Raw genomic sequence first — 222,699 nt, 5'->3', positions numbered from 1 at the left:
GGCCTCGGTGAGCACGCGGTCCGTTTCTTCGAGAGAGGCGCCGCGCGGCAGATCGACGACGACGGCGACCTCGGATTTATTGTCGAACGGCAGCAATTTCACGCGCACGGTCTTGGTGGCGAAAAGCGCCATGCTGAGCAACGTTGCGACGCCCACCGCCGTCAAGAAACGCTGCGAGCGGCTGCGGCCCTGCAGCAAGGGCTTTGCGACGCGGGCATAAAAGTCCCCCATCGCGCCGCGCTCATGAGCGTGATCGTGACCCGAGCCGCCTTCCTGCGCGAAGCGTTTGCCGGCGATCTTGAGGAGAAGCCAGGGGGTGATGGTCATGGCGACGAAGAAGGAGAACACCATGGCCAGCGAGGCGTTGGCCGGTATGGGGCTCATATAGGGCCCCATCAGCCCCGAGACGAACATCATCGGCAGGAGCGCCGCAATGATCGTCATGGTGGCGACGATGGTCGGGTTGCCGACTTCCGCCACGGCCTCGACCGCCGTGTCGATCAGGCCGCGATCGCCGCGCATCTGCCAATGGCGCACGATGTTCTCGACGACGACGATGGCGTCGTCGACGAGAATGCCGATCGAGAAAATAAGCGCGAACAGGCTGACCCGGTTGATCGTGTAGCCCATCAGCCAGGAGGCGAAGAGCGTGAGCAGGATCGTCGTCGGGATGATCACGAAGACGACGACGCCCTCGCGCCAGCCAACCATCACGACAATGAGGAGTACGATGGAAACGGTCGCGAGCGCCAGATGGAAGAGCAGCTCATTGGCTTTCTCGGTAGCCGTCTCCCCGTAATTGCGCGTAACCGTGATCTCGAGGTCTTCCGGCACAATGCGGCCACGCACCGATTCAAGCCGCTTCAGAACCTCCTCGGCGACGATCACCGCATTGGCGCCCTTGCGCTTGGCGATGGCGATGTTGACGGCGGGACGCTTCGCGAGCGCCCCGTCCTTCTCTTTGGTCATCGTCCAGCTGCGCTTGTCGGGTTCGGCCGCGCCGACGACGACGTCGGCGACGTCCTTTACATAGACCGGGCGGCCGTCACGCGTCGTCAGCAGCAACAGGCCGATGTCCGGGACGCCCTGCAAGGTCTGGCCGGCGACGACCGGCACCGAGCGATTGCCCTCGCGAAAGGCCCCGACCTGAAACGAACGGTTGGCGTTCGTCAACTTGTCGATGAGCTGATTGAGGGTCACGCCATATTGAGACAGGCGCTCCGGGTCGGGCTCGACGCGGATCTGGTTGGGGCTGCCGCCGACAATATAGCTCGTGCCGACGTTCTCGACCTTGGTGAGATCGTGCTGGAGCTCCTCGGCGACCTGATAGAGTCCATTGTCGGTCCAACCCTTCGCCTTGTCCGGCTTGGCGGAGAGCGTGAGGACGACGATCGCTACATCGTCGATGCCGCGCCCGACAATCAAGGGCTCGGGAATCCCCTTGGGCAGGCCGCCGATATTGGCGCGGATCTTGTCGTGCACGCGCAGCACGGCGTTGTCCTGCGGCGTGCCGACGAAGAAGCGCGCCGTCACCATCACGCTGTCGTCGCGCGTCTGCGAATAGACATGCTCGACGCCATTGACGCCCTTGATGATGTCTTCGAGCGGCCGCGTGATGAGCTCGATCGCGTCTTCGGCTTTATAGCCGTTGGCCTGAACGATGATGTCGACCATCGGCACGGAGATTTGCGGCTCCTCTTCGCGCGGCAGCGCCTGAAGCGCGATGAGCCCGACGAGAATGGAGGCGAGCAGAAGAAGCGGCGTCAGCGGCGAATTGATGAAGGTTCGCGTGAGCGTTCCGGATATGCCCGGATGAAACTCGGTCTTTTCGGCGCTCATGGCGTCTGCACCGCATCGCCGTCGTGCAGGCCCGACAGAATCTCGATTGCCTCGCCATGGACGTCCCCGGTCTGGACGACCACCTCGGCGTCATTGGCGAGCTTCACAAAATCGACGCCGGCGCGCCGATAGACGGCGGATTTCGGGGCCAATATCGCGTTGCGCTTGCCCGTCGTCACATAGACGCGCGCCCGTTCGCCGACGAAATAATTATCGAGCCCCTTCACGTCGACGTCGGCGATCACGCGGCCGCCCTGAATCTCGGGATAGACGATGCGCACGCGCCCTTCCTTGCGGGCGCCCGCGCCCGTATTGACGCCGCGTTCCCCGATCTCGACGCGGTCGCCCGCGCGCATGAAGCGCGCATGGCGCTCGGGGAGCTGGAGCCGCAGGATGTAATTATCCTCGGCGAGCGTCGCGATCGTCTCGCCGGGCATCACCACGCGCCCGACGGAGACGGGAATGGTCAGAATGCGGCCCGGCCCCGGCGACTTCACGGATCCTTCCGCCGCCTGCTGCTCGATGACGCTCTTGTCGGACTGCAGCGCCGAGAGATTGCGCTCGGCGACGTCGAGCGCGGTCTTCGCCTGGTCGAACATCACCTTGGTCGAGACGCCGCGGCGCAGCAGTTCCTGCGCGCGCTCGAAGTCGGTTTTCGCCTTGTCGCGTTGCGCCTGCTGGGCGCGAATGCGCTGGTCGAGCGATTGCATTTGCAAAAAGAGCTTCTGGTCGGCGACGACGGCGACCTCGGCGCCCGCGGCGACCGTGTCGCCCTCCTTGATTTTGAGCGACGTGACCGTGCCGCCGATGCGCGCGCGCGCCACGAGTTGATGAGCGGGCTCGACCGAGGCGACCACCGCCTTCATGTCGTCGAGGGGCGCGACATGCACGGTCGTTTCGCCCGCGGTCGCGCGGGAAGCGCCCGCCAGGGCGGCGAGGATCAAGAGCAGACGGAAGTCCATAAAAACTCCAGGGCCGGGCAGCTTCGCCTTACTTGCGATGGTCGTCGTCGTCGTCGAGTTCGAGCCACATGGCGTTCAAAATGCCGAAGGCGCAGGCGAGGCCGAGGCCGAGAATCCAGGAAAAATACCACATGAGGCGTCGCCCCCCTTTTGGTCAGTAATAGTGGTCGTCGCCCTTTTCGATCGCCGCCTCCGTCACCGGGCCGCGCAACACGTAATAGACCCAGGAGGTGTAGGCGAGGACGATGGGCAGGAAGACGATCACGGCGACGAGCATGAGGCCGAGGGTTCTCTCGCTCGAGGAGGCGTCCCAGACCGTCAGGCTCTGCCCCGGATGCGAGGAAGAGGGCAACAGGAAGGGAAACATGCTGAATCCCGCCGTCGTCACCACGCCCGCCGTCGCGACGCTGGACGCCAAAAGCGCGCCGCGGTTCACGCCCGCGGCGAGCAGCACTGCGGCGACGAGCGCGCCGATCAATCCGGCCGCGGGCGCGAGCGCGGTGAGCGGAAAGCGGGCGTAGTTCAGGAGCCAGTCGCCCGTTCCGCGCATCACCTCCTTGCCGAACGGATTGGAGGGGCCGGCGGGGTCGACTGGCGACTCGATGCGGTAGCCCTCGACGCCCACCGCGATCCACAGGCCCGCCGCGAGAAACATCGCCACGAGGGCCAGCGCCGAGAGCGCGCCGATCCGTCGCGCGCGCGCGGCGAGCGCGCCTTGGCTTTTTCCGGCGAGCCAGGCCGCGCCCTGCATCGCGATCATCACGACGCTGATCACGCCGCACAGCAGCGGGAAGGGACGCAGAAGGCCCAGGAGCGAGCCTTCAAAGATGAAGCGCAAGGACGCGTCGAAATGGAACGGCGCGCCGAGGAGAAGATTGCCGAAGGCGACGCCGAAGAGAAGCGACGGCAGAAAGCCGGAGACGAAGAACAGCCAGTCCCAGACCTTCCGCCAGAGGAGGCCGTCGCGCTTGCCGCGAAACACGATGGCGACCGGCCGCAGGATGAAGCCGAGGAGCACCAGCAGCATCGCGAGATAAAAGCCCGAGAAGGAGGCGGCGTAGAGCGGCGGCCAGGCGGCGAAGGCGGCGCCGCCGCCGAGGATGAACCAGACCTGATTGCCTTCCCACACCGGCCCGATGGCGTTGATCGAGACGCGCCGCTCGACATCCGTCTTCGCCACGAAGGGATGCAGCATGGCGACGCCGAGATCGAAGCCGTCCATGACCGCGAAGCCGACGAGCAGCAGTCCCAGGATCCCCCACCAGATCAGGCGCAGCGTCATATAATCGAACATCGCCGCTCTCCTTTTAGCGTGAGGCGTCGTAGGCAGGCTGCGCCTCGGGCAGCGCGCCGGCCTCGAGCTCGGGCTCATGCGGCCCTTGCGGCCCCTTGCGCACATATTTGATCAGCAGCCCGACGTCGACGACGGCGAGCGCCGTATAGAAGACGACGAAGGCCAGGAGGCTCGCCGCGACATTGGCCGCCGGCACGCTGGAGACGCCGAGAAAGGTCGGCATCACGCCGTCGATGATCCACGGCTGGCGGCCATATTCGGCGACGATCCAGCCGAGCTCCGCCGCGATCCAGGGCAGCGGCAGGCTCAACATGCAGAGGCGCAGGAACCACGGCCGGCCGCAGCGGCGCCGGCTCGACAGGTAAAAGGCGACGGCGAAGAGCGCGATGAAATAGAAGCCGAGCGCCACCATGATGCGGAAGCTCCAGAACAGCACCGGCACGTCGGGAATGGTGGAAAGCGCGGCCTCATGGATTTCCTGGGGCGTCGCATTCTCGATGTCGGGACGGATGCGCTTCAGGAGCAGCGCATAGCCGGCGTCGCGCATCGAGCCTTCCAATTCGTCCGGCAGGCGGGCGTTCGGGCGGCCGCCCTGCTCGGTCAGCCAGTGATAAGCCGGCAGGCCATTGCGGATGCGCGCTTCGTTGCGCAGCACGAGCGGCTTGATGCCCTCGACCGGCTTGTCGAAGGAGCGCGTGGCGATGAGGCCGAGGACGTAAGGGATCGTGACCTCATATTTGGTCGTCTCGCTCTTGAGATCGGGAAGCCCGAAGAGCGTGAAGGAAGCCGGCGCGGGCTCGGTCTCCCACATCGCTTCGATGGCGGCGATCTTCATCTTCTGGCTTTCGCCGGCCGTATAGCCGCTCTCATCGCCGAGCACGACGACAGAGAGCGCAGAGGCGAGGCCAAAGCTTGCCGCCACGGTGAGCGAGCGCCGGGCGATCTGCACGTGTCGTTGGCGAAGAATGTAATAGGCGCCAATCGACATCATGAAGACGGCCCCCGTCACATAGCCGGCGCTGACCGTGTGAACGAATTTGGACTGGGCGACGGGATTGAACATCACCTCCGTGAAGGAGGAGAGCTCCATGCGCATGGTCTGCGGATTGAATTTCGCCCCGACGGGATTGCTCATCCAGGCGTTGGCGATGAGAATCCACAGCGCCGAGAAATTGGAGCCGAGCGCCACGCACCAGGTGACGATCAGATGCTGCACCTTGGTGAGGCGGTTCCAGCCGAAGAAGAACAAGCCGACGAAGGTCGCCTCGAGGAAGAAGGCCATGAGGCCTTCGATCGCGAGCGGCGCGCCGAAGATGTCGCCGACATAATGGGAATAATAGGCCCAGTTGGTGCCAAACTGGAATTCCATCGTCACGCCGGTGGCGACGCCCATCACGAAATTGATGCCGAACAGCGTGCCCCAGAACTTCACCGCGTCGCGCCAGACCTCGCGGCCGGTCATCACATAGACGCTCTCCATAATGGCGATGAGCAGCGAGAGCCCGAGCGTCAACGGCACGAAGAGAAAGTGATAGAGCGCCGTCAGCGCGAATTGCAGGCGGGAGAGCGTGACGACGTCGAGATGTTCGAGCATTTTATGTCGCTTTCAAGCGTTAGCGCGGCGGCGGCCCCCCGGCGAGGGCCGCCGCCATATCCGCCGGCGTGACGTGGACGCGCTGCGCCGGGCTGAAGAACCAGAACCACAGCAAGAAGATTGCCGCGACCTTGAAGACGATCGCCAGAGTGAGTTCCCGCCTCAGCGTTCTTCGCGCCATGCCTCGACCGTCCCCGCCCGCTCGCCCCTAGAGCGCGTTTCGCAGCCGCTCGATGCCGAGAAGCTTCATGATGTAGCGCTCATAAACAGGCTCGCTCTGGCCCTTGCGCACCTTGCGCAGGAAGTATTTCTCGTAAGCGATTTTTGCGAGATGCACCCAGCGTCCCTCGCTCGACCAGTTGACGTTGCGCGGCGGGATCTGCGGCTGCGCGACGAAGGCGACGCCGCGATCGCCGAAATCGGCGAGGCAAACCGCGTTCCAGGTGCCCTCCTCCTTGGCCTCCTTGCCGTTGAGGAGCGCCGCAATGTTGTGGGCGGTCGCCGTCACCATGGATTCGATCATGTAGCCCGTCTTCGGCATGCCGGTCGCGACCGGGGTGGGCTCGGCCGGCGGGATCGCGACGCAGACGCCGACGCCGAACACATTCGGGAAGGTCGGGTTGCGCTGATTCTTGTCGATGATGACGAAGCCGCGGGGATTGACCAGGCCCTCGACTCCCATCAGCGCGTCGATGCCCGTGAAGGCCGGCATCATCATCGCGAATTTGAAGGGCAGCTCATGCGCCTTCTTCACGGAGCCGTCGTCGTTGAGCTCGTCGCATTTCAACAGGCCGGGCTCGACCGACGTGGTCTTGGCGTTGGTGATCCATTTGATGTCGCGGTCGCGGAAGGCCGATTCGAGCATGCCTTTGGTGTCGCCAACGCCGCCGAGGCCGAGATGGCCGATATAGGGCTCGGCGGTGACGAAGGTCATCGGCACCTTGTGGCGTATGCCGCGGCGGCGCAGGTCCGTCGAGACGATCATGGCGTATTCATACGCCGGGCCGAAGCAGGACACCGCCGGCGCGGCCCCGATGACGATCGGGCCGGGGTCCTTGCAGAAGTCGTCCCAGGCCTTAGAGGCGATTTCGGCGTGCTGCAACGTGCAGATCGAATGGGTGTGGCCGCCATGGGGCCCGAGCCCCGGGATCTCGCCAAAAGCCAGCTTCGGCCCCGTCGCGATGACGAGATAGTCGTAAGCGAGGCTTTCCCCATTGTTGAGTTCAATGCGGTTTTCGGTCGGGTGCACGCGCTTCGCGCCGACGTCGGTAAAGCCGATGTTCTTCTTGCGGAAGACCGGCGCCAGCGCAACCTTCAGTTCATCGGGCTTGCGCCAGTTGACGGCAAGCCAGGGATTGGACGGCGTGAACTGGAAGTTCGGCAGATCGGAGACGACGGTCACGCGATGTTCTTTTTTCACGCCGTCGCGCACCTCGATCGCCGCCGCGACGCCGCCGATCCCGGCGCCGAGAATCACAATATGAGCCATGCAGATTTCCTCCCGGAAACGCGCGGGCCGGCCGCGGCGCTTCTTATATATTCGAATTATCTAAATTAGAAGATTCTAACAGCGACTTAGTCACGCTCGGCGTCGCATAGCGCGCGTAAAGCCTTGGGATCAGTGATTTCTGCGCCGCCCCGCGACAATTTGACCCATCCCGAGCGCTCGAAGATCTTGAGCGTGCGTCCCACCACCTCGCGCGCGGTGCCGAGGTCGGCGGCGAGCGCCTGCTGGGTGACGTTGATGCGGTTGTCGGCGCCTTTGAGCGCAAGCAGGCGCTCGGCCAGCCGCACGTTGATTCGCGTGCAGACGATTTCCTCGATGCGCGACATCAGCGTGGCGATGCGCTTGGAGTAGCCGTCGAAGACGAGCGCGCGAAACGACGCTGAAGCGTTCATCAGCGCGGCGAAGCGCTCGGCAGGCAAGATGTAGGCGAGGACGTCGGTCTCGGCGACGCCTTCGGCCGAATAGGCGTCGTCGGAAAGCAGAGACGCCGTGGTGAGAATGCAGGTCTCGTTGTTGGCGACGCGATAGAGCACGATTTCACGACCCGACTCGGTCACGCGCTGCACGCGCACCGTGCCGGCGACGATCAAAGGGAAGTGCGCGCAAGGGTCGCCGGGGCGAAACAGCACGGCGCCGCGGGGGATCTGCTTGCGGACGGCGCCGTCGCGCAATTGTCCGCGCGTCGACTCGTCGAGCCCGCGCAGCAGCGGAACGTCTGCGGTCCAGTCCGACGCCATGGAGCCCCGTCAGAACGCTGCGCCCGGCCGGACGCCGAAGCGCTTGAGGATCATGGCCAAGGGACAAAACCCTGTAAAGGCCGCCTGAAACAGATTCAGGCCGACGAAGCCCGTGAGCAGCAGCCACCAGGGCGAAACGAAATGCGCCAGCGTCACGCTGACGAGCACGACTGCGCCCGCGAAAGCCATGACAATTCGGTCAATGCTCATGCCGCCACCCCATTCTTAGGCTTTGCCCCCGTCGCGCGCGTCTTCTTTGCGGGCGGCGGCTCGCCGCATTCGCCCGCGCAGAAGAGCTCGTAGAGCAGGCCGATGACCCGAGACACATTCTCATTGGCGAGAGAATAATAGATCGTCTGCGATTCGCGGCGGGTCTTGACGAGCCTGTCTTCGCGCAGCCGCGCAAGATGCTGGGAGAGCGAGGACTGGCTCAGTCCAACCGCCTCCTGCAACCGCGTCACCGAATATTCGCCCTTGTGCAACTCGCACAGCACCATGAGGCGGTGCCGGTTGGCGAGCGCCTTGAGGAAGCTCTCCGCCTCGGCGGCCTTCGGCGCGAGTTCGGCCAGACGTATATTCATAGCGACTAAATTATGTTTTGCGAATATAGAAGTCAAGCAGCTCCCCGAGCGCGCCTTGGGCCCTTTTGTCGCATTCTTGGTCAGGCGCGGCCGCCTTACATTAGAAACATCGAATGTAAAGCGCCGGCGCGGGCCGGCGGGGAAAGGAGCGGCTCATGGGCGTAAATCAACGCAGGCGCCAGTTCTTGACGCTCGTCGCCGCCACGGGGATTCTTTCGGGCCTGCAGGCCTTTTTCGCGCCGGCGCGGGCAAAGACCAGCCAGTCCGCCGCCGCCTATCGCAATTCTCCCAACGGGCGCCAGCGCTGCGCCAATTGCTCCTGGTTCGAGGCGCCCTCCGGCTGTGGCGTCGTCAAGGGGGCGGTGAGCGCGCGCGGCTGGTGCGCGCTCTGGGGGTGACAAAGTCATTGAGCCCGCGCGGCGGCGGGCGCATCTAAGCGCAAGGGCCACACGGTAAAGGAGGATTTTAATGGAACCCAATGTTGGAAAAACCGACCGGATGATCCGCATCGCCGTGGGCCTTCTTCTCTTGAGCCTGATTTTCATCGGCCCGCAGAGCTGGTGGGGCCTTGTCGGCCTCGTGCCGCTGGCGACAGCCTTCATTAATTTCTGCCCGGCGTATAAGCTCCTGGGCGTGGATACGCTCGGCAAATAAACCCTCGACCGAAGCGGCGGCGGCGAGATCGTGAACGGCGAGACAATCACGTTTCGCGCCCGTGGCATGCATTGCCATGGGTGCGAACATGTCATCGAGGCGCGCTTGCGCAAGCTTGCGGGCGTGCGCCAGGTAACGGCGTCCTATCCGACAGAGCAGGTTGTCGTCGATTACGATCCTGCGCGCGTCGAGTTTGCCGCGTTGCGCGCGACCGTCGAGGAACTCGGCTATCGCGTCGAGGAAGGGGAGCGCGCGCAAAGGCCGCTCGCCCGGCGTCTCTTGCTCGCCGCCGGCGCGCTTTTGGGGCTTGCGGCGCTCATTCTCGTCGACACGCGCTGGATCAGCGCCGGCGGCGCGCCGGACATCGCCCAGCATATGAGCCTATGGCTCATCTTCGTGCTCGGCCTCGTCACCGGTTTCCATTGCATCGGCATGTGCGGCGCTTTCGTCGTCAGCTATACGGCCGCCGACGCGGGGGCCGGCCGATCTTCGGCGCTGTCGCACCTCGCCTTCGCGACGGGCAAGACGCTCTCCTACACGGCGATCGGGGCGCTGTTCGGCGCGCTCGGGGCGTTCATCGCCTTCACGCCGCTGTTGCGCGGCGCGGCCGGGGTCGCGGCCGGCGTCTTTCTCATCGTCTTCGGCCTCAACATGCTGGGGCTGTTCGCCCCGCTGCGGCGCTTCCGGCTCGGTCTGCCGGCGCCGCTTCAACGCTGGGTCTATCGCGAAGCTGGGGGACGCCACCGACCCTTCGTCATCGGCCTCCTCAACGGCTTGATGATCGCCTGCGGGCCGCTGCAGGCGATGTATGTCATGGCGGCCGGCACAGGTAGCGCCGTCGAGGGCGCGAAAATGCTGTTCGCCTTCGGGCTCGGCACGCTGCCGGTCATGCTCGCCTTCGGCGCGGTCGCCTCCCTACTGTCGAGCGCGGCGACGCACCGGCTGCTGCGCGCGTCGGGCGTCATCGTCGTGGCGCTCGGCGCGGTGATGATCAATCGCGGCCTCATCCTGACCGGCTGGGGCGTGGACCTCGCCTCGATCGTCGCCCGCATGCGGCAGACCGACGCGCCGATCGCAAGCTTAGCGCCGGCGCCTGCCGTGCAGATCATCGAAATGGAGGCGAACGGTCTCGGCTATCAGCCCTCGCGCTTCACGCTCACCAAGGGCGTTCCCGTCAAATGGGTCATCAACGCCACGAAGATCACGAGCTGCAACAATCGCATCGTGGTTCCGGCCTTCGGCCTGGAATTCGATTTGAAGCCCGGGCTGCAGACGATCGAGTTCACGCCGACCCAGAGCGGCGTCGTCCCGTGGAGCTGCTGGATGGGCATGATCCGCGGCGAATTCGTGGTGACGGAGCCGGGCGCCGCGCCGCCCCCCGCCGCGCCGGAGACCGCGCAGGAAGCGCCTTCCCCGCCGCAGGAGACGGCGCAGCCGGCCCCGGCCGAGGCGCCCCGCCGTTACGTCGTGCGGCGCGGCGATACGCTAAAGGCGATCGCGCGCCGCCTCTACGGCGACGCCGGGCGCTGGCGCGACATCGCGCGCGCCAATCCCGGCCTGGGCAAGGGCCGGCTCAAGCCGGGGCAGGTTCTGACGCTGCCGTCGCCGTGACGATTCGCCGTGGCGCAATCCGAAGCGCCGCGCATTAGTCTTCGTTTGTGGGGAAAGGAGTTGGGGATGAGAAAGATCATGTACGCCGCCGCAGCTTTGGCGCTCGCGGCCGCCGGGACCGCCGTCGCGGAGGACCATCACGACCACATGGAAATGATGTCGAAGATGGTTAAGGACGCGCGCATCGAGGTCGACGTTCCAGGCCCGATGAAGGCGAAAATGCTCGCCAATATGCGGGGCCATCAGGAGGCCGTCGCCGAGATTCTCGCGGCGCTCGGAAAGGGCGACGGCGCGGCGGCGGCGAAAATCGCCGACGCCCGGCTCGGCGCGAATTCGCCGGGCGCCGCCGCCTGCCGGCCGGACGCCAAATCCGGCGCGCAGGGCGACATGCCCATGATGATGGCGAGCCATATGCCGGACGAGATGCGCGCGCTTGGCATGACCATGCATATGCAGGCGACGAAATTCGCCGAGGAAGCCGCGAAAGTGAAACAGGGCGGCGATCTTCGGCCCGCGCTTGCCGAGCTCGGCCAAGTCGTGCAAGCCTGCAACGCCTGTCACGCCGCCTATCGGCTCGACTGATCAACGGGGCGCAAGACCCCGTCGTCCGCCGGGAGCTCCTTTTGCGCATCGCCACCTGGAACGTGAATTCCGTGCGGCAGCGGCTCACGCCGCTGCTCGCCTTTCTGAAAGAAGATGCGCCCGACATACTCTGCCTTCAGGAGCTTAAATGCGAGACGGAGGCCTTCCCGCGCCTCGAGGTCGAGGACGCCGGCTATAATGTTGTCCTGCACGGGCAGAAGACCTTCAACGGCGTCGCCATTCTCTCGAAGCGGCCGATCGAAGAGTCGTATGTCGGCCTTCCCGGCTTCGACCATGAAGGCCAGTCGCGCTACATCGAAGCGGTGCTCTCGGACGGCGTGGGGGGCGCTGTGCGCGTCGCCTCGATCTATGCGCCCAACGGCAATCCGCCCGACACGCCCAAATACCGCTACAAGCTCGCCTTCATGGAGGCGCTGACGCAGCACGCGGCGGCGCTGCTGCAGCTCGAGGAAAAGACCGTTCTCGCCGGCGATTACAATATCATTCCCGAGAACCGCGACGTGCACGACCCCGCCGCCTGGGCGGGGGACGCGCTGTTTCTGCCCGAAAGCCGCGCCGCCTACCGGCGGCTCGTCAACCTCGGCTACGTCGACGCGCTGCGCGCCGTCACCGACGACGGCGGGCTCTACACCTTTTGGGACTATCAGGCGGGCGCCTGGCAGAAAAACAAGGGCATCCGCATCGACCATCTGCTGCTCTCGCCGCAGGCGGCCGACAGGCTGCAAGGCGTCGAGATCGCGAAGACGTTGCGCGCGGGCGAGAAGCCTTCCGATCACGTGCCGATCGCCGCGCAGCTCGGCTGATCAGTCGAGCGCGGCGACCGCCCGGAAAATCACATAGAGCGCCACGGCGACCACGATCGCCGCGAAGACCATGGCGAGCGCCCCGCGCTCGGCGGCGAGGCGGCGCGCCGTCGCCGCCCCAATCAGACCGCCGACGACGCCGCCCCCGAGCAGGGTGGCGGCGAGCGTCCAGTCGACAAGGCCGGAAAGCGCGTAATTCGCGGCCGTCGTCACCCCGAAGGCGGTGACGGACACGAGCGAAGAGCCGATGGCGTTGATGATGGGGAGATCCGCCGCAAACATCAGCCCCGGCACGATCAGAAAGCCCCCGCCGATGCCGAAGAAGCCCGACAGCGCGCCGGTCGTCGCCCCCAAGGCCGCGAGGCGCGGAAAGTTCTCGCGATTGAGCCGGACCTGCGGATAGCCCTCGCCGCTGCGGCTTCTGAACATCAGCGCACCGACGACCAGCATCAGCACGCCAAAGAGGGCCAGCAGCTTTTCGCCGTTCATGAGCTTGCCCATCGTCGACCCGCCAAAGGCGCCGATGACCCCGAAGAGCGCGAAGACCGAGGCGCAGCGCCATTTGATCGTGCCGGCGCGCGCATGGTGCCAAAGGCTGACCAGGGCGTTGGCGGCGACCGCCACGGCGCTGGAGCCGATGGCGACATGCGGCTCCGGCACGCCGACGAAATAGACGAGAAGCGGCACGGCGAGGACCGAGCCGCCGCCGCCGACAAGACCCAGCGAAAAGCCGACGAGAACGCCGGAGAACGCGCCGGCGGCGAGTTTCAGGAGGAAAGGCGTGAGCATGGGAGTGGGGTCGCCTACATTAGAACTTGCTTATTTAGATAACCCGCATATATGAGGACAGCAAGCAGGAAGCGGCGAACTGAAAGGGCAAGACATGTCGCAGGCGGATATTCGCGGCTTTTTCGACGAGCCGACCTTCACCATCACCTATCTCGTGTCCGATCCGGCGACGAAGAAGGCGGCGATCATCGACCCCGTCCTGGATTATGAACCGGGCGGCGGCGTCGCCGACTCCCGTTCGATCGACGCCATTCTGGAGGTCGCCCGCGCCGAAGGACTGACGATCGAATGGGCGCTCGAGACCCACGCCCATGCCGATCACCTGTCCGCCGCCCCGGTGGTGAAGGCGCGCACGGGCGCCCGGACCGGCATCGGCGAACACATTACAAAGGTTCAGGACCTCTTCCGGCCGGTGTTCCTGGCCGACGACATTGCGCCGGAGGGCCGTGATTTCGATCGCCTGTTCAAGGACGGCGAGCGCTTCCCGCTGGGGGAGCTGTCGATCGAGGCGCTTTACACGCCGGGCCATACGCCGGCCTGCGTCTCCTATAAGATCGGCGACGCGGTCTTTGTCGGCGACACGCTGTTCATGCCGGATTACGGCACGGCCCGCGCCGATTTCCCCGGCGGCGACGCGCGCGCGCTCTATCGCTCGATCCGCCGCCTGCTGGCCCTGCCGCCGGAAACGCGGCTCTTCATGTGCCACGATTACAAGGCGCCCGGCCGCCCCTTCTATGCCTGGGAGACGACGGTCGCGGAGCAACGCGCCAAGAATGTGCAGATCGCCGACGGCGTCGGCGAGGAGGAATTCGTCGCCTTGCGCCAGAGCCGCGACAAGGCCCTCGCCGCGCCGCGCCTGCTGCTGCCGTCGATTCAGGTGAACATTCGCGCCGGCCGTTTTCCGGCCCCCGGTCCGGATGGCGTGCGGCGGCTGCTGATCCCGGTGAAATTCAGGGGCGCCGCCGCGCCGGAGGCCTAATTGCGCGCGCGCAGATAGTCTTCGAGCAGAGCCACGGCCGCCTTGCGATCGGCCTCGCTCGCCGAGGCCAGCGCCTTGGCCTGGGCGTCGATGATCCATTGCTCATTGGCGCCGCCGGCGACGGCGTCGCGCGCCAGAGTGAGATACATGAGACCGCGCGCCTTTTGCGCCGCGCCGCCGCCCGCCTCGCCGCTATACATCAGGCGGCCGAGCACGGCCTGGGCTTGCGGATGCCCCTTGCGCGCGGCGAGCTCGAGCCAGCTCATGCTCTGGCGCAAATCCTTCTTCACCCCAACGCCGTCGAGATACATGCGGCCAAGGTAATATTGCGCGTCGGCGTTGCGAAAATACGTCGCCGCGTAGCGGAACAGTTCGAAGGCGCGGTCGAGGTCGGGCTCGATCTTCGCCGCCGAAAGGCCGTCCCGCAGATAGAGGCCGACGGCGACGAAGGCGTTTGCCGCCATGGAGCGCTCGCGCGGGTCCGGGTCCGCCTCGGCGAAATGTTCGACGATGCGCGAAAAATACTCGTAGGCCTTGACGTCGTCGCGCGCGACGCCGTCGCCGTCGGCGTACATGCGGCCGAGCTTCCATTGCGCGAGCGGCTCGCCCCCCTCGGCGGCGTAGCGCAGCGCGGCGACTGAGGTGGCCGCGTCGCCGTTATGGTAGGTCTCGAGCCCGGCGCGCAGAGCCGCGCGCGGATTCTTGAACATCGGCAGGGGCGTCGTCTCGGGCGCGCGCGCAGCGGGCGCGTCGAGCGCCGGGGCCGGATCGACGAAGGCCATGACGAACATGGCGAAGCTCGCCGCGAACAGGCTCGCGGGCAGCGCCGCGCGCCGCAGCTTTTGCGTTGCGGCGGAGATCGCGTCCTTCTGCGCATATCCAACCATCATGCGACCCGACATCCTGGTCCCCCGACGCCTCAAAACTTGGCGTCCCTCAAGCAAAATAAAACCCCGTCGGCCGTCATCCAGAGCGCTTTCGGGAAACAGACGCCCGTCCCCTGCGGCGAGCGGCCGCCGGGCTGTCTTCCCGCACTCTGGATGAGCAAGTGACACAAGGACCTTATCGCAGCTTTTATGGCTGAAAAGGGGCTTCTGGCCTCGTGCGAAGGCGCTCGCTGCTTATGTTTTGAACTGTTGCAACAAGGGCACAACCACTGTTGCAAAATTACACTAGTCCGCTTCGACGTTGTTTTTTGCAGCCGCGAAGAGCGGGCCTGTAAAGTCCGGGGCAAGGGGTTTATGCGAGACGCGCCGGGCCGCCCGGGGAGCGTTCCGCCGGCCCCTGACTTGTGCTTTGATCGCGCCCCGCCCCGGAACGGCGAATCGCGCGGCCCACGCGCGCCAAAAAGGATAAATGGAATGGCCCTTCGCTCTCGCGCCCCGCTTCTTCTCAGCCTCGCCGGCGCCGCGGCGCTCGCCGCCGTCCCTGCCAGCGCCGGCGACGCGCAAAAGGGCGCGGTGATCGCCAAGCGCTGGTGCGCGACCTGCCATGTGGTGTCGAAGGATCAGACCTCGGCCAACGCCGACGCGCCCTCCTTCTTCGACATCGCCCAGCGCCGCACCGACAAGAAACAGCTCGGCAATTTCCTCGTCGACCCGCATCCGCCGATGCCGGACATGCACCTTACGCGCAGGGAAATCGACGACATCACGACCTATATCCGGAGCCTCGACCCGCGTCCGCAGCCCAAGGGCGAGCCGGACGGCAAGGATGCGGATCTGCCCAAGAACGGGTGAGCCTTCAGGCTTCCGCTGGACCTGAGGCCTCCGAAGCGATAGAGCGGCCGCGCGGGATGGATCGCGGCGGGCCCCGGAGCCATGGCCTATTCAGTCAAGGAAGCCTTCAAGACATTGCAGGGGGAGGGGCGCCAGGCCGGCCGCGCCGCCGTCTTCTGCCGTTTCGCCGGCTGCAATTTGTGGAGCGGGCGCGAGGAAGACCGCGCCAGCGCTCAATGCCTGTTCTGCGATACGGATTTCGTCGGGACCGACGGCGAGGGCGGCGGCAAATTCGCCGACGCCCAGGGGCTCGCGGCGCATCTGGCGGCGCTCTGGGGCGAGGGGAGGGACGACCGCTTCACGGTGCTGACCGGGGGCGAACCCATGCTTCAGATCGACGCGCCCTTGATCGACGCCCTGCACGCGCAGGGTTTCGAGATCGCCGTCGAGACCAATGGCGCGATCGCCGCCGCGCCCGGCCTCGACTGGATCTGCGTTTCGCCCAAGGCCGGAACGCCGCTCAGACAGACGCGCGGCGACGAGCTGAAGCTCGTCTTTCCCCAGCCAGGGGCGGAGCCGTCGCTTTATGAGGGGCTCGAGTTCCGCCATTTCCTGCTTCAGCCCATGGACGGCCCGGAGATTCTGCGCAATACGAGGGCCGCGGTCGACTACTGCCTCGCGCATCCGCGCTGGCGCCTGTCGCTGCAAACCCACAAGATGATCGGGGTCAAGTGAAGGTGGCGACGTTCGAAGTCTACCGCGAGTTTTATTTCGAGGCGGCGCACGCCCTTTACGATCCGGAGGCGAAGGACGGCGGCAAATACCGCAATCTGCACGGCCATTCCTTCCGCGTGCGCGTGAGCCTGCGCGGCGAGCGCCACCCCGAGGAACAGTGGGTGATGGATCTTGGAAAGCTTGGCCGTCGCCTCGCCGAACTGCGCGAGAAGCTCGACCATTCCTTCCTCAATGATCTGGAAGGGCTCGGCAAGCCGACGCTCGAAAACCTTTGTCTTTACGTCTGGCGGGAGCTTCGCCCCGACGCGCCGGGCCTCTGCGAAGTCGGCATATTCCGCGACAGCTGCTTCGAGGGCTGCGTCTATCGCGGCGACTAGCCTTCCTGCGGCATCGTCGCTATTGCGATTTGCAGACGCGGTCTCTAGGCTCTGAGCCTGTCATTTGAGCAGAAGAACCGCCTGGCGGCCGCGCGAAGAGGCGCCCGCGCAATCCAAGAGCGGACTCGAGGGGAACCCTGAAGGACATGGCGAACAACAAGGTCATCAGCGCCGACGAGGCGATTGCGCTCATCCGCGACAACGACGTCGTCACCACCACGGGCTTCGTCCAGAGCTGCATTCCCGAGGCGCTGCACGCCGCCCTGGAAAAGCGCTTCGTCGAGACGCAGCATCCGCGCGACCTCACTCTCATCATGACCGCGGGCGCCGGCGACTCCAAGGGCCTCGGCACCGGCCGCTTTCACCATGAAGGTCTGTTGAAGCGCGTCATCGCCGCCAATTTCGGGCGCATGCCGAAGGTCGCCCAGGCCGCCCAGGAAAACAAGATTCTGGGCTACAACCTGCCCCAGGGCGTCATCTCGCAGCTTTATCGCGCCTGCGCCGCCGGCCAGCCCGGACTCTTCTCCAAGGTGGGCCTCTACACTTACGTCGATCCCCGCTTTGGCGGCGGCAAGGTCAACGAGGTAACGACCGAGGACATCGTCAAATATCACAATATACAGGGCGAGGAGTGGCTCTTCTATATCGCCACCAAGATCGACGTCGCCTTCATCCGCGGCACCTCGGCCGATCCTTCCGGCAATATCAGCATGGAGAAGGAGGCGCTCGTCCTCGACAATCTGGCGCAGGCCATGGCCGCCCACAATAATGGCGGCCTCGTCATTGCGCAGGTCGAGCGCATCGTCGAACAGGGGTCGATCAAACCCAAGGACGTGCATGTGCCGGGCATTTTGGTGTCCGCCGTCGTCGTCGCCGATCAGCCGGAAATGCACCGGATGAATTACGGCGTGATGTATAATGCGGCGCTCGCCGGCGAAGTTCGCGTGCCGGTCGAGAAGCTCGCCAAAATGCCGCTCGACGAGCGCAAGGTGATCGCCCGCCGCGCCGCCTTCGAACTGCCGCCGAACGGCGTCGTAAACCTCGGCGTCGGCGCGCCGGAAGGCATCGCCGCCGTCGCCAATGAAGAAAAGCTCACGCCCTATATCACGCTGACGACGGAAGCCGGCGCGATCGGCGGCGTGCTCGCCTCGGGATCGAGCTTCGGCGCCGCCACCAACGCCGACAGCATCATCCAGCAGAACCAGCAGTTCGACTTCTATGACGGCGGCGGTCTCGACATGACCTGCCTCGGCATGGCCGAATGCGACCTGCAAGGCAACGTCAACACGTCGAAATTCGGCGGCCGCCTCAACGGCTGCGGCGGCTTCATCAACATCAGCCAGAATGCGCGGCTCGTCGTCTTCGCCGGCACCTTCACCAATGGCGGGCTGCGGGTCGAGATCGCCGACGGCAAGGTGAACATCGCCCAGGAGGGCCGCAACAAGAAGTTTCTGAACTCCGTCGAGCAGATCACCTTCTCGGGCAAGTTCGCGCAGAAGCGCAAACAGCCGGTCTATTATGTGACCGAACGCTGCGTCTTCCAGCTCAAGGACAAGGGCCTGGAGCTCGTCGAGATCGCGCCCGGCATCGACATCGACAAGCACATTCTGCCGTTCATGTCCTTCAAGCCGATCATCAACGAGCCGGAATTGATGGACAAGCGCATCTTCATCGACGAGCCGATGGACCTCATCAACGATCTGCTGAACCTCAACCTCGATCAGCGCATCAGCTACGATCCGGCGCGCAATATTCTGTTCCTCAATCTCGAGGGCTGGCATGCGCGCACCAAGAAAGACATCGACGAGATGCGCAAGGCGCTGGTCACCGCCTGCGAGAAGGTCGGCAAGCGCGTCAATTCCGTGGTCAACCACGACGGCGCGCGGATCAACGAGGCGCTCTACGACGATTACGCCGAGATGATCGAATATTTGAGCCAGCACTACTATCTGACCACGACGCGCTATGCGACGAGCGCCTTCGCCCGCATGAAGATGAAGGAGGCCATGGCCAAGCGCGGCCTGCAGCCCCACGTCTTCGAACGCCGCGAAGCCGCCGAGACCTTCCTCCAGGTCGTCGCCAGCGAAGAAGAAAAGGCCCCGGCGTAAGGGTCGGGCGGCCGTAGCGCCGCACGTAAGAGCCCTCCTGCTCCCGGGCAGGAGGGCTTTTCTTTGCCTTCATCCGTCTCACCCTCGGCGAGCCGCCTTCTCCCCGGCGGGAAACGGGCGCAACGCGAATGGCGCGCCTGAGGCGCGTTCCTTTCGCCCCTTGCGGGGGAAGGCGGCAACGTGAAGCGCGGCTGGATGGGGGAAGGCGCCAAACGACGAAAGGCCCCGTCGCCTGATCGCGCACGGGGCCGAAGCTTCCTTGGAAGCGGTCTGGATTGTCCAGTCTTTGAAGAGGGCCGCCCGCTGCTTGGCCTTCGCGGCGGGCTAACCCTGGTATGTTGCAGCTCTAGGGAGGTTTCGGGAGCTCAGGCAGCGCTAGCCTGACTTCCCGAGTGACCGGAACGGAACGCCGGTCACGCAATCTGACCCGGTGGCGTCATGCTCCTCTCGCAACCTTGTTGCAACGGCTTCGCCGACGACAGGGGAGTTCGCCGACGCATCCTGATCGCTGCCGTCTCGAGGTCCCGCCCGAGCGGTCCCGCCTCGCAATGTGTTGGAGACGGGTGCGATGTAGGTCAAGGATGCCCCCGCTTGCGATTCCCGTCAAGCGGCAAGTTGCCGCTGTTTCAAGAACGAGGTTTCCGGGCGCCGCGGCGCTTGCCTCCCGCGCAATCAACGCATATAGATATCTTTATATCTTAACCGAGAAGCCTGTTTGACCGAGAAGCCGATGACCGAACCGCACATTCTCAGGCTCGAGCCGGCGCTCGCGGCGCTCAACGCCGCCGCCGAAGAGACGCGGTTACGCCTCCTTGCGCTTCTGTCGCAATCCGAACTCACGGTCAGCGAGGTGGTGGCCATTCTCGGCCAGTCGCAGCCGCGCGTCTCGCGCCATCTCAAGCTTCTGGTTGAAGCAGGCCTCGTCGAGCGGCGCCGCGAGGGCGCCTGGGCCTTCTTCCGCCTCGCGCCCGGCGGCGCGGCGGGGGCGCTCGCCCGCGACTTGTCAGCCTGGCTCGATCCACGCGATCCAGTCCTCGGCGAAGATCGGGCGCGGCTCGCCGACGTGCGCCAAGCCCGCGCCGAAAACGCCGCCCGCTATTTCGCCGCCCATGCCGCCGAATGGGACGATATCCGCTCGCTGCACGCGCCCGAGGCGCTCGTCGAAGCGGCGATGCGCGACGCCGTCGGCGACGCGCCGCTGCGCTGCGTCCTCGATCTCGGCGCCGGCGCGGGGCGCATGCTCGAGCTCTTTGCGCCGCTGGCCGAACGCGCCATCGGCGTCGATCTCTCCACCGCCATGCTCGCCGTCGCGCGCGGCCGGATGGAGGAGACCGGACTGCGCAATATCGAACTGCGCCAGGGTGACATTTATGCGCTGCCGGTCGAGCGCAATTCGGTCGATCTCGCGATCATGCATCAGGTGCTGCATTATCTCGACGATCCCGCCCGCGCCCTGCGCGAGGCGGCGCGCGTGCTGGCGCCGGGCGGGCGCCTTCTCGTCGTGGATTTCGCTCCGCACCAGGAAGAGGCGCTACGCGACAAGCACGCCCATCGCCGGCTCGGCTTTTCAAAAGACGAGATCGCCGGGCTCATCGCCCAGGCGGGGCTCGACACGGTCCTGCACCGTGAGCTCGCGCCGGACGCCAGGGAAGGAGCCAAGCTCACCGTTTCCTTGTGGCTCGCGCGGGACCCGCGCGTCATCGCCGATAAGATACCCGCTTCTTCTTATGAGATCGTCTGATGTTCAACGCGCTTCATCCTACCGCCGCCGGCAAGCAGTTTAAAATCTCCTATGAATTCTTTCCGCCCAAAACGGCGGAAATGGAGAAGCAGCTTTGGGAGTCGGTCAAACGGCTCGAGGCGCTCGATCCCCATTTCGTTTCCGTCACCTATGGCGCCGGCGGCTCGACGCGCGAACGCACCCACGCCATCGTGGCGCGCATCGCCCGCGAGACCCGGATGAACCCCGCCGCGCATTTGACCTGCGTCTCGTCGTCGGCCGCGGAAATCGATGAGATCTTGCATGGCTATTGGGAGGCGGGCGTCCGCCATATCGTCGCGCTGCGCGGCGATCCGCCCACCGGCGTCGGCGCGAAGTTCGAGCCCAACCCCAAAGGCTACGCCAGTTCCTGCGAACTCGTGCGGGGCATCCGCCGCCTGCACGATTTCGAAATTTCGGTTTCCACTTATCCCGAGGGCCACCCCGAAAGTTCGTCGGTCGAACAGGACCTCGACGCGTTGCAAGTGAAGATCGACGCGGGCGCGACGCGCGCCATCACGCAGTTCTTCTTCGACAACGACATCTACTTCCGCTTCCTCGACAAGGCGCGCGCCAGGGGCGTCAAAATCCCGATCGTGCCGGGCATCATGCCGATCCGCAATTTCCGCCAGGTCGCAAGTTTCGCGCAGAAGGCGGGCGCGAGCGTGCCGCGCTGGGTCGCCGAACGTTTCGAGGGTCTCGACGACGACCCCGAGACGCGCGCCCTCGTCGCCGCCACGACCGCCGTCGAACAGGTGATGGGCCTCGCCCGCGCCGGGGTCGACGAATTCCATTTCTACACCAACAATCGCGCCGACATGGTCTTCGCCATTTGCCATTTGCTCGGCGTCCGTCCCGTTCGCGAGAAAGCACCCGCATGACCATTGATAAAGCTTACGGCCAGAACATCCTGAAGGCGCTGGAGGAAGCGGCGCAAAAGCGCATCCTCATTCTCGACGGCGCCATGGGCACGATGATCCAGCGTCACAACTTCGAGGAAGCGGATTTTCGCGGCGAAAGGTTCAAGGATCACCCGAAGGATCTGCGCGGCAATAACGACCTGCTGATCCTCACCCAGCCCGAAGCGATCAAGGCGATCCATACCGCCTACCTCGACGCGGGCGCGGACATCATCGAGACGAACACCTTCTCGTCGACGACGATCGCCCAGGCCGATTACGGACTGGAGTCGCTCGCTTATGAACTCAATTACGAAGGCGCGAAGCTCGCGCGCGCCGCCGCTGACGCCGTTGCGGCGAAGACGGGCGTGCGCCGCTTCGTCGCCGGCTCCATCGGCCCGACGAACCGCACCGCCTCAATCTCGCCCGACGTGTCGAACCCGGGCTTTCGCGCCGTGAGTTTCGACGAGCTGCGCGCCGCCTATAAGGAAGCGGCGCTCGGCCTCATCGCCGGCGGCGCCGACGTCATGCTGGTCGAAACCATCTTCGATACGCTCAACGCCAAGGCGGCGATCTATGCGCTCGAAGACGCGTTCGACGAAGTGGGAACGCGCTTGCCGATTATGATCTCGGGCACGATCACCGATCTTTCGGGCCGCACGCTCTCGGGCCAGACCGCGATCGCCTTCTGGAATTCGCTTGCCCACGCCAGGCCGTTCTCGATCGGCTTCAACTGTGCGCTCGGCGCGCGCGAGATGCGCCAGCATATCGCCGAGATCGGCCGCGTCGCCGACACGCGCGTCTGCGCCTTCCCCAACGCGGGCTTGCCCAATGAATTCGGACTCTACGACGAAAGCCCCGAATATATGGCGGAGCTCGTCGGCGAGTTTGCGCAGGCTGGCCTCGTCAATATTCTCGGCGGCTGCTGCGGCACGACGCCCGATCACATTCGCGCCATCGCCGACAAAGTAAAAGGCCTCGCGCCGCGCACCGTGCCGAAGATCGAGCCCCTGCTGCGGCTTGCCGGGCTCGAACCCTTCGCGCTGACGAAAGACATTCCCTTCGTCAATGTCGGCGAACGCACCAATGTCACGGGCTCGGCGAAGTTCCGCAAGCTCATCACCAATGGCGATTACACCGCGGCGCTCGACGTCGCGCGCGATCAGGTCGCCAATGGCGCGCAGGTGATCGACGTCAACATGGACGAGGGCCTGCTCGATTCTGAGCGCGCCATGGTCGACTTCCTCAATCTGCTCGCCGCCGAGCCGGACATCGCCCGCGTGCCGGTGATGGTCGACTCTTCGAAGTTCGAGGTGATCGAAGCCGGCCTGAAGTGCCTGCAGGGCAAGGGCGTCGTGAACTCCATTTCGCTGAAGGAAGGCGAAGAGAAATTCATCGCCGAGGCGAAGAAGGTGCGCCGCTACGGCGCCGCGGTCGTCGTCATGGCTTTCGATGAAAAAGGCCAGGCCGACACGCTGCAGCGCAAGGTCGAAATCTGCAAGCGCGCTTATCAGATCCTGACTCAAGAGGTGGGCTTCCCGCCGCAAGACATTATCTTCGATCCCAATATTTTCGCGGTCGCGACGGGCATCGAAGAGCATGAGAATTACGGCGTCGACTTCATCGAGGCGGCGCGAAGCATCAAGCGCGATTTGCCTTACGCTCATGTCTCGGGCGGCGTCTCAAATCTCTCCTTCTCGTTCCGCGGCAACGAGCCGGTGCGCGAGGCGATGCATTCCGTCTTCCTCTTCCACGCCATCCAGGCGGGGATGGATATGGGCATCGTCAACGCCGGCCAGCTCGCGGTTTACGCCGAGATCGACCCCGAGCTGCGCGAGCTTTGCGAAGACGTCGTGCTCAACCGCCGCAAGGAAGCGACCGAACGGCTCGTCGAAGCGGCGGAGAAGTTCAAGGGCGCGGGCGCCAAATCCGCGGAAAAGGACGCCGCCTGGCGCGAGCACAGCGTCGAAAAGCGTCTCGAATATGCGCTCGTCAACGGCATTACCGAATATATCGAGAGCGACGTCGAGGAAGCCCGCGCAAAATCGGCGCGTCCGCTCGACGTCATCGAAGGTCCGCTGATGGCCGGCATGAATGTCGTCGGCGATCTTTTCGGCGCCGGAAAAATGTTCCTGCCGCAGGTGGTGAAGTCGGCGCGCGTGATGAAACAGGCCGTCGCCTATCTCATGCCGTTCATGGAAAAGGAGAAGGACGCGCGCTCCTCAGCCGGCAAGATCCTGCTCGCGACGGTGAAGGGCGACGTTCACGACATCGGCAAGAACATCGTCGGCGTGGTGCTCGGCTGCAATAATTTCGAGGTAATCGACCTCGGCGTCATGACGCCGGCGGCGAAGATTCTCGAAACCGCGAAGAAAGAGAAAGTCGATCTCATCGGCCTTTCGGGACTCATCACGCCGTCGCTCGACGAAATGTGCTTCGTCGCTTCTGAACTCGAGCGCGAAGGGCTCGACACGCCGCTGCTCATCGGCGGCGCGACCACGAGCCGCGTGCATACGGCGGTGAAGATCAGCCCCAATTATCGACGCGGCCAGGCCGTCTACGTCACGGACGCGAGCCGCGCGGTCGGCGTCGCGCAAGCGCTGGTCTCGCAGAAGACGCGCGACGACTATATGGCCGAGACGCGCGCCGAATATGAACGGGTCGCCGAAGCCCATGCCCGTGCGCAGGCCGACAAGCAGCGCGTCTCGCTCGCGCAGGCGCGGGCCAACGCCTATAAGATCGACTGGGCGGCCTATGCGCCTGTCAAGCCGAGCTTCCTTGGCGCCCGCGCCTTTGCGAGCTACGACGTCGCGGAGCTCATTCCCTATATCGACTGGACGCCCTTCTTCCAGACCTGGGAATTCAAGGGCCGTTATCCGGCGCTGCTCGACGATCCGGAGCGCGGCCCGGCGGCGCGCCGTCTCTTCGAGGATGCGCAGGAAATGCTGAAGCGCATCGTTGCGGAGCGCTGGTTTACGCCGAAGGCCGTCATCGGCTTCTGGCCGGCGAACAGCGTTGCGGACGACATCGCGCTCTATACGGGCGAGTCGCGCAACGAGACGCTCGCGACCTTCTTCACTTTGCGCCAGCAGCTCGGCAAACGCGACGGCAGGGCGAATATTGCGCTCGCCGATTTCGTCGCGCCGAGAGAGAGCGGCAAGGCCGATTACGTCGGCGCCTTCGTCGTCACCGCCGGCGCGGAGGAGGCGAAGATCGCCGCGCGCTTCGCCCGCGCCAATGACGACTATGGCTCCATCATGGTGAAGGCGCTGGCCGACCGCATCGCCGAAGCCTTCGCCGAGCGCATGCATGAGCGCGTGCGCCGCGAATTCTGGGGCCATGCGAAGGACGAGTCGTTTTCGCCGCAGGAGCTCATCAACGAGCCTTACGCCGGCATTCGCCCGGCGCCCGGCTATCCGGCGCAGCCCGATCATACCGAAAAGGCGACCCTCTTCCGTCTGCTCGAGGTCGAAAAACGCACGGGCGTGAAGCTCACCGAAAGCTTCGCCATGACCCCGGCCTCGTCCGTCAGCGGTCTCTACATCGGGCATCCGCAGGCGCATTATTTCGGCGTCGCCAAGGTCGAACGCGACCAGGTCGAGGATTACGCGCGCCGCAAGGGCATGGCGGTTTCGGAGGTCGAGCGCTGGCTGGCGCCGATCCTCAATTACGAACCGGCGGCGCTCGCCGCGGAGTAAACCCTCTACGCCGGCCGCTTACCGTCATGCCCGGCCTTGCGCCGGGCATCCACAAGCCCGGCCCCGACGAGCGAAGAAAGCCGCCAGGCGCAAGTCGAAGGCTGTTCTAGACGCTTTCGGCCATCATCGATATTTTCCGGCTGAGTCTCTTGATATCCCTCGCCCCTCACCCTGCCTCCCCGCGAGCGGGGGGAGGGGGGTGAACCCGCGGGGCGCGCGCGACATGTCTCGGATCGTTGGCAAGCATCCTCTCTCTTTCGCGTCCTGGGCGCTGGTTTTCCTGTTGGCGCTCTATGCGCTCTATACGCTCGCGACGGCCCGCGGCGAACCGGTCAACGCCATGTGGCTCGTCACCGCGGCGATCGGCGTCTACGCCATCGGCTACCGCTTCTATTCGCGCTTCATCGCGGACACGGTTCTGCGGCTCGACGCGACGCGACGCACGCCAGCGCATCGGCGCAATGACGGTCTCGACTATGTGCCAACGGATAAATGGGTGCTCTTTGGCCATCATTTCGCGGCCATCGCCGGCGCCGGCCCCTTGGTCGGCCCCGTGCTCGCGGCGCAGATGGGCTATCTGCCCGGGACGCTGTGGCTGCTCACGGGCGTGATTTTCGCGGGCGCGGTGCAGGATTTTCTCGTCCTCTTCATCTCGACGCGCCGCGACGGACGTTCGCTCGGCGATCTCATCAAGACCGAGATGGGCGATGCGCCCGGCGTCATCGCCATGGTCGGCATACTCTCGATCATGATCATCCTGCTCGCCGTGCTGGCGCTCGTCGTCGTCAAGGCGCTGGCCGACAGCCCCTGGGGGGCCTTTACGGTTTTCGCGACCTTGCCGATCGCCGTCTTCATGGGCGTCTATGGCCGCTACCTGCGGCCCGGCCGAATCGGCGAAATGTCGGCGATCGGCTTTGCGCTGCTCATCCTGAGCATCGCCTTCGGCCGCACGGTCGCCGAGAACGCGACGCTCGCGACGCTCTTTACCTATAAGGGCGAGACGCTCGCCTTCATGCTCATCGCCTATGGCTTCGTCGCCTCGGTGCTGCCCGTGTGGCTCCTGCTCGCGCCGCGCGACTATCTCTCGACCTTCCTGAAAATCGGCACGATCCTGTCGCTGGCGCTCGGCATCTTCATCGTCTGGCCCGATCTGCAATTGCCGGCCGTGAGCCGCTTCATCGACGGCACGGGCCCGGTCTTCGCCGGCAGCGTGTTTCCGTTCCTGTTCATCACCATCGCCTGCGGCGCGGTCTCCGGCTTCCACGCGCTGGTCGCGTCGGGCACGACGCCGAAGATGATCGCCGACGAAACGCAGACGCGCATCATCGGCTATGGCGCCATGCTGATGGAGAGCTTCGTCGCCATCATGGCGTTGATCGCCGCGAGCGTATTGGAGCCCGGCGTCTATTTCGCGATGAACAGCGCGCCGGCGGTCATCGGCGCGACGCCGGACGCCGCCGCGGCGGCGATCTCCTCATGGGGATTCGCAGTGACGCCGGAGACGCTCGCCGGCGTGGCGCAGGAAGTGGGCGAGAAAAGCATTTTGTCGCGCACCGGCGGCGCGCCGACGCTCGCCGTCGGCATGGCGAAAATTCTTTCCTCCGTCATCGGCGGCTCGACCGCCATGTCTTTCTGGTACCATTTCGCCATCCTCTTTGAAGCGCTGTTCATCCTCACGACCATCGACGCCGGCACGCGCGTCGCGCGCTTCATGATCCAGGACCTGATCGGCGCTTTCGTTCCGGCCTTCCGGCAGACCCAGGCCTGGGGCCCCAATCTCGTCGCGACCGGCATTGCGGTCACTGGCTGGGGTTATTTCCTCTATCAGGGCGTCATCGACCCGCTCGGCGGCATCAATACGCTGTGGCCGCTCTTCGGCATCGCCAATCAGATGCTCGCGGCGATGGCGCTGACGCTCTGCGTCGTCGTGCTCTATCGCATGAAGCGCGAACGTTACGCCTTCGTCGCCATCATCCCGACCGCCTGGCTCTACATCTGCACCATGACGGCGGGCTTGGAAAAAATCTTCCACGACGATCCGCGCATCGGCTTTCTGGCGCACGCCCGGAAATTTTCGGCGGCGCTCGACAAGGGCCAATTGCTCGCGCCGGCGAAAACGCTCGACGAGATGCGTCGCGTGATCTTCAACGACTATGTCGACGCCAGCCTTTGCGCGATCTACATCGTGCTGGTTCTGTCCCTTCTCGGCTTCGCGCTCCGCGCCATCCGCGCGGCGCGCGCTGCAACGACCGTCACGACGCGGGAGAGCGAAGATGAGCTGCTGCAGCCTGCCGGGGCTTGATCTCGCCAAGATCGCCGCGAAACTGCGGGACGGCGCGCGGCTGATGGTCGGGCAGGGCGATTACGACGCTTATGTCGCCCATGCCCGCGCCGCGCATCGGGGTCGACCGGTCATGACCCGCGAGGAGTTCTTCCGCGCGCGGGAAAACGCCCGTTTCGGCGTGGGCGGCGAACGGGCGTTCCGCTGCTGTTAGGCGTCAGCGGGCCACATGCGGCAAAAAACGCCCGGATGCATGTTTCGCAGGCGATCCGCGCTGCCGCTTAAGAAATATTCTCAATGTGACGGCCAAGCACTTGCTTTTTGCGGCAGGCGGCGCACAAGCTGCGCCGCGCGGCCCGCGCGCAAGTCGAAAGCGTAATTACAGGCAAACCTTTAGTACGGAGCGAGATGCAGATGAAAAAATTGGCGGCGCCGATTGGCCTGGGTTTGATCCTCTCCGCCTGCGCGAGCATCGGGGCGCAGGACACTGAAAACATGCTCGCCGCGGCGCAATTCAACATGAAGATCGCCGATACGCCGGCGAAGCTCGCCAATCTCAAGGCGATGCCGCAGAACAGGCTCGTTCCCCATGTGAAGAACGGCAAGAACTTCTATGTTTACGCCGACGCCGCGGGATGCCAGTGCGTCTATGTCGGCAACGAAGCCGCCTATCAGAATTACCAGCAGATGCGCATTGCGAAGAACATCGCCAGCGACCAGCTGATGGCGGCGGAAATGAACCAGCAGGCGATGATGGATTGGGGCGCCTGGGGTCCGTGGGGGCCTGGCTTCTATTGATATTGACGGGCGGAGGCGTCCTCATCCCGACAGCGGGCGGGGCGTCGACGCCTGTTCGTCAACAGTCCGGGCGCTCGGTCGAACCGAGCGCCCTTCTTCTTGTTTACTCCGGCAGCGCAAACACGCTGAGCACGCCGCCGAGCGCGGTGTAATTGGCGAGCGAGGCGTAATTGCCGACCGCGCCGAGGCCCTCGTTGGACTTGGAGAGACCGGCCGCCAGGCCGATGCCCGCCCAGCCGCCGACGCCCGACAGCACCGCCACATACTGCTTGCCGCCCGCCTCATAGGTGATGACGTTGCCGATGATGCCCGACGGCGTCTTGTACTTGTAGAGCTCCTTGCCGGTCTTGGTGTCGACCGCCTTCAGATAGCCTTCGAGCGTCCCGTAGAAGGTCACGCCGCCGTCCGTCGACGTCGCCCCGCCCCAAACCGAGAACTGCTCCTTGTTCGACCACACGATCTTGCCGACCTTCGCGTCCCAGGCGATGAAATTGCCGGTGTGGTTCGTCCCGTCGCCGAGAACCCGCCCCGCCGGGAACATCTCCAGCGTCGCGCCGACGTAAGGCTGACCCGCCGTATAGCTCACGCGGAACGGCTCATAGTCCATGCAGACGTGGTTCGTCGGCACCAGGAACAGACCCGTCGCCGCGTCGTAGGACGCCGGCTGCTGGTCCTTCGACCCCAACGCCGCCGGGCAGACGTTCTGCGTGTTGGTGTCTTCGCCATTGTGCTGCGTCGAATATTTGTCGACGACCAGCGGACGCCCATAGGTCGGCGACGCCTTATCCATGTCGACCTTCGTCGCCCAGTTCACCGCCGGATCGTATTTCTCGGCGACCAGCAGATCGCCGTTGGTGCGGTCGAGCGTATAGCCGAAGCCGTTGCGGTCGAAGTGAACCAGCGTCTTGACCGTCTTGCCGCCGATCGGCTGGTCGGCCAGCACCATCTCGTTGATGCCGTCATAGTCCCACTCGTCGTGGGGCGTCATCTGGTAGAGCCACTTCACCTTGCCGGTGTCGAGGTCGCGCGCCCAGATCGTCATCGACCAGCGATTGTCGCCCGGGCGCTGCACCGGGTTCCACGTCGAGGGGTTGCCCGAGCCGTAATAAACGAGGTTCAGCTCAGGATCGTAGGAATACCAGCCCCAGGTGGTGCCGCCGCCCGTCTGCCACTGGTCGCCCTGCCAGGTCGAAATGCCCGAATCCTTGCCCACGACCTTGCCGAGATGGGTGGTCTTGTCGGGGTCGATCAGCGTGTCGGCGTCCGGGCCCATGGAGTAGCCGCGCCACGCCTGCTTGCCGTCCTTCACCGAATAGGCGGTGATATGGCCGCGCACGCCGAACTCGCCGCCGGCGATGCCGACGAAGACCTTGTCCTTGAACACATGCGGAGCGGCGGTCGAGGTCTGGCCCTTGGACGGATCGCCGTTCTTCACCGACCAGACGAGCTTGCCGGTCTTGGCGTCGAGCGCGACGAGCGTCGTGTCGGCCTGGGCGAGGAAGATCTTGCCGTCGCCATAGGCGAGGCCGCGGTTAACCGTGTCGCAGCACATCACCGGCACGACCGACGGATCCTGCTTGGGCTCATATTTCCAGAGGATCTTGTGGTCGGGATCCTTCAAATCGAGCGCATAAACGATGTTGGGGAACGGCGTATGCAGATACATCACGTCGCCCACGACCAGCGGCGCGCCCTCGTGGCCGCGCAGAACGCCCGTCGAAAACTGCCAGGCGAGCTGCAGCTTCGCCACATTGTCGGCGGTGATCTGCTTCAACGCCGAGTGGCGGACGTTGGCGTAGTCGCCCGTCGGCGACACCCACTGCTTGGGGTCCTTCTGCAAAGCGAGAAGCTCGTCGGAAGAGTCAGCCGGAGCGGCGGGCGCGGCCGGCGCAGCCGTCTGCGGCGCAGGGGCGGCGGAGGCGACAGGTTCGGCTGCGGGCGCGGACCCGGCTGACGCGTTCTGCGACGCGGGCGCGTGAGGCTCTGAGACGCTCGCGGTTTCATGCGCCGGGGACGCTTTCTCGCTCTGCTGGGAATTGCCGAGGTAATAGGCGCCGGCGCCCACGAGCCAGATGAGCGCCGTGGTGGCCAGAAGGTTCCTTGTGTCGGTTTTCATTTTCTTCTCCTTGGTCTCCCTTTCGATGTGGCCGCGCTTCGCCTGCGCCGCCACGAGCCAGCGGTCGAAAGCGTCTTTCCCTTCAGGGGTCTGCGTCAAAAGCCGCACGCTCGTGCGCTTGACGTCCGAGGCCTCGAGCTCCGCCTCGAAGGCGTCGAGCGAGAGCTCGGAAGGGACCATCCCATATTCCTCGCGCTTCCGGACGGCGCCGAGGTCGCGTTCGACAATGGTTTCGAGCACCCAGTAACCGCTTTCGACGCGCGGCTCTATGGTTAAGGTTGCGGTCGACGTCACGAGGTCGACGTTCGTCTTGTCCGTAACGCCATAGGCGGCGGCGTCGAACTCTTCCTGGATGAGATATTCCTTTTGCCCGCCAATGTTGAGTTCGGGCGCGCCCCAGGCCGCTTGTATTTCGGTCCGCAAGAGTTTCACGACCTCGGCAGGGGTCAAATTCAGAACAAAAACGCTCATTCGGCACTCTCTCGTTTGCACCGCCTCGGCTCAAAGAATATGGAATGGAGAGGAATGCAAGCGGGCGCTTTTGTCCCAGCGGGGCAATGGCTCGAACTCGGCTATTTTTTACCCCCTCCATGGCCCGAATGGACGACGCCGCGCCTTTCTCGATTCCACGCTTCCGCGAGCGCGCGCCCTGGCTCGGGCCCGATCTGCAGACGATCCGGAACATGCTGGCGCCGAGGCCGGCCAATCCCCCGGGCGCGGAGCGCCTGTTATTGCCCGTCTCGGAGGGCGACCGTCTGGCGGCGCGTCTCGACCGACCGGCGGGCGCGCAGGAACGGCCGCTCATCGTTCTCGTGCATGGCCTGACCGGCTCCGAGGCGAGCGTCAATGTGATTGCGACGGCGCGGCGGCTCGTCGACGACGGCTGGCCTGTGCTTCGGCTCAATCTGCGCGGATCGGGGCCGTCGCGCCCGACGTCGACGGGCCGCTACCATGCCGGACGCACGGAAGACCTCGCCGCCGCGCTGCGCGCGCTTCCGGCCGATCTGCTGCGGCGGGGCGTGATCCTGCTCGGCCATTCGCTCGGCGGCAATCTCATTCTCAAATTCATGGGCGAGGGCGTCGGCGATTTGCCCATCCTGGGCGCCGCCGTCGTATCGACCCCGCTCGATCTGGCGGCGACCTGCGCGCGCATGATGGCGCCGCGCAACATCGTCTACCACCGCTACCTGCTCACGGCGATGAAGCGCGAGGCGCTCGCGCCCGGCGCGGCGTTGACCACGGCCCAGCGCGCCGCCGTGGCTGGCGCGCGCACAGTTTTCGAATTCGACGATCGCTTCGTTGCGCCGCTCTTCGGCTATCGCGGCGCAGAAGCCTATTACGAAACCAACTCAGCCGGCGCCTTCCTCGCCGGCATAGGGCTTCCCACGCTGATCGTTCACGCCCTGGACGATCCCTGGATTCCACAGGCATGTTATGACGCAATCGACTGGGCGCGCCTGCCGGCCATCGAAACTGCGCTTTCGCCACACGGCGGGCATTTGGGATTTCACGGCGCCGGCAACCCCGTTCCGTGGCACGACCGCGTGGTCGCGGGTTGGCTGCGCGCCAAATTCGGGATGAGACGGCCGTGACCCAAGAGATCGAGACAAAACGAGTCGCGCTGATTACGGGCGCCTCAAAAGGGATTGGCCGACTCTGCGCCGAAAGGCTCGCCGCGGAAGGCTGGCGGGTTTTCGGCGCGGCGCGCACCCATGCGACAATCGAGAACGTCGAGAGTTTGGAGATGGACGTCGACGACGACGCCTCAGTCGCAGCAGGGGTCGCGCAGGTTCTCGAGAAGGCTGGAAGGCTCGACGCATTGATCAACAACGCCGGGTTTTCGCAGCGGGGCGCGGTCGAAGACGTCTCCATGGCGGAGGCGAAGGCCATTCTTGAAACCAATTTCTTCGGGGCCCTGCGGTTGTGCCGGGCGGCGGCGCCGGCGTTGCGGGAAAGCCGCGGCGTCATCGTCAATATGAGTTCGCTCGCCGGACAGATCGGCCTGCCGTTCACCGCGCATTACTGCGCGAGCAAGGCGGCGCTGGAGGCGTTGAGCGAAAGCCTTCGTTTCGAGTTGCGGCCCTTCGGCGTGCGGGTCGTCATTGTCGAGCCCGGAGACTTCAAGACCGACATTCATACGGCGCGGCGCGTGTCGCAGGCGACGCGCGAGGGCGTCTATGGAAAGGCCTTCGATCTGTTCCTGCGCAAGCGGCGCGCCTTCGAAGCGAAGGCGTCGACAGCGGAGCCGGTCGCTGAACTCGTCGCGCGGATTCTAAACGTGCCCGAGCCCGCCTTGCGTTATGTCGTCGCCATGCCGAGCCAGCGGCTCCTGCTCGTGATGAAGCGCGTCTCCCCGCAGTTTTTCTACGAATGGATCATGAGGAAAATTTTATGTCAGTGACGAGCCGCGCGCGGCCCGCGCGCATCGTCGATCTCTCCAAGGAGATCGCCTATAATTGCAACGATCCGTTTTTCATGCGGGTCAAGATCAAACATCACAAACATTGGAAAGCGCGCTGGCTCGTGCGCGCGCTCGGGCTTCCGTTCAGACTTTTTCCCAAAAGCTTCGCCGGCTGGGCCGACGACACGATCACGCAGATGGGCGTTCATTCGACGACCCACATCGACGCGCCCTGGCATTACGGCCCCGAGCTTCTCGACGGCGGCGCGGCGGCGGCGATCGATCAAATGCCGCTTAACCTCTGTTTCGGCCCCGGCGTCAAATTCGACATGCGGCACAAGGCCGACGGCGAAGAGATTACCGCCGACGACATGGCGGCGAGTCTGCAGGAAAGCGGCGCGACGCTCGAACCGGGCGTCATCGCCTTGATTCAAACCGGCCGCGACGCCTTTCAGGGCTCGAAGGACTATTGGAAGAAAGGCGCCGGCATGAGCGCGCCGGCGACAGAATGGCTGATCGACCGAGGCGTCACCGTCATGGGCATCGATCAATGGGGATGGGACCTGCCCTTTCATCACCAGATCCGCAAATCGAAAGAGGCGAACGATTCCTCGATCTTCTGGCAGGGGCATCTCGTCGGCCGGCGCAAGCCCTATTGGCAGATGGAGCAATTGCGCGGTCTCGATCAGCTTCCGAGCCACGGCTTTGACGTCGCCGTCTTCCCGCTGCGCCTCAAGGGCGCCTCCGCCGCGCCCGCGCGCGTCGTGGGATTTCTCTATTGATGGGCCGGATTTGGCGCGGCCGTCGCGTCGGGCCGCACCCCTCTCCTCATTACTGGAGAAGGTCGGGACCTCGTTTGCTCGTCTTGGTCGCTGCGCGTTCGCCCGCTCTTTCCAAGAGGCCATCGGACATCAACCTGTCGGCCAGCGCACCCATGGCCACCAGATTTCCTTCGTGGTTCAAGTGCCAATCCCGGCTGGAAACAAGTGTCGGCTTATCCGCCGATATATTGACGCGCAGGACCACATCCCGAAATGCGTCGTCCTTGAAATCGAACGCCATATCCGAAAAATCAGTTTTGTACAGGTCGCCGGACGTCGCGTCTCTCACGCAACTCACGCGCTTGAGCGCCTTATCCAGCTCGCCATCGAAGGTGTTCAGCACTTTGAACTGCGCGCCGCTTCGTTTTGCGACGTCCCTGGCTTTTTGAATCAAGCGGTGCGTGATGTCGATTTGATACAATTCACGTGCGCCGAGAGGTCTGATGAAACGAGAGAAGTGGCTGCGGCCATTCGCGACGTCTTCTCCGGTGACAGCGGTGATTTGAGGATAGGAAGAATCCACGATGTCCAGCTGACCGACTTCGGTCGCCGGACACGAGGACGCCGAGGTCGGCGCAAGAGACGACCGAGGCGTATGGTTGAGCCAATCGTCCAAGTAAAGCTGCTCTATTGTGCCTCCTTGGCCAAAATGAAGGCGCGCCGACAGCGCCTCCAGGAGCAGCCACAACTTCGAACGAAACGAAGGGGTCTCGATATCGCCCGTGCGCAGGTCGAAAGTCGGTTTGATCCGCCCCGCGACCTTCGTCACGCTTCTGTCTATGTTCCCGTTCTCCCAATAGTCGTTTATGGGCGTCAGCCACATCAATACGAGATCGGCCCGGAACTCTGCGAGATATGCGCTCAGAGCCAGGACTTCCTGATCCTGTCCCCATCCCGCGGAAGCAACGCTGAATACCTTGATGTCATCGCGTCGATGCTTGGTCTTCAAGATATCCTCGAGAACTCTCTCGGGCATTCTCTCTTTCGGTTGGAAGCCCGCCTCGACGTAAGAATCCCCCACCAGCACGACAACGAAATCGTCCTTGGCGTAATTAATAGGGCGCCCCCGCAAACCTAATTGGTTAACGTCGCTCTTACTGGCGTAAAGGTCTGACTTATACGGGCTCGTCTCCCATTTCCATCCAACGGTCGGGGCGGGTGGAAGGTTCAAGACATGTAATGCGATCTCGCACAGCCCGGCGGAGACGATGAGGATTGCGAAAACCTCTATCGAAACGAAGATTCTCCTACGATACGCGCTCATCGACATGGGCTTTTTCCAAAATGGGCTCACGAAGGGGCAATGTCTCGACGAAAGCGCTCGGCCAAGAATACGGTTAAGGTTTAGTCGTCGCCCCGTCAACGCCAACGGCGCCGAGCTGCTGGGCTCAACGGCGCCGTCGTGCATTTTCAGTGATTGGCGCGCTCGGGCGGAAACCTAAAAAATTGCTCGGAGCGGTTCATCATTGCGCCGTCCAGCCGCCATCCATCGGTAAAATGGCGCCGGTGATGGCGCGGGCTTCCTCGGAGGCGAGGAAGACGGCGAAGGCGGCGACCTCTCGAGGCGTCACGAAGCGGCGCGTCGGCTGCGCGGCGAGCAGCACCTTGTCGATGACTTCCTCGCGCGTCATGCCGCGCGCCGCCATCGTCGCCGGAATCTGGCGTTCGACGAGTTCCGTCCAGACATAGCCCGGCGCGATGGCGTTGACGGTGATCCCGTGGCTGGCGACTTCCAGCGCCGCGGTCTTGGCGAGGCCGGCGAGGCCATGTTTGGCGGCGACATAGGCGCTCTTATAGGGCGAAGCGATCGAGGCGTGCGCAGACGCGATCAAAATGACGCGTCCCCATTGCCGCGCCTTCATTCCCGGCAAGGCCGCCCGCAAGGCGTAAAAAGCGGATGAGAGATTGGTGTCGAGCACCCGCCGCCATTCTTGCAGCGGGAAGTCTTCTATCGGCGCCACATGCTGCACGCCGGCGTTGGCCACGAGAATGTCGACGACGCCAAACTTCTCGCGCGCCGCCGCAACCATGGCGTCGACCTCTTCAGGGTCGGAGACGTCGGCGCGCCAGGCGAGCGCCTCCACCCCAAACTCCTTTGCGATTTCAGATGCAGCGGCCGAGACGCGAGCGGAATCGCCGGCGCCATTGACGACGACATTGGCGCCTTTGGCCGCGAAGGCGCGGGCGATCTCGAAGCCGATGCCGCGCGTCGACCCGGTGACCAGCGCCGTCTTGCCCGTAAACATCAGGCCCTCCTTCTCCCGTCGCGCCGTTTTTTGCGATCCATAAGAGAATAAGACGCTGGCGACGTTCGGCGAGTTCAGCGGCGCCGCATTCGCTCGGCGCGGCGGATCTGCACGTAAAGCGCGCCCTCGCCGCCGTGATGGCGCGCCGCTTCGCCAAAGCCGACGACGACGTCGCGCAAATGCGGGGCCTGCAGCCACATCGGCACGACCCGGCGCAACACGCCGCCCTCCTCGCGCGACAGGCCCTTGCCCGTCACGACGATGGCGACCTTGGCGCCGTCGGCCTGGGCGCGGCGCAGAAAGCCGGTGAGCGCGCGCTGCGCCTCGTCCTGGCGCATGCCGTGGAGGTCCAGCCGCGCGTCGACGTCGAGGCGCCCGCGCTTGATTTTTACCCGGGTGCGATGGTCGATCTCGACGAGCGGCGCCGGGGGCCTGGGGGCGGGCGGGCGGTCGAGATGGGCGACGGGCGCGGGCTTTTGACCGGCCTCGCGCAGCGATTCCGCAACGACAGGCGCGGGCGGCGCTTCGTTTTGCGCGGGAGACCTGGCGTGAAAGGGGCGCACATTGGCCGTGACGATTGTCCACAACTCCGCCTCGGCATGGGTCAGGCGGCGCATGTAGCGCGGCTTGTCGCTCATGGCGCCGGCGCCTCGCGCGGGAGCAGGACGACGACATCCGCGTCGTGACGCACGCGGCCGGCGAGCGCGCCCGCGCGGTCGCCGGCGCCGAAAAACAAATCGGCGCGCGCCGCGCCCAAAATCGCCGATCCCGTGTCCTGCACGATCATCAGCCGCTGAAATCCCGTCTCCGCTTCGCCTTCCCACGGGATCCGCGCGCTGATCCAAAAGGGGAGGCCATAGCTCCAGAGCGACCGGTCCACGGCGATCGAGCGCAGCGGCGTCAAGGGAACGCCTTCGCCCCCGATCGGCCCGAGGCGCCGGTCGTCTGAGTCGTCGAGGCGGAAGAATACATAAGATCGATTTTCCTGCATCAGCCTTCGCCCTGGCTGATCGCGCCCGACCCCCATCTCCCGCAATGTCGCCTTCAGCCGCTCGAGCGACATCTCCGCCGCCGGCGCCAACCCCCGCTCGATGATGAGCCGGCCGACTGACGTGTAAGGCCAGCCGTTGCGCCCGTCATAGGTGAGAGCGAGGCGGCGTCCGTCGGGGAGGCGCAGGCGCGCCGAGCCCTGCACCTGGATGAGAAAAAGCTCGACCGGATCTCGCACATAGGCGATCGGCGCCCCGCTTCGAGACGCCCGCGTCGCGCGCTCCACAGGATGAAGCCGCGCCATCGCTTCGTCCTCCTTCGCCTCCGCCTCCTCGATTTCGCGCCGCGTGGGGTAGGGCGCGAGCCTGCCGTCCGGCAATCGGCGCCCGCTCGTCAGCGTCTCGCCCGTCGGCGCGACAAGCGGCGCCGCGTTGAGCGTGACGAGGTCGGGCGGACGGGAGAGCGCCGCTGTCTCAAAGCCCGGCTCGGGCGCGAGCCGCGCGTCGACCTCCGGCTCGTAATAGGCCGTGACGAAGCCTTTGTGGGGGAGACGGAAGGGCGTAAACCAGCGCGAAAAAAATTCCGAGCCCGGGACTGGATCGGTCAGCGCGGCGCGCGCGGCGGCGATCAGCGCGGGCGAGGGAGCGCAGGCCGGTCGTTGCGCGTCTTCGCCGCCCAGAAGCCGGGCGGCGGAACGCCGGAAGACGGACAGGGCGGCGTCGAGATCATCCGCCCCGGCGCCGGGGATCGCCGCGAAGGAGAGAGGCGCGAAATCCCCCGGCGCGCGCAAGGGATCAGACGGCGCGGGTGGCGACGAGCTTCCAGTTCGGGTCCGAGGCGCGCGGATTGCGCGCGAAGGTCCACAGCTCCTCGACCGGCACGGTATTGCCGCCGTCGATCGTCTCGCCCGCCTTGTCCTTGCGGATGGTCATCAGGCGCACGGCGAAGCGCACGGTGATCTCGTTCAAGCGCGGCGCGGCGCGGGCGGCGTCGACGAGGGCCGAGTCGATGGCGACAATGGCCGTCTCCATGGTTTCGCCGGCCTGTTCGCGGCGGGCGATCTCGCCGGCGAAACCGTCGAAGACGTCCTTGGAGAGAAGCGGCCGCAGCGTGTCGCGGTCGCCCTTGGCGAAGGCCGTCACGATGATTTCGTAAGCGCGACGGGCGCCGTCGAGAAAGGCGCGGCCGTCGAAACGGGGGTCGGCCGCGGCGATGGCGTCGAGGCCGGGGGCCGCGTCCTCCTTTTCGGCGACGCCCCTCCAGTGGTCGTCGGGGCGCAGGGCCGGCATATCCTCGGCCGGCGGCGCGCCGGGCAACGGGGCCGGTCCCAGCGAAGCGCGCCGCGGCTCGAACCGGGCGGGCGGAGCCTGCTCGCGGTCGACGCGCACGCCGAGCACGGAGCGCAGCTTCCAGACGACGAAGATGGCGAGCGCCGCGAAGACGATCAGCGACGGGTCGAAGGGTTCGCCGGAGGGCGACATTGATCTCTCCCAGATCGAGCTTTTCTCGGCTACCATGTCGCGGCTCGCGTGTCACGAATCAAGGGCCGCGCGGATCGCCGCAGGCATTACGCCGCAAGGCGTTCTTGCGAGCCCGCGGGAGAGCCTTCCAGCCGTGAACGACAGGACCAAGCTCATCGGCCTGGCGCTGGGCCTTTGGCTCGCGCTTGAAATTCTCGCCTTCGCGTTCGTACTGCGGGCGGTGGGGCTTCTCGCCACGATTGCGCTCGGTCTCGGCACGACCGCGCTCGGCCTCTCCGACGTGAGGCGCCTGCTGACGGTCTGGCGCGAGCGCGGGCGGCTGCGCGCAGACGGCGCCATGCTCGACGGCGTCCTGCAGGCGCTCGCCTCGCTCCTGTTGATCCTGCCAGGCTTCGCCTCGGACATCGCCGGCCTGGCGCTGAAATCGCCTTCCTTCCGCGCCGGCCTGCTGGCCCGCTTCCGCAGCCGTGGCGGCGACGCCCGCGCCGCCGGACCGCAGACGATCGACCTCGCCCCGCACGAGTGGAAACATCTCACGGCGAGCGGCCGGCCCAAACGCAAGCGCCGCAAGAAGGACGGGCTCTCGGCGCCCTCGCCGTGAGCGCCGCAGCCTTGTTCGCGAGAGGCAGACGTGTTAGGCGGGCGCGGCTTTTTTTCTTGTCAGCGCAAGGCTGGAGATCCCTCAGATGACCGACACAAATGGAAATGGCGCCAACGCTGCGGCGGGGGGCGCGCCGGCCCTCAATGCGCTCGTGCAATATCTGAAGGATTTTTCGTTCGAGAACCCCAATGCGCCGAACTCGCTCGGGCCGCAGCAGAAGGCGCCTGACATTTCCATTCAGGTCAACGTCAACGCCAAACAGCTCGCGCCCACCGATTTCGAAGTGTCGCTGACGCTCGACGCCAAGGCCGGCGACGGTCCCAACGTGCTGTTCAAGCTCGACCTCGAATATGGCGGCGTGTTCCGCCTCATTAATATCCCCCAGGAGCAGGTCCATCCGATCGTGATGATCGAATGCCCGCGCCTGCTTTTCCCCTTCGTGCGCCAGATCGTGGCGGAGGCGACGCGCAACGGCGGCTTCCCCCCGCTCTACATCGACCCCATCGATTTCGTCGCGCTCTATCAGCAAAAGGCCGCCGAAGCCGCCGGTCAGCAGGGAACGGCGAACGCTTAAGTTCGCGGAGCGAACGGAGACTCAAGCGGCGGAGGGCGGTTGCTCTCCGCTTTCTTCAATCTGCGGCAGATATTTGTCCCAGAGGGCGGCCTTCCCGAGCGTGGACAGGAAGGCGCGATGCGCCTCGTCCTCGAGCGCGGTCAGACGGCCTCGAAGCGGGGCCGGCCGCGCGCGCAACAGATCATTTCCGATTTGCGCGCGACGCGCGACGCCGACGGTTGCAAGCGACAGCGCCGCCTGCCGTCCGCCGCGCAACTCGGCATAGACCTCCGCCAGGAGCCCGGCGTCGAGCAAAGCGCCATGCTTGTCGCGCCGCGATAGATCGACGCCGTAACGCTGGCAGAGCGCGTCGAGCGACGCCGGACTGCCGGGGTGAAGCCGCCGCGCCATGGCGAGCGTGTCGATAATGCGGGCGGGCGACAACGCCGGCAATTTCTGCAAAGCGAATTCGGCGTTGAGGAAGCGCACGTCGAATTCGGCGTTGTGGGCGACGAGCGGACTGTCCTCGATGAAATCGACGAATTCCGCCACGATCTCGCGAAACTTCCGGTGCTGCAGCAGGAATTCACGCGAGAGGCCGTGAACGCGAAAGGCCTCCTCCGGCATGTCGCGCTCGGGGTCGATATAAGCGTGGAAGATGCGGCCGGTCGGGATGAGATTGGAAATCTCGACCGCGCCGATCTCGACGACGCGGTGGCCCTGCGCCGGATCGAGGCCGGTGGTTTCGGTATCGAAGACAATTTCGCGCATTCAAGCTCTCGCCGCCAATGTCCGCAGAAGTTCCTGCACCTGGGCGCGGGCCGCGTCGAGTCCCTGGTCCGTGCGCACCACGAAATCGGCGCGCGCGCGCTTTTCCGAATCGGGAACCTGCTTTTCGAGGATGGCTGCGAATTTTTCCGCCGTCATGCCGGGTCGCGCCAGAACGCGGGCTTTTTGCACATCTTCCGGCGCCGAGACGACGACAATGACGTCGACGCTCTTTTCGGCGCCCGTCTCGAAGAGCAGCGGCACGTCATAGACGACGAGGCGCGCGCCCTTCGCTTCCTGCTCCGTCAAGAACGCATCGCGGGCGGCCCAGACGAGCGGATGCACAATGTCTTCGAGCCGCTTCAAGGCGTCCGGATCGCCGAGGACCCGTTCGGCAAGCCGCCCGCGGTCGACCACGCCGTCGACGACGACGCCTGGAAAGGCCGCTTCGATCGGCGCCACGGCCGCGCCACGGTAAAGATCGTGGACGATCTGGTCAGAATCGAGCACTGGCGCGCCCGCGTCGCGAAACATCTGCGCCGTGGTCGATTTGCCCATGCCGATGGAGCCGGTGAGACCGATCTTCAGCACGAGATCACCCGACGAGCGCGCCGATGCGACGCAGAACGTCGAGAAGCGGCAACAACGGCAGGCCCATGATCGTCCAGTGATCGCCCGCAACCTCTTGAAAAAGATGCGCGCCCAGACCTTCGACCTGATAGGCGCCGGCCGTCGTCAGCGCCGTCTCTCCCATCGCCGCGAGATAGGCGTCGATGAAGGCGTCGCTCAAAGGCCGCATCTCGAGATCGGCGTGGGCCACCGTCTCATAGATCACCGCGCCATCGCGCGCGAGCGCGATGGCCGCGTGCAGCCGATGCCGGCGGCCGGAAAGAAAGCGCAAGAGCGCCGCCGCCTTCTCCATGCTTTCGGGCTTGCCGAAGAGCCGCTCGCCGCAGCTTGCCACCTGATCGGCGCCGAGCGTGAGACGCCCCGGCGCCTCGACCGAGACGGCAAGCGCCTTGGCGCGGGCGAGCGCCTGCGCGACCGAATCGGCGCCGACAGGACCGAGCGCCTGTTCGATCGCACGCTCGTCCACGTCAGCGGGCCATGATTCGAAGGGCAGGCCGGCCTGAGCCAGCACCTGCCGCCGGCCGGCGCTTTTCGAGGCGAGAATCAGCGGCGCGTCGGCGCGCCAGAGGGAGAAGGACGGGGCTTCGCTCACGAATGGCTCATCCACAGCCAGGGCTAAAAACTTTGGAAAGCGGGGACGGCGCGCTCGTCTCGACGGGGCGCTGTCGACAGCTGGGCATATCCACGACCGGCTTTCAACAGGCAAGCCGATCTCCAACGCGGCGCCGTGAATCGACGGCTCAAGACTCATAAACATTCAGAGCCCGGTTTTTCCCCAGCGAGCTCTAGAAGTAAGTAATTGAATAATAAATATTTTTATCGCTCTTCCCGATTCTCGGCGGGCGGGCGGGAGAGTCGTCCCGCCCGGCCGGCCCTGTGGAGAAAAGGTTAACAAAAATTAACCACTGCCGATCGTTGGTTAACAAAAAGTAAATCAATCCTTTTTTAAAGGATTTTAATTTTTTGGGCTTTCGGGCTACGTCACATTTGCAAGGACCTGAGCCGAGTGATGCGGGAGATGTGAGCTTTGACCGAGGAAAAACCCCTGATCGCGGCCCTGCGCGGCGTCGCGCAAGAGGTCCCGCCGCTGTGGCTCATGCGTCAGGCGGGACGCTATCTGCCGGAATATCGAGCGCTGCGGACGCAGGCGAAAAGCTTCCTCGATTTCTGCTACACGCCGGCCATGGCCGCCGAAGTGACGCTTCAGCCGATTCGGCGCTTCCACTTCGACGCGGCGATCCTCTTTTCCGACATTCTCGTCGTTCCCGACGCCATGGGGCAGACGGTCTCTTTCGAGACGGGCGAGGGGCCGCGGCTCGCGCCGATCGAGACGCCCGAGGGCGTCGCCCGTCTCGGCGCCTTCGAGGTGGAGAAACTCTCGCCCGTCTTCGAGACCATCGATCGGGTGAAGTCGCAGTTGCCCGGCGACGTCGCCTTCATCGGTTTCTGCGGCGCGCCCTGGACGGTTGCGAGCTACATGATCGCGGGCAAGGGCACGCCCGACCAGGCACCCGCCCGCCTCTTCGCTTTCCGGCACCACGAGGCGTTTCAGCAACTGATCGACCGGCTGGTCGAGGCCTCGGTCGACTATTTGACCCGCCAGGTCGACGCCGGCGTCGAAGTCGTGCAGATTTTCGACAGCTGGGCGGGCGTCCTCCCGGCCAATGAATTCGAGGCCTGGTGCGCCAGGCCCATCGCCCGCATGGTCGCGGCGCTGAAGGAGAAGCGCCCGGCGACGCCGGTCATCGCCTTCGTGCGCGGCGCGGACGCGCAGCTTCCGGGGCTGACCCGCCGGCTCGGCGCCGAGGGCTATGGGCTCGACACGGCGCTCGACGCCAGCTGGGCCGTCAGCGAAACCGCCTCGACCGTCTGCCTGCAGGGCAATCTCGATCCGCTGGCGCTGCTCGCCGGCGGTTCGGCGCTCGATCGCGAAATCGATACGATTCTCGACGCCTTCCACGGTCGTCCACATATTTTCAACCTCGGACATGGCATTTTGCCGCAAACGCCGATCGAGCATGTCGAGCGTCTCGTCGCCAAGGTGAGGCGCGGTTTCGGCAGGAGCTAGAATGTATCTCTGGATCAAGGCCTTGCATGTCGTCGCCATCATCAGCTGGATGGCGGGGCTGCTTTATTTGCCACGTCTGTTCGTCTATCACGCGGAGACGGCGTCCGGGCCGCAGTCCGAGACCTTCAAGATCATGGAGCGGCGGCTTTATCGCTACATCATGACCCCGGCGATGGTCGTCGCCTGGCTCACCGGAGCGTTCATGGCGGCGGACGCCGGCGCCTTCGCCCAGGGCTGGTTTCATGTGAAGGCCGGGCTTGTCCTGCTTCTCACCGGCGCCCATTTTTATGACGGCGCGCTGCTCCGGCGGTTCGCGAGCGACGCCAACCGTCACTCCTCGCGTTTCTTCCGCGCAATCAACGAGGTTCCGACCGTGCTCATGATCGGGATCGTCGTCATGGCGATCGTGAAGCCCTTCTGAGGGCGCTTGCGTCGCGCGGAAAAAACCTTTATGAGAATAATCCTCACCTCTGGCAGATAGTCGAGTCGTCGACCGCCGAAGCACTGTCTCGGCGTGCGGAACATTTATTCCCATCCCCCTGCCCTCTCTCCGAACGCTCGTCTCTTATCGAAGGCCCACATGCGGGAAATCAAACTTTCGGACTTGAAGGCAAAGTCCGCCGCCGAGCTTCTTGCTTTTGCCGAGGAGCATGAAGTCGAAAATGCGTCGCTGCTGCGCAAGCAGGAGCTGCTCTTCGCGATCTTGAAGCAATTCGCCAGCCGCGACGTCGAGATCGTCGGCGAGGGCGTCGTGGAGGTGCTGCAGGACGGCTTCGGCTTCCTGCGTTCGCCCGACGCGAACTATCTCGCGGGTCCGGACGACATCTACGTGTCGCCCTCGCAGATCCGCAAATTCGGACTGCGCACCGGCGACACGGTCGAGGGCATGATCCGCAGCCCGAAAGAGGGCGAGCGTTATTTCGCTCTTCTCAAGGTCAACACCATCAATTTCGAGGATCCCGAGAAGGTGCGCCACAAGGTGCCCTTCGACAATCTCACGCCGCTCTATCCCGACGAGCGCCTGAAGCTCGAAATCGACGATCCGACCAAGAAAGACCTGTCCGCGCGGGTCATCGACCTCGTCGCGCCGATCGGCAAGGGGCAGCGCGCGCTGGTCGTCGCGCCGCCGCGCACGGGCAAGACGGTGCTGCTGCAGAACGTCGCGCAGTCGATCACCACCAATCACCCGGAATGCTATCTGATCGTTTTGCTGATCGACGAGCGTCCCGAGGAAGTCACGGACATGCAGCGCAGCGTGCGCGGCGAAGTCATTTCCTCGACTTTCGACGAGCCGGCGGTGCGCCATGTGCAGGTCGCCGAAATGGTGATCGAAAAGGCCAAGCGCCTCGTCGAACATCGCCGCGACGTGGTGATCCTGCTCGATTCGATCACGCGTCTGGGCCGCGCCTACAACACCGTGGTGCCGTCATCCGGCAAGGTGCTGACCGGCGGCGTCGACGCCAACGCTCTGCAGCGCCCCAAGCGCTTCTTCGGCGCGGCGCGCAATATCGAGGAGGGCGGTTCGCTGACCATCATCGCCACCGCGCTGATCGACACCGGCTCGCGCATGGACGAAGTGATTTTCGAAGAGTTCAAGGGCACCGGCAACAGCGAAATCATTCTCGACCGCAAGGTCGCCGACAAGCGCGTCTTCCCGGCGCTCGACATCACGCGCTCCGGCACCCGCAAGGAAGACCTGCTCGTCGCGCCCGACATACTCAAGAAGATGTACGTCCTGCGCCGCATCCTCAATCCGATGGGCACGGTCGACGCCATCGAATTCCTGCTCGGAAAGCTCAGAGAAACCCCGAAGGGCAATCAGGCCTTCTTCGATTCGATGAACACCTAACGAGCCAAGCTGCGGCGCGCGCTGTCCTTCGGGCGCGCCGCAGTAGGTGACAAGCTGCGCTTTGGGGTTTGGGCTGAAGCGTCGCCGGGCGAGACCATGACGAAGGCGGTGTTCACCACGAAGAGCGCGTCGTCCTATGACGACCTCCCCGAGGTGCGTTATCATTTTCCAAAGACTTATTTGAATCAGGTGGAACGCGCAGTCGGCGACTGGATCGTCTATTACGAGCCGAGGCGATCCTCAAACGACCCAGCCAGCCGAGGCGGCGCGCAGGTTTATTTTGCAACGGCGCGTCTCGTCCGCGTCGCCCCCGATCCGACACGCGCGGATCATTTTTTCGCAGAGGTAGAGGATTATCTTCAATTCACGCGTCCGGTTCATTTCCGCGAAGGAAGCCACTTTTACGAGTCCGGTCTTGAGAAGCCGGACGGCTCGACGAACAAGGGCGCATTCGGGCGCGCGGTTCGAAATCTGAGCGACGCCGAGTACGATTTGATTTGGGCTGCCGGCTTTGGTCACATCATTGGGGCCGAACCGCGCCTTCGATTAGCGCCAGACATCCCCGAAGCGCCTTTGCAGCCGATTCCGGGCTTTTCCGAAGAAGGATCTAAATTTATCTACGACGAGCCCCTCGAACAGGATCGTCGGATCATCGAACAACTCACGTCGCGGCCGTTTAGAGACAGGGCATTTGCTGCTGCGGTGAAAGACGCTTACCTCGACACCTGCGCCATGTGCGGCGTTAAGATAATCAACGGCGGCGGTCGCTCCGAGGTTCAGGCCGCGCATATTAGACCGGTCGAGCACCGTGGGCCCGACAGTGTCCGCAACGGCATGGCGCTCTCGGGAACTTTCCATTGGATGTTCGACAGGGGTCTGATCTCAGTGGATGACGATTACAGGCTGCTCCTCGCGAAAGATCGGCTTCCGGATACGATTGACCGCTTCCTCGGCGGGAATGAGCGGCTGCTTGTCCCGAAGAGGCCCGATTTGCGCCCCCACCCGAAATTCTTGGCATGGCATCGAAGCAATGTCTTCAAAGGTTGATCCCTCCATCCCCAACGTCGGACGCTAGGCACGGAATGTTCGCCAATTTCGCCAATGTCTGGACCTTCGTCGCCCTTTCCGGGGATTTGAGACCCGGGACGCCGCTCCCGCTCCGGATCGCGGGCGAGCGCGTCGTTCTCTTCCGCGACCCCGCCGGCACGGCCGCCGCGCTCATCGACCGCTGCCCGCATAGGGGCGTGGCTTTGTCGCTCGGCCGGGTGGCGGGGGGCGAGATCGAGTGCCCCTTCCATGGCTGGCGGTTCGACGGGACGGGGCGCAATTGCGGCGTCCCCTGGAATCCGGACGCCAAGCTCGAAACCCTGAGCGCCATCGCCCTGCCCGTGCGCGAGATCGCCGGGCTCGTGTGGCTCCATACGGGCTTCGCGCCGCCGACCGAGCCTGACGTCTCGGAGAGTTTTACCGCCCCCAAGGTCGTGCTGTGCGCCCAGTCCGTCGTTTGGCGCGCTCATTGGACGCGGGTGATGGAAAATATGCTCGACATGCCGCATCTGCCCTATGTCCATCGCCGGACGATCGGCAAGGAGTTGAGCCGGCTCGTTGAGGGCGCGCGGATGGACATGCTCCTGCAGGAGCGCCCCTACGGGCTTCATATCTCCAATGAAATCAATGGCGAGACGCGTCCGGGGAGCCTCGACTACCGCTTTCCCAATGTCATGGAGCTCTGCATCGACCCGCCGGGGAAGCTGTTGCGTCTCATGGTGGCCTGCATCCCCGAAGACGACAGGACGACCCGGCTGCTGCTGCTCACTCTCCGGGATTTTGCCCGCTCGCCGCTGCTCCATCCAGTGTTCCGACTGATGAACGGCCGTATCGCCACCGAGGACCGGCGGATCGTCGAGTCGTCCCTGCCGGGCGAAGTCCCGCCGCCTGGCGAGGAAGCGTCCGTCCGCACCGACGCGCCCACCCTCGCCTTCCGCCGCATCTACCGGCAGCGGCTTCGCGGCAGTGAGGCGCATCCGCCTGCGCGGGTTTCTGCGGGCTAGCCATGGATACGGTTTTTTCCCTTGGCTCCGGGGCGGGTCGCGCGGCGATCGCCGTGATCCGACTCTCGGGACCGGCTGCCGGGACTGTTCTGGTGGAGTTCACTGGCGCACGGGGCGCCGCCCGTCAGGCCCGCTTCGTCACCCTGCGCGACCCGGAAAACGGCGAGGCGCTCGATCAGGGGCTGGCGCTGTTTTTCCCCGCGCCCCAGTCCCCGACAGGCGAGGACTATGCCGAGCTGCATATTCACGGCGGCCGGGCGGTGGTCGACGCCGTGCTCCAGGCGCTCTCGCGCCGTCCGGGCCTGCGTCCGGCTGAGCCCGGCGAATTCGCCCGACGCGGCTTCGCCAATGGCAAATTGGATCTCTCCCAGGCCGAGGCGCTGGCGGATCTCATCGACGCGGAGACCGAAGGGCAGCGGCGCCAGGCGTTGCGCATCGCCGGCGGGGCCTTGCGCCGGCAGGTGGAGGACTGGCGCGCGGCGCTCGTCGACGCTCTGGCGCTCGTCGAAGCCGAACTCGATTTCAGCGACGAGGCTGACGTGGGGAGTTTCGACCGCGACGGGCTCTGCCGGCGCCTCGCGCCGCTTTGCCGCGCGATGCAGGCGGCGCTCGCCGAGGCCCCGGCCTCCGAGCGGATGCGCGAGGGCTTCCTCGTCATGCTGCTGGGGCCGCCCAACGCCGGCAAATCCACGCTGCTCAACGCGCTCGCGCGTCGTGACCTCGCGATCGTCTCCCCGACCCCCGGCACGACCCGCGATATGATCGAGGCCCATCTCGATTTGAAGGGTCTCCCGGTTACCTTCATCGACACCGCGGGGCTGCGCGAAGCGGCGGATGAGATCGAACGGATCGGCGTGGACCGCGTGCTGCGGCGGGTCGAAACCGCCGATCTGCTATTGTGGCTGTCGCCCGGCGGCGAGACCGAGCCCGCGCATATCCCGGGGGGGACGCAGGTCTTGAAGATCGCCACCAAAGGCGATCTTTTTACCGCCCCCGGAGGTTGGCTCGGCATTTCAGCTTCGACCGGCGCCGGGCTGGAAGAGCTGTTTGCAGCCGTTGCGGCGCGGGCCGAGGCGAGACTGGGCGACGGCGGCGCCGCTCTGTTCATTCGTGAGCGGCACCGCGCCGCCGTGGCCTCGGCCCTTCTCGCGGTCGAAGCCGCCGAGGCGCGCGAAAAAGACTTGGAATTTGTGGCGGAGGATTTACGTTCCGCAGCGCGGGCGCTTGGGCGCATTGTCGGCGCCGTCGACGTCGAGCACGTGCTCGACGCGGTTTTCTCCCGCTTTTGCATTGGAAAGTAGCAGGCAGCCTGTTTCACGTGAAACAGGCAAGCTGGGGCCAGGAACTGTGCAGGCGATGCGATCCTTCGACGTGATTGTGATTGGCGGCGGCCATGCGGGCTGCGAAGCCGCCGCGGCTGCGGCGCGGGTCGGCGCGCGGACCGCGCTGATCACCCATTCCCGCCAAACGATCGGGGTCATGTCCTGCAATCCCGCGATCGGCGGGCTCGGCAAGGGCCAGCTTGTCCGCGAGATCGACGCGCTCGACGGCCTGATGGGCCGCGTCGCCGATCTCGGCGGCATCCAGTTCCGCATGCTGAACCGCTCCAAGGGGCCTGCCGTCCGCGGACCGCGCGCTCAGGCGGACCGCAAGCTGTATCGCGCCGCCATGCAAGCGGCGATCGAGGCGACGCAGAACCTAGCCGTACTCGAGGGCTCGGTCGAAGATCTTCTGGTCGAGGGCGATCGCGTGCGCGGCGCGGTGACCGCTGCTGGAGACGAGATCCGCGCCGAAGCCGTCGTGATCACAACGGGGACGTTCCTTGGCGGGGTCATCCATATCGGCGATGTGCGCACGCCCGCCGGCCGCATGGGCGATCCGCCGGCGCTGGGCCTCTCACGCCGGTTGCGTGCGGCCGGCTTCGCCGTTGCGCGGCTCAAGACCGGCACGCCGCCGCGCCTGGATGGCAAGACGATCCGCTGGGACGCACTCGAAAAGCAGTTTGGCGACGAAGCGCCCGAGCCCTTTTCGACGCTCACCACGCGCCTCGAGAATCCGCAGATCGCCTGTGCGATGACCCGGACAACCACGCAGTCGCATGAATTGATCCGCGCTGATCTGCATCGCTCGCCACTGAAAACCGGGGCGATTTCCGGCCCGGGGCCCCGCTATTGCCCCTCGATCGAAGACAAGGTCACGCGTTTCGGCGATCGTGACGGCCATCAGATCTTTCTCGAGCCGGAGGGACTGGACGACGACACGGTTTATCCCAACGGGATTTCCACCTCCCTGCCCGTCGCTACGCAAGAGGCGTTCATCCACGCCATCCCGGGGCTGGAAGCGGCGCGCATTCTGCGACCGGGCTATGCCATCGAATATGATTATGTCGATCCGCGCGAATTGACGCCGGCGCTCGAAACCAAGCGCCTGAAGGGACTGTTTTTCGCGGGACAGATCAACGGAACGACCGGCTATGAAGAGGCGGCGGCGCAGGGACTCGTCGCCGGTCTCAATGCCGCGCGGCTCGCCGCGGATCAGGCCCCGATCGTTTTCGACCGCGCCGAGGCCTATCTCGGCGTCATGATCGACGATCTGGTGACGCGCGGCGTGAGCGAGCCCTATCGCATGTTCACTTCGCGCGCCGAATATCGGCTCTCCCTGCGCGCCGATAACGCCGACGAGCGGCTGACCCCCAGGGGGATCGACCTTGGCTGCGTCGGGCCAGCCCGCCGGCAGATTTTCGCCGCCCGCGCCGAGCAAATGACGCGCGCCCGCGTCTTGCTGGAAGGCGTCTCGCTCACCTCGGCCGCGGCGCTCAAGCAGGGGCTGCCCGTCAATCAGGACGGGCAGCGGCGCACCGGCTTCGCCCTGCTCGCCCTGCCCGCGATTACGGTGGGGCGCCTGAGCCAAATTTGGCCCGAACTCTCCGAAATCGACGCGGCGACGGCGGAGCGGATCGAGACAGACGCGCGTTACGCCGTCTATCTCGACCGCCAACAGGCGGACATCGACGCCTTTCGCCGTGATGAGCAACTCGCCCTGCCGGCGGCGCTGGATTACGAGTCGATCGCCGGTCTCTCGGCCGAGTTGCGCGGCAAGCTGGCGTTCCTGCGGCCCCGCACCCTCGGCCAGGCCCAGCGCATCGACGGCATGACGCCTTCAGCCTTGACCTTGCTCGCCGCGCGGGCCCGCCGGGCGTGAGCGCCGGACGCGCAAAGGCGCTCGAGCGTTTCCCAGCGCTCCGGCCAATCGAGCAGGAGCTCAGCCTCTATGAGACCTTGCTGCGGCGCTGGCAGGCCAAGATCAACCTTGTTGCGCCAAACAGCGTCAACGACGTCTGGCTGAGGCACTTCGCCGATTCGGCGCAGGTCCTCGCGGCGGCGTCGGAAGCCAAGACGTGGGCGGATCTGGGGTCGGGGGCCGGCTTTCCCGGCCTGGTGACGGCCTTATTGCTCAAGGATCGTCCCGGCGCTCGGGTCCATCTCATTGAAAGCGACCAACGCAAGGCCGCTTTTCTGCGCGCTGTTTCACGTGAAACAGGCGCGCCTGCAACGGTGCATGCCGAACGAATCGAGGGCGCGCTCCCGCCGCTCGTAGGACAAGTCGAGGCCATCAGCGCGCGTGCGCTGGCCCCGCTCGGCCGGCTCATGGAATTGGCGCGCAAACCCTTGGAAAACGGCGCAACGGGCGTGTTTTTGAAGGGGGAGGAGTGGCAGGACGAATTGACCGCCGCCCGCCGCCTCGGTAATTTCGACATTAGGACAATTGAGAGTCGCACACATCCGCGCGCCAGATTGATCGTCGTCAATTCACCGCCTGAGGCAGATTTTGACCGGACAGACTAACGGGCCGCGCGTGCTTGTCCTCGCCAATCAAAAGGGCGGCGTCGGCAAGACGACGACGGCGATTAATCTCGGCACCGCCCTGGCGGCGGTGGGCGAGGAGGTCCTCGTCATCGACCTGGACCCGCAAGGCAACGCCTCGACCGGCCTCGGCGTCGATCGCAAGAGCCGCACCCTCTCGACTTATGACGTTCTGCTCGGCGAGTCGAGCCTGGCCGACGCCATTGTCGAGACCGTGGTGCCCCGCCTGTCCATTGCGCCATCAACGCTCGATCTGCTCGGCGTGGAGCTCGAAATCGCGGGCGACAAGGACCGCGCCTTCCGTCTGAAGCGCGCGCTCGCCGAACTCGTCGCCGCCGAGCTGCATGACGGCAGGCGCTACGATTATATTCTCATCGACTGTCCACCCTCGCTTAATCTTTTGACCATCAACGCGCTGGCGAGCGCCGACGCGGTGGTTGTGCCGCTGCAATGCGAATTTTTTGCGCTCGAAGGCCTGTCGCAGCTTCTCTCCACCGTTGAGCAGGTCACGCGGACGCTCAATCCGAAGCTGTCGATCCACGGCGTCGTGCTCACCATGTATGACCCGCGCAATAATCTCGCGACCCAGGTGGCGGCGGACGTCCGCCGCTTCATGGGCGACAAGGTCTATGAGACCATGATCCCGCGCAATGTCCGTGTGTCCGAGGCGCCCTCGCATGGCAAGCCGGTGCTGCTCTATGACCTCAAATGTCAGGGGAGCCAGGCCTATCTGCGGCTCGCCTCCGAGGTGATTCAGCGGGAAAAAAACCTCCGCGCGGCTTGATCTTCGCGTAATGACGCCATTGGGAGAGGGGAAATATGGCTGAAGAACCGCGCCGACGGCTGGGCCGCGGCCTGGCCGCGCTGCTGGGCGACGCTGGAGAGGCCGCGCCCGTCGAGCGGCCGCGCGGTCAGCGCAAGGCGCCGATCGAATTTTTGCGCCCCAATCCTCGAAACCCGCGCAGCCAGTTTCGGGAAGAGGATCTGGCCGATCTCACCAATTCGATTCGTGAAAAGGGGGTCATCCAGCCCATTGTCGTGCGCGCCATCCCCGGCGTCGCCGACGCCTATGAGATCATTGCGGGCGAGCGGCGCTGGCGCGCGGCGCAGGCGGCCGGGCTCGCCGAGGTGCCGATCGTCATTCACGAGGCCGACGACAAGGAAGCGCTTGAACTCGCCATCATCGAAAATGTGCAGCGCGCCGACCTCAACGCCATCGAGGAAGCCAAGGGCTATGAGCGCCTGGGCGCCGAATTCGGCTATTCGCAGAGCGACGTCGCGAAAATCATCGGCAAGAGCCGCTCCCATGTCGCCAATACGCTGCGGCTGCTGAATCTTCCCGAATCGGCCAAGGCCCTGGTGCGCGACGGCGCGATTTCCGCCGGCCATGCCCGCGCCCTGCTCGCGGTCGAGAATCCCGAGGCCGTGGCGCGGCGCATTGTCGAAGACGGCCTGACCGTGCGCGACGTCGAGGCGCTGGCGCAGGAGCAACAGGCGGGGGGCGCGCCTGGCGGATCATCGCTCGGCAAGCGGCCCCGGCCGGAAAAGGACGCGAACACGCGGGCGCTGGAAAAGACGCTCGCCGACGCGCTCGGCCTCGCCGTGGAAATCAAGAATCAAGGGGAGCGCGGCGAGGTCCGCATCCGCTATCAGACCCTCGACCAGCTCGACGCCATCTGTCGCCTGCTCGGCGAATAGGAAGAAGTCGGGCAAGGGCGTCTGATCGGCAGGCGACGCGCGGCGCGCGCGAGACGCCGCCTTCGCGGCTCCTCCGTTTTTTTGACTTTCGTAATCGCTTCGGCCACGTCCCCAGAACGCTGGTCGAAAAAGAACGAGGACGCTGCACAGAATCACAAAAAAACCGGCCCCGCGAGGGGCCGGCGTTTTCTGTTTCGGGGGGTTAAGTCGATCAGAACAGTCTCGGAACGCCCCAGTCGGCGCCGAAGCGGTAGGTCAGGCCGCCCGAGATGACGACCGGATTGATCTTCACCGCGAGGTTCAGCGGAACGAACACCGGACCGCAGTTGAAGCAGCCGCTGCCCACCGAGACCGGCGTCGTATTGGCGACGGCCCACACATGCGCGGTCGGCTCCATCATGATGTATTTGACGTCGACGTTCACGCCCCAGCGGTCGTTGAACATATAGTCGATGCCGGCCTGGCCGACGACGCCCCAGGACGGGGTGATGCTCGCCGAATAGGCGCTGGTCCAGGCGGTGAAGCCGGGGACCGCGGTGGCGAGGGCCGGGTTGATCGCGGCGATCGGCTGCGTCTGGTTGCCGGCGCGGGTGCCCCAGAAGGCGGTGAAGTTCACGCCGACGCCGACGTAGGGCTGGAAGGCGCCGAAATTCGTGAAGTGATACTGCAGCATCAGGGACGGCGGGAACACCCAGGTCTTGATGACGCTCGCGCCCTGAAGCGGGCCGACGCCGGTCACGTGATGCGGGGTGACGCAGCAGATCGCCTCGATCGCCCAGTTCTTCGTCAGATAATAGGCGACGTCGATCATCGGGACGATGGACGAGGAGATGTTCGTATTGGCGCCGAAGAACGGCGTCGTCGGGCCGCCGCTGTAGCCGAGGGTGTTGAGCGCCGTCTGCGGCCAGGGGTTGATGCCGGGCACGGCGAGATAGCTGCCGGTGCCGCGGTCGGTGATGTAGGCCGAGCCCTCGGTCGGGATCACGCCGCCGACCTTGAGGCGGACCTGGAACGGATGGAAGGGTTCGATCACCGGCGGCGGCGGCGGCGGCGCCTTGATGCTAGGCAGATCGGCCGCGTAAGCGGAGACGGCGGCCGTCCCCATGGCAATCGCAGCAAAAGCGCCGCGGACAATATTCCTCATCGGAACCCCCATTAGAATTCTCTTGGCAGACGGTCGACGCCGTCGCGCCGAGTCGAGCGAAGGTTGCTATGTTTCAGTCCTGCGCTGCTTGATAAATATCAAGAAAAAGCCTGTGGAGAGTTCATTCTTCCTTATTGTGGCTCTTGCGCAACAATCCGGCGCTGTTGCTTTGCAGCACGGCGGGCGCTAATCGAGACGGCGAGAAACGCCTGAGAACCTCGGGCAAATCGGCGCATGATGCGCCGCAGCGGCGCCCAAAAAAGCGCCGCCCCTTGCGCAAGGTCCGCCCCATTGACCGCCATCGCCTCGAAAGCCGAACCGAAAGTCGACGCCGAACTCGCCGCCGCGCATGGGCTCAAGCCCGACGAATATGCGCGCATCCTCTCGCTCATCGGCCGGACGCCCAGCTTTACCGAGCTCGGCGTCTTCTCGGCGATGTGGAACGAGCACTGCTCCTACAAGTCGTCCCGCATCCATCTGCGCAAGCTGCCGACCAAGGCCCCCTGGGTGATTCGCGGCCCTGGCGAAAACGCCGGCGTGATCGACATCGGCGACGGCGACGCCTGCGTCTTCAAAATGGAGAGCCATAATCACCCCTCCTTCATCGAGCCTTATCAGGGCGCGGCGACGGGCGTGGGCGGCATTTTGCGCGACGTCTTCACCATGGGGGCGCGGCCGATCGCCTGCCTCAACCTTCTGCGCTTCGGCCAGCCCGAGCATCCCAAGACCCGCCATCTCGTCTCGGGCGTCGTGGCGGGCGTCGGGGGCTATGGCAACAGCTTCGGTGTGCCGACGGTCGGCGGCTCGACGGAATTCGATTCGTCTTACGACGGCAATATTCTCGTCAACGCCATGGCGGTGGGCCTCGCCCGCGCTGATTCGATTTTCTATTCGGCGGCCGCCGGCGTCGGCAATCCGATCGTTTATCTCGGCTCCAAGACCGGGCGCGACGGCATTCACGGCGCGACCATGGCCTCGGCCTCCTTCGAGGCCGACGCCGAGGAGAAGCGCCCAACCGTCCAGGTCGGCGATCCTTTCTCCGAAAAGCTCCTGCTCGAAGCCTGTCTCGAACTCATGGCCTCGGGCGCCGTCATCGCCATTCAGGACATGGGAGCCGCCGGCCTCACCTCCTCCGCCGTAGAGATGGGGGCGAAGGGCAATCTCGGCATCGAGCTCGATCTCGACGCCGTGCCCTGCCGCGAAGAAGGCATGACCGCTTATGAGATGATGCTCTCCGAAAGTCAGGAGCGCATGCTCATGGTGCTGAAGCCCGAGCTCGAGGAGCGGGCGGAGGCCATCTTCCGTAAATGGGGCCTGGACTTCGCCATTGTTGGCAAGACCACCGACACGCTGCGCTTTGTCGTCAAGCACGAGGGCGAGGTGAAGGCCGATCTGCCGATCAAGGAATTGGGCGACGAGGCGCCGGTCTATGACCGGCCCTGGGTTCGGACCCCGAAGCAGCCGGTCATCGACCCGGCGTCCGTGACGCCGCCCCTATCGAACCGCGACGCCTTGTTGAAACTGCTTGCGACGCCCAACCTCTGTTCGAAGCGCTGGGTCTGGGAGCAGTACGACCATCTCATCCTCGGCAACAGCGTCCGTCAGCCGGGCGGCGACGCGGCGGTGATCCGGGTCAAGGACGGCCCCAAGGGCCTCGCGCTCACGACCGACGTCACCGCGCGCTATTGCGCCGCCGACCCCGTCGAGGGCGGCAGACAGGCCGTGGCCGAGGCCTGGCGCAACATCACCGTGCGCGGCGCGACGCCGCTGGCGCTCACCGACAACCTCAACTTCGGCAACCCCGAGCGGCCCGAATATATGGGCCAGTTCGTCGGCTGCCTGCAGGGGATCGGCGAGGCCGCGGCGGCGCTGGATTTCCCGATCGTCTCCGGCAACGTCTCGCTCTACAACGAGACCCAGGGCGCCGGCATTCTGCCGACGCCGGCGATCGGCGGCGTCGGCGTCATTGCGGACGTCGCGCAGTCGGCCCCGACCGGCTTCGTCCGCGCTGGCGACGTCATCCTCCTGATCGGCGACACGGCAGGCTGGCTCGGCCAGTCGGCCTATCTCGTCGATCTCTGCGGACGCCGCGCGGGCGCGCCGCCGCCGGTCGATCTCGCCGCCGAGCGGCGCAACGGCGATTTCGTCCGCGCTCAGATCCTCGGAGGCAAAGTCACGGCGGCGCATGATCTCGCGGACGGCGGCCTCGCCGTGGCGCTCGCCGAAATGGCGCTCGCGGGCGCAATCGGCGCGACGCTCGACGCCTTGCCCGACGGGCCGGCGCATGCGGCGCTCTTCGGCGAGGACCAGGGGCGCTATCTCCTCGCCGCATCGACAGAGGCTGCGGCCGCGATTCGCGCCGCGGCGGCGGCGCGGGGCGTTCCCGTCCAGCCCATCGGCGTCACGGGCGGCGATTCCTTGAACCTGCCGGGCGAGGCGCCGATATTGCTCTCGGATCTCCGCCGCGCGCATGAATCGCCGCTTCCGGCCTATATGGGCGGAGACGACGGAGCCTTTTCCAACAATTCATGACGCAAAGAGGACGAACCGAATGCCGATGCCCGCCTCGGAAATCGAGAAGATCATCAAGGGAGCTCTGCCGGACGCCACGGTGGAACTGACCGCGCTCGCGGACGACAATGACCATTGGGCCGCGACCGTGGTCTCGGAATCGTTTCGCGGGCTCACGCGCGTGCGCCAGCATCAGCTCGTCAACGCCGCCTTCGGCTCCCGGCTCGGCACGGAGCTGCATGCGCTGGCGCTGACGACCCGCGCCCCTTAAACAATGAGAGCCGGCGGCGCCTTGAACGCCGCGTGAAAGGAAAAAACAGATGTCCGACATCAGCAGCCGCATCAAAAGCGAGATCGAATCTTCCGACGTCGTGCTTTTCATGAAAGGCACGCCGCAGGCCCCGCAATGCGGCTTCTCCATGCAGGTGGTGCAGATCCTCAACCACCTCGGCGTGCCCTACAAAGCGATCAACGTCCTCGCCGACGGCGACATTCGCGAAGGCATCAAGGCCTTTTCCAACTGGCCGACGATCCCGCAGCTCTATGTGAAGAACGAGTTCATCGGCGGCTGCGACATCACCCGCGAGATGTTCCAGTCGGGCGAGCTCGTCGCGCTGTTCGACAAGGAAGGCGTGCCGCACGCGCAGGCCGGCAAAGCCTGAGCGCTTCTGACACAGAGATTCAAGACGTCTGCGCGCCGCCAACCAAGCGGCGCGCATTTGTTTTTTCGATGGATCGGCAGGCGGCCTGCCGGCGCCGCAGGCGCACAAGCAAAATTTGAGAGGCGAGAATCCTGCACTTTTTTGTGACAGGCAAATGACGGACACTGTTCTTCATGAAACGCCGGCGTCCCTCGGCGCTTTGGAGTGGAGGAGAACAATGTCGTTGAAATGGATGTTGCCTGCAGCAGCGCTCGGCCTCCTGTTATCCGCTGGCTCCGCGTTGGCCTATGAGCGCTATTTCGATTTCGGCCAGGTTTGGCAGGACGCGACCGCTGCGCATCAGCGTGACGAGGCGCTCAGCGCGCGTCCGCGCGACGCAATGCGGCGCCAGCCGGAGCAGGTCTTTCAGAACCGTCCGCATGATCCCTCCGGAAACATCATTCTCGAGGGCGCGCGTTAAGCCGCTCTTTGACGGCGATTGAAGAAAAGAACCCCGGCGGTCCGCCGGGGTTTTGCATTTCAGCTATCCATGGCGCCAGGCCCGCCCCTCCCCGCTGCGCGAGGGAAGAAAATTTTTACTGCGCTGCAACAAATTCGGCCGCGCGGCATGGTTCGGAAGGTTCCACATCGCCGCGAGCGGCGCTCCGCCATCCAAAAAAGCGATGTCATCGGAGGGCCAGCCGGCGTTTGATTTCCGGGCCCATATGGGCAAGTGTCCCGCATGTCCACTCATGAGCAATCGGCCGCGCCGTGATACTCCCCCTCGCCGTCACGCAAGGCGATCCCTCCGGCATCGGCCCCGAGCTGACGCTCAAGGCCTATATGGCGCGCGCCGCCGCCGCTTTGCCCCCCTTTTTCGTTGTCGCCGATCCCGCGCAGCTGGCGCGCGCGGCGCAGGCGCTCGGGATCGACGCGCCCATCGAAGAGACCGGCGCAGGAGAGGCCACGGCGGTTTTCGCCCGCGCGCTTCCGGTGGTTCCGGTAGGGCGGCCGGTGCGGGGCGCCTTCGGCGCGCCGCTTGCGGAGGATGCGGCGGCGACCGTGGCGTCGATCGAACGCGCCGTGGAGAGCGTCGTCGCCGGCGCGGCGCGCGCGGTCGTGACCAATCCGATCGCAAAATCGGTCCTTTACGCCGCCGGCTTCGCGCATCCCGGCCATACCGAGTTCCTCGGCGAATTGGCCTCGCGCCATTATGGCGGCGCGTGGCGAGCGGTGATGATGCTGTGGTCGCAGGAGCTCGCCGTCGTGCCGATCACCATTCATATCCCCTTGAGCGAGGCGCCCCGCCGCTTGACGCGCGAGCTCATCGTCGAGACGGGAGAGATCGTCGCGCGCGACTTGCGCGACCGCTTCGGCCTTTCGAAGCCGCGCCTCGCTTTCTCGGGGCTGAACCCGCATGCGGGCGAGGACGGCGCCCTCGGCCGCGAGGAGATCGACACGATCGCGCCGGCGATCGACGCGTTGCGGGCCAAGGGGATCGACGCGCGCGGCCCCTTCCCCGCCGACACCATGTTCCATGCGGCGGCGCGCGCCACATACGACGTCGCGCTTTGTCCGACGCATGATCAGGCGCTCATTCCGATCAAGACGCTGGCCTTCGATCGCGGGGTCAATGTCACGCTGGGCCTGCCCTTTGTGCGCACCTCGCCCGACCATGGCACGGCCTTCGACATCGCCGGCAAAGGCGTCGCGGACCCCACGAGCCTCATCGAGGCGATCAGGCTCGCAGGACGGATGACTTCATGACCAACGCGCTTCCGCCGCTGCGCGAGGTCGTCCTGCGTCATGGGCTCGACGCGAGGAAGGCGCTCGGCCAGAATTTCCTGTTCGATCTCAATCTTACGGGCCGAATCGCCCGCGCCGCCGGGCCGTTCGACGACACGGTCGTCGTGGAGATCGGCCCCGGCCCCGGCGGCCTCACCCGCGCGCTGCTCGCGCAGGGGGCCCGCGTCGTCGCAATCGAGCGCGACGCGCGTTGCCTGCCCGCGCTCGCCGAAATCGCCGCGCATTATCCTGGGCGCCTCGCCATCGTCGAGGGCGACGCGCTCGAGATCGACGTCGCGGCGCTGGCGCGGGCGCAGGGCGCTCCGCACGGCGCCCGCATCTGCGCCAATCTTCCCTATAATGTCGCGACCGCTCTGCTCGCGCGCTGGATCGAGGTCGAGCCCTGGCCGTCGGTCTTCGACCGTTACGTGCTGATGTTTCAAAAGGAGGTGGCGCTGCGCATCGTCGCGACGCCCGCCCAGCGCGCCGATTATGGACGACTGGCGGTGCTCTGTGGCTGGCGCACGAAGGCGCGCATCTTGTTCGACGTCTCGCCCGCGGCCTTCACGCCGCCGCCAAAAGTGACGTCCTCGGTGGTCGAGCTCATTCCCAACCCGACCCCCCTGCCCTGCGACGCGCGCGCGCTGTCGCGCGTCACGCAGGCGGCCTTCGGCCAACGCCGCAAAATGTTACGACAAAGCCTGAAGTCTCTTGGCGTCGACGCCGGCGGCCTCCTCGCGCGGGCCGGAATTGAAGAGACGAAGCGCGCCGAGGAGATCGACGTCGCCGGCTTCGTGGCGCTCGCCAACGCTTTCGCGGCTCAGTGAGGCGCGCGCAAAACATCGCGCAGCACGACGGCGTTGTTCCGCTCTTCGTCATGCGCGGCGAAAAGCAGCGTGACCCGGCTTTCTCGCAGAAGCCGGCGAATCGCTGCGACCTCCGCCTGCGACTCGGGGCGTTCCAGCTCCTCGCGATAACGCGCGGCGAATTCTTCCCACCGCTCGGGCAGATGGCCGAACCAGCGGCGCAGCTCATTGCTGGGGGCCGCCTCCTTCGCCCAATGGTCGACGGCGGCTTTTTCCTTGGCGAGGCCACGCGGCCACAGCCGGTCGACGAGCACGCGCAGGCCGTCGTCTTGTTCCGGCGGCTCATAGACGCGCTTGAGGCGAAGGGCGTGCATCTGGCGCAGATAGCGCGCTAGCGCGCCGCTTCTACTCGCTCAAGAGCTTGTCGACGAATTGCTCGATGCCGCGCATGCGTCGGGGGCGGCGCTGGCGCTCGGCGCGCAGGATGGCGATCAGATCGTCGAAGGAGCGCTGCAGATCGTCATTGACGATCACATAATCGTAATCCTTCCACCGCTGAATTTCCTTGCGGGCGTTCTCGAGCCGGCGTTCGATGACCTCCGCCGAATCCTCGGCGCGGCGCTCGAGCCGGGCGCGCAATTCCTTCATCGACGGCGGCAGAATGAAAACCGTGACCGAGTCGGCGGCCATCTTCTCGCGCACCTGCCGCGTGCCCTGATAGTCGATGTCGAAGAGACAGTCGCGCCCCTGCGCCAGCGTCGCCTCGACCGGCGCGCGCGGGGTGCCGTAGAAATTGCCGTGCACTTCCGCCCATTCGAGCAACTCGCCGGCGTCGCGCATGGCGGCGAATTGGCGCTCGTTGATGAAGCGGTAATGAATGCCGTCGACCTCGCTCGACCGGCGCGCCCGCGTCGTCACCGAGATCGATAACGTCAGATCGAGGTCGCGGTCCTGCAGCAGCATCCGCGTCAGCGTGGTCTTGCCGGCGCCGGAAGGCGAGGAAAGGATGAGAACGACGCCGCGGCGCAGCGGGAGTGTGTGATCCATGACGGCGGTTGTTGAAGGGCGGGTTACCGCCAATAGGAAATTAGGGCGTTGGTTTCAACCGTCGCCCTGACCTATTCGATGTTTTGCACCTGTTCGCGCAGCTGCTCGACCTCGATCTTGAGCTCGAGCCCGAGGGCGGTGAGGGCGGGATCGTTGGATTTGGCGCAGAGCGTGTTGGTCTCCCGCGAGAGTTCCTGGGCGAGGAAATCCAGCCGTCGCCCGATGGGGCCGCCGTCCAGCAGCAGTTTCTGGCCGGCGCCCACATGCGCCGCGAGCCTGTCGAGCTCTTCGCGAATATCCGCCTTGACCGCAAGCAGCACCGCCTCCTGATGGAGACGGACCGGGTCGAGCCCTTCGGCGCTGTCGAGGAGCCGCGCAAGCTGCTGCGCCAGACGCTGGCGCACGGCCTCGGGCTGGCGGCCGGGCAAGGCGTCGGCTTGAGCGGCGAGGGCGCCGATGCGGTCGAGCCGCGCCCTGAGCACGGCGGCGAGCGCAAATCCCTCGGCCTCGCGCGCGGCGACGAGCGAGTCGAGGGCGGCCTCCAGCGCCGCGAGAATGCTTTTCTCCAGCGCGGCCCGCTGGGTCTCGTCCTCTTCGGGCTCGATGATCTCGACGACGCCTTTGACGCTCAGCAGGCCGTCGAGCGAGGCCGGACGCAGGCTCGCATGCAGCGGCACGTCGTCGAGCGCAGCGAGCAGCTTGTCGAGCGCGGCGCGGTTGATGCGCGCGACGCCCTGCGCCTCCAAGCGCTGCGCCGAAAGACTGGCGAAGACCGAGCCGCGCGCCAGGCGCGCCGAAAGGCCGGCGCGCGCCTTGACTTCGACCGCGTCGAAATTGGCGGGAACCCTGACCCGGAGATCCAGCCCCTTGGCGTTGACGCTCTTGACTTCCCAGGCGTAGCTCCACGGTCCGAGGCTGCCGCGCGCGCGGGCGAATCCGGTCATGCTGGCGACAGTCATCGGCGCGCTCCGGTTTGCGGCGTCAACGCATGCTCGCCGCCGACGGAACGGATTTCGCCGAGGTGAGGTCCCAGCTCTTGTCGCGCAAGGGATCGAGCGGCGTGCCCTCCGAGGCGTCGAAGGCGCGCGGCCGCGTCCGTTGCGGCGCGGCGGCCAGAGCCAGCGGGCCGGCGTCGTCCGGGGAAACCTTGTCGCCCAACGCCTCGGTCGGCGCTTCGTCGGAGCCGGTGGCGAGGCCGAGCCTGGCGGCGCGCGCCTTCAGCTCCGCGCGTCGCGCCGGGGAGACGGGATAGACCGCAACGTCAGTGTCGGGCAGCGCTTTGCCGTCGGCGCTCTCGCGCGCCACCATGTCCGGACCGAGTACGCCCTCCTCCTCGGCCTCCGTGTCGGGCGCCGCGCGCGCCGCGAGAAGGGTGGGATCGAAACTATCGGCCGGCCCCTTGGGCTGGGCGGCGGGCTCGGTGAAATAAGGCCGGGCGACGCGCAGCCGCGCCAGATGCCGCGCGGCCCCGGCGGTCGGGTCGTCGAATCCGCCAAGGAAAAAGGCGGCTCCGGCGGGGCCGAACTTGCCGAGCCGGTGCGTCGCCCCGTCATCCGCCGCCATGTCGCGGGCGACGGGGTAATCTTCGTGCCGGGCGCCGAGGGCGACGAGCCGGCCGATCGGCGCCTGGGTGCGCTTGTCGGTCTTGGGCGGCGCTTGCGGCGGCGCCGCCGCGGGAACGCTCTGGTCGACCCCCTCGCCCGCCTTGGTCTTCTGCTCCAGCTCGATGCGCCGCCAATTCTGGACGTTGCGCGAATGCTGCTCGAGCGAATCGGCGAAGACATGCCCGCCCGTGCCGTCGGCGACGAAATAGAGGTCCTTGGTGTTGGCGGGATTGGCGGTCGCCTCGAGCGCCGCCTTGCCCGGATTGGCGATGGGGCTCGGCGGCAGGCCGTCGATGGCGTAGGTGTTATAGGGCGTCCACTTCTCGATCTCCGAGCGCAGGATGCCGCGTCCGAGCGTCGCCTTGCCGCCGACGAGGCCATAGACGATCGTCGGGTCCGACTGCAGGCGCATGTTCTTGCGCAGCCGGTTCAGGAACACGGCCGCCACGCGCGGACGCTCGTCCGCCTTGCCCGTCTCCTTCTCGACGATGGAGGCCAGCGTGACGAGCTCGTAAGGCGATTTCAGCGGCAGGTCCTTGGCGCGCTTCGCCCAGATCTGGTCGACGAGCTTGCGCTGGTCCTCCTGCATCTTGGAGATCAGCTTGGCGCGCGGAAAGCCGCGCGGAAATTTATAAGTCTCGGGCAGCAGCGCGCCTTCTTTCGGCGCCTCCAGAACGTCGCCGGCGAGGAGATCGGAGTCGCGTAGGCGCTGCAAAATCTGCTCGCTGGTCAGGCCTTCCGGTATGGTGACGCTGTGCAGGATCTGACGGCCGGCCACGAGCGCGTCGATGACGTCGCGCAGGCTCGCATGCTTGCGGAAGAGATATTCGCCCTGCTTGAGCTTGCCGCGCGCGCCTTCGACGAGCACGGCGAAATTCATCAGCGTCGGACTGTCGATGACGCCCTCGCGCTGCAATTGCGCCAGCATTTCCGGCACGTCGCTGCGCGGCGGCAGATAGACGATCTTGTCGGCGGCGAGCGGGCCCGGCTCTTTGAGCTTGTGCAAGACGGCGATGACGCCGAAGACGCTCGCGACCAGCGCCACGAGCGTGAAGCTCAGAAAGCCGCTCATGACGGAGAGCGTGCCGTCCCGGCGCTTCTTGCGTTTCTTCGGGGGCGCCGGCGGCGCTTCCGGCTGAAGCGCCTGCTGCGCGGCCTGAAGGGTGGCGCGCCGGCGGAAGATCCCGCCTGCCTTTTCGCTTGCAGATTGCGCGACACTTTCCGCGGCGGACCGCTTCGGCTCCTCAGGCGCCGGCTGCTGCGGCGCGGGCCGAGGCGTCACGGGCGCGGGAATGGCCGGCGCGGGGATGGGCGCAGCCGCCACGGGCGCCGGCTTGTCGGAGGTTTCGGCGTCCGGCGCCGCCGTCGCGGCCGCCTCCGGCTTCTCGGAAACGGGATGAGGCGCGTCGGCGGGCGCGGGCGCCGACGCCTTCGGCTCGGACGCGGCGGCCTCGACCTTTGCGCTTTCCGCCGGCGCGGACGAGCCTGCCGTTTGCGAGGATTGCTGCTTGGCCGCCTCGTCGGGGGTCGTCGGCTTGTCGCCCGTCTCGTCGCTCATCATCGTGATCACGCCAATCAAAGCTCGACGCGGCGCCGGGAATCCGCAGGTCGGAACCCCTGGGGGCGGTAGCCGCAGGAGGGAGTATCCACACTAGGGGTCATTGTGGCGAATTCAGGAACGCAACGCCTCCCCCTTCCGGGCGAAGCCCTTTCGCCCGGAATATTCGCATCAAACGTCCCGCCTGTGAATTTTTACTGAAGCTTGCGGAAGAGAAGCGAGGCGTTGGTGCCGCCGAAGCCGAAGGAATTCGACAGCGCCACGTTGATTTCTCTCTCGCGGGCCGTCTTCGGCACGAGGTCGATCGCGGTCTCGACGGAAGGATTGTCGAGATTGCGGGTTGGCGGCGCGGCGTTGTTGGTCATGGCGAGAATCGTGAACACCGCCTCCACCGCGCCGGCGCCGCCGAGAAGATGGCCGACCGCCGATTTCGTCGAGGACATGGAGAGCCGCGGTTCGACATTGCCGATCAGCCGCTCGACGGCCTTCAATTCGATCTCGTCGCCGAGCGGCGTCGAGGTGCCATGGGCGTTCACATAGTCGATGTCGGCGACGGAAATCTCCGAGCGCTTCAGCGCCATCTTCATGCAGCGATAGGCGCCGTCGCCGTCCGGAGAGGGCGCCGTGATATGGAAGGCGTCGCCCGACATGCCATAGCCGATGAGCTCGCAATAGATGCGCGCGCCGCGCGCCTTGGCGTGCTCATATTCCTCGAGCACGACGCAGCCGGCGCCCTCGCCGAGCACGAAACCGTCGCGGTCTTTGTCATAGGGACGCGAGGCCTCGGCCGGGCGGTCGTTGAATCCGGTTGAAAGCGCGCGGCACGCGGCGAAGCCGGCGACGCCGATGCGGTTGACCGGCGATTCGGCCCCGCCCGCGACCATGACGTCGGCGTCGCCCATCGCGATGATGCGCGCGGCGTCGCCGATGGCGTGGGTGCCGGTGGCGCAGGCCGTCACCACCGCATGGTTCGGGCCTTTGAGATCGTGCATGATCGAGACATAGCCGGCCACGAGATTGATGATGCGGCCCGACACGAAGAAGGGCGACACGCGGCGCGGGCCTTTTTCCTTCAACGTCAGAGACGTTTCATAGATGCCGCCGAGCCCGCCGATCCCCGAGCCGATCAGCACGCCGGTCGTTTCCTGCTTTTCCGGCGTATCGGCCTTCCAGCCCGCGTCGGCCAGCGCCTGCGTCGCCGCAGCGGCTCCGTAGATGATGAAGTCGTCGACCTTGCGCTGCTCCTTGGGATCGAACCAGTCGTCCGCATTGAAGGAGCCGTTGGAGCCGTCGCCGCGCGGGATGATGGCCGCGATCTGGCAGGCAAGATCGTCGACCTCGAACATGTCGATGCGGCGGAATCCGTGCTCGCCGGCAATCAACCGCCGCCAATTCGTTTCGACGCCGCAGCCCAGAGGCGACACGACGCCAAGCCCGGTGACGACCACCCTGCGCATGGCTTGCTCTCTACTTTGATTTTACTGGATCGGTTGAACATCCGCCCGCAGCGCGGCCGGATCGGAAGCAAAAAGCGCGCGGCGATCCGCCGGCGCGCTTTTCCAAGTCGAGCGTCTCGAAATCAGGCGGCTTTCGCCTTCTCGAGGAACTTCACCGCGTCGCCGACCGTGACGATCGTCTCGGCCGCATCGTCGGGAATCTCGACGCCGAATTCTTCCTCGAACGCCATGACCAGCTCGACCGTGTCGAGCGAGTCGGCGCCCAGATCGTCGATGAAATTCGCCTTGTCGACGACCTTCTCAGGCTCGACGCCGAGGTGTTCCACAACGATCTTCTTCACGCGCTCGGCGACATCGCTCATTGATTTCGTCCCTGTTGCTATGGTGCTCGCACCGATGACGGCGCCGCAGGATTAAGCCCGCTCGCCGTTTCCTCCTAAACGATTCAGATGCGCCAGCCCATCCCCAAGGCGGCGCGGCCAGAACGGCGCTCGGGCCTGATTTTGAGGACTAAGGGCGGCGCCGCCCCTCTCGCGGCGTCGGTCTGGTAACATACTTCAAACAGGTTGGCGAGAGGGCCGAATCGGCGGCGCGGGGCGAAAAGGGCCGGCGCGACGCCCTTTTCGGCACGGCAAAAAGCCGCAGCCTGGCGGCGGCGCGCGCGGCCGCTTCAGATCATCGCCATGCCGCCGTTCACATGCAGGGTCTGCCCCGTCACATAGCCGGCCTCGAGACTGGCGAGATAGACCACGGCGGCGCCGATGTCCGCGCCGGTTCCCAACCGGCCGGCGGGAACGGCGGCGAGAATGCGCTCCTTCTGGGCCGCGTTCAGCGCGTCGGTCATCGGGCTTTCGATGAACCCCGGGGCGATGCAATTGACCGTGACGCCGCGGGAGGCGACTTCGGCGGCGAGCGACTTCGACATGCCGATCATGCCCGCCTTGGCGGCGGCGTAATTGCCCTGTCCGGGATTGCCGGTGACGCCGACCACCGAGGTGATGCCGATGATTCGGCCGAAGCGCTTCTTCATCATGCCGCGCAGCACCGCGCGCGAGAGGCGGAAGGCGGAGGTGAGATTGACGTTCAAGACCGTCTCCCAGTCTTCGTCCTTCAGGCGCATGAAGAGGCCGTCGCGGGTGATCCCGGCGTTATTGACCAGAATGTCGACGCCGCCCATCGCCGCCTCCGCGGCCGGCGCCAGCTTTTCAGTCTCGTCGCGATCGGCCAGATTGCACGGGAGGACATGCGTGGCTCCGCCGATCTCGGCGGCGAGCGCCTCGAGCGCCTCGCGACGCGTGCCGGAGAGCGCCACGGTCGCGCCCGCCGCAACGAGGGCGCGGGCGATGTCCTTGCCGATGCCGCCGCTCGCGCCGGTGACCAGCGCCGTCCTGCCTGTCAAATCGAACATATGTTTCCTCCCTTGCCGCGTGGAGCGGATGCGCCGCCCCTTCCGGCCGCGTTCCCCCTTAGCGCGAAATTCAAAAAATGCGAGGCCGAACCGCCCGCGCGCCAATCACCGACTGTCTGATGCGCCGAAATAAAGACAAGATCGTAGACACGCTCTAGCAATCAATTGTCAAGTTCGGCCAGAAACGCAAAGCTTTCCTGCGTGTCAAAAATGCAACAACGCAAGAAATTGGGGCCAATACTTCCCGTTTTGTACTTTTACTTTGTTGCTCGAATCTCTTTTTTCTTGGACAACCTGAAAGGCTCTCGGGGCCCATATCTGCATGGTTTTTAAAGCCAAGTTCGGGCAGACGCCGAGGTCGGGCTGACAAGAAAAAGGGTTTCAGACATGAGAACAACTCTCGCCATCTCCGTTCTTGCCGCCATCCTCGCGGCAAGTGCGGCGCAAGCCGCGGATCTTCCCCCCCACACGGCCCCGCCGCCACCCTATGTCCCGCCGCCGCCGGTCCTGACCTGGAACGGCGTCTACGCCGGTCTCAACCTCGGCGGCGGCTGGCAGGACCCCAACTCTTCGAACGTCTGGAATCCGGCCTGGGCCGGCCCGGGATGGGGCGGTCCGGGTTGGGGCGGTCCGGGTTGGGGCGGTCCGGGTTGGGGCTGGGGCGGCGGCAACTCCGGCGGCACGGGCGGCGTCGTCGGCGGCGGCCAGATCGGCTATAATTTCCAGTTCTCGCCCTGGCTGGTCGTCGGCGTCGAGACCGACTTCCAGGGCACGAGCATCGGCAGCAGCGGCGGCGGCGGCTGGCAGGGTTGGGGCGGCGGCGTCGACACGGCGCGCATCAACTGGTTCGGCACGGTGCGCGGCCGCCTCGGCGTCACCTTCCCCGGTTTGTCGCAGCTCCTGATCTACGGCACCGGCGGCTTCGCCTATGGCGACGTTCAGCGCAACTTCTGGTGGTCGAACAACAGCGTCGTGCAGACGGGCTGGACTGCCGGCGGCGGCGCCGAATGGCTGTTCCTGCCGAACTGGTCGGTCAAGGCGGAGTATCTCTATACCGAGATCAGCGGCAATCAGCAGAACTGGCTGTGGAACCCCGGCTTCTCGCTCAACAACATCAACAACCGCACGCGCTTCCACACGGTGCGCGCCGGCGTCAACTATCACTTCAACTTCGGCTCGCCGGCCCCCGTGTTGGCGCGCTACTAAAGGAACGATCGAACCCGCCCGGCCTTCTCGCCGGGCGTGGCGCGTCTCCCACCCCCGCCTTTCGAGGCGGGGGTTTTCATTTTCTGCAACGAATGAACCGGCCCAGCGTCCGCACGTTTAACCGGCATGTCCGAGTTCATGACCCTGGCCGCGCTCGCCGGCGAGGAAGAAATCTGCACCCGCTGTCCGCTGTATCAGAACGCCACGCAAGCCGTTCCGGGGGAAGGGCCGCGCGGCGCGCGGGTAATGTTCGTCGGCGAGCAGCCGGGCGACGTCGAAGACCTCTCGGGGCGCCCCTTCGTCGGGCCCGCCGGCCGGATTCTCGACAAGGCGCTGGCCAAAGTCCATCTGCCGCGCGAGCAATGTTTCGTCACCAACGCCGTCAAGCATTTCAAATTCGAGCCGCGCGGCAAGCGGCGCCTGCACAAGAAGCCCGACGCCGGCGAAATCGACGCCTGCCGCTGGTGGCTCGAACAGGAGCGCGCCCTTGTCGCGCCCGGGCTGATCGTCGCCCTCGGCGCCACGGCGATCCGCGGCGTGCTCGGGCGCCCCGCGTCGGTCTCTCAATCGCGCGGCCGCTTGATCGACCTCGACCAGGGCGCGAAATTCCTCGCCACCATCCATCCGTCTTTCCTGCTGCGCCTGCAGGAGGAAGAAGATAAGCGGAGGGAATGGACGCGCTTTCTCAGCGATCTGGAGATCGCCGCGGAATGGGCGCGGGCGGGGGACATGCCGGCGAATGTTTAGGGCTTTCTGGTTTTCTTGCGCAGCGTTCGTGATGGTCTTTCCCGCGCGGGCGGAGCTCGTTTCCTTTAAGGAGGCGGGCGGCGTCCTGCGGGCGACGGTCAGGATCGACGGGAACGCCTACGACCTCGACCTTGCGCTTCTGCGCCCCGCGCGGCCCGCGCCGGGAGCGCCGCTTTTCGTGGAGACGGCGCCGGGCGACGATCTTGCGCCGCTCGCGCTGTCGCGCGGCTTCGCCGTCCTGCGCCTCGATCTGACGAAGCTTCCTGGCGCGGCGCGGACGGGGGCTCTGCGCGACCTCGCGCCGCGCCTTCGCGGCCTCGGGGCCAAGCGCCTCGTGGCCAACGGGCAGGGCGAGACGGGAGCGGCGCTCGCCGAGGCGGGCGCGCTCTTCGACGGCGTGCTGTTGCAGGACGCGCCGCCGACGGCGCGCCGCGCCGCCGGGAGCCCGCGCATCATCGAGACCTGGGGCGCCGACGCCTATTGGGGCGCGGGCGGCGAGCGCCCCCCGCTCGGCGCCGAGCCAGAGAACCGCCGCAGCTTCTTCCTGACGGGCGTGGCGCCGACGCGCGCCGGCGCCAATTGCGCAGCGCCCGTCAACGGCCTTTCGCCGGCCCCCGCGCTGCGCGCCCTGCTGGCGGCGCTCGACGACTGGACGAAAGGCGCGAAGCCCCCGGGTTCGCGCGCGCCCGCCGAATCCGATCTCGTTCAGGCCGCCGCGCTCGCCTGGCCGAAAATCCCGGGCCTGTCGGCGCCGCCCGGCCCGTCGCGTCGGGCGCCGAAAATAGACGCCGACGGGAACGAACTATCCGGCCTGCGCCTGCCGGATCAGGCCTTGCCGATCGCAACCTTCACCGGCTTCAACGCGCGAAAGGACCCCAAGGGCCCGGCCTGCGCCGCCGGCGCGGCGCTCCCCTTCCCGGCGACGAAAGCCGAGCGCGAAAAGACCGGCGACCCGCGCGCTTCGCTCGTCGAACGCTATGGCTCCCGCGCCTATTTCGTCGCGACGATGCGCGTCGTAGCCGACAAGCTCGTCAGGGAGCGGCTGCTGTTGAAGGAAGACGCCGACGCTTATGTCGCGGCGGCGAAACAGGCGCCTTTCTGAGGCGGCTAGGAATTGAGCGTCAGGACGCCCGCATTGAGATAGGTCGCGAAGGCGACCCAGAGCGCATAGGGGATCAGGCAGAAAGCCGCCATCCGGTCGAGGCGCCAGAAGGCGGCGATGGTCGCCAGGATCAAGGCCTCCATCGGCAAAATGACGGCAAGGCCGAGCGTCGGGCTGCGCGCCCCGAAAAAGGCGACGGACCAGCCGGCGTTCAGGACCAGCTGCGCGGCAAATAGCCAAATGGCCGCGCGGCGGCCGGGGCCGGCCGGGTCGCCGCGCAGAATGCGGTAAAAGGCGACGCCCATCAGCACATAGAGGATCGTCCACGCCGGGCCGAAGAGCCAGTTCGGCGGCGTGAGCGGCGGCTTGGCGAGGCGGTCGTACCAAGGGGCGATATTGGGGAGCGTCGCGGCGTTGCCGAGCATCGCCGCCGCGAATATGGGCCCCGCCGACCAGGCCGCCGCCGCAAGAGCCCCGAGCCTGCGTTCTCCCGAAGCGGCGCTCATTGCGCCACCGCATGGCCGAGGTGGTCGCCGATCGACTCGAGCCGGTCGCCGAGGTTCTCGCGGCTGCGCGGATCGACAATGGCGAAGGGCGCCGCGACCGCGACGCCCGCCGCCGCGCCGACCGCCGATCCGGCCCCCGTCGCGGCCTGATGGAGCCGATCGCCGATCCCGGCCGCCCCCTCGTTCAAGGCCTGCCCGGCCGCGAGCCGCGCCCCGATCGACCGCACGACCTGGGGCGCCTCGGCGAATTTCGTATGTCCCAGCCGATCGCCCGAGGCGACGTCGGTCAGATCGACGACCTGCAGCTTGTCCCGTTCGAAGACCTCCTGATAGGGATTGGCGTTCGGGTCGACGGCGCCGAGGCGCGGCTTGTCGCCCCAGACCCGGCGGGAGGCGGCCAGCGCCTCGTCGTTGCGCGAGACGAAGATCGTGAACAGCGACGGCCGCACGTTCAGCGCAATGGCTTGTCGGCGGAACACGTCGAAATCGACGTCGGGCGCGGCCAGCATGACGTTGTTGATCTTCTTTGGCAGGCCGCGGTCGCGAATGGCCATCTGCCGCAGGGCCTCGAGCGTCACCCAATTGCCCATGGAATGGGCCAGAATGGAAATCTCGCCGACATTGGGGTCGCGGGCCAACGCCTGCAACAGCGCCTCGAGCGCGTCCCTGGAGTAGCTCGCGCTTTCGTGGTCATAGCCATATTGTAGGAGCTTGCCGCGCGACGGCCAGGTGAAGAGCACCGGCGTGACGTCGGCCTGCGAATCGTGGACGATCTGCGCGAAGCGGTAGACGGCCTCGCCGAAGCGCGTGTTATAGCCGTGCACGAACACCAGAACCTGCCGGCGCGGCGTCTGCTTGATGCGCCGGTCGAAAGTGGCGAGCGCCTGCTCCTTGGTCAGAACTGAAGCGCGGACAGTGGTGAATTGGAGCATGGGGTCCGGCGGCTGCGTCGTCGGCCACTGCACTTCGCCGATCTGGCGATAGGCGTCGGGGGGCAGAGAGATGGCGATGTCGGCGAAAGACATTCCGACGCCGCGCTCGCCGGAGAACATCTCTCCCGGCTCCGCGTCGTTCGGCGCGCGCGTCGTCGCGACCAGCATGTCCACAACATTCGTTCCCGCCGGCGCCTGATGCGAGGGGAGGAGGAAGCCGTGCGGACGTTCGGCGCAGGCGGCGAGCCCCCAGCAAAGCGCGGCGAGAAGGGCGCCCCGGATGAAATTCATAATCGTCGCCTCGATTGAAACAGACGCCAGCTTCGACTCTGGCGCAAAACTTCTACCCTATCTTCGGCGACGATTCGAGTTGTGTGGTCCCGCACAGCTGGTCGGGACGCCTTGTCGCAAATTGATGGAGCCGTGGGCAGACGGCGTTGGAAGCTCTCCAAGGCTTCCAACGGGGGCGGGAGCGGGGCCCCTCCCACCCCCTAAATCGATTTAGTCGTTCGGCGACAGCATTTTCTCCGGCCGCACGATCGCGTCGAATTCGGCTTCCGTCACCTTGCCGGAGGCGAGCGCCTCTTCCTTGAGGCTGGTGCCGTTCTTATGCGCCGCGCGGGCGATTTTCGAGGCTGCGTCATAGCCGATCTTCGGCGCGAGCGCGGTGACGAGCATCAGCGAGCGCTCGAGAAAGCGGTGAATATTCGCCTCGTCCGCTTCGATCCCGTCGATGCAGCGCGTGATGAAGCTGTCGACGCCCGTCGCCATCAGATCGATCGACTCGAGCAGCGCGAAGGCGATCACCGGCTTCATCACATTGAGTTCGAGATGGCCCTGCGAGGCGGCGAAGGTGATCGTCTGCTGATTGCCGAAGATGCGGGCGCAGACCATGGTGATCGCCTCGACCTGGGTCGGATTGACCTTGCCCGGCATGATCGACGACCCCGGCTCGTTCTCCGGGAGCTTCAATTCCGCGAGGCCGGCGCGCGGGCCGGCGCCGAGCAGGCGAATGTCGCAGGCGATCTTGTAGAGGCCGGCGGCGAGCGCATTGATCGCGCCATGCGCGAAGGCGATGGCGTCATGCGCGGCGAGGGCCTCGAATTTATTGGGCGCCGTGACGAAGGGCAGGCCGGTTTGCTGCGCAATATTGGCGGCGACCTCCTCGGCGAAGCCTTTCGACGTGTTGACGCCCGTGCCCACCGCCGTGCCGCCCTGCGCCAGCGCAAAGAGATCGGGGAGGGTCGCGTGAATGCGGGCCGCGCCATATTTAGCCTGGGCCGCATAGCCGGAAAATTCCTGGCCGAGCGTCACCGGCGTCGCGTCTTGCAGATGGGTGCGGCCGATCTTCACGACATGCGCGAACTGTGAGGCTTTGCGCTCCAGCGCGGCCTGCAGCCGCATGATCGCCGGCAGCAGTTTGCCCGAGATCGCCAGCGCGCCGGCGATGTGAATGGCGGTCGGGAAACTGTCGTTCGAAGACTGGCCGCAATTGACGTGATCGTTGGGATGCACGGGCGCCTTGGCCCCCTTCCCGGCGCCGAGCCGCTCATTGGCGCGATTGGCGATCACTTCATTGACGTTCATGTTCGTCTGAGTGCCCGACCCCGTCTGCCAGACGACGAGCGGGAAATGATCGTCGAACTTGCCGTCGATCACTTCCTGCGCGGCGGAGACGATCGCCTGCGCGACCTCGGGCTTGATCAGCCCCTTCGCCGCGTTCACTTGCGCAGCGGCGAGCTTCACGCGGGCGAGGGCGTGCACCACTTCGATCGGCATGCGCTGGCCGCCGATGGGGAAATTCTCGCGCGAACGCTGGGTCTGCGCGCCCCAATAGGCCCAGGACGGGACGGCGATGTCGCCGAAGGAATCGCGTTCGATGCGGCTATTTTCTGTCATGGTCTCGCTCGGAAAGAGAGGCGGACGTCGCTTGAAGGTCCGCGCTCACGGGTAATGAAAACGCCGGAGCGGCTGATCGCGCGCTCCCTATGCGGCATTTCTCGGCCCGGTTCAATCTCGGCTGAGGGGGGTGAGTTCGGCGGCGGCGCGCGTCTCGCCCGACTCGCGTCTCGGCAGCGACATGATTTCGGTCAGCCGATTGCGCGCGCGATTGACGCGGCTTTTCATCGTGCCCGGCGCGCAGCCGCAGATTTCCGCCGCCTCTTCATACGACAGGCCGGAGGCCGCGACGAGGATCAGCGCCTCGCGCTGGTCGAGCGGAAGTTTCTGCAGCGCCTCGCGGAAATCCAGGAAATCCATATGCGCGTTCTGGGATTCGGGCGCGATCAGCCGCGCCGAGGCGATGGCCCCGTCGGGATCGGGCGCCTCGCGCCGCCGCTTGCGGAATTCGCTGTAGTAGATGTTGCGGAGGATGGTGAAGAGCCATGCGGTCAGATTAGTGCCTTCGGCGAAGGAGCCGAGGCTCCCCCACGCCTTGACCAGCGTCTCCTGGACGAGGTCATCGGCGCGGTCGGGATTGCCGCAGATGGAGACGGCGAAAGCGCGAAGATTAGGGATCGCCGCGATGAGGTCCCTTTTGAGATTCTGTCCGTCGCTGAGACCTGCCTCCTCGTCGCTCACTCTCTCTCCCCAGGCGCGCCACCCGGGCCTGAGGATACCATATTTTGTTCGAGCTGGTTCAAGAGATTCAAAAAGCGGTCGGGAACCGGCTGAGCCACGACGTCATCGTAGAGATTTTGAAGCTCCTTGCCGATCGCGTCGCCAAAATCGAGGCTTCGCATTTTTCGACTGTTCCTTTCCGTCTTGCAAAGCGTGAGCTGGCCCGAGCCCGCTGTCTGCTCCGCATTGGCCGGGCGCGGCGCGCCGACGCCGAGCCCGGCCGCCACCGCCGCCAGGCTCCTGGGGAGCGTTCCCGGAAAACGACGCGCGTCGGCGCACAGCTGATCCCCGTCGGGTTTCACGCGCACAACGGCATTCTCCGGACTGTTTTTTACCATGGAGCCCCCAATCAAAGTCATGATTTTCTGTGGCGGATTTGTTTCGCCGCGCGATATAGTGCACCGCACGGAAGGGAAAACGCCGCGCTCATGGATTGGTTCCTTCGTTTGTGCAGGTCGTTTTGACGCAGCAGTCATGATCTAGCTACCTTTCCGTAAGAGCGGCCGCCTCCGGAGTGGCGTAATATGTCGGTTTCACGAGAGATTTACGGTCATCTTCCCTATCTGCGGCGCTTTGCGAGGGCGCTGGTCGGGACCCGCGAGGGCGGCGACGCCCATGTGCTGGCGACGCTCGAAATTATCGTCTCGGATCCGCGAAAGCTCGATCAAAACGACGATCTCAGGATCTCCCTTTATCGCTTGTTTCTGGCGACCTGGGCCGCCGGGGCGATCGCCCAGCCCGATCCGGCGGCCGCTCTCGGCGACGACGGCGCCCGCGGGCGCCTCGACGCCATTTCCTTGAGGCCGCGCGTCGCCTTTCTGTTGCACGCCCTCGAAGGCTTCGATCTCGAACAGGTCGGCGACACGCTCGGCGTCTCCGAAGAGGTCGCCGCCGATCTCATCGACGCCGCCAACGCCGAAATCGCCGACCAGATTGCGACCGATGTGCTCATCATTGAGGACGAGCCGTTGATCGCCCATGATCTGCGCAGCATTGTGGAAGAACTTGGGCATAGCGTCGCCGGCATGGCGCGCACGCACCGGGAGGCGGTGCTGGCGATGGAAACCGCCAAACCCGGCCTGATCCTCGCCGATATTCAGCTAGCCGACGGCAGCTCCGGCCTCGATGCGGTGAACGAGATCCTCGGGTCCTTTTCGACGCCGGTCATCTTCGTGACGGCCTATCCCGAGCGGTTCCTGACCGGCGCGCCGCCGGAGCCCGCCTTTCTCGTCACCAAGCCCTTCAGCGTCGAGAGTCTCAAGGCCGTCATCAGCCAGGCGCTGTTTTTCAATCGCCGGTCGCAAAGAAAAAGCCTCTGAGGGGCGCGGCCAACTTGTTGATAAGTTTAGGCCCCTATGGGATTTTCGTCCTCCGCAAGCTTAGCTAAGTATATTCCACGATTGCGGAAACCTTGGCCGATTCGGCAAGTTATACGCGTGGCGCAGGGGGCAGGAGGCGACCATGCAGGAAGTAGTGAAGAAGTCCAATCGAGGCTTTGCTTCGATGGATCCGGAGAAGCAGCGCGCCATCGCGCGTAAGGGCGGCCAGAGCGTCCCCGACGAAAAGCGCAGCTTCTCGCAAAATCCCGAACTCGCGGCTCGCGCCGGACGCAAGGGCGGTCAGAGCGTCAATCCGGCGAAACGCAGCTTCTCGCGCGATCATACCCTCGCGTCCGAAGCGGGCCGTAAGGGCGGGCACGCCTCGCACGGCGGCGGTCAGAAGCGGGCGTCCGTCTAGGACCCCCGCCTTTTAAAGCGTTACGCAGCGTGGGGCTTGGAACGCTGCGAAATAAGTGAGTAAAGCGCGTCATGGTCTCGCGTGGCGCGGATGGTTGCGACAAGGCCAGGGTCGCGAAGCATCCGCGCCGCGCAGGCAAGCGCCTTCAGATGATCTGCCCCGGACGATTCGGGCGCGATCAGCAGGAAAACGAGATCGACAGGCCCGCCGTCGAGCGCCTCGAAGTCCACCGGCCGCTCAAGCCGGGCGAAAATCCCGAAAATCGACTTGATCTTGGCAAGCTTGCCGTGCGGAATGGCGATGCCTTCGCCAATGCCGGTCGAGCCCAGGCGCTCGCGGTGCAGCAAGGCGTCGAAAATTTCCCGCGACGGCAGGCCGGAAAGCCGCGCCGCGCGGTCGCTCAACTCCTGAAGCAGCTGCTTTTTTGATGTCGCCCTCAAATTGGCGATGACTGCTTCCGGCGTGACAAGATCCGTGAGCCGCATGCGACGCCCTATCTCTCAAGCGTTGGAGAACCCTTCAAGCTGCGCGGCCGCGCCGGTGAAGGAAATCGCAAGATACATGCCGGGTTGGTCCCCGAGAGACGACTTCCGGCGGACTTCCTCTCCCGCGAGGCCCCTCCCCGGGGCGGCGGCTATTCGCCGGCGGGCGTATCGATCCAACCGATATTGTTGTCGTTTCGACGATAGACAATATTCACGCGCCCCGTATTTGCGTGACGGAACACCAAAACTGGGGCGCCAGTGAGGTCGAGGTGGAGCACCGCCGAGGACACCGACAAGCGGCGCAGCGTCGTGGTCGATTCGGCGACGACCGCGGGACTGAATTCGGCCGGAGCTTCGCTTTCCTCATCAGGGGCTGCGAGCACCTGATAGGGCACCAGTTCGGACTCCTGTCCGTGGCCGTCGTGATGGCTCTTCAAGCGCTCCTTGTAGCGCCGCAGGCGCTTCTCCAGACGATCCGCGGCTTGGTCGAAGGTCGCATAGGGCTCCTGAGCCCGGCCGTCGGCCTGCAGCACGATGCCCGAGGTCAGATGCAGGCTGCAGTCGGCGCGGTAGCCCGAGCCCTCGGGCGTGATCGTGACATGGCCGCTCACGCCGCCGTCGAAATATTTGGACGCCGCCTGCTCCAGACGCTGCGTGATATGGGCGCGCAGGGCGTCGCCGATATTGATATTCTTGCCTGACACTCTCAGGGACATGTCGCTCCGCCTTTCCGGTAAGCGGCCGATCGTCGCGGCCGAGACAATTAAGCCTCTTTCGCGCTTACTCGCCGATTACGGATTTTCTTCAACTCGGGTCCGCCAGGATCCACGCATGATCCACGCATGCGCGAATCGCGGCCCTTACGGTTTCCCCTCGAAACCGCGCCGCGCTTTTTCGCGCAGCGTTAGAAGGCCGGGCGCGCGAAGTCAATGGCCCTCCCCGGGGGTCGACAGGCGGGCGGCGCGCCGCCTGCGCCTCAATGGGCCTGCCGCGCCTGCTCCCTCGCCAGCGCGAGCTTGGCGCGGCGGCGATCCACCGAGGACGGAATTTTCAGACTGTCCCGATATTTGGCGACCGTGCGCCGCGCGATGTCGATGTCGATCGCCTTGAGCTTCGCGACGATCGCGTCGTCGGACAGCACGTCGTCCGCCGTCTCGCGGTCGATCATCTGCTTGATGCGGAAACGCACCGATTCGGCCGAATGGGCCTCGCCCCCGCTGGTCGTGGCGATGGAGGCGGAGAAGAAATATTTCAGTTCGAAGATGCCGCGCGGCGTCATCATGTATTTGTTCGAGGTGACGCGGGAGACGGTTGATTCGTGCATCCCGATGGCGTCGGCGATGGTGCGCAGATTGAGCGGGCGCAGATGCTCGACGCCCTTGGCGAGGAAGGCGTCCTGGAGCCGAACGATCTCCGAGGCGACCTTGAGAATGGTCCGGCTGCGCTGCTCCAGGCTCTTGGTGAGCCAGTTGGCGTTCTGCAGGCAGGTGGAGATGAAGGTCTTGTCGCCGTCGCGGGCGGCGGCGCTGATTCGCGCCGCATAGCTGTGGTTCACCAGCACGCGCGGCAGCGCGTCCGAATTGAGCTCGACATGCCAGGAGCCGTCGGCGGCGGGGCGAACGATGACGTCCGCGACCAGCGGCTGGATGGGCGCGTCGCCGAAGGCGCGGCCGGGCTTCGGATCGAGTTTGCGCAGCTCGGCCGCCATATCGGCGATGTCTTCGGCGTCGACGCCGCAGAGCCGCGCGAGCTGGGCGACGTCGCGGCGCGCCACGAGCGGGAGATTGGCGACGAAAATCTGCATCGCCGGATCGTAGCGGTCGCGCTCCTTGAGCTGGATCGCCAGACACTCGGCGAGATCGCGCGCGCCGACGCCTGAGGGCTCGAAAGTCTGGATCAAGGCGAGGATTGCGTCCGTCTCGGCCGGGTCGGCGTCGAGGCGCGCGGCGATCTCGGAGAGGCTTTCGCGCAGATAGCCGGTCTCGTCGATCCCGTCGATGATCGCCTGGCCGATCAGTCGCTTGCGCGGTTCGGCGCAGGCCAGCGCGAGCTGCTCCGCGAGATGTTCATGCAGGCTCGGCCGCGCGGCGACATAGGCTTCGAGATTGGGCGCCTCGCCATCGTCGCCGCCTCCCCCGCCGACCGCGCCGCTCCAGGAGGTCGCCGAAAGACCGGCGCCCTCCTGCGCCTCGCGCGGCGTCAGCGGGTTCACCGCCGGGCCATCGGGCTGAAAGGCGTTGCTCATGTCGGCGCCGAGGTCGGCGGCCAGCGCGCCGGCGTCCACCGCAAGCGATTCCCGCGCCCAGTCGCCCTCATGCGGCTCGCCGGCGAAAGCATCGGGCGCGCCGCTGTCGAATTCGGCGGCGAAATCCTCGGCCGTCCGGCCGTCGCGCGCCGCCGCGTCGGGGGCGTCGCCGTCTTGCGTCTCGAGCAGCGGATTGCGTTCCAATTCGTCGTGCAGGAAGGCCGAGAGCTCGAGATTGGAGAACTGAAGCAGCTTGATCGCCTGCAGAAGCTGCGGGGTCATGACCAGGGACTGGCCCTGGCGCATCATCAGCTTAGTCGACATCGCCATTTGCGCATGCTCGCACGCTAGTCACGTCAGGCTCGACGGCCTGTTTCTTGCTTATAGCATGCTGCCCGGGGCTGGGCAGGGTGAAATAGTCGGCGCCCTCCTTTGCAAATCGCCCAAGGGTTAATCAGGGTGCGCCGAATCCGCCGACAATCCCCGATCCTCTTGTCCTACATACGGAAATCTTCACCGAGATAGATCCGGCGCACGTCCGGATTGGCGACGATGGCCTCCGGCGGCCCTTCGGTCAGAACGTGCCCGTCGTAGATGATGTAAGCGCGATCGGTGAGGCCCAGCGTCTCGCGCACGCTGTGGTCGGTGATGAGGACGCCAATCCCGCGCGCCTTGAGATGGCGCACCAGATCCTGGATGCCGCCGACGGCGATGGGGTCGATGCCGGCGAAGGGCTCGTCGAGCAGCATGAAGGACGGATGGCCCGCCAGGGCGCGGGCGATCTCGCAGCGCCGGCGCTCGCCGCCCGAAAGCGCCACGGCGGGCGTATGACGCATGCGGGTCAAACGAAATTCGTCGAGCAGCCCCTCGAGCTCGTCGGCGCGCTTCCTCTCGTCCGGCTGGGTGATTTCGAGCACGGCGCGGATATTGTCCTCAACCGAAAGCCCCCTGAAAACCGAGGCTTCCTGTGGCAGATAGCCGATGCCGAGCCGGGCCCGGCGATACATGGGCAGCGGGGTCACGTCGTAGCCGTCGAGGGAGATGACGCCCCGATCCGGCTTCACGAGCCCGGTAATCATATAAAAAACAGTGGTCTTGCCGGCGCCATTGGGGCCGAGGAGACCGACCGCTTCGCCGCGCCGCACATGCAGGCTCACATCCTCGACGACGCGCCGAGACTTGTAGGACTTCGCAAGATTGTGGACCGAGAGCAGCCCCTGCCCGTCGTAACCGGGGCTTTCGAGATAGTCTCCGGCAAAAAAACCATCGCTGTCCTGCGCATCGGCGGCGGCTTTCCTGGCCTGCGCCCAGGCCGGCGCATCCTCGGGAGGGGCGCCTAAAATTTCGGCGCCGTTGTCGCCGCGCCAATCCGCCTCCGTCAGATCATCCCTCTTGTGGGACGGCGCCGTCCCCTTGACACGCGCCCGAACGCCGTCCCACGCCTCGCCGAGGGATTGGGCGGCGGCGCGCAGGCGCGTCGAAAGGGCTGCGAAACTGCTCAAAAGGGCGTCCGTCGCAAGAGGAAGAGAGCAGAGGCGTCAAATCCCGGCCGCCCGCTCTTCCGCCGGGCGGCGTTCAAACGGTTCCTAACGCAGGGGCCGCCCGCCCGCCAGAGGCGGCGGCGTCGCGGCCTCTCCCCAGGTCGCGCTCACGCCCAGGGACGCGACTGCGCGGCGGTCTTTTCAAAAGCGTCGATCTTGTCGGCTTTTTGCAGCGTCAGGCCGATGTCGTCGAGGCCGTTGAGCAGGCAGTGCTTGCGGAAGGGGTCGACGTCGAATTTGACGACGCCGCCGTCAGGCCCGCGGATTTCCTGGGCCTTCAGATCGACCGTCAGCGTCGCGTTGGCGCCGCGGGAAGCGTCGTCCATGAGCTTGTCGAGCTCCGCCTGGGTCACCTTGATCGGCAGGATGCCGTTCTTGAAGCAATTATTATAAAAAATGTCGGCGAAACTTGTGGAGACGATGCAGCGCACGCCGAAATCGAGCAGCGCCCAGGGCGCGTGCTCGCGGGACGAGCCGCAGCCGAAATTGTCGCCGGCGATGAGGATCGTCGCCTTGCGATAGGCGGGCTGGTTCAGCACGAAATCGGGGTTTTCGGTCCCGTCCTCGCGGTAGCGCATTTCTGAAAACAGGCCCTTGCCGAGGCCGGTGCGCTGGATCGTCTTCAGATATTGCTTGGGGATGATCATGTCCGTGTCGACATTCATGATCGGCAGCGGCGCGGCGACCCCGGTCAGGGTGGTGAACTTTTCCATTATTCGATGGCTCTGGCGCGTTCGAGAGTTTAACGCGCCCTTTAGCAAATTGCCCGGGCCAGGCAAAGGGGCAAGCCGGATCCTGGGGCGAACGGGCGCTTTCGGCGTCGGGAGCCTAGGCGGCGCCTCGGGCGAGACCCCGGCTCGCGCGGGCGTTGAGCGCCAGGCCGATGAGGAAGATCGCCGCCGACGCCACGATAAAGCCCCAGTCCCAATAGGCCCATTGCCAGGAGGGAACCTGCTCGTTGACGTGATGGACGCCGAGCCAGACGTGGTTAATCAGACCCTCGACGATGTTGAACCCGCCCCAGCCCATCAGCAGCGCCCCGGCGAAGCGCGAACCTGACCACTCGAAATGCGGCCGACGCGCCGCGCGCCACAGCATGACGAGCCCCGCCGCCACGCAGGCGAGGGTGAAGAGATGGAAGAGCCCGTCCCAGAGCGTGTTGAGCTCCATATTCTCGAGCGTCCGCGGCAGGCTCCAGTTGCTGAGCATGTGGTGCCACTGCAAGAGCTGATGCAGCACGATGCCGTCTACGAATCCGCCGAGCCCGACGCCAAGGACCACGCCCGCCGCCGTCACGCCATTGTCGCGTCCGTTCATCGCCGCCTCCATCGTTTGGGCGCCAACGCGGGGGCGGGCCCGATGTTCCAGTTTTCGAGGGGCTGAGCTGCGACGTGGCGGCCATGCGCGCTTTTCTCGGCCGGCGCATTCCATGCGCCTGCAAAGCGCGCTAAAAAGGCGAGGCAACGGGCGAATTCCAGGCCATTCATGATTCCGCACAACTGGCTTATCGAAGCGATCGGCTATATGGCCGCTGCGGCGAATGTCTTCGTCTTCGTGTCGAATACGATGATCCCGCTGCGCATCGCCGCCATCGCCGCCAACGCGCTCTTCGCCGCTTATTTTTACTTGAAGGGCTATCTGCCGCTTTTCGCGCTCAACGCCTTCATGGCGCCGATCAATGTGTTCCGCCTGCGGCAGATGCGCCGGCTCATTTCCGACGTGCGCCAGGCGACTCAGGCGGCGAGCGACGGCGAATTCGATTACGGGTGGCTTCGCCCTTACATGAAGCAGATGAAGCTTTCCGAGGGCTTCACCCTTTACCACATCGGCGATCTTTCCGAAGACGCCTTCATCCTCGTGCGCGGCGAAATTCTGCTGCTCGAGCCGGGGGTGACGCTCAAGGCCGGCGCCTTCTTCGGCGAGATGGGTCTTTTTACCGAAGAAAACCGCCGCACCGCGACCGCCGTCGCCACAACCGACGTCGACCTGCTCTGCGTGCGCTACGACGAACTTCTCGAGCTCTGCGCGCAGAACCCGCAGTTCGGTTTCTATCTCATGAAGCTGATGATGCGGCGCATGCAGCAGAATGTCGAGCTGGCGCGCTCGGGCGCGCTGCAGGCGACGCCGGCGGGCAAAGCTGCGCCGTCCCACGCGGGCGCGACGCCGAACGTATGAGATCACGTCGGGAAACGACTGGAGAGACGTCAAGATGTCGGAGAAACTTCATCCCGTTCCCGCAGGCTTCGAGAAAAGCGCCCGCATCAACGAGCAGGACTACCACGCCCTCTACGAACGCTCGCTGACCAGCCCTGCGGCCTTCTGGGCGGAGCAGGCGCAGCGCATCGACTGGATCACGCCCTTCACCAAGGTGAAGCATACGAGCTTCGACATTCACAATGTGTCGATCCGCTGGTTCGAGGACGGCACGACCAATGTCGCCATGAACTGCATCGACCGCCATCTGCCGCATCGCGCGCATCAGACCGCGATCATCTGGGAAGGCGACGATCCCGCGCTCTCGCGCCACGTCACTTACGGCGAACTGCATGAGCAGGTCTGCCGCTTCGCCAATGTGCTGAAGAAGCACGGCGTCAAGAAGGGCGATCGCGTCACCATCTATCTGCCGATGATTCCCGAGGCCGCCTTCGCCATGCTGGCCTGCGCGCGCATCGGCGCGGTGCATTCGGTGGTGTTCGGCGGCTTCTCGCCCGAGGCGCTCGCGGGACGCATCGCGGATGCAGCTTCCGACGTCGTCGTCACCGCCGACGAGGGGCTGCGCGGCGGGCGCCGGGTGCCCCTCAAGAGCAATGTCGACGCGGCGCTCGAGAAGGTCGAGGGCGTCAAATCGGTCATCGTCGTGACGCGCACCGGGGCCGAGGTCGACATGACGCCGGGGCGCGACTATCGCTATGAGGAAGAGGCGGCGAGCGTTCACGCCGATTGCCCCTACGCCGAGATGAATGCGGAAGACCCGCTCTTCATCCTCTACACGTCCGGCTCAACCGGGCAGCCCAAAGGCGTGGTGCATACGACGGGCGGCTATCTCGTCCATGTCGCGCTCACCCATGAGGCGGTCTTCGACTATCGCGACGGCGAGGTCTATTGGTGCACGGCCGACGTCGGCTGGGTGACGGGCCACAGCTATATTCTCTATGGCCCGCTCGCCAATGGCGCGACGACCCTGATGTTCGAGGGCGTGCCGAATTATCCCGACGTCCGCCGCTTCTGGGAAGTCATCGACAAGCACAAGGTGTCGATTTTCTACACGGCGCCGACGGCGATCCGCGCGCTGATGGCGGCGGGCGAGGAGCCGGTGAAGAAGACGAGCCGCAAATCGCTGCGGCTTTTGGGCTCGGTCGGCGAGCCGATCAATCCCGAAGCCTGGGAATGGTATCACCGCGTCGTGGGCGAGGGGCGCTGCCCGATCGTCGACACCTGGTGGCAGACGGAGACGGGCGGCATTCTCATCGCGCCGCTACCGGGCGCGACGGCCCTGAAGCCGGGCTCGGCGACGCGGCCGCTGTTCGGCGTCTTTCCGGAAATCGTCGACGCCGGCGGCAATGTGCTCACAGGCGCCTGCGAAGGCAATCTCGTCATCGCCGATTCCTGGCCGGGCCAGGCGCGCACGGTCTTCGGCGATCACGAGCGCTTCGCGCAGACTTACTTTTCCGCCTATCCCGGCAAATATTTCACCGGCGACGGGGCGCGGCGCGACGCGGACGGCTATTACTGGATCACGGGACGGGTCGACGACGTGATCAACGTCTCGGGCCATCGCCTCGGCACGGCGGAAATCGAAAGCGCCCTCGTCGCCCATGAGAAGGTCTCGGAAGCCGCCGTCGTCGGCTATCCGCACGACCTGAAAGGTCAGGGCATCTACGCCTATGTCACGCTGATGGAGGGCGCGCACGCCACCGAGCATCTGCGCAAGGAGCTCGTCAAATGGGTGCGCGCGGAGATTGGCCCGATCGCGGCGCCGGACGTGATCCAGTTCGCCTCCGGCCTGCCCAAGACGCGCTCGGGCAAGATCATGCGGCGGATCTTGCGCAAGATCGCCGAAGGAGAATTCGGCGCGCTGGGGGATACGTCGACGCTCGCGGACCCGGGGGTCGTGGAGGAGCTCGTGCGCGAGAGGCCCGGAGCGTGAAAGCTCGATTCGGACAATGACGGAGCCGAAGGGCTTTTTGGCAGTAACGTCTGCCTTAAAAACATGGGGAGCGCCGCCCGAAGCGCAGCAACGCCTCGGGGCCCTTGTTATCGTCTGGGGGGTGTTCGAGACCCACCTGGAACGACTTGTGTGCGATCTCACCGCACATGTCAGCGCCAATCTCCTTGACCTTGCCGTCGAGAGCTCCTGGGTTTTGTGCCGGATCGTTTTAGCGGCGCAAGCCGTTCACGAGCGGGAGTCGACGGCGCGGCACATTCTGGCTCTGCGCTCGGATGCCAAGCGAGTGAATTGCGCCACCTTGCAGAATTGATGAATTGCGAAAAAACTAAATCTGGCGACGCGGCTTTGAGCAGAATCGCAGGCCCACGAACCGGGAACCGGAACCGTGCGCCGGCGCCGCTCATTGACACAGGGCGGTGGCGAAAAATGAGCCGCCATTGGCGCCCACGCGCCTGTTCCACAGCGCGCCGCCGCCTCACCTTTCGTCCAAGCAGAGAGAGGAGTGGGTGAATGCGGCGTTCCGTCCTCGCCGGGCTACTCGCAGCAGCCCCCGCAAGCGCGGACCTCGACGGGGAACAGGGTCGCTTTCTTGGTCGTCGCGGCCAAACGCGACGTCGAGATAAGCGACGACGCGCCGCAGATCGTCGCCGAGACGACGGTCGCCGGCGAGCGCGGCGCGGCCATGAGGCGCGGCGTCAGCCGCCTCGCCGGTTTCGTCCCCACTGCGCTCGCACGACACTGTTCTGGCCTCTTCACGTCCTGGTCGAGGTCGGCCGCAGCTACGACTGACGACCCAGGCGCGCCCGTCCTCGCCGCAAAAGCCGTCAAGAGCGTAACGCGGGGACGGGCGTAGTCTTACTTGCGAAACAACGCGAGCGCTTCTTTCGCCAAAACGCCGCCGGTGATCTCGATCGAGACGAAAGGCGCGGCGCGGGCGAGCGATTCGCTCGTCGCCATGATCTGGCCGATGCGCGTCGCGAGTTCGGCGATCGAGGCGGCGTAGACCAGCCGACCGAAGCCGCACCACAAAATGGCGCCCATGCACATCGGACAGGGCTCGCCGGTCGTATAGAGCGTCGCGCCGTGGAGCTCCGCCGCCGGGCGGCGGGCGACGAAACGGCGGATCGCGACCATCTCGCCATGGGCGGTCGGATCGTTGGTCCTGATCCCCATGTTGCGCCCCCTGGCGACGACCTTGCCTTCGCGCACGATCACCGCGCCGAAGGGAAAATCTCCCTTTGCCGCCTCGTCGAGAGCAAGGCGCATGAAGGCCTCGTCCCGCGCCTGAACCGGGGCGACAATGGCGTCGGCGTCGGCGGCCGAGGGCAGGGCGGCCCCGATCCCGACGCAGGCCAAAGCCGCGAGGGCGTCGCGCCTGTCCCAACGTCGCCGGCATCCGCAGGCGCACGAATTCGCTTCCATCTCGCCCTCATAGGTTCTCAGGCCGCCGCCGGCGCCGCCAGGCCGCTCCTCCCCAGCCCGCTCGTCGCCCGGCCGTCTGTCTCTCGAGCTTGACATGCAACGCCCGCCAATGCCACTCGGCGCGAAACACGGAAAAAACCGAAAGGGCGGAGGCGATGGCGAAGGCGTTTATTTTCCCCGGACAGGGCTCGCAGGCGGTCGGCATGGGCAAGGCGTTGGCGGACGCCTTCGCGCCGGCGCGCGCGGTTTTCGAGGAGGTCGACGACGCGCTGTCGCAGCCGCTCTCGAAACTCATGTTCGAAGGACCAGAGACCGAGCTGACGCTCACCGCCAACGCCCAGCCGGCGCTCATGGCGGCCTCCCTCGCCGCAATCCGCGTGCTCGAGGCCGAATGCGGGCTCGATCTTCGGAAAGACGCCGCCTTCGTCGCCGGCCATTCGCTCGGCGAATATTCCGCGCTCGCCGCCGCTGGCGCGCTCTCGATTTCCGACACGGCGAAGCTCTTGCGCATCCGCGGCGACGCCATGCAAAAGGCCGTGCCGGTGGGCGAGGGCGCGATGGCGGCGCTGCTCGGCGCCGACCTCGAGCAGGCCCGCGACATCGCCGGCGCGGCCGCCGCGGCGCTTTCGGCCGTCTGCCAGGTCGCAAATGACAATGGCGGCGGGCAGGTGGTCATTTCCGGCGCCAAGGCCGCCGTCGAAAAGGCGATGGAGATCGCCAAGGAGAAGGGAATCAAGCGCGCCGTGCTGCTCCCCGTGTCCGCCCCCTTCCATTGCGCGCTGATGCAGCCCGCCGCCGACGCCATGGCGCAGGCGCTGGCCGGCGCGACGATTGCCGCGCCCTGCGTCCCCGTCGTCGCCAATGTCACGGCGGCGCCGGTCGCCGACCCCGAGACGATCCGCCGGCTGCTGGTCGAGCAGGTCACGGGCGCGGTGCGCTGGCGCGAATGCGTCGCCTACATCGCCGACCAGGGCGTCACACAATTCGTCGAATGTGGATCGGGCAAGGTGCTGGCCGGGCTGTTGAAGCGCATTGCGCCGGGCGCGACCGCGATCTCCGTCGGCGCGCCGGCCGATCTCGACGCCTATCGCGCCTTCTAAAGGAGGGGCTCAAAGCCCCGCGATAAAATGGGCGAAGGCGAGCGAGCCTTCCGGCCAGGGGCCGTGGCCGCTCTCCGCGTTGAGATGGCCCGCCGGCCCGGCGTCGATGAAGCGCGCGCCGATCTCCTCGGCGAGGATGCGCGCGAAAGACGCGTCCGCGTAGGGATCATTGCTGCCGCCAACCAGGAGCGCGGGAAAGGGGAGGCGCGCCCGGGGCACGGGCAGAAACGCCGAATCCACGTCCGGCATTTCGCGGATCACCGCCTCCGAGGGCGGCGCGACGAGAAAGGCGCCGGCGAATTTGCTGCGCAATTGCTGCGCAGCATGAAGCGCGGCGATCACGCCCAAGGAATGGGCGACGAGCACGACGGGCCGGCTCGAGGCCAGAACCTCGCGACGGATCGCCTCGACCCATTCGGCGCAATCGGGATGCGCGAAATCGCGCTGGACGACGCGGCGGGCCGTCGAGAGCTTTTTCTCCCAGCGGCTCTGCCAATGTTCCGGACCGGAATCGAGATAGCCCGGAACGATGAGAATAGTGGCCTCGGCGGCGCGCATCAGGCGGGCGCGTTCACGAAGGCGCCGGCGAGCGCGTCGGCGATGAGCTTGCGCGTTTCGGCGACGCCATAGAGCGCGATGAAAGAGCCGAACCGCGGCCCCTTCTTCTCGCCGAGCAGCACCTCATAGAGCATGTTGAAGAAATCGTTGGAGACGCCCGGACGCTCCGGCGTTGCGCCCTTGGCGGCGAAATCCTGATAGCGCGGCACGGCCCGGCCGACGTCGTACAGCGCCGCCTGTATCTCTTCGGCCGTCGCGCCCGCAGGCAAAGCGGCGAGCGTCGCGTCGATCCTGTCCAGCACCCCGCGCTCCACCTCGTCCGCCGCCCGATAGGATTTCGCAGGCTTTACGAAATCGCGAAAGTAAGCGACCGCATAGCCCACGAGCTTGTCGAGATGCGGGTGGTTTTCGGGCGAGGCGCTCGGCGCGTAGCGCTTGAGAAAGCCCCACAGCACGGCGGGGTCCTCGGCGTTGGCGACGGCGGCGAGATTGAGCAGCATGGAGAAGGAGACGCTCGTTCCCTTCGCTTCGCCGGCATGTTCGAGCGTCTCGGGCGGCGGCGGGTTGCCGGCGTGGATGTGCCAGACCGGATTGCCGAGGCGCTGGCGCCAGTCCTGGCGCGGATAGGCGTCGAGAAAGGTCAGATAATCGTCGACGGCGCGCGGGATCACGTCGAAGTAAAGCCGCTTCGCCGCCGTCGGCTTTTGATACATGAACTGCGCGAGGCTCTCGGGGCTCGCGTAGGTCAGCCATTCCTCGATCGTGAGTCCGTTGCCCTTGGACTTCGAAATCTTCTGGCCCTTCTCGTCGAGGAAGAGCTCGTAATTGAAACCCTCCGGCGGGCGGCCGCCGAGCGCGCGCACGATCGCGCCCGAAAGCTTGACCGAATCGATCAGATCCTTGCCGGCCATCTCGTAATCGACGCCGAGCGCATACCAGCGCATCGCCCAGTCGGGCTTCCACTGCAGCTTGCAATGGCCGCCGGTGACGGGCGTCGTGAATTTTTCACCGGTCTCCGGATCGGCCCAGTCGATCGTTCCGGCCTCGGCGTCCATGCCGGTCAGGGCGACCTGCATGACAATGCCGGTGCGCGGGTGGATCGGCAGGAAGGGCGAGTAGGTCGCCGCGCGCTCCTCGCGGAAGCTCGGCAACATGATCTTCATGACCGCGTCGTAGCGGGCGAGCATATGTTTCAAAGCTGCGTCGAAGCGCCCGCCTTTGTAATATTCGGTCGAGGAGGCGAATTCGTATTCGAAGCCGAAGGCGTCGAGGAAGGCGCGCAGCCGCGCATTGTTATGGGCGCCGAAACTGTCGTGCGTGCCGAACGGGTCCGGCACCTGCGTCAGCGGCTTGCCGAGATGCGCGGCGACAAGCTCCTTGTTGGGGATGTTGTCGGGGACCTTGCGCAGCCCGTCCATGTCGTCGGAGAAGGCGATGAGCCGCGTGGCGATCTTGCCTTCGGTGAGCGTCTCGAAGGCGCGGCGCACCATGCTGGTGCGGGCAACCTCGCCGAAAGTGCCGATATGCGGCAGGCCCGACGGGCCGTAGCCGGTTTCGAACAGCACGGATTTCTGCCCGCTCGCCTCGATCCTTTTGACGAGCTTCTTCGCCTCCTCGAAGGGCCAGGCGGGAGACACGCGGGCGGCGTCGAGAAGTTCGGGCGTGAGAACGAGGGAGGCGGACATGTGCGCGGCGGTGACCATCGAAAGAGGCGGGAAGCCCGGCACAGTAGGTAGCGACGCGGAGGGCGTCAACGCAGAACAGGACTTAAAGGCGCGCGGGAAATGGAGCGTCGGGCCCGCTTCCCTCTCTCTCGCGCGCTCGGGACAAAGCGGCGCGGCCGGCGCGGCGGCATGTGCAAAAAAATGAAGGCGAGGGGCTCTTTCGAGCCGCCGTCGCCTTCAGTAGGCCATCTACCTAACGATCGGGGGACGCAAGCGTCAATTGGCGCAGGTCACGCTGCGCATGTAGCGGACGCGGCCGCGCTCGTCTGTGCTTGGTTTCAGAACGAGCGTGCAATCTTCGTCCTCTGCGCCAAAGGCGCGTCCCACCCTGATCGCCGGTCCGCGCGCCAGCGGACGCATGCCGTCGTCGTTGAGGCTGACCGCGGCCTGGACGGCTGCGGAGGACTGCTTGGCGGTCGGAACGGACGGCGCAGCCGCAACAGCGGCGCACAGACCAACAGCGACCGTAAATCCAAGGACAATCCGCGACGTGCGGCTTGCAAACGGGCTTTCGCGCGTAACGGCCATAAGGGCCCCTCCCACTCAGGTGACGAAAGGTCTTGTCCCTAGAACGCGAAACTCGAAACACTCTACGCGGACTTGGGTGTTCCTCTTTTTGTTGGGAGGGGAACGCTTCAGCTCAGGAAATGGTTGCATTGGCGCCACAAAAAAAATTTCTTTTTTGACGCCCTGCCACAATTGCGCCTTCTCGTCTCGCTGGCCGACAGACGGGCAAGCAGGCGAATCATGTGGCGAAACAATGTGTAAGCCGACGGGGAATCCTTCCGCGCCGGACCCGCTCGTCAGCGGATGATTACTTCCGCTCCAGCCGGGCGAAGAGGCTCGACGTGTCCCAGCGTTTCCCGCCCATGGCCTCTACCTCGGCGTAGAACTGATCGACGAGCGCCGCGACGGGAAGCTTGGCGCCATTCCGGCGCGCCTCGGCGAGGCAGATGGCGAGGTCCTTGCGCATCCATTCGACCGCGAAGCCGTGGTCGAACGCGCCCGCCAGCATGGTCGTCGTGCGGTTCTCCATCTGCCAGGATTGCGCGGCGCCGTTCTTGATGAGGTCGATCACGGCCTCGGCGTCGAGCCCTGAGCTTCTCGCAAAATGCAGCGCCTCGGAGAGGCTCTGGATCAGCCCGGCGATGGCGATCTGATTGACCATCTTGGTCAGCTGGCCGGCGCCGGGCGGTCCCATCAGCCTGCAGGCGCGCGCGTAGGACGCCATGACGGGCTCGGCTTTGGCGTAGACCTCCGGCTCCGCTCCGCACATGATCGTCAGCGCGCCATTTTCGGCCCCCGCCTGACCGCCGGAGATGGGCGCGTCGATCGCGCCGAGGTCCATTCGCCGGGCCTCTGCGGAGAGTTCGCGGGCGAGTTCGGCGGAGGCGGTCGTATGGTCGATGAAGATCGCCCTGGGCGACATCGCCTCGAAGGCGCCGTCCGGGCCGAGCGTCACCGAGCGCAGATCATCGTCATTGCCGACGCAGGAGAAGACGAAATCGGCGCCCTCCGCCGCCGCGCCGGGAGTCGGGGCCCATTTGGCGCCCGCGTGCTGCGCGACAAATTTTTCGGCCCTGGCGGTGGTGCGATTATAGACGGTGACCCTATGTCCGGCCCGCGCGAGGTGCCCGGCCATGGGGTAGCCCATGACGCCGAGCCCAAGAAACGCGACGTTGTGCGATGTCGTCATGGCTCAGCCGCCCGTCGTGCTCATGTGGCGCGCAACCGACGGCGCTTGCGTCGCCCGGTCGATCACAAAGTCGTGGCCCTTGGGCTTGCGGCGGATCGCGGCTTCGATCGCGGCGTGCAGCAGCGCGTCGTCGGCGCTTTCGCGCAAGGGGGCGCGCAGATCGGCGGCGTCTTCCTGTCCAAGGCACATGAACAGCGTGCCGGTGCAGGTGACGCGAACCCGGTTGCAGCTCTCGCAGAAATTATGGGTGAGCGGCGTGATGAAGCCGACGCGCCCGCCGGTCTCCTCAGTCCGCATGTAGCGGGCCGGGCCGCCGGTGCGATAGTCGATCTCGGTCAGCGTGAACGCCTCGGCGAGCCTGTCGCGCACCGACGACATCGGCAGATATTGGTCGACCCGCGCCGGCCCGTCGAGTTCGCCGAGCGGCATGACTTCGATGAAGGTCATGTCCATGCCCCGGTCGTGGGCGAAGCGGACCAGAGAAACGAACTCATCTTCATTGACGCCCTTCAGCGCCACGGCGTTCAGTTTCACCTTCAAACCGGCGGCGCGCGCGGCGTCGATTCCCGCCATCACGCGGGCAAGGTCGCCGGTGCGGGTCAACGTCCGGAAGCGGGCGGGGTCGAGCGTGTCGAGCGAGACGTTGATTCGTTTCACGCCGCAATCGGCGAGCTCTTGCGCGAAACGCGCGAGCTGCGAGCCATTGGTGGTGACGGTGAGCTCTTCAAGCGCGCCGGAAACGAGATGGCGCGACAAAGCGCGAAACAGCTTCATCACGTCATGACGCACCAGCGGCTCGCCGCCGGTGATGCGCAGCTTCTTCGTGCCGCGCGCGATGAAAGCGGCGCAGAGCCTGTCGAGCTCCTCGAGCGTCAGCAGGTCCTTGCGGGGCAGGAAGGTCATATGCTCCGACATGCAGTAAACGCAGCGAAAATCGCAGCGGTCGGTCACCGAGACGCGCACATAGGAGACCGCCCGCCCAAAGGGATCGATGAGCGGCGCGGGGGCCGAAGCGGCGGGCGTTTGCGAATGGGCGTTCATGTCTGGCGCTTTCAACGGGCCAATCTTGGGGCAATCTTGCCGGAGCCGACATCCATATATTGCCCGCGCCGGCTGCGGGGAAGCCCGAGCGTTTCCGTGCGCCGATCGGGAATTCCGATCGTGGCGCCACAGAAGCTTTCCTGCGGGAGTCCGTAATCTCCCCAATTCCGATCGAGGTCCGCTGCGCTTAGGGTCGGCGCGCCATGACGCCAAGGTCGGGCGGCCCGAACTGTCTCTCGTAACCGGGCCGCCCGCAGCTTTTGGCTGGGCGCGAATTCCTGCATTGACGCTTTCGGCCGCCAGTCGGTAAGAGGCTGGACCGCCCGCAGCGCAAGCCGCCTCAACCCGCGCAAAAATGCAGGAGCGCCCGTGACCGCCGACCCCTGGCCCACCGAAATTCGCCTTCTCGACGACGGCCGTCGGTTGCGCGTCGCTTTCGACGACGGCGCCAGCTTCACGCTGAGCGCCGAGCTTCTGCGGGTGCGGAGCCCCAGCGCCGAGGTGCAGGGCCATTCGCCCGCCGACCAGAAAACGGTGGGCGGCAAGCGCAATGTCGCGATCATCGCCGTGGCCCCGGTCGGCAATTACGCGGTTCGCCTCGACTTCGACGATCTGCACCGCACCGGCATTTACACGTGGCGCTATCTGCGCGCGCTCGGCGAGACCGCCGAGACGAGCTTTTCCGCTTATCTCGAAGAGCTCGCCGCCAAGGGGCTGGATCGCGACCGGCCGGGCGAAGCGTGAGCGGGCAAGCTGCGAGGCGGCCTCGTCCGTCGAGACGCCGAGCACGCTCGTCAGATAAGACCCTCATGCTGAGGAGCCGCCGAAGGCGGCGTCTCGAAGCATGAGGGGGTCCAATGGATGATCCTTCGGGATGACCCCGCTTACCGCGTGACCACCACTTTGGTGCCGACTTTCACGCGGCTGTAGAGGTCGACCACATCGTCATTGGTCATGCGGATGCAGCCCGAGGACACGGCCTGACCGATCGTCTCGGGCTCGTTGGAGCCGTGGATGCGGTAAAGCGTGCCCGAGAGATACATGGCGCGGGCGCCGAGCGGATTGTTGACCCCGCCCTCCATGTGGCGCGGCAGATCGGGGCGGCGGCGCAGCATCTGGGCGGGCGGCGTCCAGTCCGGCCATTCGCGCTTCGAAGAGATGAAGCGCACGCCCGACCATTCGAAGCCCGGGCGGCCGACGCCGACGCCGTAGCGAATGGCCTGGCCGTTGCCGAGCACGTAATAGAGCCGGCGCTCGCTGGTGTTGATGATGACCGTGCCCGGCGCGTAGCTGGCGTCGAAGGCGACGATCTCGCGCGGAATGGCGACAGCCTGCGGGCGGCCGTCGGGACCATTGGGCGCGACCGGGGTCGGCGCGCCGCCGAAGAGCAGGCTCAACGGGTCGTCGGCTTCCTGCGCGAAGGCGCCGCGCGCATGGCCTTGCGAGACGAGCGCGGCAGTGGCGACGAGAGAACAGAGCGATGCAAGGACAAGCCGTCGCATAATAAATCCCGTATTTCCGAAGGCGAAAAAGTCCGCGCCGAGGGGAGCGGCGCGGACGGTGACTGCGTCGATTAGACTCACAGGCAGGCGCCCTTCGCAAGCGTGAAGCGCGCCTGGCGCGCGTTTCCCTCGCGGCGTGGCTCTCCTGCAACAGTCGAGCGGCTAAAACTTCAATGTGATCGCCTGTTTAACGCCGGGCAGCGCGCGGAGCTCGGCAAGCGTCGCCTCGGGCAGGGGGCCGTCGATCGCGACAAGCGCGACGGCCCGCCCGCCAGGCCGGTCGCGGCCGAGCGCGAAAGTCGCGATATTGACCTGCGATTCGCCCAGCGCTCCCGCGAAACGACCGATGTAGCCGGGACGGTCCTCATTCTCCGTGTAGATCATCGAGGGCGCGAATTCGGCGTCGACGTTGATTTCGCCGATTCGCAGCAGGCGCGGCTTGCCGTCGTGGAACACGGTTCCGGCGACCTTGATGTCGCCGTCGCGCGTCTTCGCGACCAGCGTCACGAGCGATTCATAGTCGCTCTGCGCCGCCCGGCTCACCTCGTCCACGGAGAGCCCGCGCTCCTTGGCGATCGCCGGCGCGGAGACCGGATTGACCGAGTCGAGAATGGGCCGCAGCATGCCCGCGAGCGCCGCGGCCGTCAGCGCCTTGGTCTTCTCGCGCGCGATCGCGCCTTCGAAGGTGACGGAGAGCGTGTCGACGCCGCAGCGCGCGATCTGCCCGACGAGCAGGCCGAGCTTTTCGGCAAGCGCGACGAAGGGGGCGAGCCGCGGCGCCTCCTCGGCCGAGATCGACGGAAAATTCACCGCGTTGGAGACGGCCCCGCGCGTCAGATAGTCGGACATTTGCTCGGCGATCTGCAGCGCGACCTTCTCCTGCGCCTCTGCGGTGGAGGCGCCGAGATGCGGCGTGCAGACAACGTTCTCCAGCGCGAAAAGCGGGTTGTCGATCGCCGGCTCCACGGCGAAAACGTCGAGCGCCGCCCCACCGACATGGCCGTCTTCGAGCGCGCGGCGCAGCGCCGCCTCGTCGACGAGCCCGCCGCGCGCGCAATTGATGATGCGCACGCCGCGGCGCGTCTTGGCCAAGGCCTCGGCAGACAGGATGTTGCGCGTCTGGGCGTTGAGCGGCGTGTGCAGGGAGATGACGTCCGCGCGGGCCAGCAGATCGTCGAGGTCGACCTTTTCGACGCCTATCGCCTGCGCACGCTCTTCCGTCAGGAAAGGATCAAAAGCGAGAACGCGCATTTTCAGCCCGAGCGCCCGGTCGGCGACGATTGCGCCAATATTGCCGCAGCCAATGACGCCGAGCGTCTTGCCGGCGATTTCGACGCCGAGGAAGCGATTCTTCTCCCATCTGCCTCTTTTGGTCGAGGCGTCGGCGGCGGGAATGTCGCGGGCGAGCGCGAACATGAGCGCGATCGCGTGTTCCGCCGTGGTGACGGAATTGCCCGAGGGCGTGTTCATCACGATCACGCCCTTGGCGGTCGCGGCGGGAATGTCGACATTGTCGACGCCAATGCCGGCGCGGCCCACGACCTTCAGCCGGTCGGCGCGCGCCAATACGTCCGCCGTGACCCTTGTGGCCGAGCGGATGGCGAGGCCGTCATAGGCGGCGATGGCGGCGGCGAGCCGGTCCTTGTCTTTGCCGAGCGAGGGTTCGAAATCGGCCTCGATCCCGCGCAGGCGAAAGATCTCGACGGCGGCGGGCGAGAGGGAATCGGAGATGAGGACGCGGGGCGGCATGAATGGCTCCTTCAGCCGGTCGCTTCCATATAGGCCCAGTCGAGCCATTGCGTCAGCAGCGCCACGTCGGCGGCCTCGACAGTCGCGCCGCACCAGATGCGAAAACCCGGCGGCGCGTCGCGATAGGCGCCAAAATCATAGCCGGCGCCTTCCCTTTCGATCATCGCGACCATTTGCTTGGCGAGCGCGGCCTTTTCTTCCTCCGTCGCGACGCCGGCCAAGGGCGAGAAGGCGAGGCAGACGCTGGTGTTGGAGCGGGTCGCCGGGTCTTTGGCGAGGTGGTCGATCCAGGGCGTACGGGCAACCCATTGGTCGACGACGCCGGCGTTGGCGTCGCAGCGGGCCCGCAGCGCGTCGAGACCGCCGATCGACGCTCCCCACCTCAGCGCGTCGAGATAATCCTCGACCGCCAGGAGCGAGGGCGTGTTGATGGTCTCGCCGCTGAAAATCCCCTCGATGAGGCGCCCGTTTTTCGTGAGCCGGAAGATCTTCGGCAGCGGCCAGGCGGGGGTATGGCTTTCCAGCCGCTCGACGGCGCGCGGCGAAAGGATCAGCACGCCATGCGCCGCCTCGCCGCCCATGACCTTCTGCCAGCTGAACGTCGCGACATCGAGCTTCGAAAAATCGAGATCCTGCGCGAACGCCGCCGACGTCGCGTCGCAGATCGTCAGCCCTTTGCGGTCGGCGGGGATGAAATCGGCGTCGGGGACGCGCACCCCCGACGTCGTGCCGTTCCAGGCAAAAACGACGTCATGGTCGAAATCGATGTGCGAGAGGTCCGGCAAGGCGCCATAGGGCGCCGTGAAAATGCGGGCGTCCGGCAGCCTGAGCTGCTTGACGACGTCGGTCGCCCACCCGCTCGAAAAGCTCTCCCAGGCGACGACGTCGACTCCGCGGGGGCCGAGCAGCGACCACAGCGCCATTTCCACCGCCCCGGTGTCGGAGGCGGGAACGACGCCGATGCGATGATCGGGCGGAACGCGCAACAACTCTCGCGTGAGGTCGATCGCTGATCTGAGCTTTTCCTTGCCCGGTTTGGAGCGATGCGAGCGGCCGAGCGTCGCCCCCGCGAGGGCCTCGAGCGACCACCCCGGCCGCTTGGCGCAGGGGCCGGAGGAAAAGCAGGGATTGGCCGGCCGGGAGCCGGGTCGGGGCGTCGCCATGTCTGTCTCGCGCGCGGGAGCGGGAACACCCTCCCGCGCTACGCTCTCGCCATGGCGCCGTCAAGACGGCCGCGCCGTCCGGCTTAACCGCGGACTGAAAGCTTGCGGTAGGGGTTTTCCAGGCCGGTCAAGAAGATATGCCCGAATTCCGTTTTTTCGAATGTCACCGTCTCCGCCGGCAGGGCGATCGCGACCGATACGACCTTGAGCGGAAAGCCCGGCGTCGCCGAAATGCTGTCGAGCTTGATGTCCGTCGCGCCGGCGCCAACCGAGAAATCGGCGACGACGGCGCCGTCGGCCGAAAAAGCGCGCGCCCAGCCGGGCGTTCCGACGGATTTCGCCGGGGTCGGGTTTTCGGCGAAGGCGGGCGCTTTGGCGGCGTCGAAGGCGGGGCTCGCAAACACATACTCGGCGAGAACCGAACTGCGGGTCACCGGATGGTCCGGCGACGGCGGTCGGCCGACCGAGTAGAGCACAAGCTTGCCCCCGGAGAGCGCGGCGGCGATCTCTTCTTCGGCGACGCTGGCGTAGGCTTCGGCTAGTCTCATTACTGGCGCTCCTTTTTTTGCTCGTTTTGTCGGGGTTGCGACAAATCAGGCCCACTTGGGGCCGTCCGAGGCCGCTTTCCGCAAGCGCCGTGCCGCCTCCGCCGCTGGCGCGATTTTTTCTTCTGGCGCCGGGCTAAGAAAAAGGGAGAAGCGCCATGTCCGGGCCGAAGGACTACAAATATTTTTTGACCTACAGCGGCGTGCGCATGCCGCTGAAGCTCGTCGAGCCGCTGGGACCCGACGAACTGGGAAACCGAAACACCTATTTTCGCGCCACCTATGACGCCGACGGCCGGGTCGCGACCTGCGAGAAACTCGTTTATGGCGAGGTGGAGCTCTCCCACGTCTACGCCTATCGTGACGATGGCACGCTCAGTCACGCGCGCATCGAACTGGGCGACGAGGTCACCGATGTCGATTGCGACGCGCGCGGCGCCCCGATACGCTGCTGATCGCGGTTCGGGAGCTGCTCATGAAACCTGCCCTCGCCATATTGCTCACGCTGCTCGCGGCGGGGCCGGCCGCGGCCGTGCCGCTCCGCAAGGTGATCAGCGACTGCGGCGCGGACGGCAAGGCCTATTGCGAGGGCGTCGGCTATGGCGCGCCGATGCAGGCCTGCCTGTCCCGCAACAAGGCGCGCCTCGCGCCCGCGTGCCGGGAGATCATCGAACGGCTGGAGAAGGGCGAGGAGGTGGAGATTTTAGGGTAGGCCGCCCGGCGCGTCAGAGCGCCTCGCCGGGCGCCTTGGCGGTGACGGCCAGCGCGTGCAGGCCCTCTTTCAGCTCCTGGGCGAGCAGGGCGTTGACCATTCGGTGGCGGTCCACGCGACTCTTGCCCTCGAAAGCCGCGCTCACCACCTCGACGCGGAAGTGGCTCTCATTGCCATGGCGCTTGTCGCCGGGGTGTCCGTGACCCGCGTGATGGTGCGATTCGTCGATCACCTTGAGTGAAATTGGCGCGAGCGCCTCGGTGAGTTTTTGCTCTATGCTTGTCGCCACCGGGCCCTTGACCGCGCTCTTACTCTTGTCTGTCATCGTCGCTTCCTCGTCTCCCGGCCCAGCTAAGTCCCGGGCGCCTCTCTTGCAAGATCGGGCGCAGGCCTAAAAATTGGCGCGGTCCGCGCTTGCGGCCGGGCCCGTCGCCATCATAATGGAATGAAATGAACCTCAATTCGCCCCTCTTCGACCGCATCCGGACGCAGCGTGAGCCGCGCCGCGAGGAGAAGCGCGAGGCGACCATCAAATGCGATTCGCCCGGCTGTGCGGCCGAGGGAACCTATCGCGCCCCCATGGGCCGGCTGCGCGAGGGGCAATATTTCTGCTTCTGCCTCGACCACGTGCGCGAGTACAATTCGAACTACAATTATTTCAACGGGATGAACGACGCGGACGTCGCCCGCTACATGAAGGACGCGACCGTAGGCCATCGCCCGACCTGGACGATGGGCACGCGCCGCGGCGCGGCGGGCTTCCGCGAGGACGGCGGGCCGACCGGCGATCCGCTCGGGATGTATCGCGCCCGCCACCACCGACGCGCGCCGGAGAAGCGGGAGCCGCGCTATTCGCCGGTGACCATGCGCGCCTTTTCGGCGCTCGGCCTCGACGACGCCGCCGGCCCCGAGATCGTCCGGGCGCGTTACAAGGAACTGGTCAAAAGGCTCCACCCGGACGCCAATGGCGGGGACCGCTCCCGCGAGGAAAAATTGCGGGAAATCATTCATGCCTATAAGACGCTGAGGGCCGCGCGACTCGCGTAGCGTCCGGGCGTCGCGGAACGCTCGGAGCGCCGCCAGACGGAGGAAGATTTTGGTCGATACAGTCAATGGCTCGGGGCTCGAGAGCACGCCGGACATCAAGGTTTCGGCGCGTCAGGTTTTCGGGATCGACACGGATCTCGTGGTCCCGGCCTTCTCCGAGCGAAACGAACATGCCCCCGACGTCGACCCGGATTATCTCTTCGACCGGCAGACGACGCTCGCCATTCTCGCCGGCTTCGCCAAGAACCGCCGCGTCATGGTGACGGGCTATCACGGCACCGGCAAATCGACGCACATCGAGCAGGTGGCCGCGCGGCTCAACTGGCCGTTCGTGCGCGTCAACCTCGACAGCCACATCTCCCGCATCGACCTCGTCGGCAAGGATGCGATCGTGCTCAAGGACGGCAAGCAGGTCACGGAGTTCCGCGACGGCATCCTGCCCTGGGCCGTGCAGCATAATGTGGCCCTCTGCTTCGACGAATATGACGCCGGCCGGCCCGACGTGATGTTCGTGATTCAGCGCGTGCTGGAAGTCTCGGGGCGTCTGACGTTGCTCGACCAGAATCGGGTCATCCGTCCGCATCCGGCCTTCCGCCTCTTCGCCACCGCCAATACGGTGGGGCTCGGCGACACCTCCGGCCTTTATCACGGCGTGCAGCAGATCAATCAGGCGCAGATGGACCGCTGGTCGATCGTGACGACGCTCAATTATCTGCCGCATGACGCCGAGACCAACATCGTTACCTCGAAGGTCAAGTCCTATGGCGCCACCAAGGAGGGGCGCGACGTGGCCAACAAGATGGTCCGCGTCGCCGATCTGACCCGCAACGCCTTCATGGCCGGAGACCTCTCCACCGTCATGAGCCCGCGCACGGTCATCACCTGGGCCGAGAACGCGGAAATCTTCAACGACGTCGGCTTCGCCTTCCGCCTCACCTTCCTCAACAAATGCGACGAGCTGGAGCGGCCGCTGGTGGCGGAATTCTACCAGCGCTGCTTCGGCAAGGAGTTGCCGGAGAGCGCGGTGAATGTGGTGATGACATAGCGGAGCCTTGTCTATATGCTGCAGGGCATGGCGGACGGACCAGAAAACCTCGTGCTGCAGCAACTGCGCGTGATGCGCGCGGAAATCGCCGATTCGCACGCGCAACTCAGAAGCGAGATGAACGCTCTGCGCGACGAGATGAAAAGCGACATGCATTCGCTGCGCGCCGACGTCGCCTCGGACCTTCTGGCCATGCAGGCGAAGAACGAGGCGGAGCACAAGGCGACGCGCGAACAGGTCGCCGGGTTGCGGCGCGCGGTGGTGGAATATCGCTCGGCCGTGCTCGGCCACGGCGCGCTGATTTAGCGATCTCGAAGGCCGCGTGCGGCGGCTGGAGCAGAAAGTCGGGGTTTCCGACGCATAAGGTCGGACCCTGCGCTTTACAGAGCGCCGCGCGCAGCCTAATTTCCGCGCACTTCAACGGGGGCGCCCGCTTCCGGTTTCAATTGAAAGAACAAGTCCCATGCGCGCCGAGCCGCTTGCGCTCAAAGAACAGATCGAGCAGTCCATGGGACTGCTGAGGAGGCATCTTTGACGTCGAGACCGCAACCCGCCGTCTCGCCGAACTGAACGTCAAGGCCGAAGACCCGAATTTCTGGAACGATCCCGAAGAAGCGCAAAAGCTGATGCGCGAACGCACCCAGCTCGAGGAGCAGATGGGGGCGCTCGACAAGCTCACGCGCGATCTCGAGGACGCGCTCACCCTCGTCGAACTGGGCGAGGAGGCGGGCGACGCCGCCACCGAAAAGGAGGGCGTCGACGCCCTCAAGGCCGTGCTCAAGGAGGCGCAGCTTCGCCAGGTCGAGGCGCTGTTCTCGGGCGAGGCCGACGGGAACGACACCTTCATCGAAATCCACTCCGGCGCCGGCGGCACCGAAAGCCAGGACTGGGCGCGCATGCTGTTTCGCATGTACGCCCGCTGGGCCGAGCGCAAGAAATTCAAGGTCGAGGTGATCGAGGAGACGGCGGGCGAAGAGGCTGGCATCAAGTCGGGCACGCTGCTGGTCAAGGGCCACAACGCCCATGGCTGGGCGAAGACCGAATCGGGCGTGCACCGGCTCGTGCGCATCTCGCCGTTCGACTCAAACGCCAGGCGGCATACGAGCTTTGCGTCGGTCTGGGTCTTTCCGGTGGTCGACGATCGCATCGAAATCAACGTCAATGAATCCGATTGCCGTATAGACACGTATAGATCATCCGGCGCGGGCGGTCAGCACGTCAATACGACGGACTCGGCGATCCGTATCACGCATCTCCCGACCGGCATTGTCGTCGCCTGTCAGGCCGAGCGTTCGCAGCACAAGAACCGCGCCACGGCCTGGAACATGCTGCGCGCGCGGCTCTACGAGCTGGAGATCGAAAAGCGCGAGGCGGAGGCCAACAAGGTCGCCGCCAGCAAGACCGACATCGGCTGGGGCCACCAGATCCGCTCCTATGTGCTGCAGCCCTATCAGCTGGTGAAGGATCTGCGCACCGGCGTGACCTCCGGCACGCCCGCGGAGGTGCTCGACGGCGATCTCGACGACTTCATGCAGGCCTCGCTCGCCCAGCGCATCTACGGCGGCGGTCCGGAGTCGGTCGAAGACGTGGAGTAAGGGCCCCCGTCAGGGCGTCCAGCTTTCGAGCGAGAGGCCGGGAAGATCGGCGAAATCCTCCGGCGCGAGGGTCGCGAGCGTGCGGTCCTCGGCGATGGCTTGCGCGGCGGTCAGGCGGTCGAGCATGCGCCGCCGTTTGGGCTCGATCTCCCGCAGCAGCGCGCCATAGGCCTCCGCCGCCCTGCGATCGAACGGCAAGATGTCGAGGTTCTGGGCGATCAGGTTGAGATTTTCCGCAAGACGCGCATTTTTGCCGGCCGCCGCCGCGGCGCCGAGTAACTCGGCGTAGACGAGGGCGGGGATCGCCACCTCGCCGATCGGAAGCCGCGCGAGCCGCGCCAGCGTCGCCGCCTCGCCGCTCGCCGCCGCGAAGAGCGTCGTGGCGTCGAGCAGGTAGCGCGCCATCAGTCGGCCTCCGGCCAGTTCCGCTTCGGCGGCTTGAACGCCGGCCGGTCCAGCGGTCCCGGCGCGGGCCCCCGTCCCAGCCGCGCGACCAGCGTCGACATGTCGAGGCGGGCAGGGGAGACGAGAAGGCTCTCGCCCTGGCGCGTCACCACGACCTCGGCGCCCTCGGGCGGCGCGATGTCCCGCGGCAGGCGCACCGCGAGACTGTTGCCGGATCGAAAGACCTTTGTCGTCGCCATGGCGGGAGAGTCCCACCCGCCGCTTGGCTTGTCAATACTCGTATCTACTGAAGAACGCCGCCGAGCGCCGAGGCGGCTCTCAGGAAGCGCGCTGGATCCACCGCCTCGCCGTCCAGGCGCACCTCATAGTGCAGATGCGGCCCGGTGGAGCGCCCGGTCGAGCCCACCCTGCCGACGCCGGCGCCGGGCGACACCTGCTGGCCGGGCGTGACGCTGATGACCGAGAGATGGCCGTAGCGGGTCGACATGCCGCCGCCATGGTCGATCTCGACCAGATTGCCATAGCCCCCCTGCGGCCCGGCGACCGTGACGACGCCCGCGGCCGTGGCTCTGACCTGCGCGCCTTCCTCCTCGCGCAGATCGACCCCGCTGTGCAGCGCGAGCCTCCCGAAGAAGGGGTCGGTGCGATAGCCGAAGGCGGAGGTGAGCTGCAACGGGCCGGCGAGCGGCTTGCGCAGCGGGGCGAGGGGAAGCGCGCGGCGCAATCCGTCGAGCGTCGCGACGGCCGTTTGGGCGGCGGCGAGATGGCGTTCGAACAGCCCGTCTGCCTCCGCTGCGGGAGCGGCGACGAAGGGGCCGCCAACGGCGGTCGCTTCCCTGCGCCGCGGCTTGCCGCCGTCCCGCGCGCCCGTCCCGCCGATCAGCCGCTCCACCGGGACGCCGGCCATGTCGAAGGCTTCGCGCAGCCGTGAGGCCTCTTCCATCGCCGGCCGCAGAATGCCGGACAGCCGGCGCGTCTGTTCGCGCTCGACGCGGTCGAGCGACAAGGCGAGGCGTTCCAGCCGCACAGGCAACGGCGCGCCGGGATCGCGCGCCTCGGCCATAGACGCGTCCGGCGCGGCGAACGACACGTCGACGGGCGTGACGCGCTCGCGCTTCGGCGTCGCCGGCGGGGGCGGCAGCGGAACCGGCTTCGGCTCGTCGCCAAGCCTCAGTTCGAGCCCCTCCGGCTCTGGCTTGGCCGGCTCGGCGGCTTTCGCCGGCGCCTGCGCGGCATGGGGACCGGCGTCTACGGTCCCCGCGAGGGCGGCCGGCCCTTTGGCCGCGCGCCCCTCGGCGCGACCGGTCGGGGCGATCATGGTCACGCCCGCGTCTCGGGCGAGGGCGCCCTCGACGAGGCGCGCGACAACGGCGGCGCGCGTTTCGAGTTGCGCCTGACGCAGGACGAGGCTCTGCACCTTCCCCTCGACTCCGTCCTGATCGATGATTTGCCGGCTCGCCAGCTGATCGAGGCGCAGGCGCAACGCGGCGATGCGGTCTTCGTAAGCATATTGCATGCGCGTCTGACGCTCGATCAGGCCGGCGAGAAGCCTGTCGTGAAACATCAGATAGCCGGCGGCGCCGAGCACCGCCGCGGCGAACAGAAGGACGAGTCCGCCGCCGGCGGCGCAGAGCCCCCGCGAGAGACGATAGCGGCGGCGGCGATGGCCGCGCGAGACTTCGAGAATAATGTCGCCCGACGCGTCGACGAAACGGTGCTGCTCGCGATAACCCATGATCCTACCCGCGGAGCCCTGGCTCCCTCAGTCCGACGGGACGTTCGCGCCGCTCGATCGCCCCTCACTCCAAGCGCAATAAGAAAACCATTAGGGTTAATGCTTCGACAAAAAGCCGAGCTTCTGCTCAAGGCGTGTGCAAGGCGTAGACAGTCGCGGGCCTGGCGCTTATGGTTTCTGGAGCCAATGGTTTTGAAGATATGCTGCGCCTTCTGACCCGTTTTCTCGGTCTGCTGCTGCTGGCGGGGGGGTTCATCGCCCTCATCGTCGACGGCACCCGCTCGATCGCCGGCGGCCAGTTGCTGGTCACCACGCTGCGCAAGGGGCTCGCCGAGGCCGTGCCCGCGCTTTATCGCTCGGTCGAAACGAGTCTCGCCGGGAAATCCGCTTTCCTGTGGGATTCGGTCATGTCGACGGCGATGCTGCTGCCGGTCAGCGTCACCCTCGGCGGCGTCGGCGCGCTGCTCATTGTCTTCAGCCACAAGCAGGAAGCCGCCAATCGCTATTGGCGCCGCTGAAACCGCGCTTATCTCTTCTGGCATGGCTCTTTTCGACAAGCTCGACCTCGCCCGCCGACTCGCTCCCCTGCCGGACCGCGAGACGCCTGTTCCACATGGCGCCCGGCATTTTGTGAACGGCCATCCGCTCGACCCGCCGTTTCCGGTCGGGACGCAGGAGGCGTTGTTCGGCCTGGGCTGCTTCTGGGGGGCCGAGCGCAAATTCTGGCAGGCGGGGGAGGCCGTCTATGTCACGGCGGTCGGCTATGCCGGCGGGACGACGAAAAACCCCACCTATGAGGACGTCTGTTCCGGACGCACCGGTCACGCCGAGGTCGTGCGCGTCGTCTATTTCCCAACGGCGATCTCGTTCGAGCAGCTTCTGAAGCTTTTTTGGGAAAGTCACGATCCGACCCAGGGGATGCGGCAGGGCAATGACGTCGGGACGCAATACCGCTCGGCGATTTACGTCTCGAACCCCGAGCAGCTGGCGGCCGCCGAGGCCTCACGGGCGGAGTACCAACGCGTATTGACGGGGGCCGGCTACGGCGCGATCACAACCGAGATCAAACAGGCGCCGCCCTTCTATTACGCCGAAGCCTACCATCAGCAATATCTCGCCAAAAATCCCGGCGGCTATTGCGGGCTCGGCGGCACCGGCGTGTCCTGCCCGGTCGGCGCCGGCGGAGCCTGACGCGGAGTCACTGCGCCTTCAGCACCGCCCGACAGGCGTCCGGCAGCGCGGCCATGGTCATCGGCGGCCAGGACTTGCCCGACTTCTTGGGGTGCAACGCCTCGTCGGTGAACCACCAGGCGAGCGACTGGTCGCAGCCGTCGCCGGTGGGCGTCGCGTCCTGGTCCTTGCAGCTCGACCCGTCGGGGCAAAACAGTCGCACGTGGAAATGGTAATTGTGCCCCCACATGGGTCGCACCTTGCGCATCCAGGATTCGCCCTCGGCGGCGCGGCACAAGGCCCGCTTGATCGCCGGATTGACGAAGATCCGCTGCACCCTGGGCTCCAGGGCGGCGGCGCGGATCACGGCGAAATGCCCTTCGCTCCACACGTCCGGCCGGATGTCGAGCAGGTCCTCGCGCACGACGTCCGTCGCCGACATTTCCTCGCGCTCGGCGCGCGTCAGCTCGCGTTGCGGCATGGGCGTGAGCCAGATGTCCGCGTCCAGCCCGATCTGATGCGAGGCGTGGCCCGTGAGCATGGGGCCGCCGCGCGGCTGCGACATGTCGCCGATCAAGAGGCCCGGCCAGCCGGAGGCCTGCGCCGCCTTGGCCGAGAAACGCTCGAGAAAATTGACGAGGACCGGATGACCCCAGTTGCGGTTGCGCGACAAGCGCATGACCTGCCAGTGCGGTCCGTTGAACGGCAGCTGCTCGCCGCCCGCGAGACATCCGCGCGAATAGAAGCCGATGGGATTGGGGTCGAGCGGCGCGCCGTCCTGCGCGCGTCCGAACAGCTCCTTGGCCGGCGTCCCGGGGTCGGAGGGATGCGCGAGCGGCGGCAAAGGCTTGGGATCGAGCGTGCCTTTTTCCTGGGCGAGCGCCGCAGCGGCGAAAATCCCCATCGCCGCTAGAAAGATCGCGAGTGTCGATGCGCGCATGGTGATCGTGCCGTTGAGCCTGTTGCTAGACGTCCGCAGGCGACGCCATCGTCCAGCGTCAACCCTAACGTTTCATTTATATTGCCGGCTGCGCGCGGGGGCGCCACAATCTCGGCAATAAGTATTGTGTCGGAGCGTCTCTCATGCGTTTCAAACTTGTCTTTTTCGTGCTGGCCGCGCTCTTCGCCTCGCTCGGCGCCGCCCACGCCACCGCCAATATTCACATCGATCTTTCGACCCAGACCATGCGCGTCGAGTCCGGCGCGGGCAGCTATGTCTGGCCGGTCTCGACCGCCCGCGCCGGCTATTACACGCCGCGCGGCTCCTATGCCCCGACCGGCATGCAGCTCATGCATTATTCACGAAAATACCACATGTCGCCAATGCCTTACTCGATCTTTTTCCGAGGCGGCTACGCCATCCACGGCACCTATGCCACGGGCGCTCTCGGCCGGCCGGCGTCGCATGGCTGCGTCCGCCTTTCGCCGGGGAACGCGAAACGCCTCTATGAGATCGTGCAGGCCGAGGGCGGCAGCATTTCGATCACCGGCGCGCCGCCGGCGCGCGCCACCCGCTACGCCAAGACGCAGCGTCCCAACGCCGCCCGCTACGCCAGCCTGCGTCACGGCCATGGCCATGCCCTCGCCTATGCGCCGCTTCGCCATCTCCCGCGCGGGACCGTGCGCGGCTGGCAGGCGCATCCCATGCTGCCGTTCTACTGAAAGCGGCCCGAAGCGTAAGCTTGTCTTAACCTTGACTGCCCAGAGTAAGGCTGGAGCGTAGCCATTGTGGCTCCGCGGGGAACAGCGGCCTCGGCGTCAATCGCGAGGCCCTCAGGGCCAGCATGGGCGACATCATCGAGACGATCATCATCGGCGCGGGCCCGGCGGGCCTCACCGCGGCCTACACTTTGGCGAAGCAGGGGCGCGGCGCGCTCGTGCTGGAGCAGGACCCGGTCTATGTCGGCGGCATCTCCCGCACGGCGAGCTACAAGGGCTTTCTGTTCGACATCGGCGGCCATCGCTTCTTTTCGAAGTCGAAGGAGATCGTCGATCTCTGGAACGAAATCCTGCCGGATGATTTTCTCGAAAGGCCGCGTCTCTCGCGCATCTACTACCGGGGCAAGTTTTACGCCTATCCGCTGAAAGCCTTCGAGGCGCTCAAAAATCTCGGCCTCGTCGAGAGCGCCCTCTGCATGGCCTCCTTCGCCTATGCGAAAGCCTTTCCCGTCAAATCGCCGCGCACCTTCCACGCGTGGGTGCGCAATCAGTTCGGCGAGCGGCTCTTCGGCATTTTCTTCAAGACCTACACGGAAAAAGTGTGGGGCATGGGCTGCGACGAGATTTCCGCCGATTGGGCGGCGCAGCGCATCAAGGGCCTCTCGCTCGGCGCGGCGATCGCCGACGGCCTGCGCCGCTCGCTCGGCCTGCGCCGGGGCGGGGAGCCAGGCGCGAAGACCCTGATCGAATCCTTCCGATATCCGCGCCGCGGTCCCGGCATGATGTGGGACGCCTGCGCCCGCAAGATGCAGGACATGGGCGGCCGGTTGTTGATGGGGCGCCGCGTCGAGTCGCTCGCCTATGACGAGAGCGCGAAGCTCTGGACGGTGAGCGCGACGGACAGCACTGGCGCGATCGAGGTTTTCCACGCCCGCCATGTGATGTCTTCGGCGCCGCTGCGCGATCTCGTGAACGCGATCACGCCGACGCCCTTGAGCCTCTTCAACGCGCGCGCGCTCGCCTATCGCGACTTTCTCACTGTGGTGCTGATCGGCCGGCCGCAGCAGGAGTTGCCCGACAACTGGATCTACATTCACGATCCTTCGGTGAAGGTTGGGCGCGTGCAGAATTTTCGCAGCTGGTCGCCGGAGATGATCCCCGACGGGGTCTCCACCTGCCTCGGCCTCGAATATTTTTGCTTCGAGGGCGACGGCCTCTGGTCGGCGCGCGACGAAGACCTGATTGACCTCGCCAAGCGCGAGATCGGGCAGATCGGCTTGATGGCGCCCGACGACGTGACCGACGCCTGCGTCGTGCGTCAGGCGAAGGCCTATCCCGTTTATGACGAGGCTTACGCGCAAAACGTCGAGGCCATTCGCCGCGAGATCGCGACGCGCTTTCCCACGCTGCATCCGATCGGCCGCAACGGGATGCACAAATACAATAATCAGGACCACGCGATGATGACCGGCATGCTCGCCGCGCTCAACGTCGTCCGCGACGAAGAGCTTTTCGACGTCTGGCAGGTCAACGAGGACGCCGAATATTCCGAGGCCGGCGTCTCGGGGGCGGAGGAAGCGCTGTCGAGCGAGCGCCTGGTTCCGCGCAGGGTGGCGTGACCATGTCGCCTTTCGCCGACGCCCAAGGGGCGCTTTCCACACGCTTCGCGCCGGCGCGACTCCTGCGGTTCCTGCGCGACATGTTTCGTTACGGGGCGGCGAGCCTGGGGGCGCTCGCGCTGGATTACGGCGTCCTCATGATCCTGACGAAAAGCTTCGGCGTCGATTATCTGCACGCCGCCGCGGCGGGCTTTCTCGCCGGACTCGCGCTGATCTATTCGCTCAGTGTCCGCTACGTCTTCGAGGGAAGGCGCCGGCGCGCGCCGCACGTCGAAGTCGTCGGTTTCTTCACGACCGGCGTCGTCGGCCTGCTGCTGACCGAGGGCCTCATGCATCTTTTCGTGGCGCGCCTCGCCTTCCCGCTGACAATCGCGAAGGCGGCGACGGCCGGCGTGGTGTTCCTGTTCAATTTCGTCTCGCGCCGCAGCCTGCTGTTCAAGACGGCGCCTTGAAACGCTCTGGCTGGGACGCGACCCTTTTCGACGAGTGCTTGCGATGAGCGATATTGTCTCACGGGAACGTCCCTGGCCGGACCTCGAGCGCCCGGCGACGCTGCGGCGGCTACGCGTAAGCAACGCCGGCCTCGTCAAGGCGACCCTGCTTTGCGCTTTGGCGCCGATCGCCATCTTCGCGATTTTCCTGCAACCACTCGCCGCCGCGAGCCTGTTGACGGGCGGGGCTCTCATCGCCGCCCTGATCCTCTGGGGTTGGGCGCCCGGCGAACGCCTTTCCGCGCCGCTCGATTTCTCGCTTTACGCAGGCTGTCTGGCGATAAGCCTTGCGCTTTGCCTGCTGGGCGGCGAAGACCATCTCTTCTACGCCACATGGGATTGGTACACGCGCGACGCGGTGCTCGCCGATCTCGTCAACAACAAGTTCCCGGTGCTTTATCGCTATCAGGGCGCGGATTTCGTCTTGCGCGCGCCGCTTGCCATGTATATGGCGCCGGCGGCGATCGGCTGGGCCTATGGGCTCAGGGCCGCGCATCTCGCCCTGCTCTTGCAGAATGCGTTCCTGTTCGGCGCGATTTTTTATCTGCTCGCCTCTCTCACCAGTGGATTGAAGCTGCGTTTCCTGGCGCTCTTCCTCATGTCCGGTCCGATGGACGCCGTCCCGCAGCTGGTCCAATGTCTGTTGAAGGGTGAGGTCGTTCACCCGCACTTCATGTTCTGGAACCCGTTGGCTTCGTTTTGGGCGCAGCTGCCTCAACTCTTTTGGGCCCCCAACCACGCTTTCTCCGGCTGGATGATCGGGACGTTATGCCTCCTCCGCATGGGACGGGAAATCGATATTGCAATCTTGGCGATCAGTTCGATTATCCTGTTGTTCTGGTCGCCGCTTTCGTTGATCGGCGCGGCGCCCCTGCTTCTGGCCGCCGGCTGGAAAAGTCTCTCTCCGGCGCTCTTGCGACCACGCACGGCGGTCGCAGCGCTGGGGGGCGCTTTCATGCTGCCGCTTCTCGCCTATTTCTCTCTCGACGCGGCGACGCTCAGTAGGGGCTGGCTTTTCGAGAAACAGAGCTTCTTCCTCTGGTATCCGCTGGCGCTTGTCTTCGGCCTTCCTCAGTTATGGCTGTTGCTGCTGGCGCGAAAGGAAATCCCCGATCGGCTCAAACCGACCTTTTTCGCCGTTGGCGTCATCCTCGTTCTTTTTCCTCTCTATCGGTTCGGCGCGACGTCGCTCGACAATGAGATGGCGATGCGTGGGATTTTGACGCCGATGTTCCTACTCGGGGTCATCTTTGCGGAGGTGGCGCCGCGCCTGATCGACGGTCGCCGCGCCTATGCAGTCGCGACGCTGGCGATCGTGATGGCGTCCGCGATGACCGCCACGATGGAAATCAGGCGCGCGCTTTCCGATCCGCCGTATGAAATCAACGACTGCAATCTGCTGACGGCGACCGGCAAAATTCTTTCCTATCCGCTGCCCTCCAATTATCTCGCGCATGTCGAGAAAGCGCCGGCCTGGCTCGTCAGCACGCAGGGGCGCCGGTTGGAGATCGAGCAGCGCCAATGTTGGCCGGGCTTTGCGCTCATGGAGGGGAAATAGGCGAAGAAGGTCGATCATGCTTGCATCCGCGCCGACCGGCAATCCGAGCGAATCCCCCCGCGTGTCATCTGGCGGGGACCGCTCCCTCTCCGTCCTTATGATTGCAGCCCTGCTTTCCTGCGCGGCGCTGCTCGTCTTTCCACAGATCGAGGCGGTCTGGGGCGCCGGCGCTTTTTTCGACTCCGACGACGCCATGCGCGCCGTTCAGCTGCGCGACTTTCTCGCCGGCCAGGGCTGGTTCGATCTCACCGCCTATCGGCTCGATCCGCCATCGGGCCAGATCACGCACTGGTCGCGCGTCGTCGACGTTCCGCTCGCCGGTTTGACTCTCGCTTTCCGCGCCTTCCTCTCCCCCGAATTCGCCGAGCGCGCGACGCGCCTCGTTTTTCCCTTCGCGCTTCTCGCCGCGCTTCTCGCGCTTGCGGGTTGGCTCGCCGCGCTCCTGTCAGGCGCGGCGACGCGTCATGCGGCGATCTGGCTGACGGCGCTCTCCGGCCCCATGTTCCTCCAGTTTGCGCCCGGCCGTATCGACCATCACGCGCCCCAGATCGTAACGCTCCTGGCGGCGCTGTGTTTCCTGCTGCAGGGCCTCGACCCGCGCCAGGCGCCGCGCCTCGCCGTCTGCGCCGCGTTGATGGCGCTGTCCCTGGCGATCAGCCTGGAGAACTTGCCCTTTTTCATTGTGATGGCGTCTGCGCCGGCGCTGCTGTTCGTCCGCGACGGCGCGGCGGCGCGCGCCCAGCTCCTTTGCTTCGCCGCCGGCGCGCTCGTCGCCTTCCCGGCGCTTTACGTCGCGACCGTCCCGCGCGCCGCCTATCTGCAGCTGGCCTGCGACGCATTTTCGATCGTGCATCTCGCGGCGATCCTCGCCGGCGGCCTCGCCCTCCTCGTCCTGGCGGCGCTTGCGCCGCAGCTCGCGACCGCCCGCGCCCGCGCGGGCGTCCTCCTCGTCGCGGGCGCGGCCAGTCTCGCCGGACCGCTCCTCGTCGCGCCGCACTGTCTGGGCGATCCGCTCGGCGGCCTCGATCCTTTGCTGCGGCAGCTTTGGCTCGCCCATGTGACCGAGGCGCTGTCGCTCTCCTCCATCTTCGCAAAGAGCCCGGGCGCCTCTGTCGCCGTCGCCCTGCCTGTCGCCCTGGGGCTTTGCTGCGCCCTCGCCTTTGCCGGGTTCGCCCACGGGCTGGCGCGCCGGCGCTGGCTCCTCGTCGCCGGCGCCATCGGCGTCGGCCTCGCCGCCGGGATGTGGCAGATACGCGTCTTCTCCTCGGCGACCCCGCTGGCCATGGCGCCGCTGGCCGCGGCGATCGTCCGCGTCCTTGCGCCCTTGGAGGTCGCGTCCGCCCTGCGCGCCGCGCTCGTCGGCGTCGTCTGCGCCCTCGTCTCCCCCATTGGCCTCGCCCTCGCCCTGTCCTCGAGCGAGGCGGCCGGGCCGGGGGGCGAGCGCGCCTGCCTGAAGCCGCACGCCTTCGACTTTCTCGCCACATTGCCGCCGTCCCGCGTGCTTGCGTCGTTCAGCCTCGGCAGCCATGTCCTCGCGCATACGGCGCACAGCGTTTTCGCCGCGCCCTATCACCGCAACAACCACGGCAACCGGATCGCCGCGGATATTTTCCTCGCCCCGCCGGAGAAGGCCGAGGGTCTCGCGCGCAGGGCGGGGGCGGGGCTCGTCTTGTGGTGCGCGGCGACGGGCGAGCCCTCGCCGCTCGCGACGGCCGCGCCCGCGGGGCTTGCCGCCATGCTCGAGCGCGGCGAGGCTCCCCTCTGGCTGGAGCGACTTTCGCCGGATGGCGCGCCGCTCCTTGTTTTCGCCCTCAGACCCGTGGAATAGAGACGGCGACTTTCCGGTCACCTTTGGAAACGGGACGAAAACCTTGACCGCATTCGATCGCCGCCGCTTTCTCATGGGCGCCGGCGCGCTCGCCGCCTCGCCCGCCCTCGCGCAACCCTCCACGCAGGAGCTTCTCGACGAGCTTCAGGTCCGCGTCGACAACAGGTCCGTGCCCGAGCTTTGCGCCGAAAAGGACAATATCGAACTCGACTTCGTCTCGGCGCGGATTCGCAGCCTGCAAATCCAGGCGGTGCACCCTTCCTATATCAACACCATCGTCTCCGACCGCTGGGCCCCGGACTGGTCGAGCTGCGATCTCTCGCATGATCCGAAATTCTTCGCTCAGGCGCGCCGGCGCACCTTCTGGGAGACGCCGGAATTCTGGATGACCGGCTATACGTTCCCCTCCTTCTGGCGGCAGAACGACGTGCCGATCCGCGTCGGCGACACGGTCGAGCAGGGGTTCCATCTGGTGCAGTTCTGGATGTGGTATCGCGAGCGCGCCGAGGAGATCATGGTCTTCTATCCTCCCGACGGCTACTGGCGCGCGCGGCCGCTGCCCTTCGAGGATATGCGCTGGACGGCCTATGGCTCTTCCTTCCTCGTCGGTCCCGTGGAGACGCAGGAACGCCCGATGGTCGCTCTCGAGGAGATCGCCTTCGATCCGGCGTCACGCAGCTTCTCCCTGAAGTTCAAGCGCGGCGGCGAGGCGCGGCTGGCGTTGAAAAGCATCGATCAGGAGCGGCTGACGCTCGATATCTCCTTCAGCGACGCCATGCCGGGCGGGCGGCCCTTCGCGGCGCTGCGCTCCATGTACGCCATGGAGACGATGAGCGACGCCGCCATCGTCGCGTGGCGCTCCAAGCGCGGCAAGGGCTGGGAGGAGGCGCCGGTCATCGACTTTCCCGGCGCCAGCGCCACGGAAGTCTGGGTCGGCCGCCATCTGCCGTCGCGCCACAATCTTTCGGCGCCGGACATGGTGTTCTCGAAATTCCAGGGCGCGCCGGCGAAATGACGGCGCGCTGGGGCGCTCTCGATGCGGCGCGCGGGCTCGCCGTTCTGGCGATGGTCGTCTTTCATCTGATCTGGGACCTGGGGCATTTCGGCTATATCGAGCGCACGATCCCGTGGTCCGCGCCGGTGAAGGCCTTCGGCCATTCCATCGCCTTCGCGTTTCTGTTCATCGCCGGCGCCTCGCTCGTTCTCGCCCACCGCAACGGGATTTGCTGGGACGCCTTCTGGCGCCGCTTCGCCGTCGTCGCCGGGGCGGCGGCGCTGGTGAGCGTCGGGACCTACGTCGTTTTCCCGAGCGCCTTCGTGTTCTTTGGCATTCTGCATTGCATCGCGGCGGCGAGTCTGCTGTCGCTTCCCTTCCTGCTCCTGCCCTGGTCGGCGGCGCTCGCGGCCGGCGCGGCCTTCTTCGCCGCGCCTTACATCGTCGCGTCGTCCGCGTTCAATTCACATTGGCTGCAATGGCTGGGCCTCGGGACGGTCGAGCCGCTGACGCAGGATTGGCGGCCGCTCTTTCCCTGGGCGGGGGCCATGCTGCTGGGCGTGGCGGCGGCGCGGGCGTTCGTTCCTTTGTTGACGTTCAAGGTCCAGCCCGTCGCGCGCGGAAGGAAAAGCGCGCTGCCCTTTCTCGGCCGTCACAGCCTGCTGATCTATCTCCTGCATCAGCCGCTGCTCTTCGGCCTGTTCACGGCGCTGCTGATCGTCGCGCCGCCGGCGGAGGATACGCGCGACTTCATCGCCGCATGCGAGAGAAGCTGCGTCGATGAGGGTTCGACGCAGGCCTATTGTCACAGCTTCTGCGTCTGCACGGCAAAGGAGGCGATAAGCGGCAAGGCGCTCGACGGGGCGCGAGACGACGCCGAACGCGGGCGGCGACTACAGGAAATGGCGCGTCGGTGCATGGCCAGATAGCCGGCGCCTGTCAGCGCCGCGCTTGGCCTTGGGCTTGATGGCCGGGACAAGCCCGGCCATGACGCCCGCCAGGGATCACATCCCGCCGAGATGCTCGGCGACGGTGAAAATGTCTTTGTCGCCGCGGCCGCACATGTTCATCACCATGAGGTGATCCATGGGCTTCTGCGGCGCGAGGTCGAGCACCTTGGCGAGCGCGTGCGAGGGTTCGAGCGCCGGTATGATGCCTTCGAGCTTGGAGCAGAGCTGGAAGGCGGCGAGCGCCTCCTTGTCGGTCGCGCTGATGTAGGTGACGCGGCCCGTCTCGTGCAGCCAGCTGTGCTCCGGCCCGATGCCGGGATAATCGAGGCCCGCCGAGATCGAATGGCCCTCGAGAATCTGGCCGTCATCGTCCATCAAGAGATAGGTGCGGTTGCCGTGCAGCACGCCCGGCTTGCCGCCGGTGAGCGAGGCGGCGTGGCCGTTGGGCACGCTAATGCCGTGGCCGGCCGCCTCGACGCCGTAGATCTCGACGGAAGGGTCGTCGAGGAAGGGGTGGAAGAGGCCGATGGCGTTGGAGCCGCCGCCGATGCAGGCGACGAGCGAATCGGGCAGACGCCCCTCCATCTCCTGCATCTGGACGCGCGTTTCATTGCCGATGATCGACTGGAAGTCGCGCACCATCGCCGGATAGGGATGCGGGCCGGCGGCCGTGCCGATGCAGTAGAAGGTGTCGGCGACATTGGTCACCCAATCGCGCAGCGCCTCGTTCATCGCATCCTTCAGGGTGCGCGCGCCCGACTGCACGGGAATGACTTCGGCCCCGAGCATTTTCATGCGGAAGACGTTCGGCTTCTGACGCTCGACGTCGACTGCGCCCATATAGACGACGCATTGCAGGCCGAAGCGCGCGCAGGCGGTCGCTGTGGCGACGCCATGCTGGCCCGCGCCCGTCTCGGCGATGATGCGCTTCTTGCCCATGCGCCGCGCGAGCAGAATCTGCCCCAGCACATTGTTGATCTTGTGCGCGCCGGTGTGATTGAGCTCGTCGCGCTTGAAATAGACCTTGGCGCCTTTGCCGGGCTCGGCCTTCTCCCGCACATAGTCGGTGATGCGCTCGGCGAAATAGAGCGGCGAGGGGCGTCCCACGTAATGCTTGTGGAGTCCCTTGAGCTCCTCGTGGAAGGCCGGATCGTCCTTGGCGTCCGCATAGGCCTGTTCGAGGTCGAGCACGAGCGGCATCAAGGTCTCGGCGACGAAACGGCCGCCGAAAATGCCGAAGCGGCCGTTCTCGTCCGGGCCGGCGCGGAAGGAATTGGGAAGCGGCTTGGTCACCTGGGCGTTCCTCTCTGGCGAATCGCCCCCTCCTGTCCCTTCCCCGCTCCGCGGGAGCGGGAACGCTCGCGATCCGCGGCGTCCATGAAGGTCACACCCGACCCCCTCTCCCGCAAAGCGGGGGAGGGCTGGGGAGGGGGCGAAAGACGCGACTCTTTCTAGCGAGAACCTTTAGAGCCTCCAGGCGCTATTTCAAAGCGACCGGACGGCGGACACAAATTTCTCGATCAGGGCGGAGTCTTTCACGCCCCTCTCGCGCTCGACGCCGGACGACACGTCGACGGCGGGCGCGCCGGTGCGGCGCAGCGCCTCGGCGACGTTGCCGGCGTCGAGGCCGCCGGAGAGCATCCACTTCTTATCGCTGATCCCCCGCAACAGATCCCAATCGAAGGCGACGCCCGCGCCGCCCGGGACAGCGGCGCCGGGGGCAGGCTTGGCGTCGAACAGCAGCACGTCGGCGACGCCCTGATAAGCCTGCGCCGCAGCGACGTCTCCAGCCGCCGCGACGCCGACCGCCTTGATGACCGGAAGCCCGAAGCGCGCCTTCGCCGCCGCGACGCGCGCGGGGCTTTCCTTGCCATGGAGCTGCAGCATGTCGGGCGCGAGCGCGTCGACGATCTCTTGCAGCGCAGAGTCGCCGGCGTCGACGGTCAGCGCCACTTTGGCGATGCGCCCCTGCGCCATCAGGCCCAGCGTGCGCGCGGTTTCGAGATCGATATGGCGCGGGCTCTTCTCGAAGAACACGAAGCCCGCCATGTCGGCGCCGGCCCCGATGGCGGCGAGCAGCGTCTCGGGGGACGAGAGGCCGCAGATTTTGACGATCGTCTCAGGCATGTCCGGGGTCATGGCCGCGCTTGCCGCGGCCATCCACGTCGGGCCGCCTCAAGCAACATGGTGACGTTCGCAACGTGGATGGCGGGCTCGAGGCCGGCCAGGCCGGGACAAAGGCGCCGGCTATCCCCGATTATAGACGTCCTCGAAACGAACGATATCGTCTTCGCCCAAATAAGAGCCGGTCTGCACTTCGATCAGCTCCAGATCGATCTTGCCGGGGTTGGTGAGCCGATGCTTGCAGCCGATCGGCAGATAGATCGACTCGTTTTCGTGCACGAGATGCAGCTCCTCGTCGCGGCCGACCTCGGCGGTGCCGCGCACCACGATCCAGTGCTCGGCGCGATGGAAGTGTTTCTGCAGCGAGAGGCGCTCCCCCGGCTTCACGACGATGCGCTTGACCTGATAGCGCTGGCCTTCGTCGATCGCCTGATAATAGCCCCAGGGCCGGAAGATGCGCTTGTGCTCGCCGGCTTCGCGGCGGTTCTGCGTCTTGAGCTGGTCCACGAGCTGCTTCACCCGGTCGCCATGTTCGTGGTTGAGCACGAGCACGGCGTCCTGCGTCGTCACCACGATGACGTCATTGACGCCGACGACGGTGGTCAGCGTGTCTTCCGAGCGGACATGGACGTTCGAGGCGTCCATCACGACGCCCTGGCCGCGCACCGAATTGCCGAATTCGTCGCGCTCGGAAAGCTCCCAGACCGCGCGCCAGGTGCCGACGTCCGACCAGCCGATGTCGGCGGGGATCAGCGCCGCTTTGTCGGTCTTCTCCATCACCGCGTAGTCGATGGACTTTTTCGGCGCGCGGGCGAAGGCCTCGGCGTTGAGCACGCAGGCGCCGAGATCCTTGCTCGCGCCGTCGATCGCCGCCTCGGCGGCTTCGGCGATGGCGGGCTCGAAACGCGCGATCTCGGCCTGCATCACATCGGCGCGGAAAATGAAATTGCCGCTGTTCCAGTAATAGCCGGCGTCGATGTAGCGCTGCGCCGTCTCGCGGTCTGGCTTTTCGACGAAGGCGTCGAGCTTGAGCACTTCCCCGCCCGGATGGATCGGCGCGCCGGGCTGCAGATAGCCGTAACCCGTGGCCGGGTGGTCCGGCTTGACGCCGAGCGTGACGATAAAGCCCTCGGCGGCGGCCTCTCCGGCCTTCTTGCACAATTCGGCGAGGCCGGCGCGGTCGCGCACGACATGGTCGGCGGCGAGCACGACGACGACCGTCTCCGGCGCGCGGCGCGCGGCGAGGCCGGCGGCCACGGCGACGGCCGGACCGGAATCGCGGCGCGAGGGTTCGAGGACGATGTCGGCCTCGGCGCCGATCTGGCGCAGCTGGTCGGCGATGAGGAAGCGATAGTCCTTATTGGAGATGACGATCGGCGTCTCGAAGGCCGGATCCGCCAGCATGGCGATGGTGGTCTGGAAGGTGGAGCGCTCGCCGACGAGCGGGATGAACTGCTTGGGCAGGGTCTCGCGCGACTCGGGCCACACCCGCGTGCCCGAACCGCCGCACATGATGACCGGCAAGATTTTTTGCATCTCAATCCCTTTTCAGCCCTTCGAGCGATTCGCTTCCGCGGCGCGCCAGCGGCTCATGAATCACGCCGGATGATTGGTTTCTCGAAATTTCCGAAAAGCCAGACCGTCGGCTTCGCCTGAAATGAAGGCGCGCTGGCGCGCCCGGCTTCAGCCCGAACAACGTCAATCAGCCCGTTTCTTGGCGACAATTTGACCAAAGCCGGCGCAAGGTCAGCCCTTGCCCTTCTTCTCGAGCTCCGCCTTGAGCGCGGCGAGCTTCGCGAAGGGCGAGTCCGGGTCGGGCTGGCGCGCGCGCTTTTCAGCCGGGGGGCCGCCTGCCGGCCTGGGCCGGCGCTCGTCACGGGGGCCGCCACGGTCGGGGCGGTTCTTGTCGAAACGCGGCTTGCTGGCGTTGCGCGGAGCGCCCTCCGGCGCCGCGCCCGCTTCGGCCGGACGCGGCCGGTCGCGCCGCGGCGGCCGGCGCTCGCCTTCGGCGCCGCCTTCCCGGCGTTGCGGCGCGCCATGGCGGCGGGGTCCGCCCGTATGGGCGTGGCGCTGGGGCGCCCAAACCTCGATCGTCGCCGGGGCTTCTTCCGCCACAGCTTCCACGGGCGCTTCGGGGGACGCCTCGGCGGTGGCGGCCGCGGCTTCGACCTCGCCCTCCGTTTGCGGCGCCTCGGGCGCGGCTTCGGCGGCGATCGGCGCTTCCGGCGCGTTGGCCTCCGTCGCCATTGGCTCGACGGCCTCGGCGGGCGCTTCGGGCGCTTCGGGCGCTTCAGGCGCTGTTTCGGCAGTCGCGTCGCCCTCGGCGGGTTTCGGGGCGATCGGCTCGGTCGGGGCGGCCGGGATCAGCGGCGCGGTGATCGCCGGACCGGGACGCTGGGTCGCGCCGTAGCCGAGCGATTTCAGGATGGAGGAAAAGGCCTCGCCCGAGCAGCCGGTGAGCGAGGTCATCGCCACGGTGACGACGAAGCCCTCGCCGTCGGCCGCGCCGGGCGGCGGGTCGCCGGCGGTGACCCCCGGCTTATAGGCGATCGCCGGGCGAATGAGATCGGCGAGGCGCTCCAGAATATCGACGCGCACGACGCGGTCGCCGCAGACTCGGAATCCGGCGGCGCGGTAGAAACCCTTGTGGATCGTGGCGTCCGCGGCGAATGAGGTGCGTCCCGAGGCGGCGAGATGCGGGACTTCGTCGAGCCCCTTCACATTGTCGAGCCCGCCGTGCTGGAGCGCCCAGAGCAGCGACGCGAGCGTGCGCGGCGCGGGCTTCAGCAGCAGCGGCAGATAGATGTGATAGGCGCCGAAGCGCACGCCGAGCTTGCGCAGCGCGCCGCGGTCCTCCTGGGAGAAACTCTTGACCTCCTTGGCGACGCGGGCGCGGTCGAGGACGCCGAGCTCCTCGGCGAGCTGGAAGGCGACGCCGCGCGTCACGCCCTCGAGACCCTCGCCCTTTTCGAGCTGCTCGAGCGGCCCCAGCAGTTTCTTCACATGCTGCGCCAGCCAGAGATTGAGGCGCGTCTGGACCTTTTCCAGCGCCGCCCCGGTCAATTGCTCGTCGGCCAGAACGCGCGTCGTGGGCGCCAGCACGCTCGCGCCGGCGGCGATCTTGGCGACAGGCTCCCCGAGCCAGCGGATGACCCCGTCATTGCCGAGCACGAATGCGTCGTCCACCGCGTCGAAGACGCGCGTCGCCCGCGCCTCGAACTCCCCGGCGAGGGCCTTTTGGGCGGCGGCGTTCAAGGCCTTGGCGGCCTCGCCCGCCGCGCCCGGGTCCGGCGTGAAGCGAAAACCCTGGAGGCTCCCGACATGCTGGCCTTCGACCAGGACGTCGCCGGCGGCGTTAATTTCGGCTTCGAGCATTGCGTTCTCTCTTAGGCGGCGCATCAGCACGCTGGTGCGGCGATCGACGAAACGCTGCGTCAAGCGGTGATGCAGCGCGTCGGACAGGCTGTCCTCTACCCGACGCGCGACGCTCTGCCAATGCTCGGCGTCGTCGAGCCAGCCGGATCGGTTGGCGATGAAGCTCACCGTGCGCACCTGCGCGAGCCGGTAGGAGAGCGTGTCGATGTCGCCGTCGACCCGGTCGACGGCGGCGATCTGGCGCGCCATCCAGTCGGCGGGAATCCTGCCTTTTCGCGCAATGAAGCTAAACACTGACAGCGCGAGCTCGGCGTGGGCCTGCGGCGAGGTTTTCCGATAGTCGGGAATTTGGCAGGCTTCCCATAGCCTTGCGACGTCGGCTGGCGCCTTGGCGTTTTTCTGCGCGACCTCGTCGCGGCTCGCCGCCTCCAGCGCCAGCTGATCGACGGCGATGGGGGCGCGGGTAAAGCGGGGGTGGTCGGGCGTCTTTTCGAGCGAATTGAGCAGGGCGCGCGGCGACGAAAAATCGAGGTCGCTGTTGCGCCACTGCAGAAGCTGGACCGGATCGAAGCGGTGATCCTCCAGGGCCTCGATCAGCTCTTCCTCGAAAGGCGGGCAGCGCGCGGTCGCGCCAAAGGCGCCGTCGCTCATATGGCGTCCCGCGCGCCCGGCGATCTGGCCGAATTCCGCCGGGGTGAGGCGGCGGTAGCGCCAGCCGTCGAACTTCCGGTCCGAAGCGAAGGCCACATGGTCGACGTCGAGATTGAGGCCCATGCCGATGGCGTCGGTCGCGACGATATAGTCGACGTCGCCGGATTGGAAGAGCTCCACCTGGGCGTTGCGGGTGCGGGGGCTGAGCGCGCCGAGCACGACGGCGGCCCCGCCGCGCGCGCGCTTGATCCATTCGGCGATGGCGTAGACTTCCTCGGCGGAGAAGGCGACGATGGCGCTGCGCGGGGGCAGGCGGGAGATTTTCTTGTCGCCGGCGAAACTCAAGCGAGACAGGCGCGGGCGCGTGAAGATGGGCGCGCCCGGAAAAAGCTCGCCAATCATCGGCGCCATGGTGCCGGCGCCGATCAGCAGCGTCTCCTGCCGCCCGCGCCAGCGCAAGAGCCGGTCGGTGAAAATATGGCCGCGATCGAGATCGGCGGCGAGCTGAATCTCGTCGATCGCGACAAAATCCACGTCGATGTCGCGCGGCATCGCCTCGACCGTCGAGATCCAGTAGGCCGGCGCCCGCGGCTTGATCTTCTCTTCGCCGGTGACCAGCGCGACATTGGCGGCGCCGGCCTTGGCGACGACGCGATTGTAGACCTCGCGCGCCAGAAGCCGCAGCGGCAACCCGATGGCGCCGCTCGGAAAGGAGAGCATGCGCTCGATGGCGTGATGGGTTTTTCCGGTGTTGGTGGGGCCGAGCACCGCCGTCACCCCATGGGCGGCGGCGCGGGCGCCCGGCGGGAGCGGCGCCATGATTTTTTGTCGCTTCTTCTTTTTTCTCTCGCAGCGGTCTTTTGCGCCCGCGCCGTCTCATATCGGAACTTTCGGCGCCGCGCGACTTTACCTTTTGAACAGCCTGCGAACGAATCGCGGCCGAATCGCTCACCCGCCGCGAGTCACGCTCTGTTCCGACAGAATATAGGGGCTGCTCGGACTCCTGGCCCAAATTGTTGGCCCCGGCAGATGCGCGGCGCGACGGGCGCACTCCGCCGCCGAGACGGGAGCGAGAGGCTTTGTCAATCGCCCAAACACGCCGCCCCCCGGGCCCGGCGTTAACCCTTGGGGCCGACCGGGAACGGAGGCGGCACGAATCGCTGACAGCCGGCTGTTGGCCTCGCGTTCGCCGCGATGTTGTGGCCGGCGCGATCCTCTGGCCCCAGATCTGGATCGGCGGCGCGCCAGCGCAGCGTGGCGCCCAAGCGTTTTTGCGGGTCGATCCTTAACGCGCATTCCGTTCTGGCGCAGGGCGCGAAATTCGCGCGTCTCTTCGAGTCCCGCGGCGCCGTCGAGACGAGCAGGCGCGTCGGAAGAAAATCGTTAACGGCGCGCCGGGAGGCCGAGGCGCGGCGTTCCGATCCGGCGCTTAAGCTAAGCATTAACCATTTCGGAGCCATAGTCGACACAGCCAAGCCTGCGTTGGGAGCAGGCGGCGGCGGCCGGGGCGTTTCCGGCGCCCGCGGACGGACGAGACATGAAAGTAGTGGTGCTGACGGGCGGTCTGGGCACGCGTCTCGCGGAAGAGACCTCGGTGCGCCCGAAACCGATGGTGGAGATCGGCGGCCGCCCGATCCTCTGGCACATCATGAAAATCTATTCGGCGCACGGCTTCAACGAATTCGTGCTGTGCCTGGGCTACAAGGGTTATTGCATCAAGGAGTTCTTCTCCAACTATTTCCTGCACATGTCGGATGTCACCTTCGACATGCGCACGCAGGAGATGGAGGTTCATCGTCGCGCGGCGGAGCCCTGGCGCGTGACGCTGGTCGACACCGGCGACGCCACCATGACGGGCGGCCGCATCAAGCGAATCATCGACTATGTGAAGGACGACGACGTCTTTGCGCTCACCTATGGCGACGGCGTCTCCGACATCGACCTGACCGCGCAACTCGCCTTCCATCGCGCGCATGGGAAGATGGCGACGGTCGCCGCCGTGCGACCGGAAATGCGATTCGGCGCGATGACGCTCGCCGGCGACCGCGTCACGGCCTTCGCCGAAAAACCCGTCGCTGAAAGCGCCTATGTCAGCGGCGGTTTCTTCCTGCTCTCGCCGAAAGTCGGCGAGCTCATCGAAGGAGATGACACCGTCTGGGAGCACGAGCCGATCAACTGGCTCGCAGCGAATGACGAATTGCGCGCCTTCGAGCACACGGGCTTCTGGCGGCCGATGGATACGCTGCGCGACAAGCTCTTCCTCGAAGAAGAATGGAACGCCGGCCGCGCGAAGTGGAGGATCTGGTGATCGGCTCTGCATTCTGGCTCGGCCGGCGCGTATTCGTGACCGGCCACACCGGCTTCAAGGGCTCCTGGCTGACGCTCATGCTCGCGCGGTTGAACGCGCGCGCCACCGGCTATGCGCTGGCGCCGCCGACGCGGCCCAGTCTTTTCGCCCTGGCGAAGGCCGCCGATCACATCGAGGATCAGCGCGGCGACGTGCGCGATCTCGATGCGGTGACGCGCGCGATGTCGGCCGCTGCGCCGGAGATTGTGATCCACATGGCGGCGCAGCCGCTCGTGCGCGCCTCCTACGCCGACCCGATCGGCACCTACGCCACAAACGTGATGGGCACGGCGCATGTGCTCGAAGCCGCGCGCCGGGTCGAGAGCGTGCGGCTCGTTCTCGTCGTCACCACGGACAAATGCTACGAGAACCGCGATTGGCTGTGGGGCTATCGCGAGACCGACGCGCTCGGCGGGCATGACCCTTATTCCAACAGCAAGGCCTGTGCGGAGCTCGTCACGGCCGCCTACCGCGATAGTTTCTGCCGCGCCAAAGATATTTGCGTCGTCTCGGCGCGCGCGGGGAATGTCATCGGCGGGGGTGATTTCGCCGCCGACCGCATCCTGCCCGACGCTTTGCGCGCCTTTGTCGCGGGCCGCGCGCTGAAGGTGCGCCAGCCGAAGGCCGTGCGGCCCTGGCAGCATGTGCTGGAGCCGCTCTCCGGCTATCTGGCGCTGATCGAGAGAGCTTTCTCGGCGACGCCCGACGCGCGTCTCGACGGCGGCTTCAACTTCGGCCCCGGGCCGGAGTCTGAACGCAGCGTCGAGGATCTGCTCACGCATTTCATATCGGCCTGGGGCGCCCCCGCGATATGGGAGCGCGACGGCGACGATCATCCGCATGAGGCGCGGCTGCTGCGGCTCGACACGGCCAAGGCGCGCGAGCTCGTTCACTGGACGCCGCTCCTGGATTTCCAGCAGGCCGCGCAATGGACGGCGCATTGGTATCGCGCCTTCGTCGACGGCGCCGACATGGCGGATGTCACGCAACAACAAATCGACCGCTATCTCGGCAGCCGCGTGCGGCTGACCTCGCCTTTCGCGGACGACGCCAAGGACAAGAGACATGAGCAACGCAGTGTCGCAGGCTGAACGGCTTCGCGCGCAGATCCTCGATCTCGTCGGGGAGTATCATCGCCTCGCGCATCCTCCCGCCGGCTTTACCCCCGGCCAGTCTCCGGCCCCGGTCTCCGGCCGCGTCTTCGACGCGCGCGATATGCAGGCGCTCGTCGATTCGGCACTCGACTTCTGGCTGACGACGGGACGCTTCAACGATGCATTCGAGACGCGGCTCGCCGCTTATGTCGGCGCGCGCAAGGCGCTCACGGTCAATTCCGGTTCGTCCGCCAACCTCGTCGCCTTCTCGGCCTTGACGTCGCCGACGCTGAGACAGCGCGCGCTGCAGCCGGGCGACGAAGTCATCACCTGCGCCACGGGCTTTCCGACGACGGTCAATCCGATCCTGCTGTGGGGCATGGTTCCGGTCTTTGTCGACGTCGACATCCCGACCTATAATATCGACGTCGACGCCGTCGAGGCGGCGATCACGCCGAAGACCAAAGCGATCATGGTCGCTCATACGCTCGGCAATCCTTTCAACGCGCGCCGCGTCAAGGAGCTTTGCGCGCGTCATGGCCTCTGGCTCATCGAAGATTGCTGCGACGCGCTGGGCGCGATGGTCGACGGCCAGCATGTCGGGGCTTTCGGCGACGTCGGCACGCTTTCCTTTTATCCGGCCCATCACATCACCATGGGCGAGGGGGGCGCGGTCTTCACGAACAATAATCACCTTGCAAAAGCCATGGAGTCGTTTCGCGACTGGGGCCGCGACTGCTATTGCGCGCCCGGCCGCGACAACAGCTGCAACAAGCGCTTCGGCTGGCGGCTCGGCGATCTTCCCAAGGGCTATGACCACAAATATGTCTATTCGCATCTGGGCTTCAATCTGAAGATCACCGACATGCAGGCGGCCGTAGGGCTCGCGCAGATGGACCATCTGGAAAGCTTCATCGTCGCGCGCCGTCACAATTTCAATTTACTGAAGGCGGTCCTCGCAGAACTCGAAACGTTTTTCATCCTTCCCGAAGCGACCGCCGGAACGGAGCCCTCCTGGTTCGGCTTTCCGCTGACGCTGCGCCCCGACGCGCCCTTTACGCGCGATGCGCTGGTGGTCCATCTCAATCAAAAGAAGATTGGCACGCGCCTGCTGTTCGGCGGCAATCTCGTGCGCCAGCCCTATATGAAGGGGCGCGCTTTCCGCGTCAGCGGCGACTTGAAAAACGCCGACGTCGTCGTCGACCGCACATTCTGGATCGGCGTTTATCCGGGCCTCACGGAGCAGCATGTCGCTTACATGCTCGACGCGATCACGGACTTCTGCCGGCAAAACAGCATGAAGGCGGCGGTCTGACATGCCGGACGCATTGCCCGACGGCGCCGCGCTCGCTCGACACCCCTTGTGGCGCGAGGACCTTTCGTCGATTCTCGCGGCGGATCTCCCGTGGGACGCATTGGCGGGACGCACCATTCTCGTCGCGGGCGCCAATGGCTTTCTGCCGGCTGCGATGGTCGAGACGCTGCTGGCGCTCTCCTCCCGTGGCGCCGCGCCCGGCATGAAGGTCGTCGCGCTGGCGCGGTCGCGGGAAAATGCGTTGCGGCGCTTTGCGGCCTATCTCGGCCATCCGGCGCTCTCGCTCAGGATCGCGGATGTCTGCGAGCCTTTCGACCTCGATGGCCCTGTGGACATGGTCGTCCACGCCGCGAGCCAGGCGAGTCCGCGCTTTTATGGCGTCGATCCGGTCGGCACGGCGTTGCCCAATGTCGTCGGGTCATGGCGCCTGCTCGATCTTGCCGTGCGCAAGGGCGCGTCGCGGTTTCTGTATTTTTCCAGTTCGGAGATTTATGGCGCGGTGGAAAGCCGCGATCCGATCGGCGAAAGCGCTTTCGGGGCGCTCGATCCGGCGGCGCTGCGCGCCTGTTACGCCGAGTCGAAACGCATGGGCGAGACGCTGTGCGTCGCCTATGGGGCGCAATATGGACTCGATTGCGTCATCGCGCGACCGTTCCACACGTACGGGCCGGGCATGCGGCTCGATGACGGCCGGGTCTTCGCCGATTTTGTGCGCGACATCGTGGAGGGCCGCGACATCGTCCTCAACAGCGACGGCGCCGCAGAGCGCGCCTTCTGCTATCTTGCCGACGCCGTCGAGGCGTTCTTCACCCTGCTCTTAAAGGGAGAGAAGGGCCGCGCTTATAATGTCGGCAATCCCGAAGCCCTCATCTCGATCCGCGACCTCGCGACGACGCTGACAGCGCTCGACCCTGCACGCAAGCTCACGACGCAATGCGCGCGGCCGCAGGAGGGCTATCTCGCCAGTCGGGTGTCGCGCTCGGCGCCGGATGTCGCTTTGCTCGAAAAACTGGGATGGCGGCCGCGGACCGGCATTCTCGCGGGCTTTGGGCGCACGATCGACATTTATCGCGATATTTTCAACGCGCCCAGCCTTGGAGCCAGCGCATGACAGCTCGAGCCCTACCTCTCCGCGCCGCGCCGGACACGCCGGTCTGCTGGCGCCAGGCCTTCGATGACGGCGCGCTCGAACGACTCGAGCTGTGGAGTCGCTTCGCTGAACGACATGCGCTCATTGCGGAGCATGCTGGCGCATTGAACGGGACGGAAGTCGCTGCGCTTGCCGTTCGACCTGCCGGCCTCTCGGTCCTGTTGAACAACGGTCTCGTGTTCTCGCTCGATCCGAAGGCGCTGCGCGAGGCTCCCAACATCATCCTTGCCCAGGGCGGCTACGAGCCCTTCGAGCGCGCTCTGATCCTGCGCCTCGCGCAGGGCGCCAAGGTCGTCTTCGACATCGGCGCCAATATAGGCTGGTACAGTCTTCATATCGCGCAGCAGGAGCCGCAGGCGCGCGTCTATGCCTTCGAGCCCGTGCCGGCGACGCATGAGCGTCTCATCGCAAATCTTGCGCAAAACGGCGCCGGCGCGCGCGTCACGCCGATCCGGGACGGTCTCTCCGACGCGCCGGGCGAATTCGACATGTTCGTTCCCGCGACGTCGGGTTCGCCCGCCGCTTCGCTCAACGAGCTGCATCCAACCGAAGGCAGCCGACGCGTCGCCTGCCGTTTCACCACGCTCGACGATTTCGTCGACGCGCAGGGGATCGAGCGGCTCGATCTCGTCAAATGCGACGTCGAGGGCGCCGAATTGCGCGTCCTGAAAGGGGGGGAAAAGTCCCTGGCGCGCCTGCGTCCGGCCGTGGTGATGGAGCTTCTGCGCAAATGGTCTGCGGCCTTTGGCTATCACCCCAATGACGTGATCGATTTCTTTTCGGCGCGCGGCTACAGCTGCTACGGCATCTCCCAATCGAGCCTGACCCCGATTGATCGCGTCGACGAGGATACGCGGGAGACCAATTACGTCTTTCTCGATCCGGCGCGGCATCCAGCCGTCGACAGCCTTGTTCCCGCAAAGTGACATGCGCACGGCCGCCTCTCTTGCGTCGTGGCGCGCGCGGGTCTGGCGCGGGCGGATCTTGCGCGGGCGGGTCTGGCGCCTGCGCGTCGCGCGCTTTCTCGTCGTCGGCGCGGTCAATACGCTGTTCGGCTACGGGGTGTTTTATATGCTGCTCCACGCCGGCCAACCGCCGGCTGCAGCGCTGGCGCTCGCGACGGTGATCGGCGTCGCTTTCAATTTTCTCACGACGGGCCGCATCGTCTTCGACAATCGCGATCCGACCCGGCTCTGGCGCTTCGTCGCCGTCTATGGCGTCGTTTTCCTTCTCAACGCCTTTTTGCTCGAAGGCGCGCGGCGTCTCGGTCTGGGAGCCGCTCTCGCGCAGCTGATGCTCACGGCGCCCTGCGTCTTCTTGTCCTACCGGCTCAATCGCGCTCTGGTCTTCAGCGACAGACAGGAAGTCCGACACTCATGAAAACGATCTCGATCGTCACGCCCTGTTACAATGAGGAGCTGAATATCCGCGAATGCCATGCAGCGATTAGAAAGCTGTTCGCCGACGAGCTGAGCGAATATCGACGCGAGCATCTTTTCTGCGACAATGCTTCGAGCGACGCCACGCCGGACATTCTTCGCGAGATCGCCGCGCGCGACGAGAATGTGAAAGTCATTTTCAATGCGCGGAACTTCGGGGCCATGCGCTCGAATTACAATGGGGTGATGGCGGCGACGGGCGACGCCGTGCTGCTGTTCTTTCCCGCCGACATGCAGGATCCCCCCGAGATGATACCGGAGTTCGTATCACACTGGGCGAAGGGCGCCGAAGTCGTCTATGGCGTTCGCAAGATCCGCGAGGAAAACCCCACGATGCGCACGCTTCGCACGCTTTATTACAGGGTGCTGACGTCGCTCTCCGGACTGTCGCTCCCCATGGGCGTCGGCGATTTCCAGCTTGTCGACCGCAAAGTCGTGGAGGCGATGCGCAAGATCGAAGACGCCTATCCCTTCATGCGGATGATGACGTTTGAATGCGGCTTCAAATCCGTTGGAGTGCCCTATAGATGGGTGGAGAGGCGGCGAGGCGTTACGAGCAATACGCTCAAGTCTCTTGTCGATCAGGGCATGAACGGGCTCGTCACCAATACGCTGGCCCCCTTGCGGCTCCTGCTCTTCGGCGGTTTCGCCATCGCGGCGGCGGCGTTGCTTTACGCCTTCGTCAACCTCCTCCTGGGCGTCGTTTACTATCGCAGCATCGCACAGCCGGGCGTGATGACGATCATCACGGCGGTGTTCTTCTTCGGCGGCGTGCAGCTCTTCTCCGTCGGCGTGCTCGCCGAATATGTGCTCGCGATCTATGCGCAAGTGCGACGAAAGCCTGTCGTCTTCGAGCGCGAGCGGCTCAATTTTTAACTGGATCGGAAGCCGGTAAATGGCCAACGCAGAAATAGCCCGTCTGCCGACCGCGCCGAGCGGCGTATCGGCGTGGACGCTGTCTAATTTCCACATATTCTCCTTGACCGCGCTCCTGTTTCTCGCGCCGAATGCGCTTTTCGCAGCGACCGCTCTGCGTCCGCTGCCCGCGGCGGTCGTTCTCGCCGGCTGTGGCGGCGTCGGCGTCATCCTGTGGCGGCTTCGGCAGGCCAGCGGGGTCCTTTCCGCGCCCATTGATCCTGCCCGGCTGGCGCTTTCTCTGTCGCTCGCCCTTGCGCTGTGCCTCCTCGGCGGGGAGGGGCATTTCTTTTTTTCGACCTGGGATTGGCTGACGCGCGACGCCGTTCTGGCCGATCTCGTGCAAAAGGGGCCGCTGGCGTTCTATCATTACGAAGGACGGGACTATGTGCTGCGGGCGCCGCTCGGCATGTATCTTCTCCCGGCGGCTCTCGGGCGCTTGTGGGGCCTCTTCGCGGCCCACATTGCCCTGCTTCTGCAGAATTCCGCGATCTTCGGCCTGATCCTTTACCTTGCCGCGCACATCGCAAAGGTCCGCGCCGCGCCTTTCCTTCTGGTTTTCGTTTTTTTCGGCGGTCTCGACATTCTCGGCTTTTTGGCGGCGCAGCTCGCCGGCAGAGTTACAAATCCGCAGGCGGAATGGTGGAGCGGCAGTTTCGCGCCAGAAGTTGTCTTGCAGTATTCAAGCTTCATCACGCAACTCTTCTGGGTGCCGAACCACGCCGCTCCCGGCTGGTGGCTGGCGCTCCTCGTCTTGCTGCGCGCGCGCGGCGAGATCGGGTTTTCGAAGCTGCTTGCGTGCTGCGCGCCGCTTGCGCTCTGGTCGCCGCTCGCGCTGCTGGGCGCAGTCCCGCTCGTCGCCTTTCTGGCGCTTCGGACGACGTGGCGCGACCTCTTCTCCGCCGCGACCTTGCGCGCGGCGGCGACCGGACTGTGCTTTCTTCCGATCGCGCTCTACCTGGTGACGGACGGCGGCGCCATTACCCATGGATGGCAAGTCTTCAACGACGGTTTCGCCTGGATTTACCCGTTCTTTCTGCTGATCGAGATTCCTCAGGCGGCCATCCTCATTTACGCCTGGCGGAAGCTCGATCCCGTTGACCGCGGCCCGCTCGTGGTTGCGCTTTTGACGCTCGCCCTTCTTCCTCTCTATGCGTTTGGACCCGGCAATGACCTCGCCATGCGCGCCTCCATCCCGGCGTTGGTCCTGCTTGCGTTCAGCTTCGCCCGCATCGCCGTCTCGACGCCGCGCGACGACAGCGCATTTCCAACCGCCATTTCGGTCATCGTGCTGATCTCCGCCGCCAATCCTGTGATGGAAATAAAACGGGCGCTTATTCTCGACGAGTATCGCATCAGCGGCTGCAACCTCCTCACGAGCTGGCAATCGGTGCGGCTCTTGCCGCTTCCGACCAACTACCTCGCGCGGATCGAGAAGATCCCGCCCTGGCTGATGTCCGCGGACGGCGCACAGGCTCCGCTGCGCCTGGAGTTCCTCGATTGCTGGCCCGATCATCCCGATCGGGCCTGGCTGAGGGGAGACCAAGGCTAAAAATCCCTGTCGAGATCTCACACGCTCGGCGCCCTTGTCTTTGACTTCGGCCGGCGCGCTTGGCTAAAAGCTCCCTCCCGAAACGGAGAGAGAATCGAAGATGACATCGATTGTCGAGCGGCTGAGCGGCGAGCTTGCGGCGAAACCCTGGCAGGTGGAGGCCGCGATCAGCCTTCTCGACGGCGGCTCGACGGTGCCCTTCATCGCGCGATACCGCAAGGAGGCGACCGGCCAGCTCGACGATACGCAGCTGCGCAAGCTCGAGGAGAGGCTGCGCTATCTGCGGGAGCTCGAAGATCGCCGCAAGGCGATCCTCGAGTCGATCGACTCGCAGGGAAAGCTCGACGACGCCCTGCGCCGCGTCATCATGGAGGCCGACAACAAGGCGCGCCTCGAAGACATTTATCTGCCGTTCAAGCCCAAGCGCCGCACCAAGGCGCAGATCGCGATCGAGGCGGGGCTCGCGCCGCTCGCCGAGGCGCTCCTCGCCGCTCCCGACAAAGACCCCAAGGGCCAGGCCGCACCCTTCGTCGACGCCGAAAAGAACGTCGCGACCGTCGAGGCGGCTCTGGAGGGCGCGCGCGCCATTCTCGTCGAGCGCTTCGCCGAAGACGCCGATCTGATCGGCGCGCTGCGCGAAACGCACTGGTCGCAAGCGGTTATGAAGTCGAAGCCGCGCGCAGGCAAGGAAGCGGCGGCGGCGAAATACGCCGATTATTTCGAATTCTCGCAGCCGATCTCAAAACTGCCGTCGCATCGCATCCTCGCGCTGTTTCGCGGCGAAAAGGAAGAGATGCTCGAGCTGGAGCTCATGCCCGAGGCCGAGCCCGGCCTCGGCGGCTATGAGAGCCGCATCGCGCGCCGCTATCAGATCGAGGACCGCGGCCGCCCGGGCGACAAATGGCTGCTCGAGACGGCGCGCTGGGCCTGGCGCACCAAGATCGAGCTGCATCTCGCCGTCGACGCCCGCGCCCGTCTGTGGCGTTTCGCCGAGGAGGAGGCGATCCGCGTCTTTGCGGAAAATTTGCGCGATCTTTTGCTCGCCGCGCCGGCGGGGGCGCGCCCGACGATCGGGCTCGATCCGGGTTTTCGCACCGGCGTCAAAGTCGCGGTGATCGAGGCGACGGGCAAGATCGTCGCGACGACAGCCATCTATCCGCACGAGCCGCAGCGACGCTGGGACGAGGCGATTGCGACGCTCGCGCGCCTCGCGCGGGAGCACAAGATCGAACTCGTCGCCATCGGCAACGGCACCGCCTCGCGCGAGACCGACAAGTTCGCGGGCGAGCTGATGTCGAAGCATCCCGAGCTGAAGCTCACCAAGATCGTCGTCTCAGAGGCGGGCGCTTCGGTCTATTCGGCCTCGGAATACGCCTCGAAGGAGCTTCCCGATCTCGACGTGTCGCTGCGAGGGGCCGCGTCGATCGCCCGGCGGCTTCAGGACCCGCTCGCCGAGCTCGTCAAGATCGAGCCCAAATCGATCGGCGTCGGCCAGTATCAGCACGACGTCTCCGAGACCAAGCTCTCGCGCGCGCTCGACGCCGTGGTCGAGGATTGCGTGAACGCCGTGGGCGTCGACGTCAACACCGCTTCGGCGCCGCTGCTTGCGCGCGTCTCCGGTCTCGGCGAGACGCTCGCGTCCAATATTGTCGCCCATCGCGACGCCAACGGGCCGTTCCGCACCCGCGCCGCCCTCAAGGACGTGCCGCGTCTCGGCCCCAAAGCCTTCGAGCAGAGCGCCGGCTTCCTGCGCATCATAGACGGCGACGATCCGCTCGACCGTTCGGGCGTGCATCCGGAGGCCTATCCGCTGGTGCGGCGCATTCTCCAGACCGCCAAGACCGACATCAGGTCTTTGATCGGCAACGCCAATGAGCTGCGCAAGCTCAAGCCGGCGCAATTCGCGGACGAAACCTTCGGCGTTCCCACCGTGACGGACGTTCTGGCCGAGCTGGAAAAACCCGGCCGCGATCCGCGCCCGGCCTTCAAGACGGCAACCTTCCAGGAGGGCGTCGAGACGCTGAACGATCTCAAGCCCGGCATGACACTCGAAGGGGTTGTGACCAATGTCGCCGCCTTCGGCGCCTTTGTCGACATTGGCGTGCATCAAGACGGGCTGGTGCACATCTCGGCGCTGTCGAGGGAATTCGTCAAGGACCCGCGCAGCGTGGTGAAGCCCGGCGACATCGTCAAAGTGAAGGTCATGGAGGTGGATGCGCCGCGCAAGCGCATTTCGCTCTCCATGCGGCTCGACGACGCGCCCGGCCAGCAGGCGCGGGGCGGGCAAGGGCAGAATCGCGACCAGAACCGGCCGCGCGGCCCGCAGTCGTCGAACGCGCCGCGCGGGGCGAAGCCGGCCGGCAATTCGCCCGGTGGGCTCGGCGAGGCGCTGCTCGCGGCGATGAAGCAGAAAGGCGGGCGCTAAAGCCGTCGCAGACAGGGCGCGCAGGGACCGGGATGGAGCGGGTGAAGGGAATCGAACCCTCGTATTCAGCTTGGAAGGCTGCTGCTCTACCATTGAGCTACACCCGCGGCCTCTTTTCTATGCCAAGCCGCGCGGCGGTTTGCAATGGTCTATCGGGCGCGCCGGCTGGGCGCATTTATCCATTTGACAGCGCCGCCGGAGCCAACTAACCCGAGCGCCCGACGGTCATCTTCAGGCGCGCGTTTCGACGCTGCTTCTTCTCTTAAGGGATCAACGAACCGTGGCCAAACCCGAACTCGGCGCCAAGCGCCAATGCCAGTCCTGCGCGACGAAATTCTACGATCTCAACAAGGATCCGATCGTCTGCCCGAAATGCGGGACGATTTTCCAGGTCGCCGCCGCCCTCGCCCGCGCGCCCGGCCGCGCTGAGCCGGAAGAGGAGACCGAACTCGAGAAAGAGGGCGTCGACACCGTGTCTCTCGACGAAGTCGAAGAGGGGGAGAACGCCGCCGAGGCGATCGACGTGGAGGACGAGGAACTCGTTGGCGACGATGCGGACGACGACACGTTCCTCGAAGAGGAGGAAGGCGAGGACGACGACGTTTCCGGGCTCATCGACGGCGACATCGAAACCGACGACGAGGGCTAGAAGGAAAAGCGCGGCGCGCGTCCGCCCCGCCCTGTCGACGCCAGAAACCCGCGGCCGAGAGGCCGCGGGTTTGTTTATGGAAAGGCGCTATTTGCCGCGGCGGCGGCGCTGCTGGCCGAGGCCCATTTGCTTGGCGAGATTGGAGCGGGCCTTGGCGTAATTGGGCGCAACCATCGGATAATCGGCCGGCAAGCCCCATTTCTCGCGGTATTCCTCCGGCGAGAGACCGTATTGCGTCCGCAGATGGCGTTTCAGGGACTTGAACTTCTTACCGTCTTCGAGACAGACGATATAGTCGTTGTTGACGGAGCGTTTGACCGGGACGGCGGGCTTGGGCGGCTCGGTCGGCGCGATGGGGGCGCCGGAGCCCACGCGCAGCAGCGCGTTGTAGACGTCGCTGATCAGACTGGGCAAATCACCCGCGGGGACGGAGTTATTACTGACATAAGCAGACACGATATCGGCCGCGAGCTCGATATTATTGTTCGTCATAGAGGCGCCTGTGTGCGTGCGGGTTGACGGCGAGGAACTCTCAAGGAATGGATCTTCGGCCAGAGCGAAACGGCCCCCGGACCCCGAACAACATAAATCCCAAAAGGGCTTCGTCGAACGAGTGAAGATTACTCGTTAAATTAAATCATATTTTTGGATCCAGCAAGATTTAATGCAAGATAAATTCTTGCTCGTCGGCGTGGGGACTATTGTTTCGAGGCTTTGACTGATTAGCGCGCATGGTCTCGCGAACAACCATAAGTTTTAGGGCCTCAGGGCCTCAGACGAAGACGCAAAAGCCCGAGACCGCCTCTCCTTTGCGGTGGCCGAAACCCCGCTGGGCCGGTAAATCTCGACGTCGGGACAAAAGGAGCGCCGATGAGATCGTTTAAAGCAATCAGGGTTGACAAGAATTCGCAAGGTTACGAGGCCGATTACGTCGAGATGTCCGACAGCGCACTGATGGACGGCGACGTGGATGTCGACGTTCTCTACTCGGCCATCAATTACAAGGATGGGTTGGCGGTGACCGGCAAGGGTCCGGTCGTGCGGCGCTTTCCCATGGTGCCGGGCGTCGATCTCGTCGGGCGCGTGACGGGGACGGGGCGCCCGGATTTTGCCGTCGGCGACCTCGTCGTCGCGACGGGCTGCGGCGTGGGCGAGGCGCATTTCGGAGGCTTTGCGCAAAGGGCGCGGCTATCCGGCGATTGGCTGGTCAAGTTGCCGGAGCCGCTCACGCCGGCGCGCGCCATGACTGTCGGCACCGCCGGCCTCACCGCCATGTTCTGCGTGCTCGCGCTCGAGCGCCACGGGTTGAAACCGGCCGATGGCCTGGCGGTCGTGTCGGGCGCTTCGGGCGGCGTCGGCTCCTTTGCGGTGGCCTTGCTCGCCCGCGCCGGCTGGCGCGTCGCCGCCATCACCGGACACGCCGCCGAGGCGGATTATCTCAAATCGATCGGCGCGGCCGAGGTTCTGGCGCGCGACGCGTTTTCGGCGCCGGGCAAGGCGCTGCAAGCGCAACTTTTCGCGGCGGGCGTCGACACGGTCGGCGGCGTCACCCTCGCCAATCTGCTTTCGCAGACCCAGTTCGACGGCGCCGTCGCCGCCTGCGGCAATGTCGGCGGCATGGATCTGCCGGCGAGCGTCGCGCCCTTCATCCTGCGCGGCGTGGCGCTCCTCGGGGTCGAAAGCGTGCGGCCGCGGATCGAGCTGCGCCGCGCCGCCTGGGCGCGAATCGCCGCCGACCTCGACACGGCGATCATCGACGCCATGTGTGAAATAATCCCCTTCGATCAGGCGTTGGAGCGGGCGCGCTCGATTGTCTCGGGGAAGGTCCGGGGGCGCGTCGTTATCGAAATGCCCTGACGTCGGCTTGTCGCGGATTGTCGCAGGCGCTCGCGCCTTCTCGACTTTCGCCCCGGCCTCGGTTGTAATGTTTCGGCTTTCGGCCCATGACGGGGCCGTTTGCTTTTTTCCTGCGCGCGCCGCGCTAAAGGTAGGGGACGCATGAGTTCGGCTTTCACCAAGGAACAGGAAGACGACAACCCTCGCGAGGACCTCCCAGATCGGCCGGTCAGCCCGCACCGCAACCTGGTGACGCCGGAAGGGCTGCAGCAGATCGACGACGCGTTGACGCGTCTCCATGCCGAAGTGGAAAAGGCCACGGCCGCGGACGACAATCACGCCCTGGCGGTCGCGCAGCGCGATCTGCGCTATTGGGCGGCGCGACGCGCGAGCGCCGAAGTGGTGCGGCCGATCGCCGACCATTCGCATGTGCGGTTCGGCCACCGCGTCGTGGTGGAGCTCGAAGGGGGCGCGACGCGCGTCTTCCGCCTCGTCGGCGAGGATGAGGCCGATCCCGCCAAAGGGCTCATCCCCTATGTCGCGCCGCTCGCGCAGGCGCTGATGGGCAAGAGCGTCGGCGACAAGGCGGAGGTGATCCACCACAGCGCCAGGATCGTCGAGATCGGGTAAACCAAAAAAAAGCCGCGTCGCGCCGGCGCGGCTTTCGTCTTCTCTTTACGCCGCTTTCCTTGCAGGCTTTTTCGGCGCGCTTTTTGGGTCGGCGGGGGCCGGCGTCGCAGCGCGCTTTTGCGCCGGGGCGGATTTGTCCGCCGTCGCGCCCTTCTCCGGCTTCGCGCCTGCACGCTTGAGGCGGCGCTTGATGGAGCTCCAGAGCTCCTTCATTTCCTGCGCGGCGACGCCCTCTGGATTGTATTCCGTGACCGCGAGGCCGAGCCGCGCCGCCTCCTGATAGTCGACGCGCGCCGAGACGAGCGGCGTCAGCAGGCCGCCGATCGCCTCCAGCGCCTTGACCCCGAGTTCGACGCGCGCGCTCTGTTGCGAGGGCGGACACTGATTGAGCAGAAAGGCGTAGTCGCGTCCTTGCGCCTTCATCTGCGCGCGCGTCTTGTCGCTCGCCCAGAGATCGAAGGCGTTGGGGCGCGCCGGGATGATGCAAAGATCGGCGGCGCGAATGGCCGCGGCCGCCGCTTCCCCGCCCTGACCGGGGGCGTCGAGAACGACGAGGGTGACGCCCTTCTTCGCGAGCGCGGCGATGGCCTTCTCGAGTTTCGCCGGCGGCACATATTCGACGCCGAGGTCGGGATCGTGGCGCGTCTTGGCCCAGGTGACGAGCGTTTGCAGCGGATCGAGATCGATGATGAAGACGCGCTCTCCCGCCGCGCGCGCGGCGGCGGCGACGCCGCTCGCCAGCGTGCTTTTGCCGGCGCCGCCTTTTTGCGTAACGAAAGCTATGGTTCGCATGGGTGCTGTGTCCGTTTGTCGCCTGCGCGGCGCTGGATGCCTTTGGAGAAAAAAATGAACGCGGTTTTCGGCATACGCAAAGAAACAAGCCGAATCATTTACTTGGTTGAAGGGTAATGGTTGGTTATTGCGGCGTCGAGGTGGTAATCGATCGTAAACGTCTCCATGTATTGTACTTACGAAGCTTTCCGCCGATGCCTGATCTGTTCGAAGCCGCGAAACTCGACGAGACCGCGCCGCGTCCGCTGGCGGACCGGTTGCGGCCGACGCGCCTCGACGAGGTCGTGGGGCAAGATCATCTGCTCGGCCCCGACGGGGCCCTGACGAGGCTCATTCGCGGCGGCGCGCTCGGCTCGCTCATCCTGTGGGGGCCGCCCGGCTCCGGCAAGACGACGGTTGCGCGGCTGCTCGCCCATGAAACGCATCTCGCCTTCGTGCAGATCTCGGCGATCTTTTCGGGCGTCGCCGATTTGAAGAAAACCTTCGAGGCGGCGCGCGCGCGTCGCGCGACCGGTCAGGGCACGCTGCTCTTCGTCGACGAAATTCATCGCTTCAATCGCGCGCAGCAGGACAGTTTCCTGCCGGTGATGGAAGACGGCACCATCACGCTCATCGGCGCCACCACAGAGAATCCGTCCTTCGAACTCAACGCCGCGCTGCTCTCGCGCGCCCGGGTGATGACGTTCAAGTCGCTCGACGCCGCCGCGATCGAAAAGCTTCTCGCGCGCGCCGAGGCGACGGAAGAAAAGACGTTGCCGCTCGACGCGGACGCGCGCGCCGCGCTCGTCGCCATGGCCGACGGAGACGGCCGCGCGGCGCTGACCCTCGCCGAGGAAATCTGGCGCGCGGCGCGCCCGGGCGAAGCATTCGATCGCGCCGCGCTGGGGGAAGTCGTGCAACGTCGCGCGCCCCTCTACGACAAGGCGCAGGAGGGCCATTACAATCTGATCAGCGCGCTGCATAAATGCGTGCGCGGCTCCGATCCCGACGCGGCGCTCTATTATTTCGCGCGCATGCTGGACGCGGGCGAGGACCCGCTGTTCCTCGCCCGCCGACTCGTGCGCATGGCGGTCGAGGACATCGGCCTCGCCGATCCCCAGGCGCTCGTCGTCGCCAACGCCGCCAAGGACGCCTATGACTTCCTCGGCTCGCCAGAAGGCGAACTGGCGCTGGCGCAGGCGGTGATCTATGTCGCCACCGCCCCCAAATCCAACGCGGCCTATGTCGCCTACAAGAAGGCGCGCCGTCTCGCCGAAGACAAGGGCTCGCTCATGCCGCCGCGGATCATCCTCAACGCGCCGACGAAACTGATGCGCGAAGAGGGCTATGGCGCGGGATACGAATATGATCACGACGCGCCTGACGCCTTCTCGGGGCAGAACTACTGGCCCGAATCGCTCGAGCGCCAGTCGCTTTACCGGCCGGTCGAGCGGGGATTTGAGCGCGAACTCGCCAGAAGGCTCGATTATTGGGAGCGGCTGCGGCGCGAGCGCAACAGTAAATAGTTTTTTTCAGGGGGTTAGGCCGCTGATCTGTTGCGCATTTGTCACGCGCGCCGGCAAACGCAATGCACAAGGCTTACTCAGGCCGCCTTTCCGTTGACCGCCTCCGACCTCCGGCCGTAAGTCTGTTCGGGACAGCGGACGGCCACGCCGACTGCACGGAAATTTCAAGGGACTTGAGGGGGTCAATATGGCCAAATCTGCACTTCTCGCCGGCGTTGCGCTGGCTCTCATTGCCGGCTCCGCCATCGCTGCCGATCTCCCCTCGCGCAAGGGTCCGCCGCCGGCCTTCGTTCCCCCGCCGCCGGCCTTCAGCTGGACCGGCCTCTATGGCGGTGTGAACATCGGCTATGGCTTCGGCGCCGGCGGCACGTCGTCGAACACCTGGGGCTATCTTACGGACGCCGGCACGGGCTTCTTCCCGACGGGCGGCGCGTATAGCGCCACCGCCAACATCAACGGCGTGACCGGCGGCGGCCAGATCGGCTACAATTACCAGTTCTCGCCCTGGCTGGTGGTGGGCGTCGAAGCCGACATCCAGGCCGCAGACATCAATTCCAAGAACGTCGCCTCGGTCGGCGTTGGCGACGGCATCTTCGGGCCGCATGTGCTCACGGCGAATTCGGCCCATTATCTCGACTGGTGGGGCACGGTTCGCGGCCGCCTCGGCCTGACGCTTCCGTCAATGCCGAATCTGATGGTCTACGGCACGGGCGGCTTCGCCTATGGCGGCGTCAACCGCACGGTCAGCGTGGTCGACACGTTCCCGCTCTTCTCGGGCTGGGGCACCGGCGTCTATGACAACACCTCGACCGGCTGGACCGCGGGCGGCGGCGTTGAATGGACCCCGATGGCGTTCCCCACCTGGTCGGTGAAGGTCGAATATCTCTACACCGATCTGGGCTCCACGCCGCTGAACGTCGCGGCGGTCGCCACGATCCCTGCGAATGGGCCGGTCTTCGTGGCTCAGGATCAGGCCTACACCCGCTTCCATTCGGTTCGCGCCGGCGTCAACTGGCACTTCAACCCGTTCGGTTCGAGCGCGCCGGTTCTGGCCAAATATTGAGACACAGGCTTCTCTTGAGAAAGAGCCCGGCCGCGAGGCCGGGCTCTTTTGCGTTAGCGTTTGATTTCGCGCGCGTTTTTTGAGGTCTGCCGCCTCGTGGGCATGGACGCGGCGAGGCGTGGCCGTTAAGAATGGCGCCGAAGCGTCGATGGGGATAATCCGCCGTCGCAGGCCCGTCCCAATGGCTTCCGGGCCGGGCGGGTGTTAACCGTCGAATGGGCAAGCGTCGCCGCGCCCTGGAGCCCGTCCACGAAAGATGTCTCGCAAGGTCTCTCTTGTTCTCGCGATTTTGGCGAGCCTCGCGGTGGGCGCGGCGCTCCCCGGCCTCGTCGCCAGATTTCGGGGCGCCGGCGGCCCTGTTGAGTCGGCGCCGACGGGAACCGACGCCCCCGCGACGGAAGGGCGCGTTGCGCTGACGGCGGCGCAGATCGAGGCCGCCAAGATCAGCGTCGCCAAGGTCGGGCCGGGCGTGATCAAGCGCCAGATCACCGTCCCCGCGGCCGTGAAGCCCGACCCCGACCATCTCGCCCGCGTGGCCGCCAAGGTGTCGGGCGTCGTCGCCGAAATGCGCAAGAAGCTCGGCGACGAGGCGCAAAAGGGCGAGACGGTGGCGATCATCGATTCGCGCGAAGTCGCCGACGCCAAGAGCGAATATCTCGCCGCTGTGGCGAACTACGATTTGCAGTCGCAGCTCTATCAGCGCGAGAAGGGGCTCTTCGAGAAGAAAATCACCGCCGAACAGCTCTTCCTCAGGGCCAAGGCGACCTATACCGAGGCGCGGCTCAGGGTCGAGCTCGCGCGCGGCAAGCTCGCGGCGCTGGACCTCTCCGAAAGCGAGATCGCCGCGCTCGCAACGCAACCCGTCTCCCGCTTGCGGGAGAAGGAGATCCGGGCGCCGATCAAGGGCCGCGTCATCGAGCGTCTCGCCAATATCGGCCAGCCGGTGACGGCGGAAAGCCAGCTCTATGTCCTCGCCGAACTGTCGGAAGTGGAGGCGGAGCTCGCCGTTCCCGTCGCGAGCCTCGCCGAGGTGCGCGTCGGGCAACCTGTCCTCCTGAAAGGCGTCGACGGGCGGGATTTCCAGGGAGTCGTGCGGGTGGTCAACGCCATGATCACCCCGGAGACGCGCACCGGCCATGTCCTCGCCGCTTTCAAGAACCCGAACGGCGCCCTGCGGCCGGGCGTGCTGCTGAACGCCGAAATCGCGCTCGAGCAGAGCTCGGCGAAAGTCCTCATCCCGCGCGCCGCCGTTCAGCTCGTCCACAACGAGCCCACGGTTTTCGTCCGGGTGAAAGACGGCTTCGAGAAGCGCCTCGTCGAGCTCGGCGACGGCGACGAGCGCTCCGTCGAGATCGTCAAGGGCCTGAAAACCGGCGAGACGATCGCCGTGGCCAATAGTTTCCTGCTCAAGGCCGAAGCGGGCAAGAGCGAAATCCCCGAGGAGTGACGGCTCGAGACCATGATGCAGCGGATCATCGCCTTTTCGGTCCATAGCCGCTGGCTGGTCGTGCTGCTGGTCGCGCTCATTGGCGCCTTCGGCCTTTACGCCCTCGCGCATCTGCCGATCGACGCCGTGCCGGACATCACGAATAATCAGGTGCAGATCAACGCCCGCGCGCCGGCGCTTTCCGCCTTCGAGATTGAAAAGCAGGTCACCTATCCCATCGAGAACGCGCTCGCCGGCATTCCCGGTCTCGAATATACGCGCTCCCTGTCGCGTAACGGCTTTGCGCAGGTGACGCCGGTCTTTTCCGATCACGTCGATATTTATTTCGCGCGCCAACAGGTCAATGAGCGCATCGCCCAGGCGCGCGAGGATTTCCCACCGAGCGTCGAGCTGCGCGTCGGGCCGATCGCGACCGGCCTCTCCGAAATCTACATGTGGAGCGTGCGCTTCAAGGAGCCGCACAAGCTCAGCCTCCCGGGGGAGCCCGGCTGGCGGCGCGACGGCGCCTATGTCACCCCCGAAGGGATGGCGCTGCGCACGCCCGTGGAGCTGGAATCTTATCTTCGCACGGTGCAGGACTGGATCATCCGTCCGCAATTGCGCACCGTGCCGGGCGTCGCCGGCGTCGATTCGCTCGGCGGCTATGTGCGCCAATATCACGTGCAGCCCGACCCGGCAAAACTCATGTCGCTCGGCCTGTCTTTCGGCGATCTCGCCGCGACGATCGAGAAGAACAATGTGAGTCGCGGCGCCGGCTATGTCGAGCGCAATGGCGAGGGGCTGGTCGTGCGCAGCGGCGGGCGGCTGGAGACGGTCGAGGACATCGGCAATGTCGTCGCGACGACGCGCAATGGCGTGCCGGTGCGCGTGCGCGACATCGCCGCCGTGTCCATCGGCAAGGAGCTGCGCACCGGGTCGGCCAGTCTGAATGGCGAGGAAGTCGTCATCGGCACGGCCTTGATGCTCATCGGCGCGAACAGCCGCACCGTCTCCGCGGCCGTCGACGAGCGGATGAAGACGATCGTCAAATCCCTGCCGCCGGGCGTCGAGGTCAAGACCATCCTCAACCGCACGCTGCTCGTCGACGCGACGATCAAGACGGTCGCCAAGAATTTGATCGAGGGCGCGGCGCTCGTCATTCTCGTGCTGTTCGTCATGCTCGGCAATTTCCGGGCGGCGCTGGTGACGGCGACCGTCATCCCGGTGACGATGCTGTTCCTGGCGATCGGCATGTATGTCTTCAAGATCAGCGCCAATCTGATGAGTCTCGGCGCGCTGGATTTCGGCCTCATCGCCGACGGCGCGATCATCGTGGCGGAAAACAGCCTGCGCCGCCTCTCCGAGCGCCAGCACGCCGCCGGGCGCCCGCTCACGACGGACGAACGGCTCGACACGGTCATCGACTCAGCGGTCGAAATGCGGCGGCCGACGGTCTACGGCCAGTCGATCATCATCCTCGTCTATCTGCCGATCCTGAGTTTCTCGGGGGTCGAGGGCAAGATGTTCCACCCTATGGCGATGACGGTGATCATCGCGCTGTTGTCGGAATTTTTCCTCTCGCTCACCTTTTTCCCCGCGATGATCGCGCTCTTCGTCTCGGGCCAGGGCGAGGAAGGCGAGAACAGGATCGTGCGCGCCCTCAAGCGCGCCTATGAACCGCTCCTGCGCTGGGCGATGGACGCGCCGGTGAAGGTCATGACCATCGGCGCCGGCTCCTTCGCCATCGCGGTTCTCCTTTATATGAGTCTCGGCCAGGAGTTCGTGCCGAAGCTCGACGAGAAGAATCTCGCCATGCAGGCGAACCGCATCCCCAGCACGTCGCTCACCCAGTCGCAGGCGATGCAGCTCGATCTGGAAAACGCCATCCGCAAGCTGCCGCAGGTCGATTACGTCTTCTCCAAGACCGGCACGGCGGATATCGCCACCGATCCGATGCCGCCGAATCTGACCGACACCTTCATCATGCTGAAGCCGGAGGACCAGTGGCCGGACCCGGGTCTCGCCAAGGACAGGCTGATCGACGACATAACGGAGAAGATCGCGGAGCTTCCCGGCAACGCCTATGAGTTCTCGCAGCCGATCCAGTTGCGCTTCAACGAGCTGCTTGCGGGCGTGCGCGGCGACATAGCCGTCAAGGTGTTCGGCGAGGACTTCGACGCCATGCTGAAAGCGGCCAATCACATCGCCGCCATTTTGCGCGCGACGCCCGGCGCCGAAGACGTAAAGGTCGAGCAGGTGACCGGCCTGCCGGTTCTCGACATCAAGGTCGACAAGGGCGCCATCGCCCGTTACGGCCTCAGCCTCGGCGCCGTGCAGGACACGATCGGCGCGGCGATCGGCGGCGAGCCCGCGGGGATGATCTTCGAGGGCGATCGGCGCTTCCCGATCTTCGTGCGGCTCGGCGACAATCTGCGCGAAAACGCCGCCGCGCTCGAAACCATCCCCGTTTCCCTGCCGCCCGACGCGCAGGGCCATGTCGCGACCGTGCAGCTCAGGCAACTGGCGAGCTTCTCGACCATCGACGGCCAAAACCAGATTTCCCGCGAGAACGGCAAGCGGCGCGTCGTGGTGAGCGCAAATGTCCGCGGGCGCGACATCGCCTCGGTCGTGAATGAGGCGCGGGCCAAGGTCGACGCCAAGGTTCGGATCCCTCCCGGCTATTGGATTGAATGGGGCGGACAGTTCGAGAATCTCGCGGCGGCGCGCGCGCGGCTGATGATCGTCGTGCCGGTCTGCTTCTTCATGATCTTCCTCTTGCTCTATTCGGCGCTGGGCTCGGCGCGCGACGCGGCGCTCGTCTTCACCGCCGTGCCGCTGGCGCTCGTCGGCGGCGTGCTGGCGCTGTGGCTGCGCGGCATGCCCATGTCGGTGTCGGCGGCGGTGGGCTTCATCGCGCTCTCCGGCGTCGCCGTGCTCAACGGCCTCGTCATGCGCACCTATATTCACCAGCTCATGGTGAGCGGCGTGCCAGAGCGCGACGCCATCTTCAGGGGCGCGATGACGCGTCTGCGCCCGGTCGTGATGACGGCGCTCGTCGCCTCGCTCGGCTTCGTGCCCATGGCGCTCGCGACGTCGACGGGCGCCGAGGTGCAGCGGCCGATCGCGACGGTGGTGATCGGGGGGCTGATCAGCGCGACGCTGCTGACGCTCCTCGTGCTGCCGGCGCTTTACGCCTTCTTCGGCGAGGATGAAGCGGCGCTTTCGGCGGCGCGGGAAAGGGAGGCCGTTTGAGACGCGCGCGCGGCGTTCTTCTCGTCGCTTTTTGCGCTTTCGCGCCCGGCCTTTGCGCCGAGACGCTGAACGGCGCGCTGCTGCGCGCCTATCACATCAGCCCGGTCATCAATTCCAGCCGCGCCGGCGTGCGCGCGCTCGACGAGAAAGTTCCGCAGGCGCTTTCCGGCATGCGGCCGCGCGCCAACGCCGGCGCCTTTCTCGGCGTGCAGCGTAACAGAAGCGTGCAGATACAGAACGAAATCGATCTCCTCGATCCGACGCTCCAAGGACCCGTCAAAAGCGTTCAGAGCGGGGGCAGCACGCCGCGCGCCGCAAACATCACGGTCGAGCAGCCGGTGTTCGACGGCTTCAAGGCGTTCAACGCCACACGCATGGCGGAAACAAACGTTTTCGCCGGCCGCGCGCGGCTTCGGCTCACCGAACAGCGCGTCCTGTTCAACGCCGCCTCGGCCTATATGAATGTGTTGCGCGAAACGGCCGCGCTCCGCTTGCAGGAAAACAATGTCGCCGTGCTGGCCGAGCAATTGCGCCAGACCCGCGAGCGCTATGTCGCAGGGCAGATCACCTTGACCGACATCGCCCAGGCCGAGGCGCGGCTCGCCGCCGGGCAAGCCCTCGTCGGCCAGGCGCGCGCGGCCCTCGATGCGGCGATCGGCGCCTATCGCCAGACCATCGGCGACGAGCCCAAGAAACTCGCGCCTGGCGCGCCGGTCGACAGTCTGATCCCGAAAACGCGCGAAGAAGCCGAGCGCATCGCGCAGGCCGAACATCCGGTCATTCTCGCCGCGCTGCATGACGCCGACGCCGCCGACCTCGACATCAAGGTGATCGAGGCGGATTTCATGCCCAAGCTCTCCCTCGTCGGCAATCTCTTCACCCAGACGGACGTCGCGGGCGTTTACAATCGCAATATCGGGGCGTCTCTCGGCGGGCGTCTCAATGTGCCGCTATACGAAGGCGGCCTGACCTCCGCGCAGGTGCGCGAAGCGAAAGAGGTCGCCGGCCAGAGGCGGCTCGACGCCGATGTGGCGCGGGCCGACGTTCTTGCGCTGGTGCGCGCCAATTGGGGGGCGCTGCAGGCGGCGAAAACCCAGATCAGCGCGGCGCAAACCCAGATCGCCGCGGCCGAGCGCGCCCTTTACGGCGTGCGCGAGGAAGCCAAGGCCGGCCAGCGCACGACGCTCGAGATCCTCAACGCCCAGCAGGAGCTGCTCAACGCGCGCATCAGCCTGGTTTTCGCGCAGCGTGAAAGGGTCGTCGCGTCCTACGCGGTCCTGTCCGCCATGGGGCGGCTTTCGACCGAAACGCTCGGCCTCGTCGACGCGCCCTATGACCCCGCCATCCATTTCGAGCAGGTCAAGGGACTGTGGGGCGGGATCGAAACTCCGGACGGCGCGCGCTGAAGACTTTTGTCAAAAGACAATCTACTCTCCCGCGCCAATCGCCGCAAAAAGGCGACGCAACAAAAGAGGAAACCCATGCGAGGCGCATTAGTGAAATTCTTTTCCCTGTCGCTCGCCGCGGCGTCGCTCGCCGCCGGTCCGGCGCAGGCCATCTGCTGGCTCGGCTGCGGCGATCCAACCGAAGCTCACGCCCGGAAGATTTTCGAAAATCTCCTGCCGCAGCGCTTCGACAAGCCCGGCAAAATTCTCGAATTCAAGCAGACGATGTCCGAGCCGCTCGAAATGCACGCGACCGGCGAGAAGGGCTATGAGATTTTCTTTACCGCCAAAGTGCAGTTCCCCGAAGGCGCGAACCTCGACTGTAAGCCGGACGACGCCGGCAAGTTCAAGGAGGGCTGCTCGCCGAGCAAGCATTTCGTGACGGCGCCGCGCCAGTCGGATCCCAAGGGCAAGCAATATGTCGCGCCGGGCGAAACGGTGGCCTTCGACGAGGAATATCGCTTCTATGAAGACCCGAACGGCTGGAAAGGCCCGGACGGCAACGTCTATCGGCAGTAGCCAAAAAATTATGGGCGCGCAGATCCTGCGCGCCCCCTGATTTGCCTGAACCTCTCTTCGAAAAAGAGGCCTCGCCAGCCTTACTTCAGCAGGCTGTTGTTCTGCGAGCAGCCGGCCTTCTCGTTGCAGGCTTCGAAAGCGGCGCGGAGCTCGGTCTTGTTGGCGCCGTAGTTCTGGGCGCGGGCGAGATACTCATCGTAGCACTTGGACGCCGCCGCGGCCTGCTTGTCGTCGTCGGCCTTGCGGGTGTCGCAATCGGCGAAGGCCGGGGTCATCATGCCGGCAAACAGGGCCGCCGTCGCGACAAAGGCGAATTTGTTCATTTTTGCGCTTCCTCTTCTCTTCCAATTTTTCAGGTTTTTCGCTCGCGCTGGCGTAGAACCCTCCCGCCGATAACAGTGACGGCCCCTCATAGCGCGTGAAGCGGGCGAACACTGGGGGAAGAAAGGCCCTGTGTCAATCGCATGTCATCCGCCCAACCGGCGACGCGTCGAGGCCCCCTCGCTCGTCGACCTATCGGCTTTCCTTTGAAATCACTTGCGAATAGCGCGTCCCCGCCGCTTCGCGCCCCTCCGTGCGGCGGCCCGCAGCTGCAAAAAAATAGAGGCGCGCCAAATGACGCGCCCCCTGACGTCCTTGGCAAAAATGCGTGGTCTCAAAGGCCCTTCGAGTTCTGCGGGCAGCCGCACTTCTCGTCGCAGGCCTTCTTGTTCTCCTTTACTTTTGACATGTCGGCGGTCCAGCCCTGCTGGTCCTTCAGATACTGGTCTTCGCACTTCGAGGCGCAAACGGCCTGATCATCTTCCGCGTGGGTGTCGCAGCTCGCGAATGCCGGCGCGGTCATCGCCGCAAAGAGAGCGACCGCCGTGGCGATGGAGAACTTCTTCATCCTGACGTTTCCTCTTTCTTCTCGAATTTTTTCTTTGTTTTCGTCTCTCGCGCATGCAGTCGGCGCCGCCGTGGCCGGCGGCGCAAGCTCCCACGCTCGAGCCTTTAGAAAAATGTCGCAAGGAAACTCGGCCGTCAACGCGCCTGACCGGCGCGTTACGAGGCAAGATGTCGCAGGACGTAGGGCAAGATGCCGCCGTTTTTGAAGTATTCCAATTCGTCCAGCGTATCGATGCGCAACAGCAGCGGCGTCGAGACCACTTTCCCGTCGGGGAACGTGATTTCCGCAACCAGCGTCTGACGCGGCGCCAGTCCGGACTCGAGGCCGTGAATGGCGACCGTTTCTTCGCCGCTGAGGCCGAGCGTCGACCAGCTCGTTCCCGCTTCGAACGTGAGCGGCAGGACGCCCATGCCGACGAGATTGGAGCGATGGATGCGTTCGAAGCTCTGGGCGATCACGGCGCGCACGCCCAAAAGCGCCGTGCCTTTCGCCGCCCAGTCGCGCGACGAGCCATTGCCATATTCAGCGCCCGCGAAGACCACGAGCGGCGCGCCCGCCTGCTTATAACGCATGGCGGCGTCGTAGATCGAAAGCGTCTCGCCGCCGGGATAGTATTTGGTGAGGCCGCCCTCGGGCACGACGCCGTCGGCGCCCTTCATCATGTGGTTCTTGATGCGGATATTGGCGAAGGTGCCGCGCATCATGACTTCGTGATTGCCGCGCCGCGTGCCGTATTGATTGAAGTCGGCCGGCGCGACGCCATTGTCGATGAGCCATTTGCCCGCCGGCGAAGAGGCCTTGATCGAGCCGGCCGGAGAAATGTGGTCGGTGGTGATCTTGTCGCCGAAGAGCGCGAGGACGCGTGCGCCGACGATGTCGGTCACGGGCTTGGGCTCCTTCGTCAGGCCGACGAAATAAGGCGGGTTGCGCACATAGGTGGACTTGTCGTCCCAGCCGTAGGTCTCGCCGGCGGGCGCGGCGACCGCGCGCCAATGTTCGTCGCCGGCGAACACATTGGCGTAGGTGTCGCGGAACAGGTCGCGCGTCACATTCTCTTGGATGAAGGCGTCGATCTCGGCGTTCGTGGGCCAGATATCGCGCAGGTAAACGGGCTTGCCGTCCGATCCCGCGCCGAGCGGCTCCTTGGTCAGATCGATCGCCACGGTGCCGGCGAGCGCGAAGGCGACGACGAGCGGCGGCGAGGCGAGGTAATTCGCCTGCACGTCCGGATTGACGCGCCCCTCGAAATTGCGGTTGCCCGAGAGCACCGAGGCGGCCACGAGATCGTGGTCGTTGACGGTCTTGGAAATATGGGCCGGCAGCGGGCCGGAATTGCCGATGCAGGTCGTGCAGCCGAAGCCCACGAGATTGAAGCCCAGTTCGTCGAGCGATTTCTGCAGTCCCGACCGTTCGAGATACTGCCCGACGACCTGGCTGCCCGGCGCCGTGGAGGTTTTCACCCAGGGCTTCACCTTGAGGCCCTTGGCCACGGCGTTGCGCGCGAGCAGGCCCGCGCCGATCAGCACGCTCGGATTGGAGGTGTTGGTGCAGGAGGTGATGGCGGCGATGACGACGTCGCCATGGCCGAGGTCGAAATTCGTCCCGTCGACCTTGTGGCGCGGCCCCAGCCCGCCGTCCTTCTTGTATTCGCCGGCGAGGGCGGTCTCGAAGGCCTTGCCGACCTCTTCGAGCGGCACGCGCCCTTCGGGACGCTTGGGCCCGGCGAGAGAGGGCGTCACATCGGCGAGATCGAGGGCGAGGGTGTCGGTGAATTCGGGATCGGGCGCGGCGGAGCTGCGCAACATGCCCTGCGCCTGCGTATAGGCCTCGATCAGCGCGATGCGCTCGGCGGCGCGGCCCGAGGTGTTGAGATAGGCGAGCGTTTCGGCGTCGACCGGGAAGAAGCCGCAGGTGGCGCCATATTCCGGCGCCATATTGGCGATGGTCGCGCGGTCGGCGAGCGAGAGGTGATTGAGCCCCTCGCCGTAGAACTCCACGAACTTGCCGACCACGCCCTTTTTGCGCAGCATTTGCGTGACGGTGAGCACCACATCCGTGGCCGTGACGCCCTCCTTGGGCGCGCCTGTCACCTTGAAGCCGATGACTTCGGGCGCGAGCATAGACAGCGGCTGGCCGAGCATGGCGGCCTCGGCCTCGATGCCGCCGACGCCCCAGCCGAGCACGGCGAGGCCGTTGACCATGGTCGTATGCGAATCCGTGCCGACGAGCGTGTCGGGATAGGCGACTTCGACTGCAGCGCCGTCAGCCTGCTCGGTCCGGGTCCAGATCGTTTGGGCGAGATACTCCAGGTTCACCTGATGGCAGATGCCGGTGCCCGGCGGCACGACGCGGAAATTGTCGAAGGCCGACTGGCCCCATTTCAGGAAGCGGTAGCGCTCGCCGTTGCGCTCATATTCGAGCTCGACGTTCTTGGCGAAGGCCTTGGGGCTTCCGAATTCGTCGACGATGACCGAATGGTCGATGACGAGGTCGACTGGCACCAGCGGATTGATTTTCTGCGCATCGCCGCCGAGCGCGACAAATGCGTCGCGCATCGCCGCGAGATCGACCACGGCCGGGACGCCGGTGAAGTCCTGCATGAGCACGCGGGCCGGGCTGAAGGCGATCTCGCGCTCGGTCTTGCCCTTTTCGCTCAGCCATTTGGCGAAGGAGAGGATCGTGTCCTTCGTCACCCATCGACCGTCCTCGTGGCGCAGCAGATTTTCGAGCACGACCTTGAGCGAGTAGGGAAGCTTCGAGACCCCGGGAAGGCCGTTCGCCTCCGCCGCCTTCAAGGAAAAATAGTCATAGGTTTTATCCCCCACGACGAGTTTCTGGCGGGATTTGAAACTATCGACGGATGTCATGGGAAAGATCCTTGAAGACTGAAAGGCTGAAGCGCGCCTTTCTAGGAAATTCCGTGCCATGCGCACAAGGCGCGTCGTGTGACAAAGATAGGTCAGTGACGCCGTTCGCCACGCAGCGGCTGCTCCTCCATGCGCGCCATGAACAGAAAAGAAAGCGCCATGCAGACCGCAAGCGCCGCAAAAACCAGACGGAAACTCCCCGAAAGCCGTAAAAGCTCTTCGGGCGACAGCCGCGCTTCCGCGATATAGGCCGCCCGCCCGCCGCCGAGCGCCAGCGCGCCGAACAGCGCAACGACGACCGCCGCGCCGAGCTGGCGGAAAAACTGCGTCGTCGCCGTCGCAGTGCCTAAATCTCGGGCAAGCACCGCGTTCTGCACCGAGACGGTGGCGACCGGCAGCATCGCGCCGACGCCGAAATTGACGACGAACAGCAAGGCGTTGAGCGTGACGAAGGAGACGCTGTCGACCTTCCAGGCGGCGATGGCCGCCGCAAGCGCCCCGACGCCCAGCCCGATGAGCGGCATGACCTTGTAATGGGCGACGACGCCCATGAGCCGCCCCGAAAGGGTCGCCCCGGCGACGGTCGCGATCATCAGCGGGATGAGCGCCAGGCCTGAATCATGTGCGCTGAGGCCGATCGCCACCTCGTAGTAGATTGGCATCACCACCGAGAGCCCGACGAAGCCGCCGAGCCCCAAGGAACTCGAGGCGATGGCGTCGCGCACGATCCGAAGGCTCAACACGCGCAGCGGAATCAGCGGCTCCTCGGCGACGCGCGTGCGCCAGGAAAAGAGCGCCCAGAACAGGGCCGAAAGCGCGAGGAGCCCGAGGATCGGGGCCGAGGCCCAGGGGTAGCGCGTCCCGCCCCAGCCGAGGGCCAGCGCCAGCGCCCCGGACGCAACCACGAGACAGGCCGCGCCGGCATAATCGACCCGATGGGGATGGCGCCGCTCGGGCAGGCGTTTGAGGCGCGAATTGGTGATGAGAAGCGCGGCCACGCCGAGCGGCACGTTGATCCAGAAAATCAAAGACCAGTGCAGATATTGCGCAAAAAATCCGCCGAGCGCCGGGCCGGCGATGCTGGAGGTGACGAAGACGGCCGCGAAATAGGTCTGGTAGCGGCCGCGTTCGCGGGGGGAGACGAGGTCGGCGACGATGGTTTGCGCCAGCGCGATGAGACCGCCGCCGCCCAGCCCCTGCACCAGACGCGCGGCGGCGAGCGCCGCAATGCTCGGCGCCAGCGCGCAGGCGACCGAGCCGACGATGAAGGTCGCGACGCCGATCAAGAGCACGATCCGGCGGCCGTAAACGTCGGCGAATTTGCCATAGAGCGGCGTGACCACCGTCGCGGCGACGAGATAGGCGGTGACGATCCAGGGCAGGTTCTGCGGCTCGCCGAGATCGACGCCGATGGTCGGCAAAGCGGTCACGACGATGGTCTGGTCCATCGCGGAAAGCAGCATGGCGAGGCCGAGGCCGACCATGACCTGCCGCATTTCGGCGTGTTCCGGCGCGGCGGCGGCCGGCGATTCAACCTCGATCGGAGTCATGCTTCCGCTTCTAGCCGATCGAGACGCGCCGCGAAACGTCACGGCTCCCCCTTAAAGCGCGCTGCGACCCGCAAAAACGCATCCCTGTCCTCGACGTCCGCGAGCAGCGGACCGCCGGGGCCGCCCGCCGCGAGGGCGGCGAGCGTCGCGTCGCTTACGACCTTGCGGGGGGCGATCCGACGACGGCGGGCGATGGCGGCCCGTTCGGCCTCGAGCGCGCGAAGCAGGCGCAGCTGCGCGATTGTGAGGGCCCCGCCGAAGACTTGCCCCTCCGCCAGGGCCGGCTCGGGCGGCGTGGGGTCCGGCGTGGGCGCTTCCAAGGGCTCGGCCAAGGGTTCGGCCAAGGGCTCGGTCGAGGGTTCGGGGTCGGGCCCGGCCGAGACATGCAGAAGCCGGCTCTCGACCGCCGCGCGCCAGCCGCGCGCGCGCGACGCCAGCCGGCGCGGCCAGGCGAGCGGGCCGCCGCGGCAATGGTCGCAGGCGCCGCAGGGCGGGCTCGCTTCGCCGAATTCGGCGAGCAGCGTTTGGAACCGGCAGGACGGCGTCACGCAGAGCCGCGCCATGGCGCTTCGGCGCGCGTAGTCCGCGGCGGCCTGCTCGTCCGACGCGGCGATCTCCGGGACGCGCCAGCGCTGCGCCAGTTCGCGCGGATCGAAGAGGGCGAGCGCCCGGGCGGCCGCGCCGTCGCGGCCGGCGCGGCCGATCTCCTGATAATAGCCTTCGATCGAGGTCGGCAGATCGGCATGGACGACGAAGCGCACGTCCGGCTTGTCGACCCCCATGCCGAAGGCGATGGTCGCGACCATGACGACGCCCTTGCGCGTGAAAAACGCGTCCTGATGCGCGGCGCGCGTATAGGCGTCGAGGCCGGCGTGATAGGGCAGGGCGTCGAGGCCGATGCGCGCGAGATCGGCCGCCAGCGCGTCAGTCCGGCTGCGGGAGTTGCAATAGACGATCCCGCTGTCTCCCTTGCGCCCAATGAAGCGAAGGATCTGCTTCAAACCCGGCTGCCTGCGCGCGAAGGCGAGGGAGAGATTGGCCCGCGCGAAGGAGCGGACGAAAACCTCGGGGTCGCGGGAAAACAGCAGGCGGCGGATATCGGCGCGGGTGCGCGGCCCGGCCGTGGCGGTGACGGCGAGGACGGGCGCGCCGAGCTTCCGGGCGATGGCGCCGAGGTCGAGATAATCGGGGCGGAATTCGTGCCCCCAATGCGAGACGCAATGGGCTTCGTCCACAGCGAAGAGCCTGACGCGGTTTTTGCGCAGCAAATTCTGCGTCCCCTCCTGCGCCAGCCGCTCGGGCGCCGCGTAAAGAAGGCGGGCCTTGCCCGTCGAGACGGCGTCGAGGGCGGCGAGCGCCTCGGCGTCGTCTTGCGCCGAATGCAGCGCTACGGCGGGAACGCCCTTCTCGCTCAGCGCCCGCAACTGGTCGCGCATCAAGGCGATGAGCGGCGAGGCGACGACGACGAGGCCGGGCGCCGCCGCGGCGGGGAGCTGATAGAGCAGGGATTTGCCGGAGCCCGTCGGCATGACGGCGAGAACGTCGCGGCCCGCGAGCACGGCGGCGATCGGCTCCGCCTGGCCGGGGAGGAAGTCTGAAAAGCCGAAATTGCTGCGCAGCAATTCGCGCGCGGTCGGGTCCTTTTGCTGCGCAAAAAAGCCTGGGTCCGTCACGGCGCGGCGGCCAGAAGCGCCGTCGCGATCTCCGCCCACTCCGCGTCGAGGGGCGCGTTCTGCGGCGGGCGTCCGGCGCGCCCATACCAGTAGCGCGCGTTTGCGAGGTCGCCTTCCTTGCGGTGGAGATAGGCGTGGACCCACATGCTGTCTTTGTCGTCGCGCGTATCGACGCATTTATGCGCGCCGTCCCAGTCGCCCCGGGCGTCGAGCCAGAGGGCGCGCAGCGGCGCAGCGAGAGCCGGCGGGTCACGCGCGTCGAGCGACGCGCGAAAATCGGAGAGAGCGACCATGCGCGGGAGGTTCCTTCGTCCCGTCACTATGGCGCCTCTGAGCGCGGCGTCGAGGGCAAGGTTGACAATACGGCTTGGTCCCGGCCATCTGGCCCGGGAGAGACGCCAATGGTTGAAAGTCCCTGCAACAAGATTTGCACGCTCGACGCCAACCATATTTGCGTCGGCTGCGGCCGCTCGCGCGCCGAGATCGGCGCCTGGTCGCAGCTGTCCGACGCCGACAAGACGCGCGTCGTCGAGGAGGCGAAGAAGCGCCTTAAGGCGCTGGCCACGGGCAAGAAGGCCGAACAGGCTCCGGCGTGAGCCCTAGAGCTTCCCGCGCTCGGCTTTGCTGAAATTCGAGAGATCGCCCTCGGCCGCCGCGCGCCGGCGCCAGGAGCGGGCGATCGCCGGATATTTGATCTCCTTGCAGATGCGCGAGACCTGCTGGGTGAGTTTTCCCGACCCGCAGGCCGGGCACTGCGGCGTGTCGGACGAGCGCACCAAAGCCTCGAACTCGGCCTCGCAATCGTTACACGTATAGGCGTAGAGCGGCATGTTTCTCCTCGCGCAAAGGGACGTCGCGAGGGAGAAGCAAGGATTGTTCCTGTTGCCCGGCAGAGCAAAAACAAGGGTTTGAGTTAGGCCGGGGGCTGTCTGTCAGTTTTCCGACAGCCCTCCGCCGTCGGCCGGGCTTGTCCCGGCCGTCCTCGCCGAGACGCCTCGAGCGATGAGCGCTACAGGCCTCAATCCTCCGACAACCGTGTCTTCCCCGGCCCGTGCGGCTCGACGAGCGCGCCGAAGTCGTGCGGCTCCTTGCGCGCGCGGCGCAGCGCCGCGTCGAGGTAGAGGGTCATCGCGTCGATGTCGCCCTCATGGGTGCGGTGATTGATGATCGCCGCGCGGATCGCCGGGACGCCGTCGAGAATGGTGAGCGAAGGCGCCGCCTCGCCGCGCTCGTGCAGCTCCATCACGATCTCGCGGGCGAGCGAACCGTCGTCGTCGCCCTTCACGCCGAAGCAGACGATATTGAGCGCCGCCGGCGCGCGCATCATGAAATTCTCCGACTGCTCGATCCAGGCCTCGAGCCGCTGCGCCATGCGGCAGCATTGCTCCATGCATTCCGCGAGCTTCTTCGTGCCGAAGGTCTCGATCGTCATCCAGGCCTTGAGCGCCCTGAAGCCCCGCGAGAGATCGGGCCCGAGGTCGCAGGGCCAGGTGTCGCCGGCGGCGAGGCCGCGCGGCGCGCGCGACAGATAGGCTGCGTTGGCGGCGAAGGCGCGCTTGTGCGCCTTGGGGTCGCGGACCAGGAAAAAGCCCGCGTCATAGGGCACATGCAGCCATTTGTGGAAGTCGAAGGCGACGCTGTCCGCCCGCTCCAGCCCCTTCACGAGCGGCTTGAGCTTTGGCGACAAGGCCGCGAGCGCGCCGAAGGCCCCGTCGACGTGAAACCACATGTCCTCCGTATGCGCGACGTCGGCGAGCCGGTCGAGCGGATCGATCGCGCCGGTATCGACCGTCCCCGCCGTGCCGACGATGAGGAAGGGCCGAAAGCCCGCCGCGCGGTCGGCGGCGATGGCGTGGCGCAGGGCGCTCACCTTCATGCGGCGATTGGCGTCCGACGGAATGAGCCGAAGATGCCGGGCGCCGAGCCCCGCGAGCTCCATGGCCTGCCGCACGCAGTTGTGCACTTCGCGCGAGGCGTAGGCGATGAGCTGTCCGCGCTGCGCGCAAAGCCCGTTCAGCCGCACGTCGCGGTCGCCGTAGGCCTGGTCGCGGGCGACGAGCAGCGACAGGAAATTGGCCATGGACGTGCCGGTGACGAAAATGCCGGAGGCGTCGGCTGGAAAGCCGAAGGCCTCGGCCATCCATTTGGCGATCTGACGCTCGACGTCGATGGCGATGTGATTGCGGCCGCCGCAATTGGAATTCATCCCGGCGGCGAGCATTTCGGCGATCATGCCGACCGGCGTGCCCGCCCCCTGCACCCAGCCCATGAACATGGGATGGATGTTGCCCGTCGCGAAAGGCTTGATATAGCGCTCGAAATCCTCGAGCACGGCCGAGAAGTCGCGGCCCTCGGCGGGAAGCGCGCGGTCGAAGCGCGCCTTGGCCTTCGCTGAGGGCGGCGTCCAGACCGGGCGGCTGCGCAGGTCGCGCAGATAGTCGATCATGGAATCGAGCGCGCGATGGCTCTCGGCGCGAAACGCCTCCCAATCCTCGGGGTCGAGATCGACCGGCTTGGTCATGTCGCGGCGCTCGCGCGCCGGGGCGGCGGCGCAAAGGCGGTGATTTCGGGCATGCGCCGCGCGTCTCCCGGCGGGTTCAACGGCACTGCCAATAGCCGCCATGCCCCCGGCGCGCAACCTTGGTCAGCGCGCCAGTGTGACGCGGACGGAGCCGACGCCCGCGATCTCCCCTTCCGCGACGTCGCCCGGCTGCAGCGCGCCGACGCCCGGCGGCGTGCCGGTGAAAATCAGGTCGCCCGCCGCGAGCGTCACTTGCGCCGACAGCGCGGCGATGATCTGCGGCACGCCCCAGATCATGTCGGAGAGGTCGCCGTTCTGTCTGGGCGCGCCATTGACCGAAAGCGCGATGCGGCCTTGCGACGGATGGCCGATTTCGGCCGCCTTCCGGATCGCGCCGACGGGGGCGGAATTGTCGAAGCCCTTGGACATGTCCCAGGGCCGGCCGGCCTTGCGCGCCTCTGTCTGCAGATCGCGGCGGGTGAGGTCGATCCCCGCGGCGTAGCCGAAGACGCAGGCGAGGGCGCGTTCCGGCGCGATGTCCGCGCCGCCCGCATGGAGCGCGATGACCAGCTCGATCTCGTGATGGAGATTATGGGTGAGGCTCGGGAAGGGGATGGTCGCGCCGTCGGCGACGACCGCGTCGGCGGGCTTGGCGAAGAAGAAGGGCGGCTCCGCGCCCGGCTCCTTCCCCATCTCGCGCGCGTGTTCGGCGTAATTCAGGGCGACGCAGAAGATCCGGCGGACGGGGAACAGGCGCGTCTCACCGGCGATGGCGACAGCGGGGCGCGGCGGCGGCGGGAAGACGTATTCGGGATGGGGCATCGGGTCTCAACCTTCAACACAATTGGCGTGGAGAATATTGACGACAAACGAAGCCAAAAGCCGGCAGCGACGACCCGGGCCCCCGGAGCCCGCGGTCCTCAGCCGAGCGCCGCCGGATCGAAGCTGCGGAACGTCGCGCAGAATTCGCACGTGACGCCGATGCGGCCGTCATCGCCCACCATCTCGGCGCGCTCATCGTCGGAGAAGCTTTTCAGGAGCCGCTCGATGCGCTCCTCGGAGCAGCGGCAGAACTCTTCGAGCGGCCGCTCGTTGAAGACCTTGACGCCGCGCTCGTGAAAGAGGCGGAACAGCAGCCGTTCGCCCGAGAGCGACGGGTCGACGAGTTCATGGTCTTCGAGCGTGCCGGCGAGCGCCTGTCCTTCGAGCCAGGCGTCGTCTTCCTCCTGGTCCGCTCCGGCGTCGCGATCGGGCGCGTCGCCGGGCGGCAGGTCCGGCCGGCGCGCGCCGGCGATGGGAAGATATTGCAAAAGCAGCCCGCCGGCGCGCCAGCTGCGCCCCTGCGGCGTGACGACTTCGCCGACGGCGAGGCGCACAAAGGAAGGAATCTGCTCCGACTGGCGGAAATAAGTATGCGCGGCCTCCGCGAGGCTCTCGCCTTCGAGCGGCACGACGCCCTGATAGCGGGCCGCGTCCTCCTCGCGCTCGATGGTCAAGGCGAGATGGCCGCGCCCGAGCAGGGCGGCGGGGGCGGGGTCGTCGATCTCGCCGAGACGCGCGACGTCGTAGCGGGCGAAGCCGCGCAGCTTCCCCGGCGCGTCATAATCCACGACGAGCATGTCGACGGGGCCGTCGCTGCGGGTCTGGAGCTGGAAGCGGCCGTGCGATTCGAGGATCGAACCGAGCAGCGCGGCCAGCGCCAGCGCCTCGCCGAGCAACCGCGCCACCTGCGGGGGGTAGTCATAGTGGCCGAGGATGGCGTCGACCGTCGGTCCAAGCCGCACCAGTCGTCCGCGCAGGTCGAGCGCCTCGACCGCGAAGGGCGTGACGCGATCGTCCCGCGCCTCGCCCGAAACCAGCCGGCTCGGCGCCTCCTGCATCAGGCGACGCCCGGCGCGAGGCACCAGGCCAGCACGCCTTTCTGGGCGTGCAGCCGGTTTTCGGCTTCGTCGAAGACGACGGACTGCGGGCCGTCCATCACCTCGTCGGTGACTTCCTCGCCGCGGTGGGCAGGCAGGCAATGCATGAAAATGGCGTCCTTGGCGGCGTCGCGCATGAGTTTGGCGTCCACCTGATATGGCGCAAGAACCTGGCGGCGGAAGTCCTCGTCGGCGTCGCCCATGGAGACCCAGCAATCGGTGATCACCGCCTGCGCGCCGTCGACGGCGGCGCGCGGGTCGCGCATCACGTTCAACGCCGCGCCTTCGGCCTTCGCCCAGTCGACGAGGCTTTGCGGGGGCGTGAATTCCGCCGGCGTCGCCACATTGATCGTGAATCCGAAACGGGCGGCCGCGTGCACCCAGCTCGCCAGCACATTGTTGGAGTCGCCGACCCAGGCCACGGTGCGGCCGTCGATCGGTCCCAGATGCTCCTCGAAGGTGAGCAGGTCCGCCATGATCTGGCAGGGGTGGGAGCGCTTGGTCAGGCCGTTGATGACCGGAATGGCGGCGTGGCGCGCGAGCTCGGTCAGATCCTCATGCGACAGGATGCGGATCATGACGGCGTCGGCGAAACGCGACAGCACGCGCGCCGTGTCGGCGATGCTCTCGCCGCGGCCGAGCTGCATCTCGCCGCCCGTCAGCATGATCGACTCGCCGCCGAGATCGCGCATGGCGATGTCGAAGGAGACGCGCGTGCGCGTCGACGGCTTGTCGAAGATCATCGCCAGATATTTGCCGGCGAGCGGGCGCTCCGCCGGCGGCGCGCCCTTGACGCGCTTCGCCTTCAGCGACTTGGCGAGATCGAGGATATGGCGCAGATCGTCGCGGGTGAAATCGCAAATATCGAGAAAATGACGCGGCCGCGTCAGCGTGTGCGCGGTCATCACGCCGCTCCCAACTGCTTGGCCGGCGTCGCCAGACGCACGCAGGCGCGCTCGAGGCGCGCCGCGGCCTCGACGATATGCGTCTCGTCGATGATGAGCGGCGGCAACAGCCGCACGACATTGTCGCCGGCAAGAACGGTCAGCAGCCCTTCGGCCCGCGCGGCGGCGGCGAAATCGCCATTGGGCCCGCGCGTCTTCACGCCGAACATCAGCCCCTCGCCGCGCACCGTCTCGATGATCGCCGGATAGCGGTCGTTGAGCTCGGCGAGCCGCTGGCGCAGGAGCGCGCCGAGGCGCGCGACGCGCGGCAGAAAGCCTTCGGCCAGCACCACGTCGAGAACCGCGCCGCCGACGGCGGCCGCCAGCGGATTGCCGCCGAAGGTCGAGCCGTGCGCGCCGAGCGTCATGCCCTTGGCGGCTTCGCGCGTCGCGAGACAGGCGCCGATCGGAAAGCCGCCGCCGAGGCCCTTGGCGAGCGCCACGATGTCCGGCGCTACGCCGGCGTGTTCGCAGGCGAGGAATTTGCCGGTGCGGCCGACGCCGCACTGCACCTCGTCGAGAACCAGCAGCAGGCCGCGCGCGTCGCAGAGGGCGCGCAGTTTTTTCAGGAATTCGGCGGGAAAGACCCGCAGCCCGCCCTCGCCCTGGACGGGTTCGAGCAAAACGCCGGCGGTTTCGTCCGAAATCGCGGATTCGAGCGCGTCGAAGTCCGCGAAGGGAATTTGATCGAAGCCGTCGACCGGCGGGCCGAAACCCTCGAGATATTTGGGATTGCCGCCGGCGGCGATGGTCGCCAGCGTCCGGCCGTGAAAGGCCCCTTCGAAAGTAATCAGCCGATAGCGCTCAGGCGCGCCATTGGCGGCGTGATATTTTCGCGCCGTCTTGATGGCGCACTCCACGGCTTCGGCGCCGGAATTGGCGAAGAAAACCACATCGGCGAAGGTGGCGTCGACGAGGCGCTGCGCCAGCCGCTCGGCCTGCGGGATGCGGTAGAGGTTCGAGACATGCCAGGGCTTCTCGGCCGCCGCCTTCAGCGTCGCGACCAGATGCGGATGCTCATGGCCGAGCGACAGGACCGCGACGCCGGAAGCGAAATCCAGGTAACGGTCGCCGTTCTCAGCGAAGAGCCATGGGCCTTCGCCCCCCGTGAAGGCGATATCGGCCCGCGCATAGGTCGGATAGAGCGCAGAAGTCAACGTCAAGCTCCAAGCCCTCGGGAGCGGCCCGCGGCCGGACCCCAAAAACAAAGCGCCGCCCTTTTTGAGGGCGGCAATCCGAGACTTTGATTTTATGCGCGCGGGCGGCTTCGGTCAAATCCTGCCGCAGGGGCGAGGCCTTGCCTGGGCCGGAGACTTTACAGTCGATTTTCCTCGAAAAAAGCGCGCAAGTGAGTCGCCTGGGCCACACCGGCGCGCGAAAGCGCATGAAAGCCTGTTGAGAACGCCCCCTTCTGCTTGCCAGCGACTCGGACCCGTGATTCAAAAGGATGGTCAGTTTTCGCCGTTGCGGACGCGTTTTTCAAAGCCGCAGGGCGCTTCTCGAGTCTCGATGCGCGTCTCATCGCCGCCGGAGATCCCGGCGCAGCGACGGATGGTGGATTCCGTCGGCGGCGCGTTCGAATCGACCGCTTGGAGGTCAAATTATGTCTTGGACCGAGGAAAGAGTCGATCTGTTGCGCAAGCTTTGGAGCGACGGCCTCAGCGCGAGCCAGGTGGCCGCCGAGCTGGGCCCCGGCATCACGCGCAACGCGGTCATTGGCAAGATTCACCGCCTCGGCCTCGCCGAACGCGCCAAGACAGCGGCCGCGCAGCGCCCGCGCGCGGCGAAGGGGACGGCCCGCCAGCCGGCGACCGCCCCGGTCGTCGCCGCGCCGCGCGCCGGGGGCCACGCGGTCCATGGCAATGTCGCCCTGGCCTTTGCGCCGCAGGCCATGGTCGTCGCCCGCGTCGCGCCGGAGGCCGAGGAGGTCGTCATTCCCATGTCGGAGCGCGTCACGCTGATGGAGTTGCGCGAATCCATGTGCCGCTGGCCGATGGGCGATCCGACGACGCCGGATTTCCGCTTCTGCGGGGCGAAGTCGCCGATCGGCGCCGGCCCCTATTGCGCCCATCATGCGCGCGTCGCCTATCAGCCGGCGCAGGATCGCCGCCGCGCCCGCGATCTCAAGGCCCCGCGCTTCGCGTAATCCTTCCCGAGTTCGGCGGTCCGGCCTTCACTCGCGGCCGAAGGTCTCGTCGAAGGAATAGCCCGAACCGCGCACGGTGCGGATCGGATCCTTCTCCCGCCCGCGGATGAGCGCCTTGCGCAGGCGCCCGACATGGACGTCGACCGTGCGCTCGTCGATTTCAGCCGACATGCCCCAGACGCTGTCGAGCAACTGCGCCCGCGTGAACACGCGGCCGGGCTTCTCCATCAGATATTCCAGCAGGCGGAACTCGGTCGGGCCGAGATGGATCTCGCGGCCCGAGCGGCGCACCCGACGCGTTTCGCGGTCGAGGTCGATGTCCCCCGCCGTCAGCCGCGAGGCGACGCGCTCCGGCCGGGCGCGTCGCAACAGCGCGCGCACGCGGGCCATCAGTTCGGGCGTCGAGAAGGGCTTCACGACATAGTCGTCCGCGCCGACCGACAGGCCCCGCACGCGTTCGCCCTCTTCGCCGCGCGCGGTCAGCATGATGATCGGCATGTCGCGGGCGACGTCGCGGGCGCGCAGCCGCCGGCAGATTTCGAGACCCGAGACGCCGGGCAGCATCCAGTCGAGCAGCAGAAGGTCGGGCGGCGATTCCGCAATGCGCAGTTCCGCCTCGTCGCCATTGTCGACATGCTCGACCTGATAGCCTTCAGCTTCGAGATTATAGACGAGCAGCGTGGCGAGCGGGACCTCGTCCTCGACAACGAGAATGCGCGGCGGGCGATCGGCCCGGCCTTCGCGGGGAAGGGTTTGAATAATGGTTTCGTTCATTGCGCGACGTCTTGTTCCGATCCGCGGAGGCCGATGCGGGATTTCGGCCGCTCCATCGGCAGGCTTTCGCCGGTGGCGAGATAGACGACCGTCTCCGAAATATTGGTCGTGTGGTCGCCGATGCGTTCGAGGTTCTTCGAGCAGAAGAGGAGATGCGTGCAAAAGGAGATGTTGCGCGGGTCCTCCATCATGAAGGTCAAGAGGTCGCGGAACACGCTGTCTTCCAGCGCGTCGAGATCGGCGTCGTTCTCCCACACCGCGCGGGCGCGCTCCACGTCGCGCAGCGCATAGGCGTCGAGCGCGTCCTTGAGCTGCGTCGCCGCGACCTCGTGCATCGACCGCAAGCCGACAATGGCGCGCGGCAGCCGCGCTTCGGTGGCGATCTTCAGCGTGCGCTTGGCGATGTTCTTCGCGAGATCGCCGATCCGCTCGATGTCGCCGGAAATGCGGATCGCGGCGATGCATTCGCGCAGATCGACCGCCAGAGGCTGGCGCCGCGCGATCGTCAGCACGGCGTTCTCTTCGATCTCGCGCTGGAGAATGTCGAGGCGCGCGTCGCTCGCGACGACGCGCTGGGCCAGGTCGACGTCGAGCATCGACAAAGCGTCCATGGCCTCCGCCAGCATCTTCTCGGCGACGCCGCCCATCTCGGAAATACGGCGGCCCAGCGCCTCGAGATCGCGGTCGTAGGACTTGACGATATGTTCGCTCATGCGATGTCCTTCCTCACCCGAAGCGGCCGGTGATGTAATCCTGGGTGCGCTTTTCGCGCGGCTTGTTGAAGACCTCGTCGGTGTCGCCGAATTCGACGAGCTCGCCGAGATACATGAAGGCCGTATAGTCGGAGACGCGCACGGCCTGCTGCATGTTGTGGGTGACGATGGCGATCGTATAGTCGTTGGCGAGCTCCTCGATGAGCTCCTCCACTTTGGCCGTGGAGATCGGGTCGAGGGCGGAGCAGGGCTCGTCGAAGAGGATCACCTCCGGCTGCACGGCGACGCTGCGCGCGATGCACAGGCGCTGCTGCTGGCCGCCCGAAAGCCCGAGCCCGCTCGTGTGCAGCTTGTCCTTCACCTCGTCCCAGAGCGCCGCGCCGCGCAAGGCTTCCTCGACGCGCTGGTCCATGTCGGCGCGCGACAATTTCTCGTAAAGGCGAACGCCGAAGGCGATGTTCTCATAGATCGACATCGGGAAGGGCGTCGGCTTCTGGAAGATCATGCCGACGCGCGCGCGCAGCGCATTGATGTCGATCGCCGGATCGAGAATATTCTCGCCGTCGAGCAGCACCTCGCCCTCGGCGCGTTGGCCGGGGTAGAGGTCGTACATGCGGTTTAAGACCCGCAGCAGCGTCGACTTTCCGCAGCCAGAGGGACCGATGAAGGCCGTGACCTTATGCGTCTGCAGCGGCAGCGAAATGGATTTCAGCGCCTTTGACGCGCCGTAAAAGAAATCCAGGCCCTGGACCGAAATCTTGGCGGCGTGTTCTTTGACCTGTGCGGGGGCGTTCATCACGATTTTCTCCGACCGGCGCTGAGCGCGCGGGCTGTGATCGAGAGAGCGAGGACGGCGGCGGTGATCAGCAGCGCGCCGGTCCAGGCGAGCTGCTGCCAGTCTTTGTAGGGCGACAAAGCGAACTGGAAGATGACGACCGGGAGGCTCGCCATCGGCGCCAGGAGATCGCTGCTCCAGAACTGATTGTTGAGCGCGGTGAAGAGCAGCGGCGCGGTTTCGCCGGAGACGCGCGCCACCGCGAGCAGCACGCCCGTCACCAAGCCCGCCTTGGCGGCGCGATAGGCGACATGCGCGACGACATGGGAGCGTGGCGCGCCGAGCGCGGCGGCCGCCTCGCGCATCGATCCCGGCACCAGCAGCAGCATGTCCTCGGTGGTGCGCAACACGACGGGGATGACGAGCAGGGAGAGCGCGACGGCCCCGGAGACGCCCGAGAAGTGCCCCATGGGATGCACGAGGACTTCATAGACGAAGAGGCCGATCACGATCGACGGCGCGCTGAGCAGAATGTCGTTGATGAACCGCACGACCATCGCGAGCTTGGTGTAACGGCCATATTCCGCCATATAGGTGCCGGCGAGCATGCCGAGCGGCGTGCCGATCGCAACGCCGATTGCGGTCATGACCAGCGATCCAGCGATGGCGTTCAACAGGCCGCCCTTGCTGCCCGGCGGCGGCGTCATTTCGGTGAAGACCGCAAGCGACAGCCCGCGCAGGCCTTCATAAAGCAGCGACGCGAGGATGAGGAAAAGCCAGGCGATGCCAAAAAGAGCGGCCGCCCAGGCAAGGCTGGTCGCCAGCGAATTCCGCTTGCGGCGCGTGGCGTAAAGCGACATGGCGCTGCTCCTTAAGCCGCTTTGCGTTCGAGGCGCATCAGCATGTAACGCGCGATCGCCAGCACGACGAAGGTCAGAAGGAATAGGATGAGGCCGAGCGCGATGAGCGACGACGTGTAGACGTCGCCGACGGCTTCGGTGAATTCATTGGCGATGGTCGCCGATATGGTCGTGCCGGGGGCGAGCAGCGACGGCGACACCTTGTGGGCGTTGCCGATGACGAAGGTGACCGCCATGGTTTCGCCGAGCGCGCGCCCGAGCGCCAGCATCACCCCGCCGATGACGCCGACGCGCGTGTAGGGGATGACGACATAGCGCATCATTTCCCAGGTCGTGCAGCCGATGCCGGCGGCCGCCTCCTTGAGAACGGGCGGCACGGTTTCGAAGACGTCGCGTGAGATCGACGCGATGAAGGGCAGCACCATGATCGCCAGGATGAAGCCCGCCGTCAGCATGCCGATACCATAGGGAGGGCCGGCGAAAAGCGAGGAGAGCACCGGCACGTCGCTGAAAAGCGAGATCAGGCCGGGCTGCACATAGGTCTGAACGAAAGGCGCGAAGACGAAGAGGCCCCAGATGCCGTAAATGATCGACGGAATGCCCGCGAGAAGCTCGATCGCGATGCCGATCGGGCGCCGTAGCCGGTGGGGGCATAATTCGGTCAGGAAGGTCGCGATCCCCAGTCCGACCGGCACGGCGATCAGCATGGCGACGCCCGACGTGACGAGCGTGCCGTAGATCGCCGGCAGCGCGCCGAATTTCTCGGTGACGGGGTTCCACGACTGGGAGATCAGGAAGCCTGGCCCGAAGGCCTGCAGGGCTGGCAGCGAGCCAAGGACCAGCGACAGGATCACGCCGCCCAGAATGACGAGCACGATGACCGCCGCCGCGCGGGTCACTTGAAAGAAGATGCGGTCGAGGAGCGCGATGCCGGCAAGGGCCTTGGCGCGGTCGGTGACCGCGGGCCGGGCGACAGCGCTCTCCAATGCGACATCCGACATGTTGTCCACTCCACTCGAGCCGCGCGAGACGGGTTCGGTCATGGTCTTTGCAACTCCCGACGCCGGCTCCCTTGAACGCAGCCGGCGTCTGTCATCTTTCAGGCGGCCTCCGTTTTGAACCGCCTGCGCGCCGACCGCAACGCGGCCTGCGCTCGGCTCAATGCGCCGCGAGCGCCTTGCCGTCCGCGCCCTTGACCTCGCCCCAGCTCTTTTTGATGAGCTCGACGACGGTCTTGGGCATGGGGATGTAATCGAGCTCCTCCGCGGCCTTTCCGCCATTGGCGAAAGCCCAGCCGAAGAACTTCAAGGCTTCGGCGGCCGCCGCCTCGTCCTTCGAGTCCTTGGGCAGCAGGATGAACGTCGCAGCCGAAATCGGCCAGGACTTCGCGCCCGGCTCATTGGTGATGATCTGATAGAAGCCCGGCGACTTCGCCCAGTCGGCGCTCGCGGCGGCGGACTGGAAGCTCTCCAGGCCCGGCGCGACGACCTTGCCGGCGGCGTTGATCATCTTCGTGTAGGTCAGCTTGTTCTGCTTGGCGTAGGCGTATTCGACATAGCCGATCGCGCCTTTGGTGTTGGAGACGTTGTTGGCGACGCCCTCATTGCCCTTGGCGCCGATGCCGGCCGGCCATTCGACCGCCGAATTCTCGCCGACCTTGGTCTTCCAGTCGTCGGAGACCTTGGAAAGATAATTCGTAAAGTTGAAGGTCGTGCCGGAGCCGTCCGAACGATGCACGACGACGATCGGCGTCGCCGAGAGCTTGGCTTTGGCGTTGAGCTTCTTGATCGCCGCGTCGTCCCAGCTCGTAATCTCGCCGAGGAAAATCTTCGCGAGGGTCGGCCCGTCGAGCACGAGCTCGCCCGGCGCGACGCCGTCGAGATTGACGACCGGCACGATGCCGCCGATGACCTGCGGCCACTGGATGAGATTGGCGGCCTGGAGATCCTCGGCCTTGAGGGGCTGGTCCGAGGCGCCGAACGTCACGGTGCGGGCCTTGATCTGCTTGATGCCGCCGCCAGAGCCGATCGACTGATAATTCAGACCGTTTCCGGTCTCCTTCTTATAGGTTTCCGCCCATTTGGCGTAGATGGGATAGGGGAAGGTCGCGCCCGCGCCGGAAATGTCCAGCGCCAGAGCCGCGCCCGTCATGGCGGCGAACGCCGTCGCCGCGATGGCGGCGCGCGTGAAAATCCTGGAGATCATTCGAGATCGCTTTCAAGCTCGAGAAAACTCGGGCGCCCCTTCGCGCCCATCACGGCCGAGGTTCTAGCGGGCGGCCAAGAGGGTTTTGTGACAGTTATCTAACAGGAATATGACAAAAAATTAGTTTTTGAATCAATCGTTTATGTCGAGTTCGCGGGCGTTCCCTCGATCGCCGGCAGGGTCACGCGGAACAGCGCGCCGGCTTCCGGCGCGGAGTCGATCCCGAGACGGCCGCGATGGCGCAGCACAATGTGTTTGACGATGGCGAGGCCGAGGCCGGTCCCGCCCTTGGCCCGGCTCTTTCCGGCGTCCACGCGGTAAAAGCGCTCGGTGAGGCGCGGAAGATGCTCGGGGGAGATGCCCGGGCCATGGTCGCGCACGGAGAAGACGGCGCTGACGCCCCTGCGGGCGAGCGTAATCTCGATGGGCCGCGCCTCGCCTTCCGATCGGCCGTATTTCAGGGCGTTCTCGATGAGATTCTCCACGACGCGGGCGAGTTCGTCGCGATCGCCGGGGACGATGACGTTGGGCTCGAGCTCCAGGGCGATCGGCACGCCGTTTTCCTCCGCCATGGGCGTGAGCGTATCCACGATATGGGCGACGAGCACGGTGAAATCGACCGCTTCCACCGGGCGCACATGCATGTGCTGCTCGATGCGCGAAAGCGACAGCAGATCGTCGATGAGGCGCGCCATGCGCTGCGCCTGTTCGCGCATGATCCCGAGGAAGCGCTCGCGCGCCGTGGGGTCGTTCTTGGCCGGGCCCTGCAGCGTTTCCACGAAGCCGAGCAGCGACGACAGCGGCGTGCGCAATTCATGGCTGGCGTTGGCGACGAAATCCACGCGCATGCGTTCGATGCGATGCGCCTCGGTGAGGTCGCGCAGGCTGATCATCGCCGCCGTGCGGAAGCCTTCGAAACGCACCGGCGCGATATGGGCTTCGAACCAGCGCTCCACCGGCAGGCGTTCGGTCCAGGCGGCTTTCTCCGCCTCGCCGCCGGCCACGACGCGCATGGCGGCGTCGAGCATGTCGGGCGAGCGCAGGCTGCGCGACAAGGGCTCGCCGACGCGCAGCGCGGGGGCCAGCGCCTGCGCGGCGGCGTTGAAGGCGAGCGCATGCGTCTCGGCGTCGATGACGAAGACGGGCTCGGGCAGCGCCTCGATCACCGGGCCGAGCATGTCCTCGGCGGGCCATTTGGGTTGCGGCATGAAGCGCTCTGAGCTTTTTCCGTACGTTACGGCGCGCGCTCTTCGATGATGCGCGCCACGGCCTCGCGCAGCGCGCCCCAGCGCCGCCGGCCTTCGTCGGCGCCGAGCACGGCGAGCGCGGCGATGAAAGGAACAAAATAATAGACGATGCGGAAGAGCAGCAACGAGGCCAGCACGCTGCCCTGCGACGCGCCCGGCAGGGCGTGCAGCATGGTCGCCTCGAAAACGCCGATGCCGCCCGGCGCATGGCTGACGACGCCGAGGATGCAGGCGAGAACATAGACGGCGAGAAAGGCCGTGAAATTCAGATCGACGCCCGCCGGCAGCAGCACGTAGAGCGCGGCCGCCGCGGCGCAGAGATCGGCCGCGCCGACGACGAGCTGCGCGAGCGTCGAGCCGGGTCCTGGCAACTCCAGCACATGGCCGCGCAGGCGGATCCGGCGCGGCTCGAGCGCGACCCAGGCGCAATAGCCGGCGACCGCCGACAGCACCAGGACGCCGACCGCCATATGCAGCGCGGCGGGGAGATGATCGAGCGCGGCGAGCGCTTCGGCGCCCCTGACCAGGGTGAAGCCGATCACGGCCGTCATGCCGAGCCAGAAGGTGACGCCGGTGATCACGGTGACATTCGCGACCTGCAGGGCGGACATCGACACGCGCGAATAAATCCAGTAGCGCACCGCCGCGCCCGTCACGATCGGGAAGCCCAGATTGAAGGCGATGGCGTAGCTCGCGAAGGACGCGAGCGCCGTGACGCGATAGGGCGCGCGATGGCGGATCTGGCGCAAGGCGGCGACGTCATAGCCGGTGAGCGACAGATAGGAGAGGGCGGTGAAGAACAGCGCGGCCAGAATCTGGCCGCCGCTGGTGTTCTTCAGGGCCTCGACCACATCCGCGAAGCGGATGTTGGAGAGGACGTTTGCGAGGATAGAGGCCGCGACGGCGAACAGGGCGACGCTCGCGAGGGCGCCCAGAAGATGGGTCGCGCCATGCGGCAGGCGCTGCTGCAGCGTTTCGAAAAAGCCCTTGCGCCGCACGACGGCCGGCAGGCCAGCTTGGGGAGAAATTGCGAGGTCCTCGTCTTCCTGCATTGACTACTCACTCGCCCGGCCGCCCGCACAGGCCGCCGCGCCAAGACTCCATCCGCAACAAAGATGACGCCGGCATGACGCGATAGCCCTTTCTAGCTTGGGAGTGAAACGCCCCGAGTCAAGCTGCGCTTACGACAGACCATGCACGAACCAGCGCGGATTGTCCGTCTCGCGGCCGTAAAGACCTTCCCGGAACAGCCAGAACAGTTGGCCGTCCCGGTCCTGCGCATGAAAATAGTCGCGCGTCGGGCCTGTCTCGGCTTCGCCCCACCAGGGCGGAGCGATGCGCTCCGGCCCCTCGAAGGCGACGACGTCATGCAGCAGGCGCCGCCAGCGGAACTTGAGCGGCGGGCCGTCCGGGAACAAAGCAATGGCCTCGATCGGCTCCGGGCGCTCGAACAGCCGCAACGGCCGAACCGTCTCCTGCGGCGGGAAGACCCTTGGCGGCCCATAAGCGGCCGGGACGGCGGCGACCGCGAATTCCGGCAGATGCGCCGCTTCGGCGTGAAGGCGCAGCACGCGGCGCAGGCCGAGCCGCGCCCCGAGCCGGTCGAGGAGGTCGCCGAGATCGGCGTCTTCGCCCGCCCCGCCGCGGCTCCCTTGCGGCGTGACGAAGGCGGTCTGCGGCGGCGCCGTCGTCTCCGTTTCCGTGGCGCAGAGCCGCAGCACGTCGAAGCCATAGCCGGTGTCGAGCCCCTCTTCCGCTGCCGCCGCCAGGCGCTCGCCGAGGAGGGCGGCGAGGCGGACGGGATCGCGCAGCGGCCGGCTGGTTCCGGCGGCGAGGCGCTTCACCGCGCCGTCGACGCGGTAGAAGACCGCTTCGAGCCGGCGCGCGCCGACGCCGGCGCGTTCGAGCAGCGGGCAGAGATCGGCGGCGAGGCGCTCGAGCGTCGCCTCGATGTCCTCGCGCCGGGTCAGCCCGTCGGGAAAGCGGCGCTCGGCGATGAAGGCCGGCGCCTCGAAGCGCGGGCGGATCGGATCGCGCAGGCGGCAGGTCAGCGCGTCGAGCCGCGCCAGCGCCGCCTGCCCGAATCGCGCCGCGAGCGGCGCGCGGGGGCGCTCGAGCAGATCGCCGATGCGGCGCAGTCCGGCGCGCCGCAATCCGGCGACCGCCTCCGCCTCGAGCCCCAGCGCCTCGACGGGCAAGGCCGCCGCGAGGCCGTCGATCTCCGCTTGCGGCGCGGCGTCGGCGACGAGCCGCCGGCTGGAGAAACGCGTGAGCGCGCGCGCCAGCGCCGGGCCGGGCGCAATCGCCGCGCGCGCCGAAAACTTGAGCCGGCCGAGGCGCGCTTCGACCTCGTCGACGAGCGTCGCCTCGCCGCCGAACAGATGGGCGGCGCCCGTCACGTCGAGCAGCAGGCCGTCCGGCGGGTCGGGCGCGGCGAGCGGGGTGAAGCGGCGGCTCCAGTCGGCGAGCGCGTCGATGAGCGCGGCGTCGGCTTGGGCATCGGCCTCGGCGAGTTCGAGCGCCGGGCAGCGGGCGCGCGCGTCGGCGACCGCCATGCCCGGCAGCAGGCCGAGCCGCTGCGCGCCGGCGTCGACGGCGGTCAGCCGCTCCGCGCCCTTCGTTTTGGCGTAGAGGGCGAAGGCGTCAGGCGCGGCGGCGCGCCGGCGCAGCAGCCGGTCGGTCGCGAGCCTCGGCAGGAAAACGCTCAGGAAACGCATGGCGGAACGCTGCTTTTTCGGGGTCGAAGGCGATGTCGCGCCACTGCGCCGGATCGATCTCCCCCCAAAGGCCGGCGCGCGCCTTGATGAGGCGCAGCCGCCACAGGAAGGGCGCGACGGGGGAGAGCGGCGGGCGCGAGGGAAGGATCGGCGGGGGCGCGGCGGCGATTTCGACGCGCAGCCCGGCGGCGCTGGAAAAGCGCGCGGAATCGGGCCCCTGCGGCGGCGCGAGCGGCGCCAGAAGGGCAAGGGCGCCGCCGCGCCGCGCGGCGAGCAACAGCCGGCGCGAGGCGGCGAGGTCATAGAGCTTCGTGTTCAGGAAGGTCTCTGCGACGACCGCCGCGCAGGCGGGGCTTTTCAGCGCTTCCTCCATCGCCCAGAGGGTTTCGCGCGGCCGGCGGGTCCGGATCAGCGCGAAGCTGGAAAGGTCGAGTCCGGCCTGCGCCAGGCCGCGGCCATAAGGCAGGCCGAATTCCTGCGCGCCGAGATCTTCGAGAATGACAACCAGCGCGCCGCCGCCGCGCGCCGCCCGCGCCCGCAGCGCCATGGCGAGAGCGAAGGCCGCCGCCGCCGGCGCGTCCGGCGCCCGGGCGGGGAGGATTTCGCTCAAATTGCCGTGGCCGGCGGCGAACAGCGCGTCGAGGGAGGCCCCGGCGTCCAGGCCGGCGGGGGAGGCGCCAAGGAGGGGCCCGAGCCGCGCCGGCGCGGCGTCGCGCGCCTCGATGGCGGCGAGGCGGCGGCGCAAAAAGCCGATGCGTTCCGAAACGCCGCTGTGCGACATCGGTTGTCAAATTCCCGAAAGTGGAGAGGGCGCTCACGGCGCTGTTCGATATTTGTTCTCATGCGGGAAAGAGTCAAGCGAAGAGTCAAATGCCCACAGGACCGTCGCATTGCGGCTGCGCAGCGTTTCAGGAGAAGCGGCCATCTGTGCATGCGCATACCTCCCCTTTACGGGGAGATCGGCGGCCGAAGGCCGCCGGGTGGGGTTCGCGCCGCCAGGCTGTGGCTGGGGCCTACCCCACCCGACCCCGCCTGACGGCGGGGCCACCCTCCCCGTAAAGGGGAGGGATGAGCGCTGCATTGTCGACCAATACGCGCTCGGATTGCGCGGCGGCGACGCCGCCCATCTCGCGATCTGCGCCGACTACGGCGCAACCCTTTGCACGCTGGACCAGAAATTATTCGCCGCCGGTCCCGCGCTCGGGATTCCCATGCAGATGATCTGACCGCTACTTCTTCCGCAGCCCCAGAATATACGCCGTCACCCCATCGACCTCCTCGGGCGAGAGAATGAAATTCGGCATGTTCCGGTGCGAGGAGCGCAGGAAGACCTTGATCGACAATTCCGTCGCCGAGGGCATTTTGGCGACGTCGACGAAGGCGGGCGCGTTGGGATCGGGGCTCTTGGCGTGCGGATCGGCGCCGACGGCGTGGCAGCTCGCGCAGGTCTCTCGCGCGAGGCGCGCGCCGACAGCCGGATCGCCGCCCTGGGCCAGAGCGGCGGTAGGAGCGAGGGAGAGGAAGACGAGGGTCGAAAGAAACGCCAATCGCATTTTCATCGCTCCAAAATTACTCGGTCCCGTTCAAATCCTCCGGGCGCGGCTGCAGCATGATGTTGTAGCCGGCGTCGACGAGATGAACCTCGCCGGTGACGCCGCCGGAGAGCTCGGAAAGGAAATAAAGCGCCGAGCCGCCGATTTCATCGAGCGTGATCATTCGCCGCAGCGGGCAATGCTGCTTCTGGAAGGCCCCCATGGAGCGCGCGCCGGTGATGCCCGCGCCCGCCATGGTGCGCACGGGGCCGGGCGAGATCGCGTTGACGCGAATGCCCCGCGGACCGTAGTCCGCCGCGAGATAACGCACCGACGAGTCGAGCGCGGCCTTGGCGACGCCCATCACATTGTAATTGGGCATGACATGGGTGCCGCCGCCGAAGCTCACCGTCACCATCGACCCGCCGTTCTTCATCAACGCGGCCGCGCGGCGCGCGGCCTCGGTGAAGGAGAAGCAGGAGATGACCATGGTGCGGATGAAATTCTCGCGCGAGGTGTCGGCGTAGAGCCCCTTCAATTCGCTCTTGTCGGAATAGGCGATGGAATGAACGAGGAAATCCATCTCGCCCCAATCATATTCGAGCCGTGCGAAAACATCGTCGACCGTCGAGATATCCTCGACGTCGCATGGCAGGACCAGATTGGAGCCCAACTCCGCGGCGAGCGGCTTCACGCGCTTGCCGAGCGCCTCGCCCTGATAGGTGAAGGCGAGCGTCGCGCCCTGGCGCGCAAGCACGCGGGCGATTCCATAAGCGATCGAATGGTCGTTGGCGACGCCCATAACGAGCCCGCGCTTTCCCTGCATCAAACCAGTCGCAACCGTCATCACATGCTTTCTCTATCGCGAGCGGGCGCTCTTGCGGTTGAGCGCCTCGCCCCATCAAACGCGTCAAATTGTTTCGAAGCCGCGAACGCGCGGCGGGCCTCAAAGCAAACCGCCGCGCATCTCTAATAAATTCTCAAGCCTCCGGCCGCTTGAAGACCAGCGTGGCGTTGGTGCCCCCGAAACCGAAGGAGTTCGACAGAACCGCGCCGAGTTTCACATTGTCGCGGCGCTCGCGCAGGATCGGCATATCGGCGAACTCCGGATCGAGCTCCTCGATGTTTGCGCTCTCGCAGATGAAGCCGTTCTGCATCATCAGCAGCGAATAAATCGCCTCCTGCACGCCGGTCGCGCCGAGCGAATGGCCGGTCAAGGACTTGGTCGCGGCGATCGGCGGGCATTTGTCCTCGCGGCCGAACACTTCGCGCAGCGCTTCGATCTCCTTCAAATCGCCGACGGGCGTCGAGGTGGCGTGCGGATTGATGTAGTCGATCGGACATTTCACCGTGGCGAGCGCCTGGCGCATGCAACGCACCGCGCCTTCGCCCGAGGGCGCGACCATGTCGTAGCCGTCCGAGGTCGCGCCATAGCCGGCGACTTCGGCGTAGATCTTGGCGCCGCGCGCCTTGGCGCGTTCATATTCTTCGAGCACCAGCACGCCGGCGCCGCCGGCGATCACGAAGCCGTCGCGATTCTTGTCATAGGCGCGCGAGGCCGTCGCCGGCCGGTCGTTATAGGCCGAGGACATGGCGCCCATGGCGTCGAAGAGCACGGACAGCTCCCATTCGAGCTCCTCGCAGCCGCCGGCGAAGATGACGTCCTGCTTGCCGTACTGGATCATTTCATAGGCGTTGCCGATGCAATGGTTCGAGGTCGCGCAGGCCGAGGAGATCGAATAATTCACGCCCTTGATCTTGAACCACACGGCGAGCGTCGCCGAGGCGGTCGAGGACATGCATTTCGGCACCGCGAAGGGGCCGACGCGCTTGGGCCCTTTGGTGCGGGTGACGTCGGCCGACTCGACGATGGTGCGAGTCGACGGCCCGCCCGACCCCATGATGATGCCGGTGCGTTCGTTGGAAACCTCGTCTTCCGAGAGGCCTGCGTCCTTGATCGCCTGCTCCATGGCGACATGGTTCCAGGCGGTGCCGGCCGCGTGGAAGCGCATGGCGCGGCGGTCGACCACGGTCGCGGCGTCGAGCGTCGGCATGCCGTGAACCTGCGAGCGGAAGCCGAGTTCGGCGTATTTCTCCGCCCGCACGATCCCCGACTTCGCCTCCCGCAGGGAGGCGATCACTTCCTGCGTGGTGTTGCCGATCGACGATACGATGCCCATGCCGGTGACGACGACTCGTCTCATCTTACTCTCCCCTGGCGGCGCGCGCCGCTTCCTTGGCGCCGAGGGCGTTTTCCTCGCCCGTCGAGACGGCGGCGACGCCGCCTCCTCCTTAAGGGTGAGGAAAAACCGGCCCGCGCCGTCGAAATATCTGCAACCTCGTCCTTTGGGCGCGCCACGCGCGTCTCGAAAGATGAAGCCGCCTTACTTTACTTACGCCGCCGCTGCGGCCGCGTTGGCGAGGCCGACCTTCAGATCCTTCGCCTCGTAAATGCGCTCGCCGTCGACCGCGACCCAGCCGTCGGCCATGCCGAGGACGAGCTTGCCGGTGCGAACGCGCTTGAGGTCGACGCCATAAGTGACGAGCTTCGCCGTCGGTCGCACCTGGCCTGAAAACTTCACTTCGCCGACGCCGAGCGCCATGCCGCGGCCGGGGTTGCCGAGCCAGGCGAGGTAGAAGCCGACCATCTGCCACAGCGCGTCGAGGCCGAGACAGCCGGGCATGACCGGATTGCCCTTGAAGTGGCAGTCGAAGAACCACAGGCTCGGCTTGACGTCGAGTTCGGCGCGCATATAGCCCTTGCCGTGCTCGCCGCCCTCTTCGAAAATCTCGGTGATGCGGTCGAACATCAGCATCGGCGGCAGCGGCAGCTGCGCATTCCCCGGGCCGAAGAGCTCTTCGCGCCCACAGGCCAACAAATCCTCATAGCCGAATGACGAGCGCCGTTCGCTCATGGTCTCACCGCCTCCGCTGGAGCTTTGAAAAGCCCTCTTTCCATCCCTTTCGCGCCTCTCCGCCCTTAAGCTGAAGGACGCGACGCCCGCTTGTTTTTGACGGCCTGCGTTCCACCTGGACGCCACGCCGCTCTTTGAAGGGCCGACGTTCCGTAACATAGCCGGAGGCGCGCCGGAAGCGCCTGCTTTCCGCGGGCGGGCCAGCGGCCCGGAAAGCCTCGCGAAAGTTGAGGTTTGCGCGCGTTTTTGGTATAGGTCAAATAATTCCTGAGGTCTCACGAGCCGCCGACCATGGACGCTTTCGCCAACCGACCGCTCTCCCCCGACCTGCCCGAGCGCCATTCCGTTCACGACATGCTCGTCGGGGCCGGCCTGCGCCCGACCCGGCAACGCTTGGCGCTGGGCGAACTTCTGTTTCGCGGCGCCGACCGTCATGTGACGGCCGAGCGCCTCTTCGACGAGGCCGTCGCCGCCCATCTCTCGGTGTCGCTCGCAACCGTCTACAACACGTTGCATCAGTTCACGGACGCGGGCCTGTTGCGCGAAATCGCCGTCGATGGGGCGCGCGTCTATTTCGACACCAACGTCAAGGACCACCACCACTTCCTCGTCGAGGACGACGGCGAGCTTCACGACATTCCGGGGTCCAATGTGACCGTGGCGAATCTGCCGACGCCGCCCAAGGGCCTGCGCATCGACCGGGTGGACGTCGTCGTCCGGCTGCGACGGGAAGAGGGGTGATCGCCCCCGATCAGCCCCAGGGTCCCTGCGGATCGAGCGGATGGCGGCCGTCGCGCGGCAGGAAGGCGCTTTCTGGCGCCGGAACTTCCGCCAGGTTGCCCTCGATCGGAGACGAGTCGGCCGAAGGCGCGATCGCCACGTCCCGCCCGCCAGCGTAGTCGATCAGCGCGCGCACGCGTTCGTCCACGCTCGGATGGGTCGAGAACCAGCCCGACTCCTGCACGCGCGCCGGGCTTTCGATGAAGAAGGCGTGCATGCGCGACGGCATCGCCGGGATGACCGCATGCGCCTCGATCTTGCGCAAGGCGGAAATCATCGCGTCGGGGTTCTTGGTCAGCTCGACAGAACCCGCGTCGGCGAGAAACTCGCGCGAGCGCGACAGCGCGAAGCGGATCAGCACCGAGGCGCCCCAGCTCAAGGCGATGACCAGCAGGGCGATGAGGATCGCGAGCCCCGCGCCGCTCTCGCGCCGATTATCCTCCCGCTCGGGCGGCCGGTGGGGCGAAAAGCCGAAGGGGAAATCCCACCGCCGGATCGTGAGATCGGCCACGAAGGCGAAAATGCCGGCGAAGATCACCGCGATGACCATGAGCTGAACGTCGCGGTTGCGGATATGGGTCAGCTCATGGGCGAGCACCGCCTCGATTTCGGCGTCGGTGAGCTCGACCAGCAGGCCGCGCGTCACCGCGATCTTGTATTCGCCCTCCTTCAAGCCGGAAGCATAGGCGTTGAGCGCGTCGCTTTCGAGGATCTGAAGCGCGGGGATCGGAACGCCGCGCGAGATGCAGAGATTTTCCAGGAGATTGTAGAGCCTGGGCGATTCGTCGCGGCTAACGGCGCGGGCGCCGGTGGCGAAGTCGATCATCCGCTGATGGAAAAGATAGGCGATGACGAACCATGCGCCCGCCCCCGCGACGCCCACCGGCCAGTTGTAGAAAAAGTCGCTTTTCGCCCGCGCGAGAATGACGTCGAAAGGCGCGTCTCCCGAGGCGACGGCCTCGTAGAGCAGCGAGAAGGAGAACATGAGCGCCAGAAGCAGCGCGACGAAACCGCCGAGCAGAAAGGCCGACCTCAGCCGGTTGGCGCGGATGTGGGAATAGAGGCCATAGGCTTTGAACATGGGCGGGTCTTGTCCGAAAAGCGAGTTTTATAGACTCGCGCTTGCTGCCACCGTCATTGCGCTCGACGCGGCGCGATAGCCGCCCGCCCGCCGCATCGCTCGGTCGCCACCGTGAAAGTTCAGAACTGCACCTTCGGCGCGGCTTCGATCGCCTTCTGCTCGGCGGCGTCGAGATTGAAATAATCCATGGGCTCGAAACCGAAACGCTGGGCGATCAGGAAGCCGGGAAAGCCCTCGCGGGTGGCGTTATATTCGGCGACCGTATTGTTGAGGAAGCGCCGCGCCGCCGCGATCTTGTTCTCGATATCGGCAAGTTCTCCCTGCAGCTCTTGAAAGTTCTGATTGGCCTTGAGGTCCGGATAGGCCTCGGACAGCGCGATGAGGCGGGAGAGCGCGCCCGTGAGCGCCCCCTCGGCGGCGCCCTGCGCATTGGGTCCCGAAGCGGCGACGGCGGCGTTGCGGGCCCGGATCACGTCCTCGAGCGTGGTCTTTTCGTGGGTCGCGTAGCCCTTCACGGTCTCCACGAGATTGGGAACCAGGTCGTGGCGTTGCTTCAGCTGGACGGCGATATCGGAGAAGGCCTGGCGCGAGCGCTGCCGCAGATTGACGAGCCCGTTGTAGACGCCGACGAGCCACAAGCCGACGGCGGCGACGAGGCCGAGAAAAACCAGTAACGCCATGGATCGACCCTCCCCTCGGCCGTTACGCGCAACCGCTTCGGCCGAACCGGCTCATGTTAGCCGTCTCGGGCCTTGAGGCAAAGGCGATCCATTTGACGGAAAGGCCGCTCACGCCTATCTCTTGGCGCAAAGCCTCAAGTTCCGCGACATGCGGCGAACCCTAAAAGAAACCGACTATGGCTCTTTTGCCGATCCTCACCCTTCCCGACCCGCGCCTGCGCAAGATCTCCGACCCTGTCGAGCGGGTGAACGCCGAGATCTTGACGATTCTCGACGACATGCTGGAGACCATGTACGCCGCGCCCGGCATCGGGCTCGCGGCCATTCAGGTCGCCGTGGCCAAGCGCATGGTCGTCGTCGACATCGGCAAGTCCGAGGAGGAGCGCGACCCGCTGTTCCTCATCAATCCGGAGATCGTCTGGGCCTCCGAGGAGCTTTCCTCCTACAACGAGGGCTGCCTCTCGGTGCCGGATTATTTCGACGACGTGAAGCGGCCGGCCCTGGTCAGGGTCCGCCATCTGGACCGCGCCGGCAAGACGCAGGAGTTCGACGCCGCCGGCCTGCTGGCGACCGTCGTGCAGCATGAGCTCGAACATCTCGAGGGCGGGCTCTTCATCGACAATATCTCGCGCCTGAAACGCGAGCGCGTCGTGAAGAAATTCGCGAAGGCGGCCCGCTTCGACGAGATCGCGGCCCAGCGCCGCGAGGCCGCCCGCCAGTCGGAAGAAGCCGGGGCCTGACGATTGCGCCTCATCTTCATGGGCACGCCGGACTTCGCGACGGCGCTGCTGAAAGAGATTTGCGCCCGCGGCCATGAGGTCGCGGCGGTCTATTCCCAGCCGCCGCGCCCCGCCGGACGGGGAATGTCGGAAAAGAAATCCAGCGTTCATCAGTTCGCCGACGCCAAAGGGCTTCCCGTGCGCACGCCGAAGAGCCTGCGCGGCGCCGAGGAGCAGGAAGCGTTTAAATCGCTCGGCGCCGATGTCGCGGTGGTCGCGGCCTACGGGCTTTTGCTGCCGCAGCCGATCCTCGACGCGCCGAAACATGGATGTCTCAATCTGCATGGATCGCTGCTGCCGCGCTGGCGCGGCGCGGCGCCGATCCAGCGCGCCATCATGGCCGGCGACGCCGAGACCGGCGTCGAGGTGATGAAGATGGACGCGGGGCTCGACACCGGTCCGGTCGCGTTGACCGCCAAAACTCCCATCGGCCCGGACATGACGGCCGGCGAGCTGCACGACCGGCTCGCCGCGCTGGGCGCGCCGCTGATGGCCGACGCGCTCGATCTTCTGGCCAAGGGCGAGTTGCGCTTCACGCCACAGCGGGAAGAGGGCGCCTGCTACGCCCAGAAGATCGACAAACCCGAAGCGCGCATCGACTGGCGCCGGAGCGCGCGCGATCTGCACAATCACGTGCGCGGCCTCGCGCCTTTTCCGGGGGCTTTTTTCGAGGCCGATCTCGGCCATGGCCGCGAGCGGGTGAAAGTGTTGCGCACGAAGATCGAGGACGGCAAGGGCGCGCCGGGAGCGGTTCTCGACGACGAAGGCCTCGTCGCCTGCGGCGAGGGGGCGCTGCGCCTGCTGCGCGTCCAGCGCGCCGGCAAGGGGGAGATGGGGATCGAGGAATTCCTGCGCGGCCGCCAGCTCGCCAGGGGCGCCGTGTTGGCATGAGAAAGGCGTGGCGTCGCCCCTCGTGCGTCGAGACGCCGTCTCCGGCGGCTCCTTTCGGACGTCGTCCTTGGCGGCAAGCGCGCAGGCCTCATCCTGAGGAGCGAGCGACGCTCGCGTCTCGAAGGACGAGGCCGCCTCGGCAGTTCGAACCCGTCGCTTAAATGCCCCGTTACGCCCTGACGATAGAATATGACGGCGGGCCGTTCGTCGGCTGGCAGCGGCAGGCCAACGGCGTCTCCGTGCAGCAGCGGCTGGAGGAGGCGGTTCTCGCCATCAATGCCCAACGCGCCGTCATTCACGGCGCGGGTCGCACGGACGCCGGCGTCCACGCGCTCGGCCAGGTCTCTCATGTCGATCTCGTCCGCGAGTGGCGGGTCGATCGCCTGCGCGACGCGCTCAATGCGCATTTGAAACCCGACCCGATCGCCGTGCTCGCGGCGCGGGCGGTTCCAGAGACGTTCGAAGCGCGCTTTTCAGCGATCCGCCGCCATTACCGCTATGTGATCGACAATCGCCGCGCGCCGCTCACCGTGACGCTCGGACGCGCCTGGCACGTCAAGCGCCCGCTCGACGCCGAAGCGATGCACGCCGCGGCGCAACGGCTCGTCGGTCGCTTCGACTTCACAACCTTCCGCGCCTCGGAATGCCAGGCCAATTCGCCGATCCGGACATTGGAGCGGCTCGACGTGCGCCGTGAGGGCGACCGCATCAAAATCGTCACCTGCGCCCGCTCCTTCCTGCACAATCAGGTGCGCTCCATGGCCGGTTCGCTGGAACATGTCGGGACCGGCAAATGGACCGCCGACGATCTCGAAGCGGCCCTCGTCGCGAAAGACCGTGCGCGCTGCGGACAAGTCGCGCCGCCGCACGGTCTCTATCTCGTCGCGGTCGATTACTGAGCCGGCGACGGCGCTTGTCGCTTCACGACCGCGATTGTCGGGGCGTCCGGCCATACGGACTTCACATTTGCGGACTTGCCGATGGCTTTTTGAAGCCTCGCCGATTTCTCCTTGGCCAGCGCGCCATGCAAAGGAATGACGCTCGCCGACAGAACGGCGGCAAGAATGCCGTTAACGCAGGGTTCATTTTGGATCATGAAAATCCCCTCTGGTAACGCCCCCGCGCGCCGGCGAATCGAACCGGCTTGGCCCGACGCCATGACGCCGCGAAACGAAGGAGATGTTGCGCCAAGCAATTGACCCGGCGGCGTTTTTATTGCGGCGGCTTTCCGGCGGCCGCTATTCTGAGTTGCGATCGAGCATCATCCTTCTCGAAAAAGTGCAATTTACGCCGCTGCGTCACTCCGGTTCGGCTCGGCCCGTCACCATCGGCCGCAACACGCCCTTGACGCTCACCGCCAGCGCGACATGCAGGAGAATGAAAAGAACCAGTGCGGTCATTGCGAAGAAGTGCACCCGCCGCGCCCCCTCATAGCCGCCCATGACGGCGGCGAGTTCCTGCAGCTGCACCGGCTTCCACAGCGCGAGGCCGGAGAGGATGGCGACGACGATGGCGAGGATCGCAAAGACATAGGCGATGCGCTGCGCCGCTGTGTAGCATCCCGGCGCATGCGCGGTTTCTCCGGCGACGGCGTCACGAATGTCGCGCCAGGCGCCGGCGAGCGAGAGCGGGAGCAGGCGACGCCGAAAATGGCCCGTGAGCACGCCGTAAAGAAGATAGGCGACGAGATTTGCGCCGAGCAGCCACATGGCGGCGAAATGCCAGGCGAGCGCGCCCGCGAGCCAGCCGCCGAGGGTGAGGCCGCGCGGAAACTCGAAATTCCAGATCGGCGCGGCGTCATAGATGCGCCAGCCGCTCAAGATCATGATGATGACGGCGAGCGCGTTCACCCAGTGCAGCACCCGCAACGCGAGCGGGTGAATGACATGCTTTTCTTCCTTCACGCTCGGCTCCGCATCCTGCCGGGGCGCCCCGCCCGTCGTTGACAGCCCGGCGGGGATTGATCAAAGACGAGAACCGGACTTGCCGCCCGTCTCGTCAATCTTAAGGCGACGCATGCGCATTTTCATCACTGGCGCGGCCGGATTCGTCGGCTTTCATCTGGCGCGGCGGCTGCTGGCCGCGGGCCATACGGTCGACGGCTTCGATGGGCTGACGCCCTATTACGATCCGCGGCTGAAACAGGCGCGGCGCGACATCCTTCTCCAGCATGAGACCTACCACGACAATGTCGCCATGCTCGAAGATATGGCGGCGCTCACGGACGCCGCGGAGCAGAGCGCCCCGGACGTCATCATCCACCTCGCCGCCCAGGCCGGCGTGCGCTACAGCCTCGAAAATCCGCGCGCCTATGTCGAATCCAATCTCGTCGGCGCTTTCAACGTGATGGAAATCGCGCGCCTCCTCAAGCCGCGCCATCTGCTCATCGCCTCGACCAGCTCCGTCTATGGCGCAAACCCGACCGTGCCGTTTTTCGAGGACGACCGCACCGACCATCCGCTGACCCTCTATGCGGCGAGCAAGAAGGCCGGCGAGGTCATGGCGCATTCCTATGCGCATCTATGGGCGATCCCGACCACGCTGTTCCGCTTCTTTACCGTCTATGGCCCCTGGGGCCGCCCCGACATGGCGCCGTTGAAGTTTCTCGACGCCATCGAAGCCGGGCGCCCGATCGACGTCTACAATCACGGAAACATGTCGCGCGACTTCACCTATGTCGACGATCTCGTCGAGGCGGTGGCGCGGCTCGTCGACTGCGTCCCCGAGCGCGACGCCGGCGACCCTTCCGTCTCTCCCGTTGCGCCCTGGCGCGTGGTGAATATCGGCGGCGGCGCGCCCGTACAGCTTCTCGACTTCATCGATACGCTGGAAAAGGTCGTCGGCAAAAAAGCGATCCGCAATTATCTCGACATGCAGAAAGGCGACGCGCCGCGCACCTTCGCCTCCGCCGACCTCTTGGAGCGGCTCACTGGGTATCGGCCGCAGACCCCGGTCGAGGAGGGCGTGAAGTCGCTGGTCGAATGGTATCGGGACTATCGCGCCAAGTATGGGCCGCTGCAAATTTGATTGTCGTATGCGCAAGTTAAAAACGTCAAGGCGCCGGTTCTCATGTCTGGAAAATCGCGCGGGTGTCTACACTGGGAAACCCGCGCGCCGTCCGGCTTCAACGCGGTCAAATGTGATTAATGCTGAATGAACACAGCGCGCCGCCGGGCGACCATCGGACCGCGGACGACAACGTCGGGCGTTCCCGGCTGGACGGGGTCCGAGCCATTTCGGGCAGGCTGAAAGCTCTGGTCGGGGACACGCTTTCGGCGCTCGTCCTCTTCCCTGTTTCGGCGACCTATCTGCTCTCCTATACGGCGCTGGTCTATTCCGGGCCGCTGGCGTTTGGCCGGCCGGCCGGGCTCGCGGCGATGCTCGTCACCAGCCTTGTCGCAGGTCTCGTGACCGGCCTGGCGAGCTCGTTTCGTTTCGCCTGCGGCACGCTCGACAACAACGCCACCGCCATCATGGCGATGGTTGCGGCGGCGATCGCGGGCGAAATGGGACGGGAGGCCGAGCCGCGGTCGCTTCTCGCCACCGTGATTGTCGGCATGGCGATCGCCGGCGTCGTTGCGGGCGCATCCCTTCTTTGCCTCGGGCTGGGACGCGCGGGCGCGATCGTTCGTCTCATGCCGCTGCAGGTCATGGCCGGCTTCGTCGGGACGACGGGATGGATCCTTGCAGCGGGCGGGCTGCGGGTCGCGCTCGGGCGGCCGCCGGGCCTCGACATGTTTTCGGACCCGGCCGCCAATCTCCGTCTCGCCGCCATGGCCGCGATGGCGGGCGCGTTCGGCTATGTCGCCCCGCGCGCGCGGTCGCCCTTCGTTCTCCCCACCCTCATCGCCCTTTGCATCTTCGCCCACCACGCGGTCTTCGGCTTCCTCGGCGTCGGCCTCGCGGCGCAGCGCGCGGGGGGGTGGCTCATCGCCTTTCCGTCAAATCTGGAGCCATCCATTCCCTGGCGTTGGGACACGCTGGCGCATGTCGACTGGACGGCCCTTTCGCATCAGGCTCTTGCGCTCGTCGTTCTCGCCCTCGTTTGCCCGATCAGCCTCCTGCTCACGGCGACCGGCCTGGAGACCGCGACGCGGCGGGAAGCGCGCATCGATCGCGAGCTCGTCGCCGGGGGGCTCTCGTCCTTGGCGAGCGGGCTCGCCGGCGGCACGATCGGCTTCGTCACCTTCGCCCGCAGCATGACGTTGCAGGAGGCGGGCGCGCAGAGCCGGCTCGCCCCCCTGCTCGCCACGCTGCTCACTGGCGTTCTGCCATTTGTTTTTCCGTCCGTTCTCGGCGTCATCCCGGTGACGGCGCTCGGCGGCCTGCTGTTCTTTCTGGGCTTGAGCCTGCTCTACAAATGGGTCTACCAGACAAAAGCGAAAATGCCCCTGGGCGAATGGGCCGCCATCCCGATCGTCGTCGCGCTTTCCGTGCATTACGACGTGATCGTCGGCATATTTGCGGGGGTCGTGATCGGATGCGTGCATTTCACCGTCACCTACGGCCTCGGCGCGCCGGTGCGGGCGCGCTATTTCGGCGACGTCGCCGTCAGCAATGTTTGGCGCGCGCACGGCGACCGGGAGCTTTTGTGGCGTACGGCGCAGGAGCGGCTCGTTCTCTATCTGCAGGGGTTTCTGTTTTTCGGAGTCGCCAATCGCCTGTTGAAGGCCGTCCGCGCCGAAATCGACCGGACGAAGGACCTGCGCTGGCTCATTCTCGATCTCGGCGGGGTCGACGGCGTCGACAGTTCGGCGGTCTCTTCCTTTGAGCGAATCTGCGAAGTCGCCGCTGAAAGAAACATAGGGGTCCTGTTCGCGGCCATGCCCGACGAGATCGCCGCGCGGCTGCGCAAGGCGCATCGCCCCGATGGCGCAACGCCGGTCTTCGCGCCGTCGCTCGACGAGGCGCTGGAATGGTGCGAGGAGCGCGCCCTTGCAGCGGCCGGCGGCGAACGATGCGAGCCGGAAACCCTTTCAGCGACGCTCGCGGCCCAATTCGGGCCCGAGACGGCCCGCGTCTTCCTGGACCATTTCACAATGGGCGACATCCCGGCGGGGGCGGAGCTGATGACGCAAGGCGCGGTCACGGACGACCTCGCCTTCATCGAGAGCGGGAGGGCGAGCGTCCTGGTCTCTTATGAGGGCAGGGCGCCGATGCGGGTCCGCACGCTGGTGGCGGGGACGATGGTCGGGGAGCTGGGCTTCTACACCGGCGGACCCCGCACCGCGACGGTCCGCGCCGAGACGGATTGCCGGATTATTCGTGTCGCGCCAGCCGACGTTCGGCGCCTGGAGGAGACGCATCCGCATCTGGCCTTGGCGTTTCACAGCCTGATTGCGCGCCGTCTCTGCCTGCGCATCCATGACAAGGATCACCTGATCGCGGGGCTCATGCGGAGCATGAGACGCAGGGCGCTGTAAAGCTGCGCGGACCCTCGGGTTGCGCTGCGCCCGGCCCAGTCAAATCCAGTCGGGCGCGCGATCCAGCGCGATGAGCTCCTCGACGCTCGGACGCGGGCGGATGATCGCGAAACGGTCGCCGTCGACCAGAACCTCGGGGATCAGCGGGCGGGTGTTGTAGGTTCCCGCCTGCACCGCGCCATAGGCGCCGGAGGTGAGGACGGCCAGCAGCTCGCCGGGGAGCGCCTCCGGCAGCTTCCGGTCGAGCGCGACATAGTCTCCCGTCTCGCAGACCGGCCCGACGACGTCCACAATGATCTCCCGGCGGTCCACCGGCTCGCGAACGGGGATGATGTCGTGCCAGGCGTCATAGAGCGTCGGGCGGACGAGGTCGTTCATCCCCGTATCGACGATGAGGAAAGTCTTGGCCTCGCCCCGCTTGACGTAAATCACGCGCGTGACCAGCACGCCGGCGTTGCCGACGATGAGGCGCCCGGGTTCGAAGACGAGCTTGCAGCCGAGCCCGCCGAAATGGCGCCGCACGATCTCGGCGTAGCGCTCGGGGTGATAGGACTGCGGATCGTCGCCCTCGTGATAGGGGATGCCGAGTCCGCCGCCGAGGTCGACATGGCTAATGTCATGGCCGTCGGCGCGCAGGTCCCTGACGAGTTCCGCCAGCAGCGAAAAGGCCTCGTCGAAGGGCGCGAGGTCGGTGAGCTGCGAGCCGATATGCATGTCCGCGCCGCAAACCCTGATCCCCGGAAGTTTTGCAGCCCGGGCGTAAACCTCGCGGGCGCGCGAGAGCGGGACGCCGAATTTGTTCTCGGCCTTTCCGGTCGAAATCTTCTTATGCGTCCGCGCGTCCACGTCCGGATTGACGCGAAGAGACACGGGCGCGACGCCGCCCCGCGCCGCGGCGATGCGCGAGATCGCTTCGAGCTCGGGCTCGGATTCGATGTTGAAGCAGAAGATGCCGGCGTCGAGCGCGGCGGCGATCTCCTCGTCCGTCTTGCCGACGCCCGAGAACGTAATCTTCGATCCGGGGACGCCCGCCGCCAGCGCGCGGGCGAGTTCGCCGCCCGAGACGACGTCCATGCCGGCGCCTTCCTTGGCGAGAAGACGCAGCACAGCCTGGTTCGAATTGGCCTTCATCGCATAGCAAACGAGCGCGTCGAGCCCCTGGAAGGCTTCGGCGAAGACGCGGAAATGCCGGCGGATCGTCGCCGCGGAATAGACGTAGAAGGGCGTGCCCGCCGCCGCGGCGATGTCGGACACGGCGACGTCCTCGGCGTAGAGCGCGCCGCCGCGATAATCGAAATGGCGCATGGGCTTTTAGAGCAGCGGATCGAGCGGGAAGGGATAGTCCTCCGGCGGGCGGTTCCCGATGGTTCCGGGAATGGGCGGGGGCGGCGGCGCAGGAACGGCCTGCCCGGGCGCGGGCTTCGGACCGGTCTTGGCCAGCGCCGCCTCCTGTTGCGCCCTGAGCGCCGCGCCGCGCGCCTGCACGTCGGGCGGCAGCTCCAGCGGCCCGCGACGGCCACAGGCGGACAGGCCGACCACAGCGGCGGCGAGCAGGAGAATGAGGCGAAGAGGGCGAGGCGTCACGGGCTGTCCGTCCGGCGTTTTTTACGAAACGGCGGCACTATACCGATCCCGCCCGAAAAGGCGAGAGCGCCGCCTCAACTCACTTTACGTTTCAAGAGCCTGTTCGCGGCGCGCTTGGCGAACTCCCGCACCCGCCGCCGCCTCTGCTCGCGGCGCAGAGCCGCCTCGAAACCCTCGTCGCGCAGCGAGACCGCAATGTCGCAGAGCGCGACGCGATCCGGCCACAGCCGGCCGATCATCGGATGTCTGGCGATGGCGCAGGAATCGGTCAGCTCGATCTCCGGCCGCGCGAGCTGAAGCGCGGCGAGCGCATGAGCGAGCTGAACGCCTGGCGCCAGGGCGCGCAGGCCGTCGTCGATGGCCATTTTCCAACAGTAGCTGCGGTTCTGGCTCTGGAGCAGGATCGCCATGGCGATCGCCCGCCCGTCGAGGCGCAGCGCGGCGATTTTGCAGAGTCCGTCGACGGCGAGAAGGCGCGTGGCGCTGCGCAAGAACGTCGCTCGCGCGGGTTCGGAGAGAAAGGCGCCGCGCCCGGCCTTCCATCCCGAGGCTTCGAGCGCCAGAAACTCCTCGACCGCCGCCCGCGCCGCGCCCGCATCGGCGACGATCCCAAACTCGACGGCGCCGCGCTCGGCGAGGCGGCGTTGGGTGCGGCGGATGTCGTTCACCTTCTTGAGTCCGCCCGCCTGCCTGCATTTTTCGTCGGCGGATCCTCCCGGCGTGAGCGCCGCGCGGGCGAAGCTTTCCAGTATTTCGATGCGCCGCCCCCGCCGCGTCGCCGCGTCGACGAGCGCGGTGTGGAACGCGCCGCCGAGGGGCACGCGGGGAAACAGGGCGCCCGCGGCGGGGCTCGCCGCTGCGGCCCAGTCCAGAAAAGCGACGAGCGTCTCCGGCGCCTGATCGCGGAGCACGAGCGGCGTCGCCAGCGCCGTCAAGTCGCCGCGCCAGACGCGAACGAGCCCATCGGCGCCGGAAAGGCCCGTCGGCGCGAGCGGAAAGATTGCTGCGAGGTCGCCGTGCATGTTGCGAAGCGCAATGAAGCGCGGCCGGTCGTCGGGCGGAAGGTGCCGCGCCGCGGCGAGAGCGAAGCCATGCTCGAAAAAGGGGCTGGGCTCGAGCGCCCCCTGGGCGAGGGCGCTCCAGTCCGCCCGGGCGTCTTCGATCGCCTGCGGCGAAAGCTCAACCGCCTGAAAGGCTACTGGCTTCGGCAAGAACCATGCTCCAGTCGCGACGTGCGGCGCGCTCTGCGCCGCACGGCCGAAGCCGCGGCTCCATCCGACGAAGACGCCGGCCAGGCGGCTTCCCCGCAGAAACGGCGCGGCGGCCTTCGCAAATCCCGCGCTTTGTCCCATCTTGACCCCCAAGGAGACGAAAACGGGACGACGTCCGAACTTCGCGCCCCGTTCTCGCAAGGAATTCAAGACGCGCGCCATCAACCCTAATGCCCAGCGCGGCTTTACCGCCAGCCGCCTGCATGTTTAGGTCGCTCACATGAAAAAATTCTCGCTTGTTCTCATCTCTTGCCTGCTGGCCGGGGCGCCGTGCCAGGCGGCGATGCGCATTTCCATCGATCTCTCCAAGCAGCGGCTGACGGCGGCGCGCGACGGCGGCGAGACGGTCGTGTGGAAAATCTCGAGCGGCCGGCCGGGCTATGAGACGCCGACCGGGCGCTATTCGGTCATGCGGATGGAGGCCGAGCACTATTCGGACGAATATGAGCAGGCGCCCATGCCCTACGCCATCTTCTTTTCGCCGCGGGGCCTCGCCATTCATGGCACCTTCGAGCGCGGGCTCGGGAGTCCGCGCTCCCATGGCTGCGTTCGCCTTGCCGTCAACAACGCCCAGAAGCTTTTCACGTGGGTGGAGGCGCAAGGCGGCGCGACCATCGAGATCGTGGGCGAGACGCCCGCTGAGAGCCGACGCCCGAATCGCGCCAGGCGGCGCATGCCCGAGGTCGAGCCGGAAATCCAGCCTGTTCAAATCTATCGCTATTGACCGGGGCGCAGCGTTGCGCACAAGCAACAGTGGCGCGGGAATCCGCCCGCCGCCCGGGCTAAGCGTTTGCCGCGCGGAGGCCGAGCGGATATGCCTAGAATTTATGTAAATTGCGGACAGACGAGAGTAAGCCTTTGACGACATCGAAGACCCCCCTTCTCGATCAGATCCCGACGCCCGAGGAGCTGCGCAAGCTTCCGCCCGGCCAGCTCAAGCAGGTCGCGGATGAATTGCGCCGCGAGACGATCGACGCCGTCTCGGTGACGGGCGGGCATCTGGGCGCGGGGCTCGGCGTGGTCGAGCTGACGGTGGCGCTGCATTATGTCTTCGACACGCCGCGCGACCGCATCATCTGGGACGTCGGGCACCAGACCTATCCGCACAAGATCCTGACCGGGCGGCGCGACCGCATCCGCACGCTGCGCATGGGCGGCGGCCTCTCGGGCTTCACCAAGCGCGCGGAGAGCGAATATGACGCTTTCGGCGCCGGCCATTCCTCGACCTCCATTTCGGCGGGGCTCGGCATGGCGGTGGCGCGCGATCTCGCGCAGGGCAATAATCACGTCGTCGCCGTCATTGGCGACAGCTCCATGTCCGCCGGCATGGCCTATGAGGCGCTCAACAACGCCGGCGCGCTGGATTCCCGCCTCATCGTCATTCTCAACGACAATGACATGTCCATCGCGCCGCCGACCGGCGCCATGTCGGCCTATCTCGCCCGCCTCGTCTCCGGCGGCGCCTATCGCTCGATCCGCGACGCGGCGAAGCAGCTCGCCTCGCATCTGCCGCGCTTCATCTACGACAAGGCGCGCAAGGCCGAGGAGTTTTCGCGCAGCTTCATCACCGGCGGCACGATGTTCGAGGAGCTCGGCTTCTATTACGTCGGGCCGATCGACGGGCACAATCTCGACCATCTGCTGCCCGTGCTGATGAATGTGCGCGACAAGGACGACGGCCCGGTGCTGGTCCATGTCGTGACCCAGAAGGGCAAGGGCTACGCCCCGGCCGAAGCGGCGGACGACAAATATCACGGGGTCGTGAAGTTCGACGTCGAGACCGGCAAGCAGTTCAAGCCCAAGGCCAACGCCCCGTCCTATACGGGCGTCTTCGCCAAGGCGCTGGTGGCGGAGGCCGAGCATGACGACAAAATCGTCGCCATCACCGCCGCCATGCCGTCGGGCACGGGCCTCGACACTTTCGGCAAGCATTTCCCCGAGCGCACCTTCGACGTCGCCATCGCCGAGCAGCATGCGGTGACTTTCGCGGCGGGCCTCGCCTGCGAGGGTTACAAGCCCTTCTGCGCGCTTTACTCCACCTTCCTGCAGCGCGGCTACGATCAGGTCGTGCACGACGTGGCGATCCAGCATCTGCCGGTGCGCTTCGCCATCGACCGCGCCGGGCTCGTCGGCGCCGACGGCCCGACCCACGCCGGCGCCTTCGACATCGCCTATCTCGGCTGCCTGCCGGGCATGGTGGTGATGGCCTGCGCCGACGAGGCGGAGCTGATGCATATGGTCGCGACGGCGGTGGCCTATGACCAGGGCCCCATCGCCTTCCGCTATCCGCGCGGCGAGGGCGTGGGCGTGGAGCTGCCCGAGCGGGGCGACGTTCTCGAGATCGGCAAGGGCCGCATCCTGCGCGAGGGGTCGAGAGTGGCGCTGCTGTCGCTCGGCACGCGTCTCGCCGAGGCGCTCAAGGCCGCCGACGAGCTGGAGGATTACGGGATCTCGACGACCGTCGCCGACGCCCGTTTCGCGAAGCCCGTCGACCGCGACCTCATTCGCCGCCTCGCCGCCAATCACGAGGTGGTGATCACGATCGAAGAAGGGTCGATCGGCGGCTTCGGGGCCCAAGTCTTCCAGGCGCTCTCGGACGACGGCCTGCTCGACGGAACGCGCGGCGCGTTCAAGTTTCGCAGCTTGACGCTGCCCGACGCCTATATCGACCACGACAAGCACGAGATCATGATCGCCAGAGCGATGCTGGACAGCAAGGCCATGGTCGCCAAGGCGCTCGAGCTGCTCGGCGACGAGAAGGCCGCGGCGCGGGTGATGATCGCCTGAGAGCGATCAGCCCGCCTGATTGTCCCGGAGCGTCGCGATAGTTTTTCGCCCCCGGCCGCGTGAGGTCTTCGGGAAAGAAGGTCGTGCCCGCCGAGGCGATGACCGCTGCGCACGGCGCTATAGGCGCAGCACATTTCGACGGGAGACGGACGAGGCGACGCGCGGCGTGACTTGAGCATGACTGTTCGAGACGCCGCCGTCGAGACGCCAGCCAGGCCAGAGTTAACGTCCCCCCTCGTCTTGAAAGGCGCCATGATCGGCGCATGGGCAAGATCGGCTTCATCCTGCGCGCCTCCGACGCCCCTGCCACCGCGGGCGCTTATGTGCTGTGGCTGCGGCTCGACGCGGCGCGGGAAGTCCGCGCGGGAAAGAGCGCCACCCGGCTTGCGGCCGGCGATTACCTCTATTGCGGCTCCGCCAAGGGGCCCGGCGGGCTGCGCGCGCGGCTCGCCCGCCACATGCGACGGGAGAAGCGCGCCCATTGGCACGTCGATCAGCTCACCGCGGCCGGGCGCGTGCTCGGCGCCTTCATTCTCGAGGGGGGAAGCGAATGCGCCCTCAACGCCGCGCTTGAAGCGCTGCCTGCGCCGGCGCCCGGCTTCGGCAGTTCGGGCTGCCCGCGCTGCGCCGCGCATCTGCGCGCTTTTCCAGTCTCTGCGGCGCTTCCTTCGGCATGGGAAAATGCTAGGAAGACGGCCGAATCCCGCCTCCTTCGCGCAGGAGGCGCAGCGGAATGAGTTCAATGTCCAAAGACGAAAAGAAATCCAAGGTTGAAGCGCGGGCGCCGCGCGGGCTCGCCGATCGCGAGGCGGCGGAACTCGCCGCCACCGGGCGCATGCTCGACGTCATCCGCGCGGTCTATGAGCTTTACGGCTTCGAAGCGCTGGAGACCCCTGCGATCGAATATACGGACGCGCTCGGTAAATTCTTGCCGGATCAGGACCGCCCGAACGAGGGCGTCTTTTCCTTCCAGGACGACGATGAGCAGTGGCTGTCGCTGCGCTACGACTTGACCGCGCCGCTCGCGCGTTTCGTCGCGCAGAATTACGACCGCCTGCCCAAGCCCTATCGCTCCTACCGCTGCGGCCATGTCTATCGCAACGAAAAGCCGGGGCCGGGACGCTTCCGCCAGTTCATGCAGTTCGACGCCGACACCGTCGGCTCCGCCTCGCCCGCCGCCGACGCCGAAATCTGCATGATGGCCGCCGACGCGCTGGAGCGGCTCGGGATCGCGCGGGGCGACTATGTGATCAAGATCAACAGCCGCAAGGTGCTCGACGGCGTGATGCAGGCGATCGGTCTCGCGGGCGACGAAAACGCGGGGCGCCGGCTCGTCGTGCTGCGCGCCATCGACAAGCTCGACCGCCTCGGCCCCGACGGAGTGCGCCAGCTTTTGGGCGAGGGCCGCAAGGACGAAAGCGGCGACTTCACCAAGGGCGCCGGCCTGTCGCTTCAGGCGATCGACACGATCATGTCCTTCAGCCTCGGCGGCCAGTATCGGGACGGCGCGCCGGCCTTCGACCTCTTCGGCCTGCTCGGCAAGAGCGAGATCGGCGCGCAGGGGGCGGAGGAGCTTCTGGAGATCGAGGATCTCGCGCGCGACGCCGGCTTCGGGCCGGACCGCATCCGCATCGACCCCTCCGTGGTGCGCGGCCTCGAATATTACACCGGCCCGGTCTTCGAGGCGGACCTGACCTTCGAAACCCGCGACGAGAAAGGCCATCCGGTGCGCTTCGGCTCCGTCGGCGGCGGCGGGCGCTACGACGGTCTCGTCGGGCGCTTCCGACCCGATAATACGCCGGCGACCGGCTTCTCCATCGGCGTCTCGCGCCTGTTCGCGGCGCTAAAGCTCGTCGGAAGCCCGATCGTGGCGGCGCGGCCGCATGTCGGGCCCGTCGTGGTGCTCGTGCTCGACCGCGACCGTCTCGCCGATTACCAGCGCATGGTCGCGCAATTGCGCGGCGCCGGCGTCGCCGCCGAGCTCTACCTCGGCGCGGCCGGCATGAAGGCGCAGATGAAATACGCCGACCGGCGCAATTCGCCGCTCGTGATCATCCAGGGTTCGGACGAGAAGGCGAAGGGCGAAGTGCAGATCAAGGATCTCGTCGCCGGCGCCAAGGCCGCCGCCGCCATCGCCACCAACGAGGAATGGAAGGCGGCGCGGCCGGCGCAGATTTCCGTCGCAGAGAGCGCGCTGGTCGAGGAGGTGGCCAAAGCGCTCGCCGGACAAAAAGAGCCGGGATAAAGGCGCCCGTCCGCGGGCGCTGCAAGCTAGGCGCGGCCCGCCTGGCGCGATAGGTTTAGGGAAACGCCTCGAAAAGGAAGCGCGACATGATCGGCGAGCCGCCCAAATCCATTGTCCACCCGACCGACCTCTCCTTTGCGAGCCAGGACGCCTTCGCCCACGCGCTGCGCATCGCCGTCGCGACGAAAGGGGTGCTGCATCTGCTGCATATCGCGGACGCCGAGGAAGACGATCCCGACAATTGGAACCGCTTCCCCCATGTGCGGGAAATGCTGGCGCGCTGGGGCATGATCGAGCCCGGCGCCTCGCGTCAGGAAGCGGCGGAAAAGCTCGGCGTCAACTTCGTGAAGGCGTCGATCGAATCGGAATCCCCTGTGCACGGCGTCGCAGCCTATGTCGAACGCCACCTGTGCGACCTCATGGTGCTGATGACGCATAACCGCACCGGGCTCGAACGCTGGCTCGAGGAGTCGATCGCCGAGGAGGCCGTGCGCGAGACGCGCATGCCGGCCCTGTTCCTGCGCGAGGACCATAAAGGGTTCGTCGATCGCGAGACGGGGGCGATCTCGCTCAATACGGTGCTGATGCCGGTCGAGGCGAGCGTGCCGCCGCTCGACGCCTTCCGCCATATCGCCGATTTCGCCCATGCGCTGAACCCGGCCGCCGACGTCATGCTGCTGCATGTGGGCGAGGACCTGCCGATCTTCGACGGCCTGCTGCCGCATATCGAGTTGCGGCAGGGCGGGGTGATCGACACGATCCTGTCTTACGCCGGAGAGATCGGCGCCGATCTCATCGCCATGCCGACGCAGGGGCGCCGCGGCCTGCTCGACGCGCTGCGCGGATCGACGACCGAGCGCGCGCTGCATGACGCGCCCTGCCCGGTTTATGCGGTCCCCGCGAAGTAAGGGTCGAACCTTCATCCGCCCGCTTTGCGCATCCCCCTTCTCCCCGTGAAGGGAGAAGGGGGGCGCGCGCAAGGCGAAACGGAGGACCGGCGCTCTACAGCGAGCGCTGGAACTTCAGCACGCCGCCCTTGTAGCCCCTGAGAGTCAGGTCGTCGCCCTTGACGTCCCAATAGGGGCCGGAGAGCAGCACGCCCCAGAGGTCGCGCTCGATCCCGGCGAGGGCGCCGTCGCATTGGCGTTCGTTGACAGCCGGCATGGCCCTCGGGCCCAGGCGGTCGGGGCCGATCACGAAGACGCCCGACCAGTTCTTGCAGCCTGAGAAACCGTTGGCCCGGCCCGTCGAGTCGATGTTGATCCAGATCTCGACCGGCGGCGCCTTGCCGTTGATTTCCTTCAGGACGAAGTTGCGGTTGTGTGGGAAAGGCACATAGCGGGGAATGCCCCCCGTCTCCTTGTTGCCCTCGTCCTGCTGCTGCTGTTCCTGTCCCTGGCTTTCTTCCGCGGGCTGGGCTTTCTTCTTGGCGTGGGCCGGCGCGGCGACCATCGCGACGCCGAGGGCGAGAGCGAGGATCGAGAAAGGCTTGTTCATTTCTTGGGTCTCCCTCGCGCGCCGTCTTGCCGCGTGACGAAAGCGGCGGGCGCGCTGATTTTTGACTGATTTCTCCCGGGCTCCGGCGCGGGGGTCCGCGCGGGCGGTCGAGACGCTAAAGCCTTCCGCGCTTTATCACAACATGCTGGGTAGCACGCGGTCGGGCGGACGATGCCCGTCCATGAAGGTCTTGATGTTGATGATGACCTTCTCGCCCATGTCGACGCGGCCTTCGATGGTCGCCGAGCCCATGTGCGGCAGCAGCGTGACCTTGCCGGCCTGGGCGAGCTTGAGGAGCTTGGGCGAGACGGCCGGCTCATGTTCGAAGACGTCGAGCCCCGCGCCGGCCATTTCATTGGCCTCGAGCATACGCACCAGCGCGTTTTCGTCGACGATCTCGCCGCGCGCCGTGTTCACGAGAATTGCATGCGGCCGCAGATGCTTCAGGCGACGCGCCGACAGCAGGTGATAGGTGGCGGGGGTGTGCGGGCAATGGATCGAAACGATGTCGACGCGCGCCAGCATCTGGTCGAGCGACTCCCAATAGGTCGCCTCGAGCTGCTCCTCGATCTCGGCTGCGGCGCGGCGGCGGTTGTGGTAGTGGATCGACAGGCCGAAAGCCTTGGCGCGGCGCGCCAGCGCCTGGCCGATCCGGCCCATGCCGACGATGCCCAGCCGCTTGCCCGTGATCCGATGGCCGAGCATCCAGGTCGGCGACCAGCCGGACCACGAGCCCTCCGGAATGGCGCGCGCGCCCTCGACCAGGCGACGGGCGACCGAGAGAATCAGCGCCATGGTCATGTCGGCCGTGTCCTCGGTCAGGACGCCCGGCGTATTGGTCACGGTGATGGAGCGGCCGAGAGCCGAAGCGACGTCGATATTGTCGACGCCATTGCCGAAATTGGCGATGAGCTTCATCTGCTCGCCGGCCTGGGCGATCAGGCTCGAATCGATCCGGTCGGTGATCGTCGGCACCAGCACTTCGGCGGTGCGCATCGCCTCGGCGAGTTCGTCATGGGTGAGGGGCTTGTCGCTCTCGTTGAGCCGCGTGTCGAACAGCTCGCACATGCGGGTCTCGATCACCTCGGGCAGTCGGCGCGTCACCACAACGAGCGGCTTTTTCTTAGGCATGTTGCGCTTCGTCCCTTCGGCTCGCACTTTCTTGGCGAAAATCCATAAACTTCGCTACAAGCTCTCATCGCCTGGGCCGGCGTTTGAGTCGGTTTACGTCTCAACCCGGTCTTAACGACGATGGGCGACAAAACCAATACGCCGCCCGACGCTGCGTTTTTCGTTTCCTAGCAGATGGCGGGCCAAAGACAAGACGAGCGGCACTTCCCCCATGCGGCATCTCGACAGCATAACATTGACTGGCCCCTGCGCGGCGTTCGGGCTCATTTTGCTCATATTTGCGGCTTCGGCGCGGGCGCAGGAGCCGCAAAAGGGGCCCGTGAGCAATCTGCCCATCCCGCGTTACGTCAGCCTCAAATCCGACCGCGTCAACGTGCGCGAGGGACCGAGCAAGGAGCACCCCACGGTCTGGATCTATCAGCGCGCCGGCCTGCCCGTTGAGATCACCGCCGAATTCGAGACCTGGCGCAAGATTCGGGACTCGGAAGGCTCCGAGGGCTGGGTGCTGCACTCGCTGCTTTCGGGCCGCCGAACCGCTCTGGTCGCGCCCTGGAAGAAAGAGCCGCAGACGCTTTTCGCCACCAACCATACGACGCCGGTCGCCAAGCTCGCCCCCAACGTGATCGGCTCCTTGCGCGGCTGCGACGGCGCATGGTGCCGTCTGGCCGGCAAGGACTTCGACGGCTACATGCAGCAGGAAAATCTCTGGGGGGTGTATCCCGGCGAGAAGGTGGAGTAGGGCCTCATCCCGCCCCGCCTGGCGCAAGCGTCGCAGCGGCCCGTTTCGGCCGCCAGGGCGTTCAGTCGGCCATCGCGGTCTGATCGGAGGCGAGCCGCGCCTTCAAGAAGGCGATCGCCTTGTCGCGCGATTCTTTCCCCTCCGGGATGACGCCCATGAGCTGCCAGCCATGCGGCACGTCGGGCCACAGCTCGAGCGCCGCCTCGACCCCCGCGGCGCGGGCGCGGGCGACGAGCCGCGTGGAATCGTCGCGCAGCGCCTCGTCGGCCCCCGCATGGACGAGCAGGGGCGGCAGGCCAGAAAGATCGGCGTAGAGCGGAGAGGCCAGCGGATTTCTGGCGCTCGTGCGCCCCAGCGCCGCGCGCGCGCCGAGCTGGATCAGGCGCCGCGTGAAAAGGGCGTCCTTGTCCTCGTTCTCCCGGGTCGAGGCGCCGGTCGCGGCAAGGTCGGTCCAGGGCGAGAACAGCGCCGCGGCTTTTGGCAACGGCAATCCCGCGTCGCGCGCCTTCAGCATCAGCGAGAGCGCGAGGCCGCCGCCGGCTGAATCGCCGACCAGAACGAGCGGGCCCGGCCGTGCGGCGAGAAGCGCCTGATAGGCGCGGAAAACGTCGTCGAGCGCCGCCGGGAAGACATGGTCGGGGGCCAGCCGGTAGGCCGGCGCGAAAACGTCGAAGCCCGCCCGCGCGAAGCCCTTGGACACATAATGGAAGGCGCGCGGCGAGCCGAGGAGAAAGCCGCCGCCGTGAAGATAGACGAGCGTCGCGGCGGCGCTCCTGCCGGCTTCGATCCACTCGCCCGGAATTTCTGGAGCGAAGGGCGCCGATTGCTGCGCAAAAAACTGCGCGGCGAAGCGCTCCGCGACCTGAGCGCGGCGGATGAGAAGCTCCAGGCGCGGCTTGACGAAACGGCGCAGAAAGGCCGCCATGCGCCGGGCCGCGCCGCTCCCTCGAGCCGCCGTCATTTCGTCGCGGCGGGCGCCGCGGGCGGAGCCTTGGGGGCCGCCGGCGTTTGGGGAGCGGGGGCGTTGGAGAGGAAATCGAGCGAGGGGTCGTTCAGGCCCGACGCTTTCGCCCGGTCGCGCCACTCCTTCCCCTGCGCGAGGTCGACGTCGACGCCGATTCCCTCGGCGTAAAGATGCGCCAGCCGGTTCTGCGCCACGGCGTTGCCCTTCAGCGCCGCCTTGCGCAACAGATCGACCGCGGCGACCTTGTCGCGCGTCACGCCCGTCCCGTTGAACTGCAGGATGGCGTATTCGACCATCGCCGGGGAGAGGCCGACGTCGGCGGCGCGCTTGAACCAGGCCGCCGCCTCCTGGTCGTTCTTTTCGACGCCCTTGCCGGTCTTGTAGAGCACGCCCAGGGCATAATCGGCGTCGGCGCTGCCGGCGGCGGAGGCCCTCTTGAAGAAGTTCGTCGCCTGCGCGAAGTCGGGGTCCTTGCCGTCGTTTTCGAGCGCCATCTCGCCCAGGAGATGCAGCGCCGCCGCATGGTCGTGGACGCCGGCCTTTTCGAGATAGAGGTGGGCGCGGGCGCGGTCCTTTGGAACGTCGATGCCCTCGAGCGTGGCGACGCCATAGAGATAGGCGGCCTCGGCGTCGCCCGCGTCGGCGCCGCGCCGGAACCAGTCCATTGCCTGTTTCATGTCGCGCTTGACGCCCGAGCCCTCGAGATAGAGCCGGCCGATCAGGGTCAGCGCCGCGGCGTCCTTCGGATTGGCGTCGACGCGCTTCTTCGCCTCGGTCATCGCGGCCTTGTAGTCGCCGCGCTGATAGGCGCCGAAAGCGAGATCGCGCGCCGGACTGGCTGGCGCGGGCGGCTGGGGTTCGCCTTCCTTCGCGGCCGCGGGGGTAAGCAGAAGGGCGGCGATCAGCGCCAGCGCCGCGCCGCTCGTCTTCACGCTCTCCGTCATCGCTTCGCCTCCGCCTGTTGGATTGCGGCCAGCGCCTGCGCGACGGCGGCGGCCGGGCCGCGGCTGTCGGTCCAGACGGCGTCGTCCAGCAGCACGAAATCGGCGCCTGCCTCGACGAGCGGCGCGACCGCGTCGAGCGTGGCGGCGCGGGCGACGCAGGGCGTGTTGAAAAGCTCGGCCCACCAGGCGACGCGCTCGATGAGCGCCGCGAGGTCGTCCTCCTCGAAAAGCACGTAATCGACGCCGAGTTCGCCGGCGCGCATCGCGTCGTCGCGCAGCGCCAGTTCGGCGGCGCCGACGATATATTTGGGCGAGAGCTTCTTGACCGCGTCCGCGAGCGCGTCGCCGCCGCCCGCAATCTGCGCGCCGTCCGCCTTGGCGCGCAGCGCCACGGTCGCCGATCCCTCGACCAGAACGGCGACGCCCTTTTCCTGCGCCGGCGGGGCAAGAGCGCGCGCGATCTCCTCATTGCGGCGCGGATCGTCGGCCGCGAAGCGGATGAGCAGAGAGGCGACGTCGCCGGCCGACAGCGCGCTGTCGAGCGCCGGCAGAAAGTCGCGCGCCTCGGCGAGCGGCGGGGTCGCCAGAGCGAGGCGCGGTCCGTCCTCGCTCATGCCGCGCCCTCGAGGCGGTCGAGCCAGCCCTGCGCGGCGCGGCGGACATTGTCCGGCGCCGTGCCCCCGTAGCTCACGCGGCTTGCAACCGATTTCTCGACGCCGAGCACGTCGAAGACCTCCTGCGTCATGCGCGGCTCGACGCTCCGCAGGTCGGCGAGCGTCAACTCTTCGAGGCCGACGCCGCGTCCTTCGGCGAGCGCGACGACGCGGCCCGTCACATGATGCGCCTCGCGGAAGGGCAGGTTCAAACGGCGCACGAGCCAGTCGGCGAGATCGGTCGCCGTGGCGAAGCCGGCGCCCGCCGCCGCCTTCATGCGGGCGCGGTCGACCTTCATGTCGCGCGCCATGCCGGCCATGGCGGCGATGCAGAGCGACAGAGAGTCGAGCGAATCGAAGGCGCCTTCCTTATCTTCCTGCATGTCCTTGGAATAGGCGAGCGGCAGGCCCTTCATCACGATGAGCAGCGCCTGCAGCGCCCCGATGATGCGGCCCGACTTGCCGCGCACCAGCTCCGCTGCGTCCGGATTGCGCTTCTGCGGCATGATCGAGGAGCCGGTGGTGAATTTGTCGGAAAGCGAAATGAAAGCGAATTGCGGCGTCGTCCACAGCACGATCTCCTCGGCGAAACGCGACAGATGCGTCGCGCAAATCGCCGCCGCCGAGAGCGTCTCCAGCACGAAATCGCGATCCGAGACGCTATCGAGCGAATTGGCCGTCGGGCGGTCGAATTCGAGCGCCTTCGCCGTCATGTGGCGGTCGATCGGAAAAGAGGTCCCGGCCAGCGCCGCGGCGCCGAGCGGACATTCGTTCAATCGCGCGCGCGCGTCGCGGAAGCGCCCGCGATCGCGGCCGATCATCTCGACATAGGCCAGGAGATGGTGGCCAAAGGTGACCGGCTGCGCGCTTTGCAGATGGGTGAAGCCCGGCATGACGCTCGCCGCTTCGGTCAGCGCGCGCTCGGCGAGGGCGCGCTGCAGATCGGCGAGCTGGGCGTCGAGCGCGTCGATCTCGTCGCGGACGTAGAGCCTGAAGTCGGTCGCAACCTGATCGTTGCGTGAGCGCGCCGTGTGCAGGCGGCCCGCCGCCGGGCCGATGAGTTCGGCGAGGCGCGACTCGGCGTTCATGTGAATGTCTTCGAGCGCGCGAGAGAAAGTAAATTCGCCGCGTTCGATTTCGCCCCCGATCTGGGTGAGGCCTTCGGCGATCTTCGCCGCGTCGTCCTTCGAGACGATCCCCTGCTCGGCGAGCATGGCGACATGGGCGAGCGAGCCCTTGACGTCCTGGGGGCCGAGACGCTTGTCAAAATCGATGGAGACGTTAATGGCCTCCAGAACCGCGTCGGTTGCGCTCTGGAAGCGCCCGCCCCATATCTTGCTCGTCATTTCCACCCCGGAGCCTGCGCCTGATGAAAAAGCCCGCCGCCTATCGCCTTGCGACTTTGTTGATTGCCGCGGCCGGCGCCGGGTTTCTATACGCGGGCGGGCCGAGCGGCAAGGAAGCGCGCGCGGCGGAGTGCGCCGGGGCGGCGAAGGTCGCCGAAGCGGTGAAGGATCTCGCCAAGGGCGAGGTCGCCGCCATGACCATCGCCAAGACGCCCGAGAGGCTTCCCGATTACGCCTTCACCGATCCCGACGGCAAGCCCGCGACGCTCGCCGCGTTCAGGGGCAAGACGATCCTTTTCAACGTCTGGGCGACGTGGTGCGTGCCCTGCCGCGCCGAAATGCCCGAGCTCGACAAGCTGCAGGCGGAGCAGGGGTCTGACAAGTTTCAGGTCGTGACGGTCAATATCGACACGTCGCGCCTCGACCGGCCGAAGAAGTTTTTCGAAGAGACCGGCGTAAAGTCGCTTTCGCTCTACGCCGACCCGAAGGCCAATATTTTCTTCGAGCTCAAGCAGTCCGGCAAAGCGCTCGGCCTGCCGGTCACCATGCTCGTCGACCCGGAAGGCTGCCAGATCGGGCTGATGAACGGCCCGGCCGCCTGGCATTCGGCGGACGCCAGGGCGCTGGTGACGAAAGCCGTCGAGGCGGCCGGTCGGTAACTGCGCCGACGATCTCGCGCCTCTCTGACGACGACGCGCCGCTCTCTCTCGCCGAGAATGGGGGAAAGGGCGGCCCTGCCCGGCGGGACGGCGAACGACCCTAGCCCTGGTGTTTTTTCTTCTTCTTCCCGTGGTCGCCGTCATGGCGCGGGGTCGCGGGCGGGGCCGCCTTTGGCGCCTCCGCCGCGGGCGCGGGCGTTTCAGTAGCGGCGGGAGCCGGCGCAGCTGCGGGCGGCGGCGGCGCCGCCTCGCTCTTTTGCGGCGTCTCGCTTCCCGTCGCGGCCGGCGGCGTCGCTTCAGGGGCGGGGCCGTAGGCGGACCGCGTGGTGAAGAGCCAGGTCAGGCCGGCGATGACGATCACGGCCGCCGCGAGGCCCAATCCGATCAGGCCGTGTTTTTGACCGCCGCCGGCGGGGCTGGCCTCGTCCGGCGTGGGGACGGCCGAGTCCGCGGCCGGCGCCTCGGTCTCCGCCGGCAGAACGCCGCGATACTGACTCCAGACCCAGGCGGCGGGCGGCTGCCCTCCGTGTCCTTCCGTGTTGGCCATATCAGAACACTCCAAGCGCGCGGGCTCGTAATTCGAGCCGCCAGCGCCCATGTTGCATCGCATCGGGGCGCGTCACAAGCAGCATGAATCGCTGCGGTAAACGCCCTTCTGCGAAGTCCGAGTTGCGAGCCGGCGACTTTGCAGGAGGACAGCGGCTGGAAACGCGCTAAGTTAAGAAACGATTTTTTTTCGCCTCACCCAAAAAGCGAGAGTGGCATGACCATCCAATCCGGCGACAGAATTCCCGACGTCACGCTTACCGTCATGGGGAAGAACGGGCCCGAGCCCATCAAGACCGGCGACTATTTCAAGGGCCGCAAGATCGCGCTGTTCTCGGTGCCGGGCGCCTTCACCCCCACCTGCCACGCCAAGCACCTCCCGGGCTTCGTCCAACGATACGACGAGCTCAAAGCAAAAGGCGTCGACGCCGTGGCCGTGACGGCGGTCAACGACGTCTTCACCCTCGACGCCTGGCTCAAGGATCGCGGGGCCGCCGGCAAGATCGACGGGCTCGCCGACGGCTCGGCCGTCTTCGCCCATGCGCTCGGCCTCGAACTGGACCTCAGGGAATTCGGCCTCGGCGTGCGCGGCAAGCGTTTTTCGGCCGTTGTGAACGACGGCGTGGTGCTGTGGATCAACGTCGAGGAAAATTCGAGCCTCGCCACCGTCTCGAGCGCCGAATCGACGCTGGAGAAGCTCTGACCCACTGCGCCGGAGCAGGACGGGCCGCCTCATCGCGGGCAACGCCGTGGGCGCGGCCTGGTCTATCAGACGAGGGCCCGCCCGAGCGGCGCCGACTTGCTCCTTTTTGCGCGCATGCGCATATAGTGCCGAATGCCTCCCGCCCCGACGAACCGCCGCCCCGCCTCTCCCAAGGAAGCCCCGCAGGAGCCCTTCAAACGGGCCGTCGCCGGCGCCATGCGCGCCATGGCGAGAACGCCCAAGCTCGACGTGATTTATGCGCCCGAGCGCCCGTCGCTCATCGCCGGCGAGGAGGGCGCCAAGGCGCGGCTCACCGAGCCGCCGCGCAAGCTCACGGCCAAGGAGGCGGCGGTCGTTCGCGGCCAGGCCGACTCCCTCGCGCTGCGTCTGGCCTGCCACGACGACGCCCTTCACCGCCGTTTCGCGCCCGAAACGATGGAGGCGCGCGCCGCCTTCGACGCCCTGGAGCAGGCGCGCGTCGAATCGATCGGCGCGCGGCGCATGGCGGGCGTCGCCGCCAATATCGGCGCCATGCTCGAAGACCGCTATACGCGCAGCCATTCGGAAAAAATCGCGAGCCGCGCCGACGCGCCGCTCGAAGACGCGCTGGCGCTGATGGCGCGCGAGCGCCTGACCGGCCTCGAACCGCCGCCCCATGGCGCGAAGATCGTCGAGTTCTGGCGGGAGATGATCGAAGACCGCGCCGGCGCCGATCTCGACCGGCTCGCCGGCGCCGTCGAGAACCAGAAGCATTTCGCCCAGATCGTGCGCGAACTTCTGTCTCATCTCGACATGGCCGGGGCCGAGGCCCCAGAGGAGAGCGAGGCGGAGGACAACCCGCAAGAGGCGCCGCAAAACCCGGACGAGAGCGAAGAGCAGCAGCAGGAAGAGGACCAGGCGAAATCAAAGGCCGAGATGGAGACCTCGCTCGCCGCCGAGGATTCGGAGCAGGAAGGCGAAAGCGAATCGGCGGAAGCCCCTTATGGCGAAGCGGCGGATGAGTCGGATTCGGGCGATCTCGAAGAGGCGGCCGACGCGCGCCGCCCGTCGACGACCGCCGCCGACCGCTCGGGCGCCGACTATCACGCCTACACCACCCGCTTCGACGAGACCGTGCGCGCGGAAGAGCTGTGCGACGCCGAAGAGCTCGACCGGCTGCGCGCCTATCTCGACAAGCAGCTCTTGCATCTGTCCTCTGTCGTCGGCCGTCTCGCCAACCGCCTGCAGCGCCGCCTGATGGCGCAGCAGAGCCGCTCCTGGGAGTTCGACCTCGAAGAAGGCATGCTCGACCCGGCGCGCCTGCCGCGCGTCATCATCGACCCGCAACAGCCGCTGTCCTTCAAGCGCGAGAAGGACATGGACTTCCGCGACACGGTGGTGACCCTGCTGCTCGACAATTCCGGCTCCATGCGCGGCCGCCCGATCACCGTCGCCGCGACCTGCGCCGACATTCTCGCCCGCACGCTGGAGCGCTGCGGCGTGAAGGTCGAGATCTTGGGCTTCACCACCCGCGCCTGGAAGGGCGGCCAATCGCGCGAGCTCTGGATCAACGAGGGCAAGAAACCCAATCCGGGCCGCCTCAACGACATTCGCCACATCATCTACAAGGCGGCCGACGCCCCCTGGCGGCGCGCCCGCCGCAATCTCGGGCTGATGATGCGCGAGGGGCTCCTGAAGGAAAACATCGACGGCGAGGCGCTCGACTGGGCGCATCGCCGCCTGCTCGCGCGCGGCGAACAGCGGCGGATCCTGATGATGATCTCAGACGGCGCGCCCGTCGACGATTCGACCCTCTCCGTCAATCCGGGCAATTACCTCGAGCGGCACCTGCGTCAGGTGATCCACGACATCGAGACCAAGTCGCCGGTCGAGCTCATCGCCATTGGCATCGGCCACGACGTGACGCGCTACTATCGCCGCGCGGTGACGATTGTCGACGCCGAGGAGCTTGGCGGCGCCATGACCGAGAAGCTCGCCGAACTCTTCAGCGAGACCAGCCGGCCGGCGCCGGTCTCCCCTTCCGTTAGCCGCCAACCGACGCGCATCCTGGCCCGCGCTTAGGCGTCGCTTAACGACAACGGCGAGCGGCAGGCCGCTTGCGCGCAATGCAACCAAATTCCATTCCGCGCGTTAACAGATGCGCGCCATCGTGAACGAGCGCGCCGGCCGGGAAGCGTTGCTTGGGAGTATGCGAGATGGCGTTGATCAGGAAATTGCGCGACGAGGCGCCTGCGTATGAAAGAGTCGCCTGCGTGACCGCGATCTGCGCATTGGCGGGGCTGCCGCTCGCCGTGTGCGCGGCCGTCACGATTTTGGGCTGAGAGAGGGGAGCTGCGGCTCCCTTTTTTATCGACTCACGACGCCTCGGCGATCGGCCACTCGGCCTTGAACGCGCCGCCCTGGTTGTCGTGGGCGACGACGCGGAGCGTCTTCGCGCCATTGGGCGCATAGGTGAAACGGAAGTTCGGGTCCTCGGAGAGCGAGATTCCCCCCTCCATTTTGAAGATCAGTTCGTCCCCCTGCCAGACCTCGACCGCATCGACATAATGCGCCGGCGTGTAGGCGCGGGTGATCTGATCCATTTGAAGACCGGAATTATTGGGGTGGCGGATCATGATCTGCGCCTCGCGCTTGCCGGCGACGGCGCTCTTGAATTCGCGATATTTCATCTTGCCCATATTGGCGCGCGCTTCGTCCGGATCCTTGCCGGCGGGGGCGGAGCAGCCGCCCGAGGCTTTTACGAATTTCATTTCGGAATGGAGCGCCCCGTCACGCGTCTCGGCGACGGCGTGGACATTGGTGTAGGAATTTACCCTGACCCGCGTCTCGATGAAGTCGACCGCCGCCTTGTCGCCGAGCGTGAAGGTCGCGGCCATGGGCATGGGGTTCTGGTCGATGACGAGCGTCGCGACCCTTACGTTCGCCGGGTCGGCGAAGCGCATGGTCATGGGCACGATCGCGGCGTCCTCGGCGCGCGTCGGCGCCTCGAGCGCGATGGTTCCGTCCGCTTTGCGGATGTCGCGGCCCTTGAAGAGGTCGGTCACCAGGCCCGGCCAGGGGTCTGGGGCGTTTGTCTGAGCGCGCGCGCCGATGGCGAGCGAGACGGCGAAGAAGGCGGCGGCGAGCGTCGCGCGGGCTGTTCGGGTCATGGTTCCTCCCGGCTTTTTGCCGATATTAGCCTAGCCTGCCGCCCGGCCCTGCGACAAAGTCACGGCTCCTCCCATTCGAGCTCGGCGAAGCCCGCGGTCGCATTGCGCGGGTTGTAGTCGTCGAAGAGCCGCCATTTTGCGCGCTCGCTGGCGGCGGCGTCGGCGGACGCGGCTGCGACGCCCTCGCCTTTCTTGATCGCTGCCCGCAGATCGGCGGTGAGGCGGGTCAGATAGGCCTTTTCATCCTCGAGCGCCTTGGGCCAGGGCGCGACCATCGGGCCGTGACCCGCCACGACGCGCTCGGCCTTCACCGCCGCGAGCCTGTCGGCGACTTCGAGAAAGCCGAGTAGGCTCCCATCGACGACCGGCACATGCTGGAGAAAGAGCAGGTCGCCGGAAAAGAGCGTGCCTGTGTTCTTGTCGAGGACCGTGAGATCGGCCTCGCTGTGCGAGGTCCGCCACGCCTGCAAGTCGATCGTGCGATCGCCGAGATCGAGCGTCGCCGTCTCCGCCACGGTGAGCGACGGTCCGATGATGGACACGCCGTCGAGCGCGTCGCCCATGGTCTGGCGGAACGAGGAGAGGTAATGCGCGCCGCGCGCGGCGAGGGCGCGCGGCAGATTCTTGTGGCCGACGAAGGTCACGCCGGGGCCCGCAAAGGCGGCGTTGCCGAAGACGTGATCGGGGTGCGCGTGCGTATTGACGACGTAGCGGATGGGCTTTTGCGTCTTCTCGCGCAGCGCCGCGAGGAACGCCTTCGCCTCGAGCAGGCTGCCGCCGGTGTCGATGACGGCGACGGCCTCGCCTCCCACGATGGCGCCGAGATTGGCGATGGCGCCGAGATTGGCGCGCGTCATGAGCGCCGTTTCCCCCTGATGCGCGTATACGCCGGGGGCGATCTCGACGAGTTGGAACGTCGTTGCGGGCGCCGCCGAAGACGCGGCCGAAAGGGCGCCCGCGACCACGGCGAACGTCGCTAAAAAAAGACGCAAGTTATTGTTCCACATGGCTGCTTCTGGTTCGGCCGGCTCTACGCCGACGCCTTCGTTTTTTGGATTGCGATTCCTCCGGTCAAGACATATTATCCCGCCGTTTCCGAGTTAAAGATGTCTTCCGGACGGGAACCGGGAGCGGCGCGCTGCGGGTGATATTGCACGAGCGGCGCGGGACAAGAACGGAAAACGCCTTCCCAATGTCGAGGCGCCCTTGAGAGGCGTGACGTCGGAGGCGGCGCAACAATAAGGCGCCCCGCGGCGTCATCAGGAGGAAATGCTCATGCATAAGCTGTTGTTGTCGACTTCTGTGGGTATTCTCGCGCTGTTCGCAGCCGGCGCCGCGAACGCCGACGACGAACTGCTCACCCTGCAGAAGGACCCCAAGCAGTGGGTGACGCCGACGGGCGATTACGCCAACGTCCGCCATTCGGGCCTGAAGCAGATCACGACGGAGAACGTCGGCAAGCTGGCTCCCGCCTGGCAGTTTTCGACGGGCGTTCTGCGCGGCCACGAGGGCGCGCCGCTGGTCGTGGGCGACGTGATGTATCTGCATACGCCGTTCCCCAACATCGTTTATGCGCTCGATCTGAAGGATCCCGACCACAAGATCCTCTGGAAATACGAGCCCAAGCAGGATCCGTCGGTCGTGCCGGTGATGTGCTGCGACACGGTCAACCGCGGCCTCGCCTATGGCGACGGCAAGATCTTCCTCGCCCAGGCCGACACGACGCTCGTCGCGCTCGACGCCAAGACCGGCAAGCTCGTCTGGTCGGTGAAGAACGGCGATCCGTCCAAGGGCCAGACCTCGACCGCCGCTCCGCATGTGTTCAAGGACAAGGTCTTCGTCGGCATCGCCGGCGGCGAGTTCGGCGTGCGCGGCCATATCACCGCCTATTCGGTGAAGGACGGCAAGCAGGCGTGGCGCGGCTACTCGATGGGCCCGGACGCCGACACGCTGATCGACCCCGACAAGACCACCCATCTCGGCAAGGTCGTGGGCAAGGATTCGGGCATTTCGACGTGGCAGGGCGACCAGTGGCAGACGGGCGGCGGCACCACCTGGGGCTGGTATAGCTACGACCCTGAGCTGAACCTCGTTTACTACGGCTCGGGCAACCCCTCGACGTGGAACCCGGTGCAGCGCCCCGGCGACAATCGCTGGTCGATGACGATCTGGGCGCGCGACCTCGACACCGGCAAGGTGAAGTGGCTCTACCAGATGACGCCCCACGACGAGTGGGACTATGACGGCATCAATGAGATGGTGCTGGCCGACCAGCCGATCGGCGGCAAGACGGTCAAGACGCTGGTTCACTTCGACCGCAACGGCTTCGGCTATACGCTCGACCGCACCAACGGCGATCTGCTGGTCGCGGAGAAATACGATCCGGCGGTGAACTGGGCGACGAAGGTCGACATGGACAAGGCGTCGCCGACCTATGGGCGTCCGCTGGTCGTCGACAAATATTCGACGCAGCACAATGGCGAGGACACCAACACGCAGAACGTCTGCCCGGCGGCGCTGGGGTCGAAGGACCAGCAGCCGGCGTCCTACGACGCGGCGACGGGTCTGTTCCTGGTGCCGACGAACCACGTCTGCATGGACTATGAGCCGTTCCGCGTGAGCTATACGGCGGGCCAGCCTTACGTCGGCGCGACGCTGGAGATGTTCCCGGCGGGGCGGGTTCTCGGCGACGGGACGAACCACACCGGCAATTTCATCGCCTGGGACGCGAAGGTCGGCAAGATCGTGTGGTCGAACAAGGAGCAGTTCTCGGTTTGGGGCGGGGCGACGTCGACGGACGGCGGCGTGACCTTCTACGGGACGCTCGAAGGCTATCTGAAGGCGGTCGACACCAAGACCGGCAAGGAGCTCTACAAGTATAAGACGCCGTCGGGCATCATCGGCAACGTCATCACCTATGAGGCGGGCGGCAAGCAGTATGTGGCGGTGCTGTCGGGCGTCGGCGGCTGGGCGGGCATCGGCCTGGCGGCCGGTCTCTCCAAGTCCAACGAGGGCCTCGGCGCGGTCGGCAATTACGCCTCGCTCGCCAATTACACCGCGCTCGGCGGCGTGCTGACCGTCTTCGCTCTGCCGAACTGAGCAGAGTAGGTCAGCCTCTCGAGAAAATTGGCGCTCGGCGAACTTCTTTCGCCGGGCGCCGTCTTTTACAAAGCTGAAGAAAGTACAGGGAGAGAGTAATGAGATCGTCGCTTTTCGGGGCGCTGGCCCTGGGCGTCATGATGAGTGTGGGGACCTCCGCCATGGCCGAGGCGCCCGGAGACCCCAAGGCCGTCAAATCGACCGACGGCAAATATTTCGACGCGAAGGGCGATCCCACCTATAATGTCGCGGCCGACGGCACGGTGGACTGGTACACCTTCTCCGGCTATCGCCGTTATCACGCCGAATGCCACGTCTGCCACGGCCCGAACGGCGGCGGCTCGACCTACGCCCCTGCGCTGAAGGATTCGGTGAAGCGCTTCAATTATGCGGAATTCGCCGGCATCGTGATCGGCGGCCGTCAGAACGGCAACAGCGTCATGCCGGCCTTCGCCGACAACAAGAACGCCGTCTGCTACATCGACGACCTCTATGTCTATCTCCGCGCGCTCTCGACCGGCGCCATCCAGGCCGGCCGCCCGGAGAAGAAGGAAGCCCGTCCCGAGGCCTTCGCCAAGGCCGAAGCCGAGTGCATGAGCGCCAAGTAAGCGCGCGTCAAAAGAGGCCGATCGCATGATCGTCTCCCCGAAACAGAGGCGCGGCGCCGCCGCGCTCTTGTCTTCAGCCGGCGCCGCCGCCCTTCTCTTCGCGGCGGCGTCCGGCTTCGCGCAGCATATGGGTCCGGATTTCGGCGCCAAGGGCGCGGACAGCGCCGGCGGAATCGAACTGATCGATCCCAAAGTCCTGCGCGTCTGCGCCGACCCCAATAATCTGCCCTTTTCCAACGAAAAGGGCGAAGGGTTCGAAAACAAGCTCGCCGAACTGCTGGCGCAAAAGCTTCACAAAGAGCTCGCTTACACCTTCTATCCGGGCGCGACGGGCTTCGTGCGCAATACGCTCAACGCGCATCTTTGCGACGTGATCCTCGGCATGCCGCAGGGCAATGACCTCGTGCAGCCGACCAACCCCTATTACCGCACCACTTACGCGATCGTGACGCGCGCGGGCTCCGATCTCGACGGCGTCGAGAACCTCGACGATCCGCGCCTCAAGGACAAGAAGGGGCGCATCGGCCTCATCGCCAATACGCCGCCTGGAAATATTCTCGCCAAGAATGGGATGATCGGGCTCGTCAAGCCCTATGCGCTGATGGTCGACACCCGCGTCGAGTCCTCGACCGCGCAAATGATCCGCGACCTCGAAAAAGGCGACATCGACGTCGCGCTGCTGTGGGGGCCGATCGCCGGCTATTACGCCAAGAAATCCGGCGCCAAGCTCACTGTAACGCCGCTCGCCGAGACTCCGGGGACGCGCATGGCTTTCCGCATCGCCTTTGGCGTGCGCCATTCCGACCAGAACTGGAAGCGCGAGCTCAATACGTTGCTCGCGCAGAACAAGGCGGATATCGACAAAATCCTTGCCGACTACGGCGTCCCCACGATCGATGAAGCGGGCCAGCCGATCCGGACGACGCCGTGATCCACGCGCTCGTCGCCCTCGCGACGATCGCCTTCGCCGCCTCGGCGCGCGCCGAGAGCGCATCGCCTCCGAGCGAGCCGGAAGGCTACCGGATGGAGAATTATCGCGCGCCCGCGCCCGCGACGCTCAAGGGCGCCGCCGTTATCGATACGGCGACAGCCTTCGACCTGTGGCGCGCCAAGACCGCGGCTTTCATCGACGCCCTGCCGCATGCGCCGAAACCAGAGGGACTTCCGAAAAACGTCGTCTGGCGCGAGCAGCCGCGCTTCGATGTCCCCGGCAGCGTCTGGCTCCCCGACACCGGCTATGGCGCGCTCTCCGAGACCACCGAGCGCTATTTGATAAAGGGGCTCGCCAAGGCGTCCGGCGGCGACACATCTCGGCCGCTCGTGTTCTATTGCCTCGCGAATTGCTGGATGTCCTGGAACGCCGCCAAGCGCGCGTTAAAGCTCGGCTATACGCACGTCCTTTGGTATCCGGAGGGAACCGATGGCTGGGCGGCGGCGAAACATCCGCTGGAAGAGGCGAAGCCCGAACCCCGCGAGTAGCCGCTACTCCATCGCCGCCATAATGGCCCGCGCCAGCGCGCCGAACCGCTGCTCGATCAACGCCGGACTTTCGCAGACATACGCTCCCATTTTGCGCTGCTCCTCGAAGAGGCGCACCCGCCATTGCAGCGCCTCGGCGGCCTTCTTGACGGCTTCGGGGTCAGGCGGCTTCCTGTTCTGCAAATCGTAGAAGGCCTGCGTCTCTTCACGCGTCTTTTCGGCCATGTCCTTCAGACGGCGGCCGAAGCGGTCGAGGCCGGTCACGACGTCCCGCCGTTCGTCGTTCATCCGATCATAAAGCCCGGCGAAGAGAAGCGTCAGGCGCGCCTTGCGATCGCCGCCGGCGTTCTTCGCGAAATCCGCGATGGCTTTCTCGGCCTCTTCGAGCGGCGTACGGCGCGGCGCGATGCGTCCGACGAGGTCGGCGACAGCCGGATCGCTGAGCCATTCCCGCCGCTCCTTGTCGAGCGACGGGCCAGTCCAGACGCCGCCGAGCGCAATCTCCGGCACGCGCACCTGCTTGCAGGGCCAGTCGCCCTGCGAGGTCTGCGCGTCAGCCCACGGGGCCGAGAGACTGGCGGCGAGAATGAGCGCCGCCAAACGCATGGTGAGTTTTTTCAGCATGAGCATCCTTCTATAATGCCTCATGCAGATCATCCCCGTCATCGATATTCGCAACGGCGTCGCCGTACGCGCGGTCGCGGGACGTCGCGCCGATTACCAGCCGCTGGAAACGCCGTGGTCGAAAACCAGCGACCCGCGAGACGTCGCGCGCGGGCTTATGTCGCTTTATCCTTTTGGCGCGCTCTATATCGCAGACCTCGACGCGATCGAAAGGCGCGGCGCAAACGGGGAGATGACGGCGGTCATCGCCGAGACGATCGCCCCGGCGCGCCTGTGGCTCGACGCGGGATGTCGGGGTGACGCGCCGGCGGACCTGGAGGCGATGGTCGCCAATAAGGACATCGTGCTCGGCAGCGAGAGTCTGGAAAGCGTCGATGAGGCCGCGCAGGCAATAGATCGATCGCGCGTGATCCTGTCGCTGGATTTTTCGGACGCGGGGTTCCTTGGCGATCCTCGCCTGCTCTCCGACACGACGCTCTGGCCGGATCGCGTCATCGTCATGACCTTGGCGCGCGTCGGCGCCGGGCAGGGTCCGGACCTCACGCGTCTGCGCGAGATTGCGCGGCGCGCGCCAGGGCGGCGGATCTACGCCGCCGGCGGCGTCCGCGGCCTCGACGATCTCATGGCGCTGCGGGACGCCGGCGCTGCGGGCGCGCTCGTCGCCACCGCGCTGCACGAGCGGCGGCTGACGCCTGACGATCTCGCGACGCTCGGCGCAAAATAAAAGGGGAGCCGCACGGGCTCCCCTATTGTCGCTGCGCCTTCTCCGCCGATCAGTTGGCGGCGAAAGGATGCTTCGCGGTGACGCGCTCCTGGACGACGCGCTGGGCCTTGGGGTCGCCCTTCATCGCGCGGGCGATGGCTTCCTTCGTGGCCTGATAGTTGAAGTCCTGGATCTTCTGGTCGTCGTTCGCGTCCCAGTGGATGAAGACGCCGACGCAGATGAAGAGGTCTTCGGCCTTTTCGAGCGGGATCACGCCCTCGGCGACCGAATCGGCGACGGCCTTGGCGACGCCGTGCTGCGCAGGGCCGAACATCTGGACAGCCTGCTTGGCGTTCTTGATGGTCACCTTGTTGAACATCATGGTGTACGGCTTGACGAGCAGATTCGGCGCGATGACCGCGAGGAGCGTCGTGAAGCCGTCCTTGTTGTTGACGAGGCCGTTGGCGAAGGCCTTCTCGGCGGCGGAGCCGCGCGGACCCATGATCAGGTCGATGTGAGCGACTTCGTTGCCGTCGCCGACGAGCGACTCGCCCACTCCCGTCTTGGCGCTCGAGGAGCCGCCGAAACCGCTCGACGGCTTAGGAAACAGCGCGCCAAGAATCTTCTCGAAGAAAGAAGCCATTTTTTCCATCCCTCCCGGTGCTGTTCGCGTCCAGCGGCGTTTTTTGTTAGCGCACGCGCGGAGCCCACCTGTTTATGCGGACGCCCGAGTTCTGGCGATGCGTCCCGTACGGCTGAACGGGGAGCCGCAACGGCTCCCCGATTTTGCAAACGAGGCGATAACGCCCGAAATCAATTCGGGGCGAAGGGGTGCTTGGCTTCGTTGCGCTTGGCGACGACTTCCGAGGCCTTCGGCTCGCCGCGGACGGCGCGGGCGATGGCTTCCTTCGTGGCCTGATAGTTGTAGTCCTGAATCTTCTTGTCGTCGTTGGCGTCCCAATGGATGAACACGCCGACCGAGATGAACAGGTCGTCGGCTTCCGAAACCGGGATCACGCCCTCGGCGACCGAGTCGGCGACCGCCTTGGCGACGCCGTGCTGCGCCGGGCCGAACATCTGGACGGCCTGCTTGGCGCCCTTGATGGTGACCTTGTTGAAGAGAATCGTGTTCGGCTTGCAGAGCAGGTTCGGCGCGACGACCGCGAGAAGCGTCGTGAAGCCGTCCTTGTTGTTGACGAGCGCGTTGGCGAAGGCGAGCTCAGCGGCCGAACCGCGCGGACCCATGATGAGGTCGATGTGAGCGACTTCGTTGCCCTCGCCGACGAGCGACTCGCCGACCAGCATCTTGTTGATCAAAGCCATGTGCGTTTCCTTTCCAGGTTCCCCCAAGCGCCGCGCGTCATGCGCCGCAGCGCTCCTATCCTTCGTTTTCGGCGTCGGGCTCTTTAGGATTTTGCCCGACCGGTTGGCCAGATAGCCGCGAGAATGCCCCGCGCGGCGCGGACTCAACCATTTTTGCGCGCGCTTGCCAAGATGGACCGAAGAGAATCTGCAAAAAGAACAGCGACAGTCATGTCTGCGCTTGTGCCTGGATTGACACGCTTTTCCTTCAGCTCGCGGTCGAATTCGAGGGCAAGCTCAAAGGCTTCCCCCCGCCCGGCGGCTTCGATCGCCAAAGCTCTTTGCGCCGCCTCCGCGCAAACCGCGCAGGCCGCCGCGACCCCGTATTTGCGGACGATATGGCTATCGGGAAAGGCGGCCAAAAAGGCCATATAGACCTCGAGCGTCGCACGCGGCGCGTCATGGCCGCGGACGCGGGCGCGGGCGAGGGCGGCGAAGCCGGTCTCGAAAATGTCGACGAAGTCGTGGGCGTATTGATAGGCGATGCGGTCGCGCGGCGCGGCGGCGCGCATCGCCTCGAGCAGGGTGGTTTCCGCCGGGCCCGAGACGTCATGCGCCTCTGCTTCGCCGAGACCGGCGGGATTGGCGCGCCGAATGGCGCGGAAGGCCGCGTCGGCGTCGGCGACGTCGAGCGCGGCGAGGACGCGGGCGGTTTCGCCTGCGAGATCGTCGCTGGTCGCCGTCAGCGCCGCCTGCGCCAGCGGCGCGCAGAGCAGGACGATTCCGAGATTGGTGTTCTGGCCGACGGCCGCCCAGGTCGCCTCGACCGCGCCCAGGATGCGCGCGCCGACGCTTGCCTCCGCGGCGGCGATGAACGGCGCGGCGGCGCGGGCGCTCAGGACGAAATCCTGCGCGGCCATTCCATGGCCGGGCGCGAAATGATGGACATTGCCCGGCTTGGGCGCGGCGAGCTCGGCCTCGCAGGCGGCGATGAAGGCCGATGAAATCCTCGTCTCGCTCTCCTTGGCGGCGGAGAGCGGGTCGGGACGAGGGGCGGAAGGAGCGGTCAAACCTTCGTCTCGATGTCTGGAGGCGTGCAAGATGTCGCGTCTCAACGTAACCCTGTTCCCGCGGTGTTGGGAGGAGGAACGCGGGCGCCCGGGACGAAAGCGAGCGCGTCCGCAGCCAGCCTTTCGGCGATCGAGAACGGCGTGATCCGTTGCAGGCCGCTCCAGCCGGGCATGCTGTTGACCTCCAGGACCATGGGCTTTCCGTCGGCGTCCGCGATGAGATCGACGCCGGCCATAATCGTTCCCATCGCCCCGGCGGCTGCAAGCGCCATGTCGCGCTCGATGGGAGTCGGCGTAACCGCGATTGGCCGCGCGCCCTGCCGCACATTGGTGATCCAGTGGCTCGAGCGCCGCTTCATGGCGGCGACGATCTCGCCGCGCGAGACGAGGATGCGCATGTCCTCATAGGGCGGTCGCGCCGGACCGACGAAGCGCTGAAGATAAAAGACGCCGCGCGCCTCTTCAAGCGATGGGACGTCGCGTTCGGTCTCGATGAGACGAAGCCCCCAGCCCTGCGCGCCAAAGAGCGGCTTCATCACCAGCGGCCCTCGCGCGCATTCGCGTCGGGCGAGGGCGCGCGCCTGCGCCAAGGATTGCATCGCAAAAGTCTCGGGCGCGGGGACGCCGGCCCGAGCCAACAGGAAGCTCGCCATGCTTTTGTCGGTGCAGCGCTCGATGGCGCGGGGGCCATTGACGAGCGGGACGCCCAACGCCTCGAGCGCATGCAGCGCGCCGAGCCGCATGGTGATGGCCTCGAGCGAGCCGTCGCCAATGGCGCGCACCACGGCGAGGTCGGGCAGGGCGTGAAAGCCGGGAATCGCGAGGCCGTTGGGGCGCGTCGTGTCGATGCGGCAGGCGGCGAGCCGCACGGCGACCGGCGTCGCGCCCAGCGCGCGGAAGGCCGCGACGGTATGCTCGACATGCCAGTCGAGCTTGTCGGTGAAAATCGCGACGCGCGGCGTCATGGCCGAGACAGAGGTCGTCATCGGCGGGCCTGTCCCGGCTGTCTACGTACTGCGCCCCCGGCGACTAAACGGCGCCAAAGATGCGCGGGGCCGCCACCTTTAACCATGACATTCCGGATCGGCGCGAAGGATGGCCGGGTCAAGCCCGGCCATGACTCGGATAGGCGCGGATACACCGTGTGCGCGCTATCCGCCGAACGACTTGTCGAGCAGCGCCTCGTCGATCTTGCCGGCGCGGAAGGTCTCGCCGGTCTCGACCGCCGTGACCAGCGCTTCCGCCGGCGAGAACAGGCTGCCGTCGATCTTGTAGAAGTCGCCCTTATAGGCTTTGAAGATCTCGGCGAAAGGCTGGCCATAGTCGCGCGAATTGCTGCTCGGCAGCTTTTCGGCGAGTTCCTTCGCCGCCGCCGCCGGTCCTTTCACGAAGAGATGGGCGCGGCCGGCGTAAATGATCGCGTCATTTGTCCGCCCCATGGCCTGGACGAAATCCGGATGCGGGGGCGACAGCGGCGCCGTAGCGATTCCGTCGACGATGTTCTCGAGCGGGAAATGCAGTTCATGCGCCTTGTGCAGCGCGACTTCCAGCACGCGGCCGACGACCTGCACGCTGCCCGCGAGCGACTGCGTCGGCGCATAGACGAAAGCGACCTTGTCGGGCGAGACGTCGGACTTCGACGCGACTTTCTCGACCACTTCCTTGGGCGGCGGCGAGCCGCTCTCGAGCACGATGGTCACGCGGTTGGCGCGGTCCTTGTAGGACAGTTCCTCGAAGAGCTTCTCGACTCGCGCCTGAGCGCGGCCGGGCCCCGAGCCCAGCGCGAAGAATTTCTCATGCTGCAGGCTCCAGCCCGCGTATTGGCTGGCGAGGCAGGCGACGACGGGATCGTTGCTGGAGACCGTGAGCCAGAACGGCCATTTGGACGCGCCGGGCGCCGGCGAAAGCGTGACCTTGCCGAGCCCGCCCATGCAGATTTCGGTGAGCAGCAGCCCGGCGTCGATCCCGCCCGCGGCCTTGGCGCCGGCGTCGATGAGCAGTTCCCCGAGGCTGCCGCGCGAGACGGCGACGCGATATTTCTCGGCGCCGGCGACGAGCCGGTCGACGATCTCGCCTGCGAGAGTGTTCACGCTGGCCGTCGCGCGGCCTGTGTTTTCGCTTGCGCTCACTTGTGGTCCTTCCCTCGTATTGGCCATTGGCTCTACCGGCATTGCCTTCGCCGAACTAGTCTTTGCGAAAACAACCCGCTGGCGCGGGCGGAACTTATCGAGCTTCGCAACGAAACGAAAGCGGCTCTTACAGCGTTATAGACGGTATTAACCTTCGTCACATAGCCGTCATGTCGAGCCTTTAGCGCCGTTGCGGGTCGCAGTGGGGGGCGATTATGGACAATCAGTTTATGGACCGCGCGTCGGCCGCGGCGCAGAAGCGTGTGTCTTCGTGGGATCTCGTCGTCGTCGTCGCCGCGGTCGCGGCGATCGTCTTCGCCAACGTCGGGGTCGTGCGCGCGCTCGATTTGGCGCTGGACGTCTTGCATCGCTGAACGCATCCAATCCGACTGCTATCTATCGGGCCGAACGTATTATTTTGGCTCTCACGCGCTCGCTTGCGTAAAGCGGGCCGCCATTTCTTGGCAGAAACTACCGTCTTTTTGTCATTGCGCGTATTTGCCGCAGGCGAGAAGATCGCGCGATGTCGATTGCCAAATCTCCATTTGACCCAGATCTGCTTTCCCGCGAAAGACGTCCGGATCAATTAAGGCGCGTCCGCAAGATCGGGTTTCTGATCTACGGCGACTTTGAAATTCTCGATCTTTGCGGCCCGCTCGACGCATTCTATTACGCCGACCGGGTCCTCTGCCTCAGGGGACGGGAGAACGAACCCGGTTACCAGATTGTCGTGATCGCCGCGGCCAAAGGCATGGTCACAGCGAAATGCGGCCTGCAGATCGCTGCGCCGCTCGGATGCGCCGACATCGTCGAGGGGCTCGATACGCTCGTCGTCGTTGGCGGCGAGGGGGCGATGGCGGCGAGCGCCGACGTCGAACTCATCGACTGGATCAAGCGCGTGGCGGCGCGCACGCGCCGGCTGGCCTCGATCTGCACCGGCGCTTTCCTTCTCGCCAGCGCCGGTCTGCTCAACAATCGCAGGGTCACCACGCACTGGCTTTACTGCGACGAGCTCGCGCGCGCCTATCCGAAGCTCTGCGTCGATCCCAATCGCATCTTCGTGCGCGACGGCGGGGTCTACACCTCGGGGGGCATTACCGCCGGGATTGATCTCGCGCTGTCGCTCATCGAGGAGGACCTCGGCCGCGAGGTCCCCCGCCAGGTCGCGGGCCTGATGGTCGTGTTTTTGCGCCGTCCCGGCGGCCAGGCGCAATTCAGTCCTTTCTTGGAGGACCCCAACGCCGGATGCCGGGACATCGCCGAGCTCAAGGCCTGGGTTCTCGCCAATTGCCATCTCGACCTCTCCGTCGAACGGCTGGCGGATCAGGCCGCGATGAGTCCGCGCAACTTCGCGCGCCGCTTCCTGTCGGAAACCGGCGTGACCCCCGCGCGCTTCGTCGAGCGCGCCCGCGTCGAGGCGGCGCGGTGCCGGCTCGAACAAACCAGCCTTCCCTTACAGGCGATTGCGCAGGCCTGCGGCTTCGCGACCGTGGATCGCCTGCGCCGCGCCTTCAAACGCCATCTCGACGTGGGGCCGCTCGAATATCGCGACCGTTTTCAATCCAGTTTCTTCGATCACTGGGGGTCGACATGAAAATTTTGTTTTTGACCACTGCGCACAATAGCCTGAGCCAGCGACTGCTGATCGAATTGACCGAGCGGGGTCACGCCATTTCAGTCGCCATCGCCGATAGCGAGAGAGCGATGGTCGACGCGGTCGCGCGCGACAATCCTGATTTGATCGTCGCGCCAATGCTCAAGGCCGCCGTGCCGGAGGCGATCTGGCGGCGTCGCGTCTGCCTCATTGTGCATCCGGGAATCATGGGCGATCGCGGGCCGTCCTCGCTCGACTGGGCCATCATGGAGGGCGCTGAACGCTGGGGCGTCACGGTCCTGCAGGCCGCCGCCGAGATGGACGCTGGACCGATCTGGGCAAGCCATGAGTTTCAATTGCCGCCCGTCGCCGACGCCAAGGGCAGCCTCTACCGCAACGCCGTCACGGAGGCGGCGGTGCGCGGCGTGCTGGAGGCGGTGGAGAAATTCGAATCCGGCCGGTTCCGGCCTCTCCCGCTCGACTATGCGCGGCCCGAGGCGCGGGGGCGCCTGCGCCCGGCGATGACGCAGCGGGACCGCGCGATCGACTGGTCGCGGGACCGAACGGAGACGGTTCTCCGCAAGATGCGCGCGGCCGACAGCGCGCCGGGCGTTTTGGACGAACTTTTCGGCCTGCAGGTTTTCCTTTATGGGGCGCATGGCGAGGACCGGCTGAAGGGCGCGCCCGGCGCCGTCATCGCCAGGCGCGACGGCGCCATCTGCCGCGCGACGGTCGACGGCGCGGTCTGGATCAGCCATTTGAAGCTCAAAAGCGGCGCCCCGGGTCCCGACTGTGGCCACTTCACTCAGGAGGGGGGTTGCGCCTATTGCGAACCGGACTTCTGCCCGGTCTCCGGCGTCAAGCTGCCGGCGGCGCAAATACTCGGGCCGCTGCTCTTCGGCGTTCCAGAGTCGGTGCTGCCGGTCGTGGCCGAGATCGATTATCGCAGCTATCGCGAAATCCGCTATGTCGAGCGGGACGGCGTCGGCCATATCCACTTCGACTTCTACAATGGCGCGATGAGCACGCAGCAGTGCTATCGCCTGTGAGACGCCTTCCTTTTCGCCCGCAGCCGCCCGACTCGCGTCATCGTGCTGCATGGCGGCAGGGACTTCTTCTCGAATGGCATCCATCTCAACATCATCGAGGCGGCCCCCGATCCGGCGCTCGAATCGTGGCGAAATATCAATGCAATCGACGATCTCGTCTGTGAAATCCTCAACACCATGTCTCATATCGTCATCGCGGCGATGACGGGCAACGCCGGCGCCGGCGGGGCGATGCTCGCTCTGGCCGCGGATCGCGTCGTGGCGCGCGAGAGCGTCGTGCTCAATCCGCATTATCGGAGCATGGGCGGGCTTTATGGTTCGGAGTATTGGACCTATGTGCTGCCGAGGCGGGTCGGCTCGGCGCATGCGCAGGAATTGGCGCAGGCCTGCCGTCCCATGGGGACCCGCGAAGCCCTCTCCATCGGCTTCGTCGACGAGGTCGTCGCCGGCGACGCGGAGGCCTTTGTGCGGGGCGTGACGGCGCAGGCCGTCGAAACGGCGCGGCGCGCGGATTTCTGGAGCCTGCTGCGCGACAAGCACGAAAAACGCGTGCGCGACGAGCGCGCCAAGCCGCTCGCCGCCTATCGGGCGGAGGAGCTTGCCCGCATGAAGGCGAATTTCTTCGGACCCGATCCGGCCTATCATCGGGCGCGCGAGAACTTCGTCTTCAAGGGCCGCGCCCGCCCGGCTAAGGCGAAGCCCGCGCCGCGCGCGATCGCCGCGGTCTAGCTGCGCTCGACGAAGTCGAGGGCGACGCCGCCGGCCATTGGCGCGTCGCCTTTTTCCCTGGCGTCGGCGAGGCGGTCGAGGCGGATCAGGGCGAGGCCCTCCTCGCCGACGGCCGAGCCGGTGATCCCAATCTCGATTTCGCCGGCGCGGATGGGTTCGCCCGGCGCCGGCGCGCCGCCGGCGGCGCGATAGGGCGTGACGCGCTTTCGCACCAGATTGCGGTGCTTCATGCGCGAGACGACCTCCTGTCCGACATAGCAGCCCTTCTTGAAGTCGAGGCCGGCGTAAAGGTCCATGTCGGCTTCATGCGGAAAAGCGTCGCTATAGGCGAAGTCGACGCCGCCCTTGGGAACCCCGGCGCGGATGCGGCGCGCTTCGTAATCCTCGGGGGCGCCGGAAGCGGCGATCCGGCCGCTCTCGGCGATCCCGCGCCAGCCCAGCGCCGCCGACCGCGGCTCGGGCGCCAGCGCCAGCATTTCGACCGCCGGAGCCTCGGTCGCGTCCGGAAAGGCGACGGCTTCGAGACTGTCGCTGCGGTTGGCGATCGCGATCTTGGCGCGGAGCTTGTACAGGTTGAGCCGCTTCTCGAGATCTCCCGCGAGCGAAAGCGGACAATCGAGCAGAAAGCGTCCGTCGCCGAGCGCGAAGACGACAAAATCGAACAGAATTTTCCCCTGCGGCGTGAGCAGAGCGGCGAAGCGCGCGTCTCCCGGCGTCAAGCCCGCGACGTCGTTCGTCACGAGATTATGCAGGAACTTCGCCGCGTCTTCGCCGGAAACCTCGATCACGCCGCGGTCCGCCAGCGGAATTGCCGTCGTCATTATCGTCTTTTCCGTTGATTGCGATATCGCGCGCATGCTTGGCGCGCCGCCGACTTGTGCTTATCTTGATCGCAAACTTGCAAGCGGGGCGCCATTCATGCAGCAGAGTTTCGACGTCATCCTCTCCGGCGGCACTCTCGTCAACCAGGACGGCGAGGGACGGCGCGACCTTGGCGTACGCCACGGCAAGATCGCCGAAATCGGCGACCTGTCCCGCGCCGCGGCGGCCGAGCGGATCGACTGCACGGGCCTGCATATCCTGCCTGGAGTCGTCGACACCCAGGTGCATTTTCGCGAGCCGGGCCTTTCCCACAAGGAAGATCTCGAATCGGGGTCGCGCAGCGCCGTCATGGGCGGCGTGACGGCGGTCTTCGAAATGCCGAACACCAACCCGCTCACCGCCGACGCTACGCAGCTTGCCGACAAGGTCGCGCGCGGGACGGGCCGCATGCATTGCGACTTCGCCTTCTGGGTCGGCGGCACGCATCAGAACGCCAAGGATCTTGCCGAGCTGGAGCGCTTGCCGGGGGCCGCGGGCGTCAAGGTTTTCATGGGCTCCTCTACCGGCTCGCTGCTGATCGCGGACGACGCGGGGATCGCCGAGGTGCTGTCGCATACGCGACGGCGCGTCGCCTTTCACAGCGAGGACGAGGAGCGGCTCAACGAACGCAAGAGCCTGCGCGTCGACGGCGATCCGGCGAGCCATCCGGTGTGGCGCGACGTCGAGACGGCGCTGCGATCGACGCGGCGGCTGCTGGCCATTGCGCAAGAGAAGCGCGCGCTCATCCATGTGCTGCATGTCACGACTGCAGAAGAGATCGAGCTGCTCGCCGCGCACAAGGATCTGGCGAGCGTCGAAGTCACGCCCAACCATCTCGTGCTCGACGCCGAAGCCTATGGCCGCATCGGCACGCTCGCGCAGATGAATCCGCCCGTGCGCGAAGCGCGCCATCGCGACGCGCTGTGGGAGGGCTTGCGGCAGGGCGTCGTCGACGTCATCGGCTCCGACCATGCGCCGCATACGCTCGAGGAGAAGGCGCAGCCCTATCCAAAAAGCCCCTCCGGCATGACCGGCGTGCAAACCCTCGTGCCGCTGCTGCTCAACGCGGTGAACGAAGGCCGGCTGACGCTGGCGCGTTTCGTCGATCTGACAAGCGCGGGGCCGTTGCGACTCTTCGGCATGGCGGGGAAGGGGCGCGTCGCCAAAGGCTATGACGCCGATCTCACCATCGTCGATATGAAACGCCGCGAGACCATCCGCAACGAATGGGTGGCGTCGCGCGTCGGCTGGACGCCCTTCCATGGCGTGACGGTCGCCGGCTGGCCGGTGGGCACGATCGTGCGCGGCGCCAAAGTGATGTGGGAGGGCGAACTCGTCACGCCTTCGACCGGACGGCCGGTGCGCTTTCAGGCGGCCTTGTAAGAGGCTTCCTTACGACTCCACGCAGCGCGCATGGGCGCCGGATTTGAGCTCCGTCAGATCGGCGCTTATTTGCAGGCCGTTCGTCACCTTAAGAGTGACAATCGGATTCGAGAAGCCGAAGCGATAGTCGCGTTTCATCGGGTAAGAGCGTCGGTCGCTGGCGACGTAAAAGCAAAAGGAGCTGTATTCGGGATTGGCCAGGCGCGAGATCGAACAGTGAATCTCGTAAGGCAGCGGCGCGCAACGCAACACCACGTCCTTATTGGGGACGTTCCAGTTCGGCGACGCGACCGATCCGGCGAAGGCCGGCGAGGCGAGAAGGAAAAGACAAACGCTGAGACGTCTCATTGCGCGGCTGAACTCCTGCTGACGCAAGCGCGTCGAGCGCGGTTGCATCTCGTTTTCGCCCCTTGAGGCGATCCTACGCCAGCGGGCGCTCAGCCGCTAGCAGCCGCAGCGATAGCCATAGGCGGGATAGGCCGCGCCATAATAGCCATAGGATGGGTGGCCGCCATAGCCCCAATAGCCGTCGCCCGGGTAGGCCGCCGCCCCGGCGATCATGCCGAGCGCCAGTCCGCCGAGCAGGCCGGCCGCCAAGCCGCTCCTTGGGCGTTGGGCGTCGGCTGTCCCTCCCCGATACGCGAGAATCTTTCCGCGTCAATCTTCGCCGAAACCGGAATCGCTTTCGGCTGCACGCGCGCTAAATGCCATGGCTCCCCTTCAAGGAGAGGCGAGATGAACAATCCGAACGAAGCGGCGCGCAACGAAGGCGAAGGCAATCGGACCGCCGCCAAGCAATATAACGACGCCCAACGAAAATTCGTCGAAAGCGGCAAGGTCGAGCCCGCCGCGAAAGACGCCGAACACGCGCTGGAGACGGAAGAAGCCGAGGCGCTGAAGCGCGCCGAGGAAGAGGGCCGCTCGCACGCCAAGCCGCACGAGCAGTCGCGCGAAATTTAATCCTCGCTCCAGAAGTAATGCCACACGCCGTCCGACGCGATTCCGATCCGCGTCGGATGGGGCTTGCCCGCCGCGTTGCTGCGCGCCAGATCGCCAAAGCGCACGCAGGCCCACCGGGCGGGCGAGTCGTCCGGGTTCGTCGGCGGCGCCGGCCGCCGGGCGAAAGCCGGCCACTCGTAGAGCGTGACCGGTCCGCGCGTCATCCGCACGAATGGTTGCGCCAGAATGGCGCGGGCGAGATCCATCGTCTCGCGTCCCTTGCCGTCGAAGGAGAGCTTTTTCAAAATCTCGATCGGATCGGTTCCCGCCGGAAAGCTGCCGCTCTTGGCGAAAAGCGGGCGCACCTCATTCCAGTCGATCGGGACGCGCAACGCCTCCACGTCGTTTTTCTCCAAAGCGGCGAGGATCTTGTTGCGGATGGCCTGGACCGGCGCCGGCAGCGCGGAAAGGTCGGCGGAAGGGTCGGAGACGACGTCGGGCGACGTTTTGCGGGCGCGGGTCATGGGGGCATTTAAGCGCCCCGCCCCGCAAAAGGCGAACAGACAGAGATTTGCTGCTTCGCGCCCGCGTTTTCGCCTGTATAATCAAGAAAAACCGTACCAGGACGGACACCCGTCTCGCCGGAGCGCGAATGGACGATTCTCCCGAAAGCAAGAAGCCCGCGCCAAAGCCCACGGCGCTCGACCAGGCGCTGCGCAAATCCGCGCGCGCCATCCTCGCCGAGCGGCTGTTGCGGCTTGGGGCCGCCCTGGCGACGCTGGCGCTGTTCTTTCTGACGCTCGCCTGGCTCGGCCTGTGGCGCGCGGCCCCGGTCGAGGCGCGCATGGCGGGGGTCGCGCTCTTTAGCTTTGCCGCGCTGTTCGTGATCGCGCACGAGATCGGCCGCGGCTACCCGCGCCGCCGCGCCGCCGCCGCCCGTCTCGACTCGGCGGCGATCGGACCGCTCAAACCCGCCGCCTCGCTCGACGACACGCTCGCGGGCGGAGCCGCCGATCCCGCGACGGCCGCGCTTTGGGCGCTGCATCGCAAGCGTCTCGAGTCGGCGCTCGCCGAAACGCCGGTCCTCGCCCCGCGCCCGCGGCTGCCCGAGCGCGACCCTTACGCGCTGCGGGCCTTCGCGCTCGTCGCCGCGGTGGCGGCGGCCTTCGTCGCGGGCGAGGAGAAGGGAGCGCGGTTGGCTTCGGCTTTCGACTGGCGCGCGCCGCATCGGCTCGCCTCGGCGCAGCGCATCGACGCCTGGTTCGAGCCCCCGGCCTATACGGGCCGCCCGCCGATCGTGCTCTCGCAGGAGAGCGGCACCGTCACGGCGCCGGTGAATTCGACGCTGCGCCTGCGGCCGGCGGACGCTGGCGTCGACGTCAGCGGCGCGCTCGCGCCCGCCGAGAGCCAGGGCGCCCCGGAGCGGGCCTATCGGCTCGCCGGCCCGGCGCGCGTCGATCTGCCGGACGGCCGCCGTTTCGACGTCGAAGCCATCCCCGACCTCCCGCCGCAGATCGCCCTCGACGGACATCCGCGCAACAATGCGCGCGGGACCCTCACCCTCGCCTATCGCCTGGAGGACGACTACGGCGTCGTCAGCGCCGAGGCGGTCTTCAGCCGGAAGGGAACGGGCCGCGCGCTCTACGAGCCGCCTCGCCTGCCCCTCGATCTGCCGGCTGGCGCCGGCGGGCTTGGCGACGGCCGCGCGACACTCGATCTCGCCGACAGCCCCTATGCCGGCGCGGTCGCGACCATGCGCCTCGTCGCCAAAGACGCGGCCGGCAACGAGGGCGCCTCCGAGCCCGTCGAGATCATCTTGCCGCAGCGGCGCTTCACCAAGCCGCTGGCCAAGGCCCTCGTCGAGCAGCGGCGCATCCTCGCGCTCGATCCGGACGCGCGCGCCACCGTCCGCGCCGCGCTGGAGGCGCTCGCTCTTGCGCCGGAGGCCTTCGAGACGCCTTCCAACGTCCATCTCGGCCTGCGCGCGGCGCGCCGCAGCCTCGAGGGGCGTCGCACCGACGACGAGCTGCGCGGCGTCGCCGACATGCTCTGGGCCATGGCGCTCCATCTCGAAGACGGCGGCGCCTCCGAGGCTGAACGCGATCTGCGCGCGGCGGAGCAGGCGCTGCGCGAGGCTATGGCGCGCGGCGACAGCGAGGAGGAAATCGCCAAGCGCACTGAGGAGTTGCGTGCGGCTCTCGAGAAATTCCTCGAGCAGGTCGGCGCCCGGCCCCGATCCGGCGAGACGCCCGAGGCGAGCGCCGACGACCCCGATAGCGTCACGGCCGACGATCTCCAGTCGATGCTCGACGAAATCGAGCAAGCGGCGAAATCCGGCGACATGGCGCAGGCGCAGAAGCTGCTCGACGATCTGCAGGACATCATGGAGAACGCCCAGACCGGCGAGACGAGCAGCGCCGCGAGCGCCGCGCGCAAGGCGCGCCAGCGCGAGATGCAGCGCAGCTTGAGCGAACTCGACCAATTGTCGCGCGAGGAGCAGCAGCTGCG

At 66.2% G+C, this 222,699-nt stretch carries 223 protein-coding genes, 1 tRNA gene and 2 pseudogenes (2 of these 226 running past the window's edge); 112 read left to right on the top strand and 114 right to left on the bottom strand.

Annotation, left to right across the window (positions count from 1 at the left end):
* The 10 genes from RVU70_RS07590 to RVU70_RS07545 form a co-directional block, all read right to left on the bottom strand.
* Positions 1-1,839: the 5' portion of an efflux RND transporter permease subunit gene (locus tag RVU70_RS07590; RefSeq protein ID WP_363350578.1), read on the bottom strand. The gene continues 1,431 nt to the left of window position 1, outside the view; 1,839 of the gene's 3,270 nt are visible here — the first part of the coding sequence; the start codon lies at positions 1,837-1,839; its stop codon lies off the left edge, out of view.
* A complete protein-coding gene (locus tag RVU70_RS07585) occupies positions 1,836-2,801 on the bottom strand; it encodes an efflux RND transporter periplasmic adaptor subunit (RefSeq protein WP_363350576.1) in 966 nt (321 codons plus the stop codon). The genes RVU70_RS07590 and RVU70_RS07585 overlap by 4 nt, the downstream gene beginning before the upstream one ends.
* 28 nt (positions 2,802-2,829) lie before the next feature.
* Positions 2,830-2,934 (bottom strand): cytochrome bd-I oxidase subunit CydX, encoded by a 105-nt coding sequence (gene cydX, locus RVU70_RS07580; RefSeq protein WP_363350574.1) that lies wholly within the window; start codon positions 2,932-2,934, stop codon positions 2,830-2,832.
* A 21-nt stretch (positions 2,935-2,955) separates the two neighbouring features.
* A complete protein-coding gene (gene cydB / locus RVU70_RS07575; protein ID WP_363350572.1) occupies positions 2,956-4,095 on the bottom strand; it encodes a cytochrome d ubiquinol oxidase subunit II in 1,140 nt (379 codons plus the stop codon).
* Positions 4,096-4,108: 13 nt separating this feature from the next.
* A complete protein-coding gene (locus RVU70_RS07570) occupies positions 4,109-5,689 on the bottom strand; it encodes a cytochrome ubiquinol oxidase subunit I (RefSeq protein WP_363350570.1) in 1,581 nt (526 codons plus the stop codon).
* Positions 5,690-5,708: 19 nt separating this feature from the next.
* The gene (gene cydP / locus RVU70_RS07565) at positions 5,709-5,870 is read right to left on the bottom strand and encodes a cytochrome oxidase putative small subunit CydP (RefSeq protein WP_363350568.1); all 162 of its coding nucleotides are present in this window, start codon (positions 5,868-5,870) and stop codon (positions 5,709-5,711) included.
* 27 nt (positions 5,871-5,897) lie between these two features.
* Entirely contained in the window at positions 5,898-7,178 is a 1,281-nt protein-coding gene (locus tag RVU70_RS07560; protein WP_363350566.1) for an FAD-dependent oxidoreductase, read from the bottom strand.
* Positions 7,179-7,264: 86 nt separating this feature from the next.
* Positions 7,265-7,933, bottom strand: coding sequence for a Crp/Fnr family transcriptional regulator (locus RVU70_RS07555; protein WP_363350564.1), 669 nt, complete (start codon positions 7,931-7,933; stop codon positions 7,265-7,267).
* Between the two features lie 9 nt (positions 7,934-7,942).
* On the bottom strand, positions 7,943-8,143 hold the full coding sequence (locus RVU70_RS07550) for a DUF2892 domain-containing protein (protein ID WP_363350562.1): 201 nt from the start codon (positions 8,141-8,143) through the stop codon (positions 7,943-7,945).
* A complete protein-coding gene (locus RVU70_RS07545; protein WP_363350559.1) occupies positions 8,140-8,514 on the bottom strand; it encodes a metalloregulator ArsR/SmtB family transcription factor in 375 nt (124 codons plus the stop codon). Before RVU70_RS07545 ends, RVU70_RS07550 begins: the two co-directional genes overlap by 4 nt.
* Positions 8,515-8,669: 155 nt before the next feature.
* Here RVU70_RS07545 and RVU70_RS07540 point away from each other — a divergent pair, with 155 nt between their 5' ends.
* The 5 genes from RVU70_RS07540 to xth all read left to right on the top strand — a co-directional run bounded on the left by RVU70_RS07540 (position 8,670) and on the right by xth (position 12,185).
* Positions 8,670-8,912 (top strand): high-potential iron-sulfur protein, encoded by a 243-nt coding sequence (locus RVU70_RS07540; protein ID WP_363350557.1) that lies wholly within the window; start codon positions 8,670-8,672, stop codon positions 8,910-8,912.
* A gap of 70 nt (positions 8,913-8,982) precedes the next feature.
* On the top strand, positions 8,983-9,168 hold the full coding sequence (locus RVU70_RS07535; RefSeq protein WP_363350555.1) for a DUF2892 domain-containing protein: 186 nt from the start codon (positions 8,983-8,985) through the stop codon (positions 9,166-9,168).
* A 30-nt stretch (positions 9,169-9,198) separates the two neighbouring features.
* Positions 9,199-10,779, top strand: a complete 1,581-nt coding sequence (locus RVU70_RS07530; protein ID WP_363350553.1) for a sulfite exporter TauE/SafE family protein — start codon at positions 9,199-9,201, stop codon at positions 10,777-10,779.
* A gap of 66 nt (positions 10,780-10,845) precedes the next feature.
* Positions 10,846-11,361: a hypothetical protein gene (locus RVU70_RS07525; protein ID WP_363350551.1), complete on the top strand. Its 516-nt coding sequence runs from the start codon at positions 10,846-10,848 to the stop codon at positions 11,359-11,361.
* Between the two features lie 41 nt (positions 11,362-11,402).
* The gene (gene xth, locus RVU70_RS07520) at positions 11,403-12,185 is read left to right on the top strand and encodes an exodeoxyribonuclease III (RefSeq protein ID WP_363350549.1); all 783 of its coding nucleotides are present in this window, start codon (positions 11,403-11,405) and stop codon (positions 12,183-12,185) included.
* On the opposite strand, the gene RVU70_RS07515 is transcribed toward xth, so the two are convergent.
* Positions 12,186-12,974 carry a sulfite exporter TauE/SafE family protein gene (locus tag RVU70_RS07515; RefSeq protein ID WP_363350547.1) on the bottom strand — a complete coding sequence of 263 codons (789 nt, stop codon included), beginning with the start codon at positions 12,972-12,974 and terminating at the stop codon, positions 12,186-12,188.
* Between the two features lie 94 nt (positions 12,975-13,068).
* On the opposite strand from RVU70_RS07515, the gene RVU70_RS07510 reads away from it, so the two are divergent.
* Entirely contained in the window at positions 13,069-13,953 is an 885-nt protein-coding gene (locus tag RVU70_RS07510) for an MBL fold metallo-hydrolase (RefSeq protein WP_363350544.1), read from the top strand.
* On the opposite strand, the gene RVU70_RS07505 is transcribed toward RVU70_RS07510, so the two are convergent.
* Complete coding sequence (locus RVU70_RS07505) at positions 13,950-14,855, bottom strand: tetratricopeptide repeat protein (protein WP_363350542.1); 906 nt, start codon at positions 14,853-14,855, stop codon at positions 13,950-13,952. The two genes, RVU70_RS07510 and RVU70_RS07505, sit on opposite strands and share 4 nt — an antisense overlap.
* Before the next feature lie 459 nt (positions 14,856-15,314).
* On the opposite strand from RVU70_RS07505, the gene RVU70_RS07500 reads away from it, so the two are divergent.
* The 10 genes from RVU70_RS07500 to RVU70_RS07455 all read left to right on the top strand — a co-directional run bounded on the left by RVU70_RS07500 (position 15,315) and on the right by RVU70_RS07455 (position 28,326).
* Positions 15,315-15,692, top strand: a complete 378-nt coding sequence (locus tag RVU70_RS07500) for a c-type cytochrome (RefSeq protein ID WP_363350540.1) — start codon at positions 15,315-15,317, stop codon at positions 15,690-15,692.
* Between the two features lie 81 nt (positions 15,693-15,773).
* Positions 15,774-16,406, top strand: coding sequence for a 7-carboxy-7-deazaguanine synthase (gene queE / locus RVU70_RS07495; RefSeq protein WP_363350538.1), 633 nt, complete (start codon positions 15,774-15,776; stop codon positions 16,404-16,406).
* 2 nt (positions 16,407-16,408) lie between these two features.
* Positions 16,409-16,783 carry a 6-carboxytetrahydropterin synthase gene (locus tag RVU70_RS07490; RefSeq protein WP_363350536.1) on the top strand — a complete coding sequence of 125 codons (375 nt, stop codon included), beginning with the start codon at positions 16,409-16,411 and terminating at the stop codon, positions 16,781-16,783.
* 146 nt (positions 16,784-16,929) lie between these two features.
* Positions 16,930-18,891, top strand: coding sequence for a CoA-transferase (locus RVU70_RS07485; protein ID WP_363350534.1), 1,962 nt, complete (start codon positions 16,930-16,932; stop codon positions 18,889-18,891).
* 730 nt (positions 18,892-19,621) lie between these two features.
* On the top strand, positions 19,622-20,632 hold the full coding sequence (locus RVU70_RS07480) for a metalloregulator ArsR/SmtB family transcription factor (protein ID WP_363350533.1): 1,011 nt from the start codon (positions 19,622-19,624) through the stop codon (positions 20,630-20,632).
* Positions 20,632-21,531, top strand: coding sequence for a methylenetetrahydrofolate reductase [NAD(P)H] (metF, locus tag RVU70_RS07475; protein WP_363350531.1), 900 nt, complete (start codon positions 20,632-20,634; stop codon positions 21,529-21,531). Before RVU70_RS07480 ends, metF begins: the two co-directional genes overlap by 1 nt.
* On the top strand, positions 21,528-25,247 hold the full coding sequence (gene metH, locus RVU70_RS07470; protein WP_363350529.1) for a methionine synthase: 3,720 nt from the start codon (positions 21,528-21,530) through the stop codon (positions 25,245-25,247). Before metF ends, metH begins: the two co-directional genes overlap by 4 nt.
* Before the next feature lie 223 nt (positions 25,248-25,470).
* Complete coding sequence (locus tag RVU70_RS07465; RefSeq protein WP_363350527.1) at positions 25,471-27,549, top strand: carbon starvation CstA family protein; 2,079 nt, start codon at positions 25,471-25,473, stop codon at positions 27,547-27,549.
* Complete coding sequence (locus RVU70_RS07460; RefSeq protein ID WP_363350525.1) at positions 27,521-27,742, top strand: YbdD/YjiX family protein; 222 nt, start codon at positions 27,521-27,523, stop codon at positions 27,740-27,742. The genes RVU70_RS07465 and RVU70_RS07460 overlap by 29 nt, the downstream gene beginning before the upstream one ends.
* Positions 27,743-27,942: 200 nt before the next feature.
* Positions 27,943-28,326 (top strand): hypothetical protein, encoded by a 384-nt coding sequence (locus tag RVU70_RS07455; RefSeq protein ID WP_363350523.1) that lies wholly within the window; start codon positions 27,943-27,945, stop codon positions 28,324-28,326.
* Between the two features lie 103 nt (positions 28,327-28,429).
* On the opposite strand, the pseudogene RVU70_RS07450 reads toward RVU70_RS07455, so the two are convergent.
* Positions 28,430-30,184: pseudogene (locus RVU70_RS07450) on the bottom strand (methanol/ethanol family PQQ-dependent dehydrogenase); the annotation flags it as partial.
* Between the two features lie 815 nt (positions 30,185-30,999).
* Between RVU70_RS07450 and RVU70_RS07445 the strand changes: the two are divergent.
* The 3 genes from RVU70_RS07445 to RVU70_RS07435 are packed head-to-tail and all read left to right on the top strand — an operon-like array spanning position 31,000 to position 33,625.
* Positions 31,000-32,034, top strand: coding sequence for an alpha/beta fold hydrolase (locus tag RVU70_RS07445; protein WP_363350521.1), 1,035 nt, complete (start codon positions 31,000-31,002; stop codon positions 32,032-32,034).
* The gene (locus RVU70_RS07440) at positions 32,031-32,843 is read left to right on the top strand and encodes an SDR family oxidoreductase (RefSeq protein WP_363350519.1); all 813 of its coding nucleotides are present in this window, start codon (positions 32,031-32,033) and stop codon (positions 32,841-32,843) included. The genes RVU70_RS07445 and RVU70_RS07440 overlap by 4 nt, the downstream gene beginning before the upstream one ends.
* Positions 32,834-33,625 carry a cyclase family protein gene (locus tag RVU70_RS07435; RefSeq protein ID WP_363350517.1) on the top strand — a complete coding sequence of 264 codons (792 nt, stop codon included), beginning with the start codon at positions 32,834-32,836 and terminating at the stop codon, positions 33,623-33,625. The genes RVU70_RS07440 and RVU70_RS07435 overlap by 10 nt, the downstream gene beginning before the upstream one ends.
* A 49-nt stretch (positions 33,626-33,674) precedes the next feature.
* On the opposite strand, the gene RVU70_RS07430 is transcribed toward RVU70_RS07435, so the two are convergent.
* From RVU70_RS07430 to RVU70_RS07410, 5 genes are all read right to left on the bottom strand, one after another.
* Positions 33,675-34,934: a hypothetical protein gene (locus RVU70_RS07430; protein ID WP_363350515.1), complete on the bottom strand. Its 1,260-nt coding sequence runs from the start codon at positions 34,932-34,934 to the stop codon at positions 33,675-33,677.
* A 193-nt stretch (positions 34,935-35,127) separates the two neighbouring features.
* On the bottom strand, positions 35,128-35,910 hold the full coding sequence (locus RVU70_RS07425; protein ID WP_363350513.1) for a 3-hydroxybutyrate dehydrogenase: 783 nt from the start codon (positions 35,908-35,910) through the stop codon (positions 35,128-35,130).
* 74 nt (positions 35,911-35,984) lie between these two features.
* A complete protein-coding gene (locus tag RVU70_RS07420) occupies positions 35,985-36,548 on the bottom strand; it encodes a Smr/MutS family protein (protein WP_363350511.1) in 564 nt (187 codons plus the stop codon).
* Positions 36,545-37,690: an MltA domain-containing protein gene (locus RVU70_RS07415; protein WP_363350509.1), complete on the bottom strand. Its 1,146-nt coding sequence runs from the start codon at positions 37,688-37,690 to the stop codon at positions 36,545-36,547. Before RVU70_RS07415 ends, RVU70_RS07420 begins: the two co-directional genes overlap by 4 nt.
* 4 nt (positions 37,691-37,694) lie before the next feature.
* The gene (locus RVU70_RS07410; RefSeq protein ID WP_363350507.1) at positions 37,695-38,381 is read right to left on the bottom strand and encodes a Tim44/TimA family putative adaptor protein; all 687 of its coding nucleotides are present in this window, start codon (positions 38,379-38,381) and stop codon (positions 37,695-37,697) included.
* A 133-nt stretch (positions 38,382-38,514) separates the two neighbouring features.
* Between RVU70_RS07410 and RVU70_RS07405 the strand changes: the two genes are divergently transcribed.
* Positions 38,515-38,982 (top strand): FxsA family protein, encoded by a 468-nt coding sequence (locus RVU70_RS07405; RefSeq protein ID WP_363350505.1) that lies wholly within the window; start codon positions 38,515-38,517, stop codon positions 38,980-38,982.
* 85 nt (positions 38,983-39,067) lie between these two features.
* Entirely contained in the window at positions 39,068-39,556 is a 489-nt protein-coding gene (gene secB, locus RVU70_RS07400) for a protein-export chaperone SecB (protein WP_363350503.1), read from the top strand.
* Between the two features lie 21 nt (positions 39,557-39,577).
* Here secB and dnaQ read toward each other — a convergent pair whose 3' ends face one another.
* Genes dnaQ through RVU70_RS07385 form a run of 3 tightly spaced genes read right to left on the bottom strand, consistent with a single transcriptional unit; the run spans position 39,578 to position 41,525 of the window.
* Entirely contained in the window at positions 39,578-40,306 is a 729-nt protein-coding gene (gene dnaQ, locus RVU70_RS07395) for a DNA polymerase III subunit epsilon (RefSeq protein WP_363350501.1), read from the bottom strand.
* Positions 40,307-40,894 carry a dephospho-CoA kinase gene (gene coaE / locus RVU70_RS07390; protein WP_363350499.1) on the bottom strand — a complete coding sequence of 196 codons (588 nt, stop codon included), beginning with the start codon at positions 40,892-40,894 and terminating at the stop codon, positions 40,307-40,309.
* 4 nt (positions 40,895-40,898) lie between these two features.
* Complete coding sequence (locus RVU70_RS07385; RefSeq protein ID WP_363350497.1) at positions 40,899-41,525, bottom strand: Maf family protein; 627 nt, start codon at positions 41,523-41,525, stop codon at positions 40,899-40,901.
* Between the two features lie 435 nt (positions 41,526-41,960).
* Here RVU70_RS07385 and hemE point away from each other — a divergent pair, with 435 nt between their 5' ends.
* The 10 genes from hemE (at position 41,961) to RVU70_RS07335 (ending at position 52,462) form a co-directional block, all read left to right on the top strand.
* Positions 41,961-43,001, top strand: coding sequence for a uroporphyrinogen decarboxylase (gene hemE, locus RVU70_RS07380; protein ID WP_363350495.1), 1,041 nt, complete (start codon positions 41,961-41,963; stop codon positions 42,999-43,001).
* Between the two features lies 1 nt (position 43,002).
* Entirely contained in the window at positions 43,003-43,422 is a 420-nt protein-coding gene (gene hemJ / locus RVU70_RS07375) for a protoporphyrinogen oxidase HemJ (protein ID WP_363350493.1), read from the top strand.
* 159 nt (positions 43,423-43,581) lie between these two features.
* The gene (rho, locus tag RVU70_RS07370) at positions 43,582-44,850 is read left to right on the top strand and encodes a transcription termination factor Rho (protein ID WP_363350491.1); all 1,269 of its coding nucleotides are present in this window, start codon (positions 43,582-43,584) and stop codon (positions 44,848-44,850) included.
* A 96-nt stretch (positions 44,851-44,946) separates the two neighbouring features.
* On the top strand, positions 44,947-45,897 hold the full coding sequence (locus RVU70_RS07365) for an HNH endonuclease (protein WP_363350490.1): 951 nt from the start codon (positions 44,947-44,949) through the stop codon (positions 45,895-45,897).
* A gap of 35 nt (positions 45,898-45,932) precedes the next feature.
* Positions 45,933-46,901, top strand: a complete 969-nt coding sequence (locus RVU70_RS07360) for an aromatic ring-hydroxylating dioxygenase subunit alpha (protein WP_363350488.1) — start codon at positions 45,933-45,935, stop codon at positions 46,899-46,901.
* A gap of 2 nt (positions 46,902-46,903) precedes the next feature.
* A complete protein-coding gene (mnmE, locus tag RVU70_RS07355) occupies positions 46,904-48,202 on the top strand; it encodes a tRNA uridine-5-carboxymethylaminomethyl(34) synthesis GTPase MnmE (protein ID WP_363350486.1) in 1,299 nt (432 codons plus the stop codon).
* A 55-nt stretch (positions 48,203-48,257) separates the two neighbouring features.
* Positions 48,258-50,102 (top strand): tRNA uridine-5-carboxymethylaminomethyl(34) synthesis enzyme MnmG, encoded by a 1,845-nt coding sequence (mnmG, locus tag RVU70_RS07350; protein ID WP_363350484.1) that lies wholly within the window; start codon positions 48,258-48,260, stop codon positions 50,100-50,102.
* On the top strand, positions 50,099-50,746 hold the full coding sequence (gene rsmG / locus RVU70_RS07345; RefSeq protein ID WP_363350482.1) for a 16S rRNA (guanine(527)-N(7))-methyltransferase RsmG: 648 nt from the start codon (positions 50,099-50,101) through the stop codon (positions 50,744-50,746). The genes mnmG and rsmG overlap by 4 nt, the downstream gene beginning before the upstream one ends.
* Positions 50,730-51,548, top strand: a complete 819-nt coding sequence (locus RVU70_RS07340) for an AAA family ATPase (protein WP_363350480.1) — start codon at positions 50,730-50,732, stop codon at positions 51,546-51,548. The genes rsmG and RVU70_RS07340 overlap by 17 nt, the downstream gene beginning before the upstream one ends.
* A 35-nt stretch (positions 51,549-51,583) precedes the next feature.
* The gene (locus tag RVU70_RS07335; RefSeq protein ID WP_363350478.1) at positions 51,584-52,462 is read left to right on the top strand and encodes a ParB/RepB/Spo0J family partition protein; all 879 of its coding nucleotides are present in this window, start codon (positions 51,584-51,586) and stop codon (positions 52,460-52,462) included.
* A gap of 211 nt (positions 52,463-52,673) precedes the next feature.
* Here RVU70_RS07335 and RVU70_RS07330 read toward each other — a convergent pair whose 3' ends face one another.
* Positions 52,674-53,606 carry an OmpW family outer membrane protein gene (locus tag RVU70_RS07330; RefSeq protein WP_363350476.1) on the bottom strand — a complete coding sequence of 311 codons (933 nt, stop codon included), beginning with the start codon at positions 53,604-53,606 and terminating at the stop codon, positions 52,674-52,676.
* 291 nt (positions 53,607-53,897) lie between these two features.
* Here RVU70_RS07330 and purL point away from each other — a divergent pair, with 291 nt between their 5' ends.
* The 6 genes from purL (at position 53,898) to rsmA (ending at position 59,370) form a co-directional block, all read left to right on the top strand.
* Complete coding sequence (gene purL / locus RVU70_RS07325; protein ID WP_363350474.1) at positions 53,898-56,138, top strand: phosphoribosylformylglycinamidine synthase subunit PurL; 2,241 nt, start codon at positions 53,898-53,900, stop codon at positions 56,136-56,138.
* Positions 56,139-56,157: 19 nt separating this feature from the next.
* Complete coding sequence (locus RVU70_RS07320) at positions 56,158-56,388, top strand: BolA/IbaG family iron-sulfur metabolism protein (RefSeq protein ID WP_363350472.1); 231 nt, start codon at positions 56,158-56,160, stop codon at positions 56,386-56,388.
* Between the two features lie 49 nt (positions 56,389-56,437).
* A complete protein-coding gene (grxD, locus tag RVU70_RS07315; protein WP_363350470.1) occupies positions 56,438-56,779 on the top strand; it encodes a Grx4 family monothiol glutaredoxin in 342 nt (113 codons plus the stop codon).
* A gap of 217 nt (positions 56,780-56,996) precedes the next feature.
* The gene (locus RVU70_RS07310; RefSeq protein WP_363350468.1) at positions 56,997-57,239 is read left to right on the top strand and encodes a hypothetical protein; all 243 of its coding nucleotides are present in this window, start codon (positions 56,997-56,999) and stop codon (positions 57,237-57,239) included.
* A gap of 290 nt (positions 57,240-57,529) precedes the next feature.
* Complete coding sequence (gene pdxA / locus RVU70_RS07305; RefSeq protein WP_363350466.1) at positions 57,530-58,525, top strand: 4-hydroxythreonine-4-phosphate dehydrogenase PdxA; 996 nt, start codon at positions 57,530-57,532, stop codon at positions 58,523-58,525.
* Positions 58,522-59,370 carry a 16S rRNA (adenine(1518)-N(6)/adenine(1519)-N(6))-dimethyltransferase RsmA gene (gene rsmA, locus RVU70_RS07300; protein WP_363350464.1) on the top strand — a complete coding sequence of 283 codons (849 nt, stop codon included), beginning with the start codon at positions 58,522-58,524 and terminating at the stop codon, positions 59,368-59,370. The genes pdxA and rsmA overlap by 4 nt, the downstream gene beginning before the upstream one ends.
* Here rsmA and RVU70_RS07295 read toward each other — a convergent pair.
* The 7 genes from RVU70_RS07295 to fabG form a co-directional block, all read right to left on the bottom strand.
* Complete coding sequence (locus tag RVU70_RS07295; RefSeq protein ID WP_363350462.1) at positions 59,364-59,723, bottom strand: DUF488 family protein; 360 nt, start codon at positions 59,721-59,723, stop codon at positions 59,364-59,366. The two genes, rsmA and RVU70_RS07295, sit on opposite strands and share 7 nt — an antisense overlap.
* Before the next feature lie 31 nt (positions 59,724-59,754).
* On the bottom strand, positions 59,755-60,396 hold the full coding sequence (gmk, locus tag RVU70_RS07290; RefSeq protein WP_363350460.1) for a guanylate kinase: 642 nt from the start codon (positions 60,394-60,396) through the stop codon (positions 59,755-59,757).
* Positions 60,397-60,467: 71 nt separating this feature from the next.
* Positions 60,468-61,355, bottom strand: coding sequence for a YicC/YloC family endoribonuclease (locus tag RVU70_RS07285; protein ID WP_363350458.1), 888 nt, complete (start codon positions 61,353-61,355; stop codon positions 60,468-60,470).
* A gap of 22 nt (positions 61,356-61,377) precedes the next feature.
* Positions 61,378-63,282 carry an endolytic transglycosylase MltG gene (mltG, locus tag RVU70_RS07280; RefSeq protein ID WP_405044880.1) on the bottom strand — a complete coding sequence of 635 codons (1,905 nt, stop codon included), beginning with the start codon at positions 63,280-63,282 and terminating at the stop codon, positions 61,378-61,380.
* 470 nt (positions 63,283-63,752) lie between these two features.
* Positions 63,753-65,015: a beta-ketoacyl-ACP synthase II gene (fabF, locus tag RVU70_RS07275; RefSeq protein WP_363350456.1), complete on the bottom strand. Its 1,263-nt coding sequence runs from the start codon at positions 65,013-65,015 to the stop codon at positions 63,753-63,755.
* 122 nt (positions 65,016-65,137) lie between these two features.
* Positions 65,138-65,377: an acyl carrier protein gene (locus RVU70_RS07270; RefSeq protein ID WP_281799750.1), complete on the bottom strand. Its 240-nt coding sequence runs from the start codon at positions 65,375-65,377 to the stop codon at positions 65,138-65,140.
* Between the two features lie 308 nt (positions 65,378-65,685).
* Complete coding sequence (gene fabG, locus RVU70_RS07265; protein WP_363350453.1) at positions 65,686-66,423, bottom strand: 3-oxoacyl-[acyl-carrier-protein] reductase; 738 nt, start codon at positions 66,421-66,423, stop codon at positions 65,686-65,688.
* A gap of 387 nt (positions 66,424-66,810) precedes the next feature.
* On the opposite strand from fabG, the gene RVU70_RS07260 reads away from it, so the two are divergent.
* The 3 genes from RVU70_RS07260 to RVU70_RS07250 all read left to right on the top strand — a co-directional run bounded on the left by RVU70_RS07260 (position 66,811) and on the right by RVU70_RS07250 (position 69,478).
* Positions 66,811-67,629, top strand: a complete 819-nt coding sequence (locus tag RVU70_RS07260; RefSeq protein ID WP_363350451.1) for an outer membrane beta-barrel protein — start codon at positions 66,811-66,813, stop codon at positions 67,627-67,629.
* Positions 67,630-67,755: 126 nt separating this feature from the next.
* Positions 67,756-68,376 (top strand): UdgX family uracil-DNA binding protein, encoded by a 621-nt coding sequence (locus RVU70_RS07255; RefSeq protein WP_363350449.1) that lies wholly within the window; start codon positions 67,756-67,758, stop codon positions 68,374-68,376.
* A gap of 31 nt (positions 68,377-68,407) precedes the next feature.
* Positions 68,408-69,478, top strand: a complete 1,071-nt coding sequence (locus tag RVU70_RS07250; RefSeq protein WP_363350447.1) for an alpha/beta hydrolase domain-containing protein — start codon at positions 68,408-68,410, stop codon at positions 69,476-69,478.
* A gap of 5 nt (positions 69,479-69,483) precedes the next feature.
* Here the strand turns inward: RVU70_RS07250 and RVU70_RS07245 are convergent, their stop codons facing one another.
* The 5 genes from RVU70_RS07245 to RVU70_RS07225 all read right to left on the bottom strand — a co-directional run bounded on the left by RVU70_RS07245 (position 69,484) and on the right by RVU70_RS07225 (position 74,011).
* Complete coding sequence (locus tag RVU70_RS07245; protein ID WP_363350445.1) at positions 69,484-69,984, bottom strand: TspO/MBR family protein; 501 nt, start codon at positions 69,982-69,984, stop codon at positions 69,484-69,486.
* Positions 69,981-71,207 carry an alpha/beta hydrolase gene (locus tag RVU70_RS07240; RefSeq protein ID WP_363350443.1) on the bottom strand — a complete coding sequence of 409 codons (1,227 nt, stop codon included), beginning with the start codon at positions 71,205-71,207 and terminating at the stop codon, positions 69,981-69,983. The genes RVU70_RS07245 and RVU70_RS07240 overlap by 4 nt, the downstream gene beginning before the upstream one ends.
* Positions 71,208-71,417: 210 nt before the next feature.
* Positions 71,418-72,815, bottom strand: coding sequence for a class II fumarate hydratase (gene fumC / locus RVU70_RS07235; RefSeq protein ID WP_363350441.1), 1,398 nt, complete (start codon positions 72,813-72,815; stop codon positions 71,418-71,420).
* A 111-nt stretch (positions 72,816-72,926) separates the two neighbouring features.
* Positions 72,927-73,496 (bottom strand): sigma-70 family RNA polymerase sigma factor, encoded by a 570-nt coding sequence (locus RVU70_RS07230; RefSeq protein ID WP_363350439.1) that lies wholly within the window; start codon positions 73,494-73,496, stop codon positions 72,927-72,929.
* Entirely contained in the window at positions 73,493-74,011 is a 519-nt protein-coding gene (locus RVU70_RS07225; protein ID WP_363350437.1) for a NepR family anti-sigma factor, read from the bottom strand. The genes RVU70_RS07230 and RVU70_RS07225 overlap by 4 nt, the downstream gene beginning before the upstream one ends.
* 48 nt (positions 74,012-74,059) lie before the next feature.
* Between RVU70_RS07225 and RVU70_RS07220 the strand changes: the two genes are divergently transcribed.
* A complete protein-coding gene (locus RVU70_RS07220) occupies positions 74,060-74,854 on the top strand; it encodes a response regulator (RefSeq protein WP_363350435.1) in 795 nt (264 codons plus the stop codon).
* A gap of 142 nt (positions 74,855-74,996) precedes the next feature.
* Complete coding sequence (locus RVU70_RS07215) at positions 74,997-75,272, top strand: general stress protein (RefSeq protein WP_363350433.1); 276 nt, start codon at positions 74,997-74,999, stop codon at positions 75,270-75,272.
* A gap of 20 nt (positions 75,273-75,292) precedes the next feature.
* Here RVU70_RS07215 and ptsN read toward each other — a convergent pair whose 3' ends face one another.
* From ptsN to RVU70_RS07185, 6 genes are all read right to left on the bottom strand, one after another.
* Positions 75,293-75,757, bottom strand: coding sequence for a PTS IIA-like nitrogen regulatory protein PtsN (ptsN, locus tag RVU70_RS07210; protein WP_363350430.1), 465 nt, complete (start codon positions 75,755-75,757; stop codon positions 75,293-75,295).
* Between the two features lie 149 nt (positions 75,758-75,906).
* Complete coding sequence (gene hpf, locus RVU70_RS07205; RefSeq protein WP_363350428.1) at positions 75,907-76,473, bottom strand: ribosome hibernation-promoting factor, HPF/YfiA family; 567 nt, start codon at positions 76,471-76,473, stop codon at positions 75,907-75,909.
* Positions 76,474-76,733: 260 nt separating this feature from the next.
* Positions 76,734-78,332: an RNA polymerase factor sigma-54 gene (gene rpoN / locus RVU70_RS07200; RefSeq protein ID WP_363350426.1), complete on the bottom strand. Its 1,599-nt coding sequence runs from the start codon at positions 78,330-78,332 to the stop codon at positions 76,734-76,736.
* A 167-nt stretch (positions 78,333-78,499) separates the two neighbouring features.
* Positions 78,500-79,474 carry an LPS export ABC transporter ATP-binding protein gene (gene lptB / locus RVU70_RS07195; RefSeq protein WP_405044879.1) on the bottom strand — a complete coding sequence of 325 codons (975 nt, stop codon included), beginning with the start codon at positions 79,472-79,474 and terminating at the stop codon, positions 78,500-78,502.
* Between the two features lie 176 nt (positions 79,475-79,650).
* The gene (leuD, locus tag RVU70_RS07190) at positions 79,651-80,256 is read right to left on the bottom strand and encodes a 3-isopropylmalate dehydratase small subunit (protein WP_363350422.1); all 606 of its coding nucleotides are present in this window, start codon (positions 80,254-80,256) and stop codon (positions 79,651-79,653) included.
* 115 nt (positions 80,257-80,371) lie between these two features.
* Positions 80,372-80,860: a DUF2243 domain-containing protein gene (locus RVU70_RS07185; RefSeq protein ID WP_363350420.1), complete on the bottom strand. Its 489-nt coding sequence runs from the start codon at positions 80,858-80,860 to the stop codon at positions 80,372-80,374.
* 168 nt (positions 80,861-81,028) lie between these two features.
* Here RVU70_RS07185 and RVU70_RS07180 point away from each other — a divergent pair, with 168 nt between their 5' ends.
* The 4 genes from RVU70_RS07180 to RVU70_RS07165 all read left to right on the top strand — a co-directional run bounded on the left by RVU70_RS07180 (position 81,029) and on the right by RVU70_RS07165 (position 84,564).
* The gene (locus tag RVU70_RS07180) at positions 81,029-81,718 is read left to right on the top strand and encodes a cyclic nucleotide-binding domain-containing protein (protein WP_363350418.1); all 690 of its coding nucleotides are present in this window, start codon (positions 81,029-81,031) and stop codon (positions 81,716-81,718) included.
* A 34-nt stretch (positions 81,719-81,752) separates the two neighbouring features.
* On the top strand, positions 81,753-83,690 hold the full coding sequence (gene acs / locus RVU70_RS07175) for an acetate--CoA ligase (protein WP_363350416.1): 1,938 nt from the start codon (positions 81,753-81,755) through the stop codon (positions 83,688-83,690).
* Between the two features lie 16 nt (positions 83,691-83,706).
* Positions 83,707-84,021: a hypothetical protein gene (locus RVU70_RS07170; protein ID WP_363350414.1), complete on the top strand. Its 315-nt coding sequence runs from the start codon at positions 83,707-83,709 to the stop codon at positions 84,019-84,021.
* 192 nt (positions 84,022-84,213) lie between these two features.
* Positions 84,214-84,564, top strand: a complete 351-nt coding sequence (locus tag RVU70_RS07165; RefSeq protein ID WP_363350412.1) for a hypothetical protein — start codon at positions 84,214-84,216, stop codon at positions 84,562-84,564.
* A 2-nt stretch (positions 84,565-84,566) separates the two neighbouring features.
* Here the strand turns inward: RVU70_RS07165 and RVU70_RS07160 are convergent, their stop codons facing one another.
* Complete coding sequence (locus tag RVU70_RS07160; RefSeq protein ID WP_363350410.1) at positions 84,567-85,229, bottom strand: nucleoside deaminase; 663 nt, start codon at positions 85,227-85,229, stop codon at positions 84,567-84,569.
* A gap of 59 nt (positions 85,230-85,288) precedes the next feature.
* Between RVU70_RS07160 and fabD the strand changes: the two genes are divergently transcribed.
* Positions 85,289-86,233, top strand: a complete 945-nt coding sequence (fabD, locus tag RVU70_RS07155; RefSeq protein ID WP_363350408.1) for an ACP S-malonyltransferase — start codon at positions 85,289-85,291, stop codon at positions 86,231-86,233.
* 9 nt (positions 86,234-86,242) lie between these two features.
* On the opposite strand, the gene RVU70_RS07150 is transcribed toward fabD, so the two are convergent.
* The 5 genes from RVU70_RS07150 to moaA all read right to left on the bottom strand — a co-directional run bounded on the left by RVU70_RS07150 (position 86,243) and on the right by moaA (position 91,252).
* On the bottom strand, positions 86,243-86,791 hold the full coding sequence (locus RVU70_RS07150) for an alpha/beta hydrolase (protein WP_363350406.1): 549 nt from the start codon (positions 86,789-86,791) through the stop codon (positions 86,243-86,245).
* Entirely contained in the window at positions 86,791-88,476 is a 1,686-nt protein-coding gene (locus tag RVU70_RS07145; RefSeq protein ID WP_363350404.1) for a lysine--tRNA ligase, read from the bottom strand. Before RVU70_RS07145 ends, RVU70_RS07150 begins: the two co-directional genes overlap by 1 nt.
* Before the next feature lie 255 nt (positions 88,477-88,731).
* Positions 88,732-89,043, bottom strand: coding sequence for a hypothetical protein (locus tag RVU70_RS07140; RefSeq protein ID WP_363350402.1), 312 nt, complete (start codon positions 89,041-89,043; stop codon positions 88,732-88,734).
* Positions 89,044-89,329: 286 nt separating this feature from the next.
* A complete protein-coding gene (locus tag RVU70_RS07135) occupies positions 89,330-90,211 on the bottom strand; it encodes an NAD(P)-dependent oxidoreductase (protein ID WP_363350400.1) in 882 nt (293 codons plus the stop codon).
* Positions 90,212-90,214: 3 nt separating this feature from the next.
* Entirely contained in the window at positions 90,215-91,252 is a 1,038-nt protein-coding gene (gene moaA / locus RVU70_RS07130) for a GTP 3',8-cyclase MoaA (protein WP_363350398.1), read from the bottom strand.
* Between the two features lie 369 nt (positions 91,253-91,621).
* Here moaA and RVU70_RS07125 point away from each other — a divergent pair, with 369 nt between their 5' ends.
* Entirely contained in the window at positions 91,622-91,996 is a 375-nt protein-coding gene (locus tag RVU70_RS07125; RefSeq protein ID WP_363350396.1) for a DUF971 domain-containing protein, read from the top strand.
* A 140-nt stretch (positions 91,997-92,136) separates the two neighbouring features.
* Here RVU70_RS07125 and RVU70_RS07120 read toward each other — a convergent pair whose 3' ends face one another.
* From RVU70_RS07120 to RVU70_RS07105, 4 genes are all read right to left on the bottom strand, one after another.
* Positions 92,137-92,754, bottom strand: coding sequence for a L,D-transpeptidase (locus RVU70_RS07120; protein ID WP_363350394.1), 618 nt, complete (start codon positions 92,752-92,754; stop codon positions 92,137-92,139).
* Positions 92,755-92,916: 162 nt separating this feature from the next.
* The gene (gene serA / locus RVU70_RS07115) at positions 92,917-94,503 is read right to left on the bottom strand and encodes a phosphoglycerate dehydrogenase (RefSeq protein WP_363350392.1); all 1,587 of its coding nucleotides are present in this window, start codon (positions 94,501-94,503) and stop codon (positions 92,917-92,919) included.
* Between the two features lie 11 nt (positions 94,504-94,514).
* A complete protein-coding gene (locus RVU70_RS07110) occupies positions 94,515-95,666 on the bottom strand; it encodes a phosphoserine transaminase (RefSeq protein ID WP_363350390.1) in 1,152 nt (383 codons plus the stop codon).
* 83 nt (positions 95,667-95,749) lie between these two features.
* Positions 95,750-96,214, bottom strand: coding sequence for a hypothetical protein (locus RVU70_RS07105; RefSeq protein ID WP_363350388.1), 465 nt, complete (start codon positions 96,212-96,214; stop codon positions 95,750-95,752).
* Positions 96,215-96,369: 155 nt separating this feature from the next.
* On the opposite strand from RVU70_RS07105, the gene RVU70_RS07100 reads away from it, so the two are divergent.
* Both RVU70_RS07100 and RVU70_RS07095 read left to right on the top strand, forming a co-directional pair.
* Positions 96,370-96,666: a DUF6156 family protein gene (locus RVU70_RS07100; RefSeq protein WP_363350386.1), complete on the top strand. Its 297-nt coding sequence runs from the start codon at positions 96,370-96,372 to the stop codon at positions 96,664-96,666.
* Between the two features lie 20 nt (positions 96,667-96,686).
* Positions 96,687-96,923: a hypothetical protein gene (locus RVU70_RS07095; RefSeq protein ID WP_363350384.1), complete on the top strand. Its 237-nt coding sequence runs from the start codon at positions 96,687-96,689 to the stop codon at positions 96,921-96,923.
* 13 nt (positions 96,924-96,936) lie between these two features.
* Here the strand turns inward: RVU70_RS07095 and RVU70_RS07090 are convergent, their stop codons facing one another.
* Positions 96,937-97,248 (bottom strand): BolA family protein, encoded by a 312-nt coding sequence (locus tag RVU70_RS07090; RefSeq protein ID WP_363350382.1) that lies wholly within the window; start codon positions 97,246-97,248, stop codon positions 96,937-96,939.
* 125 nt (positions 97,249-97,373) lie between these two features.
* Between RVU70_RS07090 and RVU70_RS07085 the strand changes: the two genes are divergently transcribed.
* The 4 genes from RVU70_RS07085 (at position 97,374) to prfB (ending at position 100,610) form a co-directional block, all read left to right on the top strand.
* On the top strand, positions 97,374-97,970 hold the full coding sequence (locus RVU70_RS07085; protein ID WP_363350380.1) for a J domain-containing protein: 597 nt from the start codon (positions 97,374-97,376) through the stop codon (positions 97,968-97,970).
* A 49-nt stretch (positions 97,971-98,019) separates the two neighbouring features.
* Positions 98,020-99,015, top strand: a complete 996-nt coding sequence (gene cobS / locus RVU70_RS07080) for a cobaltochelatase subunit CobS (RefSeq protein ID WP_363350378.1) — start codon at positions 98,020-98,022, stop codon at positions 99,013-99,015.
* Between the two features lie 15 nt (positions 99,016-99,030).
* A complete protein-coding gene (locus RVU70_RS07075) occupies positions 99,031-99,321 on the top strand; it encodes a hypothetical protein (protein WP_363350377.1) in 291 nt (96 codons plus the stop codon).
* A 157-nt stretch (positions 99,322-99,478) separates the two neighbouring features.
* Positions 99,479-100,610, top strand: a protein-coding gene (gene prfB, locus RVU70_RS07070) for a peptide chain release factor 2 (RefSeq protein WP_363350376.1) whose coding sequence is annotated in 2 segments (ribosomal slippage) — positions 99,479-99,547 and positions 99,549-100,610 — 1,131 coding nt in all. Because the reading frame shifts where the segments join, the coding sequence is not laid out codon by codon here.
* A 9-nt stretch (positions 100,611-100,619) separates the two neighbouring features.
* On the opposite strand, the gene RVU70_RS07065 is transcribed toward prfB, so the two are convergent.
* From RVU70_RS07065 to RVU70_RS07055, 3 genes are read right to left on the bottom strand one after another with little or no spacing between them, the layout of a single operon-like run.
* Positions 100,620-101,015, bottom strand: a complete 396-nt coding sequence (locus RVU70_RS07065) for a PIN domain-containing protein (RefSeq protein WP_363350374.1) — start codon at positions 101,013-101,015, stop codon at positions 100,620-100,622.
* Positions 101,015-101,254 (bottom strand): AbrB/MazE/SpoVT family DNA-binding domain-containing protein, encoded by a 240-nt coding sequence (locus tag RVU70_RS07060; protein WP_363350373.1) that lies wholly within the window; start codon positions 101,252-101,254, stop codon positions 101,015-101,017. Before RVU70_RS07060 ends, RVU70_RS07065 begins: the two co-directional genes overlap by 1 nt.
* Before the next feature lie 44 nt (positions 101,255-101,298).
* Positions 101,299-102,750, bottom strand: a complete 1,452-nt coding sequence (locus RVU70_RS07055) for a M23 family metallopeptidase (RefSeq protein ID WP_363350372.1) — start codon at positions 102,748-102,750, stop codon at positions 101,299-101,301.
* Between the two features lie 200 nt (positions 102,751-102,950).
* Here RVU70_RS07055 and RVU70_RS07050 point away from each other — a divergent pair, with 200 nt between their 5' ends.
* Entirely contained in the window at positions 102,951-103,268 is a 318-nt protein-coding gene (locus RVU70_RS07050; RefSeq protein ID WP_363350371.1) for a hypothetical protein, read from the top strand.
* Positions 103,269-103,290: 22 nt separating this feature from the next.
* The gene (msrA, locus tag RVU70_RS07045; RefSeq protein WP_363350370.1) at positions 103,291-103,941 is read left to right on the top strand and encodes a peptide-methionine (S)-S-oxide reductase MsrA; all 651 of its coding nucleotides are present in this window, start codon (positions 103,291-103,293) and stop codon (positions 103,939-103,941) included.
* Positions 103,942-103,948: 7 nt separating this feature from the next.
* On the opposite strand, the gene mepA is transcribed toward msrA, so the two are convergent.
* Positions 103,949-104,860, bottom strand: coding sequence for a penicillin-insensitive murein endopeptidase (gene mepA / locus RVU70_RS07040; protein ID WP_363350369.1), 912 nt, complete (start codon positions 104,858-104,860; stop codon positions 103,949-103,951).
* A gap of 143 nt (positions 104,861-105,003) precedes the next feature.
* Here mepA and RVU70_RS07035 point away from each other — a divergent pair, with 143 nt between their 5' ends.
* The 7 genes from RVU70_RS07035 (at position 105,004) to RVU70_RS07005 (ending at position 112,998) form a co-directional block, all read left to right on the top strand.
* The gene (locus RVU70_RS07035) at positions 105,004-105,582 is read left to right on the top strand and encodes a L,D-transpeptidase (RefSeq protein WP_363350368.1); all 579 of its coding nucleotides are present in this window, start codon (positions 105,004-105,006) and stop codon (positions 105,580-105,582) included.
* A 122-nt stretch (positions 105,583-105,704) separates the two neighbouring features.
* Positions 105,705-107,198 carry an NAD(P)/FAD-dependent oxidoreductase gene (locus RVU70_RS07030; protein ID WP_363350367.1) on the top strand — a complete coding sequence of 498 codons (1,494 nt, stop codon included), beginning with the start codon at positions 105,705-105,707 and terminating at the stop codon, positions 107,196-107,198.
* A 2-nt stretch (positions 107,199-107,200) separates the two neighbouring features.
* Positions 107,201-107,650 carry a GtrA family protein gene (locus RVU70_RS07025; RefSeq protein WP_363350366.1) on the top strand — a complete coding sequence of 150 codons (450 nt, stop codon included), beginning with the start codon at positions 107,201-107,203 and terminating at the stop codon, positions 107,648-107,650.
* Between the two features lie 43 nt (positions 107,651-107,693).
* Complete coding sequence (locus RVU70_RS07020; protein ID WP_363350365.1) at positions 107,694-109,247, top strand: hypothetical protein; 1,554 nt, start codon at positions 107,694-107,696, stop codon at positions 109,245-109,247.
* 16 nt (positions 109,248-109,263) lie between these two features.
* The gene (locus RVU70_RS07015; RefSeq protein ID WP_363350364.1) at positions 109,264-111,075 is read left to right on the top strand and encodes a hypothetical protein; all 1,812 of its coding nucleotides are present in this window, start codon (positions 109,264-109,266) and stop codon (positions 111,073-111,075) included.
* Positions 111,076-111,148: 73 nt separating this feature from the next.
* Positions 111,149-112,090 carry a hypothetical protein gene (locus RVU70_RS07010; protein ID WP_363351257.1) on the top strand — a complete coding sequence of 314 codons (942 nt, stop codon included), beginning with the start codon at positions 111,149-111,151 and terminating at the stop codon, positions 112,088-112,090.
* The gene (locus RVU70_RS07005) at positions 112,087-112,998 is read left to right on the top strand and encodes a heparan-alpha-glucosaminide N-acetyltransferase (RefSeq protein WP_363350363.1); all 912 of its coding nucleotides are present in this window, start codon (positions 112,087-112,089) and stop codon (positions 112,996-112,998) included. The genes RVU70_RS07010 and RVU70_RS07005 overlap by 4 nt, the downstream gene beginning before the upstream one ends.
* 75 nt (positions 112,999-113,073) lie before the next feature.
* Here RVU70_RS07005 and trpB read toward each other — a convergent pair whose 3' ends face one another.
* The 4 genes from trpB to RVU70_RS06985 form a co-directional block, all read right to left on the bottom strand.
* Positions 113,074-114,312: a tryptophan synthase subunit beta gene (trpB, locus tag RVU70_RS07000; RefSeq protein WP_363350362.1), complete on the bottom strand. Its 1,239-nt coding sequence runs from the start codon at positions 114,310-114,312 to the stop codon at positions 113,074-113,076.
* Between the two features lie 192 nt (positions 114,313-114,504).
* Positions 114,505-115,158, bottom strand: a complete 654-nt coding sequence (locus RVU70_RS06995; protein ID WP_363350361.1) for a phosphoribosylanthranilate isomerase — start codon at positions 115,156-115,158, stop codon at positions 114,505-114,507.
* A 108-nt stretch (positions 115,159-115,266) separates the two neighbouring features.
* The gene (locus RVU70_RS06990) at positions 115,267-116,679 is read right to left on the bottom strand and encodes a mannose-1-phosphate guanylyltransferase/mannose-6-phosphate isomerase (protein WP_363350360.1); all 1,413 of its coding nucleotides are present in this window, start codon (positions 116,677-116,679) and stop codon (positions 115,267-115,269) included.
* Positions 116,680-116,889: 210 nt separating this feature from the next.
* Positions 116,890-119,988, bottom strand: a complete 3,099-nt coding sequence (locus tag RVU70_RS06985; protein ID WP_363350359.1) for a helicase-related protein — start codon at positions 119,986-119,988, stop codon at positions 116,890-116,892.
* Positions 119,989-120,706: 718 nt separating this feature from the next.
* On the opposite strand from RVU70_RS06985, the gene rfbF reads away from it, so the two are divergent.
* The 9 genes from rfbF (at position 120,707) to RVU70_RS06940 (ending at position 131,406) form a co-directional block, all read left to right on the top strand.
* Positions 120,707-121,477 carry a glucose-1-phosphate cytidylyltransferase gene (gene rfbF, locus RVU70_RS06980; protein WP_363350358.1) on the top strand — a complete coding sequence of 257 codons (771 nt, stop codon included), beginning with the start codon at positions 120,707-120,709 and terminating at the stop codon, positions 121,475-121,477.
* A complete protein-coding gene (gene rfbG / locus RVU70_RS06975; protein WP_363350357.1) occupies positions 121,441-122,607 on the top strand; it encodes a CDP-glucose 4,6-dehydratase in 1,167 nt (388 codons plus the stop codon). Before rfbF ends, rfbG begins: the two co-directional genes overlap by 37 nt.
* Positions 122,582-123,925, top strand: coding sequence for a lipopolysaccharide biosynthesis protein RfbH (gene rfbH, locus RVU70_RS06970; protein ID WP_363350356.1), 1,344 nt, complete (start codon positions 122,582-122,584; stop codon positions 123,923-123,925). The genes rfbG and rfbH overlap by 26 nt, the downstream gene beginning before the upstream one ends.
* A gap of 1 nt (position 123,926) precedes the next feature.
* Positions 123,927-125,036, top strand: coding sequence for an NAD-dependent epimerase/dehydratase family protein (locus RVU70_RS06965; RefSeq protein ID WP_363350355.1), 1,110 nt, complete (start codon positions 123,927-123,929; stop codon positions 125,034-125,036).
* Entirely contained in the window at positions 125,033-126,001 is a 969-nt protein-coding gene (locus RVU70_RS06960) for an FkbM family methyltransferase (protein WP_363350354.1), read from the top strand. Before RVU70_RS06965 ends, RVU70_RS06960 begins: the two co-directional genes overlap by 4 nt.
* 1 nt (position 126,002) lies before the next feature.
* Positions 126,003-126,455 carry a GtrA family protein gene (locus RVU70_RS06955; RefSeq protein ID WP_363350353.1) on the top strand — a complete coding sequence of 151 codons (453 nt, stop codon included), beginning with the start codon at positions 126,003-126,005 and terminating at the stop codon, positions 126,453-126,455.
* Complete coding sequence (locus tag RVU70_RS06950) at positions 126,452-127,390, top strand: glycosyltransferase family 2 protein (protein WP_363350352.1); 939 nt, start codon at positions 126,452-126,454, stop codon at positions 127,388-127,390. The genes RVU70_RS06955 and RVU70_RS06950 overlap by 4 nt, the downstream gene beginning before the upstream one ends.
* 19 nt (positions 127,391-127,409) lie before the next feature.
* Complete coding sequence (locus RVU70_RS06945; protein ID WP_363350351.1) at positions 127,410-128,981, top strand: hypothetical protein; 1,572 nt, start codon at positions 127,410-127,412, stop codon at positions 128,979-128,981.
* A 100-nt stretch (positions 128,982-129,081) separates the two neighbouring features.
* The gene (locus RVU70_RS06940; RefSeq protein ID WP_363350350.1) at positions 129,082-131,406 is read left to right on the top strand and encodes a Tex family protein; all 2,325 of its coding nucleotides are present in this window, start codon (positions 129,082-129,084) and stop codon (positions 131,404-131,406) included.
* Positions 131,407-131,439: 33 nt separating this feature from the next.
* Here the strand turns inward: RVU70_RS06940 and RVU70_RS06935 are convergent.
* Positions 131,440-131,513 (bottom strand) — tRNA-Gly (locus RVU70_RS06935).
* Positions 131,514-131,686: 173 nt separating this feature from the next.
* Here RVU70_RS06935 and RVU70_RS06930 point away from each other — a divergent pair.
* Entirely contained in the window at positions 131,687-132,055 is a 369-nt protein-coding gene (locus RVU70_RS06930) for a TIGR02300 family protein (protein ID WP_363350349.1), read from the top strand.
* 87 nt (positions 132,056-132,142) lie between these two features.
* Here RVU70_RS06930 and RVU70_RS06925 read toward each other — a convergent pair whose 3' ends face one another.
* A complete protein-coding gene (locus RVU70_RS06925) occupies positions 132,143-132,547 on the bottom strand; it encodes a MucR family transcriptional regulator (RefSeq protein WP_363350348.1) in 405 nt (134 codons plus the stop codon).
* A 378-nt stretch (positions 132,548-132,925) separates the two neighbouring features.
* On the opposite strand from RVU70_RS06925, the gene RVU70_RS06920 reads away from it, so the two are divergent.
* Positions 132,926-133,912: an MDR family oxidoreductase gene (locus RVU70_RS06920; RefSeq protein ID WP_363350347.1), complete on the top strand. Its 987-nt coding sequence runs from the start codon at positions 132,926-132,928 to the stop codon at positions 133,910-133,912.
* Positions 133,913-134,053: 141 nt separating this feature from the next.
* Positions 134,054-134,521, top strand: a complete 468-nt coding sequence (greA, locus tag RVU70_RS06915; RefSeq protein WP_363350346.1) for a transcription elongation factor GreA — start codon at positions 134,054-134,056, stop codon at positions 134,519-134,521.
* A 45-nt stretch (positions 134,522-134,566) separates the two neighbouring features.
* On the opposite strand, the gene RVU70_RS06910 is transcribed toward greA, so the two are convergent.
* Positions 134,567-135,313, bottom strand: coding sequence for an AAA family ATPase (locus tag RVU70_RS06910; RefSeq protein WP_363350345.1), 747 nt, complete (start codon positions 135,311-135,313; stop codon positions 134,567-134,569).
* 194 nt (positions 135,314-135,507) lie between these two features.
* On the opposite strand from RVU70_RS06910, the gene RVU70_RS06905 reads away from it, so the two are divergent.
* From RVU70_RS06905 to RVU70_RS06880, 6 genes are all read left to right on the top strand, one after another.
* The gene (locus RVU70_RS06905; RefSeq protein WP_363350344.1) at positions 135,508-136,818 is read left to right on the top strand and encodes a replication-associated recombination protein A; all 1,311 of its coding nucleotides are present in this window, start codon (positions 135,508-135,510) and stop codon (positions 136,816-136,818) included.
* Between the two features lie 187 nt (positions 136,819-137,005).
* The gene (locus tag RVU70_RS06900; protein ID WP_363350343.1) at positions 137,006-137,881 is read left to right on the top strand and encodes an outer membrane beta-barrel protein; all 876 of its coding nucleotides are present in this window, start codon (positions 137,006-137,008) and stop codon (positions 137,879-137,881) included.
* 256 nt (positions 137,882-138,137) lie between these two features.
* On the top strand, positions 138,138-139,328 hold the full coding sequence (locus tag RVU70_RS06895; RefSeq protein WP_363350342.1) for an efflux RND transporter periplasmic adaptor subunit: 1,191 nt from the start codon (positions 138,138-138,140) through the stop codon (positions 139,326-139,328).
* A 12-nt stretch (positions 139,329-139,340) separates the two neighbouring features.
* Positions 139,341-142,559, top strand: a complete 3,219-nt coding sequence (locus tag RVU70_RS06890; protein ID WP_363350341.1) for a CusA/CzcA family heavy metal efflux RND transporter — start codon at positions 139,341-139,343, stop codon at positions 142,557-142,559.
* Entirely contained in the window at positions 142,556-143,965 is a 1,410-nt protein-coding gene (locus RVU70_RS06885; RefSeq protein ID WP_363350340.1) for a TolC family outer membrane protein, read from the top strand. The genes RVU70_RS06890 and RVU70_RS06885 overlap by 4 nt, the downstream gene beginning before the upstream one ends.
* Before the next feature lie 75 nt (positions 143,966-144,040).
* On the top strand, positions 144,041-144,523 hold the full coding sequence (locus RVU70_RS06880) for a hypothetical protein (protein ID WP_363350339.1): 483 nt from the start codon (positions 144,041-144,043) through the stop codon (positions 144,521-144,523).
* A gap of 80 nt (positions 144,524-144,603) precedes the next feature.
* Here the strand turns inward: RVU70_RS06880 and RVU70_RS06875 are convergent, their stop codons facing one another.
* The 6 genes from RVU70_RS06875 to RVU70_RS06850 all read right to left on the bottom strand — a co-directional run bounded on the left by RVU70_RS06875 (position 144,604) and on the right by RVU70_RS06850 (position 151,795).
* On the bottom strand, positions 144,604-144,846 hold the full coding sequence (locus RVU70_RS06875; RefSeq protein ID WP_363350338.1) for a hypothetical protein: 243 nt from the start codon (positions 144,844-144,846) through the stop codon (positions 144,604-144,606).
* A gap of 332 nt (positions 144,847-145,178) precedes the next feature.
* Positions 145,179-145,412 carry a hypothetical protein gene (locus RVU70_RS06870; RefSeq protein WP_363350337.1) on the bottom strand — a complete coding sequence of 78 codons (234 nt, stop codon included), beginning with the start codon at positions 145,410-145,412 and terminating at the stop codon, positions 145,179-145,181.
* Positions 145,413-145,567: 155 nt separating this feature from the next.
* On the bottom strand, positions 145,568-148,279 hold the full coding sequence (gene acnA / locus RVU70_RS06865) for an aconitate hydratase AcnA (RefSeq protein WP_363350336.1): 2,712 nt from the start codon (positions 148,277-148,279) through the stop codon (positions 145,568-145,570).
* Between the two features lie 92 nt (positions 148,280-148,371).
* Positions 148,372-149,829, bottom strand: a complete 1,458-nt coding sequence (locus tag RVU70_RS06860; protein ID WP_363350335.1) for an MFS transporter — start codon at positions 149,827-149,829, stop codon at positions 148,372-148,374.
* A 38-nt stretch (positions 149,830-149,867) separates the two neighbouring features.
* Positions 149,868-151,502: a RecQ family ATP-dependent DNA helicase gene (locus tag RVU70_RS06855; protein ID WP_363350334.1), complete on the bottom strand. Its 1,635-nt coding sequence runs from the start codon at positions 151,500-151,502 to the stop codon at positions 149,868-149,870.
* A complete protein-coding gene (locus RVU70_RS06850) occupies positions 151,499-151,795 on the bottom strand; it encodes a hypothetical protein (protein WP_363350333.1) in 297 nt (98 codons plus the stop codon). Before RVU70_RS06850 ends, RVU70_RS06855 begins: the two co-directional genes overlap by 4 nt.
* Before the next feature lie 108 nt (positions 151,796-151,903).
* Between RVU70_RS06850 and RVU70_RS06845 the strand changes: the two genes are divergently transcribed.
* Positions 151,904-152,098, top strand: coding sequence for a DUF1289 domain-containing protein (locus RVU70_RS06845; RefSeq protein ID WP_363350332.1), 195 nt, complete (start codon positions 151,904-151,906; stop codon positions 152,096-152,098).
* A gap of 3 nt (positions 152,099-152,101) precedes the next feature.
* Here the strand turns inward: RVU70_RS06845 and RVU70_RS06840 are convergent, their stop codons facing one another.
* The 6 genes from RVU70_RS06840 to RVU70_RS06815 all read right to left on the bottom strand — a co-directional run bounded on the left by RVU70_RS06840 (position 152,102) and on the right by RVU70_RS06815 (position 158,043).
* Positions 152,102-152,332 carry a zinc ribbon domain-containing protein gene (locus RVU70_RS06840; protein ID WP_363350331.1) on the bottom strand — a complete coding sequence of 77 codons (231 nt, stop codon included), beginning with the start codon at positions 152,330-152,332 and terminating at the stop codon, positions 152,102-152,104.
* Positions 152,333-152,520: 188 nt separating this feature from the next.
* A complete protein-coding gene (locus RVU70_RS06835) occupies positions 152,521-154,023 on the bottom strand; it encodes a pyridoxal-dependent decarboxylase (protein WP_363350330.1) in 1,503 nt (500 codons plus the stop codon).
* Positions 154,024-154,146: 123 nt separating this feature from the next.
* Positions 154,147-154,845: a fumarylacetoacetate hydrolase family protein gene (locus tag RVU70_RS06830; protein WP_363350329.1), complete on the bottom strand. Its 699-nt coding sequence runs from the start codon at positions 154,843-154,845 to the stop codon at positions 154,147-154,149.
* Between the two features lie 98 nt (positions 154,846-154,943).
* A complete protein-coding gene (locus RVU70_RS06825) occupies positions 154,944-155,903 on the bottom strand; it encodes an Hsp33 family molecular chaperone (RefSeq protein ID WP_363350328.1) in 960 nt (319 codons plus the stop codon).
* A complete protein-coding gene (argF, locus tag RVU70_RS06820; protein ID WP_363350327.1) occupies positions 155,903-156,847 on the bottom strand; it encodes an ornithine carbamoyltransferase in 945 nt (314 codons plus the stop codon). The genes RVU70_RS06825 and argF overlap by 1 nt, the downstream gene beginning before the upstream one ends.
* A complete protein-coding gene (locus RVU70_RS06815) occupies positions 156,847-158,043 on the bottom strand; it encodes an aspartate aminotransferase family protein (RefSeq protein WP_363350326.1) in 1,197 nt (398 codons plus the stop codon). The genes argF and RVU70_RS06815 overlap by 1 nt, the downstream gene beginning before the upstream one ends.
* A gap of 446 nt (positions 158,044-158,489) precedes the next feature.
* Here RVU70_RS06815 and RVU70_RS06810 point away from each other — a divergent pair, with 446 nt between their 5' ends.
* A complete protein-coding gene (locus tag RVU70_RS06810) occupies positions 158,490-159,032 on the top strand; it encodes a GcrA family cell cycle regulator (protein ID WP_363350325.1) in 543 nt (180 codons plus the stop codon).
* 27 nt (positions 159,033-159,059) lie between these two features.
* Here RVU70_RS06810 and phoB read toward each other — a convergent pair whose 3' ends face one another.
* From phoB to RVU70_RS06760, 10 genes are all read right to left on the bottom strand, one after another.
* Positions 159,060-159,806 carry a phosphate regulon transcriptional regulator PhoB gene (gene phoB / locus RVU70_RS06805; RefSeq protein ID WP_363350324.1) on the bottom strand — a complete coding sequence of 249 codons (747 nt, stop codon included), beginning with the start codon at positions 159,804-159,806 and terminating at the stop codon, positions 159,060-159,062.
* Positions 159,803-160,519, bottom strand: a complete 717-nt coding sequence (gene phoU, locus RVU70_RS06800) for a phosphate signaling complex protein PhoU (RefSeq protein WP_363350323.1) — start codon at positions 160,517-160,519, stop codon at positions 159,803-159,805. Before phoU ends, phoB begins: the two co-directional genes overlap by 4 nt.
* A 13-nt stretch (positions 160,520-160,532) precedes the next feature.
* On the bottom strand, positions 160,533-161,315 hold the full coding sequence (gene pstB / locus RVU70_RS06795) for a phosphate ABC transporter ATP-binding protein PstB (protein ID WP_363350322.1): 783 nt from the start codon (positions 161,313-161,315) through the stop codon (positions 160,533-160,535).
* The gene (gene pstA / locus RVU70_RS06790; protein WP_363350321.1) at positions 161,315-162,154 is read right to left on the bottom strand and encodes a phosphate ABC transporter permease PstA; all 840 of its coding nucleotides are present in this window, start codon (positions 162,152-162,154) and stop codon (positions 161,315-161,317) included. The genes pstB and pstA overlap by 1 nt, the downstream gene beginning before the upstream one ends.
* Positions 162,155-162,165: 11 nt before the next feature.
* A complete protein-coding gene (gene pstC, locus RVU70_RS06785; RefSeq protein WP_405044878.1) occupies positions 162,166-163,155 on the bottom strand; it encodes a phosphate ABC transporter permease subunit PstC in 990 nt (329 codons plus the stop codon).
* Positions 163,156-163,312: 157 nt separating this feature from the next.
* Positions 163,313-164,359, bottom strand: a complete 1,047-nt coding sequence (gene pstS, locus RVU70_RS06780; protein WP_363350319.1) for a phosphate ABC transporter substrate-binding protein PstS — start codon at positions 164,357-164,359, stop codon at positions 163,313-163,315.
* A 140-nt stretch (positions 164,360-164,499) separates the two neighbouring features.
* A complete protein-coding gene (locus tag RVU70_RS06775; RefSeq protein WP_363350318.1) occupies positions 164,500-165,567 on the bottom strand; it encodes an ATP-binding protein in 1,068 nt (355 codons plus the stop codon).
* A gap of 26 nt (positions 165,568-165,593) precedes the next feature.
* Entirely contained in the window at positions 165,594-166,658 is a 1,065-nt protein-coding gene (locus RVU70_RS06770) for a lysylphosphatidylglycerol synthase domain-containing protein (RefSeq protein WP_363350317.1), read from the bottom strand.
* A gap of 129 nt (positions 166,659-166,787) precedes the next feature.
* Positions 166,788-168,323, bottom strand: a complete 1,536-nt coding sequence (locus tag RVU70_RS06765) for a DNA polymerase Y family protein (RefSeq protein WP_363350316.1) — start codon at positions 168,321-168,323, stop codon at positions 166,788-166,790.
* Entirely contained in the window at positions 168,250-169,104 is an 855-nt protein-coding gene (locus RVU70_RS06760) for a hypothetical protein (RefSeq protein ID WP_363350315.1), read from the bottom strand. The genes RVU70_RS06765 and RVU70_RS06760 overlap by 74 nt, the downstream gene beginning before the upstream one ends.
* Positions 169,105-169,426: 322 nt before the next feature.
* On the opposite strand from RVU70_RS06760, the gene RVU70_RS06755 reads away from it, so the two are divergent.
* Positions 169,427-169,549: a hypothetical protein gene (locus tag RVU70_RS06755; protein WP_363350314.1), complete on the top strand. Its 123-nt coding sequence runs from the start codon at positions 169,427-169,429 to the stop codon at positions 169,547-169,549.
* A 3-nt stretch (positions 169,550-169,552) separates the two neighbouring features.
* Here RVU70_RS06755 and RVU70_RS06750 read toward each other — a convergent pair whose 3' ends face one another.
* The 4 genes from RVU70_RS06750 to fabA form a co-directional block, all read right to left on the bottom strand.
* Positions 169,553-169,876 (bottom strand): cytochrome c, encoded by a 324-nt coding sequence (locus RVU70_RS06750; protein WP_363350313.1) that lies wholly within the window; start codon positions 169,874-169,876, stop codon positions 169,553-169,555.
* Positions 169,877-169,892: 16 nt separating this feature from the next.
* Positions 169,893-170,702 carry an enoyl-ACP reductase FabI gene (gene fabI, locus RVU70_RS06745; protein ID WP_363350312.1) on the bottom strand — a complete coding sequence of 270 codons (810 nt, stop codon included), beginning with the start codon at positions 170,700-170,702 and terminating at the stop codon, positions 169,893-169,895.
* A 133-nt stretch (positions 170,703-170,835) separates the two neighbouring features.
* Positions 170,836-172,059: a beta-ketoacyl-ACP synthase I gene (gene fabB, locus RVU70_RS06740; protein ID WP_363350311.1), complete on the bottom strand. Its 1,224-nt coding sequence runs from the start codon at positions 172,057-172,059 to the stop codon at positions 170,836-170,838.
* 189 nt (positions 172,060-172,248) lie between these two features.
* Positions 172,249-172,770 carry a 3-hydroxyacyl-[acyl-carrier-protein] dehydratase FabA gene (fabA, locus tag RVU70_RS06735; RefSeq protein ID WP_363350310.1) on the bottom strand — a complete coding sequence of 174 codons (522 nt, stop codon included), beginning with the start codon at positions 172,768-172,770 and terminating at the stop codon, positions 172,249-172,251.
* Between the two features lie 291 nt (positions 172,771-173,061).
* Between fabA and irrA the strand changes: the two genes are divergently transcribed.
* Positions 173,062-173,511 carry an iron response transcriptional regulator IrrA gene (gene irrA / locus RVU70_RS06730; RefSeq protein ID WP_363350309.1) on the top strand — a complete coding sequence of 150 codons (450 nt, stop codon included), beginning with the start codon at positions 173,062-173,064 and terminating at the stop codon, positions 173,509-173,511.
* A 10-nt stretch (positions 173,512-173,521) separates the two neighbouring features.
* Here irrA and RVU70_RS06725 read toward each other — a convergent pair whose 3' ends face one another.
* Entirely contained in the window at positions 173,522-174,631 is a 1,110-nt protein-coding gene (locus RVU70_RS06725; protein WP_363350308.1) for a M48 family metallopeptidase, read from the bottom strand.
* A 119-nt stretch (positions 174,632-174,750) separates the two neighbouring features.
* A complete protein-coding gene (locus RVU70_RS06720) occupies positions 174,751-175,311 on the bottom strand; it encodes a LemA family protein (protein WP_363350307.1) in 561 nt (186 codons plus the stop codon).
* Positions 175,312-175,487: 176 nt separating this feature from the next.
* Between RVU70_RS06720 and def the strand changes: the two genes are divergently transcribed.
* From def to truA, 3 genes are all read left to right on the top strand, one after another.
* Positions 175,488-176,051 carry a peptide deformylase gene (def, locus tag RVU70_RS06715; RefSeq protein WP_363350306.1) on the top strand — a complete coding sequence of 188 codons (564 nt, stop codon included), beginning with the start codon at positions 175,488-175,490 and terminating at the stop codon, positions 176,049-176,051.
* Positions 176,052-176,054: 3 nt separating this feature from the next.
* On the top strand, positions 176,055-176,981 hold the full coding sequence (gene fmt / locus RVU70_RS06710) for a methionyl-tRNA formyltransferase (RefSeq protein WP_363350305.1): 927 nt from the start codon (positions 176,055-176,057) through the stop codon (positions 176,979-176,981).
* A gap of 161 nt (positions 176,982-177,142) precedes the next feature.
* Positions 177,143-177,880: a tRNA pseudouridine(38-40) synthase TruA gene (gene truA, locus RVU70_RS06705; RefSeq protein ID WP_363350304.1), complete on the top strand. Its 738-nt coding sequence runs from the start codon at positions 177,143-177,145 to the stop codon at positions 177,878-177,880.
* Here the strand turns inward: truA and RVU70_RS06700 are convergent.
* Entirely contained in the window at positions 177,874-178,077 is a 204-nt protein-coding gene (locus tag RVU70_RS06700) for a hypothetical protein (protein WP_363350303.1), read from the bottom strand. The genes truA and RVU70_RS06700 overlap by 7 nt on opposite strands.
* 202 nt (positions 178,078-178,279) lie before the next feature.
* Positions 178,280-178,885 (bottom strand): cytochrome b/b6 domain-containing protein, encoded by a 606-nt coding sequence (locus RVU70_RS06695; protein WP_363350302.1) that lies wholly within the window; start codon positions 178,883-178,885, stop codon positions 178,280-178,282.
* A 112-nt stretch (positions 178,886-178,997) separates the two neighbouring features.
* Here RVU70_RS06695 and RVU70_RS06690 point away from each other — a divergent pair, with 112 nt between their 5' ends.
* Positions 178,998-180,008 carry an NAD-dependent epimerase/dehydratase family protein gene (locus tag RVU70_RS06690; RefSeq protein WP_363350301.1) on the top strand — a complete coding sequence of 337 codons (1,011 nt, stop codon included), beginning with the start codon at positions 178,998-179,000 and terminating at the stop codon, positions 180,006-180,008.
* A gap of 119 nt (positions 180,009-180,127) precedes the next feature.
* Positions 180,128-182,404, top strand: a complete 2,277-nt coding sequence (locus tag RVU70_RS06685; protein ID WP_363350300.1) for a SulP family inorganic anion transporter — start codon at positions 180,128-180,130, stop codon at positions 182,402-182,404.
* 39 nt (positions 182,405-182,443) lie between these two features.
* On the opposite strand, the gene lysA is transcribed toward RVU70_RS06685, so the two are convergent.
* From lysA to RVU70_RS06670, 3 genes are all read right to left on the bottom strand, one after another.
* Complete coding sequence (gene lysA, locus RVU70_RS06680; RefSeq protein ID WP_363350299.1) at positions 182,444-183,709, bottom strand: diaminopimelate decarboxylase; 1,266 nt, start codon at positions 183,707-183,709, stop codon at positions 182,444-182,446.
* Positions 183,710-183,715: 6 nt separating this feature from the next.
* Complete coding sequence (locus RVU70_RS06675) at positions 183,716-183,988, bottom strand: LPS translocon maturation chaperone LptM (RefSeq protein WP_363350298.1); 273 nt, start codon at positions 183,986-183,988, stop codon at positions 183,716-183,718.
* Positions 183,989-184,062: 74 nt separating this feature from the next.
* A complete protein-coding gene (locus tag RVU70_RS06670) occupies positions 184,063-185,340 on the bottom strand; it encodes a GNAT family N-acetyltransferase (RefSeq protein WP_363350297.1) in 1,278 nt (425 codons plus the stop codon).
* Between the two features lie 139 nt (positions 185,341-185,479).
* Between RVU70_RS06670 and RVU70_RS06665 the strand changes: the two genes are divergently transcribed.
* From RVU70_RS06665 to RVU70_RS06645, 5 genes are all read left to right on the top strand, one after another.
* On the top strand, positions 185,480-185,983 hold the full coding sequence (locus RVU70_RS06665; protein WP_363350296.1) for a L,D-transpeptidase: 504 nt from the start codon (positions 185,480-185,482) through the stop codon (positions 185,981-185,983).
* A gap of 134 nt (positions 185,984-186,117) precedes the next feature.
* Complete coding sequence (gene dxs / locus RVU70_RS06660; RefSeq protein WP_363350295.1) at positions 186,118-188,046, top strand: 1-deoxy-D-xylulose-5-phosphate synthase; 1,929 nt, start codon at positions 186,118-186,120, stop codon at positions 188,044-188,046.
* Positions 188,047-188,309: 263 nt separating this feature from the next.
* Complete coding sequence (locus RVU70_RS06655) at positions 188,310-188,783, top strand: GIY-YIG nuclease family protein (RefSeq protein ID WP_363350294.1); 474 nt, start codon at positions 188,310-188,312, stop codon at positions 188,781-188,783.
* Between the two features lie 5 nt (positions 188,784-188,788).
* Positions 188,789-190,291 carry a histidine--tRNA ligase gene (gene hisS / locus RVU70_RS06650; RefSeq protein WP_363350293.1) on the top strand — a complete coding sequence of 501 codons (1,503 nt, stop codon included), beginning with the start codon at positions 188,789-188,791 and terminating at the stop codon, positions 190,289-190,291.
* Between the two features lie 86 nt (positions 190,292-190,377).
* Positions 190,378-191,199: a universal stress protein gene (locus tag RVU70_RS06645; protein ID WP_363350292.1), complete on the top strand. Its 822-nt coding sequence runs from the start codon at positions 190,378-190,380 to the stop codon at positions 191,197-191,199.
* A gap of 94 nt (positions 191,200-191,293) precedes the next feature.
* Here the strand turns inward: RVU70_RS06645 and RVU70_RS06640 are convergent, their stop codons facing one another.
* Positions 191,294-191,788, bottom strand: a complete 495-nt coding sequence (locus RVU70_RS06640) for an META domain-containing protein (protein WP_363350291.1) — start codon at positions 191,786-191,788, stop codon at positions 191,294-191,296.
* A 135-nt stretch (positions 191,789-191,923) separates the two neighbouring features.
* On the bottom strand, positions 191,924-192,919 hold the full coding sequence (locus RVU70_RS06635; protein ID WP_363350290.1) for a D-glycerate dehydrogenase: 996 nt from the start codon (positions 192,917-192,919) through the stop codon (positions 191,924-191,926).
* Positions 192,920-193,130: 211 nt separating this feature from the next.
* On the opposite strand from RVU70_RS06635, the gene RVU70_RS06630 reads away from it, so the two are divergent.
* On the top strand, positions 193,131-193,658 hold the full coding sequence (locus tag RVU70_RS06630; protein ID WP_363350289.1) for an SH3 domain-containing protein: 528 nt from the start codon (positions 193,131-193,133) through the stop codon (positions 193,656-193,658).
* Positions 193,659-193,719: 61 nt separating this feature from the next.
* Here RVU70_RS06630 and RVU70_RS06625 read toward each other — a convergent pair whose 3' ends face one another.
* Genes RVU70_RS06625 through argH form a run of 4 tightly spaced genes read right to left on the bottom strand, consistent with a single transcriptional unit; the run spans position 193,720 to position 197,565 of the window.
* Positions 193,720-194,583, bottom strand: a complete 864-nt coding sequence (locus RVU70_RS06625; protein ID WP_363350288.1) for an alpha/beta hydrolase — start codon at positions 194,581-194,583, stop codon at positions 193,720-193,722.
* A 32-nt stretch (positions 194,584-194,615) separates the two neighbouring features.
* Positions 194,616-195,566 (bottom strand): tetratricopeptide repeat protein, encoded by a 951-nt coding sequence (locus tag RVU70_RS06620; RefSeq protein ID WP_363350287.1) that lies wholly within the window; start codon positions 195,564-195,566, stop codon positions 194,616-194,618.
* Positions 195,563-196,180, bottom strand: a complete 618-nt coding sequence (locus RVU70_RS06615) for a thiamine phosphate synthase (RefSeq protein ID WP_363350286.1) — start codon at positions 196,178-196,180, stop codon at positions 195,563-195,565. The genes RVU70_RS06620 and RVU70_RS06615 overlap by 4 nt, the downstream gene beginning before the upstream one ends.
* Positions 196,177-197,565, bottom strand: a complete 1,389-nt coding sequence (gene argH / locus RVU70_RS06610) for an argininosuccinate lyase (RefSeq protein WP_363350285.1) — start codon at positions 197,563-197,565, stop codon at positions 196,177-196,179. The genes RVU70_RS06615 and argH overlap by 4 nt, the downstream gene beginning before the upstream one ends.
* A gap of 23 nt (positions 197,566-197,588) precedes the next feature.
* Here argH and tlpA point away from each other — a divergent pair, with 23 nt between their 5' ends.
* Positions 197,589-198,224: a thiol:disulfide interchange protein TlpA gene (tlpA, locus tag RVU70_RS06605; protein WP_363350284.1), complete on the top strand. Its 636-nt coding sequence runs from the start codon at positions 197,589-197,591 to the stop codon at positions 198,222-198,224.
* Positions 198,225-198,324: 100 nt separating this feature from the next.
* Here tlpA and RVU70_RS06600 read toward each other — a convergent pair whose 3' ends face one another.
* Positions 198,325-198,771, bottom strand: coding sequence for a hypothetical protein (locus RVU70_RS06600; RefSeq protein WP_363350283.1), 447 nt, complete (start codon positions 198,769-198,771; stop codon positions 198,325-198,327).
* A 216-nt stretch (positions 198,772-198,987) separates the two neighbouring features.
* Here RVU70_RS06600 and RVU70_RS06595 point away from each other — a divergent pair, with 216 nt between their 5' ends.
* From RVU70_RS06595 to RVU70_RS06585, 3 genes are all read left to right on the top strand, one after another.
* Positions 198,988-199,473: a peroxiredoxin gene (locus RVU70_RS06595; protein WP_363350282.1), complete on the top strand. Its 486-nt coding sequence runs from the start codon at positions 198,988-198,990 to the stop codon at positions 199,471-199,473.
* A 132-nt stretch (positions 199,474-199,605) separates the two neighbouring features.
* Positions 199,606-201,534, top strand: coding sequence for a cobaltochelatase subunit CobT (gene cobT / locus RVU70_RS06590; RefSeq protein ID WP_363350281.1), 1,929 nt, complete (start codon positions 199,606-199,608; stop codon positions 201,532-201,534).
* Positions 201,535-201,668: 134 nt separating this feature from the next.
* Positions 201,669-201,794 (top strand): hypothetical protein, encoded by a 126-nt coding sequence (locus RVU70_RS06585; RefSeq protein WP_363350280.1) that lies wholly within the window; start codon positions 201,669-201,671, stop codon positions 201,792-201,794.
* 33 nt (positions 201,795-201,827) lie between these two features.
* Here the strand turns inward: RVU70_RS06585 and RVU70_RS06580 are convergent, their stop codons facing one another.
* On the bottom strand, positions 201,828-202,622 hold the full coding sequence (locus tag RVU70_RS06580; RefSeq protein WP_363350279.1) for a quinoprotein dehydrogenase-associated SoxYZ-like carrier: 795 nt from the start codon (positions 202,620-202,622) through the stop codon (positions 201,828-201,830).
* Positions 202,623-202,681: 59 nt separating this feature from the next.
* Positions 202,682-203,629: a quinoprotein relay system zinc metallohydrolase 2 gene (locus RVU70_RS06575; RefSeq protein WP_405044854.1), complete on the bottom strand. Its 948-nt coding sequence runs from the start codon at positions 203,627-203,629 to the stop codon at positions 202,682-202,684.
* Positions 203,630-203,897: 268 nt separating this feature from the next.
* Here RVU70_RS06575 and xoxF5 point away from each other — a divergent pair, with 268 nt between their 5' ends.
* The 4 genes from xoxF5 (at position 203,898) to RVU70_RS06555 (ending at position 207,808) form a co-directional block, all read left to right on the top strand.
* The gene (gene xoxF5, locus RVU70_RS06570; RefSeq protein WP_363350278.1) at positions 203,898-205,721 is read left to right on the top strand and encodes a lanthanide-dependent methanol dehydrogenase XoxF5; all 1,824 of its coding nucleotides are present in this window, start codon (positions 203,898-203,900) and stop codon (positions 205,719-205,721) included.
* Between the two features lie 140 nt (positions 205,722-205,861).
* Entirely contained in the window at positions 205,862-206,329 is a 468-nt protein-coding gene (locus RVU70_RS06565; protein ID WP_363351253.1) for a c-type cytochrome, methanol metabolism-related, read from the top strand.
* 25 nt (positions 206,330-206,354) lie between these two features.
* On the top strand, positions 206,355-207,260 hold the full coding sequence (locus RVU70_RS06560) for a substrate-binding domain-containing protein (RefSeq protein ID WP_405044853.1): 906 nt from the start codon (positions 206,355-206,357) through the stop codon (positions 207,258-207,260).
* Positions 207,257-207,808, top strand: coding sequence for a PQQ-dependent catabolism-associated CXXCW motif protein (locus RVU70_RS06555; RefSeq protein ID WP_405044852.1), 552 nt, complete (start codon positions 207,257-207,259; stop codon positions 207,806-207,808). The genes RVU70_RS06560 and RVU70_RS06555 overlap by 4 nt, the downstream gene beginning before the upstream one ends.
* A 3-nt stretch (positions 207,809-207,811) precedes the next feature.
* On the opposite strand, the gene RVU70_RS06550 is transcribed toward RVU70_RS06555, so the two are convergent.
* Positions 207,812-208,432 (bottom strand): hypothetical protein, encoded by a 621-nt coding sequence (locus RVU70_RS06550; RefSeq protein WP_363350277.1) that lies wholly within the window; start codon positions 208,430-208,432, stop codon positions 207,812-207,814.
* Positions 208,433-208,454: 22 nt separating this feature from the next.
* On the opposite strand from RVU70_RS06550, the gene RVU70_RS06545 reads away from it, so the two are divergent.
* Entirely contained in the window at positions 208,455-209,156 is a 702-nt protein-coding gene (locus RVU70_RS06545; RefSeq protein ID WP_363350276.1) for a HisA/HisF-related TIM barrel protein, read from the top strand.
* 49 nt (positions 209,157-209,205) lie between these two features.
* Here the strand turns inward: RVU70_RS06545 and fae (RVU70_RS06540) are convergent, their stop codons facing one another.
* The 5 genes from fae (RVU70_RS06540) to mch form a co-directional block, all read right to left on the bottom strand.
* Positions 209,206-209,778 carry a formaldehyde-activating enzyme gene (gene fae / locus RVU70_RS06540; RefSeq protein ID WP_341104055.1) on the bottom strand — a complete coding sequence of 191 codons (573 nt, stop codon included), beginning with the start codon at positions 209,776-209,778 and terminating at the stop codon, positions 209,206-209,208.
* A gap of 170 nt (positions 209,779-209,948) precedes the next feature.
* Positions 209,949-210,458: a formaldehyde-activating enzyme gene (gene fae, locus RVU70_RS06535; protein ID WP_341104053.1), complete on the bottom strand. Its 510-nt coding sequence runs from the start codon at positions 210,456-210,458 to the stop codon at positions 209,949-209,951.
* Between the two features lie 143 nt (positions 210,459-210,601).
* Positions 210,602-211,507, bottom strand: a complete 906-nt coding sequence (locus RVU70_RS06530) for a triphosphoribosyl-dephospho-CoA synthase (protein ID WP_363350275.1) — start codon at positions 211,505-211,507, stop codon at positions 210,602-210,604.
* Between the two features lie 41 nt (positions 211,508-211,548).
* On the bottom strand, positions 211,549-212,493 hold the full coding sequence (locus RVU70_RS06525) for a RimK family alpha-L-glutamate ligase (protein ID WP_363350274.1): 945 nt from the start codon (positions 212,491-212,493) through the stop codon (positions 211,549-211,551).
* Positions 212,494-212,658: 165 nt separating this feature from the next.
* Positions 212,659-213,636: a methenyltetrahydromethanopterin cyclohydrolase gene (gene mch, locus RVU70_RS06520; RefSeq protein WP_363350273.1), complete on the bottom strand. Its 978-nt coding sequence runs from the start codon at positions 213,634-213,636 to the stop codon at positions 212,659-212,661.
* A 215-nt stretch (positions 213,637-213,851) separates the two neighbouring features.
* Between mch and RVU70_RS06515 the strand changes: the two genes are divergently transcribed.
* The 4 genes and pseudogenes from RVU70_RS06515 to RVU70_RS06500 form a co-directional block, all read left to right on the top strand.
* On the top strand, positions 213,852-214,010 hold the full coding sequence (locus RVU70_RS06515) for a hypothetical protein (protein ID WP_363350272.1): 159 nt from the start codon (positions 213,852-213,854) through the stop codon (positions 214,008-214,010).
* A gap of 149 nt (positions 214,011-214,159) precedes the next feature.
* Positions 214,160-215,230 carry a GlxA family transcriptional regulator gene (locus tag RVU70_RS06510; RefSeq protein WP_363350271.1) on the top strand — a complete coding sequence of 357 codons (1,071 nt, stop codon included), beginning with the start codon at positions 214,160-214,162 and terminating at the stop codon, positions 215,228-215,230.
* Positions 215,227-216,279, top strand: coding sequence for a formyltransferase family protein (locus RVU70_RS06505; protein ID WP_363350270.1), 1,053 nt, complete (start codon positions 215,227-215,229; stop codon positions 216,277-216,279). The genes RVU70_RS06510 and RVU70_RS06505 overlap by 4 nt, the downstream gene beginning before the upstream one ends.
* Before the next feature lie 36 nt (positions 216,280-216,315).
* Positions 216,316-217,008: pseudogene (locus tag RVU70_RS06500) on the top strand (enoyl-CoA hydratase-related protein); the annotation flags it as partial.
* On the opposite strand, the gene RVU70_RS06495 reads toward RVU70_RS06500, so the two are convergent.
* Positions 217,005-217,829: a folate-binding protein gene (locus RVU70_RS06495; RefSeq protein ID WP_363350268.1), complete on the bottom strand. Its 825-nt coding sequence runs from the start codon at positions 217,827-217,829 to the stop codon at positions 217,005-217,007. The pseudogene RVU70_RS06500 and the gene RVU70_RS06495 overlap by 4 nt on opposite strands.
* Positions 217,830-217,926: 97 nt before the next feature.
* Between RVU70_RS06495 and RVU70_RS06490 the strand changes: the two genes are divergently transcribed.
* Complete coding sequence (locus tag RVU70_RS06490; RefSeq protein ID WP_363350267.1) at positions 217,927-219,252, top strand: dihydroorotase; 1,326 nt, start codon at positions 217,927-217,929, stop codon at positions 219,250-219,252.
* 9 nt (positions 219,253-219,261) lie between these two features.
* On the opposite strand, the gene RVU70_RS06485 is transcribed toward RVU70_RS06490, so the two are convergent.
* Positions 219,262-219,600, bottom strand: coding sequence for a hypothetical protein (locus RVU70_RS06485; RefSeq protein WP_363350266.1), 339 nt, complete (start codon positions 219,598-219,600; stop codon positions 219,262-219,264).
* A gap of 96 nt (positions 219,601-219,696) precedes the next feature.
* Positions 219,697-219,849 carry a hypothetical protein gene (locus tag RVU70_RS06480; protein WP_363350265.1) on the bottom strand — a complete coding sequence of 51 codons (153 nt, stop codon included), beginning with the start codon at positions 219,847-219,849 and terminating at the stop codon, positions 219,697-219,699.
* A gap of 138 nt (positions 219,850-219,987) precedes the next feature.
* Here RVU70_RS06480 and RVU70_RS06475 point away from each other — a divergent pair, with 138 nt between their 5' ends.
* Entirely contained in the window at positions 219,988-220,212 is a 225-nt protein-coding gene (locus tag RVU70_RS06475; RefSeq protein ID WP_363350264.1) for a hypothetical protein, read from the top strand.
* Here RVU70_RS06475 and RVU70_RS06470 read toward each other — a convergent pair.
* A complete protein-coding gene (locus tag RVU70_RS06470) occupies positions 220,209-220,715 on the bottom strand; it encodes a hypothetical protein (protein ID WP_363350263.1) in 507 nt (168 codons plus the stop codon). The two genes, RVU70_RS06475 and RVU70_RS06470, sit on opposite strands and share 4 nt — an antisense overlap.
* A gap of 128 nt (positions 220,716-220,843) precedes the next feature.
* Here RVU70_RS06470 and RVU70_RS06465 point away from each other — a divergent pair, with 128 nt between their 5' ends.
* A protein-coding gene (locus RVU70_RS06465; RefSeq protein ID WP_363350262.1) for a TIGR02302 family protein crosses the window boundary here: on the top strand, positions 220,844-222,699 show its 5' portion. 583 nt of this gene lie beyond the right edge of the window; the window shows 1,856 of its 2,439 coding nt (coding positions 1-1,856); it begins with the start codon at positions 220,844-220,846; the stop codon falls past the right edge of the window.

Source organism: Methylocystis echinoides (assembly GCF_040687965.1).
In the GTDB taxonomy this organism is placed as follows: Bacteria; Pseudomonadota; Alphaproteobacteria; order Rhizobiales; family Beijerinckiaceae; genus Methylocystis; species Methylocystis echinoides_A.
The sequence above is the reverse complement of the archived record's forward strand: the minus strand, read 5'-3'. Positions and strand labels throughout refer to the sequence as shown.

Bases quoted from the DNA above. Each gene is read 5' to 3' on its own strand.
- RVU70_RS07585 (WP_363350576.1), bottom strand. From the start codon at position 2,801: ATGGACTTCCGTCTGCTCTTGATCCTCGCCGCCCTGGCGGGCGCTTCC.
- cydX (WP_363350574.1), bottom strand. From the start codon at position 2,934: ATGTGGTATTTTTCCTGGATTCTCGGCCTCGGCCTCGCCTGCGCCTTC.
- cydB (WP_363350572.1), bottom strand. From the start codon at position 4,095: ATGTTCGATTATATGACGCTGCGCCTGATCTGGTGGGGGATCCTGGGA.
- RVU70_RS07570 (WP_363350570.1), bottom strand. From the start codon at position 5,689: ATGCTCGAACATCTCGACGTCGTCACGCTCTCCCGCCTGCAATTCGCG.
- cydP (WP_363350568.1), bottom strand. From the start codon at position 5,870: ATGGCGCGAAGAACGCTGAGGCGGGAACTCACTCTGGCGATCGTCTTC.
- RVU70_RS07560 (WP_363350566.1), bottom strand. From the start codon at position 7,178: ATGGCTCATATTGTGATTCTCGGCGCCGGGATCGGCGGCGTCGCGGCG.
- RVU70_RS07555 (WP_363350564.1), bottom strand. From the start codon at position 7,933: ATGGCGTCGGACTGGACCGCAGACGTTCCGCTGCTGCGCGGGCTCGAC.
- RVU70_RS07550 (WP_363350562.1), bottom strand. From the start codon at position 8,143: ATGAGCATTGACCGAATTGTCATGGCTTTCGCGGGCGCAGTCGTGCTC.
- RVU70_RS07545 (WP_363350559.1), bottom strand. From the start codon at position 8,514: ATGAATATACGTCTGGCCGAACTCGCGCCGAAGGCCGCCGAGGCGGAG.
- RVU70_RS07540 (WP_363350557.1), top strand. From the start codon at position 8,670: ATGGGCGTAAATCAACGCAGGCGCCAGTTCTTGACGCTCGTCGCCGCC.
- RVU70_RS07535 (WP_363350555.1), top strand. From the start codon at position 8,983: ATGGAACCCAATGTTGGAAAAACCGACCGGATGATCCGCATCGCCGTG.
- RVU70_RS07525 (WP_363350551.1), top strand. From the start codon at position 10,846: ATGAGAAAGATCATGTACGCCGCCGCAGCTTTGGCGCTCGCGGCCGCC.
- RVU70_RS07515 (WP_363350547.1), bottom strand. From the start codon at position 12,974: ATGCTCACGCCTTTCCTCCTGAAACTCGCCGCCGGCGCGTTCTCCGGC.
- RVU70_RS07510 (WP_363350544.1), top strand. From the start codon at position 13,069: ATGTCGCAGGCGGATATTCGCGGCTTTTTCGACGAGCCGACCTTCACC.
- RVU70_RS07505 (WP_363350542.1), bottom strand. From the start codon at position 14,855: ATGTCGGGTCGCATGATGGTTGGATATGCGCAGAAGGACGCGATCTCC.
- RVU70_RS07500 (WP_363350540.1), top strand. From the start codon at position 15,315: ATGGCCCTTCGCTCTCGCGCCCCGCTTCTTCTCAGCCTCGCCGGCGCC.
- queE (WP_363350538.1), top strand. From the start codon at position 15,774: ATGGCCTATTCAGTCAAGGAAGCCTTCAAGACATTGCAGGGGGAGGGG.
- RVU70_RS07485 (WP_363350534.1), top strand. From the start codon at position 16,930: ATGGCGAACAACAAGGTCATCAGCGCCGACGAGGCGATTGCGCTCATC.
- RVU70_RS07480 (WP_363350533.1), top strand. From the start codon at position 19,622: ATGACCGAACCGCACATTCTCAGGCTCGAGCCGGCGCTCGCGGCGCTC.
- metF (WP_363350531.1), top strand. From the start codon at position 20,632: ATGTTCAACGCGCTTCATCCTACCGCCGCCGGCAAGCAGTTTAAAATC.
- metH (WP_363350529.1), top strand. From the start codon at position 21,528: ATGACCATTGATAAAGCTTACGGCCAGAACATCCTGAAGGCGCTGGAG.
- RVU70_RS07465 (WP_363350527.1), top strand. From the start codon at position 25,471: ATGTCTCGGATCGTTGGCAAGCATCCTCTCTCTTTCGCGTCCTGGGCG.
- RVU70_RS07460 (WP_363350525.1), top strand. From the start codon at position 27,521: ATGAGCTGCTGCAGCCTGCCGGGGCTTGATCTCGCCAAGATCGCCGCG.
- RVU70_RS07455 (WP_363350523.1), top strand. From the start codon at position 27,943: ATGAAAAAATTGGCGGCGCCGATTGGCCTGGGTTTGATCCTCTCCGCC.
- RVU70_RS07445 (WP_363350521.1), top strand. From the start codon at position 31,000: ATGGCTCGAACTCGGCTATTTTTTACCCCCTCCATGGCCCGAATGGAC.
- RVU70_RS07435 (WP_363350517.1), top strand. From the start codon at position 32,834: ATGTCAGTGACGAGCCGCGCGCGGCCCGCGCGCATCGTCGATCTCTCC.
- RVU70_RS07430 (WP_363350515.1), bottom strand. From the start codon at position 34,934: ATGTCGATGAGCGCGTATCGTAGGAGAATCTTCGTTTCGATAGAGGTT.
- RVU70_RS07425 (WP_363350513.1), bottom strand. From the start codon at position 35,910: ATGTTTACGGGCAAGACGGCGCTGGTCACCGGGTCGACGCGCGGCATC.
- RVU70_RS07420 (WP_363350511.1), bottom strand. From the start codon at position 36,548: ATGAGCGACAAGCCGCGCTACATGCGCCGCCTGACCCATGCCGAGGCG.
- RVU70_RS07410 (WP_363350507.1), bottom strand. From the start codon at position 38,381: ATGTCGCCCTCCGGCGAACCCTTCGACCCGTCGCTGATCGTCTTCGCG.
- secB (WP_363350503.1), top strand. From the start codon at position 39,068: ATGACCGACACAAATGGAAATGGCGCCAACGCTGCGGCGGGGGGCGCG.
- dnaQ (WP_363350501.1), bottom strand. From the start codon at position 40,306: ATGCGCGAAATTGTCTTCGATACCGAAACCACCGGCCTCGATCCGGCG.
- hemJ (WP_363350493.1), top strand. From the start codon at position 43,003: ATGTATCTCTGGATCAAGGCCTTGCATGTCGTCGCCATCATCAGCTGG.
- rho (WP_363350491.1), top strand. From the start codon at position 43,582: ATGCGGGAAATCAAACTTTCGGACTTGAAGGCAAAGTCCGCCGCCGAG.
- RVU70_RS07365 (WP_363350490.1), top strand. From the start codon at position 44,947: ATGACGAAGGCGGTGTTCACCACGAAGAGCGCGTCGTCCTATGACGAC.
- RVU70_RS07360 (WP_363350488.1), top strand. From the start codon at position 45,933: ATGTTCGCCAATTTCGCCAATGTCTGGACCTTCGTCGCCCTTTCCGGG.
- mnmE (WP_363350486.1), top strand. From the start codon at position 46,904: ATGGATACGGTTTTTTCCCTTGGCTCCGGGGCGGGTCGCGCGGCGATC.
- mnmG (WP_363350484.1), top strand. From the start codon at position 48,258: ATGCGATCCTTCGACGTGATTGTGATTGGCGGCGGCCATGCGGGCTGC.
- RVU70_RS07335 (WP_363350478.1), top strand. From the start codon at position 51,584: ATGGCTGAAGAACCGCGCCGACGGCTGGGCCGCGGCCTGGCCGCGCTG.
- RVU70_RS07330 (WP_363350476.1), bottom strand. From the start codon at position 53,606: ATGAGGAATATTGTCCGCGGCGCTTTTGCTGCGATTGCCATGGGGACG.
- RVU70_RS07320 (WP_363350472.1), top strand. From the start codon at position 56,158: ATGCCGATGCCCGCCTCGGAAATCGAGAAGATCATCAAGGGAGCTCTG.
- grxD (WP_363350470.1), top strand. From the start codon at position 56,438: ATGTCCGACATCAGCAGCCGCATCAAAAGCGAGATCGAATCTTCCGAC.
- RVU70_RS07310 (WP_363350468.1), top strand. From the start codon at position 56,997: ATGTCGTTGAAATGGATGTTGCCTGCAGCAGCGCTCGGCCTCCTGTTA.
- rsmA (WP_363350464.1), top strand. From the start codon at position 58,522: ATGACCAACGCGCTTCCGCCGCTGCGCGAGGTCGTCCTGCGTCATGGG.
- RVU70_RS07295 (WP_363350462.1), bottom strand. From the start codon at position 59,723: ATGCACGCCCTTCGCCTCAAGCGCGTCTATGAGCCGCCGGAACAAGAC.
- gmk (WP_363350460.1), bottom strand. From the start codon at position 60,396: ATGGATCACACACTCCCGCTGCGCCGCGGCGTCGTTCTCATCCTTTCC.
- RVU70_RS07285 (WP_363350458.1), bottom strand. From the start codon at position 61,355: ATGACTGTCGCCAGCATGACCGGATTCGCCCGCGCGCGCGGCAGCCTC.
- fabF (WP_363350456.1), bottom strand. From the start codon at position 65,015: ATGCGCAGGGTGGTCGTCACCGGGCTTGGCGTCGTGTCGCCTCTGGGC.
- RVU70_RS07270 (WP_281799750.1), bottom strand. From the start codon at position 65,377: ATGAGCGATGTCGCCGAGCGCGTGAAGAAGATCGTTGTGGAACACCTC.
- fabG (WP_363350453.1), bottom strand. From the start codon at position 66,423: ATGTTCGATTTGACAGGCAGGACGGCGCTGGTCACCGGCGCGAGCGGC.
- RVU70_RS07260 (WP_363350451.1), top strand. From the start codon at position 66,811: ATGAGAACAACTCTCGCCATCTCCGTTCTTGCCGCCATCCTCGCGGCA.
- RVU70_RS07255 (WP_363350449.1), top strand. From the start codon at position 67,756: ATGTCCGAGTTCATGACCCTGGCCGCGCTCGCCGGCGAGGAAGAAATC.
- RVU70_RS07250 (WP_363350447.1), top strand. From the start codon at position 68,408: ATGGTCTTTCCCGCGCGGGCGGAGCTCGTTTCCTTTAAGGAGGCGGGC.
- RVU70_RS07245 (WP_363350445.1), bottom strand. From the start codon at position 69,984: ATGAGCGCCGCTTCGGGAGAACGCAGGCTCGGGGCTCTTGCGGCGGCG.
- RVU70_RS07240 (WP_363350443.1), bottom strand. From the start codon at position 71,207: ATGAATTTCATCCGGGGCGCCCTTCTCGCCGCGCTTTGCTGGGGGCTC.
- fumC (WP_363350441.1), bottom strand. From the start codon at position 72,815: ATGACAGAAAATAGCCGCATCGAACGCGATTCCTTCGGCGACATCGCC.
- RVU70_RS07225 (WP_363350437.1), bottom strand. From the start codon at position 74,011: ATGACTGCTGCGTCAAAACGACCTGCACAAACGAAGGAACCAATCCAT.
- RVU70_RS07220 (WP_363350435.1), top strand. From the start codon at position 74,060: ATGTCGGTTTCACGAGAGATTTACGGTCATCTTCCCTATCTGCGGCGC.
- RVU70_RS07215 (WP_363350433.1), top strand. From the start codon at position 74,997: ATGCAGGAAGTAGTGAAGAAGTCCAATCGAGGCTTTGCTTCGATGGAT.
- ptsN (WP_363350430.1), bottom strand. From the start codon at position 75,757: ATGCGGCTCACGGATCTTGTCACGCCGGAAGCAGTCATCGCCAATTTG.
- hpf (WP_363350428.1), bottom strand. From the start codon at position 76,473: ATGTCCCTGAGAGTGTCAGGCAAGAATATCAATATCGGCGACGCCCTG.
- rpoN (WP_363350426.1), bottom strand. From the start codon at position 78,332: ATGGCGATGTCGACTAAGCTGATGATGCGCCAGGGCCAGTCCCTGGTC.
- leuD (WP_363350422.1), bottom strand. From the start codon at position 80,256: ATGGAAAAGTTCACCACCCTGACCGGGGTCGCCGCGCCGCTGCCGATC.
- RVU70_RS07185 (WP_363350420.1), bottom strand. From the start codon at position 80,860: ATGAACGGACGCGACAATGGCGTGACGGCGGCGGGCGTGGTCCTTGGC.
- RVU70_RS07180 (WP_363350418.1), top strand. From the start codon at position 81,029: ATGATTCCGCACAACTGGCTTATCGAAGCGATCGGCTATATGGCCGCT.
- acs (WP_363350416.1), top strand. From the start codon at position 81,753: ATGTCGGAGAAACTTCATCCCGTTCCCGCAGGCTTCGAGAAAAGCGCC.
- RVU70_RS07170 (WP_363350414.1), top strand. From the start codon at position 83,707: ATGACGGAGCCGAAGGGCTTTTTGGCAGTAACGTCTGCCTTAAAAACA.
- RVU70_RS07160 (WP_363350410.1), bottom strand. From the start codon at position 85,229: ATGTCAAGCTCGAGAGACAGACGGCCGGGCGACGAGCGGGCTGGGGAG.
- fabD (WP_363350408.1), top strand. From the start codon at position 85,289: ATGGCGAAGGCGTTTATTTTCCCCGGACAGGGCTCGCAGGCGGTCGGC.
- RVU70_RS07150 (WP_363350406.1), bottom strand. From the start codon at position 86,791: ATGCGCGCCGCCGAGGCCACTATTCTCATCGTTCCGGGCTATCTCGAT.
- RVU70_RS07145 (WP_363350404.1), bottom strand. From the start codon at position 88,476: ATGTCCGCCTCCCTCGTTCTCACGCCCGAACTTCTCGACGCCGCCCGC.
- RVU70_RS07140 (WP_363350402.1), bottom strand. From the start codon at position 89,043: ATGGCCGTTACGCGCGAAAGCCCGTTTGCAAGCCGCACGTCGCGGATT.
- RVU70_RS07135 (WP_363350400.1), bottom strand. From the start codon at position 90,211: ATGACGACATCGCACAACGTCGCGTTTCTTGGGCTCGGCGTCATGGGC.
- moaA (WP_363350398.1), bottom strand. From the start codon at position 91,252: ATGAACGCCCATTCGCAAACGCCCGCCGCTTCGGCCCCCGCGCCGCTC.
- RVU70_RS07120 (WP_363350394.1), bottom strand. From the start codon at position 92,754: ATGCGACGGCTTGTCCTTGCATCGCTCTGTTCTCTCGTCGCCACTGCC.
- serA (WP_363350392.1), bottom strand. From the start codon at position 94,503: ATGCCGCCCCGCGTCCTCATCTCCGATTCCCTCTCGCCCGCCGCCGTC.
- RVU70_RS07110 (WP_363350390.1), bottom strand. From the start codon at position 95,666: ATGGCGACGCCCCGACCCGGCTCCCGGCCGGCCAATCCCTGCTTTTCC.
- RVU70_RS07105 (WP_363350388.1), bottom strand. From the start codon at position 96,214: ATGAGACTAGCCGAAGCCTACGCCAGCGTCGCCGAAGAAGAGATCGCC.
- RVU70_RS07100 (WP_363350386.1), top strand. From the start codon at position 96,370: ATGTCCGGGCCGAAGGACTACAAATATTTTTTGACCTACAGCGGCGTG.
- RVU70_RS07095 (WP_363350384.1), top strand. From the start codon at position 96,687: ATGAAACCTGCCCTCGCCATATTGCTCACGCTGCTCGCGGCGGGGCCG.
- RVU70_RS07090 (WP_363350382.1), bottom strand. From the start codon at position 97,248: ATGACAGACAAGAGTAAGAGCGCGGTCAAGGGCCCGGTGGCGACAAGC.
- RVU70_RS07085 (WP_363350380.1), top strand. From the start codon at position 97,374: ATGAACCTCAATTCGCCCCTCTTCGACCGCATCCGGACGCAGCGTGAG.
- RVU70_RS07075 (WP_363350377.1), top strand. From the start codon at position 99,031: ATGCTGCAGGGCATGGCGGACGGACCAGAAAACCTCGTGCTGCAGCAA.
- RVU70_RS07065 (WP_363350374.1), bottom strand. From the start codon at position 101,015: ATGGCGCGCTACCTGCTCGACGCCACGACGCTCTTCGCGGCGGCGAGC.
- RVU70_RS07060 (WP_363350373.1), bottom strand. From the start codon at position 101,254: ATGGCGACGACAAAGGTCTTTCGATCCGGCAACAGTCTCGCGGTGCGC.
- RVU70_RS07055 (WP_363350372.1), bottom strand. From the start codon at position 102,750: ATGGGTTATCGCGAGCAGCACCGTTTCGTCGACGCGTCGGGCGACATT.
- RVU70_RS07050 (WP_363350371.1), top strand. From the start codon at position 102,951: ATGCTGCGCCTTCTGACCCGTTTTCTCGGTCTGCTGCTGCTGGCGGGG.
- msrA (WP_363350370.1), top strand. From the start codon at position 103,291: ATGGCTCTTTTCGACAAGCTCGACCTCGCCCGCCGACTCGCTCCCCTG.
- mepA (WP_363350369.1), bottom strand. From the start codon at position 104,860: ATGCGCGCATCGACACTCGCGATCTTTCTAGCGGCGATGGGGATTTTC.
- RVU70_RS07035 (WP_363350368.1), top strand. From the start codon at position 105,004: ATGCGTTTCAAACTTGTCTTTTTCGTGCTGGCCGCGCTCTTCGCCTCG.
- RVU70_RS07030 (WP_363350367.1), top strand. From the start codon at position 105,705: ATGGGCGACATCATCGAGACGATCATCATCGGCGCGGGCCCGGCGGGC.
- RVU70_RS07025 (WP_363350366.1), top strand. From the start codon at position 107,201: ATGTCGCCTTTCGCCGACGCCCAAGGGGCGCTTTCCACACGCTTCGCG.
- RVU70_RS07020 (WP_363350365.1), top strand. From the start codon at position 107,694: ATGAGCGATATTGTCTCACGGGAACGTCCCTGGCCGGACCTCGAGCGC.
- RVU70_RS07015 (WP_363350364.1), top strand. From the start codon at position 109,264: ATGCTTGCATCCGCGCCGACCGGCAATCCGAGCGAATCCCCCCGCGTG.
- RVU70_RS07010 (WP_363351257.1), top strand. From the start codon at position 111,149: ATGGGCGCCGGCGCGCTCGCCGCCTCGCCCGCCCTCGCGCAACCCTCC.
- RVU70_RS07005 (WP_363350363.1), top strand. From the start codon at position 112,087: ATGACGGCGCGCTGGGGCGCTCTCGATGCGGCGCGCGGGCTCGCCGTT.
- RVU70_RS06995 (WP_363350361.1), bottom strand. From the start codon at position 115,158: ATGACCCCGGACATGCCTGAGACGATCGTCAAAATCTGCGGCCTCTCG.
- RVU70_RS06990 (WP_363350360.1), bottom strand. From the start codon at position 116,679: ATGCAAAAAATCTTGCCGGTCATCATGTGCGGCGGTTCGGGCACGCGG.
- RVU70_RS06985 (WP_363350359.1), bottom strand. From the start codon at position 119,988: ATGGCGCCGCTCCCGCCGGGCGCCCGCGCCGCCGCCCATGGGGTGACG.
- rfbF (WP_363350358.1), top strand. From the start codon at position 120,707: ATGAAAGTAGTGGTGCTGACGGGCGGTCTGGGCACGCGTCTCGCGGAA.
- rfbG (WP_363350357.1), top strand. From the start codon at position 121,441: ATGGAACGCCGGCCGCGCGAAGTGGAGGATCTGGTGATCGGCTCTGCA.
- rfbH (WP_363350356.1), top strand. From the start codon at position 122,582: ATGAGCAACGCAGTGTCGCAGGCTGAACGGCTTCGCGCGCAGATCCTC.
- RVU70_RS06965 (WP_363350355.1), top strand. From the start codon at position 123,927: ATGCCGGACGCATTGCCCGACGGCGCCGCGCTCGCTCGACACCCCTTG.
- RVU70_RS06960 (WP_363350354.1), top strand. From the start codon at position 125,033: ATGACAGCTCGAGCCCTACCTCTCCGCGCCGCGCCGGACACGCCGGTC.
- RVU70_RS06955 (WP_363350353.1), top strand. From the start codon at position 126,003: ATGCGCACGGCCGCCTCTCTTGCGTCGTGGCGCGCGCGGGTCTGGCGC.
- RVU70_RS06950 (WP_363350352.1), top strand. From the start codon at position 126,452: ATGAAAACGATCTCGATCGTCACGCCCTGTTACAATGAGGAGCTGAAT.
- RVU70_RS06945 (WP_363350351.1), top strand. From the start codon at position 127,410: ATGGCCAACGCAGAAATAGCCCGTCTGCCGACCGCGCCGAGCGGCGTA.
- RVU70_RS06940 (WP_363350350.1), top strand. From the start codon at position 129,082: ATGACATCGATTGTCGAGCGGCTGAGCGGCGAGCTTGCGGCGAAACCC.
- RVU70_RS06925 (WP_363350348.1), bottom strand. From the start codon at position 132,547: ATGACGAACAATAATATCGAGCTCGCGGCCGATATCGTGTCTGCTTAT.
- RVU70_RS06920 (WP_363350347.1), top strand. From the start codon at position 132,926: ATGAGATCGTTTAAAGCAATCAGGGTTGACAAGAATTCGCAAGGTTAC.
- greA (WP_363350346.1), top strand. From the start codon at position 134,054: ATGAGTTCGGCTTTCACCAAGGAACAGGAAGACGACAACCCTCGCGAG.
- RVU70_RS06910 (WP_363350345.1), bottom strand. From the start codon at position 135,313: ATGCGAACCATAGCTTTCGTTACGCAAAAAGGCGGCGCCGGCAAAAGC.
- RVU70_RS06905 (WP_363350344.1), top strand. From the start codon at position 135,508: ATGCCTGATCTGTTCGAAGCCGCGAAACTCGACGAGACCGCGCCGCGT.
- RVU70_RS06900 (WP_363350343.1), top strand. From the start codon at position 137,006: ATGGCCAAATCTGCACTTCTCGCCGGCGTTGCGCTGGCTCTCATTGCC.
- RVU70_RS06895 (WP_363350342.1), top strand. From the start codon at position 138,138: ATGTCTCGCAAGGTCTCTCTTGTTCTCGCGATTTTGGCGAGCCTCGCG.
- RVU70_RS06890 (WP_363350341.1), top strand. From the start codon at position 139,341: ATGATGCAGCGGATCATCGCCTTTTCGGTCCATAGCCGCTGGCTGGTC.
- RVU70_RS06880 (WP_363350339.1), top strand. From the start codon at position 144,041: ATGCGAGGCGCATTAGTGAAATTCTTTTCCCTGTCGCTCGCCGCGGCG.
- RVU70_RS06875 (WP_363350338.1), bottom strand. From the start codon at position 144,846: ATGAACAAATTCGCCTTTGTCGCGACGGCGGCCCTGTTTGCCGGCATG.
- RVU70_RS06870 (WP_363350337.1), bottom strand. From the start codon at position 145,412: ATGAAGAAGTTCTCCATCGCCACGGCGGTCGCTCTCTTTGCGGCGATG.
- acnA (WP_363350336.1), bottom strand. From the start codon at position 148,279: ATGACATCCGTCGATAGTTTCAAATCCCGCCAGAAACTCGTCGTGGGG.
- RVU70_RS06860 (WP_363350335.1), bottom strand. From the start codon at position 149,829: ATGACTCCGATCGAGGTTGAATCGCCGGCCGCCGCCGCGCCGGAACAC.
- RVU70_RS06850 (WP_363350333.1), bottom strand. From the start codon at position 151,795: ATGGTCGCTCTCTCCGATTTTCGCGCGTCGCTCGACGCGCGTGACCCG.
- RVU70_RS06845 (WP_363350332.1), top strand. From the start codon at position 151,904: ATGGTTGAAAGTCCCTGCAACAAGATTTGCACGCTCGACGCCAACCAT.
- RVU70_RS06840 (WP_363350331.1), bottom strand. From the start codon at position 152,332: ATGCCGCTCTACGCCTATACGTGTAACGATTGCGAGGCCGAGTTCGAG.
- RVU70_RS06835 (WP_363350330.1), bottom strand. From the start codon at position 154,023: ATGACCAAGCCGGTCGATCTCGACCCCGAGGATTGGGAGGCGTTTCGC.
- RVU70_RS06830 (WP_363350329.1), bottom strand. From the start codon at position 154,845: ATGCCCCATCCCGAATACGTCTTCCCGCCGCCGCCGCGCCCCGCTGTC.
- RVU70_RS06825 (WP_363350328.1), bottom strand. From the start codon at position 155,903: ATGCAGGAGGCGCCGAGCCGGCTGGTTTCGGGCGAGGCGCGGGACGAT.
- argF (WP_363350327.1), bottom strand. From the start codon at position 156,847: ATGACCGCGCACACGCTGACGCGGCCGCGTCATTTTCTCGATATTTGC.
- RVU70_RS06810 (WP_363350325.1), top strand. From the start codon at position 158,490: ATGTCTTGGACCGAGGAAAGAGTCGATCTGTTGCGCAAGCTTTGGAGC.
- phoB (WP_363350324.1), bottom strand. From the start codon at position 159,806: ATGAACGAAACCATTATTCAAACCCTTCCCCGCGAAGGCCGGGCCGAT.
- phoU (WP_363350323.1), bottom strand. From the start codon at position 160,519: ATGAGCGAACATATCGTCAAGTCCTACGACCGCGATCTCGAGGCGCTG.
- pstB (WP_363350322.1), bottom strand. From the start codon at position 161,315: ATGAACGCCCCCGCACAGGTCAAAGAACACGCCGCCAAGATTTCGGTC.
- pstA (WP_363350321.1), bottom strand. From the start codon at position 162,154: ATGTCGCTTTACGCCACGCGCCGCAAGCGGAATTCGCTGGCGACCAGC.
- pstC (WP_405044878.1), bottom strand. From the start codon at position 163,155: ATGTCGGATGTCGCATTGGAGAGCGCTGTCGCCCGGCCCGCGGTCACC.
- pstS (WP_363350319.1), bottom strand. From the start codon at position 164,359: ATGATCTCCAGGATTTTCACGCGCGCCGCCATCGCGGCGACGGCGTTC.
- RVU70_RS06775 (WP_363350318.1), bottom strand. From the start codon at position 165,567: ATGCCGCAACCCAAATGGCCCGCCGAGGACATGCTCGGCCCGGTGATC.
- RVU70_RS06770 (WP_363350317.1), bottom strand. From the start codon at position 166,658: ATGCAGGAAGACGAGGACCTCGCAATTTCTCCCCAAGCTGGCCTGCCG.
- RVU70_RS06765 (WP_363350316.1), bottom strand. From the start codon at position 168,323: ATGCGTTTCCTGAGCGTTTTCCTGCCGAGGCTCGCGACCGACCGGCTG.
- RVU70_RS06760 (WP_363350315.1), bottom strand. From the start codon at position 169,104: ATGTCGCACAGCGGCGTTTCGGAACGCATCGGCTTTTTGCGCCGCCGC.
- RVU70_RS06750 (WP_363350313.1), bottom strand. From the start codon at position 169,876: ATGCGATTGGCGTTTCTTTCGACCCTCGTCTTCCTCTCCCTCGCTCCT.
- fabI (WP_363350312.1), bottom strand. From the start codon at position 170,702: ATGACGGTTGCGACTGGTTTGATGCAGGGAAAGCGCGGGCTCGTTATG.
- fabB (WP_363350311.1), bottom strand. From the start codon at position 172,059: ATGAGACGAGTCGTCGTCACCGGCATGGGCATCGTATCGTCGATCGGC.
- fabA (WP_363350310.1), bottom strand. From the start codon at position 172,770: ATGAGCGAACGGCGCTCGTCATTCGGCTATGAGGATTTGTTGGCCTGT.
- irrA (WP_363350309.1), top strand. From the start codon at position 173,062: ATGGACGCTTTCGCCAACCGACCGCTCTCCCCCGACCTGCCCGAGCGC.
- RVU70_RS06725 (WP_363350308.1), bottom strand. From the start codon at position 174,631: ATGTTCAAAGCCTATGGCCTCTATTCCCACATCCGCGCCAACCGGCTG.
- RVU70_RS06720 (WP_363350307.1), bottom strand. From the start codon at position 175,311: ATGGCGTTACTGGTTTTTCTCGGCCTCGTCGCCGCCGTCGGCTTGTGG.
- def (WP_363350306.1), top strand. From the start codon at position 175,488: ATGGCTCTTTTGCCGATCCTCACCCTTCCCGACCCGCGCCTGCGCAAG.
- truA (WP_363350304.1), top strand. From the start codon at position 177,143: ATGCCCCGTTACGCCCTGACGATAGAATATGACGGCGGGCCGTTCGTC.
- RVU70_RS06700 (WP_363350303.1), bottom strand. From the start codon at position 178,077: ATGATCCAAAATGAACCCTGCGTTAACGGCATTCTTGCCGCCGTTCTG.
- RVU70_RS06690 (WP_363350301.1), top strand. From the start codon at position 178,998: ATGCGCATTTTCATCACTGGCGCGGCCGGATTCGTCGGCTTTCATCTG.
- RVU70_RS06685 (WP_363350300.1), top strand. From the start codon at position 180,128: ATGCTGAATGAACACAGCGCGCCGCCGGGCGACCATCGGACCGCGGAC.
- lysA (WP_363350299.1), bottom strand. From the start codon at position 183,709: ATGCGCCATTTCGATTATCGCGGCGGCGCGCTCTACGCCGAGGACGTC.
- RVU70_RS06670 (WP_363350297.1), bottom strand. From the start codon at position 185,340: ATGGGACAAAGCGCGGGATTTGCGAAGGCCGCCGCGCCGTTTCTGCGG.
- RVU70_RS06665 (WP_363350296.1), top strand. From the start codon at position 185,480: ATGAAAAAATTCTCGCTTGTTCTCATCTCTTGCCTGCTGGCCGGGGCG.
- RVU70_RS06655 (WP_363350294.1), top strand. From the start codon at position 188,310: ATGGGCAAGATCGGCTTCATCCTGCGCGCCTCCGACGCCCCTGCCACC.
- hisS (WP_363350293.1), top strand. From the start codon at position 188,789: ATGTCCAAAGACGAAAAGAAATCCAAGGTTGAAGCGCGGGCGCCGCGC.
- RVU70_RS06645 (WP_363350292.1), top strand. From the start codon at position 190,378: ATGATCGGCGAGCCGCCCAAATCCATTGTCCACCCGACCGACCTCTCC.
- RVU70_RS06640 (WP_363350291.1), bottom strand. From the start codon at position 191,788: ATGAACAAGCCTTTCTCGATCCTCGCTCTCGCCCTCGGCGTCGCGATG.
- RVU70_RS06635 (WP_363350290.1), bottom strand. From the start codon at position 192,919: ATGCCTAAGAAAAAGCCGCTCGTTGTGGTGACGCGCCGACTGCCCGAG.
- RVU70_RS06630 (WP_363350289.1), top strand. From the start codon at position 193,131: ATGCGGCATCTCGACAGCATAACATTGACTGGCCCCTGCGCGGCGTTC.
- RVU70_RS06625 (WP_363350288.1), bottom strand. From the start codon at position 194,583: ATGGCGGCCTTTCTGCGCCGTTTCGTCAAGCCGCGCCTGGAGCTTCTC.
- RVU70_RS06620 (WP_363350287.1), bottom strand. From the start codon at position 195,566: ATGACGGAGAGCGTGAAGACGAGCGGCGCGGCGCTGGCGCTGATCGCC.
- RVU70_RS06615 (WP_363350286.1), bottom strand. From the start codon at position 196,180: ATGAGCGAGGACGGACCGCGCCTCGCTCTGGCGACCCCGCCGCTCGCC.
- argH (WP_363350285.1), bottom strand. From the start codon at position 197,565: ATGACGAGCAAGATATGGGGCGGGCGCTTCCAGAGCGCAACCGACGCG.
- tlpA (WP_363350284.1), top strand. From the start codon at position 197,589: ATGAAAAAGCCCGCCGCCTATCGCCTTGCGACTTTGTTGATTGCCGCG.
- RVU70_RS06600 (WP_363350283.1), bottom strand. From the start codon at position 198,771: ATGGCCAACACGGAAGGACACGGAGGGCAGCCGCCCGCCGCCTGGGTC.
- RVU70_RS06595 (WP_363350282.1), top strand. From the start codon at position 198,988: ATGACCATCCAATCCGGCGACAGAATTCCCGACGTCACGCTTACCGTC.
- cobT (WP_363350281.1), top strand. From the start codon at position 199,606: ATGCCTCCCGCCCCGACGAACCGCCGCCCCGCCTCTCCCAAGGAAGCC.
- RVU70_RS06585 (WP_363350280.1), top strand. From the start codon at position 201,669: ATGGCGTTGATCAGGAAATTGCGCGACGAGGCGCCTGCGTATGAAAGA.
- RVU70_RS06580 (WP_363350279.1), bottom strand. From the start codon at position 202,622: ATGACCCGAACAGCCCGCGCGACGCTCGCCGCCGCCTTCTTCGCCGTC.
- RVU70_RS06575 (WP_405044854.1), bottom strand. From the start codon at position 203,629: ATGTGGAACAATAACTTGCGTCTTTTTTTAGCGACGTTCGCCGTGGTC.
- xoxF5 (WP_363350278.1), top strand. From the start codon at position 203,898: ATGCATAAGCTGTTGTTGTCGACTTCTGTGGGTATTCTCGCGCTGTTC.
- RVU70_RS06565 (WP_363351253.1), top strand. From the start codon at position 205,862: ATGAGTGTGGGGACCTCCGCCATGGCCGAGGCGCCCGGAGACCCCAAG.
- RVU70_RS06560 (WP_405044853.1), top strand. From the start codon at position 206,355: ATGATCGTCTCCCCGAAACAGAGGCGCGGCGCCGCCGCGCTCTTGTCT.
- RVU70_RS06550 (WP_363350277.1), bottom strand. From the start codon at position 208,432: ATGCTGAAAAAACTCACCATGCGTTTGGCGGCGCTCATTCTCGCCGCC.
- RVU70_RS06545 (WP_363350276.1), top strand. From the start codon at position 208,455: ATGCAGATCATCCCCGTCATCGATATTCGCAACGGCGTCGCCGTACGC.
- fae (WP_341104055.1), bottom strand. From the start codon at position 209,778: ATGGCTTCTTTCTTCGAGAAGATTCTTGGCGCGCTGTTTCCTAAGCCG.
- fae (WP_341104053.1), bottom strand. From the start codon at position 210,458: ATGGCTTTGATCAACAAGATGCTGGTCGGCGAGTCGCTCGTCGGCGAG.
- RVU70_RS06525 (WP_363350274.1), bottom strand. From the start codon at position 212,493: ATGACGACCTCTGTCTCGGCCATGACGCCGCGCGTCGCGATTTTCACC.
- RVU70_RS06515 (WP_363350272.1), top strand. From the start codon at position 213,852: ATGGACAATCAGTTTATGGACCGCGCGTCGGCCGCGGCGCAGAAGCGT.
- RVU70_RS06510 (WP_363350271.1), top strand. From the start codon at position 214,160: ATGTCGATTGCCAAATCTCCATTTGACCCAGATCTGCTTTCCCGCGAA.
- RVU70_RS06505 (WP_363350270.1), top strand. From the start codon at position 215,227: ATGAAAATTTTGTTTTTGACCACTGCGCACAATAGCCTGAGCCAGCGA.
- RVU70_RS06495 (WP_363350268.1), bottom strand. From the start codon at position 217,829: ATGACGACGGCAATTCCGCTGGCGGACCGCGGCGTGATCGAGGTTTCC.
- RVU70_RS06490 (WP_363350267.1), top strand. From the start codon at position 217,927: ATGCAGCAGAGTTTCGACGTCATCCTCTCCGGCGGCACTCTCGTCAAC.
- RVU70_RS06485 (WP_363350266.1), bottom strand. From the start codon at position 219,600: ATGAGACGTCTCAGCGTTTGTCTTTTCCTTCTCGCCTCGCCGGCCTTC.
- RVU70_RS06475 (WP_363350264.1), top strand. From the start codon at position 219,988: ATGAACAATCCGAACGAAGCGGCGCGCAACGAAGGCGAAGGCAATCGG.
- RVU70_RS06470 (WP_363350263.1), bottom strand. From the start codon at position 220,715: ATGACCCGCGCCCGCAAAACGTCGCCCGACGTCGTCTCCGACCCTTCC.